Source organism: Amycolatopsis sp. PS_44_ISF1, assembly GCF_032335455.1.
Classification (GTDB): Bacteria; Actinomycetota; Actinomycetes; order Mycobacteriales; family Pseudonocardiaceae; genus Amycolatopsis.
This window is the reverse complement of sequence record NZ_JANUXO010000002.1, coordinates 1,085,567-1,316,252: the sequence shown is the minus strand read 5'-3', so window position 1 is coordinate 1,316,252 and position 230,686 is coordinate 1,085,567. Positions and strand designations below refer to the sequence as shown.

Below are 230,686 nucleotides of genomic sequence, written 5' to 3'. Positions count from 1 at the left end.
ATCCCGAAGCGGTGCCGCTGGAAGCCGTGGTGGGCGAGCGGGTCGAACTGGCCCGGCGGCACTGGCCGGGTGTCACCTTCACCGCCCGGCTGGAGCCGGCCCTGGTCACCGGCAGCGCGGAGCGCCTGGCCCGCGCGGTGGGGAACCTGCTGGACAACGCGGCCAAGTTCTCCCCGGCGGGCGGCACGGTGGCGGTCGAGCTCACCGGGCGCCGGCTGACCGTCCGGGACGAGGGGCCCGGGGTCGCGGAAGCCGACCGGGCGCGGGTGTTCGACCGGTTCTACCGGGCGCCGGCGATGCGGGGCGTGCCCGGTTCGGGCCTGGGGCTGGCGATCGTGGCCCAGGTGGCGCGGGCCCACGGGGCCCGGGCCGAGGTGGGTTCGGCCCCGGGCGGGGGCGCGGAGTTCGTGGTCCGGTTCCCGCCGGGCTGAGCGCCTGCGGCCGGGCCGCTGCCGGATCTCATCTGCCGCTCATCCGCGCCGTCCACGGTGGGGGCCATGAGCAGACGAAGGAAACCGGCCGTGCTGGCCATGTCGACCATGGTGGCCGCCTCGGTGCTGGCCGGGGCGCCCGCGGCCCGAGCCGATCGCGGGCCCGGCCCCCTGGTCATCCCGGTCACCGGCGGAATCGTGCGGCTGGACCCGGACGGACTGCGGATCGACGCCCTGACCGCCGCCGGGCCGCGAACGCTGTCCGAAGGGGCGCGAGAGCCGCTGGGCGCCCCGGGGCCGGTGTCCCTCCGCCACGGCACCTACACCTGGTCCTACCCGGACCGGGGCCTGACCGCCTCGGCCTCGGCGCGCGAGGGCCGCCTGGTGGTGGACCTGGAGGCGACCGCGGGCAGCACGCTGAGCTGGCCGGTCACCGGCACCGACCCGGCCGCCTCCGCCGTGCAGTTCCCCCGGGGCGAAGGGCTGAGCGTGCCGGTCGCCGACCCGTGGTGGAACGGGCAGCTCGGCGGCGCCGGCCCGGTGCGCCTGCAGGACCTCACCATGCCGTTCTGGGGCTACACCCTCGGCCCGGTCGGCGCCGGGTACGTGGTGCCGACCGACCTCGGCACCAGCCTGGAGTTCGTCTCCCGGGCGGGCCGGCTGCACACCGCGGCCACCCACCGGTTCGACGCCGGGGACGGGACTTCGGGCTACACCGTGGCGTTCAGCATCACCGACGGCTCCCCGGTGGCCCCCGCGCTCGACTACCGCCGCTGGCTGGCCGGGCACGGGCAGCTCAGCCGGCTGGAGCAGAAGATCCGCGCCAACCCGGCGGTGGGCAGGCTGATCGGCGCCTTCCACGCCTACCTCTGGGGCGACGGCCGCACCGCCGAGACCGTCCGCCGGATGCAGCAGCTCGGCCTCGGCCGGATGTGGCTGGGCTACGACTCCGACGGCACCCCGATGCCCGCCGACGCCGTCCGCGCCGCCCGGGACGCCGGTTACCTGGTCGGCCCCTACGACAGCTGGGACAACGCACAGGACCCGGCCACCGCCGACACCCCGGCCGCCCGCTGGCCGTCGCCGGTCTGGCCGGGCGCCTGCGTGCAGGACGCGCAGGGCCGGCCGGAGACCGGGTTCGGGGGCCGCGGCTGCTACCTCAGCTCCCAGGCCCTGGCCGAGGCCGAGCCCACCCACAACTACCTGGCCGGCCGCGTCGCCGCGACGGCCGCGAACGGCGTGGACAGCTACTTCCTGGACGTGGACGCGACCGGCGAGCTGTTCCGCGACCACAGCGCCGCCCACCCGATGACCGAGGCGCAGGACCGGGCCAACCGCCTGTCCCGCATGGAGAAGCTGAGCGAGCGGTTCGTGCTGGGCTCGGAGACCGCCGGGGCCTGGGCCAACCCGGCGCTCGCGTTCAGCCACGGCTCCAGCAGCCCGGTCGCGGACGGGCTGTGGGCCGCCGAGCGGGACAAGGACGCCTGGGGCACCTACTGGCCGCCCGCGCGGCCCGGCTTCTTCTTCAAGCCCGCCACCCTTCCCGCGGACGTGGCCAAGGCGATGTTCGACCCGCGCTACCGCGTCCCCCTGTACGAGACGGTGCTGCACGACTCGGTGGTCAGCCTCGACCGCTGGGAGCTGCCGCTGGACAAGCTGCCCGGGCAGCGCCGCACCCGGATCCTGCTGGCCATGCTCTACAACACCCCGCTCAACCTCGCCCTGGACCGCCAGACCCTGGCCGCGGAGGGCCCGGAACTGGCTTCGCTGCAACGTTTCTTCGCTGGGCTCCAGTCCGCGGCGGGCACGAAGGCGATGACCGGCTTCACCACGCTGTCCGGTGACCGCCTGGTCCAGCGGACCACCTTCGGCGAGCACGCGCTGGTCGTCACGGCGAACTTCGGCCCAGCCGCCTACGGAGGGCTGCCCGGCGGCTGCGTGAAGGCCGAGCCGCTCGGGCAGCCGGCTCGGCTGCTCTGCCCGGGGGCCTGAAACGCGGACCGCGCCAGGTCTGCCCGCCTGGCGCGGTTCACCGGTCCGGCGACCGCCGAGGCGCTTCGAGCCGGGCGGGCCAGGGGATGAGCACCTGTCGCAGCCGCGCGACGTCGGCCGGGGAGAGATCGCCGGCCAGCCGGCGCTCGTGGGGCAGGTGCTCGGTGAACGCGGCGGCGATCAGCTCGCGCCCGGCCGGGGTCGGCTCGCGACCACGCGCTCGGCGTGACCGCCGCGGCGGGCGCGATGGCCCTGTCTTCGGTCGGCCACCTCCGGTCGAAGCGCTGGGCCGACGTGATCGCCTCGACTTCCTAACCGCCGATCGTGGACGGCCTGCTGCTGATCCCGCTGGCGGTACTGGCCGAGGGGGCGCCGCCCACGCTGGACCGGGCCGCGCTGCTCGGGTCCGGGTACCTCACCGTGGTGGTCACCGCGCTGGCGTTCGCCGCCCGGTTCACCGGGCGGAAGCACCTGCCCGCCGCGTCGGTCGGCCGATCGGGCCGCTCAACCCGGTGACCGGGGTCCTGCTCGCCGGGGACGCGCTCACCGGGCGCCGGGCCCCCTTCTGTCCCGAGTGGACGAACCGCCCCCGCCGGCGCGGAGGGTGCTTCGATGACCACGGCGGTCACCGGGGCCGGGGGAGGACGGGACGGGTGACGACTTCCGGCCGGCACGACGGAGATCGCTGGGACCTGGCCTCCAGCGTCGGCACGACCGCCACCGCGGCCGCGGCGGCCCGGGCGATCGCCTCCCGCGAGGACCCTTCGCGGTTCGACGACCCGTTCGCCGAGCCGCTCGTGCGGGCGGTCGGGGTCGAGCTGCTGACCCGGCTGGCGACCGGCGAGCTGCCCCCGGGCGAGCTGGTCGAACGGGCGATGATCGACGTGGCCAAGGTGCGGGGCCGGTTCTACGACGGGTTCTTCCTCGAAGCGACCGCCGCGGGCGTCCGGCAGGCGGTGCTGCTGGCCTCGGGGCCTGGACTCCCGCGCGTACCGGCTGGCCTGGCCGCCCGGGACCGTGGTCTACGAGCTGGACCAGCCGGGGGTGGTCGAGTTCAAGACCCGCACCCTGGCCGGGCTGGGCGCCGAGCCCGCCGCCGAGCACCGGATCGCCGCGGCCGACCTGCGCGAGGACTGGCCCGCGGCCCTGCGCACCGCCGGTTTCGACCCGGCCCGCCCGACCGCGTGGAGCGCCGAAGGCCTGCTCGGCTACCTGCCGCCGGACGCCCAGGATCGCCTGCTGGACACCGTCACCGAGCTGAGCGCCCCGGGCAGCCGGCTGGCCACCGAGAGCCGCCCCGCCCCGGAACCGGCCGGCGAGGACCGGACCCGGGAAAGTCTCGACCGCATCTCGCAGCGCTGGAAGGACCGCGGCTTCGACCCGGGTATGGCCAAGCTGCGGTACTACGGCGACCGCAACGAGGCCGGCCCGTACCTGACCGGCCTCGGCTGGACGCTGACCGGGGCCACGGTGCGCGAACTGCTCGCCGTGGCCGGCCTCGCACCCCTGGGCGAGGACGGCCTGAGGATGGGTGAGGTGCGTTACGTCAGCGGCGTGCTCGGCTGACCGGCGAGCGTGGGCGGCTGACCGGCGCCGCGCACGCCCGGGGTCGTCTGGCTGAAGGCGTGCGGGTCCCGGCAACCGGTGCCTCGGCCGCGGCGGGCCCGCGCGACGTCGGCGACGGGCCGCCGGCCGGTGGGGCGAGCGCGGGTGGGTCGCCACGGTGAGCGGCTCGCGCACCGCTTCGACCCAGGCCGAGTGCGCGGGGCGCCGGTCCGGATCAGCGCCAGCCCAGCTCCGGCGCCACGTGCGTGAGGATGCTCTCCAGCACGTGGGTGTTGTACTCGACGCCGAGCTGGTTCGGGACGGTCAGCAGCAGGGTGTCCGCGGCCGCGATGGCCTCGTCCTGCCGGAGCTGCCGCACCAGCTCGTCCGGTTCCGCGGCGTAGGAGCGGCCGAAGACGGCGCGGGTCGTGTCGTCGATCATGCCGATCTGGTCGCGGGACCGGCGGTCGTGGCCGAAGTAGGCGTGGTCCAGCTCACTGGTCAGGGCGAAGATGCTGCGGCTGACCGAGACCCGCGGCTCCCGGTCGTGGCCGGCCTCCCGCCAGGCCTGCCGGTAGGCCTCGATCTGCTTGCGCTGCTGGACGTGCAGCGGCTCGCCGGACTCGTCGGTCTTGAGGGTCGAGCTCTGCAGGTTCAGGCCGAGCTTCGCGGCCCAGACGCCGGTGCCGTTGGAGCTGGAGCCCCACCAGACGCGCTCACGCAGGCCCGGGGAGTGCGGCTCGACCCGCAGCAGGCCGGGCGGGTTGGCGAACATCGGCCGCGGATTCGGCTGCGCGAAGCCCGCACCCTCGATCACCTCGAGGAAGGACTCGGTGTGCCGGCGCGCCATATCCGCTTCGGTCTCGCCCTCGCGGGGCACGAAGCCGAAGTACCGCCAGCCGTCGATCACCTGCTCGGGGGAGCCACGGCTGACGCCGAGCTGCAGCCGCCCGCCCGAGATGAGGTCGGCCGCCCCGGCGTCCTCGGCCATGTACAGCGGGTTCTCGTAGCGCATGTCGATCACGCCCGTGCCGATCTCGATCCGCGACGTGCGGGCGCCGATCGCCGACAGCAGCGGGAACGGGCTCGCCGCCTGGCGCGCGAAGTGGTGCACGCGGAAGTACGCGCCGTCCGCGCCCAGCTCCTCGGCCGCCACCGCCAGGTCGATCGACTGGTGCAGGAAGTCGGCGGCCGACCGGGTCGCCGATGGGGGGCTCTCCGACCAGTGGCCGAACGAGAGGAATCCGATCTTCTTCACGCACGCCTCAGCGCCCGGCGGCCGGGTTTGATTCCCCGGGTCCGGCGGGGAAATCCGGCGCGGTCGATTCGGCGGGTCCCGCCCCGCCGCGGGTCCTGCGGGTGTAGGAGCGCGGCCGTGGTGCGTCACGCTCAGTGGACAGGGGGGCAGCTACGCCGGGCAGAAAGGGTGAAGATCGGTGCTCTCCTTGGCCGGTCCGGCCCGGCACCGTGTCCACTGGTACCGGGCGGCGCGCCCGGGTCGGGTCGAGCCGATCGCGCGGTCGGGGTGAACGGCAGTAATCTGGAACCGACGGCGGGACGGGCATTACGGGCAGCGATTCTTGACCGCGCGGCCCGGGCCCGGTTTGGATGGCCCGGGCGGCGTGCCGGGGCCGCGGAACGAACTCCTGGAGGGGAGCCATGGCGTGGAGCACTCGCGAGGTCGCCGACCTCGCCGGTGCCAGCGTGCGCGCCGTGCGGCACTACCACGAGATCGGCCTGCTCAGCGAGCCGGAACGCGGTGCCAACGGCTACAAGCACTACGGCCCGTCACACCTGCTGCGGGTGCTGCGGATCAAGCGGCTGACCACGCTCGGCTTCTCGCTGCCCCAGATCGCCGCCATGGGCGAGGCCGACGACCACTTCGAAGCGGCCCTGCGCTCGTTGGACGAGGAGCTGGCCGCGACCGTCGCGAGGCTGCGGCGCACCCGGGTCGAGCTGAAGCAGATCCTGAGCGAGGACGTCCCGGCGGCCCCGGAGCCGGCCCCCACCGGGCTGACCGACGCCGACCGCGCCTACCTGGTCGTCCTCGGCCGGGTGCTGGGCCCGGTGGGCCTGCGGGCCCACGAGCGGGTGCTCCGGCGGCTGCGCGAGCACCCGGCGATGGCGGAGTTCGACCGGTTGCCCGCCGGCGCCGGTGAGGACACCCGCCGCCGGCTGGCCGAGCGGCTGGCCCCGCACGTCGGCGCCCTGCACGCCGGCTGGGCCGAACTGAAGGGCACCACGGCGGACGCGCCCCGTGGCCCGCAGTTCGCCGAGGACATGATGAACGCGGCGATCCACGATCTCTACAACCCGGCGCAGATCGACGTCATGGCCCGGGTCGGTGGCCTCCCCGGAGCACCGGGAGGGCCAGGGCTGTCATGAGTGAAAAGGAAGAGAAGACGATGGCGGACGAGACTCCCGTGCTGAGGGACGCGATGCCGGCCACGGCGCAGTGGCAGGCGGTGGAGCCGTTGAAGCCGATGCTGTCCGGCCGGAAGATGGTGGACCTCGCCCGCTCCGGCAGCTTCTCGGTCGACGACACGACCGGCGACAAGATGATCGCGGCGCTCGAGGCGGTGATCGACACGCTCGAGCACCGCTGGAGCGCGCTGCAGAAGGTGGGCGAGAGGCCCGCGATGTCGTCCACCGCCACCGGCGAGTGGGTCGCCCAGCATATGAGCAACACGGCGAACGACGCGCAGGGCCTGCTCACGCAGCTGCAGGCGGCGAAGAACGAGTTCCCGACCTACATCGAGGCGATCAAGCTCGCCAAGAAGAACTACGCCGATCGTGAGAGCGGGACCAAGGCCACGCTCAAGAACCTGCCCTCCGCCGACCAGAGCTGAAAGGAACTTCCGTGGCAACGGTCACCGACAAGGACAAAGCGGCGGTCTCCGATCCGAAGTCGCCGGAGTACGACAAGAAGAGCCCGGACTACGACCCGAAGATGGACTCGAGCTCGCCGGACTACGAGATGACGGCCGACCCGTCGAACAAGTACTACGTCGGCCCGATCTCCGACCACGCGAAGTCGGGCGACGACCTGCGGGACATCTCCACCGTGCAGGGCGACATCCTGGGCAGCTGGCTCGGCCCGGTGCTCAACCCGAATTCGAAGAACCAGCTGATCCAGGGCCTCTACCAGGCGAACCTGGACAACAGCAAGAAGGGCCTGCAGAACGGGCTGACCATGCGTGACCCGGGCACCCCGCCGGTCACCAACTGGGACAACGCCACCCACGAGCAGATGCAGAAGGCGATCACGGAGCAGGCCGACCCGGCCACCGTCGCCTCCTCCTCCGAGGAGTGGGTGAGCGTCGGCAACGAACTCACCGGGCACCAGAAGACGCTGGCCGACGCCATCAACGCCAGCTCCTCGAACTGGCAGGGCGGTGGTGGCGACGCGGCCCGGGAGCACATGGCGAACGTCGGCAAGTGGCTCGGCGAGACCGCCCAGGGCTCGGTGCTGTCCGGCCGGCAGCAGGAGGTCCACTCGCAGGCGCTGAACCAGACCCAGATCGCGATGAAGGCGAACCCGCCGGTCGAGTTCAACGTGGGGCAGTCCATCGCGCAACTGCAGACGATCAAGGACCCGGTGCAGTACGGCGTGTCGGCCGCCCTGATCACCGGCAAGTACCGCGAGCAGCAGGCCGCCCGCGGGCAGGCCGCGCAGACGATGGCGCAGTACGACAAGACCATCGCCGGCGCCGTCGCCACCCCGCACTTCCCGGCCCCGCCGAAGCTGGACAGCCAGAAGGGCGGCAGTGCCAGCGGCGCCGGGACCCCGTTCTCGTCGATGGCGAAGCCCCTTTCCCCGGCCGTGCGGCTCGGTCCGAACGGCGAGCAGCTGGGCCCGGACGGCAAGCCGGTGCTCGGCCCGAACGGCCAGCCGATCGGCGCCGACGGCAAGCCGCTGACCGGGCCGAACGGTGGACCGGTCGGTCCGGACGGCAAGCCGGTGCTGGGTCCGAACGGGATCCCGCTGGGTCCGAACGGCCAGCCCGTCGGCCCCGACGGCAAGCCGCTGACCGGGCCGAACGGCGGTCCGGTCGGTCCGGACGGCAAGCCGGTGCTGGGTCCTAACGGGATCCCGCTGGGTCCGAACGGCCAGCCCGTCGGCCCCGACGGCAAGCCGCTCGGCGGCCTGGGCGGCGGTGGCAACGGCGGTGGCGGTGGTAACGGCAGCGGCGGCAGCCCCGCCATGCCCCCGCTCAACCTGCCCGGCGGCGGTCCGGGCGACGGGACGCAGGCCCAGGGCTACGCCCCGCCGAAGATGCCGGACATCACCCTCCCGACCGGGGGCAGCCCGGGCGGTGGGATTCCGGGTGGCGGCATCCCGGGCGGGGGCCTGCCCGGTGGCGGCAGCCCCGGCAGCCCGGGCTTCACCCCGCCGCCGTTCTCGATGCCCCCGGTCAGCCTGCCGAAGGACAAGGACCCGGGCGGGACCAAGGCCCAGGGCTTCACCCCGCCGTCGATCCCGGACATCGACCTGCCGCCGGGCGGCGGCCCGGGCGGGAGCACCGGCGGTGGCCCGAGCTACAAGCCGCCGTCCATCCCGGACATCGGCCTGCCGGGCGGCGGCCCGCTCGGTGGCGGACCGGGCTACACCCCGCCGAAGATGCCCGACCTCAACTTGCCGGGCGGTGGCGGTTCCGGTGGCAGCCTCGGCGGCTCCGGCGGGGCGGGCGGCGGCAAGATGCCGTCGATCGGCGGAGTCAACGGCGAGAGCATCAGCAGCCGGCTCGGCGGTGGCGCCGGCGGGCTGGGCGGGGCCAAGGGCCTGGGCGGACCGGGCAGCAGCACCGGCGCCGGCGGCCTGACCCCCGAAGAGCTGGCCGCGCGCGGTGGTGCGGCCGGGGCCGGCGGCAAGGGCGCCCCCGGTTCGCCGGGCATGGGCGGTATGGGCGCGGCGAACAAGGGCGGCAAGGGCCCGGAGGACAAGGAGCACAAGATCGCCGACTACGTGGAGTCCGACGATCCGTCGTTCTTCTCCCCGGACGAGGTCGTCGCGCCGCCGGTGATCGGCGACTGGAAGAACACGGACTGGAAGTGAGCGGGCGATGACAGGCGCTTTTCACGTTGAGCCGGACGACCTGGTCGCCCACGCGAGCCATCTGGACGGGCTGGTCGACCGGCTGAACACGGCGGGGCAGGCGGCGGACACGGCGCTGTCCACCGACGCGTACGGGCTGCTGTGCGCCTTCCTGCCGTTGATCGTGAACCCGACCGGGGAAAAGGCGAAGGAGGCGGTGAGCTCGGCCGGCGAAGGCGTGAAGACGACGGCGGACAACGTGCGCACCGCGGCCAAGACCTACCGGGAGGGCGACGAGACCGAGGCCCAGCCGTTCAGCAAGCTGGGAGCCGAGCAAGGGACCACGACGACCTTCACCTCATCGCGCAGGCGTGACGCGGCGGCCCCGTCCTCGTAGCACTCCGAACACCGGGACCGATGAACGGCGGCGCCGGGGCAGACCAGCCCCGGCGCCGCCGTTTGCCGGGTGGCGTTGCGTAATTGGTAATAGTGTTAGTGATAAGCTCTAACCGTACCGGGGTGGGAACGGGAAGGGCGGACTGATGACCGACACGGCCGGGACGAGCCCGCGGGAGCGCTACCGGGCCCAGGTGCGCGCGGAGATCAAGCAGCGCGCGTGGGAGCAGCTGGCCACGACCGGCGTCGCCGCGCTGTCGCTCAACGCCATCGCCAAGCAGCTCGGACTGAGCGGCCCCGCGCTGTACCGCTACTACGCCAGCCGCGACGACCTGCTCACCGAGCTCATCCGCGACGCCTACCGCAGCCTGGCCGACACGATCCAGGCGCGCGCCGCGGCCGGTGCCGACCTGGCCGGTCTGGCCCACGCCTTCCGCGACTGGGCCCGGGCCGACCCGCAGCGGTACTTCCTGATCTACGGCACTCCCGTGCCCGGATACCACGCCCCGGAGGACACCACCCGGATCTCGGCCGAGATCATGGCGGTGGTGATCGACGCGAGCGCCGCCCGCCCGGTCGAGGCCCCGGACACCCCGCTCGACGCCGAACTGGGTCGCCACCGCCGCTGGGCCGGTGAGAACCCGGCCCCACCCGCGATCCTGGCCCGCGCGCTGAGCTTCTGGACGCGCGTGCACGGGGTGCTCTCCCTGGAACTGGCCGGGCACTTCGAGGGCATGGAGTTCGATCCGGCGGTGTTGTTCGCCGATGAGGTCGAGCGGCTGTCGTCGCGCTGAGCGGCGGGGAGGCTCATCCCGCCACGGCCCCCGCACGGCTCGTGCGATCGCCGGGGCGGTCAGCCGGTGGCCGGAGTGCTCGGCCGTGGGGCCGGACGGCCGCGTGGGAGATTTCCCGGCGCAGCCGGTCGCGCCGCTCCGGTCCGGGCTCGTCCGCCGCCCGGCCCGCCGCCTCTGGTCCCGCCGGGCCTCCGGGGCCGGTCACCGGTGGCCGGCCGGGGGCTTGGCGGCGAACACCCACCGGTTGGCGGCCAGCGCGTCGGGGTGCTCCGGCTCGGGTCCGCGCCGGTGGAGCCGGGTGAACTCGAACGGGGAGTGGCCGGTCGCGAACCAGCCGCGCGCGATCAGGGCGGCCAGGGTGTCGGGCCGCGGCTGCCGGTCGAACAGGGCGAGCAGGTCGATGCCGATCTGCTCCTTCGTGGTGGTGTAGACCGGGCTGTCGCGCACCGCCGGGGACTCCAGGCCGAGCTTGACCTCGTAGGCCAGCACGCTGCCCGGCGCCGCCAGAAGATCCACAGTGGACATCAGCCGGGTCTCGGCCTCGGCGGGCAGGTACAGCAGCAGCCCCTCGGCCAGCCAGGCACTCGGGGCGGACGCGTCGAACCCGGCCGCGGCCAGCGCGCCGGGCCACGCCTGGTCCCGCAGGTCGGCGGCGATCCACCGGCACGGCGTCGGCGTGACGGCACCGACGCTCGCCAGCACGGAGCGGCTGAAGTCCAGCACCGGTGCCCGGTCGAGCAGGAACACCACGCAGCCGGTCGGCCATTCGAGGCGGTAGGCCCGGGTGTCGAGCCCGGCCCCGAGCACCACGATCTGCCGGGCGCCGCCCCGCGCCGCGCGCCGCAGGAAGTCGTCGAACACCCGGGTGCGCAAGCCGAAGTACCGGCCCAGCCGGCCCCACAGCGGGTTCGCGTCGCCGCCCGGGACGTCCTCGGGCCGCACCGGCCAGCCCGCGCAGACCCCGGCCGCCCGGACGAAGTGCTCCGCGTAGCAGTCCTGTGCCAGCGAATCGGGGCGGTGGGTCTCGATCGCGCGGGCGGCGGCGACCATCAGCGCGGTCCGCCCGATCCCGGTCGCCACCCCGCCGGTGGGTTCCTGACTGCCGGCCACGGGGCCTCCTGGTGGTCGTGGGTGCAGGGGTGGACCAGGCCCGGCGAAGCGCCGGATCTGCTGGTCCCCCCGGGGTGCGGGTGGCGCCGGGGGCAGGTGGACGTTCTCGGGTAGCGGTTTCCCGGTCGTTGCGGTCCCTGGCGGGTGTTCCTTCGCCGCCGGGTCACCGGGCCTGATTATTCGGCCCCGGCCACGCTTTTCCGGCACCCGGCAACGGCGAACGACCGAATGCCCGCGTGGTTCGACTCATTCGTGCCAACGCGGGTCTACCAAGCGTAGTGAAAGACCCGAGGCCGTAACTCCGGCGATGGTTCACGGCCGACATCCGTGTGCCGCCCGTATCGGGCCGGCCGTCCGCGGATCTATTCTGGGCCAGCGAAATCCGGCCTCGATCGAAGGTGGACCATTCATGCGCCCCGAAGCTCTCGACCGCATCAAACTGATCTTCCGCCTGTTCGACGCCGACGGCAGCGGCCGGCTCGAGGCCGCCGATTTCGACCTGATGACGCGCAACGTCATCGCCGCGGCCCCGGCCGCCAGTGATGCCGCCCAAGCGGAGCTGGCCGACGCTTTCGGTCAGTTCTGGACCACTTTGGCCCGGGAGCTGGACGCCGACGGCGACGGCAAGGTCAGTTTCGCGGAATTCCAGGACTGCGTCTTCTCCCCGGAGCGGTTCGACCGCACGATCGCCACCTTCGCCGAGGCCCTGGCCGCCATGGGCGACCCGGACGGCGACGGCCTGATCGAGCGCCCCGTGTTCACCGCGCTGATGACCGCCATCGGCTTCGGCGCGGACAACATCGCCAAGCTGTTCGACGCGTTCGGGCCGGACCGCCAGGACCGGATCACGGTGCGGATCTGGGTGCAGGGGATCAAGGACTACTACGCGCCGGAAAAGGCCGGGGTGGCCGGGGACCACCTGGTGCCCTCGGCCTGAGGGCCGGCACCGGGACTGTCCTCAGTGGCCGGTCAACCCCGATCGGGCCGATCACGGGGGCGATCGAGCGGGATCGCTGCTCCGGTGGCCCGGCGCGGTTCAGCGGCAGGGCGGCCGGTATCGGTCCACCCGCAGACCGCGGAATTCCAGCCGGTTCGGCGTCTTGCCGACGAAGACCAGGCCGCGGGCCTCGGTCAGGGCCGAGGCGAAGGAGTGCGACGGGGTGCCCAGCTCGGGCAGGGCCGTCCAGGCGGCGGGGGAGAAGCTGAAGAACCTGGTCGCCGCCCGGCCGCCGGTCGAGGGGATCCGGGTCAGCCACTGGGCGCCGCCGCTCCAGTGGGAGGCCGGGCGGAGCTGGACGTACAGATCGTCGGTGGCGGAGTAGGTCAGCCGGAAGCCCCGGGAGCGGGAGAGGTCGGCCTGCGCCTCGAACCGGTTGCCGAGCCAGAGGACGGCGACGTGCCATTCGGCGCCGACGAAGGCGACCTTCGCCGTGTAACCGTGGTGCCGCGGCACCAGCAGGCTCCCGGTGGCCGGGACGGTGGTGCCTTCGCCGCTGGCCAGCCACTGCTGGTACCGGTCGATCGACGGGGTCGCGCACTCTCCGCCCGGGCGTGGCGCGGCGGTGGCGGGGCCGGCCAGGAAGACCGTCAGCAGGGAAGCGAGTGTCGTGACGTAGGCGATCGCCGACCGTGCGCGCATTCCGGGGAAGCTAGCACGTCGGCGAAGACCGGCCAAGGCCCTCCGGCGGCGGCCACGGCTGTGGCGCGGGTCACGGAATGCCGGTGGATCTTCGGCGCTACACCAGAGGTACGCACCGTTCGCCACCGAAGGAGTCCCATGTCCGCCACCACCACCCCGGAAGAAGCGCCCGCCGGGCCGGCCGTGCCCGCCCTCGACGACTTCGACTTCCCGCTCACCGACGGCGCCGCCTGCCGGATCGAGGACCCGGACTGCGAAGCCTGCCAGTGAGCTGACGCGGCCCGGGGGACCACCGGGTGGACCGCGCGCCGTCCGCCGCCGGCCAGGAACGCGACTCGGGTCCCGGTGGACGCTCCGGGCCGCTGACTGGAACGGCTGCGGCTGATCAGTGACCACAGTGGACGCCCGTTGGTCCACTGTGGTCACTGACGGGTCCGGTGGTCAGTCCTCCCAGCCGCGGCGGCTGAGTCGGGTGTCGTCGTCCATGACGTTCGCGGTCTTCGTGCCCGCGGAGACGTCAGATTTCGGCGTGATTTTCCGCTTGGTCAACGGTTTTCGCACCGGGCTTGAACCAGCGCAGCGAACCGGGCTCGGCCGCCTCCCGGGTGAGCTGCCTGATCGTGCCCGCGCACACCAGCTCCTTGATCTTCGCGCCGAGGCGGCCGCCGAGGTGGAACCCGATGGCGACGTCGTCGCGGCGGGCGAACTGGAAGATCCCGCCCCGGCGGCCCAGGCTCAGGCACTGGCCGGCGAACCCCAGCCGGACCGCGACGGGCCGTTCGCCCGCGATGCGGCTGAGTACCGTGTCGGCCGCCTGCGCGCCCAGCGGGCCCGCGGCCTGGCAGCTCATCCGGTACGGCCGGCCGGCCGGGGCCGCCGAATCCCCGGCGGCGACCACGCGCGGATCGTCCACACTGGTCAGTGTCGCGTCCGTGCGCAGACGGCCGAGCGCGTCGGTGCTCAGCCCGCTGGCGCGCGCCAAGCCCGGCACGCCGAAGCCGGCGGTCCAGATCGTCACCCCGCTCGGCACTTCCCGCCCGTCACCCAGCTCCACGGTCTCGCGCGTCACCGCGGTCACCGCCGGGCCGAGCACGGTCACGCCCAGCCGGGCCAGGCGCTTCGCCACCGCGCGGCGGCCGCGGGGGTGCAGGTACGGGCCGAGGACGCCACCGCAGACCAGCGTCACGCAACGCCCGGTCTCGGCCAGTTCGGCGGCGGTCTCGATCCCGCCCGGCCCCGCTCCGACCACGGTCACCGGGGCCGCGGCGGCGGTGTGGAGGGCGGCCCGCAACCGGTGCGCCTCTTCCAGATCGCCGATCGGGTAAGCGAATTCGGCCGCGCCCGGCACTTGCGGCACGGCGCTGCCGCTGCCCACCGCGTACACGAGGTAATCGTAGGAAAGCGTGTCGCCGGTCGCCAGCCGCACGGTGCGGTGGGCGGCGTCGATCCGTTCCACGGTGCCGACGACCAGCCGCACCCGCTCGGACAGCACCTCCCGGTAGCCGACCACGGCGTCGTCGGACCCGCCCGCGAGCTGGTGCAGGCGGATCCGCTCGACGAAGTCCGGGCGCGGGTTGACCAGCGTGACGGCCACGTCGTCCCGCTGGGTCAGCCGGTTGGCCGCCAGCACCCCGGCGTACCCGCCGCCGATCACGATCACACCGGTTTCCTCGGTCATGGCTGCTCCTTCGTCACGAGGGTTCAGCCACAGGACGGCGAGGCGCCGGTTTTCGTGACCGCGCAGGACGCGCGTCACCCGGCTCCGGGAGAGCGGTCAGCGCAGCGGTTCGAGCGCCCGGGCCAGCGGCTCCAGCACGGCCGGGGTGTGCGGCGGCGGCAGGTAGACGATCGCCAGGTCGAGGCCGGCCTCGCCCAGGGCCGCCGCCTCGGCCGCGACCTTGGCGTAGTCCTGGTCCGGGCCGAGGCGGACGTGGGAGGACAGGGTGATCTCGGCCGGGTCGCGGCCGAGGTCCGCGCAGTGGCGGTGCAGCACTTCACGCTTGTGGGCGAACTCCTCGGGCGTGCCGCCGGTGAAGTTCCAGTGCTGGGCGTACTTCGCGGCCGTGCGCAGGGTGCGCTTCTCGCCGCTGCCGCCGATGCAGAACGGCGGGTGCGGCTTCTGCACGCCCTTCGGCTCGTTGCGGGCGTCGGTGAGCTGGTAGTGCCGGCCCTGGAACGTGGTGGTCTCCTGGGTGAGCAGGCCGAGCAGGACTTCGCAGCCCTCTTCGAACCGGTCGCTGCGGTCCTTGACCGAGCCGAGCTCCATGCCGTACGCGCCGGACTCCTCTTCGTTCCAGCCGGCGCCGATGCCGATCTCCAGCCGTCCGCCGGAGACGATGTCGAGGGTGGCGGCCATGTTCGCCAGCAGCGCCGGGTGGCGGTAGTGCATGCCGCTGACCAGCGTGCCCAGCCGCAGCCGCTGCGTGGCCTGTGCCAGCGCGGTGAGGGTGACCCAGCCTTCCAGGCAGGGGCCGGACGAGTCGGAGAAGATGGGGTAGAAGTGGTCGAAGGTCCAGCCGGATTCGAAGAGCTCGATTTCGTCGGCGGCCTGCCACACCGAGAGCATGTCGGCCCAGACGGTGTCCTGGGGCGAGGTCTTGATCGCGAATCGCATGAAGGCGATGGTAAACCTGGAGTTCCTCCAGGGCGCGGAACGTTCCCCGGCCGGGGCCCGCCCCGCGCCCCGGATCAGCCGGTCACCGCGTCGAAGGCGATCCGCAGCCGCGCCGGGCCGCGCAGCAGCATGTTCGCCCGGTACGGCGGCGGATCGACGGCCAGGCGCGGGTTCGCCAGCCGGGTGGCGATCGCGCTCAGCGCGGCCTGGCCCTCCATCCGGGCCAGCGCGGCGCCGAAGCAGTAGTGCACCCCGCCGCCGAAGGCCAGGTGCGCGTTGCCCGGGCGCTGCGGCCAGAACCGGTCCGGGTCGGCGAACCGCCGCGGGTCGCGGTTGCCCGCGGCGAGCAGCAGCAGGACGTCGTCCCCGGCGGGCACGACCCGGCCCGCGACCCGGAGGTCCGCGGTGGCCCGCCGGGCGGTCAGCTGCACCGGCGGGTCGTAACGCAGGACCTCCTCGACCACGGCCGGGGCCAGGCCCGGGTCGGCGCGCAGCCGGTCGAGCACCTCGGGGTGGCGCAGCAGCGCGAGCGTCCCGTTGGCGATCAGGTTGACGGTGGTCTCGTGCCCGGCGATGAGCAGCAGGCCGAGGGTGGAGGCGAGCTCCACGGTGTTCATCCGGGTCTCGGGGTCCCCGGCGGTGAGCAGCCCGGACACCAGGTCGGGACCCGGCCGGTCGTGGCGCTGGGCGATCATCGGGAGCAGGTACGCCCGCCAGTCGGCCAGGGTCCCCTGCAAGTCCGCGCGCTCCTGCGCGCTCAGCGTCTCGACCGGGTCGAGCGCCCGGGTGAGCCGCTCGGCGAACGAGTGGAACACCGGTTCCTCCTCCGCCGGGACGCCGAGCAGCTCGCAGATGACGGCGACCGGCAGCGGGTAGGCCAGCGCGGTGACCACGTCCAGCTCGCCGGGCCCGGTCGAGCGGTGCCGGTCGAGCAGGGCGCCGACCATGGCCTCGATCCGCGGGCCGAGCCCCAGCACCCGGGGCATGAACTGGTGCATCGCCTGCTCGCGCAGGGTGTCGTGGTGCGGTGGGTCCACCTTGAGGAACGGTCCGCGGAACGGCCGGCCGTCGGAGCCCGGCGGCGGGTCGCCTTCGAGCTCGTCCTGCGCGGACAGCCGCGGGTCGCGCAGCAGCGCGGTGATGTCGGCGTGCCGGGACACCACCCAGCGGTGCTCGCCGATGCGCTGGATCGGCTCCGCGGCCAGCTCGGCGAAGCAGGGGTACGGGTCGTGGCGGTGGGCGGGATCGAGCAGCGCCTCGTACGCGAGAGCGGCGGGGTAAGGCCGGGTACTGGTCATGACTGTCCTCCGTGGACGGTGGCGAGAGCGGCGCCGGGGAACCCCGCGTCGAGAACGGTGGTTTCGGGCGAATCGGTGGCCTGGACCACGGGCGGGAACGGCGCCCGCTCGGTGATCAGGGCGGCGTAGCCGTCCATCACCCGCGGCGAGTTCACCGAGACCGCGCCCACCGTGACGCCCGCGCGGCCGTAGGCGGCGACGAACGGGCCGCGGTCGAACGAGCCCTGCGTGAGCACGACCCGGTCGGCCCGGTGCGGCAGGCCGACCGATTTGATGGCGAGCCCGAACTGGTCGGACCAGAACGCGGGCAGCTCGGTGGCCGTCCGCCGGTCGCGGTGGGTGAGGTTGTACGCGGCGACCTCGGCCTGGCCGACCGCGTTGCCCCAGTGCCGGAGCGCCTCGGGACCGGCGTCGAAGTGCGGGTGCGGCCACCGGGCCACGTCGCCCACCGCGTACACCTGCGGGACCACGGCGCCACCGGCGTCCACGACCCGGCAGGCGGCGTCGCAGACGACCCCCCGGGAGTCGGCGGAGAGCCCGGCCCCGGCCAGCCACTCGGTGTTGGCGACCGAGCCCAGCGCGACCACGGCGAGGTCCGCTTCGAACTCGTCCCCGTCGGAGGTGCGGGCCCGCCGCAGCCGGCCTTCGGCGTCGCCGAGCAGGGCGGTGACGGTGGTGCGGGCGCGCAGGTCGAGGCCGTGTGCACGCTGCCGCGCACCGATGACCGCCCCGACGGTCCCGCCGAGCGCGCTCGCCATGGGCGCGTCACCGCGAAGGGTGACGGTGACCGGGAGGCCCAGTTCGAGGCAGCTCGACGCCACCTCGGACCCGGTGAACCCGCCGCCGATGACCAGCACCCGGCGCGGACCCGCGATCAGGCCGGCGCGGATCCGATCGGCGTCTTCGATCCCGCGCAGCAGGTGCACGCCGCGCAGCGCGGCCTCCCGGCGGACCGGCCACGGCCGGGACCGCGCGCCGGTGGCGACGACCAGCGCGTCGAACCCGATCCGGCGGCCGTCGGCCAGCCGCACCTCGCGGGCGGCGAGGTCCAGGCCGGTGGCGGCGACGCCGGACAGCCGGCGCGCGTCCAGGTCCCGGGTGCTCGGCAGCGCCAGCCGGTCGGTGCGGCTGCGCCCGGCCAGCACCGCCTTGGCCAGCGGCGGACGGTCGTAGGGCTCGTGCGGCTCGTCGCCGATCAGCACCAGCTCCCCGTCGAAACCGTGGGCGCGCAGGGAATCCGCCGTGCGCAGACCGGCGAGCGAGGCCCCGGCGACGACGATCCGGCCGGCCGTCATCGCGGCCCCCCGGCCGGCGCGGCCTCGGGAGAGCGGCCGAGCGTGATGGCCTGCACCGGGCAGGCCAGTGCGGCCCGCCGCACGGCCCGGTCGGAGTCCGCGCCCGGCCCGTGGTCGTACTCCAGCGACTCGGCGCCGCGGAACCGGAACACCTCCGGTGCCGCGAACACGCACTGCCCGTAGCTCTGGCAGCGGTTGAGGTCGACGAGCACTCGCATGACGGCTTCTCCTTCTTTCCCCGGCCGGACGGATCCGGCCTTCGCTCGAAGCCGACGCTACGGTCGCCGCGGGCCCCGAGTCGTGCGTCCGTGGCTGTATTCCGGGTGGAGAGCCGTCTCCACCCGCGGGCCCCGGAGGGCGGGGTGGAAGACTCGGCCGGGACCGGTTTTCGCCGAGGAGGGGAGCGTCATGACCACACCGGACGCGCAGGCCGTCCCGTTCCGGGACCGGCTGATCCAGCCGGTCGTCGCGATCGTGGTGATCGCCACCACCGCGGTGGACTGGTCCGAAGGCGGCATCGTGTTCCCGGCGGTCGCGCTGCCGCTGTTCGTGCTGACCTCGCTCTTCGCGCTGGCGATGATCCTGCCGCTGGACCGGCTGGGCGAGCGGGCGCGGGTCGCGGCCCTGGCCGCGAACATGGCGCTCGGGGTGCTGCTGCTCCCGCTGGCGCACCAGGCGACGACCGCGGCCGTCTTCCCGTTCCTCGCGGCCTCGACGGCGGGCATGAAGCTGGCGTCCCGGCGCCACGCGATCGCCATCGCCGTATGCGGTTCGCTGGGCGCCGCGCTGGCCGGCTGGGTGGTCGGGCGGCTGGCGCCGGACGCCCCGCAGTGGCCGTGGTGGGCGACGCTGTGCGTGGGCCTGCCGGTGTACATCGCGATCTCCAACCGCGACCGGCAGGACGCCCTGGTCAACGCGCGCCGCGCGGCGGCCGAAGCCGAGCGCGCCGGCGAGTCGGAGGCCCGCGAGGCCGCGCTGCTCGAACGCGCCCGCATCGGCCGCGAGGTGCACGACGTGCTCGGCCACTCGCTGTCCGGGATCGCGCTCCAGCTCGACCTGGCCGACGCGCTGCGCGGCAGGGGCCGGGAGGAGGAGTCGGTCGCCGCCGTCCAGCGGGCCCGCGCGCTGGCCGTGGACAGCATCGGCGAGACCCGGCGCGCGGTGCAGGCGCTGCGGGAGGACACCCTGCCGCTGCCGGACCTGCTCCGCCGCCTGGCCGAACGCAACGCCGTGGAGCTGACGGTGACCGGCGAGCCCGCGGCCATCGGCGCCGAGGCGACGCACGCGGTGTTCCGGGTGGCGCAGGAAGCCCTGACCAACGCGGCGAAACACGCGCCGGGGTCGACGCGCACGATGCGCCTGGACGGCCCGGGCGAACGGATCGTCCTGACCGTCCACAACGGACCACCCCCGGAGCCCCGGCGCGGCGCCGCCACGAGTTCCGGGGTGGGCCTGGTCGGCATGCGCGAGCGCGCCGCCCAGCTCGGTGCCACCCTGCGGGCGGGCGCGGCTCCCGACGGCGGGTGGACGGTGGAGCTGGACCTGCCGCGTCCGGCGCGCGTCTCGCCCGGCCGGGGGACCGGACCGTCCTGACCGTCCACAACGGACCCGCGCGGGGCCGGCCGGTGGAGGTGGGGCCGACGGACCGTGGGCTCACTCCGTGTAGCGCAGCTCACACCCGGTTTCGCGTCCGCCGGATCCGGACAGGAAGTGACATAACGCCCGGTTGACCGGAGCCGGATCACCCGGCCGCTGCCTTTCACAGCTTACGTACAACTTGCGCCCACGTTTCTCACACACTCGACCGCCATACCTAGGGGGTGGCTCCGCCCCGGATCCCGAGATCCGTTCTTCTCGTAGGTGGTCGCATTGCCCGGTGTCATCTCCGCCCGACCGAACGGGCCCGTCCCCGAACCCCGTGACGAAGCCGAGGCCGGCGCTTCCCGCGGCCGGCCGGCCGTGGACGTCGTGATCCCGGTCTACAACGAGGAGCGCTCGCTGCCCGGCTGCATCCGGGTGCTGCACGACTACCTCAGCACCGGGTTCCCGTTCGACTGGACCATCACCGTGGTCGACAACGCGAGCACCGACGGGACCGAGCGCGTGGCCAACCAGCTCGCCGAGACCACGGACAACGTCCGGGTGCTGCACCTGGAGCGCAAGGGCCGCGGGCTGGCCCTGCGCACCGCGTGGGGGTTCAGCGACGCCGACATCGTGGTCTACATGGACGTCGACCTCTCCACCGGCCTCGACGCCCTGCTGCCGCTGGTCGCGCCGCTGAGCAACGGGCATTCCGACCTCGCCATCGGGTCGCGGCTGGCGCCCGGCGCGCGCACCGTCCGCGGGCCCAAGCGCGAAGTGATTTCCCGCTGCTACAACGCGTTGATCCGGGTCTCGCACGGCGCCCGGTTCTCCGACGCGCAGTGCGGGTTCAAGGCGGCGCGAGCCGAGGTGATCCGCCCGCTGCTGCCGCGGATCCAGGACGATTCCTGGTTCTTCGACACCGAACTGCTGCTGCTGGCCGAGCACAACGGGCTGCGGGTGCACGAGGTGCCGGTCGACTGGGTCGAAGACACCGACACGCGGGTGAACGTCACCTCGACCGCGCTCGAGGACCTGCGCGGGCTGGTCCGCGTGGCCCGCAACAAGGCCAGCGGCGCGGCCAGGGTCGACGACCTGCCGCGCCGGCCCGAGCCCGCGCCGATCCACCCGGACGCGGTGGTGGCCCACCGCCGGGAGACCGGGCTGCTGTGGCAGGTGCTCTGCTTCGGCCTGATCGGCGCCGCCTCCACGGTCGCGACCCTGCTGCTCTACGCCGGGTTCCGCACCTGGTGGCCGTACTGGGTGGCGAACTTCGCCGCGCTGACCATCACCACCCTGCTCAACACCGAGGCCAACCGCAGGCTCACGTTCATCGGGCGGAACCGCCCGGGCGGGCGCGTGCACCTGCAGGGCCTGGCGGTGTTCGCGCTCTACTACGCGTTCACCTCGGGCGCGCTGTTCCTCCTGGACGCGCTGCGGCCGCGGCACACCGCCGCGCTCGAACTCGTGGTGCTGCTGGCCGCCTCGCTGGTCGGCACCGCCGGCCGGTTCGTGCTGCTGCGCATCTGGGTGTTCCGCCACGCCAAGGCGCCGGCCGCGGTGGCCGGCGAAAACTGCGTCGAAGAGAAGGTGGCCGCATGACGGTTACGGCCGTCCGGCCCCGCACCCGGTCCGTCCCGCGCCTCGGCCGGCCGGCGGTCGCCCTCGGCGCGATCGTGCTGCTCTCGGTCGTGCTCTACACCTGGGGCATCACCGCCGAGGGCTGGTCGAACACGTTCTATTCGGCCGCGGTCAAGTCGATGTCGGAGAGCGCGACCAACTTCCTGTTCGGCTCGTTCGACCCGGCCGGCGTGGTCACCGTCGACAAACCGCCGATGGCGTTCTGGCCGCAGGTGGTCTCCAGCTGGATCTTCGGCTACCACGGCTGGGCGCTGCTGCTGCCGGAGGTCCTCGAAGGCGCGGCGGCGGTCTTCCTGCTGCACCGCACGGTCCGCCGGTGGGCCGGGGAGAACGTGGCGCTGCTGGCCGCGCTGATCCTGGCGATCACCCCGGTCACCGTCGCCATCGACCGCAGCGTCAACCCGGACGCGGCGCTGACCCTGTTCTGCGTCGCGGCGGCCTACGCGCTGACCCGCGCCGTGGAGCCGGGCATCACCTCCCGCAGCGCGACGAAGTGGCTGCTGCAGGCCGCGTTCTGGGTCGGCTGCGGATTCGTCACCAAGATGCTGGCCGGCTGGATGATCATCCCGGCGCTGGTGCTGGCCTACCTGGTGGGGCGCGACGCCTCTTGGGGCCGGCGGCTGCTCGACCTGCTCGGCGCCGCGGTGGTGCTGCTGGCCTCCTCGCTTTGGTGGGTCGCGCTCACGGCGTGGTGGCCCGGGCCGAAGCCCTACATCGGCGGCAGCACGGACGGCTCGGCCTGGGACCTGATCGTCGGGTACAACGGGCTGGGGCGCGTCTTCGGCGAAGGCGGCGCCGGGCCGGGTGGCCGGAGCGGGGCCGGAGGTGGCTTCCCCGGTGGCGGCGGGCCCGGCGGCGCTGTGCCCGGTGGGGGCGTTCCCGGTGGTGGGGTACCGGGTGGCGGCGTGCCCGGTGGTGCTGTGCCTGGCGGCGGCGTGCCCGGTGGTGCTGTGCCTGGTGGTGGGGTGCCCGGCGGCGGCTTCCCCGGTGGCGGACCGGGCGGTGGTCCCGGGGGCGGCGGGCCCGGCGGGGCGGCCTTCGGCGGCGCTTCGGGGCCGTTCCGGATGTTCGGCGAGTCCGCGGGCGGCCAGATCAGCTGGCTGCTCCCGCTCGGCCTGCTGGTGCTGGTCGTGGTCGCGGTGGCCGGCTTCCGGTCGTGGCGGGCCGGGCGCCCGGCGGGGCACCCGGTCCGCGCGGGCTGGGTGCTCTGGGGTTCCTGGCTGCTGGTCCTCGCGCTGGTCTTCAGCTTCCAGGACGGCATCTTCCACCCGTACTACACCACCCAGCTCGCCCCGGCGGTCGCCGCGCTGGCGGCGGGCGGGCTCGCGCTGCTGTGGGGCTTCCGCCAGGCGAAGGCGGCGTGGGTGCCGCTGCCGCTGGGCATCGCGCTCACCGCGGGGTGGGCGTGGGTGGTCATCTCCCGGGACACCTCGTGGAACGGCTGGCTGCGCTACGCCGTGGTCTTCGCCGCGCTCACGGCCATCGCCGGGCTGGTCCTGCTCCGGTTCTCCGGCGGGCTGCCCGCGGCCGGGGTGCGGGCGATCGGGGTGATCGGGCTGGTCGCGGTGCTGCTGACGCCGCTGGTCTGGTCGGGCGCCACGGCGTTCGCCGGGAGCGGCGGCGGGATGGGCGCCACGATCCCGATGGCCGGCCCGCCCGGCGCGGGCTTCGGCGGGTTCGGCGGACGCGGCGGCCCCGGTGGCCGTGGCGATGTCGGCGGCCCGGCCGCGACCGGTGCCGAGGCCGGCCCCGGACCGGCCGGGCGGATGGAGATGATGCGCGGCCGGCGCGGGAACGAAGACGGCTCCCTCACCGCCGAAGAGCAGAAGATCCTGGACTACGCGGTGAAGAACGCGCGGGGGGCGCAGATCGTGATGGCGGTCGAAGGCGGCTCGATGGCGTCCTCGGGCTACATCATCAACAGCGATGCCACGGTCATCGGCATGGGTGGGTTCTCCGGGACCGACGACGCCCCCAGCGTCGGCCTGCTCGGTACCTGGAAGGCCGCCGGGAAGCTGGGCTTCGTGCTGGAGTCCGAGGCCCGCCGCGGCGGGGGCGGCGGCGGTTTCGGCCGAGGGGGAGCGTCGGCGCAGCGGTCCGCGTGGGTCGAGAAGAACTGCCACGAGGTGCCGGCGAGCGCCTACGGCGGGACCGGCACGCAGAGCCTCTACGACTGCGCGGGCTCGTGATCGGGGCGGAACCGCCCACCGGAACGAGGTCCAGGCGGTCACGATGAAGGGTCCCCCTGTTCCGCGGCCGGCCACGGTCCTGGTCGTCGACGACGAGGCCGACATCCTGGAACTGCTGACCGCGGCGCTGGAACTGAACGGGTTCACCGTGTTCTGCGCGACCACCGGGGCCGCGGCCCTGGAGCGGGCCACGCGGCTGGCCCCGGACCTCGTGGTGCTCGACGTGATGCTGCCCGACCACGACGGGTTCACCGTCGCCCGGCTGCTGCGCGCCGAGGGCAACCAGGTGCCGGTGCTGTTCCTGTCCGCCCGCGACGCGCTGGAGGACCGGCTGGCCGGGCTGGGCGCGGGCGGGGACGACTACGTCAGCAAACCGTTCAGCTTCGACGAGGTGGTGATGCGGATCCGGGCCATCCTGCGCCGGACCGCGTCCCCCGCCGACGGGGAGCGGCTGCGCTACGCCGACCTCGAACTGGACGAGGCCGCCCACGAGGCCCGGCGCGGGGGCCGGGCGATCCCGTTGTCCCCGACCGAGTTCAAGCTGCTGCGCTACCTGCTGGTCAACTCGGGCAGCGTGGTGAGCAAGGCGCAGATCTTCGACCGGGTGTGGCACGGCGACTTCCTCGGGGAGACCCGGGTGATCGAGTCCTACATCAGCTACCTGCGGCGCAAGATCGACTCGTCCGGCCCGCCGCTGATCCACACGATCCGGGGGGTGGGCTACAGCCTCCGCCTGCCGAGGGCGGCCGATGGGCGGCCGGCCCCTTGAGCGCGACCGGGGCCACGAAGAAGCGCCGCCGCCCCTGGACGCTCCGGGCGCGGCTGACCCTGGCGCTGCTGGTGCTGCTGGCCACCGGGCTGACCGCGTTCGGCTTCATCAGCGTGACCGCGCTGCAGAGCTCGCTGGTCGACAGCGTCGACGACCAGCTGAACGGGGTGGTGACCATGATGTCCGCCCCGGACCGGCCGCCGCCGCGCCCGCCGCAGCAGATCAACGTCCGCGACCGGCTGCCCACCGACTACCGGGTGCTGTTCTACGACCGCACCGGCCGGTTGACCGAGCGGGTCGGGCAGGCCAAGGGGGAGACCCTGATGCCGGTGGTGCCGCCGATGGACGTGGCCTCGGTGCGCGCCCGCGGCCCCGGGGCGTTCACCGTGGGCGACGAGGTCGGCGGCACCACCTGGCGGGTCCGGACCGCGGTCCAGGCGCCGACGCCGGCCCAGCCGGTGAGCGGCACGGTGGCGGTCGCGGAATCGCTGGACTCGGGCATCGCCACGGCGAACCGGCTGAAGACGATCGAGCTCGGGTTCGGGTTCGGGCTGGTGGTGCTGCTCGGGGTGATCGCGACCTGGCTGATCCGGCTCGGCCTGCGGCCGCTGACCCGGATCGAGCACACGGCCCAGGCGATCGCCGGCGGCGAATTCGACCGCCGGGTGCCCGACCTCGACCCCCGGACCGAGGCCGGGCGGCTGGGCTCGGCGTTCAACGTGATGCTCGGCCAGGTCGCTTCGGCGCTGAAGAAGCGCGAACAGTCGGAAGACCGGTTGCGCCGCTTCGTCGCCGACGCCTCGCACGAGCTGCGCACCCCGCTGACCTCAATCCGCGGCTTCGCCGAGCTGTACCGCAAGCGGGATGGATCGTCCGAAGTGGACGTACAGCGGATGATGAGCCGGATCGAGAACGGCGCGATCCAGATGGGACTGCTGGTGGACGACCTGCTGCTGCTGGCCCGGCTCGACCAGGAGCGGGTGTTCGACCTGAGCGAAGTCGACCTGTCCGCACTGGCCGCCGACGTCGTGCACGACGCCCGGGCTCGCGAGCCGGCGCGGGTGATCGGCTTCGCGGCCGCGGCCGAGCCGGTCCGCGTGCTCGGCGACGTGCACCGGCTGCGCCAGGTCGCGGCGAACCTGGTCACCAACGCGCTGGTGCACACCCCGCCGGACGCCGAGATCACCGTCTCGGTGTGGCTCGAACCGGCCGACCCGGGCTCGTGGCCGGTGGTGGTCGGCACCGGCGACCCGCCCGCCGGACGCGACTGGGCCGTGCTCGAAGTCCGCGACGACGGCCCGGGCGTGGCGCCGGACGGCGCTTCCCGCATCTTCGACCGCTTCTCCCGGGCCGGGCCCGCGCGGACGAAGGCCGGAGCCGGGCTCGGGCTGGCCATCGCGGCCGCGATCCTCGACGCCCACGGCGGCTCGGCCGTGCTGCTGGACACCCCGGGCGGCGGCGCGACCTTCCGCGTGCTGCTCGGCCCGGCCTGAACCACCCGCTCCCGCAGACCCCAGCCCCCGTTCGAGACCACGAGGAGTTCCTTGACCGACACCGACGTGGCGGCGCGCCCCCGGCCCCGGCGCGCCCTGCTGATCGCCGTGGCCGCCGTCGTCGTGCTGGGCGGGCTCGCCGTGCGCACGGCGTTCTTCGCCTACACCTCCGACGACTACCGCGCGTTCGTCAGCCAGTGGTACGAGTTCATCCGGCAGCACGGCGGGTTCGGCGCCTTCAGATACACCTTCGCCAACTACAACACCCCGTACCTGTACCTGCTGGCGATCCTGACCCACCTCCCGGTACCCGCGCTGTACGGGGTCAAGGCCATCTCCATCCTGTTCGACCTCGTGCTGGCCTTCTTCACCTACCGCATCGTCTCGCTGCGCCACCCGGGCTCCTGGTGGCCGCTGCTGGCCGGGGCGATCGTGCTGTACCTGCCGACGGTGGTGCTCAACAGCGCGGCCTGGGCCCAGGTGGATTCGGCCTATTCGGCGTTCGGCGTGGGCGGGGTGTACTTCGTGCTGCGCAAGCGGCCGTGGCTGGCCTGTGCGTTCTTCGGGCTGGCGTTCGCCTTCAAGCTGCAAGCGGTGTTCTTCTTCCCGGCGCTGCTGCTGTTCGTGCTGCGCAAGCGGGTGCCGTGGCCCGCGCTGCTGCTGATCCCGGCGGTCTACCTGCTGCTGGACGTGCCCGCGCTGATCGCCGGGGCGAACTTCGGCGAGCTGCTGAAGGTCTACCTCGACCAGTCCGACACCTACGACCAGCTCACCCTGAACGCGCCGAACGTCTACCAGTACCTCAGCTCGGCCGGCAGCTCCGCGGTGCTGCGGACCGGCGGGATCGTGGTCACCGGGCTGATCCTGCTCGCACTGGCGATCCCGGTGGTGGTGCGCCGGGCGGAGCTGACCCCGGCCCGGATCGTGCTGGTCAGCGCGATCTCGGTGACCCTGGTCCCGTACTTCCTGCCCGCGATGCACGAGCGCTACTTCTACCCGGCCGACGCGCTGAGCGTGATCGCCGCGTTCTACCTGCCGAAGCGGTTGTGGGCGTTCCCGGTCCTGGAGCAGTTCGCCTCCGGTTTCGCCTACGCGCCCTACCTGCTGAACTCGCGCCAGGGCGGTTTCCCCGGCGGCGGCCGGCGGGGCGGCCCGGGCGGCACCGGCGGCCGAAGCGGCGGTTTCCCCGGCGGGTCCCGGCCCGGTCCCCCCGGCGGCGAGCCGCCCGGCCACCCGGGTGGCGCGCCGTCCGGTCCGCGGTTCCGCCCGCCCGGCGGTGGCCCCGGCGGGATGACCACGGGCACCGTGCTGGTCGACTTCTGGATCCTGTCCACGGCGATGCTGGCCGGCCTGCTCCTGGCGGTGTGGGCCGCGGTCCAGGACTTCCGCCGTCCGCCCGAGCCCGGGCCCCGGCTTGAAGTCACAGGTTCCCGGGGGCGCGAACCCGTGGAGGGGTGACACCGGCCGGCCCCGCTGGATCCGGAGATCGGCCCGGCCGGCCCGGCCACGGCGTCGCGACGATCATCGGGTGTACCGGTTCCGGCCCGGGCGATCGCGGACTCAGGCGGTCAGGTACAGCACCGCATAGCAGGCCAGCCAGTGCTCGACCGAGTAATGACCGCCACTGACCTGATCGAGCTCCGGCTCGGCGTGCTGCTCGGCGGCCGCGCGCATCAGCGGGACCCGCGGGTCGTCCTGCGGCAGGTGGTCGGCCAGGCGCAGCCAGCACCAGGCCCGGCTGAGGTTGAGCCCGCGCAGGTGGGCGAGCTGGCCGTCGCTGTCGTCGGAAACGGTGGCGGGGGCGAACAGCGTGGCGGGCTCGCCCCCGGCCAGGCCGGGCAGGAAGCGGTCCAGCCAGCTCCGGAACCGCCCGGGCGGCAGCAGGGCGGCCTGGAGCTCGGCTTCGGCGAGGGCGGGGGAGAGGAAGTCGGCGCCGGAGGGCTCCCACCGGCCGGGATAGTCCGTGTCCGTGCTGAACCAGCGTCGGGCCGCGTCCTCGATCGCTGCGAGCAGCGCGCCCGAGCCGGCGCTGTCCCGGGCGTACGGCAGTGCCCGGGACAGCCCGAACGCGCTGTTGCTGTGCGCGCCGTAACGCACCGGGTAGGTCTGTTTCGGCAGCCAGCTCAGGAACGCGTCGGTGACCGCTGCCGACAGCGGCACGAGGTTCGCCGACCAGCGGCGGGCGTCGGGGTCGTCCCAGGTCGCGAGCTCGTGGTGCAGGGTCAGCGCCCAGCCCCAGGCGTAGGGGCGCGCCCTCGACGGTGTGGTCCGGAAGGTCTTCGCTTCCGCCTCCAGCGCTTCGCCACTGAGGTGCTGATCCAGCACGGCCCGGATCTCACCGGCGGGGACCGCGTCCGGCACCGTGCGCAGCAGCCGGACCAGCAGCCAGTGCATCTCCACGCAGGAATGCCAGTCGAGGCAACCGTAGAACGCCGGGTACAGGTCGGCGGGCCGGTTCGGGAAGTCGCCGGGGAACCGCATGGTGCTGCGGATGTCGTTCGGGAACTCCTGCCGGACGACGCGGAGGGCGACCGCGCTGAACTCACCGGCCCGGGCGAGCAGCCGGGGTGTGCGTGGAGAGGTCATGGTGAGCAGGCCAAGCGATGGCCTCAGCCGGTGATGCCGGTGATGATCGCCGAGAAGTCACGTCCTGGGCCGTCCTGTTCGACGAACTCGGTGTACAGCCGTTCGGCGTGGTCGCCCAGTGCGGTGCGCACGCCTTCGGCCTGGGCGGCGGCCTGGGCCAGGCGCAGGTCCTTGAGCATCAGGCCGCTGGCGAAACCGCCGCGGTAGTCCCGGTTGGCCGGGCTGGCGGGCACGGGGCCGGGCACCGGGCAGTTGGTGGTCAGGGCCCAGCACTGGCCGGAGGCGGTGGAGGCGACGTCGAACAGGGCCTGGTCGGTCAGCCCGAGGCCGCGGCCGAGCGCGAACGCCTCGCTGACCGCGATCATCGACACGCCGAGGATCAGGTTGTTGCAGATCTTCGCCGCCTGCCCGGCGCCGGTCTCTCCACAGTGGACCAGCTTGGCCCCCATGTGCTTCAGGTGCGGCTCGGCCGCGGCGAACGCCTCCGCCGGGCCGCCGGCCATGAAGGTCAAGGTGGCTGCGCCCGCCCCGACGACCCCGCCCGACACCGGGGCGTCCAGCGCCAGGTGTCCGTGGCCGGTGGCGAGGCCGGCGGCGGCCCGGGCGTCGGCGACCTCGATGGTGGAGCAGTCGAGGAACAGCGTGCCCGGTCCGGCCGCGGGCACCAGCTCCCGGTAGAGCTCCAGCACGTGCCCTCCGCTGGGCAGCATGGTGATCACCACGCCGGCCCCGGCGACCGCCGCCACAGCATTGTCCACAACGGACACACCGGCGGCGGACGCGGCGGCGCGGGCCTCGGGCGACGGATCGTAGCCGGTCACCTCCTCGCCGGCCTTGACCAGGTTCGCGGCCATCGGGCCGCCCATGTTCCCGAGTCCGAGGAAGGCGGTGCTCATCGGGCCACTCCCGTCAGTTCGTCCTCGCCGAGGTGGGCGAAGTAGGCGTCGACGAGGTCCTCGCCGACTTCGGTCAGGGCCTGCGGCGACCACCGGGGCGCGCGGTCCTTGTCGATCACCTGCGCGCGGATGCCCTCCACCAGCTCGGCCGTGGTCAACGCGTGGTGCGAGACCCGGTACTCCCGGGTGAGCGCGGCTTCCAGGTCCGGCAGCGCCGCCGCGGTCCGCAGCGCCCGCAGGGTCACCTTGAGCGTGGTGGGCGACTTGCCCTCGAGCTCTTTCGCCGCGGCGATCGCCGGACCGCCGGCGTCACGGAGCCGGTCGAGGATCCCTTCGACCGTGTCGGCGGCGTAGCAGTGGTCGATCCACGAGCGGGCTTCGGCCAGCGCGCTCGGCGGTGGCGGATCGGCGACCAGGGCCAGCGCCGCGTCCGGGGTGTGGGTGGCCAGCGCGTCGAACAGGTCGGGCAGCCGGTCCGCGAGCACGTAATGGTCCGCGAGTCCACAGTGGATGGCGTCGGCGCCGCTCAGCTGCGCGCCGGTGAGCCCGGCGTGGAGGCCGAGGCCGCCGGGCGCGCGGGAGAGCAGGTAGGTGCCGCCGACGTCGGGCACGAACCCGATCCCGGTCTCGGGCATCGCCACCCGCGAGCGGTCGGTGACCACGCGGTGGCTGCCGTGCGCGGACACCCCGACCCCGCCGCCCATCACCAGGCCGTCCATGATCGCCAGGTACGGCTTGGGGTACCGGGCGATGGCGGCGTTCAGCCGGTACTCGTCGGCCCAGAAGGCCAGCGAAGCGGTGCCGCCGGATCTGGCGTCCTCGTAGATGGAGCGGATGTCGCCGCCCGCGCACAGCCCGCGTTCGCCCGCGCCCTCGACGACCACGACGCGCACGGCCGGGTCGGCCCGCCACCGCTCGAGGTGGCCCGCGATCGCGGTCACCATGACGTGGGTCAGCGCGTTCAGTGCCCGCGGCCGGTTCAGCGTGATCCGGCCTATTCCACTGTGGACGACGAACTCGACGTCGCTCATGCCACCTCCTGTGTTCTGCGGGATACCCGGTCGGCGGTGCGAGCGGAGCTTCGCGATCGTGTGCTCACACCGCCTCCGCCAGCATCCGGCGCGAGATGATCACCCGCATGATTTCGTTGGTTCCTTCGAGGATCTGGTGCACCCGCAGGTCGCGGACGATCTTCTCCACCCCGTAATCGGCGAGGTAGCCGTAACCGCCGTGCAGCTGCAGGGATTGGTTGGCCACTTCGAACCCGGTGTCGGTGCAGAACCGCTTGGCCATGGCCGAAAGCTGGGTCGCGCGGTCCTCGCCCTGGTCCAGGGCGTCGGCGGCCCGCCACAGCAGGGTGCGCGCGGCTTCGAGCTCGGTGCGCATGTCGGCCAGCCGGAACTGCAGGGCCTGGGACTGCGACAGCCTGGCTCCGAACGCGGACCGCTCGGACAGGTACCGCACGGCCTTGCCCAGCGCCGCTTCACCGCCGCCGAGGGAGCAGGCCGCGATGTTGAGCCGCCCACCGTCCAAAGCGGACATGGCCACGGCGAACCCGGAGCCCTCGGCGCCGAGCCGGGCCGAAGCGGGCACGCGGGCGCCGTCGAACACGACCGCCCGGGTGGGCTGGGCGTTCCAGCCCATCTTGACCTCGTCGGGGCCGAAGGAAACCCCGGGCGTGCCCCGCTCGACGACGAAGGCGGAGATGCCGCGGGCGCCCGGCCCGCCGGTCCGGGCGAGCACCACGTAGACCTCCGAGGTGCCGGCGCCCGAGATGAACTGCTTGACCCCGTCGAGCACGTAGGACTCGCCGTCGCGGCGGGCCTGGGTGGACAGGGCGGCGGCGTCGGACCCGGCGCCCGGCTCGGTCAGGCAGTAGCTGCCCAGGTGCTCCATGGTGGACATCCGCGGCAGGTAGCGCCGGCGTTGCTCCTGGTCGCCGAACCGGTCGATCATCGTGGCGACCATGTTGTGGATCGACACGTAGGCCGCGATCGAGGGGCAGCCGGTGGCCAGCGCCTCGAACACCAGCACGCCGTCGAGCCGGCCGAGCTCCGAGCCGCCGACCGCCTCGGGCAGGTACAGCCCGCCCAGTCCGAGTTCGGCGGCCTTGCGCAGCACGTCGACCGGGAAGTGCTTGGCCCGGTCCCACTCCAGTGCGTGCGGGGCCAGGTGCTCGGCGGCGAAGTCCGCCGCCGTCTCGCGCAGGGCGCGTTGTTCGCCGGTGATCCTCATGGCTTCAGCTCATCGTCGGGATGACGAAGGAGGCACCTTCCCGGGCGCCGGAGGGCCAGCGCGAGGTGACGGTCTTGGTCTTGGTGTAGAACCGGATCGAGTCCGGGCCGTGCTGGTTGAGGTCGCCGAAACCGGACCGCTTCCAGCCGCCGAAGGTGTGGTGGGCGATCGGCACCGGGATGGGCACGTTGACCCCGACCATGCCGGTGTCGACCCGCGAGGTGAAGTCGCGGGCCGTGTCGCCGTCGCGGGTGAAGATCGAGACGCCGTTGCCGTACTCGTGCTCGCTCGGCAGCCGCAGCGCCTGCTCGTAGTCGTCCGCGCGGACCACCGAGAGCACCGGGCCGAAGATCTCCTCGCGGTAGATCCGCAGGTCCGGGGTGACCCGGTCGAACAGGCAGCCGCCGAGGTAGAAGCCGTTCTCGTGCCCGGGCACGGTCACCTCCCGGCCGTCCACCACCAGCTCCGCGCCCTCGGCCAGGCCGATCTCCACGTACTCGCGGACCCGCTGCACGGCCGCGGCGGTGATCAGCGGGCCGAAGTCCGCGGTCTCGTCCAGCGCGGCGCCGACCTTGAGCGTCCGCACCCGCGCGGCCAGCCGTTCGACCAGCGCGTCGGCCGTGGCCCGGCCGACCGGGACGGCGACCGAGATGGCCATGCACCGCTCGCCGGCCGAACCGTAACCGGCGCCGGCCAGGGCTTCGACCACCCCGTCGAGATCGGCGTCGGGCATCACGATCAGGTGGTTCTTGGCCCCGCCGAAGCACTGCGCGCGCTTCCCGTGCGCGGCCGCGGTGGCGTAGATGTACTCGGCGACGGCCGAGGAGCCGACGAAGCCGAGGGCTTCGACCCGCGGGTCGGTCAGCAGCGCGTCGACGGCTTCCTTGTCGCCGTTGACCACGGAGAACACCCCCGGGGGCAGACCGGCTTCGGCGAACAGCTCGGCCAGGCGCAGCGGGACCGACGGGTCGCGTTCGGACGGTTTGAGGACGAACGCGTTGCCGCAGGCGATCGCGGGCGCGGCCTTCCACAGCGGGATCATCGCCGGGAAGTTGAACGGCGTGATGCCGGCCACCACCCCGAGCGGCTGGCGCATCGAGTACACGTCGATGCCGGGGCCGGCCGAGTCGCTGTACTCGCCCTTGAGCAGGTGCGGGATGCCGACCGCGAATTCGACGACCTCCAGCCCGCGCCGGAGGTCGCCGCGCGAGTCGGCCACCGTCTTGCCGTGCTCGGCCGAGAGCAGCCGGGCCAGACTGTCCTCTTCGGACCGGGCCAGCTCCAGGAACTTCATCAGCACGCGGGCGCGGCGCTGCGGGTTCCAGCGGGCCCATTCCCGCTGGGCCGCGGCCGCTTCGCCGACCGCCGCGGTGACCTCGGCGGCCGAGGCCAGCGGCACCCGCGACGGCACCGCGCCGGTGCTGGGGTCGAAGACGTCGGCGAAGCGGCCCGAGGTACCGGGAACCGGCTTCCCGCCGACGAAGTGGTGGAGTTCGGTGGTCATGGCACGCCTTTCGCGAGAGCGCAGGACAGAGCACCCGGGCGCGCCGAGCGCGCTGGGTTCCGGGCCGGTCCGGTTACCGCCGGGTGGGCGGCGGGCCGGTGATTTTCGCGCAGGCAGGGGGAATCCGCATGCGTTCAGCTCCATCCTCGTGGACGAACACGAATACCTGCGGCCGGTATCCTGGCTTCCGGATCGACGGGGCCCCGGCCTTCCCGGCTCGCGCCAGTGGCCATTTCCTCGCGGGGCACCGCTCCCCGGTCACAGTGGCGGGACCGCGCCGGTTTCGCACCGGCTTCCCTGCACCGCAGACCTGAGGAGACCCTATAGTAGGAAGTCCGAGTATGTCGAGCGGGCCGAGAATCTCACCCGGGCGGGGCACGGTGTCCCCGACGGTCCGATGGCGCGGCGGCCCCGACTGTTCCGATGGCGCGGCGGCCCCGATGGCGCGGCGGTGCGGTCCTCAGCCCTGCGGCGGGTAGGGCAGCAGGCTGCTGGTGTGCTCGTCCACCCGCAGGGTCTTGCCGATCGCCGGGAAGGCGCGTTGCGGGCAGGCCGGGCGCTCGCAGACCTTGCAGCCCATGCCGATCGGGGTGATGGCGGCGTCGGCGCCCAGGGCGAGGCCGGCGGAGTAGACCAGGCGGCGGGCGTGGCGCAGTTCGCAGCCGAGGCCGATCGCGAAGGTCTTGCCGGGGTCGCCGTGGCCGCCGACCGCGCGGGTGACCGTGCGGGCCAGCCAGAAGTACTTCTGGCCGTCCGGCAGCTCGGCCACCTGGGTGAGGATCCGGCCGGGCGAGCCGAACGCCTCGTAGACGATCCACAGTGGACACGAACCGCCGACCCGGGAGAAGTGGAACCCGGTGGCGGACTGGCGTTTCGAGATGTTGCCGGCCCGGTCGACCCGGACGAACGAGAACGGCACGCCGCGGGTGCGCGGGCGCTGGAGCGTGGAGAGCCGGTGGCAGACCGTCTCGAAGCCCACGCCGAAGTGGTCGGACAGCCGGGTGAGGTCGTAGCGGTACCGCTCGGCGGCGCCGAGGAAGACCCGGTAGGGCAGCACCAGCGCGCCGGCGTAGTAGTTGGCCAGCCCGATCCGGGCCAGCCGCCGGGCGGTGTCACCGCTGAAGCCGCCGGTGCCGACCAGCCGCTCGATGGTGTCACCCGCCTCCAGCAGCGCCAGCTCCGAGCCGAGCCGGAACGCGGCCTGGCCCGGGCGCAGGCCGGGGGACAGGTGCAGCACGCGGGTCGCGGGGTCGAAACGGTGCTGCTCGGTGCCCAGCGCCGTCGAGCCGACCTGCACCCCGTGGCGCTCCCGCAGGCCCGCGCTCAGCCCGGACCGCAGGTCACCGGGGGTGAGCCGCAGCTCGGCGGCCAGCCTCTCCGCCGGCTCGTCCAGCTCGGCCACGTGGTTGCGACGCCGGTAGAACCAGTCGCGGATCTCCTCGTGCGGCTGCTGCGAGGCGGTGCGGTCCAAACCCTGCTCGGACACCAGGGTCGCGATGTTCTCCACCGCCTCCCGGTACCGCCGGTGCAGGCCGACCAGGGTGCGCGCGACCTCGGGGAGCTTGGTGGTCAGCTCGTCGACCTCGCCCGCCGACAGCGAGCCGGTGACCGTGTCGTCGGCGAAGACCTCGCGCACGTCGGCGACCAGCCGGGCGACGTCCTGCGGGGCGAAGAACTCCGCGTCCACGCCGAAGTGCCCGGTGAGCCGCAGCAGCACCGGCAGGGTCAGCGGACGGCCGTTGTGCTCCAGCTGGTTGACGTAGCTGGGGGAGATCTCCAGCAGCCGGGCCAGCTCGGACTGGCTCATCGACCGGTCCTCCCGCAGCTGGCGGAGCCGGGCGCCGGCGTACATCTTCTCCATTCCCGGACTGTAACAACTTTGACAAACCAAGCCCGAACGTTCACAGGAATTCACAGAGCACAACTATCGACCGGCACGGTCTCCCGGTGTCAGGCTGGAGGTCCGGCACCACAGAATTCACAGGTACCGCGAGGGTCCGCTGCGGCTGAGCGGCCCCGGACCCGAAGCCCGGCCGTGATTTCCCCGTTCACGAAGGAAAGTGATGATCGACCACACCGTCCGCACCTACCGGTCCGCCGAGCCGCTGCCGCGCGAGCAGCAACTGGCCTGGAAGCTGGCCGCGGTCGCCACCGATCCCGTCCCGGTGCTCCCCGAGGTGGCCGAGATGGTGGTCAACCGGGTGATCGACAACGCGTCGGTGGCCGCGGCGTCGCTGTCCCGCCGCCCGGTCCGGGTCGCCCGTGACCAGGCCCTGGCCCATCCCGGGACGCCGGGGGCGACCGTGTTCGGCGGGCCCGGCCGGTACGCCCCGGAGTGGGCGGCCTGGGCCAACGGCGTGGCCGTGCGCGAGCTGGACTACCACGACACCTTCCTGGCCGCGGACTACTCGCACCCGGGCGACAACATCCCGCCGATCCTGGCCGTCGCCCAGCACACCGGCCGCACCGGCGCCGACCTGGTCCGCGGCATCGCCGCCGGGTACGAGCTGCAGGTCGGCCTGGTCCGCGGGATCTGCCTGCACGAGCACAAGATCGACCACATCGCCCACCTCGGCCCCTCGGTCGCGGGCGGGCTGGGCGCCCTGCTCGGCCTGGACACCGCGACGGTGTACCAGGCGATCGGGCAGGCCCTGCACACCACCACGACCACCCGGCAGTCGCGCAAGGGCGAGATCTCCTCGTGGAAGGCCTACGCACCGGCGTTCGCCGGTAAGGCCGCGATCGAGGCCGTCGACCGGGCCCTGCGCGGGGAGGGCGCGCCGAGCCCGGTGTACGAGGGTGAGGACGGGGTCATCGCCTGGCTGCTGGGCGGGCCGGACGCGCGCTACACCGTCCCACTGCCCGGTCCGGGCGAGCCGAAGCGAGCCATTTTAAACACGTTCACCAAGGAGCATTCGGCGGAGTACCAGAGCCAGGCGCTGATCGACCTGGCGCGGCGGCTCGGCCCCCGGGTCGGCGAGCTGGGCCGGGTGGCGCGGATCGTGATCCACACCAGCCACCACACCCACCACGTGATCGGCTCCGGCTCGGGCGACCCGCAGAAGTACGACCCGAAGGCCAGCCGCGAGACGCTGGACCACTCCGTTCCGTACATCTTCGCCGTCGCCCTGCAGGACGGCGCCTGGCACCACGAGCGGTCCTACGCCCCGGAGCGGGCGAACCGGCCGGACACCGTGGAGCTGTGGCAGAAGATCAGCACCGTCGAGGACCCCGAGTGGACCCGCCGCTACCACGAGCCGGAGCCGGCGTTCGGCGGCCGGGTGGAGGTCGTGCTGGCCGACGGCACCACGCTGGACGACGAGATCGCGGTCGCCGACGCGCACCCGGCCGGGGCGCGCCCGTTCACCCGGGAGCAGTACGTGGCGAAGTTCCGCGCCCTGGCCGAGGGCGTGATCACCCCGTCCGATCAGGACCGGTTCCTCGACGCGGTGTCACGGCTGGCCGAGCTGGACGCGGCCGAGGTGCGCGAGCTGGCCCTCCCGGCGACGATCGACGCGACACCCGCGACGAAGGGGATCTTCTGATGCTGCACGCCACACCCACCGCCGCCCGGAAGCGGGCGGCCTTCCGCGCCGGGCTCAACTCCGGAACGCTGCAACGGTTCCCGGGCGCGTTCAACCCGCTGAGCGCGAAGCTGGTCGAAAAGCACGGCTTCGACGGCGTGTACATCTCCGGCGCGGTGCTCTCGGCCGACCTCGGCCTGCCCGACATCGGCCTGACCACGCTCACCGAGGTGGCGGGCCGGTCCCAGCAGATCGCCCGGGTCACCGCGCTGCCCGCGCTGGTCGACGCGGACACCGGCTTCGGCGAGCCGATGAACGCCGCCCGCACCGTGCAGGTGCTCGAAGACGCCGGGGTCGCCGGGATGCACCTGGAGGACCAGGTCAACCCGAAGCGCTGCGGGCACCTCGAAGGCAAGGACGTGGTCGCGCGCGAGGTCGCGGTGCGGCGGATCTCCGCCGCGGTCGCCGCCCGGCGCGACCCGGACTTCGTCATCGCCGCCCGCACCGACGCGGCGGGGGTGCACGGGCTCGGCGACGCGATCGACCGGGCCAAGGCCTTCGCCGACGCCGGGGCCGACCTGATCTTCCCCGAGGCGATGCGCGGGCCCGCCGACTTCGAGCGGATGCGGGCCGCGGTCGACGTGCCGATCCTGGCCAACATGACCGAATTCGGCCAGAGCGAGCTGCTGGACGCGAAGACCCTGGAATCGCTGGGCGTCAACCTGGTGATCTACCCGGTCACCCTGCTGCGGCTCGCCATGGGGGCGGCCGAGCACGGCCTGCGCACCCTTTCCGAGCAGGGCACGCAGAAGAGCCTGCTCGGCCGGATGCAGCACCGCCGGGACCTCTACGAGCTGCTGGACTACGAATCCTACAACACCTTCGACGAGAACATCTTCACCTTCCGCGTCTGAAATTGTCCGGACGCCCGAACTCGACCCAGGGGGCCATCATGTCTGCACCTACCATCCACAAAGGACTCGACGGGGTCGTCGTCGACACCACTGCGGTCTCCATGGTCAACCCGGACACCAACTCGCTGACCTACCGCGGCTACCCGGTGCCGGAGCTGGCCGCGCACTGCAGCTTCGAAGAAGTGGCCTACCTGCTCTGGCACGGCCAGCTCCCGGACCCGGCCGAGCTGGCCGGGCAGAACGAGCGGGAGCGGGCCCAGCGCGGACTGCCGCCCGAACTGGTGACGACCCTGCTCGCGCTGCCCGGCTCCGCGCACCCGATGGACACGCTGCGCACCGCGGTCAGCATCCTCGGCGCCCACGACCCGAGTGAGGACGACAACTCACCCGAAGCCAATCAGGCCAAGGCATTGCGGCTGTTCGCCGTGCTGCCCTCGGTGGTGGCGCTCACCCAGCGGCGCCGCCGCGGCCTGCGCCCGCTCGCACCGCGCGAAGACCTCGGGTACGCGGAGAACTTCCTGTACCTGACCCTCGGCGAAGTCCCGGAGCCGGTGATCGTCCGCGCCTTCGAAACCTCGCTGGTGCTCTACGCCGAGCACAGCTTCAACGCGTCCACTTTCACCTCGCGGGTGGTCACCTCGACCCTGTCGGACCTCTACAGCGCCGTCACCGCCGCGATCGGCGCGCTCAAGGGGCCGCTGCACGGCGGGGCCAACGAGGCGGTGATGGCCGCGTTCGAGGAGATCGGCTCGGCCGGGCAGGCCGGGGCGTGGCTGGAGAAAGCGCTTTCCGATCGGCGCAAGATCATGGGTTTCGGGCACCGCGTGTACAAGAAGGGCGATTCGCGCGTTCCGGCCATGCGCCGGGCGCTGCAGGAGGTGGCCGAACTGCGCGGGGGCCACGAACTGCTCGACCGGTACGAAGCACTGGCCCGGGCGATGTACGCGGCGAAGGGCCTGCACCCGAACCTGGACTACCCGGCGGGCCCGGCCTACCACCTGATGGGCTTCGACACCCCGGTGTTCACGCCGATCTTCGTGGCCGCGCGGATCACCGGCTGGACCGCGCACATCACCGAGCAGCTCGCGGCGAACAGCCTGATCCGCCCGTCCAGCACCTACAGCGGCGAGCCCCAGCGCGCGGTCGGCCGCTCCTGAAGCCCGGGCTCGGCGCCGGGTGCACGATCCGTGTCACCAGGAGGATCCGCACAGCTGGGCCCGAGCTTCCCGCGACGCCGCGATCACCCCGGTCCCGGCCGGTCGGCCGCGAATCGGCCCGGCACCAGGAGTTCGGCGCTGACGAGACGCGTTGTCGCTTTCGTGGGTGCCCGGCCGGGGCGAGGCCGTTCGTCGTCGCGCTGGACCTGCCGATCCGGTGTGAGACGGCCCGAGATCGTGCTGAACGCGGCCCTCGGGCGGGATCCCGTGACGCCGCTCCCGTTGGGCGCTGGCCGGTCCGAGCTTTCAGGAGTGGTGTTCGGCGCGCCAGTGGCGACCGCGCCGGGGGGTCCGCCAGTGCCGGCCCCGCCACGGCCGGGCCGGGCCGGGGGCGGCGGCCGACGCCGGGCGGCGCGCGGCGAAATGGTCGGCGGTGATGGCCATCAGCACCGGGTACCGGACCTGGCCGGGCCACAGTTCGGTGTCGCGCGGGCGGCCCTGTTCGTGGAAGCCCAGCCGCGCGTGCAGGGCGAGCGAGGCGAAGTTGCGGCCGTGCACGCTGACTTCGCACTCGCGGTAGCCGCGCTGCTCGAACATGAACCCGAGCAGGGTGGTGACGGCGTCGCCCGCGTAACCGCAGCGGCGGTGGGGCGCGCCGATCCCGATGCCGTAGCTGAAGCGGCCCGAAGCCGGGTCGGCCTGCAGCCAGATCGAGCCGACCAGGGTCTGGCCGTGCCGGGTTTCGATGGCCAGGTGGCGGTCGTCGCCGGGATCGGTCACGTCGGCGCGGTGGGTGGCCCAGTGCCGGTAGCCCCCGGCGGCGGGGCGGCCTTCCGGGACCCGGTCGAAGCCGATCAGGCCACGGCGGTCCTCGGGACGGATGTCGCGCAGCCGCACCGTCCGGCCGAGCCAGCTCTCGGCCAGCGCCGGGGCCAGCGCCGGGGCCAGCGCCGGGGCCAGCACGGAAGCATCCCTGATCATCGGCGGTCATGGTAGCCGGTGCGCCCGGACCCGCCGACGCGGACCGTGGCCCGGCGATCACCCTCCGGCTTCCCCCGGTGACGGCGAGCACCGGCCGGTTCCCGCCATCCCGGCCGATCCGGTGAACGGGGAGGGGTGCTGGGGCCGGACCGCGACCTTGCCGCACCTGATGTGCGCAGTGTGTCCGATGTGGAGCGAGGTCTCTCGCTGCCCGAGCTGGCGCAGCGGTTCCCGCCCGGGGTGGTGCTCGAGCGTGATGGCGGCGGCGGTCTCGGCCCGTTCGACCGGCGAGAACGGGCGGCGAGGCTGCGAGACCCCGGGGCCCTTCGCGCAGGATGACGGTCCCGCGGTTGCGCGGGCCGGTGGCGAAGATCATCATCGTCGGGGTGGGCCGTCGCTCCCGGTCGGACGGCCCTTCGCTGCCGCCGAGCCAAGGACCCGCCCGTGAAGCTGCCTCGCCTGACCTTCCTGCTGCCGCTGGTGGCCCTGGCCACCCTCGCCCCGGCCCCCGCCGCCTCCGCCGTGATCGGCGGCTCGGTGAGCGCGCACGGGCCGTGGGCGGTGCGGATGCTGGTCGACGGCAAGGGGGAGTGCACCGGGACCGCGATCAGCCGCGAGTGGATCATCAGCGCTTCGCACTGCTTCTTCGAGCAGGCCCAGGACATCGCGGATTCCCGCATCGAGTTCCACGTGGGCCGCCTCGACCAGCGCCGGGGCACCGTGGTCCACCCGGTGGCGGGCAGCCGCCGGGGCAGCCCGGTGGCCGACATGATGCTGATCAAGGTGCCGCCGATGGCCGGGGTCACGCCCGCGAAGCTGCCCGCCACCGGGCCGGTGCGCCCGGGCCGGGCCGTGCGTCAGTACGGCTGGGGCGCCACCTGCACCGGCGACGAGAACTCCTGCCAGTCCGACGTGCTCAAGCAGTCGAGCCTGAAGGTGCTGCCCGCCGACGACCCGCGCTGCGACGGGTTCGGCGGCGGGACGGACTTCTGCATGATCAGCGTTTCCGGGGTCCCGGCCGGGGGCGACTCCGGCGGCCCGGTGATGGGCACCGGCGCCGCGGCGGACACGCTGATCGGCGTGTTCGACACCTCCGACCGCGAGCGCATCGCAGGCGCGGGCGAGGTGTCCGGGCAGCTCGGCTGGATCCGCGAGACCATCGCCGGGTGAGGACGATCGCCGGGTGAGGGCGGGCCAGGGCCCGGCCGCCGCTCACCGGGCGGTCATGAACTCCTCGAGCCGCAGGGCCCGCCCGACGATCCGGACGTCGCCGACCCAGCCGTGGAAGACCTGGTCGACCGCGCCGCCGTGGGAGTGGCCGCCGAGCATCCAGGCCAGGCCGAGCGAGGTGATCCCGGCCGAGTCGGTGGACGGGTTGTCCGCCACCGGGGAGCTCTCCACGTACAGCCGGGTGCGGCGGCCGTCGTTGACCACGGCCAGGTGCCACCAGGTGTCCTCGGGCAGTCCGTGGCCCCAGTTGGTGGTGGGGGAGGCCTGGTTCAGCGGGTAGCAGTTGAACTGCGGCTCGCGGCCGTTGTTGGAGATGCTGAGCTGCGCCACCGGCTCCGCCGGGTCGGTGTTGCGGCCGTGCTTGCCCGCGTCACCGGCCTGGCCCCCGCGGCTGAGCACGGACATGAAGCCGTTGGCGTTCGCGTCCCAGTCGAGCGGGATCTTCACGAACGCTTCGATCGTGTAGCCGCGCCGGAAGGTTTCGGCGTTCAGCGGCGCCTGCGCGCCGGTGGCCAGGTACGCGCCGTGCAGCGGGTTGCGGCCGCCGGTGAACCGCAGGCTGGCGTGGCCCGGCTGGTCCGGGTGGTGGTCGGCGGACCAGGTGAGCGCGTCGGCCGCGGTGCACGGCACGCTCTGCGGCGTGAGGTCGTTGCCGCGCCCGGACCGGTCGCGCACCACCGTCCCGCCGGGGACCGGCCGGCCGTCGGCGCCGCCGTCGAACCGCCAGTACGCGAGCGTGCCGGGTACCAGCATCTCCGGCGCCGGGCGCGCGGGCCGGACCGGCACGGGCCGGAATCCCGCGAACCGGCGGTCGAAGTCGAGCGGCACGGAGAAGCGGTCGACCGGGGTGGTCAGCCGTGATTCCAGCGCGGCCATGCGGTTGCGCTCGGCCGGGCGCTGGGCGAGGATCCACGGCGAGATGGTCTCGACGTCGATCGTGTTGCGCTCCAGGTCGAAGTGGTAGAGCCGCAGCATGCCGCCGCCGCCGAAGTAGCGGTTCTGGTAGTTCGTGATGTGCAGGTGGACGTCGTGGCCGGCCGAGTTCGCCTTGGTCACCCGCCCGGAGGGCCAGTAGTGCCCGTTCAGCGTGAGGAAGACCTGGTCGTTGTCCTTGATCAGCCGGTCCCAGACCTGCCGGCCGTAGTCGGTGACCACCGCGTTGTCCTCCGGGTCGCCGGAGGCGTACGGGTAGAGGTCGTCGTCGTAGGTCGAGCCGACGATCTCGTGCGCGGTGAGGATCACCGGCAGCTTCGGGTGGGCCTTGATCACCTGGTCGGCCCAGGTGAACCCGGCGTCGGAGGTCCGCCAGTCCATCGCCAGCAGCAGCCAGTCGCGGCCCGCGGCGCGGAACACGTGCGCGGTGTTGTACCCGCTCGCGTCCGCGCCGAGGAACGACTTCGACCGCCGGAACCGCTGGGGCCCCATGGTCTTCAGGTACGGCGTGCTGCCGCGGGTGTCGTCGCCGGACACGTCGTGGTTGCCGGCCAGCACGCTGTAGGCGACGTCGTGGGCGTCCAGCACCTCGAACGCCCGGCCGACCGCTTCGAACGAGGTGGGGTCCGCGTCCTGCGTCAGGTCGCCGAGGTGGGCCAGGAAGACGATGTTGCACTCGGGGTTGCCGCTCTGGTCGATCACGTAGCGGAACGACGCCTCCTGCGGCTCCGGGGCGATGCTGTTCTGGCTGCCCCAGTACAGGAACTGGGTGTCCGGCATGACGGCGAGGGTGAACTGCGGGCTGTCCGGGTCCGGGTTCCACCGGCCGGTCCCGCCGGGCCACCGGCCCGGGGCGCCGGCGGTGGCACTGGCTGCGGCATCGGTGGTGCCGGGGGTGGCGGCTGACGCGGGCGCACCGGGGAGCGCGCCCAGCGCCGTGGCCCCCACCCCGGCCAGCCCGGCGGTGCGGAGGAAGGTCCGGCGGTTCGGCCCCGCCGGCGCCGGGGAGGAGTTCTCCGGGCAGGAGTCGCTTTCGGTCGAGCGCATGGTGGCCGCCGTCCAGGGGTCTACGGGGAGGATCGATTCCGCTCCGACGCTAGGCACGACCAGCCACCGCCGGGCCAACGCGAGGTGACCGGCACGGGTCGGCTGCCTTACCAGCCCGGCCGGTCCGCCCCGGTTGTCCGGTGCTTGTCCGGTGGCGTCACGAAATGTGCCCTCCCGGTGTCCAAACGCGACGGTCCGGCCGGTGCCGCCGTGCGCCCGGTGTCCGGCCTGGGCGCCGCGGCGACCAGGTCGGCCCCAGCCGCCGCTTCGGCACCGGCGACGACCGGGTGATGCGGACCCCGAGCCCTGACCCCGAGCCTCGAACTCCGGGTGCGCACCGACGCCCACCGGGACCGTTTCGGCGGGTGTAGGGGCACTCGCGCGGCTCGGGGTCAGCCGGCCGGGCCGAGGATGCGCTCGTTGAGCAGTTCCCGGGCGGTTCCGGCGTTGGCGGCCGCGTCCTCGGCCATCAGGGCGCCGATCTCGGCGTCGGCCTCGGCTGCGGCGGCGGCGCGCGGGAACATGACGTCCTCGTAGGCGCGGGCGGCCTGGTCGGGGTCGTCGTGGGTGGTGATGGCGGTGGCCAGGTCGCTGCCGTCGAGCAGGGCCAGGTTCGCGCCGGTGCCGTGGGGTGGCAGGAGGTGCGCGGCGTCGCCGAGGAGGGTGACGCCGGGGGTGTGGTCCCAGCGGTGTCCTGGAGGCAGCACGTAAACGGGGCGGACGACGAACCCGCCTTCAGCGTGGCGGAGGAGGTCGAGCAGGCGGTCGTGCCAGCCGCCGAGGCGGGCCAGGAGGTCGGCGCGCACGGTGTCGGGGTCGGCTGCGGAAAGCCAGCCGAGGGGAACCCCGTCGAATTCGGCGGACACCCGGACGCGGCCGCCGCTGTCGCGCTGGGCGCCCAGCATCGTTTCGCCGGCGCCGGCGACCATGCTGCCGGGGCCGACCAGGGCCGCGAGCGCGGGGTGGCGGGTGCCGGGGTCTTCGAGCACCGTCTCCACCAGGGTCGTGCCGGTGTAGGCGGGGCGGGCGGAGGAGACGGCTGGGCGGGTGCGCGACCAGGCCCCGTCGGCCCCGATCACGAGGTCGAAGTCTTCCGTGGCGCCATCGGCGAACGACACCCGCGCGGTGCCATCGTCCAGCGCGGTGACGGTGTCCGGAGAGTGTCCCCAGCGGACCGTGCCGGGGGAGAGCGACTCCAGCAGCAGCGCGCGCAACTGGCTGCGGTCGATCTCGGGCGCGTACGCCTCGGCCGGCTCTTCCCGGTGCACCAGCGCACCGGTGACCGGGTCCACCAGGCGCAGCTCTTGCGCCTCCGCGCGGGCCAGCTCGCGGAACCGGCCGAGCAGGCCGATCGCCCGCAGCGCGGCCTGGCCGGTGGGCTGGTGCAGGTCGAGCACTCCGCCCTGCGAGCGCGCGGACGCCGAAGCCTCGCGCTCGAACACGGTCACCGGGCGGCCGCCGGCCTGGAGACCGCGGGCACAGGCCAGGCCGCCGATCCCGGCTCCGATCACCGCGATGCGGAGAGAGTTCATGAGAAGCGGGTCCTTCCGGTTCGAGGTGCACCCCCAGGCAAGCACCTCCCCGGACAAAGTGCAACGACTTAAAACTTTGAGCACTACACTTTTACGGCTAAGCTGGGGGAGTGGACGAACCGCCCGGGCGCCGGGAGCGCAAGAAGGCCCGGACCCGCCGGGTGCTGGCCGACGCCGCGATGGAGCTGTTCCAGGCCCGCGGCTACGACGCGGTGAGCGTCAAGGAGGTGGCCGAGGCGGCGGACGTCTCGGTGACCACGCTGTTCAATCACTTCCCCAGCAAGGAGGCCCTGGTTTTCGACCTCGACGGCGACGTCGAAGCGGGGCTGGTGGCCGCGGTGCGCGACCGCGGCGGCCGGTCCGTCCCCGCGGCCCTGCGCGAGCACCTCCGGCTGCGGATGGCCGACCGGCCCGCCCGGCCGGAGATCGCGGCGTTCCGGAGCCTGGTCGAGCAGTCTCCGGCCCTGCGGGCCTACGCCGACCGGATGTGGCTGCGGCACGAGACCGCGCTGGCTGAGGCGATCGCCGCCGACGCGGGGGTGGCGGCCGACGACGTCACCTGCGCCGCCCTCGCCCGGTTCGCCCTCGAAGCGGTCGGGGTGGCGCGCCGGTATCCCGACGCGCCCGGGGGGATCGACCTGATCTTCGGCCTGCTCGACCGCGGGTGGTCGGTCGTCCGGCCCTGAGCCGGGTTCAGCGGGCCGTCGGCAGGTGCGGGCCCACCAGCAGCCGGGCGGCCCGTTCGCCCATGCGCAGGTGCGCGGCCGGGTCCGGGTGCAGGCCGTCGGGCAGGGCCCCGGCCTCGGCCGGGCCGAGCAGTTCGTGGCCGTCGAGGAAGTGCAGCGCCGGGTCTTCGCGGGCGCCCGCGACCTTGGCCAGCAGCGAGCGGACGTCCTCCAGGGTCAGCACCCCGGGTCCGTGGGGGAGGCGCTCCGGCGCGGCGCACGCGGTCGGCGACACGAGCACGATCCGCGCGTCCGGGTGGCCTTCGCGGATCGTGTCCAGGAACCCGTGCACGGCCGGGACGAAGGTGCGCTCGACCATCATCGCCTTGCCGACGATGTTGATCCCCAGCTTGAGCGTGACCAGGTCGGCGGGGGTGTCCCGGATGGCGCGGGCCACCTCCGGGTCGAGCACGGCGCTGCCGGAGAAGCCGAGGTTGGTCAGCGCCGCGCCGGTCTCCAGCGCGGCGAGGGCCGGCCAGGTCAGGGTCGGGGCCGGCGCCTCCAGCCCGTGGCTGATCGAGGAGCCGTGGTGCACCCAAGCCGGACCGGGCGCCGGGGCCGGGGTGAGCAGCGGCGCGTCGGCGCTCAGCCCGCGCAGCTCGACCACCGCGCCGTGCGGCAGCCAGATTTCGACGTCCTTCTCCCCGGAGGGCAGGTCTTCGAACCGCACCGTCTCGGGGCGGCCGGGGCTCAGCCGGACCTCGGAGAAGTCCTTGGTGAAGCTGAACACGTCGCCTTCGGTGGCCGGGACCCGGGCGAGCACCGTGCCGTCGACGGCGAGGTCGAACGACGCGGGCACCAGCCCGTCGGGCAGCCGCGGCACGGTGACGTGCACGTCCAGCGCCAGTGACTGCGCGGCCGTGCGCAGGCGCAGCCGGACCCCGGCCGCGTGCGAGACGACCAGCTCCATCAGTTCGTCGGCCAGCCGCGGCCGGGTCCAGGCCGGCAGCCGCCGCGGCCGGACGCCGGACGGGGTGCGCTCCAGGTCGAGTGCGCCGAGGATGCTGACCCGGGGATAGGGGAAGTGCTGGTTCACGGTGTGCTCCTCGGGGGTTTCAGCCGGCCAGCAGGATGAGTTTCCCGCGCACCTGCCCGGCTTCGCCGACCCGGTGGGCCTCGGCGATGTCGGCCAGTGCGAAGGTCCGGCCGATCGGGACTTCGAACCGGCCGGACTCGACCAGCCCGCCGATCCGGCCCAGGGCGTAGAGGGCGCGTCCGCCGTCGCCACGGCTGAACCGGACGCCGTACCGCTGCGCGCCCGCGAAGTCGGCGATCGTGAGGACCCGCTCCGGTCCGGCGGCCAGCTCGATCAGCTCGGGCAGGACGCCGCTGCCGGCCACGTCCAGCGCCCGGTCGACCCCACCGGCGAGCCCGCGGACCCGCTCGGCCAGGCCGTCCCCGTAGGTGACGGGTTCGGCGCCGAGGGCGCGGACCCGGTCGTGCGAACCGGGGCCACAGGTGCCGATCACCCGGGCCCCGCGGGCGCTCGCGAGCTGGACGGCGGTGCGGCCGATGCTGCCCGAGGCCCCGTTGACCAGCAGGGTCTCCCCGTCCTGGACACCGAGCTGATCGAGGGCCCGCGCGGCCGTCTCGACGGCGACCGGCAGGGCGGCGGCCTCCGCGAAGCCGAGGGAGGGCGGGATCGGCGCGTAGTGAACCAGCACGGTCAGCTCGGCCTGCGCGGCGCCCGCGGAGAACCCGAAGACGCGGTCCCCGGCGGCGACGTCGGTGACCCCTTCGCCGAGCCGGTCGACCACGCCCGCCGCCTCGTAGCCCAGGGTCTGCGGAAGCTCCTGGTCCATCCGGCCCTGGCGCTTCTTCCAGTCGCTCGCGTTGACCCCGGCGGCGCGCACGGCGACCCGGACCTCGCCGGGGCCGGGGACCGGGTCCGGCAGCTCGACGAGTTCGAGGACTTCCGGGCCGCCGAACCGGCTGAAGCGCGCTGCCTGCATGGGTGGTTCCGTTCTGGGTGAAAGACCTGTACGAACACTGTTCTACTTACGAATGTAGTTCGTGTCAACTCCGGGTCAGCCCGTGTCCACAGTGGAGCTTGGGTGGGTGCGGGCGGCCATGGCCGCCGGACGCTGGGTGAACCAGCGGACTCGGCCCGCGCCTGGAGCACGGCGAGGAGAGCGTCCCTGGCCAGGCACCGGCCCGGTTTCGCACGGTCTCACCGCATCGAAGTGGCCGGCACCGTCGCGTTCCGCGACCAGGACGGGGCCAGTGAGGCCGCTGGGTGGTTCCTCGTGGGCTGCGACGGCAGCAACGGCGTGACCCGCGCGGCCCTGTCGCCCGCGCTGGTCCGGCGGTTCACCCGGGACCACGGCGTCGCCTGGCCGGCCCTGCTCGCGCAGGCGCACCGAGCCTGGAGGCGGTCACCTACGCCGTGCACGAGCGCGGGTTCGGCGTCCACATGGCCGGGCTGTTCCACCAGTCGACGGCGGCCAGCAACGCCGCGTTCGCCGACCTGGTCCGGGTGGTCGACGTCGCCGGCAGCGGCGGGGTGCTGCTTTCCCTTGTGCTCGTGATGAATTCGGCCGCGCGGGGCATCCTGCTGGAGAGCCCCCACGCTTCGGCCGCGGCCGAAGCGATCCTGGTCCCGGTGGCCGGGCGCTGCACCCTCGTCCCGGGCGACTTCACCCGGTCCGTGTCCGCCGGATCACTGGCCGTCGCCCGGGACGTCCACATGCTGGGCAACGTGGGCGGCCGCGAGCGCGCCGAATCGCACTGCCGCGCCCTGCTGGCGGACGCCGGGTTCGAGCTGACTTCGGTCCTCGCGCTGCCGCTGGGCACCTGGGGGCGGGGGCGTAACACCGTCCTCAGTGGACGGTCTTCAGCCGGGCAGGCCGGCCAGCAGCCGCCGGGCGTAGGCGTGGTCGAGCGCGCCGGGGCGGAACAGGATGCGGTACATCATCGGCGCCACCACGTGGTCGAGGACCGTCTCCACGTCCGGTGCGGCCTCACCGCGGGCGGCGGCCCGGGCGAGGATCGTCTCGACCTGCTCGGCCGCATACGCCGAGCACTGGCCGGCGGAGTCGCCGTTCTCATCGCCGAGCAGGGCGTCGCGGAGGTAGGCGCGGCCCGGGGGTGAGGACATCTCGTCGAGGAACTGCTCGGCCCACGCCGCCAGGTCGTCCGTGAAGCTGCCCCGGTCTTCGGGCGGGCCGTCGGGGCGCAGGCGCCGCACCGCGACGTCGGCCAGCAGTTCGCGAAGGTCGCCCCAGCGGCGGTAGATCGTCGAGGGCGTGACGCCGGCCCGCGTGGCGATCAGCGGGACGGTCAGCGCGGCGCGGCCCGACTCGGCCTCGATTTCCCGGACCGCGGTGTGCACCGACTCCTGGACCCGGGCGCTGCGCCCACCCGGACGGGCCATCGGCTGGGGGCTCATGGCCCCACCTTAAGACCACCACCGCCCGCCACGGCCATCGAGCGTTCGCACGCCTGCCCCGCCCGGAGGAGCAGCGCCTCCTCGTGCGGCCGCCCCATCAGCTGCAGGCCGACCGGCAGCCCGGCCGAGTCGGCGCCGACCGGCACGGTCAAGGCCGGTACTCCGGCGATGTTGGCCGGCGCCGACAGCCGGACGTAGGCGTCGGAGACGGTCTCGGCCGTGCCGTCGGACCAGGTGACGGTCTCCTGCCCGGTCGGCACGGCGGTCATCGGCACGGCCGGGGCGGCGAGCACGTCGACCTCGTCCAGCAGGCGCAGCCAGCGCTCCCGCAGGAGGGCCTGCGCGTGCCGGGCCCGCAGGTGGTCCCCGGCGGGCAGCCGCCGCCCGGCCTCCAGCAGGACCCGGACGTCGGCCGTGTACAGCTCGGGGACGGCGTGCAGCGTGCGCTCGTGGTAGGCGGCGGCCTCGGGGACCATCAGGCCCCACTGGATCGCCTGGAAGTAGCGCGCCATCGGCACCTCCACCTCGACGAGCCGGGCGCCGAGCGCGGCCAGCCCCTCGATCGACCGGCGCACCACGGTTTCCACCTCGGGGTGGACGTGCTCGAAGTAGTGGTTGCGGGGCACGCCCACGCGCAGGCCGGCGAGGTCGCGCGCGGCCGGCGGAGTCGCTTCGCCGGTGAGCACGGGCAGGACCAGCGCGGCGTCTTCGACCGTGCGGGTCAGCGGTCCGACGTGGTCCAGCGACCCCGACAGCGGGACCACGCCGTCGCGCGGCACCAGGCCGTAGGTCGGTTTGAGGCCGACCACGCCGTTCAGCGCGGCGGGCACCCGGATGGAGCCGCCGGTGTCGGTGCCAAGGGCGAAGGCCGCGGTGCCCGCCGCCACGGCGACGGCCGAACCGCCGCTGGAGCCGCCGGCGATGTGGCCTTCCGCCCGCGCGTTCACGGTCTGCGGGGTGATCAGGCCGAAGGCGAACTCGTGGGTGTGGGTCTTGCCCACCAGCACCGCGCCCGCCGCCGCCAGCCGGGCCGCGACGACGCTGTCGGTGCCCGCCCGGTGGCCCTCGCGGACCCGTGAGCCGGCCGTGGTGGGCAGCCCGGCGACGTCGATCAAGTCCTTGAGCCCGAAGGGAATCCCGTGCAACGGCCCGCGCACCCCGCTGCGCGCGATCTCGCGCTCGGCCCGGGCGGCCGCCGCCCGCGCGCGGTCCGCGTCCACGGTGACGTAGGCGTTCAGGCGGGGTTCGGTCTCGGTCAGGCGGGTGAGCACGGAATCGAGCAGCTCGACCGGGGACAGCTCGCGGGAGCGCACGGCCGCCGAGGCCTCGGCCAGCGAAAGCTCAAAGGGCCGCATGGGTTTCCCCCGTCCGGTCGGGCCGGGTCTCGCCGAGGTCCAGCTCGCGCAGGAGGGAGACGATGGACTGGATGTGGTCGGCCGTGGCGGTCACGAGGGCGGCTTCGTCCGGGGTGGGTTCGGGCATCGGGGCTCCAAAAGCTAAGTGTTTGCCTTAAGCGAGGGTAGGGCCTATCGTCACTTAACGCAAACACTTAGCTTTTAACGAGGGAGGGGCTCATGACCTGGACTGTCGGCGAGCTGACCGTGCACCGGGTGGACGAGACACCGCTGCCGTCCGCCACCGGCGCCTGGCTGCTGCCCGCGGCGACCCCCGAGGTCGTCGCCCGGCAGGGCTGGCTCCGGCCGGACTTCGCCGGTGCGGACGGGGTCCTCCGGCTGGCCAGCCACAGTTTCGCCGTCACCGCGGGCGGCCGGCGGATCCTGGTGGACACCGGCATCGGCAACGGCAAGCAGCGGGCGAACCCGGCCTGGCACGACCTGCGCACGGACTACCTGCAGCGGCTCGCCGAGGCCGGTTTTCCCCCGGAGTCGGTGGACCTGGTGGTGCACACCCACCTGCACGCCGACCACGTCGGCTGGAACACGCGGCTGGCCGACGGCGAGTGGGTGCCCACGTTCCCGCGCGCACGGCACCTGGTTTCCCGGGTGGAACGGGAGTTCTGGGCCGGGTACCCGATGGACGGGCCGCGCCGCCGGATGTTCCGCGATTCGGTGCTGCCGGTCGAGGACGCGGGGCAGCTCGACCTCGTCGACCTCGGACCCGGCGGGGTGGAACTCGTGCCCGGGCTGAGCCTGGTGCCCACCCCGGGCCACACGCCCGGCCACGCCTCGGTGCGGCTGGACAGCGGCGGCCGCACGGCCCTGATCACCGGCGACTGCGTCCACCACCCGGTCCAGGTGGCGCGCCCGGACATCGGCAGCTGCGTCGACATCGACCCCGCGCTGGCCGAGCGCACCCGCCGCGCGCTGCTCGCCCCGTTCGCCGGGACCGGCGCGCTGGTGCTGGGCACGCACTTCCCGGCGCCGACGGCCGGCCGCGTCGTTGCCGATGGTGGTGGGCTGCGGTGGGAATCAGCGGCCGGACAGTAGCGCCACCACCGGGGCGAACTCGTACATCACGGACTCCTGGACGCAGACGTAGGAGATGCCGTAGCGCTCGCGGCGCTCCCGCAGCCGGTCGGCGATCCCGGCCGGAGAGCCGACCAGGACGGTGGGGACGTCCGCGAGCCGGCGCCCGGTCAGCTTCGGCATCCGGCGGCGGAGGGCGGCGATCGCCGCGTCCGGGTCGTCGGTGACCACCACGGTCTGGGCGAGCACGTTGCGTTCCACCGCTGCGGCGCGGTCGCCGGCGGCCCGGGCGAAGTACTCCGTGCGCTCCTGGACCGCTTCCGCGTCGAGCAGTTCGAGGCTTCCCCTGGTGGCCCCGGGTTTGAGCACCGCGGCGGAGAACGAAACCACGTCCGCGTACCGCGCGGCCAGCTCCAGCACGCGGTCACCGTTGCCGCCGAGCACCAGCGTCGGTCGCGGCGGGGCGGTGGCCACGCCGAGCTCACGCGGGTGGTCCAGCAGCCGGACGAGCTCGGCCACGGTGGCGGCCAGCCGGTCCACCCGCTGCCCGGCCGTCCCCCACTCCAGCCCGGCCCGGTCGAACTCCGAACGCACGTAACCGGTGCCGAGCCCCAGCTCCAGCCGTCCGCCGGTGAGCCGTCCCGCGGTGAAGACCTCGCGGGCCAGCAGCACCGGGTTCCAGAACGCGCAGTTGAGCACGAAGGTGCCCAGCCGCACCCGCTCGGTCACCGCCGCCGCGGCGGCCAGCGCCGGGAAGGGCGACTGGCCGCCGAGGTGGTCGGAGACGGTGAGCACGTCGTAACCGAGCTGCTCGGCGGTGCGGCACTGGGCCAGCCAGGAGTCCCGCTCGCCGAGAGCGGTGAGGTTGACCCCGAACCGGAAGGGCCTCACGGTCGCACCGGGCCGAGGTCCATTTCGGACAGTTTCGTGGCCAGGCCCGAGGCGAAGCCGCTGAGCACCGCGCCGACGTCGTGGGCCACGCGCCCGGCCTCGGCCGCGCCGAGCTGGTCGCCGCGGTAGGACAGGGTGCCCAGCAGGGCGTCGGAGGTTTCGGTGAAGGTGACCGTCATCGGGAACTTGCTGACCTCCTCGGCCCGCGACACGAAGTCGACCGGGGTCAGCCGGGCCGGGCCGAGGCGGGCGGACCAGCGGGCCACGCCGACGTTGTTGACCATCACGTCGACGTAGGGGGTGCGGCCCGCCCGTCGCGGCGGGCGCAGGGCCCGCACCACCGACTCGAACGGCACGTCCTGGTGGTCGAACGCGCTGATCACCCCCTCGCGCACCGAGTCCAGCAGGTCCGCCAGCGTGGTCTCGGGGCCGGTCCGGGACCGCAGGACCAGCGTGTTCAGCCGCGGGCCGAGGACCTCGCCCCGGTCGTGCGCGGCGACCGGGATGCCGAAGGTCAGATCGTCCTGCCCGGTCCGGCGGTGCAGGACCGCGGCCACCGAAGCGGCCGCGATCATGAACGCGGATACCTTCCGCTCCAGCCGCACCGGCAGCAGTGCCGCCGCCGTGCCCGCGGCCAGCGGGATCGGCACCCCGCCGTGGGGTTCCGGCTCCGCCGGGGCGGGCAGCTCCAGCGAGGCGGGCGCGCCGTCCAGCCGTTCCCGCCAGTGGGCCGCGGCTTCGGACCCCGTCTCGGGCTCGGTCCGGTCGTGGTACTGCGCGGGCGGCGGCGCCGTTCGCGCGCGGCCGGTGACCAGGCGGTGGCACAGCTCGAGTTCCCGCAGCAGCAACGGCACCGACTCGCCGTCGAGCACGAGGTGGTGCGCGCACAGGACGAGGACCTGATCGCTGCCGCCCACCTCGAACAGCCCGGCCCGCAGCAGCCGCCCCCGGGCGGGCTCCAGCGCCCGCCCGGCCCGCTCCGACCAGTCCGCCAGCCACTGCGAACGCTCGGCCGGAGAAAGCCCGCCCAGGTCGGCCGAGTCCACTTCGGACTCCTGCTCGGGCAGGGTCTCCTGGTACAGCAGTCCGTCCTGGTCCACGAACCGGGCCCGCAGGATCCGGTGCCGGGCGGTGAGCCGGGTGAGGGCGGCGCGCAGCGACCCGGGGTCCAGTCCGCCGGTCACCGTCCAGGACAACGGGATGTGGTACCGCGCGTGCTCCGGGTCCAGCCGCTCGGCCAGCCAGATGCCCTCCTGGAAGCGCGACGCGCGGAACACCGTCCCGGCCCGGGCCGGCGCCGCCCCCGAGCCCGCCGTCCGAGGCGCGCGGGCCACCACCCCGGCCAGGTCGGCCAGCACCGGGTGGGCGAACAGGTCCCGCACCGACACCTCCGCCCCGAGCCGCTCGTTGATCCGCAGCACCACCGTGGTGGCCAGCAGGGAGTGCCCGCCGAGGGCGAAGAACGAGTCCTGCGGGTCCACGGCCGGCACCCCGAGGCATTCGCGCCAGACCCGGGCGAGCGCTTCGACGGTTTCCTCGTCCGCCTCCGCCGGCCTCGCCGGCGGGGCCGCAACCGGCGCGGCGGCCGGTCCACCGGACCGGCTCGGGCCGAGCCCGGCGAGCCCTTCGGCCAGGGTCCGCCCGGGGTCGGCGGCCATCGCGGCCAGCAGCTCGAGGTGGTCCTCGGCGAGCGCGGTGAGCAGGCTGTGGTCGAGCGTGCCCTGGTGGTCCTGCCACAGCAGCGAAGACCCGTGGCGGTCCTCCTGCAGCAGCACGGTCAGCCGCTGGTCCGACGCGCTGGTCGCGTCCACCAGGTCCAGCTCGGCCCCGCCGAAGTCGAGCCGGTGCACGTCGTGGGGGCTGCCCACGGTGTTCCAGTGGGTCAGCACGACCTCGGGCAGCCGGTCGCGCGCCTCGGGCCCGGACAGGCCGGCCGCGCGCAGGATGGCCGAGAGCGGCAGCCCGCCGTGCGCGGCCGCGGCCCGGACGTCCTGGGCCAGCCGCCGGGAGAGCTCCCGGAAGGTGTCTTCGCCGCGTAGCCGCTGCCGGACCGGCAGGAGTCCGGCGAACGAGCCGACCTGCTGGGCCAGCGGCGTGCCGCGCCGCCCGTGGTGGGCGGTGGAGACGATCAGGTCTTCGGCCCCGGTGTGGTGGCGCAGCACGGCGAATAGCGCGCCGTAGACCAGGGTGAAGTAGGTGACCCGCAGCTCGCGCGCGGTCCGTTTCACCTCGGCCGCCAGCCCGGCCGGGACCGGCGCCACCACCGGCGCCGACCCCGCGCCCACCCGCAGCGGCCGGGCCGGGGCGGCCCCGGACAACGCCGCCCGCCAGAACTCCCGCAGCGGCGCGCCCTCCTCACCGACCGCCAGCGCCCACGACTTGCGCGCGTGCTCGGCGAACGGCGCCAGGTCTTGCGGCCCGTCCAGCCGCTCGCCGCGGTAGGCGCGGCTCAGCTCGTCGAGGACCTGGGGGACCGACGCGCCGTCCAGCACCAGGTGGTGCACGGTGAACACCACGGTGACGCCGTGCGGACCGCGCACCACTTCGGTCCGGGCGAGCGGCCCCCGCGCCAGGTCGATCGGACGCCGCCGCGCGCGCGAGACCGACCGCTCGTCCCCTTCGGTCAGCACGAACGGGATGTCCGGGACCCCGGCCCAGCCGAGGCGGGTGCCCTGCGGGGTCACCACCACCCGGGCGCCGAACGCCGGATACCGCACGCAGAGGGCGGCGACCGCTGCCCGGAGCCGGTCGAGGTCGAGCTCGCCGCGCACGGCGAGGGTCAGCGGCAGCAGGTGCGCCCACCGCCGCGGGGCCACCTGCCAGGAGACCCACATGGCCTCCTGCAGCGCCGACAGCGGGAGTTCCCCGCCGGGCCGCGGTCCGCCGGGTGCTGCTTCGGACCGCGCTGCGGGTGCCGCTTCGGGCCGTCGTTCAGGCAGTCGTTCGGGCAGTCGTTCAGGCAATGGGTCGAGCCTCCGGGTGGTCATCGCACCTGCTCGGCGAGGGTGCGCTTGTCGGCCTTGCCGGACGGGGTCAGCGGCAGCCCGTCCATGGCCACGAACCGGCCGGGGATCATGAACGCGGGCAGCGACTTCCGGCCGTGCGCGGCGATGCGCGCGGCGAGGCCGTCGACGGCCACGCCGGGGCGCGGGGAGTAGAACGCGACCAGGCTCTGCTCGCCGATGCGGCTGGTCGTGGGCAGCACGACCAGGTCGAGCACCCCGTCGGTGGCGGCCAGCACGTGCTCGATCTCGCCGATCTCGATCCGGAACCCGTTGATCTTCACCTGGTCGTCGGCCCGGCCCGCGTAGTCCAGGGTCCCGTCCGGGCGCACCGAGGCCAGGTCGCCGCTGCGGTAGACCCGGCGCGGGCCGCCGCCGAGGTCGAGCACCGGGTAGCGGGCGCCGGTCAGCTCCGGGCGGTTCAGGTAGCCCTGCGCCAGCTGCGGACCGGCCTGGTGCAGTTCGCCGATCACCCCCGGCGCCACCGGGCGGTCGTGCTCGTCCAGCACGAAGATCTCGGTGCCCGGCAGGGGAGTGCCCAGGCCCAGGTCCGGTTCGGCCGAATCCGGGTCCAGCCGCCGGTACATGGCGAACACGGTGGTCTCGGTGATGCCGTACATGGAGACGAACTCGGTGGGCCCGCCGTGGTGGCGCCGCCAGTCGCGGACCGAACCGGCGTCCACCGGTTCGCCGCCGAAGATGACGTACCGCAGGGCGGGCACGGCGGCGCCGGGCCCGGCCGCGCGGCTGAGGTACCGGAACACCGAAGGCACCTGGTTGAGTACCGTGACCCCGTGCTCGACCAGGAAGCCGAGCGTGGCCTCGGGGGAGCGGGCCACGTCCGCGGGAGCCACCGCGACCCGGGCGCCGTGGCTCAGCGCGCCCCACAGCTCCCACACCGAGAAGTCGAAGCAGTAGGAGTGGAACAGCGCCCAGACGTCGTCGGCGCGCAGGTCGAAGACCTGGTCGCAGGCGCCGAGCAGCGCGGTCACGTTCCGGTGCGACACCACCACGCCCTTGGGCGTCCCCGAGGAGCCGGAGGTGTAGATGACGTACGCGGGAGCGTCCGGTGTGGACGGTGGAAGGGCCGGCTCCTCACCGGGCCAGGGCTGCTCCTCGACGGCCACGACCTGGGCCTCGGGCAGCACCGGTCCGGTGTCCTGATCGGACACCACCAGGTCCACCGCCGCGTCGGCGGCCATGTACCGGATCCGCTCGCGCGGGTAGTCCGGGTCGAACGGCACGTAGGCGCAGCCCGCCTTCAGCACGGCCAGGATCGCGACCACCTGGCCGGTCCCGCGCCGCAGGTACAGCCCGATCCGCCCGCCCGGCTCCGGCCGGTAGCGCCGGAGCACGGTGGCCAGCCGGGTGGAGCGCTCGTCCAGCTCGCGGTAGGTCAGCTCGTCGCGCTCGTCCACCACGGCGACCGCGTCCGGGGTGGCCTCCGCCTGCCGGGTGAACAGCTCGTGCAGGCACAGCCCCGCGGTCACGAGCGCGCGCTCTTCGGCCGCAGGTCGGTCCAGAGCACCTCGATCTGGGCCAGGCAGGCGGACTTCGGCTGCGGTCCGCCGACCGCGGCCCAGCCTTCGGGCCGGTCGCGGTCGCCGGGCCAGATCGAATACTGCCCCTCGTCGTTGCGCACCACGACGTAGTCCCGCTGGTCGTCATCCTCGAACACGGGCAGGGTCCCCCTCATCGGGTCGAGCGGAGTGGTCGGACATGGTCGAGCAGCAGGGCGGACAGGTCCGCGAACAGCCCGGCGCGGGCCGGTCCGTCCTGGACGAAGTGGCCGCCGGGGAAGACCCGGGTGCGGAAGGCGCCGCCGGTGTGCGCCCGCCACCCCTCGAGGTCGGCCGGGGGCACCGCCGGGTCGGCGTCCCCGCCGTAGACGGTGATCGGCACCGGCAGGGGGGCCGGGTGCCGGTAGCGGTAGTGGTGGTCGAGCTCGAAATCGGCCCGCAGCGAGCGGATCGCGGTGCGCCGGACGGCCGGTTCGGCCAGCCCGCCCGCGGCCGGTCCGCCGAGGCCGGTGGCCACGGCAAGCACCTCCGCCTCGGGCAGCCGGTGGCCGGCGAACCCGGCGTTGCCCCGCGCGGGCGCCCGGTGCGCCGCCACGACCAGCGCGAGCGGGGTGGTCGCCGGGTCGCGGGCCAGCCGGGCGGCGGTTTCGAAGGCGATCAGCGCGCCGAGGCTGTGCCCGAGCACCACCACCGGCGGGCCCGGGTCCGCGGCCACCGCCGCGGCCAGCCCGTCCGCGTAGGGCTCCATCCGGGTCAGCGGCTCCTCGCGCAGCCGCGCGCCCCGGCCGGGCGGCTGCACGGCGCAGACCTCGACCTGGTCGGGCAGCTCGCGGGACCAGCCGTGGAACATCGACGCCGAGCAGCCCGCGCCCGGCACGCACACCAGGCGCACCACCGCGTCCGGGCGCGGCGGGAAGCACCGCAGCCAGCGGCTCACCGGCCGCTCCTCAGGTGCGCGGCCAGGTCCTCGACGGTCGGGTTCCGGAAGAGGTCGCCGACGCTGAGCCGCAGCCCCGCCTCCCGGGCCCGGTGCACCACCTGGATCCCCTTGAGCGAATCGCCGCCGATGCCGAAGAAGTCCTCGCCGAGCCCGACCGAAGCGCGGCCGAGCACCCGCAGCCAGATCTGCGCCAGCGTCCGCTCCAGCTCGTCGCGGGGCTCCGCGGCCCCCCACGGCCCGGCCGGCCCGGCCGGCTCAGACGACTCGGACGGCTCGGGCAGTGCGGCGCGGTCGACCTTGCCGCTGCGGCCCAGCGGGAGCCGGGGCAGCACCACGAACCGCGACGGCACCAGGTAACCCGGCAGCCGGGCCCGCAGCCGTTCGCGCACCGGGCCGGCCGGATCACCGCCACCGGGAGCGCCGAGGCCACCGTGGTGGGGCACCAGGTACGCGGTGAGCCCACGCTCGGTGGCGGTCACCACGGCGTCGCGGACCTCCGGGTGCTCGCGCAGCGCGTTCTCGATCTCGCCGAGCTCGACCCGCACCCCGCGCACCTTGACCTGGTGGTCGCCCCGGCCCTGGTAGTCGAGGGCGCCGTCCGGGCGCCACCGCACCAGGTCGCCGGTGCGGTAGAGCCGCTGCCCCGGCCGCCGGGCGAACGGGTGCGGCACGAACCGCTCCGCGGTGGCCGCGGGCAGCCCGAGGTACCCGCGGGCCAGCGCGACCCCGCCGAGGAACAGCTCACCGGTCACCCCCGGCGGCACCGGGCGCAGCTCGGGGTCGAGCACGTAGGTCTCCACCCCGGCCAGCGGCCGGCCGATCGGCACGCCCGGGCCGTCACCGCCGCGGCACTCCCAGCCGGTGACCTCGATCGAGGCCTCGGTCGGTCCGTAGAGGTTCACCAAGCGGCCCGGCAGCAGCGAAAGGCAGCGGTCGCGCACCGCGGCGGGCAGGGCCTGCCCGCTGCACAGCACCCGGCGCAGCGTTGCGCAGCGGTCCAGACCGGGCTCGCCGAGGAACGCCTCCAGCATCGGCGGCACGAAGTGCACCGTGGTCACCGCTTCGCGCTCGATGAGCTCCACCAGGTACGCCGGGTCGCGGTGCCCGCCGGGCTCGGCGACGACCAGCGCCGCGCCCGTGGTCAGCGGCCACAGCAGCTCCCACACGGACACGTCGAACGTGGTGGGCGTCTTGTGCAGCACCCGGTCGTCCGCGGCCAGGGGATGGGCCCGGCGCTGGGCGGCGATCCGGTTGGCCAGGCCGCGGTGGGCCACGGCGACGGGCTTCGGCGGTCCGGTGGAGCCGGAGGTGCTGATCACGTACGCCAGGTCTTCCGGGCCCGCCGGACGCCGCACCATCGGCGCCTCGACCCCGTCGTCGGCCGGCTCGTCCACCAGCAGCACCGGGACCCCGGCCGGGACCGGCGCGGTGGGCGCGGTGGCCAGCACCAGGGCCGCGCCGGTCGCGCGGAGAAGCGCGGCGGTGCGGGCCGGCGGGTCCTCCGGGGAAAGCGGCAGGTAGGCGCAGCCCGCGGCCAGCACACCGACCACGGAGGTCACCAGCTCGACGCCGCGCTCCAGGTACAGCGCGACCACGGTGTCCGGGCCCGCGCCGGCCGAGGCCAGCCGCCGGGCCAGGGTCCCGGCCCGGCGCGCGAGCCCGGCGTAGGACAGCCGCTCCTGCTCGAACACGACCGCGGTCGCGTCCGGTGTGGACAGTGCCTGCCGCTCGATGAGCCCGGTCACCGGGCCCGTCCACGGGTGGGCTTCACCGCCGTGGCTCCAGTCGTTGAGGATGCGTGCGCGTTCTTCCCCCTCGGACAGCTCGAAGCGCGACAGCGGGGTGCCCGGCTCGGCCAGCGCGGTGCGCAGCACGGTCAGGAACCGCCGCGCCGTGGTCTCGACGTCGGCGGCGTCGAACAGCTCGGTCCGGTAGTGCAGCGCGCAGTCGGCCCCGCCGGCGTCGGGCCGGATCTCCAGCCACAGGTCGGTGAACACGCTCGAGGTGGGCACCGGGAAGATCTCCGCGCCCAGCCCGGCGAACTCCGGCGCCGCCGCCGGCTGCTGGACGGCGAACATGGTCTGGAACAACGGGTCGTGCCCGCCGGAGCGGTGCCGCACCAGCTCGGCGACGATCCGGTCCAGCGGCACGTCCTGGTGGGCCACGGCGTCGAGCACCGTGCGCCGCACCCGGTTGAGCACCTCGGTGAAACCGGGGTCGCCGGTCAGGTCCACGCGGACCGGCATGGTGTTGACGAACATGCCCACCACCGGCCCGAGCGAAGCCCCGGAGCGGCCCGCGCCGGGGCTGCCGACGACCAGGTCGCGCGCGCCGGTCAGCCGCGACAACAGCACCGCGTACGCCGAGAGCAGCAGGATGTAGGGCGTCACCCGGCCGCGGGCGGACGCGGTGCGCACCTCGGCCCACAGGCCGGCGTCGAGCCGCGTGCGGTGCGTGGCCCCGGCGAACCCCTGCGTGGCCGCCCGGGGCCGGGTGGTCGGCAGCGCGAGCAGTTCGGGCGCTCCGCCGAGCCGGTCGCGCCAGTGGTCCAGCTCGGCGCGCAACCGCTCGCCGGTGAGCTCCTCCCGCTGCCGCGCGGCGTATTCGCCGAACTGCGGGGCCGGCTCCAGCGAGTCCCCCTGGTACAGCGCCGCCAGTTCGTCGAGCACCACGGCCATCGACCAGCCGTCGCACACGATGTGGTGGCACACCACGGTCAGCACGTGCTCGGTCTCGCCGAGCCGCAGCAGGCCGGCGCGCAGCAGCGGCCCGGTGGTGAGCGTGAACGGGCGGGCGATCTCCCGGGCCACCGCCTCGCGGGCCTGCTCCTCGCCGCCGATCTCGCGCACGGTCAGCTCCGGCGCCGCTTCCGCGGCCACCCGCTGGAACGGCTCGCCGTCCACGACGGTGAAGGTGGTGCGCAGCGCCTCGTGGCGGGCGACCACCGCGGTCAGCGCCCGGCGCAGCGCCCCGACGTCGATCGGGCCGCGCAGGCGCACTGCGGTGACCAGGTGGTAGGCCGAGCCGGTTTCGCCGATCTGGTCGAGCATCCACAGCCGGCGTTGCGCGAACGAAGCCGGGGTCAGCGAGGCGGTGGCCCTCACGCGTCCGCCTCGGCCCGGTACCGGTCCACGACCTGGGCCAGCCCGCGGACGGTGGGCTCCTCGAACACGTCTTCCAGGGTCAGCGCCACCTCGAACCGCTCGTCGACCAGCGCCATCAGCTGCACGGCCGCGAGCGAGTCGCCGCCGTGCTCGAAGAAGTCCGGGTCTTCGACGTCTTCGGCCACGCCCAGCACCTGCTGGAACAGCCGGAGCAGCACCGGTTCGACCGGGCCGGTGGCGCGTGCGGGGGCGACGGCCGGGGTCGCGGCCACCGCCTCGGGCCGGACCAGGTGCTCCTGGCGTTCGAACGGGTAGGTCGGCAGCACCACCCGGCGGCGCGGCGCCCCGGCGTGCACCCGGTCCCAGTCGATGCGCACCCCGGCCTGCCACAGCCCTCCGACGGCGTCGAGCAGCGCGCGCAGCGGCTCGCCCTCGTCGGTGAGCGACACCCGCCGGTCGCCGATTTCGAGGTCGAGCACGCCGGACCCGAGGTTCTCGCCGGTGGCCCGGCCGATCCCCTCGGCCAGCGGGAGCGCCCCGGTGACGCAGGCCGCGACCACCGCCCCGGTGCCCTCGCCGGTGACCGTCTCCGGCTCCACCCCCCAGTCGAGCAGCAGCCGGCCCAGCGCGTACCGCATGGCGAACGCCTCGGCCTCCGAGCTGATCGCCCGGCACTGCTCCACCGCGGCGCGGAACGCCGGGAAGCGGTCGAACACCTTGCTCCAGCCCAGGTCGCCGGAGATCGGCGGGAACCGCAGCACCACCGACGGCCGGGCCCCGGATTCCCGGCCGGTGACCGCGGCGAGCGCGTCCAGCGCCTGCCCGGCGTCGCCGCAGGCCGCCTGCCAGCGGTGGGCGAAGGCGTGCCGCCCCCGCTGCAGGGTGGCGGCGACGTCGTCCAGCGGCAGGTCCGGGTGGGCGCGCAGGTGCGCGGCCAGCTCAGTGGCCATTGTGGACAGTGCGGCCGGGGTGCGGGCGGAGAGCACCAGCAGCACCGCTTCCGAGGCCCGCGCCGGGGCCGGCCGCGGCGGCGCCTCCTCCAGCACGGCGTGCGCGTTGGTGCCGCCGATGCCGAACGAGCTGACCCCGGCCCGGCGCGGTGCGGCGGAGCCGGGCCACTCGCGGTTCGCGGTCGTGACCTCGAACGGGCCGGAGGCGAAGTCGATGCGGGGATTGGGCGCGGTGTGGTGCAGGGTCGCGGGCAGCGTCCGGTGCTCCAGCGCCAGCACGGCCTTCATCAGCCCGGCGACGCCCGCGGCGGTGTCGGTGTGCCCGATGTTGGTCTTGACCGAACCCAGCGCGACCCGGCCCGCCGGTACCCCGTCGAAGGCCTCGGCCAGCGCGGTGACCTCGATCGGGTCGCCCACCGGCGTGCCGGTGCCGTGCGCTTCGACGTACCCGACGGAATCGGGCGTCACCTCGGCGATCGAGTGCGCGAGGCGGACCACCTCGACCTGCCCGTGCACCCCCGGCGCGGTGTACCCGGCGCGCCGGCGGCCGTCGTTGTTCACGGCCGTGCCGCGGATGACCGCGTGCACGTGGTCGCCGTCGGCCAGCGCGTCGTCCAGGCGGCGCAGCACCACGATGCCGGCGCCGTCACCCGCGACGATGCCCCGCGCGTCTTCGGAAAAGGTCTTGCAGCGGCCGTCGGGCGACATCGTGCCGCCCTCCTTGAACCAGTAGCCGGTGCGCGGCACCCGCAGCGTCACCCCGCCCGCCAGCGCGAAGTCGCAATCGCCGGCCAGCAACGCGCGGCCCGCTTCGTGCACGGCGACCAGCGAAGTCGAGCAGGCGGTCTGCACGGCGACGCTCGGCCCGTTCAGCCCGAGGGCGTAGCTGACCCGTGTCACCAGGTGCTCGGGCTCGTTGGCCAGGCTCAGGGAAAGCTCGTCCAGCCCGGGGAAGCGGCCGGCCAGTGACTCGACCAGCCGGGCGTAGCCGTTGCGCCCGGCCCCGGCGTAGAGCCCGACCACGCCGGGCACGGCGGACGGGTCGTAGCCGGCCCGCTCCAGCACCTCCCAGGCCAGCTCCAGGAACATCCGGTGCTGCGGGTTCAGGATCACCGCGTCGCGGGCGGTGATGCCGAAGAAGTCGGCGTCGAAGGCCCCGAACCCGTCCACGGCGCCGTGCGCGGTCACGTACCGCGGATCGGTGCTCAGCGCGGGGTCTTCGCCCCATTCGGCCAGCTCTTCGGCGGAGAAGTCGCGGACGGAGTCGACGCCGCCGGTCAGGTTGAGCCAGAACTGCTCGGGCGTGACGGCTCCGGGGAACCGGCAGGCCAGGCCGATCACGGCCAGGTGGGTGTCGGTGTCGGTCAACGGATCGGTCCTTTCGGCGCGGGCGCGGCGGCGCACGGCGGGCAGTCGTCCCGGGCGGTGGTCCGCGCGCGGGCGGGCACCGGCCGGGCGGTCCAGGTGCCGGGCGAATCCCGCGACGGTGGGGTGGGCGTAGAGGTCGGTGACGGGCACCGCGTGGCCGAGTTCGCCGCGCAGCCGGGCGCTGACCGCGGTCAGCAGCAGGGAGTGGCCGCCGACGTCGAAGAAGTTGTCCTCCGGGCCGAACGCGTCGTGGCCCAGCACCGCGGACCACACCCGGGCGATCAGCTCCTCGGTCTCGGTGGTGCACCCGCGGCGGTCGGCCCGCAGCTCGGCCGCGCCGGCGGCCAGCGCCGTGCGGTCGACCTTTCCGTTGGGGCTGAGCGGAAAACCGGACCGGACGAAGTACCGGTGCGGGCGCATGTAGGACGGCAGCGCCCGGCCGGTGTGCTCGTGCAGCTCGGCGCGGGAGAGGTCTTCGGCGCCCACCAGGTAGGCGGTGAGCCCGGTGCCTTCGGGCACGACCACGGCGTCGCGCACCCGCGGGTGGGTGCGCAGCACGTTCTCGATCTCACCGGCCTCGACGCGGAACCCGCGCACCTGCAGTTGCGCGTCGTTGCGGCCGAGGAATTCCAGTGCGCCGCCGGGACCGCGGCGGACCAGGTCGCCGGTGCGGTAGAGGCGCCGTCCCGGCGAGCCGGCGAAGGGGTGCGGCACGAACCGGTCCGCGGTCAGCGCCGCCCGGCCGAGGTAGCCCCGGGCCAGCCCGGCGCCGCCCAGGTACAGCTCGCCGGTGACCCCGTCCGGGACGGGCTGGAGCTCGGCGTCCAGCACGTACGCGCCGACCCCGGGCCGCGGGTGCCCGATCGGGGGCAGTCCCGCCGCCGCGCCGACGGGGCCGGAGGTGGCCACCACGGTGCCTTCGGTGGGCCCGTAGTTGTTCACCAGCCGGAACGGCAGCGGACCGCGGACCGCGTGCAGCCGGTCCCCGCCGGTCAGCACCGTGCGGGGCGCGTGGGCGGCGGTCCAGGGCAGGAGGTTCTCCAGCAGGGGAGTGGGCAGGAAGGTGCTGGTGATCCGCCGCTGCGACAGCCACTCGCGCAGCTCACCCGGGCTGGACAGCAACTCGGCGGGCGGCACCTCCAGCGTCGCCCCGGCGCTCAGCGCGGTGAAGACCTCCCACAGCGAGGCGTCGAAGCCGGGCCCGGCGATCAGCGTGGTGCGGTCCCGGGGCCCGAGGCCGAACTCCCGGTGGTGCCAGGAGACCAGGTGGGCCAGGGCGGCGGCCTCGACGACCACGCCCTTGGGCCGGCCGGTCGAACCGGAGGTGTGCACGACGTAAGCGGCACCGGTGTTCTCGCCGGTGCCGGTCCCACCGGAGGGGGCCGCCACCTCGCCCCGGTCTTCTCGGTCTTTCGGGGGCCGGGACGCGCGCACGTCGTCGAGGTCGGCCAGGGTGACCAGCGGGGCGGCCTCGTCGAGGATCGCGGCCAGCCGGTCCGGGGGCTGGGCCGGATCGAGCGGGACGCCGGTGGCGCCGGACTTGAGGACGGCCAGGTGGGCGATCACCAGCTCCGCGCCGCGCGGCAGCCGGATCGCGACCAGCGTGCCCGGCCCGGCCCCGGCCGCGCGCAGCCGGGCGGCGACCGCTCCGGCGCGGCGGTCGAGTTCGCCGTAGGTCAGCTCCTCGCCGGTCGTGCGCACCGCGACCGCTTCCGGGGCGGCCTCGACGCGGGCGGCGATCAGTGCTTCCACCGGCGGCGCGGGGTGCGGCGCGGACCGGTCTTCGGTCAGCTCGCGGTGTTCCGCGGCGGACAGCAGCGGAAGCCGCGCCACCGGTGTGTCCGGTGCTTCCAGTGCCGCAGCGAGCAGACGCGCGTACCGGTCCGCCGCGGCGGCCACGGTGGCGGCGTCGTGCACGTCGGTCCGGTATTCGAACGAAGCCCGCGGCCAGGCCACCCGCAGGACGAGGTCGAAGGCCGGGGTGCGCACGGGCAGCGTCACCGCGGAAGCGCTCAACCCGGGCAGCCCCGGCTCCTGCGCGGGCGGCTCCTCGTAGCTCATGACCGTCCGGAACAGCGGGTGCCCGGCCAGCCGGTCGAAGCGGGCGGACTGGTGCTCTTGCCCGTCCAGCAGGCTTTCGCGGACCTGGCCGAGCAACTGCGCGAAAGTCAGGCCCGGGCCGATCCGCACCCGGACCGGCAGCACGGTGACCACCAGCCCGACCACCCGCTGCAGCGCCGGTTCGGCCCGGCCGCTCGAGGGCACGCCGATCACCACGTCCGCGGTCGCGGACATCCGGGCCAGCAACCCGGCGTAGGCGGCCAGCAGCGTCACGGTCCGCGTGACCCGGTACCGCGCCGCGACCGCGTCCACGAGGGCCGGCAGAGCCGCGGGCAGGGGCACCGGGCAGGTGGCCCCGCCGGGCACCGGATCGGCCGGGCGGGGGCCGGGCAGGCCGGACCGCGGCGGCGCGCCCGCGAGCTTCCGCTGCCAGTAGGAAAGCGCTTCCTCCGGCCCCGGCTCCGATGCGGTCCACTCCGGAGCACCACCCCCCGGCGGGGGCAGCGGGGTGACCGCGCCGTAGAGGGCCGCGAGTTCCTCGTCGATCAGCCCGACCGACCAGCCGTCGGCGACGATGTGGTGCAGCACCAGGACCAGCGTGTGGTCGTCTTCGGCCACCCGCAGCAGGTGCGCGCGCAGCACCGGGCCCGCGACCAGGTCGAACGGCGCGTGGACGAGCGCCGCGACGGCCTGGTCGAGCGCCGGCCCGTCCGCCACGGCCGAGACCGCCAGGGGGACCGGGGCCGGGGGTCCGATCCGCAGCACGGGCCGGCCGTCGACCTCCGGGAAGACCGCGCGCAGCCCTTCGTGGCGCCCGGCCAGCGCGGTCAGGGCCCGCCGCAGGGCGGGCACCTCGAGCCGGCCCCGCAGCCGCACGGCCTTGACCACGTTGTACTCGTCGCTTTCCGGCCGCAGGCGCCACAGGAACCACAATTGTTCCTGAGCGGGCGACAGCCGGGCGAACGTGCTGGTCAAGACCGTTCCGGCGCAGTGGCGGAATGGGCGAACTCGGACAGTTCGCGCACGGTCGGCATTTCGAAGAACTCGGCCAGGGTGAGGCGGACGTGCAAATCGCGGGCCATCCGGGAAATGACCTGGGAGGCGGCCAGGGAATGACCGCCGAGCTCGAAGAAGTCATCGTTCGCGGTGATGCCGTCGATCCGCAGGACTTCTTCCCAGATCCGGGTTACCGCGGTCTGAATGGCGGGGATCGCGGGGGTGTCCCGGCGTTGCTCCCCGTCGGTGAAATTCGCGTTCATGCGGCTGAATTGTCGATTGTCACGGCCCCGACTATAACCACGCTCGGTCGCGCTGTGGACCAACATTCGAGTGAACAGCGTCACCGCACACCGCTGTGAGGGGGGTTACACCCGCTCGGAGCACACGGCCGCCATTGTTTTCGAGGATAATTGTGCACAATAAGATTAATCCGCGTGAAATCCCTTCGGTTCGAGGAGCTCTCGCCGTTATGTCTGAGATCGGCCGGATGCGGGATTCCCGTACCGCCCCCGGCTACCCGCCGCTGACCCCCGCCGAGCACGCCCTGTGGTACCTGGATCGGCTGTACCCAGGCAGTTCCCTCTACCACGTGCCGCTCGCGGTGCTGCTCACCGGCCCGCTCGACCGGGCGGCGCTGACCCGTTCGCTGACCGCGCTGGCCGCCCGGCACGAGGCCTTTCGGACCACTTTCCCGGTACGCGAGGGCAAACCGTACCGGCACGTCGCCCGGACGGCGTCGATTTCCCTGCCGCTGAGCGTGAGCACCGGTGACGCTTTCCCCGCGCTGCTGGACGAATGGGCCCGGGAGCCGTTCGACCTGGCCGGCGGGCCGTTGTGGCGGACGCGCCTGATCCGCCTCGGCCCGGAGGACCACGTGCTCTCCCTCCGGCTGCACCACGTCATCTGCGACGGCTGGTCCGTGCGGCTGCTGTTCGAGGAGCTGGGCGAGGGGTACTCGGGCGCGCCACCGCGTCCGCCGCTGGAGACGCCCGCGGCGGCGGAAGCCGTGTCCGAGTCCTCGCTCCGGTGGTGGTCGCAGACCCTCGACGGGGTCCCGGCCGTCCTCGGCCTCCCGCCCGGCGCGCGGGGGAGCGGGCCGCGTTCGACCGCGAGCGCGGTGCACCGGTTCCGCCTCGCCGGCGGCCTGGTCCGGACCCCGCCGCGGACCACGCCGTTCGTCGTGCTGCTGGCGGCGTACGCGCTGGTGCTCGGCCGGGCGACCGGGCGGTACGACGTGGTGGTCGGCGTGCCCGCCTCCACCCGGTCGGCCCCGGAGCTGGAACCGCTGATCGGCCTGTTCGTCACCACGGTCCCGGTCCGGATCGACCTGGCGGGCGACCCCACCTTCGACGTCCTGGTCCACCGCGTGCGCGGCGCGCTGCTGGCCGCGCTCGACCACCAGGTCCCGTTCGACGCGCTGGTGGAGCGCCTGCGGCTGCCCCGCGACCCGGCCGGGCTGCCCTTGGTGCAGGCCACTTTCGGCTTCGAGCCCGGGCCGCCGGCCGGCCCGGAGCTGGCCGGGCTCACCGCCACCGCCCTGCCCGCCCCGCTGCTGCCCGCCAAGTTCGACCTCGACGCCGTGGTCTCCCTCGCGGCGGACGGCAGCGGCGACCTCGAAGCCGAGTTCGGCTACGCCACCGACCTGCTCGGCGCGCCGGAGGTCCGCACGCTGGCCTCGCGGTTCGCCGAGGTGCTCCGGCGGGCCCGCGATCCGCACCGCCGCCTGGCCGAGCTGGTCGACGAACCGCCGGCCGAGGCGGCCGAGCCCGCCCGGCCGACGGCGGTCCCGGTGCCCGAGCTCGTGCTCCGGCAGGCACTGTCCACTCCGGACGCTCCGGCGGTGGCCGGCCGGTCCGGCACCAGCACCTACCGCGAGCTGGTGGCCCAGGCGCAGGCGCTCGCCGGCGAGCTCCGCCGGCACGGCGTCCGGCCGGGTGAGGTCGTCGCGCTGTCCCTGGCGCGTGGCCCGGGGGTCCCGGCCGCGGTGCTGGGCGTGCTCCTGGCGGGCGCGGCCTACCTGCCTTTGGACCCGCGCCACACCGAAGCGCACGCGGCCGAGCTGATCGAGCGGGCCGGGGCCCGGCTGCTGCTGACCGACGAGGGGGTGAAGCCGTTGCCCGGCGGCGGCGCCGCCCGGCCCGGTTCGGCCTACGTCCTGTTCACCTCGGGCTCGACCGGAAGGCCCAAGGGGGTGGTGGTCGGGCACGCGGCCCTGGCCAACCACGCCCAGGCCATGCGGGACCGGCTGGGGCTGCGGCCGGGCGACCGGGTGCTGCAGTTCGCCGGCCTCGCGTTCGACGTGGCCGCGGAGGAGATCTTCCCGACCCTGCTGGCCGGCGCCTGCGTGGTGGTCTGCCCGGACCCACCCGCACCCGCGGAGTTCACCGCGGTGCTGCGGCGGCTGGAGATCACCGTGGCCAACCTGCCCTCCGGCTACTGGCAGAGGTGGGCGGCGGGCGCTCCGTCGGTCCCGTCGCTGCGCCTGCTGGTGGTGGGCAGCGAGCCGGTCGACCCGGGTGCGCTCGCCGCCTGGTGCCGGGGCCCGGCCGTCCCGGTCGTCAACGCCTACGGGCTCACCGAAACCACGATCACGGCGCTGACCCACCGGATCGCCCCGGACTTCGCCGGCCGGTCGGTGCCCGTCGGCACCCCGCTGGCGGGCGTGGTGGCCCGCGTCCTCGACCCCGAACTGCGCCAGGTGCCACCGGGGGTGGAGGGTGAGCTCTACATCGGCGGCGTGGCCTTGGCCGACGGCTACCTGGGAGCCCCGGCGCTCACCGCGGCCCGCTTCGTCCCCGACCCCGGCCGGCGCGGTGCCCGCCTGCACCGCACGGGCGACCGGGCCCGGCGCCACGAGGACGGAACCGTGGAAGTGCTCGGGCGGGCCGATGGTCAGTTCAAAGTGGACGGCTACCGGATCGAGCCCCACCAGGTGGAGGCCGCGCTCACCGCGCACGCCGAAGTGGAGCAGGCCGCGGTCACCGTCCACAAGGGATCCGATGGCACGCCGCGGCTGTGTGGCTACGTGGTGCCTCGGGTCCCGGACGACCTTCGCGCGCAGCTGGCCCAGCGGCTGCCGTACCACCTGATCCCGGCTTCGCTGACCGCGCTGCCGGTCCTGCCGCTCACTGCCAGCGGAAAGGTCGATCGCGGCGCCCTGCCCGCGCCCGGTCCCGGCCGGGCCTCGGCCGCCGCGCCGCCGCGGACCCCGTGGGAACGCAAGCTGGTGACGCTGCTGCGCGAGCTGCTGGGCACCGAGGAGATCGGCGTGCACGACAACTTCTTCGACCTGGGCGGTACTTCGCTGACGTTGGCCACCCTCCACTTGCGACTCGACGCACCCGTGGCGCTGGTCGCGTTCTACCAGCACCCCACGGTCGCCGGGCTCGCCGCGTACTTGTCCGGCGGCCGGGAACGGGAGGCTCCGCCCGCCCCGGCGGCGAAGGCCGGGCTGGGTCGGCTGGCCGGGCTCCGGCGGAAGCAGCGGTGAACGGGCCGGCGGGAGGCCGGAGCGGGCGAGCCGGGGTCAGGACGCTGAGGCGGTGATCGCGGGCCGCCGTACTTCCGCGCGGAAGTACGGGCGCTCGTCGGACACGCCTCCCGGACCGTTCCCCGCCGCCGCCTCGCTGATCGGGAGGAGGTCCCTGGCGGACCGCAGCCCGGTCCGGTGTTCCCCGCCGTCCGTCGCCGCGGTCCGGTGCGCTCTCAGGGGAGCCCGCCGCCGGACCGGCGCCGGGTGACCTCGGCGATGCCGGCCCAGTCGAGGTCGGCGCCGATCTGCTCGACCGCGGTGGTGAACACGTCGTGCAGGGCCGCTCCGGTGGCCAGGTCCACGCCGAGCCCGCCGGCGACGTCCAGCGCCAGATTCAGGTCCTTCAACCCCAGCTTGGTGGTGAATCCCGGCGGGGTGAACGTGGCGGTGGCGATGGCTTCGCCGTAGCCCCGGTAGACCGGGCCGGGGAAGACCGAATCGGTGATCATCTCGACGAACCGCCCGGCGTCCAGCCCGGCGTGCTCCAGCAGGGTGATCGACTCGGACAGGGCCTGCAGCGCGTGGATGATCAGGTAGTTGACCGAGATCTTGGCGGTCGGCGCGGCGTCCGCGGAGTCGCCGAAGTCCCACACCCGCCGGCCGAGCGCGGCGAGCATCGGTGCCGCCGCGGCGCGGAGGTCCGGACGGCCGGAGACCAGCACGGCCAGCTTCCCGGCCACCACGGCTTCCGGGCGGCCGACCACCGGGGCGCTGAGGTAACCCGCCCCGCTCGCGGCGAATTCGCGGGCCGCCCCGGGGCTGACCGTCGCGTGGTTGACGTGGACGAAGCCCTCCGGCGCGGCTCGGAGCCGCTCGGTGGTGAAGACCTGCCGCACCGCCTCTTCGGTGCTCAGCATGGAGAAGACGGCTCCGGTGGCGATCGCGTCTTCGGGACCGTCGCCCAGGGTCGCGCCCCGGGCCACCAGTTCGTCGGCTCGGCCCGCGCTGCGGCTCCACACGGTGAGGTCGTACCCGGCGTCGAGCAGCCGCCCGGCGAGCGCGCTGCCCATCCTCCCGAGCCCGATGAAGCCCACCCGGCGTGCGGTTCCCGGCATGGTCGTTCCTCCCTTTTCTGGTGGCGGGGTGCGGTCATTCACGGCCGGAAAGCGCTTCGGCCAGCTCTTCGCCGATCTTGCGCAACCGGGCGCGATACGGGCGCAGCGTGCGGTCGAGGTCGCGCAGTTGCCCGTCCGGGCCGAGGTCCTGGTCGGTGACGACGGCCTCGATGTGGGTGTCGAGCACGCGCATGTGCAGCCCGTGCAGCACGCTGATGAACTGCTCGGCCGCCTTGCCGCCGCCGCGGGTTCCGTAGGTGAGCAGGCTCGCGGGGCGGTCGTGCCATTCCCGGTAGAGGTAGTCCAGCGCGTTCTTGAGCACTCCCGGATAACCCCAGTTGTACTGCGGGAACACGAACAGGAATCCGTGGTAGCCCTGCACGAGCTCGCTCCAGGCCCGCGTGTGCTCGTGCTCGTACTGCTGCGCCGCGGCCTTGACGGGTTCGTCGAGGAACGGCAGCGCGATTTCGGCCAGGTCGACCAGTTCGCAACCGAGGTCGCTGTCCTGGTGCAGGCGGTCGCGCACCCAGGTGGCGATACCACCGCAGATCCGGGTGGGGCGGGTGCTGCCGATGACCACGGCGACGCGCCTTCCGCCGGTTTTGGCGCGGGGGAGACCATGCGCACCTCTTGGTTGGTTGCACATACTGTTGGTGTCACGAACCAAGATAGTTGGTGTCACGAACTCGGTCAAGCTAGCCTGGCCGTTGTGACCGCTTCCGCACCCGAAGGCGCCCCGGCGCCGGAGCTCAGCCTGACCGACGGGCTCATCCAGCTCTCGTTCCTCGTGCAGGCGGTCCTGGGCCGCCTCGCCGGGGAACAGGGACTTTCCATCACCCAGGTGCGGATGCTCGCCGTGCTCGAAGACCGCGAAATCGGCATGCGCCGGCTGGCCGGCATCCTGGAACTGGAGAAGTCCAGCGTCACCGGCCTGGTCGACCGCGCCGAGCGGCGGGGGCTGGTGCGCCGGAACGCGGTCCCCGGCAACCGGCGCGCCGTTCACGTCACCGTCACCGAGGCCGGCCGCGCGGTCGTGCACCTGGTGCACGAGGCGGTCCGGACCGAGCTCGGCGAATTGGCGGGCGCGCTGGACGAGGGCGGGCAGAATTCCTTTCGCCGCTCGACCGGGGCGTTGATCCGGCACTACGTCACCCGGCACGCCATTCCCCTGTGAGCCCGGTCCGGGCGGGGTCCCCGATCGAAACGGGCGGAACCCGGCCGGAGATCCCGGGAATCGCGGTGAGGGGTGACTTCGCGGTGCCGGGGGGGAAGCCGGGCGGCCGCGGGCGGTGGGCCGGATTCGTCCTCGCGGTCGAGCCGGGTGGGGAACGGCGCATCGCCGGCGCCGAATGCCCGGATGCGGCCGCCCTTGCGGGCCGCGGCGAACGTGATCGGGGTTTCCCCCGGGGGGTGGACGGAACTGTTCGAGATCCTGGGCGATTCCGTGACCGCCACGGTCGGCACCGTCAGCCGGAACCGTCCGGTTTCGGTCTCCTGAACGGCGCAATCCGCCCGCCCGCGAGCCAGCTTTTCAGCCGCCGCGGCGCCGGAGCCGGATAACGCCTCGGGCGCGCGGCGGGCGGTGGCCTCGGTTCCCGGGCGGTTACGCCTTCTTCGGAGTGCGCTTGCGCGGTGCCTTGGCCGGAGCCTGGTCGCGCTCGTCGAAGGCGGCGATGACGTTCGCCGGGATACGGCCGCGCTCGGAAACGTCCCAGCCGTTGGCCAGGGCCCAGGCGCGGATTTCCCGCGAACGCTCCCGGTCGGCGGAAGTGGTGGTCGTGGCCCCCGTGATCGAGCGCAGCTTGCGGCCGCCGGTGCGACGCGACGCGGCGATGTACCGCGCGAACTCCTCGCGCAAGGTGGTCGCGTTGTCATCGGACAAGTCGATTTCGTACTGGATGCCGTCGATGCCGAACGGGACCGTCTGGCTGGCCTCGCCACCGTCGATGTCATCGACCATCTGGACCAGAACTTTTTGCGCCATGGGGCCGATTCCTCCTGGGAAAGCCGGATCTGCGCGGAGCCACGCAGATTCACATCCACAGCATACTGTAATCCACAGTGGATCGGACAGTCCGACCGGCCGGGTAAAACCGCGCGAGTCGTCCCCGGACCCGGTCAAAGAATGTCTCCCGGGCCGGTGGAGCGCGCTTAACGGGCGAATATCGATCGGCCCTTCCGGCGCCGCCGGAGTTTCCCGGCCCGGAAATGTTCGCGTGGTTCCGGCCCGGGGCCGGCCCGATCGGCCCGACCCTGCCGGTGCCCGGGAAAGCGGGCGGGATTCATCCGGTGTGAACGCGGAGTGAATATTGCGAACCCCGCGTGACCGCGCGGGCGCCGGACCCGGTCGTGGCAGTCCGTCCCCGGCCTTCGGGCCCTGTGAACGCTCACACCGCCGCCCCCGGCCCCGGTCCGGCCATTGCCCGGCCGGGCCCGGGCCGCCCAGAGTGGTTCCCGGCCGGGTGGCCCATCCCGGTTCCCGGCCCGAACTCCCTGTCCCCCATCCCTTCCGGAGGAGATCCGATGGACAACCGATCCACTCGACGGGCGGCCCGGGCCGTCGTGGCGACCGGGGCGACCGCCCTCGCCCTGGCCCTGCTGCCCGCTTCCGCGTTCGCGCAGTCCGGCGGTGACCAGGGCCGGCCCCACGGGCTGGAGCAGACCGCCGTCCACACGCAGGTGCAGGAGGTGACCCCGGCCGGCGCCGCCCGCGCCGCCCACGCGCTCCCGGCGTCGAAGCGGCTGAACTACACCCAGCAGGTGCAGCAGAACAACGAGTGGTGCTGGGCCGCGGACGGCTCCAGCATCGAGAAGTCGGAGGGTGGCAGCGCTTCGCAGGAGCAGTTCTGCGCCGCGGGCAAGGGCGCCCAGGTCGGCAACTGCCCGAACGACGCGGCCGAGATCCCGGAGATCGTGCAGGGCTTCCGGGGCACCGGGTTCTCCGCGCAGGACGCGGGCGGGACGATCAGCTACAGCTCGATCCAGAAGCAGGTCGACGCCGGCATCCTCAACCTGACCGGCATCTACTGGACCTCCGGCGGCGGGCACGCCGAGGTGATCTACGGCTACGACAGCTCGAACCAGACGATCATGCTCGGCGACCCGTGGCCGTCCTACCAGCGGTACCAGACCTGGGACTACAACCAGTACCGCAGCAACAGCCAGTTCCGCTGGAACGACACCATCGTCAACATCCGGAAGGGCTGACCCGGGGCCATGACCGAGATCTGCCGGAAGTTCGTCCTGGGTTTCGCGGTCGCGGTGGCGGCGCTGGTCCCGGCCGCGGTCACGGCTTCGGCTTCGGCCGCCGGACGGCTCACGCCGCCCTCGGCCGGGGACCTGGCCGCCGCGGTGAAAGCCGCCGGCCAGCCGCACGCGATCAGTTTCGCGAGATCGAACTTCCGGCAGGTCGGCGGTGCCGAACCCGGGAAGATCACGCTCGACGACCGGGGGATCCCGGTCTACACCCTGAACCCGGCCTTCGTCGCGGGCGAGGCCGGCGCCCCGGCCGGGGTGCTGCGGTCCATCGCCGTGACGGCCACCGCGGACTCCGGCGCGAAGGCCACGCTGCGGGCGAGCCCGGACAGCTCGGCGCCGGGCGGCTGGGTCGTCGGGAACGTGTTGTCCGGCAACGACGAACAGGTCCTGAGCGCCCGGCTCCGGCCCGGTTCGGTGCTGCTCAACGAGCCCCAGATCAACGGCTGGTACGACCTGGGCGCGGACGGGGTCGTGCTGCTGCAGGCCAGCCTGCCGCAGTCGCCGCTGGGGCAGGTGGTCCCGCTGCCGGACTACCAGCGCGCGGTGCACGCCCGGTACGCGGACAAGCTGCCGGGTTCGGACTACCAGCACCGGGGCGGGGTCGGCTTCGCCCAGACGGGTTCCGGGGCGCCGGACGCCGGACAGCCGGGGTGGCTGCCGGCCGGGCTGGCCGGGCTGGGCGTGGCCGCGCTCGTGGTGGCGGCGGTGGTGCTGAGGCGGCGGCGGGCGCGCCACCAGGGGCTCGGGAGCGTCCCCGCGGGCCGGGACCGCCCCGGCGCTCAATCCCAGATGAGGTCGACTCCGGCGATGCCGACGCCGAGATCTTCGAAGTAGGCGCTCGCGGTGGCGCCCGGACCGCAGAACAGCGGCTCGCTGAGCAGTGGTTCGAGGTCTTCGCGAGGACGGATGGTCTTCAGGCAGCGGGCGGGCAGCCGGGCCGCGTCGAAGCGCAGCCGCAGCAGGTAGGCCGACATGGGGGCGCGCACGACCCGCTGGAACCCGGTCGCCCGGATGGCGGCGTCGAGCCGCAGGGTGAAGGCGAACGTGTGGGTCTCGCCCGCGGCCAGCCCGCGGTCGAAGAGCAGCTCGAACACCATCCCGGCCGACGGCGCGTTCCGGCGCAGCCGCCCCATCCGGCACCCGTCGACCGTGACCACCGTGGTCGCCGTGACGTCGCTGCCGGGCTCGTCCTGGTGGGTGACCAGGAAGCTGTCCGCGCCGGAGCGCCGCGCCCGGACCACCATGGTGGAGGTGATCTCGCCGGTCCGCCCGTCCGCGTCGAGGCTCAGCACGTCGACGACGGTGACGACGTCGAGGTCCGCGTTCTCCTCGGCCCGGGGGAGCCCGCTGAGCTCTTCGAGCAGGGCGCAGGTCTCGGTCCAGCTCTGCTGCAGTTCCGGCAGCGACGGCCGCCGATCGCCGTCCCCCGGCGCCCGGTGCGGGCCGATCAGCACGACCAGGCTGTCCGAAGGCAGCCCCAGCACCGCTTCCAGCGCCCGCACCACCCCCAGCGACCGGGCCGCGGAGGGGTGGCGGAGCCCGCGCTGCCAGTAGCTCAAAGTCGACTCGGCCACCGACACCCCGCGCGTGGCGAGATGGGCGCGGAGCCGGGACAGGGAAAGCCCACGGTGGTCCACGGCCTCCGACAACGCCCGGTGGAAGGGCCCGAACCGCACCGCGGGCGGTAGCGCCCCCGGCGGACGCCGGGCGGCGCCCTCGGTGGCGCAGTGCTGCTGGTGCATGTGGTTTCCCTTACTCCTGCCTCCAGGCGAGCCGGAGAACAGCATGAGCAGTTCACCGGGGCGCGGCAACCGCCCATGGTTGAGAAAAGGATGTTTCGGGCAAGTTTGGGCGAATGTCCCGGCCGCGCCGCCGATTTCCCGCCGGCCCGGGGCCGGAGTCCTCAGTGGACAGAAGCCGGGTCGCCCGGCCGGGGAAAGTCCCTTCGAATACCGGGCGGATCCTGTCCGCTATCGCTCTTAAGGTCGCCGGTGACCCCGGAGGACGGGCCCGCCGGCCTCCGACACCGAAAGGATCCACCGTGCAGTTCGCTTCCGCCCGGGTGATCAGCAGTGACGTCGCCCGCCTCGCCGGGTTCTACGCGCAGGTGACCGGCCTCGAAGGGCTGGGTCCGGCCGGCGTGTTCGCCGAGTTCGCCGGTCCGTCGGGCAAGCTGGCCATCGGCGCCACCGGGACCCTGCCGGTCGACCGGGCGGACGGCACCGTGGTCCTGGAGTTCCTGGTCGAGGACGTCGACCGCGAGTACCGGCGCCTGACCGGGCTGGCGGACGCCCCCGAGATCGTCCAGGAACCGGCCACCATGCCGTGGGGCAACCGCTCCCTGCTGTTCCGCGACCCCGACGGCCACGTGGTCAACTTCTTCGCCCCCGTCACCGAAGACGCCCGCGCGCGGCTCGGCCGCTAGCCCCCGGGCCGGACGACTTCCTAGCCGCCGAACGTCTTCGTCGGTGGCTGGGTGGACAGGGCGTCCTGGTTGAAGGTGACGGCTACGCCGCGGCCTCGCAGGCGCGAGGCGCGCTGGTCGATCTTCCAGCCGTCGACCCGGACGCCGAGCTCGCGCGGGAGCCCGGCCAGCGCGAGCCGGGCCGTGCCCGACTCGCCGGGGGCCAGGTTGAAGTAGTTGTCGCTGAACGTCGCGGGCAGGACGCGTTCGCCGGTGCGGGTGTGGTAGAGCTGCAGGTGCAGCATCAGGGCCAGGGCGCAGCCGGTGTTCTCCACCTCCACCACCAGATCGCGGCCGTTCGGCGCGTTCGCGGTGACCGACACCGCGGCCGGGGCCAGCTCGTCCAGGCCGGTGAACCCGTTCGGCCGCTCCGGGTGCTCGAGCCAGTAGAAGTTGCGGACCAGCTCCGCGCCGCGGCGGTCCCGCAGCGAAAGGCGGGCGAAGGCGACCTCGCCGGGCGTGGTCTTCAGCGATGCGGCGATGTTCCCGGCCACGGTGTGGCCGGCCGCTCCGGCCCGGCCGACCGGCAGCGTGGTGCCGGCGAACGCCTTCCCGTCGAGGCCGTAGAGGGTGACGGCGACCGTGCCCGACACCGCCGCCCGGGTGTGGTTGGCCACCACGACGTCGAAGGTCCGGCTGTCGAGGATCACGTTCACCCGCCGGCACGCGTGCTGCACGGCGTAGAACGAAGAATGCGCCTCGAGGTCGTGGCTGTACATCTGCCAGACGAAGCTGGGCTGCGCGGGATTGGTCATCCACATGATCACGCCGGTGCGCGGATACGGCCGGCCCGGCGCGGCGCCGGTCATGCTCGCGGCGTGCGATTCGAAGATCGCCTTGATGCACTCGTAGTTCATCAGCTGGGATTTGCGGACGAAGTCCGGCAGGTTCCGCACCTCGCCGTACCGCTGGGCGGTCAGCGCGAGGTACCCCGCGCCACCGCCGTTGCCGCCGTTGCCGTTGACGTCGCGGTCGGCCCAGAAGTCGTCCGGGTGCTCCCACGACGCCTCGGGCAGCATCTTCCGGACGAACTCCAGCGTCGGGATCGAGTAGGAGCCGACCTCGTTGTGGAACGGCGGCCAGTGCGTGCCGTCGTTGGTGCCGAAGTGGGTGGCCGGGGTGACCCAGTGGTACGGACCACCCGAGGTGTAGCCGTCGACCGGGTTCGCGCCGGTGTCGCCGGCCGAACTGGTCAGCACGAGGCGCCGGGGGTCGAGCTCGGCGCCCAGCGCGTCGAGCCCGTCGATCAGCGGCTGTGGCGGCGGGCCCTCGTTGCCGCCGCACCAGAGCAGGATCGACGGGTGGTTGCGGAACCGCACGATGCACTCGCGGATGTTCGCCAGGTCGCGTCCGGTGTCGGCCGGGCCGGGGCCCTCGGTCGAGGAGAAGAAGTCCTGCCAGACCAGGATGCCGTATTCGTCGCAGGCCGCGAAGAAGTCCTCGCTGCTGCTCTGGCCGTTCCAGTTCCGGATCAGGTTGAGGTTGGCGTCGCGGTGCAGCCGGACCTGCTCGCGCAGCCGCTCGGCCGGACAGCGCTTGAGCGCCTCGTCGAGCCCCCAGTTGCCGCCCATGACCAGGATCGGCTGGTTGTTCACGGTGATCGCCAGCGCGTCCACGGTCGTCCCGTCCGGGGACGGCAGGGGCCGCGAGTACTCGATCCGCCGGACGCCGAAGTCCACCACCCGCTCGTCGCAGACCGCGCCGCCGGACTCGACGGCGACCGTGAGCCGGTAGCGGTGGGGGTCGCCGTACCCGTTGGGCCACCACAGTTTCGGGCGGTCCAGCCGCAGCGCGGGAAGGTCGTCGGAGGTGAGCTCGACCGTGGACGCGCCCGCCGGCACGGTCACGCTCCGCCGGAACCGGCGCCCGTCGACCGAACCGGAGACCACCACGGGCCGGGCCGCGGGGAACGCGCTGTCGAGGGTGAGGCCGAGGGTGACCTCGGCCGTGCGCAGGTCGGGCGAGAGCTCGGGGTCGACGTGCACGTCCGACAGCCGGACCGGGCCGGTGGTGGACCAGGTGACCGGCTGCCAGATGCCCAGGTCGCGGTCCGGGATGGTGGGCAGCCAGTCCCAGCCGGCCGTGCAGAAGAAGGTCGGCCCGTTCTCCAGGGTGATCCCGGTCGGGCCGCCGTTGCGGCCGCCGCGCGTGACCCCGCTGGCGTAGCTCGGCTTCAACGGGCCTTCGGCGTAGTCGAGCCGGCCGACCAGCACCGCCAGATGGGCCACGCCGTCCGCGCGGGCGACGATGCCGGTGACGTCGAAGACGCCACGGGAGAACGCACCTTCGATGGTGCCGACCTCGGTGCCGTCGAGCCAGACGGTGGCGAGGTAGTTGACCCCGCCGAACTCCAGCCAGAACCGCTGGCCCGGGAGCAGCCGCGGGACCGGGAACGCGACCCGGTACCAGTAGCCGGTGTCCTTCAGGGTGTCCGGCACGGTGTCGGTGACGATGTGGCGGTACAGCGGGTCCGGGTACTCGCCGGCCGCGATCATGCTCGTGAGCGGGGTGCCCGGCACGACGGCGGGCTTCAGCCCGGCGATGTTCTGCGCGCCGGACAGCCGTCGGCCGGACAGCGCGGCGCCGTCGGCCGCCCGGTAGGTCCAGCCGCGGGTGAGCTCGCCGCCCCCGCCGTGCAGCGCCGGGGCGCCCGCGGCCTCGGCGGCCCGGCCCGGGTCCGCGGCGGCGGTGCCGGACAGCCCGAGCGCGCCGATCGCGCCGCTTCCGGCGATCGCGATGCCACCGGACAGGAAACGCCTGCGGTTCAGCTGGGTCACGTCGCTCCCGTTGACATCGTTGTCAGCCTGCTTGCGGATTCCATGATTCGCAGCGCCCGATCGGTTTGTCAAGCACTCTGTCTACTGTGGACAAGCACCGCGGCGGGCCGCCTCCCGAGGGGGAGACGGCCCGCCGGTGCAGTGGAACCGGTGTAATGGATCCGGTGCAGGGGAGCCGGGGCTCAGCCGTGCGCCGCGGCCACCGCGGCCGGGCTGGTGGCCGGCGGCACCAGCTTCGGGTACTCCTTCTGGAAGTGGGCGATCATCGTGGCCGAGGGGATGATCCGGTTCGGGTTGCCCTGGCTCGTCGCCTGCTTCTCGCCCCACGCGCCCGCGGCCTTGCGCTGGTCGGGGGTGCCGTGGCTGTGGTAGCAGTCGCCGATGGAGGCGTCGAGGTAGGTGACCTCCTGCTGTGCGCGGGCGTCCCACGCGTCACCCTTGGCGTGGGCGATGAAGTAGCCGCCGTAGGCGTCCGGGCCCATTTCGCCGGATTCGTTGCCCGGGTAGTTGTCGTGCGCGAAGTCGAGTTGGTGGCCGTATTCGTGACCGATCACGGCTTCCACCGAAACGCTGTCGAAGCCGAGCTGACCGACGACGTCGAGCAGACCGTCGCCGAGCATCACGCGCTTGCCGCCGAGGCTGCCGGCCGGGGCGGAGTAGGCGTTCAGCGTGATCAGCGGGTTGCGGCCGCCCTGCATGGCCGGTACCTCGGAGAGCACCTTGGTGGCGAGCGCGGCGGCGGCGGCCACCCTGGCCGGCGCGAGGCCGAGGGCGAAGGTCTGCGTCATCTTGGCCTGGCTGCCCAGGTCGGTGCCCTTCCAGGCGACGAGCTGGACGTTCCAGCTTTCGATGTCCCAGAAGCCGCGCAGCTTGGCGATGGTCGAGGCGGCGCGCGGGCTGTACTGGCCGTCGGTGCCGAAGACCTGCGGGTCCTGGTCGGAGGCGACACCCTGGATGTAGAGCTGGCTGAGCCCGGAAAGCGCGCTCAGGGCGTCGTTCTCGAGCGGGGTGAGCTTCGATGCGAGCTTGTCCGCGTAGGTCAGCAGCGAACCGTCGGTGCAGCCCGGGATCGGGCCCGCGGCGGTCTGGCTCTGGTGGCCGGTCTGCGGGACCGGCGACGCGATGAGCGGGTCGACCCCGCGCAGCGCGCCCTCGGGCAGGCCCTGGTACAGATCGCCGACGTACTGGTTGAGCTGCGCGACGTCCTGCTCGACGGTCGAGGCCGTGGCCGCCGAGGCCGGGACGGCCAGCGCGGCCGCGAGCGCCGCCACCGTACCCGCCGCGGCGAGCGTCCGGCCGAGCAATCTGGTCCGGTTGTGCAAGGTGGTTCCCCTCTTCCTGCCGGTTCAAGATCACGAAAGCACCGCCACCGTAAGGCGGCCGGCGGTCCGGAAACCGGCCCCAGGACAAGAACCCCGGGATGGCTCACGCCTTTCGGAGGGTTTTCGCCATGCGGGGATCGGCCGAAAGTACTAGGGCCGGTCTCGAAGCCGGAGGAGCAACGTGGCCCAATTGACCATGCGTTGGCCGGAAAGCAACGGTCTGGCCGAAGCGGGTGGGCGCCCACCCGCCCGGCCACGGCGCAGCCGGTTGGGCTGCTGATTGCGGTGCTCGGAAATAGTTGCCGGGATGGGGCGTCGGCACAGGTAGTTGCGAATGGCCCGGCTGGAGTAGCCCTTGTCCGCCGGCACCCTGCTCGGCCGGGTCGAGCGCTGGCGGCGTGCTGATCGGCGCGGACGATGCTGGAGCCGACCGAGACTTCGCGGTCGAGTTCATCGATCGTCTCGGAAATCACCTGCGCCTGCGTCACCCGGAGTGGCAGGTTGGCCGAGCGTGACCAGCGCCAGAACCGGTTGCAGACGGTCTTCCCGGGCCCCGTGGACGCCCCTTTGCGCCCGACGTCGGCAGCGATGGCCGGATGATCGGCCACTGCTCATCGGTCGTCTCATGCCCACGCACCACAACCCAGGAGCACCGCACCCGCTTCGAGGACAGGACCTAGGGGCACCGGATCGGGCTCGGCGGACGACCGGCGGCGGGCGCCGGTCGTCCGGCGAGTTCAGCGGGGGATCTGCGCGCAGGTGTCCGGCGCGGTCCGGGCGGCGAACCGGCTGTCCAGCCAGGACAGGGCGAGCGGGAACCAGGCGGCGGCCGTGCCCACGTGCGACAGCAGGTCGTACTGGTCGTACCGCACCGGGGTGCCCTCGGCGCAGAACTGCCGGGCCAGCGCCCGCACGTCGGCGGTGACCATGACCCCGTCGCCCGCGCCGATGCCGGGCCGGGTGCCGGGGGTGCCTTCGAGCAGGCCGTTGGCGCCCTGGCCGATCAGCATCGGCACGGTGGGGGAGGGGGCGCCCAGCATGGTGATCTTCTTGACCGTGTCCACGAAGACCGGGATGGTGTCCGGGCTGGACGCGTACTGCGGCTTGACCAGCTCCTGCCAGGTCAGCCCGGAGGTCTGGGGCAGGGCTTCGATGATCGAGGCGTTCTGGAGCCGGTGGTGGAGGGCCAGGCCCTGGTCGCTGAGGTACGGCGCGAGGTCGATGCCGTAGGCGCGGGAAGCGCCGATCAGGGCCATGGCGATCACCCCGCCCCAGACCGGGGTCCCGTCGACGTAGTCGAGGTTCTTGCGCGGGTTGGCCAGCACTCCGCCCTCGGCCGCGCCGACCAGGTTGCGGTTGACGTCGGGGGCGTAGGACGGGGCGAGCTGGGCGGCCCAGCCGGTGGCGATGGCGCCGCCGGAGTAGCCGACCGCGCCGACCTTGGCCGAGGGGGTGAGCCCGGTGTCCGGCGAGGTGCTCGCGGCCCGGATCGAGTCCAGGGTGTTCATCCCGTACTCGGGCCCGGCGGCGAAGTCCGCGGACTGGCCTTCGGTGTCGGGGAACAGCACGGTGTAGCCCTGCGACAGCCACGGCACCAGGAAGACGCTCTCGAAGTTGGCGATCAGCCCGGGGATCCGGAAATCGCCGGCGATGGCGCGCGATGGGCCGTCGGCCGGGTTCAGCGAATCGTAGAACGATTGGTAGCTCACGGCTTTCGGCGTGGCCGGGGCCACGGGCGGCTTCACCACGGAGGTGACGTTCGCGGTCGGCTGCCCGAGCGATCCGGTGGACCGGTAGAGCAACTGCACCGCCTGCAGCGGCAGCGGGAGCCCGAGCACGTGGTACGGGACGGTGCGGGTCTTGAGCACCGTGCCGGGGACGAACGAGGACAGCGGCGCGCTGCCGGAGTAGCGGTAGAACGAATCGGTGGCCACCGGCGCCGCGTTCGCCGCCGGGCCGACGGCCAGCGAGGCCAGCAGCAGCGTGATCACGGCAGCGACGGCGCTGCGCGAGTTGACCTTCATGACGGGGTGCCCTCTCGGTTTCGGCAGGCGAAAACGGCACGGGGCAACGGTCGCCCGGCCGGGCGTGCGGCGGATGGGACGGCGAAAGCCGTGGCTGCGCCCGGCTTCGAGGGGCGCGGTGGGCGGAGGTGGTGCCGGTTACGACATCGGGTGCCCCCTGGGAGAGACGACTTCGTCACCTACTGGCGAGTAGCATGCCCGGGGGGCGAACATATTTCAAGGGCCGGTCGGCCGCTAGGGTGAGCGGCATGGACGCGCCCGACCCGGCTGGGCCCGGCCGCCGGGTGCTCGGCCGGCTCACGCTCCGGCTGCAAGACGGCGGCGGGCCGCTTCACGGTGTACAGGTGCGCGCGCGGGTCCGCGAAGACGGCCAGGTCTGGCTGAGCTGGCTCGGCGGCCCGAGCGCCGACGCGGTCGCGACCGAGCTGCTTTCGTTCCAGGACAAGGATTTCCCGGTCGAGCCGGTACCCAGCGCGCACCGGCGGCAGGCACGGCTGCGGGTCGCCGGGGTCCTGGTCGTACTGGACGCCCCGGACCGCGCCCGGCCGGGAACCGGTGATCGCGGGCGCGCTTGATTCCGTTGCCGGCTCAGGAAAGGTGCTGTTTCGGCCTCGAGGTCCGGCGTCCGGCGGGCGCACCTTCGGCCGGACCGGCGTGGAGGCCGCCTCGCGCCGGCGGGCGGCGATTTTCCCGGCGCCGGTGACCGGACTCAGCCCTGGCGGGCCGGGCGGAGGGTGATGTCGCCGATTTCGACGTCCTCGGGCTGTTCGACGGCGAAGGCGATGGCGCGCGCCACGGCGTCGGGGCCGATGCCGAGTGCCGCCATCGTTTCCTGGACCTGCGCCCGCTGGCCGGGCTCGGTGATGTGGTCGGCGAGCTCGGTGCGGACGAAGCCGGGGGAGATCGAGGTGGTGCGCAGGACGCCGTCGGTGGACTCCTGGCGCAGCGCCTCCAGCAGGGTGCGCACGGCGTTCTTGGTGCCCGCGTAGACGGCCTGGCCCGGGACGATCTTGAGCCCCGAGGTCGAGATGGTGGTGACCAGGTGCCCGTGCCCCTGCTCGCGGAAGACCGGCAGCGCGGCGGCGATGCCGTGCAGGACCCCGCGGAGGTTGACGTCGATCATCGCGTCCCAGTTGTCCAGGTCGAGATCGGCCACCGGGGCGGTCCGGGCGATCCCGGCGTTGCCCACCAGCACGTCGAGCCGGCCGAAGCGCGCCACGGCCAGCTCGACCAGCCGTTGCGGGCCGGCGCGGCGGGTGACGTCGACCTCCGTCGACTCGGCGCGGCCGCCCTCCGCGCGGATCCGCGCCACGAGCGATTCCAGCCGGTCGGCGCGGCGGGCCCCGAGCACGACGGCGGCACCGCGGCCCGCCAGTTCGAGCGCGGTGGCCGCGCCGATCCCGCTGCTGGCCCCGGTGATGGCGACGACCTTGTCCATGGCGGTCTCTCCTGTTCTAAACTGACAACTGTCCGGTTCAGCATAGCGGACAGTTGTCCATTTAGCGTGGGGGTGGGTTCGTGGCGGATCGTGGGCCGCGGTCGGACGCGGTCGCCAACCGGGATCGGATCGTCGAGGCCGCGCGGGCCGGGCTGAGCGAGTCCAACGGCGCGGTCGCCGAGCTGAAGCTGCACCGCGTGGCCAAGGCCGCGGGGGTGGGGCAGGGCACGCTCTACCGGCACTTCCCGACGCGTGAGCACCTGCTGGCGGAGGTGTACCGGTACGAGCTGACCCAGCTCGTCGAAGCCGTGCCGCCGCTGCTGGCCGGGCACCCGCCGCTGCCCGCGCTGACCGCCTGGCTGCACCGGGTGGTCGAGTACGCGCGGGTCAAGCGCGGGGTGATGGCCGCGATCGAGGCCTCGGCCTGGGCGGACCTCTACTCCGGCCAGCACCACCGGCTCGACGAGGCCCTGCAGACGCTGCTGGACCGGGGGAAGGCGGCGGGGGAGGTGCGCGACGACGTCGACGCCACCGACGTCATCCTGCTGCTGGGCGCGTTGTCGCGGATCCCGGGAGCGGAATGGGACTCCCGGGCGCGCACGGTGGTGGCGGTCATCGTGGACGGTCTGCGGACCCGGTGACCACGACCGCCCGGCACTCCGGCCGTTCCGGAGTACCGGCCGTTCCGGAGTACACAGCCGTTCCGGAATACACAGTGGACAAGGTTCGGCCGCCGGAACCGGCCGCGCCGGTGGGCGGGGTGCCGGGCCCCCGCGACCGGGGGACAACCTCGCCGGGTCCGCCGCGTCTACCGGGTATGAACCAGAAGTCACGGGTGCTGACCCGGCCACGCGCGGTGGCGGTGGTCCTCGGCCTGGTGCTGGCGGCCACCACGGTCCCGGCCGCCGCGGCGACCGCGGAGACCGGGCAGGTGGTGACGGCGGTCGCCGCGGGGGACCGGTCGGCGGCGCTGGCCTACTGGACCCCGGAGCGGATCGCGCAGCAGGGCGAGTTCGACGGGCTGCCCCCGGCCGAGACCATCGGCAAGGTGTGGCCCGGCCCGGTGCCACCCGGGGTCGGGCGGCTGTTCTTCACCGCCGTGCCCGGCGGCGACGAGTCCTGCACCGCGACCGTGGTGCCCAGCCCGAGCCGGGACGTGGTGTTCACCGCGGGGCACTGCCTCAACGGCGGCACCGACCGCTACGACCGGCCGATCAGGATGACCAACCTGGTCTTCGTGCCCGGCTACGACCACGGGGCCCAGCCGCACGGGATGTTCGCCGCGCGGGCGTTCGCCTGGTCGGACACCTACAGCGGCCCGTCCAGCGCGCTCGACGACGACGGGGTGATCGCCCTCGACCCGGCCGGCGGCCGGCACGTGGCCGACGCCGCGGGCACCCAGGACATCTCGTTCGGCCCGGTGGCCTCTCCGGTGGACACGACCATGTTCGGCTACCCGGTGTCCCGGCTGGCCCACGGCGAGGCGCTGGAGTACTGCACCCGGCCCGCCACCCTGGTGGTCAACTCGGTCACCCGCGAATGGCACACCGGGTGCGATCTCGCGGGCGGTTCCAGCGGCGGCCCGTGGCTGCGGGACTTCGACCCCGCGACCGGCCGGGGAACCCTCTTCGCGGTCACCAGCCGGGGCACGGTCGACGAGGAGGGCGTCACCCAGGACCTCGACGGTGCGGAGCTGAGCGCCGCCGTGCACGCCCTGTACGACCGGGCCGGCGGGCTCTGACCGGGAGGCCGCCGGGCCGGCCGGTCACCGCCGGAGGCTGATCGGCGGCACCAGCGAACCGCGCAGGCTCAGCTCGTCGATCGTTTCCGGCCGGTAGCCCAGGGTGGGCAGGCGCCGGGCCATCGTCTCTTCGGGACTGTCCGCATCGGACCCGAAGAAGAACGCCCACTCGTGCTCGTCGGAGCCGAAGTAGACCGGGATCCGGAACGTCTCGGTGAACCGGCGCCAGCACCGCACCAGGGTCGAGTGGCGCCACAGCGTCGGGCAGCCGCCTTGCCCGGCCACCACCCCGCCGGGGGCGAGCAGCGCCCGGCACCGCTGCAGGAATTCCGTGCCGTACAGGCGGTTGTGCTGGGCGTCGGTGCCGTCCCGTTCGTCGGGCAGGTCGACCAGGACGATGTCGTAGGGCCCGGTGCGGGAGCGGACGAACTCCCAGCCGTCGGCGTAGTGCACGCGGATCGCGCCTTCGCCGCGTTCGGCCGCGGCGAGTTCGTCCGGCGAGTAGCCGTAGGGCAGGTGCTCGGCGCAGAGCCGGACCGCTTCGGCGTCGATGTCGACGTGGTCGACCACCGAAGCACCCGCGGCCACCGCGATCCGGCACACCACGCCCTCGCTCGAACCGATCACCAGCACCCGGTCCACCCGCTCGGCCAGCAGCAGCGCGGGCACGAGCAGGGCCTCGTGGTAGACGAGCTGGCTGAACTCGGTGCTCTGCCGCTCGTCGTCGCAGAACAGCGAGACGCCCTGGGCGGTCCGGCCGATCACCACGTGCTGGTAGGCGGTGCGGGCGTCGGCGAGCACTTCCGGCACGGACCAGACCCGGGTCAGGCCCTCGCCCAGCGGTTCCTCGATGTCCACCCGGTCTCCTGTCCTCTGTGGATGGTGGTGGTCCGCGCCACGCCCGCGCCGAGCCGGTCCCGCAGCACTTGCACGGCCAGCTCCGGGTCCGCCCGGCGGCCGCAGGTGAACACGTCGACGAACACCGAACCGAGCTCGGGGTAGGAGTGGATCGACGCGTGCGATTCCGAGAGCAGCGCGAGCACCGTGATGCCCTGCGGCTCGAACCGTTTGGCGGTCAGCTCGCAGACGGTCGCCCCCGCCTTCTCCAGGGCGATCCGCAGGCTTTCGCCGAGGAACCCGACGTCGTCGAGCACCTCGGGCGCGACGCCGTCGAACTCCGCGAGCACGTGCCGCCCGGCGAACTCGCCGACCGGCCCGGGCTCGCCGCCGACGAAGTGGGTCCGCAGCGGCGGGAACCCGTTGAACGACACCGAGGCGTAGCTCTGCGTGTACGCGCCGGTTTCCATCAGGTCGACGTGGTCGCCCGCCCGCAGCGCCAGCGGCAGGCGGTACGGGGTGCGCTGGTAGAGCACGTCGTCGCCGTCGCAGGTGGGCCCGGCGAGCACCACCGGGCCGTCCGGGGTGCCGTCGTGCGCGGTCTCCAGGCGGTAGGCGATGGCTTCGTTCTCGGTCTCGGCCAGCCCGCCGTAGCGCCCGATGTCCAGGTACACCCAGCGGTTGCCGTCCGTGGCGGACTTGCGGGAGACCAGCACGACCTCGCTGCGGATCATCCCGGCGCCGGCGACCACGGCCCGTCCCGGCTCGAACGCCAGCTCCGGCGCGACGGGGAAGTGCCGCCGGACCGACGCGCGGATGGCCGCGGCGTAGTCGGCCGGCGGCGGCGCCGGGGTGGTGTAGCGGCCCGGCAGCCCGCCGCCGAGGTTCAGCCCGCGCAGCACCACGCCCCGCGCGGCCACCGCCCGGGTGACCGCGGCGGCCGCGGCGATCCCGGTGTCCCAGGCGCCGGGATCGAGGTGCTGCGAGCCGACGTGGAAGGCGACCCCCTCGGGGTCCAGCCCCAGACCGGCGGCGCGGACGAGCAGGTCCACGGCCATTTCCGGGGCACAGCCGAACTTCTGGCCGAACGGGGTCAGCGAGCCGGGGCGGTCCACCGGGATCCGGCACGACACCGTGGAACCGGGTGCGTGCTCGGCGATGTTCTCGAGGTCCGGGAGGCTGTCGAAGGTGAAGCGGCGGACCCCGGCGCGGTGGGCGAAAGCGATGTCGCGCGCCTTCTTCACGGTGTTGCCGTAGGAGATCAGCTCGGGCCGGGCGCCCTCGGCCAGGCACAGCTCGATCTCCTCGCGCCCGGCCACGTCGAATCCGGCGCCCGCGCGGGCGAGCAGCCGGACGACCTCGGGCGCCGGGTTCGCCTTCACCGCGTAGTGCGCCCGCGCCTCGGGCAGCGCACCCGTCACCCGCGCCCAGCCGTCCCGCACCGCATCGAGGTCGACCACCAGGCACGGGGTCGGCGGACGGCGGTCGTCCAGGAACGCGCGGCACCGGTCCATCGCCTGCGGGAGCGCTTCGGTCACAGCGGCCAGCCTAGCTCGCGGGCCGCGCCGCCCGGCCGGGGCGACTCGGCGGCCACGCCCGCGACCGCTCGAACCGCCGGCCGCCGCGGACCCGAGCCTGGTGGGCTCTACGGGGTGGCGTGCGTACCGCCCGCGGTGGTCCGGTCCAGGTAGCCGGCCACGGCCCGGAGGTCGCCGGCGTCGGAGATCAGGGCGAGGTGACCGTCGGGGCGGATGAGCACGACAGTCCGCGCCGTCGCGCCGTAGGCCTCGGCCAGGTGGCCGCCGGTGTCGGCGATTTCACCGTCGGCAGCGGGCTCGGCGACGACCCGGAAGGCCCGGATCGCCGTCCGGATCGCGGGGTCCGGTGCGGGACCGAAGCTCAGCAGGGTGAAGTGACCGCCGCGGGTCAGGTCGAACAGCCGGCGCTCACCGTCCACGGTGGACAGCCCGGGCGCGTCGGGCGCGCGGTCGCCGGCGCGCAGCGGGGCGGTCTCGTCCCGGTCGTCGCGGGCCAGGGCCGATCCCCGGTAGCCGATGCCGAGCTGAGTGGTGCTCGCGTCGCGGTGGGTGGGAATGCTCCGCTGTTCCAGCGTCTGCCTCAGTCGCTCGTCCGACAGCGCGAGCACGCCGGCGGCGACCGGGAGCCGTTCGGACTCGTAGCTGTCGAGCAGCTCCGGCGCGGCGCCGTGCTCGACGGCGGCGAGCTTCCAGCCCAGGTTGGCCGCGTCCTGGATGCCGGTGTTCATCCCCTGGCCGCCGGCCGGGGAGTGGATGTGGGCGGCGTCGCCCGCGAGCAGGACGCGGCCCTCGCGGTAGCGGGCGGCGAGGCGGACGTTGGCCCGCCACAGGGAGACCCACTCCGGCTCGTGCAGGCGCAGGTCGGTGCGCCCGGTGCGCCGCTCGAGGATGGCCTGCAGGTTGGCCAGGCCGAGGCCGGCGTCCTGCCCGGGCGCGACGCCGGCCTGGTACTGGAACAGTCCGGTGGAGGGCAGCGGGCAGAGGGTGAACAGGCCCGCCTCGGACCGCCACATGTGCCAGGCGTCGCGGTCGAGACCGTCGACCGCGACATCGGCGACGATCGCCCGCACCTGCTCGCGGGTCTCGCCCTCGAAGGCGATACCGGCTTGCTTGCGGACCACGCTGTGCCCGCCGTCGCAGCCGACCAGCCAGCGCCCGGTGACGGTCTCGGTCCGGCCGTCTCGCACGAGGGTGGCCGCGACCCCGTCCTCGGACTGCTCGAAGCCGGTGAGCTCGGTGCCGAACTCGACCTCGCCGCCGAGCTCGGCCAGCCGTGACCGCAGGGCTTCCTCCACCCGCCACTCGGGGGTGATCACGCCGTCCGGGTAAGGGATGCCGGGGTTCTTCGCCGCGGTCCGCCCGCCGGACGACCCGACCTCGCCGTCCGGGCCGATCACCCGGATGGGCATCGCGGTTTCACCGTGGGCGAGCACCCGATCGACGAGTCCGAGGTCGTCGAACACCTCGAGGGTGCGGGGCTGGACGCCCTTGCCGCGCGAGCCGGGCTGCGGGCCGGGGGCGGCTTCCACCAGGCGGAACGGGACCCCGCTGCGAGCCAGCTCGCAGGCCAAGGTGAGCCCGGTCGGGCCCGCGCCGGCGATCAGCACTGCGGGTGCCATCCGCACTCCTTCGATCAAGAAACGGATTTACTTCTTACGAAGGTAGATCGCCTTGTCGGGAAAGGCAAGCCCTCCTAAGCTGTGGCGGTGACCACCGAGGAGCCCGCCGGTCCCCGACAGCGCCGTCGGCGCCAGCAGCGCCGTCGCGGGGAGCGGCTCGAAGCCGAGCTGCTGACCGCCGGCTGGGACGAGCTGACCGAGACCGGGTACGCCCGCCTCACGATGGAGTCGGTCGCGGCCCGGGCCCGGACCGGGAGCGCGGTGCTCTACCGCCGCTGGGCCAACAAGGACGAGCTGGTGCTGGCGGCGATCGAGCACCACCGCGGCGCCCACCCGGTCGCCGACGCCGACACCGGGACCCTCCGGGGCGATCTGCTGGCCCAGCTCACCGCGGTGAGCGAAGCGCTGGCCGGCTTCTTCGCCATCGCCGTGGCCGCGGTGTTCTCGGGGCTGATGGCCGACACCGGCCTGACCCCCGCGCAGGTGCGCGACCGGGTGCTGGACGCCCGGCGGCCGGCCCCGGTCCGCTCGCTGTACCAGCGCGCCCACGACCGGGGCGAGATCGACCTCGGCCGCCTTCCCGCCGCCGTGCTCGAGCTGCCCTTCGACCTGGTGCGCCACGATCTGCTGCTGGACCTCGCGCCGCTGAAGCCCGCCCGGGTGCGCTCGATCGTAGACGAGCTGTTCCTGCCGTTGCTGCGGACGTACCAAGCGCAGTTGACAGTTAAAGAGCTAACCTTCGACGGAAGTGAGACGAGGGTGCTCCGCTCGATCCTGGCGGCGCAGCGCCGGGTGGCCGGGGAGTGGGCGCGGTCGCGCGACCTCACCTTCGAGCAGGCCGTGGTGCTCGAACACCTGCAGCGCCGGCCCGGCGCCATCCAGCGGGACCTCGCGGACCTGACCCGGACGACGGCGGCGAACGTCTCGGTGCTGCTGAAAGGACTCGAACGCCGCGGCCTCGTGGAGCGCCGGATCGAGGCGGGGGACGAGCGCAGCAAGCGCGTCCGGCTGACCCCGGCGGGCAGTAGCCTGATCGACGGCTTCGAGTCCGCGCTGGCCGAGGCTGATCGGGCGGTTTTCGCCCCGTTGAGCGGGGTCGAGCAGTCCGGGCTGAGGGATCTGCTGCGAAAGGTGGCCGCGCCTTCCCCGGAGCGAGGCTGAGCGCTGACGGCGGTGGGGTGGGCGGCCCGGCCGGGCCGGTGAGTGTCCTCATCGGACCCGGGTGCTTTCGCCCTCCGGACGCGTAACGGTCATTCGTGACGCGTGACGCGCGCCCGCGCGCGAACCGGAATAGGCTCCGTGAGCTGTTCACTCTTGGAGGTAGTGATGATCGCGTTTCTCGGTGTGCTGCTGGTGATCTGGCTGGTGTGCGTGGTGCTCGGCTTCGTGATCAAGGGGCTGTTCTGGCTCGTGATCGTCGGGGCCGTGCTGTTCGTGGCCACCGCCGTGGTCGGTTTCGTGAAGCGCAAGGCGGTCAACCGCTGACCCGGCGCCCGTGACGAAGGCCCGGTCGCCGGCGGGCGGCCGGGCCTTCGACGCTCGGGTGACCGCCGTCACCGGACCGGGGCCGTGACGATCGCGCGCCGCCGGGTTCCTACCCGGTGAACGGCGCCCATCCCGGCGCGCCGGTGCGAACAGGGAGATCCGCGATGTCGTTGGGTGACAAGTTCAGCAACAAGGCCGAGGACCTCGGCGGCAAGGCCAAGGAGACGGCCGGCAAGGCGACCGGCGACGAGCACCTCCAGGCCGAGGGCCGGGGCGACCAGGCCAAGGCCGGGCTCAAGGACGCGGTCGAGGACGCCAAGGACGCCGTCGGTGACGTGGCCGACAAGGTCAAGAACGTCTTCAAGAAGGACTGAACCGGGTCGCCATCGGTGGCGCGCCGCGCTTTTCGGCGCGCCCGGTGGAGCCGGACGGCCCCGCGGAAGGATGATCCGCGGGGCCGTTTCGCTGGGTCTTTGCGCTGGGCCGTTGCGTGGGGCGGACGCCTCAGCCGGGACCTTCGCTCGCGGCCGCGAGCAGCGGCACCACCAGTTCGCTGATCGGGGTCGGGATGCCGTGGGCCCGGCCGCGGCGCAGCAGCACGCCGTTGCGGGTGTCCCACTCCAGCGGCCGCCCGGCTTCGCGGTCGGTGAGGATGGACGTGCCCAAATCGGGCGGGTACGAGCCGAACTGCTCGACGATCCGCTGCGGCACCCCGTCGTCCAGCGCCGCGCCCTCGGCCCGGGCCACCGCCAGGCCCTCCCGGAGGTAGGCCAGCGCCAGCCCGGCCACGTCGGCGCGGGTGAACATGCCGGCCCGGCGGCCCGCGAGGACCATCAGCCCGGCCACCGCGTTCTGCAGCAGCTTGCGCCACGCCACGGTGGTGAAGTCCGCCTCCACCACCACCTCGCACCGGGTGCCGCGCAGCGCCTCCCGCGCCACCTCGGCCGCCGGGGTGTCCGGCAGGCTCAGGCGCGTCGCGCCGCGCAGCCACACCGAACCGTCCGGCTGAGCCTGGGCCGGGAACCACACCACCGAGGGGATGAGCCGCGCGCCGGCGGGGACGGCGATCGAGTTCTGCTCGACGCCGTTCTGCAGGACGCAGACCACGGTTCCGGTGCGGCACAAGGCGGTCAGCCACGGCGCCGCGGCTTCGTTCTGGGTCGATTTCACGGCGAGGAAGATCAGGTCGACCGGATCGCCGGCCCGGGCCGGGTCGGTCCGCACCGGGCCGGGGACCCGCACCCGGGCGTCCGCCGCGTGCCACTCCAGGTGCTCTCGCGCGGTGCGGCCGCAGATCCTCGGGGTGCGGCCGGCTTCGTGCAGCGCCGCCGCCACGGTCGTGCCGATGGCGCCGGGGCCCACCACGGCGACGGTGCGGGTCGTCGAGGTCATCCTTCCTCCTCGGACATCTCGGAGATCTCCGAAATCCGGCCATGCCGCATGCTGGCACGAGGTACCGCACTGTGGGAGCCTGATGCGGGTGTCGCGGCGCGGACCGCCCCGACGGTCGTCAAGTATCCGGGTCCGAGCGGGAGCGAAGGCGTCAGGGTGGCCCAGGCGAAGAAGGCCATGAACAGCGTGCTGAGCACGCTGCGGGTGCTGGAGGAAGTGAGCGCCCGCCAGCCCATCGGGGTGTCGGAGCTGTCCCGGGTGATGGGCATCCCGAAGAGCTCGGTCCAGCGGTGCCTGGTCACCCTCCGCGAGGCCGGCTGGCTGCGGATCACCGATCCCGCGCGCTCGCGGTGGGGCGTCACGATGCGGGTGCTGGCCATCGGGTTGCGCGGGGCCGACGAGGAGGGCTTCCGCGACCTGGCCCGGCCGGTGATCAAGCGGCTCGCGGCCGAGACCGGTGAGACGGTGCACTTCGCCCTGCGCGACGGGGACCACCTCATCGTCGTGCTGCGCGAGGACGGCACCCACGCCGTGCGGGTGTTCGTCGAGATCGGCGCCCGGCTGCCGCTGCCGGTCACCTCGGCCGGGGTGGCGATCCTCGCCCGGCTCGGTGCGGACGAGGTGGCCGAGGTGCTCGAACGCGGCGTCGAGGACTTCGACGGTGAGGTGCCGGGGCCCGGGGAACTGCGCGAGGAGATCGCGCGGGCGGCGGAGCGCGGGTACGCGGTCACCCTGTCCGGCCGGGACCGTCCGCGAGTGGCGTCGTTCGGTGCGGTGGTCACCGGTTCGGCCGGGCTGCCGGTGGCGACGATCACGCTGTCCGTTCCGGAATTGCGCTTCGAGGCTGCACGGGAAGAGGACCTGGCGCGTTCGGTGGTCGGGGCCGCCGCCGAGCTCAGCCGGTTGATCGCCACGTCCTGAGCCGCCCGGGCCCTCCTCAATCGCTATGCGCGGGGTGTATAAACGTGACGTATACACCCCGTGTATTCTCGCGGCCATGTCCATCGCGAACACCTTGCTCGGACTGCTGGAGAGCGGGCCGAAGTACGGTTACGACCTCAAGCGGCTGCACGACGAGAGCTTCCAGCAAGACCGCCCCCTGCACTACGGGCAGGTGTACTCCACGCTCTCGCGGCTGCTGCGCAACGGGCTGGTCGAGGAGAAGGGGATCGAGCCCGGTGACGGGCCGGACCGCAAGCGCTACGCCATCACCGACGCCGGCGTCACGAACGTCGAAGAATGGCTCAGCACCCCGGAGAACCCCTCGCTCTACCTCCAGAACACCTTGTACACCAAGGTGGTGCTGGCTTTGCTGTCCGGGCGCAGCGCCGCCGAAGTGCTCGACGCGCAGCGGGCCGAGCACCTGCGCGCGATGCGGGAGCTCACCGCCCGCAAGACCGGGGGCGACCTGGCCGACCAGCTCATCTGCGACCACGCCCTGTTCCACCTCGAGGCGGACCTGCGCTGGCTGGAGCTGACCACGGCCCGGCTCGACGAACTGGCAGGAGCCCTGAAGCCGTGAACACCGAAGCCGTGAACACCGAAGCCGGGAACACCGCGGCCGATCCGGCCGAGCCGCTGCTCGGCGCCCGGGACCTGCGCAAGTCCTTCGGCCCCACCCTGGCGCTCGACGGTGCCGGGATCGACCTGCGGGCCGGTGAGATCGTCGCCGTGATGGGGCCTTCGGGCTCGGGCAAGTCGACCCTGCTGCACTGCCTGGCCGGGATCGTGCCCCCGGACTCCGGCGAGGTCCGCTACGCCGGCCGGGTGCTCTCGGCCCTGCCGGACCGCGAGCGCAGTGCCTTGCGGCGCAGCGATTTCGGCTTCGTCTTCCAGTTCGGCCAGCTCGTGCCGGAGCTGAGCTGCCTGGAGAACGTCGCGCTGCCGCTGCGGCTGGACGGGGTGCGGCGCAAGCCCGCCGAGCGGCTCGCGCGGGAGTGGCTGGACCGGCTGGAGGTCGGCGGCCTCGCGGACCAGCGGCCGGGCGAGGTGTCCGGCGGGCAGGGCCAGCGGGCCGCCATCGCGCGGGCGCTGGTGACCGGGCCGCGGGTGGTGTTCGCGGACGAGCCGACCGGCGCGCTCGACTCGCTCAACGGCGAGCGGGTGCTGCGGCTGTTCGCCACCGCCGCCCGGGAGACCGGCGCGGCCGTGCTGCTGGTCACCCACGAACCGCGGGTGGCCGCCTACGCCGATCGCGAGATCGTGGTGCGGGACGGCCGATCCCGCTCGTACGCGGCCGCCGGCCCGGCCCGGTCGCCGCGATGAGCGCGCCGATCCGGCACCGCGGGCGGCCCGCCGCCTGGGCCGCCGATCTCGGGCTGGGGATCCGGCTGGCCGTCGGGGGCGGCCGGACCACGCGGACCGCGGTCGCGCGGCTGCTGCTGGGCACGCTCGGCATCGGCGTCGCGGTCACCGTGCTGCTGTTCGCGGCGTCGGCCGACCATGCGGTCTCCGAGCGCGACGCCCGCGCGTTGAGCAGCGTCGCGGCCCCGGGTGCGGGGCCCGGTGTCGCGCCGCTGATCGTGCTCGACAGCTCGACTTCGTTCCAGGGCCGCTACATCAAGGTGCGGTACGTGCACGCGAGCGGGCCCTCTTCGCCGGTGCCGCCGGGCCTGTCGCGGGTGCCCGCGCCCGGACAGAGCGTGCTGGCCCCGGCGCTGGCCGAACTGCTCCGGTCCGACGGCGGGGCCCTGCTGCGCCCACGGTTCCCCGGCCCGGTGGCCGGGACGATCGGGCAGGCCGGGCTGGTCAACCCCGACGATCTGCGCGCCTACATCGGTGCCGACGCCTCCCTGCAGGGCAAGCCGGTCTACGCCTTCGGCGGTCCCGCCACGCCGAGCGGGCTCGACCCGGCGCTGATGACGTTGCTGCTGATCGGGATCGTCTCCCTGCTGGCCCCGGTGTTCGTGTTCGTGGCGACCTCGGCGCGGGTCGCGGGGGCCGAGCGCGACCGGCGGCTGGCCGCGCTGCGGCTGGTCGGCTCGGACCTGCCGCAGGTCCGCCGGATCGCCGCGGCCGAGGCCGTGGTCACCGCGGCGGCCGGGCTGGTGCTGGGCGCCGGGGCGTTCCTGCTCCTGCGGCGGCTGGCCCCTTCGGTGCGGGTGCGGGACGGAAGCCTGTTCGTCAGCGACGTCACCCCGCCGTGGCCGCTCGTGGTCGTGGTGGTGCTGGTGGTGCCCGCGCTGTCGGTGCTCAGCTCGCTGTTCGCCCTGCGCGGCACGGCGATCGAGCCGCTCGGCGTGGTCCGGCGGGCCAAGCCTGTCCGGCGGCGGCTGTGGTGGCGGGTGCTGCCGATCGGGGCCGGGGTGGCCGCGCTGGTCCTGGTTTCGCAGGAGCAGCCGTCCCGGCTGAGCACCCCGGCCATCGCGGGCGGGGTGACCTGCCTGCTGGTCGGGGTCCCGGCCCTGCTGCCCTGGCTGCTGGAGCGCGGGGTCGCGCGGTGGCGCGGCGGGCGCCCGGCGGTCCAGCTCGCGGTCCGGCGCCTGCAACTCGACAGCGGCACCCCGGCCCGCGTGGTCGCCGGAATCGCCGTGGTGCTGGCCGGGGCGATCGCGGTGCAGTCGCTGCTGGTCGGGCAGGCCCGGACCTACGAGCCGGTCCGGCCGTCGCGGCCGCCCACCCTGAGCCTGGACGTGACCACCGACGCCGCCACCGCGGGCCCGGCCGCGGCCGCGCTGGCCCGGGTGCCGGGGCTGCGGCCGGTGTACCTGACGCAGCAGGTGAACCTGGCGGAGGAGCAGGACCCGGCCCGGTCGCTCGGCGTCACGGTCGCCGACTGCGCGACCTGGCGGGCCCTGGCCGGGCTGCGGAACTGCCGGGACGGCGCGGTCTACGTGGACCCGGACCGGCTGAAGGCCCTCCATACCGGACAGTCCTATCCGGCCACGGCCTACGCCGAGGCCCCGGCCCCGATCGGGGCCTGGACGGTGCCGGAGCTGACCCCGGCCGAGGTGCCGGCCACCCCGGGCGCCGGCGACCGCAGGTACGAGGTGATGGCCACCCCCGGGGCGATGGCCGGGGTCGACCTGAGCCGGGTCGAGGCCGGCGGCAGCGTCCTGACCACCACGGCCGACCCGGCGCTGGCCGAAGCGGCGGGCAACGCGCTGGCCCCGTTCTCCTGGCACGCCTCGGTGTACGTGGTGTCCTCGGCCCGGTTGAGCGACAGCCAGCAGTCGTACCTGACCATCCGGGCCGGGCTGCTCGCCGGCTCGGTGTTCACCCTGCTGCTGGCCGGGGTGAGCCTGCTCGTGCTCGGACTGGAGCAACTGCGGGAACGGCGGCGCACCATCGCGGTGCTGGCCGCGACCGGGGTCCCGCTGCGGGTGCTGGCCCGGTCCGTGGTGTGGCAGAACGCGATTCCGCTGCTGCTCGGGATCGTGACCGCGGTGGCCACCGGGATCGTGCTCTCGGCGCTGGCCTCCCACCTCGGGCGCGTGGGCTTCACCGTCGACTGGCTTTCGGTCGGGGTGCTCAGCGCGTCCGCGGCGGCGCTGGTGCTGCTGGTGACCGCGATGACGCTGCCTTCGCTGCGCGGGGCGGCCCGGCTGGCTTCGATGCGCACCGAGTAGCCCCCGGTCGGCGTCCGGGCCCATCGTCGTGGCCGAATCCGGGCGGTGGGGGAGTTTCGGTAGCGGGGCGGACCGGCGGAGGGGCGCGATGATGACGGTCGGCGGCGGCCCGGTTTCCCGGGACGGCACCAACGTCCGCTTCCTGACCGGAGGCGAGAGCGTGCCGTGGGTCATCGTGCCCGGCCCGGTTCGGCCCGGCTGGTGGACGACGTCTGCGCCGGGCTCGGGATGGAACGGCTGGCGCTGCCCAAGCCGCCGGTCGTGCTGCTCGGCGAGGTGCTCGACCCGATGCTGTGGTCCTGCCGCCGGGCGCTCGCCCCGGGGCGGCCGAAGGACGCGGCCCGCACCGCCCTCGCGGTGAGCTGATCCCCGGCCGGGCCCGCTTCCCGCACTCGATGGACCGGGTCGCGTCGGGGCCGGTCGAAGAAAACCGGGACCACGACCGGGATCGCCCGCGGCTACCGGTCCGGCGCGAGCAGTTCCGGGCGGTCCCTGAGCTGCCGCCGGGAGGTCAGGCCGAGCTTGCGGAAGATGGCCCGCAGGTGCGCGTCGACCGTGCGCTTGCTGAGGAACAGCTGGGTGGCGACCTCGTTCGAAGTCGCCCCCGAGGCCACCAGCCGGGCCACCGCGAGCTGCTGCACCGAAAGCTTTTCGTGTGCCGGCGCGCGGCGGCGCCCGGCCGGTTGCCCGGCGGCGCGCAGCTCCTCGGCGGCGCGGCCGGCGAAACCGTCGGCGCCCGAGTGCGAGAGCAGTTCGTGGGCGGTGCGCAGCTCCCGCAGGCTGTCGTCGCGGCGACCTTGACGCCGCAGCCATTGCCCGTACAGCAGGTGCGCCCGGCCCTGGTAGGGCAGCACCCGGCTCTGCGCCAGGCACTCGACCGCTTCCCGGTAGTCGTCCTCGACGCCCGTCACCAGGCCGCGGGCGTAGGCCGCGACCCCGTGCCCGAGCTCGGTGCCCGCGGCCCGGGTGCGTTCGGTCAGCGACTCCAGCGCCCGCGCGGCCTCCGCGGGCTCGTGGCAGTGCACGGCCGCCTCGACGAGCTCCGGCAGCGCGATCCCGGTGAGGAACAGGTCGTCGTGCCCGGTCGCGGCCCGGGCCGAAGCCAGCGCGGCCGGGTAATCGGCGACCCCGTTGTACAGCAGGGCCGAGGTCCAGTGCCGGTTGGTCACCTGGGCCGCGCCGTCGAGGTCCGCGGCCGTGCGCAAGAGCTCTTGGGCCTCCTCCCGCCGCCCGCGGAGCGCGGCCAGCTGCAGCCGGGGGTAGAGCAGCGGGGGCTCGCCCGCCGCGTCGGCGATGGCCTCCTCCTCCGCCACGGCGGCGAGCGCCAGGCCGAGGTCGCCGGCGAAGGTGGCGGCGGTGGCCCGCTGCGCGAAGGCCAGCCGCAGCAGCCACGGCGAGCCCGATTCCCGGCCGGCCTTCACCAGCCACTCGGCTATGTCCGAGGAGGTGTCGTGGTCCCAGAGCTCGGTGCTGATCATCGACGCCAGCGCCGGATGCCGGGTCCACATCGGACCACTCTCGGCGTACAGCGTTTCGCGCAGCATCGGGATCGCCGCGGTGTAACCGCGCTCGGCCAGGGTGATCAACGCTTCGAGCAGGTCCGGGGAGCTCGGAGCGGGGGCCGCGGACCGGGCCGCGGTCACCACCTCGTCGACGACCCCGCCGGCGCGGCCGACGAGCAGGCTCATCTCCAGCGCGTCCAGGAAGCACTCGCGCGAACGATCGGGGTCCACTGTGGACAGGCGTCGCGCCGCGCGCGCGGTCAGCGCCGGCCCGCGGTCGTCGCCGGGGCGGGTGAAGGCGATCCGGCCCCGCAGCAGTTCGGCCCGGGCGCGGTGGGACTCCTCCAGCGCGGCCGGTTCGAGGGTGGCGAGCAGGTCGGCCGCCCGGCCGGTGGCCGCGGCTTCGAGGAAGGCCTCGGCCGCGGCCAGGGTGCGCTCGACCCGGCGCCGCGGGTCCAGCGACAGCGCGACCGAGCGTTCGAGGAACGCCGCCGCGGCCGCGACACCCCCGCGCGAGCGGGCCCGGGAGGCGCCGCGCTCCAGGTCGAGCGCCACGTCCTCGTCCGGTCCGACGCCGGCCCGAGCGCGGTGCCAGGCCCGCCGGTCCGGGGCCGTGCCCGGATCGGTGGCCCCGGCCAGGGCACCGTGGACCGCGCGCAGCACGTCTTCGCCGGCGGCGCGGTAGACCGCCGAACGCGCCAGGGGGTGGCAGAACCGGACGCGGGCGCCGAACTCCACCAGCCCGGCCGTGTCCGCGCCGGCCACCGGCACGGGGATGCGCAATGCTTCGGCGGCCGTCCACAGCAGACCGGGGTCGCCGGTGGGGTCGGCGCCGGCGAGGGTCAGCAGCAGCCGGGTCCGGTCGGGCAGCGCGGCCAGCCGGGCGCGGAAGCCGTCTTCGATCCGGGACGGCACCGAGGCGGCGGCGGGGGGTACGAAACCGCCGGCCCGGGGCAGTTCGAGCAGGGCGAGCGGATTGCCACCGGCCTCGGCGACCAGCCGGTCGCGGACCCGGTCGTCGAGCGGGAACGGGTGACGGGCGTCGAGCAGCGCCACGGCTTCGCGGTCGTCCAGCCCCGCCACCGCCAGCCCGGGCAGGCCGGCCAGCGTGGACCGGCCGGGCTGGCCGGGCTGGCTGGACTGGTTGGACACTGTGGACGGTGCGCGCAGTCCGAACAGCAGGGCCACCGAATCGGCGCCGAGCCGGCGGGCGAGGAAGGCCATCGCCTGCGAGGACGCCGCGTCCAGCCACTGCGCGTCATCGATCAGGCACAGCACCGGCTGGGCGCCGCTCACCGCCGTGACCAGTTCCAGCAGGGCCAGGCCGATCTGGAACGGCTGGGGTGTCCCGTCGGCCAGGCCGAACGCGATCCGCACCGCGTCGCGGTGCCGCTCCGGGACCTCGGCGAGGTGTTCGAGGATCGGCAGGCACAGCTGGTGCAGCGCGGAATAGGGCAGCTCCTGCTCGAATTCGGCGCCGGAGGCCCGCAGCACCCGGAAGCCGGCGGTCCGCCCGGCGTGGTCCAGCAGCGAGCTCTTGCCGATCCCGGCCTCGCCGCTGAGCACCAGCGCCCCACCCCGACCGGCCCGCGCGCCTTCGACCAGCTCCTCGATCCGCCGCTGCTCGCCACCACGCCCGACCAGCAGCGGCTCGGCTCCCGGCGGACGGCTGACCATGGCCGCCATCCTAGGCGCCGGACGGGCGGGGGAGACCGGCCGTCCGCTCAGGCACCCGGGGAGTAGGTGCGCGGGCCGGATTCCGGCACCTCGTGGAACCCGGCGAAGCCCGGAATCCTGGTGCGCCACCGCGGCCGTGGAGTGCGGTTCGCCGTCGCGGCCGGAGTCGGCCCTGGGCGACGTGGGTCCGGGCGGGCCGGTTTCAGAGCTGCCGTAGCAGTGAAGCGAGGCCGCCGGGGGCACGGCCGTCGAGGCGGGGGCTGGTGTGGACGACGGCGCGGGGCTCTGTGGCCAGCCGGTAGCCCGCGGCGGCCAGGCGGCGCCACAACGAGTGGTCCTCGCCGGTCGCGGTGGGGCCGAAGCCGCCGACCGCGGTGTGGGCGTCGGCGCGGACGGCCAGGTTGGCCCCGTAGACGTTGCCCGTCGTGCGTTCGGCGGTGTCGACCAGCTCCCGGTAGCGGAGGGCGGCGTCCGGGCTGCCGGGGAACGCGCCGGAGAGGTGGGCGGGGCCGGTGGTGGCGTGCCAGCCCCGGTGGGCGCGGGCGAGGTGGTGCCCGGCCCAGCCCGGGGTGACCTCGGTGTCGGCGTCGGTGTTGAGCAGCAGCAGCCGATCCGGCCGGTGGCCCGGGAGCAGCGCGAGCGCCCTCCGGCAGCCCAGGTCGCGGATCTCGCCGATGGTGCGATCCTCTTCGGACACCACCACGACCGCGCCGCCCGCCGAGGCCAGCTCCGCGGTTTCGTCGGTGCAGCGGTCGGCCACGAGGACCACGGTCCGGGCGATCGGGACGGGCAGCCCCAGCAGGGAGCGGTGGACGGCTCGCAGGCAGCCGGCCACCAGCGCGGCTTCGTCGCGGGCGGGCACGACCACGGCGACGGCGGTGATCACCGGCGCCTCAGCACGTCCAGGCGGAACTGCTCGTCCACGTGGGAGACCAGTGGCCGCAGCCCCGGATGGGCGGCCAGCCGCGCGTGCACCGCGGCGGCGTCGTGCGGGGCCTCGGGCGCCCAGGGCAGCCAGTGCTCCGCGAGCAGGTCGCCGCCCGGGCGCAGGGCCGCGACGGAGGCGTCGATCGTCGCGGTCAGATCGGCCTCGTCCAGGTAGTACAGCAGTTCGCTGTAGACGAACAGGTCCACCGGACCGGTCGGCAGGGCGCCGGGCACCCCGCCGGTGAGAACGTCCACATGGGACTGTCCACTGAGGCGCCGGCGGGCCTGGTCCGCGGCCTGGGGGACGGGATCGCAGGCGATCAGCCGATCGCATCGCGAAGCCAGCTCCGCGGTGAGCACGCCGGTGCCGCACCCCGGTTCCACGACGGTCCCGTAGTGCTCGCGGGGCAGCGCCGCCAGCAGGACCGCTCGTTTGCGCCGCTCGTACCAGCTGGTGGCGACCTGCCAGGGATCTTCGGAGCCGGAGTACAGCTCGGCGAAGCGGCCGACCGGGGCGGAACGGGCCGGGGGCTGGCGGAAGAACGTCTCGGCCGACCGGTCGAAGTGGGCCAGGACCTCCGGGGGCAGGATCGGCTCCTCGCCCCGCGGCCCCGGGTCCAGCTGTGAGGTGAATTCCCGCACCGCGGCGGTCTTCGCGGCGCGTTCGGCCTCGGTGAGCCGGTACGAGCGGGCCTGGGACCAGGGCGGTGCCGGCTCGTCCGGGCGGCGCCAGTGCCAGAGCCAGATCGGGTACGACCAGCAGTGCGCCGAGGCGGGTGCGCCCGCCAGCGCCGCCCGGCCCGCCGCCTGGTGATCGGGGTGCGGGTCGTCCGGCCACGGCATCAGGCACAGGTCACGGCCGGCGGCGTGCTCCCGCAGGGCGTCGGTGAGTTCGGCCCGGTGGGCCGCCAGCCCGGAGTCGGGCAGACCGAGCCAGACCGGCTCCAGGCCGGGAAGTCCTTGCGCGGCCAGGGATCGGCCCAGCTCGGCCCGGCGCCGGCGGCCCAGCCCGGCGCGCTCGGCCGGGCCGGCGGCGGGGAACGCCGCCTCCCCGTCGGTGGCGACCACCAGCGTGATCTCGGTCCCGGTGGCGTGCAGGTGCTGGAGCAACCCGCTCGCCCCCAGGGTTTCGTCGTCGGGATGGGCGGCGACCACCAGGGCGCGGCGGAAGGTTTCCCCGGGCCAGGCCGGGAATTCGCGGGTCCATTCGGCTTCCGGGATGAACGGTTTCACGCGCGCTGCTCCAGCACGCCCCGGCCGAGCGCGGCCAGGTCCCGCTCCGCGTGGTGCTGGCGGATGAACACCTGCAGGTCGGCCAGGTGCTGGGCGAAGCGGCGATCGCGGCACAGCAGCGCGGGGCCGGTGATCCGGGGCGCCCGGTCGACGACCTCCCGGGCGGTGTGCTCGACGCTCGCGCGGCAGGTGGCGTTGAGCAGACCCGGTTCGGCCGACCGCTCGATCACCGCGGCGGTGGAGCGCAGCAGCTCCTCCGACCCCCGCACCGCCGTGTGCAGGGCGCCGAGGTGGGCCAGCTGGTGCTCGTCCGCCCGGGGCCGCAGGTACTCGCACACGGCGTCGAGCAGGCCCGCCGCGCCGCCGAGCCACACCGCGGCCACACCGGTGCCGCCGAGCACGAAACCCGGTCGCGCCACGTACCAGCCCGGCGGGCCGACCTCGGTCGCGGGCACCCCTTCGAACCGGACGTCGCCGCTGTCGGAAGCGTCCATCCCGACCGACTGCCAGGCTTCCGGGTGCCGTTCGATGCCGGGCGCGGTCAGGTCCACCTCCACCAGGTGCTCGCCGGCGACCACCAGCGCGCGGTCGAGCCCGGTCAGCCCCGAGCAGAACCGGACGGTCCCGCGGAGCCCGTCCTCGCCCCAGGCCGCGCCGGTGCCGCCGGACTTGGCGGCCCAGACTCCGTACAGGGCAAGGGGTTCCGGGTGCAACCCGGCCTCGGCCAGGATCGCCACCGCGTCGGCGTGGCCCTCGGCGAGGCGGGCCAGCGCGAGGTCCCGGCGCCCCCACCGGGACAGGGCCGCCCAGCGGCGGGTCAGCGCCTCGGGACCGTCTCGGCCGGGCACCGGCAGATCGAGGTCCCCGGCGGCGAGCATCCGGCGCAGCTCGGCCCCGAGCGAGCCGGGGGTGCGGGGTTCCGGTCCGGTTCCGGGCTGGTCCGGATCGGATCGAGCGGTGCCCGGCGAAGCGGTCATGCGGGAGACCTCCGAGCGCATCGGCGTGGCTGGCCGATGGCATCGAAGCCCGCCGGCGACTGTCTACGAGGGACGCGGACGCGCCGTCTCTCCGCCGGGTTACCCCGCGGACGGCGTCCTACACCTGCCCTCGCGCAGTCGCGGGCGCCACGCCCTCAGTCCGCCGCCCCGGGCAGCCGCTCGCGGGTCTGTTCCGAAAGCCGGGCGAGGGCCGGTACCGCGACCTCGGCTTCGGCCCCGACGACCACGACCGACACCAGGTAGCGTCCGGAGGAGAACCAGGCGACGCCGCGCGGGGCCGGGTCCTCACCGAGGGTGGGCAGGAAGTACGCGCGGGCGTCCGGTATCGAGGGCAGCTCGGCCGTCGACGGGCTCATGGCCGCGAGGATTCCCGCGCAGTTCTCCGCGCCGCCCAGCTCCAGGACCATCGCGTGCGCTTGCAGGCCGGCCTCGGGCTCCTCGCGGTCGACCTGCCACACGCCGAGCCAGCCGCCCCGCAGGCCGTGGCTGCGCAGCATCATCCGCTGCGCCTGCTGCTCCTGGCCGAATTCGGCGCAGAAGTCCGGGAAATCGTAGTTGGCGGAGATCGGCCCGGTGCCGAGCGGCCGGGCCGGCCGTCCCTCGACGATCACCGGGGTGCGGGGCACCAGGCCCGAGCGGTCGGTGCGCTCCCCGGGAGCGTCGCGGTCGAAGCCCGGGTCCTCACTGGCGAGCAGGGCCGCGAAGACGATGGCCATCGCGCCGGTGTCGTCCTCGCCGTCGCTCTTGTGCGGCGCCGCGGCGAGCAGCTTGGACAGCAGCTCCTGTTCTTCCCGGAACGCGGCCAGCCCGGTTTCGGTCATCCGGACCCAGGTCCGGGGCCGGCGGTTCTCGAACACCTTCTCGGTGGCGATGTAGCCGTGCTCCTCCAGCACGCCCAGGTGCCGGCCCAGCCCGCCGTCGCTCTGCCCGAGCGCGGCTTTGAGCTGGGAGAACGTGGACGGGCCCTGCCGGTCGAGGACGGCGAGGACGCCGAGGCGCACCCGCTGGTGGACCACCTCGCGCAGTCCCGACCCCAGTTCGCGCTCGATCATGCCCACTCCGGATGTCGTGTACTCTCGAAACGAGAGTACACCTGGAACGAGAGAGAAGCAGGGGGGACCTGTGCCGACACCCCGTGATGCGCCGTCCACCGCCACCCGGCCCGATCCGCTCGACCCCGCCGGATGGGACCGCGCCGAGGTCGGGGCGGCGCTGGACGGGCGCGGCGCCGGGCCGGACCCGCGTCCGGCGAGCGCGAGCGGGACCTCGGCCGTGCTGGTCGGCTCGACCGGCCCGTTCGCCACGCTCGCGGGGCGGCACGCCCTCGAAGCCGGGGGCAGCGCCACCGACGCGGTGCTGGCCACCGCGTTCACCCAGATCGCGCTGTCGCTGGGTTCGTGGGTCAGCTACGCCGGGCTGCTCGGGCTGGTGCACCACGAGGCGGCCACCGGCGCCACGACCACCGTCTCGGCCGGTTTCGGCCCGTTCGCGCGGGAGACCGGCCCGCTCGACATCCCGGCGCCGCCCCGGCCGAGCGGCCGGACCGCGCTGGTCCCCGGCTTCGTGGCCGGCGCGCACGCCGCGCACGCCCGTTCGGGCCGGCTGCCCTGGGACCGGCTCTGGTCCCCGGCGCGGTACCTGATCGAGCGCGGCATCCCGGTGCACGCCCACCTCGAACGCCTGCTGGCCACCCGCGCCGGCGTGCTGACCCGGACCGAGGAGGGCCGCGCCGCCTTCGCGCCGGACGGGCGGGTTCCCCGTGCGGGCGAACGCCTGTTCCAGCCGCGCCTGGCCGAAACCGTGACGGCGCTGGCCGAACACGGCCCGGACTGGATGTACCGGGGCCCGTGGGCGGAGCACTTCGTCGCGGCCGTGCGCCGCGACGGCGGGAAGGTGACGCTCGAGGACCTCGCGAACTACCGCGCGCGGTCGGCCGAACCGGCGTGGGGCGCCTTCGCCGGTCACGAAATCGCCGTCCTGCCCGCCCCGGACCACGGCGGGATCGAACTGCTCGCCGCGCTCGGCCGTCTCGAAGCCGCGGGCGTCGGTGAGCCTTCGCAGGACCCGGGCGCCCTGGCCGGATTCCTGTCCGCCCTGGACGGCAGGCCGTCGGGCAGCCATTCGGACTACGTGCTCGCGGTCGACCACGAGGGCAACGTCGCGAGCCTGTGCCACAGCATCAACACCGCGATGTGGGGCACCACCGGCATCGTGGTGGACGGCATCCCGATCCCGGACGCCGCCGCGTTCCAGCAGCCGGCGCTCGCGGGCACGCCACCGGGCGAGCACCTGCCGATGCCCGTGGAACCGGCTCTCGCGCTGCGCGCCGGCCGTCCGGTTCTCGCCTGCAGCAGCATCGGCGTCGGGCTGCACCCGGCGACCGTGCTCGGCCTGCACCGCGTCCTGGCCCTCGGCCGCCCGGTCGCCGTCGCCGTCGCCGCGCCGCTGGTCCACGGACCCGACATCATCGCCGGGGATTCGGTGACCTCGGTGGTGGGCGAACTGCGTTCCGGCACCCCCGCCCACGTGGTCGAGGACCGCTTCCCGGACCGGTGGGTGGCCGCCGCGCGGGCAGCCGGACACGCGGTGACCACCCGATCGGCGGCCGATCCGGTGCTGCCGCGGGGTTTCTGGGCCGCGGTGACGATCGACCCGGAGACCGGCGCCCGCACCGGGGCGAGGACTCCGTACGGGCAGGGACCCGTGCGGTTCGCGGCGCTCCCCCCGGCCACGGATGCCGCGCCGGGCGGCTCGCGGACGTGACGGCTCGGGCCGATCGGCCTGCCCGCCGGACTGCCTCGGAGGGCACCCGCGCGGGCGGGCGGCGCCGGTAGCGTTCCGGCCGGGCAGTTCACGTTCACCGGGAGTCGGCATGGCAGCTTCGTCGGACGAACTCAGGAGCCAGGTGGTCGCTTTCCTGGTCGGGAAGATGAAGGCCGGTGCGCCGGCGGACCGGAAGGCCGGGCCCGGGGGACTGGCGTGGCTGCGGGACAAGAGCCCGGCGATGGGGAAGATCCTCGCGCAGTGCCGGACCGAAGCCGGTGTGCGCCAGTTCGTCCTCGAAGGGCTCGGGCCGGACCTGGACGAGCTCAGGCGGGAGGTCGACCAGCTCCGGAACCGCTTCCCCGCGGAGCGGGAACCCGGTGAAGGGACCGGGAAATGACGGATCCGAGCTCCCGCTCGTCGAATGCGGAACCGTCCGGGGAGGAGTTCACCGAACCGCCGCCCCCGCCTCAGCCGGGCAATGCCGACCTCATCCGCGAAATCCGGCGGGAGAGCGACATCGGCACGGCCAAGCGCCGGCTGGACGAAAACGAGCGCCGGGTGCAGAAGAAGGAGAAAGAGCGCCGGGAGGCCCGGGAAAAACTCGAAGGCATGGGTCTCGACGCGCGGGGCCGGATCCCGGGGCCACCGGTCGCGGGGGACGTCGAAGCACAGGCCGCCCCGGGCACCGACCCCTGGGTCGTCTACCTCTGGCAGTACGCCACCCCCGCGGAAACCGAGGCGCTGGTCAACGCCGCGTGGGCGGCCGGTCTCGGCGTCGTCTCGGCCGCGGCGGTCCTGAGCACGCAGGTGGCCGCGGCCGTGGCCGCGCAGTCGAACGAAGACGCGGCCGAAGCGCGGATCCGGATCGGGGAATCGCCCGGCGCGAACTCCACCGGCGACACCCTGGCGATGAACCGGGAACTCGGCGACGCGGCCGCGCAGGGCCTCACCGGCGCGATGTTCGCGCCGTTCGCGTCGGTGGTGGTCGCGGTCGGGACCCTGGGCACCGCCCTGATCAAGTACTACAGCACGCGCAAGGCGATCCTGGCCCGGATCAGGGAACTGGCCCGCAAGTACGAGGAGGCCTCGGCCGAACTGGACCAGCTCACCGCGAACGTCGAAGCCCTGAACCAGGAATTGGCCGAGCTGAACCTCGGCCGCTGACCGGGGCTGCTGATCGGGCGCCGTTGATCTGGGGCCGCTGGAACCTCGGCCGCTGAACGTCAGCCGCTGGAGCCCGGCCGCTGGAACCCGGCCGCGGGACCTTGGCCGCTGAATGTCAGCCGGTGGAACTCGGCCGGGCAACCTGGGCCGCTGAATGTCGGCCGGTGGAACGCGGCCGGGCAACCTGGGCCGCTGAATGTCGGCCGGTGGAACTCGGCCGGGCAACCTGGGCCGCTGAATGTCAGCCGCTGGAACGCGGCCGCGCGGCCTTGGCCGTTGAACGTCAGCCGCTGGAGCCCGGCCGCGCAAACTCCGGTACCGGTCGGTCCGGTCCCGGTCGATCGGCGGGCCCCATTGCCGCGGGGTGCGGCCGTTCGGGTCTGCGATAGATACGGCAATGATACCAGCGGATACCTCGGATGGTCGTAGAGTTCCGGGGCTGAGGTCACTGGTGACCCGGCCGCGGGGGTGCCGGCGGCCGGGCGAGGGGGCGCGGAGGATGTCCGGTGTGGTGAGGGCGCGGGGCGCCGTGGTGGCGGCCGCGAGCACCGGGGTCCCGCGGCCGTGACGGCCACCGCGCCGGACCCGGCGACGACCGGCCCGCCGTACCCGTCCTCGGCCGGGCGTGACCTCGTCGCGGCCGGGAGCCTTCCTGCCGAGCTGACCAGCTTCGTCGGCCGCCGGCGTGAGCTCGCCGCGGTGCGCCGGTCGCTCGGCGGGGCCAGGTTGCTGACGCTGACCGGGCTGGGCGGCGTGGGCAAGACCCGGCTGGCCCTGCGCGCGGCCGCCGGGATGCGCCGCGCGTTCCCCGACGGGGTCTGGCTGGTCGAACTCGGTGAGGTGCGCGACACCGGTGGTGTCGCCGCGGAAGTCGCTTCGGCGCTGGGGCTGGCCGACGACCGGGACCTGGTGGGGTTCCTGTCCGGGCGGCGCCTGATGCTGGTGCTCGACACCTGTGAGCACCTGCTCGGCTCGTGTGCCGAACTGGCCGGGGAACTGCTTTCGGCCTCCGCGGGCCTGCGGCTGCTCGTGACCAGCCGGCAGCCACTGGGCCGGCTGGGAGAGCGCGTGCTGCGGGTGGACCCGCTGGCCGTGCCCGATCCCGGCCCGCTCGAACCGCGGATGCTGGGCCACTACGACGCCGTGACGCTGTTCCTGCACCGGGCCCGGGCGGTCGACCGCGAATTCACCGTCACCGACGCCAACTGCGCGGAAGTGGTGCGGCTGTGCCGGGCCCTGGACGGGATCCCGCTGGCCCTCGAACTCGCCGCCGCGCGGCTGCGGACCCTGACCCTCACGCAGGTGGGCGAGGCGCTGGCCGACGCCTGCGGCCTGCTCACCACCGGCAACCGCGCGGGCCCGCGGCGGCAGCGGAGCCTGCGGGCGTCGATCGGCTGGAGCCATCGGCTGTGCACCCCGGCCGAACGGGCGGTGTGGTCGCGGCTTTCGGTCTTCGCGGGCGGGTTCGACCTGGCCGCGGCCGAGTCGGTGGCCGGGGCCGGGCCGGGCGAGGTGCTGTCCGGGCTGGTCGAGAAGTCGATCGTCGAACGCGCCGAAGTGGACGGCCGGACCCGGTACCGGATGGTGGAGGTGATCCGCCAGTACGGCCGGGACCGCCTGGCCGGCTCCGGGGAGCAGGGGGCCACGGCGGTGCGCCACCGCGACTGGTTCATGCGGCTGGTGCGGCAGGCCGAGGCGGACTGGCTGGGCCCGGACCAGCTCACCTGGTACCGGCGAATCCGGGCGGAGGGGCCGAATCTGCGCCAGGCCCTGGACTTCTGCCTGTCCACTGCGGACGGTGGCCCGGAAGCGCTGGAGCTCGCGACCGCCCTGTGCGGCCACCGCCGGGCCCTGGGCTCGCTGGCCGAGGGGCGGCGGTGGCTGGAACGGGCGATCGACCAGGCGGCCGGACCGGCTCCGGTGCGCGCGAAAGCGTTGTGGACCACCGCCTGGCTCGCCCTGATGCAGGGGGACGGAGCCGCCGCGCGCGCCCTGCTGGCGGAGTGCCGGGAGATCGCCGAGCGCACCCAGGACGCTTCGGTGCGAGCGCACGAAACCCAGTTCTCCGCGCTGGCCGACCTGTTCGACGGAGAGTTCGCCCTGGCCGTGACCCGGTTCGGCGAAGCGATCAAGCGGCACCGCGAGGCCGGTGATCAGGCCGGCGTGCGGTTATCGAGGTTCCAGCTCGTCATGTCGCGGTGCTTCGCCGGGGACCCGTCCGCGGCCGCTTCGGTCAAGCGGGCCAGGAAGTTCCTCCGCCCGGACACCGAGCCGGCCGCGCACGGATACCTGTCGTGGTACGACGCGGTCGAACGTTCGGTCCGGCGCGACCGCGGCGACGCCGCCGCACCGGCGAAGCGGGCGTTGCAGATCGGCGCGGAGATCAAGGATCACTGGCTCGTCGCGCTGGCGCTGGAAACCCTGGCCTGGGCCGTGGCCGACGCCGGTGAGCACCTGCGCGCCGCGCACTTGTTCGGTGCGGCGGAGGCGGCGCGGACCGCCCTCGGCTGCCGGCTTTCCGGGCTGGCCCACCTGCTCGCGCACCACGACCGCTGCGCGGGGGCGGCCCGTTCGGCCCTGGGCGAGGAGAAGTTCGCCGCCGCTTACCGGTCCGGCACCCGGATGCGGGAGCAGGAGGCTGTCGCCTACGCCGCCGCACCACGCAAACCCGGTGCGGCGCGGGGAAAGCCGTCCATCCGGTCGCCGCTGACCGTACGGGAGCGGGAGATCGCGGACCTGGTCGCGCGGGGCCTGAGCAACCAGGAGATCGCCGGATCGCTGGTGATCGCCCGCCGGACGGCCGAGACCCACGTCGGGCACATCCTCGCGAAGCTCGGCTTCACCTCCCGCGCGCAGATCGCCGCCTGGGTCGCGGAACGTCCGCAGCCGGTGCGGTGAGGTTCACCGGCCCGCCACCCAGGCCGAGATCTGGGCGCGGCGGCCGAAGCCCAGTTTCGCCATGATCCGCGCGACGTGCGATTCCGCGGTCCGCTGGGAGATGCCGAGCGCGTCGCCGATGGCCCGGTTGGTGAACCCGGCCCGAACCAGCTCCGCGACCGCCTGCTCGCGGCGGGTCAGCTCCGGAGCGGGTGCGTGCGAGCCGTTCCGGACCGCGTGGCTCGGGGCGGTCACCAGGACCGGCGGCCGTGGACCGGCCGCGCTGGTTCCCTTTTCCCGCAGGCGATCGGCGCCGTAACGGCGGACGGTGTGCAGCAGCCGGTAGCAGGTCGAGCCCCCCTCGTCGATCCGGCTGACCACGGATTGGTCGATCAGCCCGGCGAGCCGGATGAGCACGTCCGCGGCGGCCGGCCGATCGCCGCCGGAACCGGCTCGCACGGCCGAGGCGAGGTCGAACGGACCGGGGAACACCGACAGCCGGGCCCAGAGGTCACGCTCCCCGGGGGTGCACAGCGCGTAGGCCGCCGCGGCGAGGTGGCCCAGCGAACGGTGCCGCGGCGGGATGGTCGGGCTGCCCAGGCCCAGCAGCCGCTCGTCCAGGTCCGCCGCCAGCTCGGCCGCGGTCCGGGTGCGCAGGCCGATCGCGGCGAGCTCGATCGCCAGGGGCACGCCGTCGAGCCGGGCGCAGAGCCGCGCCAGGTCCGGTCCGGACGGGACGGGGGACCCGGGCCGGGCCGATCGCGCGCGGTCGGCGAACAACGCGGCCGCGTCGCCGGGGCCGAGCGGGCGCACCTCCAGCAGGTTCTCCCCGAGCACGCCCAGTGGCCGGCGGCTGGTGGCCAGCACCCGGAGCCCGCAGGTACGGCGCAGCAGACCGGTCGCGAACCGGCCGCACTCCGCGGCCAGGTGCTCGCAGTTGTCCAGCAGCAGCAACGATTTCGGCTGGTCGAGAGAGGTCGCGAGCGTGAGCGGGCCGACCGCCGGGCCGGTGATGACGGCTTCCGCCACCGCCTCGGCGACCGCGTCGCGCGTCGCCAGGTCGACCAGCCACACGCCGCCCGGGAAATCGCGGGCCAGCGAGGCGCCCAGCACGGTGGCGAGGCGGGTCTTGCCGCCGCCACCGGTTCCGACGAGCGTGACGAGCCGTTCGTCGCGCAGGATCAGGCGCGCTTCGCGCAGCTCCCGATCGCGTCCGACGAAACTGGTCGTCGTCACCGGCAGGTTCCCGGTCCGGCGCGCCACGGGCTACGGCCGCGCGGCCGGCAGCACGGACGCCAGCCGGTCGCGGTTGTGGATGCCGAGCTTGCGGTAGGCGCTGGTGAGGTGGACCTCCACCGTCTTGACGGTGATGAACAGGTCTTCGGCGATCCGCCGGTTGGTGCGGCCCGCGATGGCCAGCTCGGCGACCCGGCGCTCGCTCGGCGTCAGCGCGGCCGGCCCGGTGGCGCCGGTCCGCCGGGGCCGCACCCCCGCGGCCCGCAGCTCGGCGCGGACCCGTTCCCGCAACGGCACGGCGCCGGCGGCGGTCGCGATGTCGAGCGCGCGCTGCAGCGGATCCCGCGCGTCGGCGGCACGTCCGGTCCGGCGCAGGGCCGAGCCGTAGTCGAGCAGGGCGCGGGCGTACTCCAGGCGGGCCGGTGAGCGTTCGAGCACTTCGACCGCCTCGCGGGCGTGCTCGATCCCTTCGCGCGGGCCCAGTACCAGGCCCTGGACCCGCAGCGCGCACCCGAGCGCCCGGGGCGCGCCCCAGTGCCGGGCGTTGCGCAGCTCTTCGTCGGCCAGCTTCACCTGCTCGTCCAGGCCGAGCAGGTGGGCGCAGGTCGCGGCTTCGAGCCGCCAGGGGCTCAGCGAGGCCACTTCGTGCGCGTCGTGCATGGCCAGCCGCTGGCCGCTGGCCAGCGCGGTCTGCCGCGCCTGCTCCACCTTTCCCCGCTGCCGCAGCAGTTTCGCGCGTGAGTCCAGGTACCAGAACAGCGGGCCGAAGAACGGCGCGGGATCGGGGACGCCGAGCGCGTCGAGCGTGGCCTCGGCCTCGTCCAGCCGGCCCTGCTCGACCAGCACGTCGGCCAGGAAGCAGTGCCCCAGCAGCGCGGCCAGCTCCATCCGGGCGGAGTCGGCGCTGCGGAGCCCGGCCCGGATGTCGGCCTCGGCTTCGGCCAGCTGGCCCCGTTGCAGCCAGGCCAGCCCGCGCAGGACGTGCGCGGTGGCGAGGCCGTTGACGCTGCCGTGCCGGTGGGCCCGGGCGATGGCGGCGTCGATGCTCGAGATCGCCTCGTCACGGTCGGCGTGGATCAGCACGATCCAGCCGACCTGCGCGGCGATGGTCTCGGGGTAGACCTGGTCGAGCACGCCCGCACCGCGCAGGCCGTCGAGGGCGAGGCCGACGGCTTCCGGGTCGCCGTGCAGGGCGCGGTGCGCGGCGAGCAGGCAGTCCAGCGCGCCGCCGCTGCGGCCCCGCGGACCGGCGGCGCGTCTTCGCCCGGCCAGGTCCGGCCGGCCCGGGTGCAGGATCGGGATCAGCAGCAGGTTCGCCTCCAGCCGGCCGCGCAGGCCGGCCTCGGCCGGGGCCAGTTCCGCCAGCGCGCTCAGGCAGACGCGTTCGGCCTCCTCGAACCCGAGCAGGTAGATCAGCGCCGTGCTCAGGAGCACCGCGATGCGGGCCCGGCGCCGGGGCGAGGTGGCGAGCGCGAGCGCCGCGCGCAGGTCGTCGGCGGCGAGCCGGGTGTCCACCAGGGTCATGGTCCGGCCCAGCTCCCACTGCACCTCCGCGTGCACCTCGGCGGGCGGCGGCTCGGCCAGGCACCGGCGCAGGTAGGTGGCGGCGCTGTCGGGGGAACCGTGCGCGAAGGCCTCGGCCGCGGCCTGCCGGAGCACGGTCACCACCTGGCCGTCCTGGGCCGGGGGCAGCCGGAGCACGTGGGTCGCCACCCGCTCGGCCCGGTGGCGGGCCGCGGTCAGCAGCGCGGCGGCCCGGCGGTGCGCCTCGACCCGGGCGGCCGGGTCGATCCCCTCGTACACCGTGGCCCGGACCAGGGGGTGGCAGAACTGCAGCCGCTGGACCCCGTCCGGCAGCCCGCCGGCCGGGACCGGGTGGAAGAGCTCGGCCTGCTCGAGGCTGCGGGCGGCGCGCAGGGCCGCCTCGGTGGGGATCCGGGCCAGCGCCGCGGCGGTCTGGAGGGCGGTGCCGTCGCCGAGGACGGACACGGCCTCGGCGAGCACCGTGCACTCGCCGGGCAGGCGGCGCAGCCACAGCGCGATGCGCTGGGCCACCGCGCGCGGTCCGAGCACGTCGACCCGGGCGACGCTGTCGGCGGCCGGGACCATGCCCTCGGCCTTGAAGGTCGCCGCGAGATCGCGCAGCAGCAGCGGGTTTCCCCGGGTGGCGGTGTGGCAGGCCCGCAGGAACGCGTCCTCGGCGTCGCCGTCCAGCACGCTGCGCACCAGCCGCCTGCTCGCCGCCTCGGACAGCGGCGCCGGGCGCAGCACCGTGCTTTCCGCGTCGGTGACGATCTGCCCCAGCAGGTGGTGCGGTTCGACCGGCCGGTGGGCGATCAGCACCGCGACGGGCACCGAGCTGAGCCGGGGCAGCACATAGGCGAGGAAACGCAGAGAGGCGGTATCGGCCCAGTGCAGGTCGTCCATGATCAGGGCGATCGGGCCGCGTTCGCACAGATTCGCGGTCAGCCAGAAGAGCCCGTGGAGAATGGCGAAGTCGCCGGACGCCGTTCCCGCGGAACCGGTGTCCGAAAGCACCGCCGCGGCGGCGTAACCGGCGGCCCCGTCGAGGCAGCGGTCGCGTTCGGCCCGGGGCATCCGGATCAGGTGCGGTTCGAAGATCTGCCGGACCAGCCCGAAGGCGATGTCGCCTTCGAGCTCCGAGCAGCGCGCGGAGAAAACCCCGAAACCCCGCTGCGCCGCGGTACTCCCGGCCGCGGCCAGCAGCCGCGACTTGCCGATCCCGGCGGCGCCGGTGATCGCGACGAGGCGGCCCGCACCCCCGGCCGCCGAGTCGAGGGCCGCCGTCAGCACCGCCAGTGGTGCGCTTCTTTCGAGCAACGGGGGCTCAGGCATGGGTAGGAGGGTACCGGCCCCCGGCCGGTCCGAGACCACGATTCCGACCACGCAAAGTCACCGCGGAAACCGGGTGCGACGGTGTGTCAAGAGGCCGAACAGGCGTCGGCCGCGCCATTGTTCTCCCCGGTTTCCGGCGCAATTCCCGGTGACCGGATCGTTGCCCGGAAAAATAACCACGCCGGTCGGGGCCCGGACCCCGGCCCACCCCAATACCGGGCGGCACCCCTTAGACGGCGGCCGGAAAGTGCGTAGGCCGTTCCGTACTTTCCTGGTCGTGGCGGGCGGGGCGGTGACGTTGACTCCGCGGCAGGCGTGCTCGTCCCGGTCCCGGTGAAATGCGAGGAGGTGCCGCACCTCATGTCCTGCCCCCACGGCCGGAGACCCGGCGCCGAGGACGGCCGGGCGCGGCGGACCGGTCTGCTGCCCCGCGAAGACCTGGTGGCGAAGGCGCGGCTGGTCGCCGCGGCCCCGGTCGGCCTGGTGATCGGCCCGGCGGGCTCGGGGAAGTCGGTACTGCTCCGCCGGCTCGCCGCGCGGGCCGCCCCGGGGCACCGCGTGGTGAGCTGCGGGCTCGGCCCGGGGGTGACGACCGAGACGGCGCTGGCCACCCGGCTCGCGCGGGCCCTCGGCTTCGCCGCGCCCGTGGGCCTGGACGGGCTGCTCGGCAAACTGTCCGAAGTGGACGCCGCGCACCTGGTGGTCCACCTCGACGACGCGCACCACCTCGTCGGCACGCCCGGCGACGCGGCGCTGGCCCGGATTCTGGCCGAGGCGCCCCCCGGGCTGCGGTTCGTGGTGGCCGGGCGCGACGACCGGGTGGCCGGGATCGGCGGCACGGTCCCGAGCATCGGCTACGAAGACCTGCGGCTGCGGCCCGAGGAGGTGGCCGAGCTGTTCACCGGCGTCTACGAGGTGCCGCTGCCGCCGGGAGAGGCGGCCCGGCTGTGCGCGCGGGTCGAGGGGCTGGCCGCGGCGGTGCGGCTGCTGCACCTGGACACGGTGCTGCTCCCGGAGCGGGACCGGGCGGAGGTCTTCGCGGCCCCCTTGGCGCGCTCGCCCCGGCTGGCGGAGTTCCTGACGCGGGAGGTGCTGGACCCGCTGCCCGCGCCGTTGCGGGAGTTCATGGTCGCGGTGGCCCCGCTCGGTGTGCTCGACGGGCCGCTGTGCGACGCGCTGCTCGACCGGACCGGCGGCGGGCAGGCCCTCGCCGAGCTGTCCGCCCGGCAGGCGCTGACCTTCCGCGTCCCGGACGGGAGCGGTGCGCACCGCTTCCACGTGCTCCTCCAGCAGCACCTCGAGCGCGGGCCGGCCGAGCGCGCGGGGGCGCAGCGGAGCCGGCGGGCCTCCCGGTCGGCGGCCCGGTACCTGGCCGGGGCCGGGCGGTGGGCGGAGGCGTACCGCGCGTACGCCCACGCCGGTGACTGGGTGGCCGCCGCGGCCGTGCTGCACCGGTTCGGGGCCCGGCCCGGGGGGATCCACGAGGCATCGGCGCTGCCCGCGCCTTTGCTCGGCGAAGACCCGTGGGTGGCGCTGGCCGACGCGCGCCGGTTGCGCGGCGAGGGACGGCTCGCCGATGCCCACCGGCGTTACGCGGACGCCGAGACGCTGCTCCCGGACCCCGCGCTGCGCTGGCAGTGCACCACCGAGCGCGACGGGGTGGCCGGCTGGCTCGGCCGCCCGGATCATCCCCTGGTGGACGGCATCCACCGGCACCTCGCCGACGCGCTCCGGAGCCATCCGGCCCGGCTGCTGAACCGGGCGGTACCCGTGCCGAGTCCCGGGTGGACCCTGGGCCGGGCGGTGGCCGCACTGCTCGACGGGCGGCCGGAGCGGGCCGCCGAGATCGCCGCACCGCTGGCCGGTGGCCCGGCGGACTTCGTGGCGCTGGCGAGCCGGATCCTCGTGACGGTGCTGGAGAGTGCCGGGCGGCCCCGCCGGGGTGACACCCGGTTCGCCGGCCTGGCCGCCGAGTGCGAAGGGGCCGGCTGGTTGTGGCTGGCGCGACTCGCCCGCGCCGCCGCCGCGCTCGTGGACGAAGGAAGCTGCGCGGACGCGGCGGCGGTGCTGGAAGAGTGCCGCGGCATCCGGGACGAGTGGGGCGCGTTGCTGGCGGGCGGCCTGCTCGCCGCCGGCCGGCTGCGGGCCGGGCTGGACGGGTCCGAGGCGCTGGCGGAAGCGGCGGACCGCGCGCGGGACCTCGGCGCGCTCGTGCCGGAAATGTGGATCCGGCTGGTGCTGGCCGGGGAAGCGGACCGCCGCGGCGATCTGCGGGCCGCCGCGGAGCAAACCGAGCCGCCCCGGCCGCCCGCCTCGACGGTGACCGACAGCGGGGCCGGACCGGGGGAGCGGCTCGTGGCCGCGCTCCGGAAGCCGATCCCGCGCCGGGCGCTGGCCGCGGTCGGCGAGCCCGCCGCCGAGCCGGTGGCGCCGGTGGTGGTGCGCTGCCTGGGCCGGTACACGCTGACCGTCGCCGGGACCGAGGTCGCGCTGGACGGCCTGCGGGCCCAGGCCCGCCAGGTGCTGAGGATGCTTTCGCTCCAGTACGGGCACCCGCTGCACGACGAGCGGCTGATGACCGCGATGTGGCCGGACAGCCCGGCGAACCGCGCCAAGCACCGCCTCCAGGTCGCGGTCTCCAGCCTGCGCTCGCTGCTGCGTGAGCACCTCCCGGCGGAGCACGGGATCGTGCGCCACGGCACCAGCTACCGGCTGCGGCTGCCCCCGGGGAGCCTGGTCGACGTGGTGGAGTTCGGCGAGGCCGTCCGCCGGTGGCGCACGGCCCGGCAGGCGGGCGACACCGCTTCGGCGCGGGCACTGGGCTACCGGGTGCTCGATCTCTACCGCGGGGAACTGCTGGTGGAGGAAGGACCGGCCGAGTGGGTCCTCGCCCGGCGCGAGGCGGTGCGCGGCGAGGCGGCCGGCGCGGCGGCGGCCCTGGCGGGCACGGCGCTCTCGCGCGGGGACACGGCCGAGGCGATCGAGGTGTGCGAACGTGGTGTGACCATCGACGAGCTGGACAACCGGCTGTGGTCCCTGCTGGCCGAGGCCAACGTGCGCGCGGGCAACCGGGCCGCCGCCGCGCGGGCCGAAGGCGCGTATCAGGCCCTCCTGGCCGACGGGGGCTGAGGGCGGCCGGGTCTGCTCTTTCCGCCGCCGGCCACGAAAAGTCAGGGGACCGGACCACCCGACGGCGGTGCGGTGCAGGCGGCGGAGGCCGGCGGGGTCCCCCCGAGCAGCCCGCCGAGCACGGTTCCCCACAGGTCGCCCAGGGCGTCGGTGACCCCGCACACCGGGTCCGGCACCGGGTTCACCGGGGCGACCGGGGGCCGGGACGGCGGGGGCGGCGGCGTGGGTGTGGGGGCCGGGGCGGGACCGGCCGGCGGCTGGGGACCGGACGACGGCGGGGCGGCCGGGGCGGGCGGAGCCGGGGTCCGGGAGGTGGGACCGGCCGCCGCAACGGCGGAGGGGCCCGGTACGGCCGGGGCGGACACGGCGGAATCGGGGCCCGGCAACGAGGTCAGGCCCGCGCTGTAGGCGTTCATCCAGGCCCGCACCAGGTTCAGGTAGCTGACGGAGTGGTTGTAGCTCAGGATGGCGGCGGTCAGCCCGCCGGGGGTGGCCAGGTCACGCCCGGCGCACAGGTAGCGGGCGGCGGCTAGGCCGGCGTCGTAGACGTTGTGGGGGCTGCTGATCGCGTCGCCGTTGCCGTCGGAGGCCCAGCGGGCCCAGGTGCCCGGGATGAACTGCAGCGGACCCACCGCCCGGTCCCAGACCGGGTCGCCGTCCCACCGGCCGCCGTCGGTGTCGGGGACGGCCGCGAACGCGCCGCCGTCGAGGACCGGGCCGAGGATCGGCCGCAGGGTGGTGCCCGCCGCGTCGACCTGCCCGCCGCGCGCCTGCCCGGACTCCACCTGGCCGATCGCCGCGAGCAGGGTCACCGGCAGGTGACAGCCGGGCTGGAGGCTCAGCGAACGCTGCTGCGCCGACCGGTAGGCGTCGAGCACCGTGGCCGGGATCCCGGTGCCCGGCGTGACCCGGACCCGCGGACCGTCGTCCGGCAGCGGCGGGATCGGCCCGGTGAACGAGGGCAGCCCGCCGGGCGGGAACGGCGCGGTGGGCGCCACGCCACCGTCGGCCGTCTCCGGGGGCGGGGGCGCGGCTTGCGCGGGCGGGACGAGCGGCGACGACCGGCCGACCGGCCCTTGCGCGCCGGGCGCGGCCGCCGCGGACAGCCCGATGAGCAGCGCGGCGGACAGCCCGATGACCCCGGCCGGCGAGGGCCGCCGGACGCGGCTCGCGTTCCTGGTGCTCGACGATGTGGTCAAACCGGTTCACCCTCTCGGCTGTCGTCCTGGCGAGCGCCGGGAACCCAGTAGAGCACCGGGTCCGGCCGGATCACCGGCCGCGGGCCCCGGACTGCCCGCGCGGGAACCCGATCCGGCCCGGCGGGGTTGCCCGCGCGGGGCGGGCCCGGTCAGATCAGGCCCTCCTGCAGGGCGAAGGCGACGGCGTGGGTGCGGTTGCGGAGGTGGAAGCGGCTGACCACGTCGTGCAGGGTGTTCTTGATGGTGCGCTCCGAATAGCACAGCTCGGCGGCGATCTCCTTGATCTCGTTGCCCTGGGCGATCAGGCGCAGCACGGTCGCCTCGCGTTCGGAGATGCCGGACAGGTGCAGTCCGCGGGGAGCGAGAACCTGGTTCTGCAGCCGGGAAACCTGCTCCAGCAGCCGACCGAGCAGCTTGGGGGAGAGCACCCCCTCCATCGCGGCGGCGTGCGTGATCGCGGTGGTGAGCCGTTCCGGGGTCGCCTCGGCCCTCGACACCACCCCGCAGACGCCGGCCTCCACCGCGGCGAGCAGGGCCGCGTCGTCGGGGGCCGACAGCACGGTGATGATCCGGGCCGCGCCTTCGCCGCGCAGGCCCCGGATCAGCTCGATGGCCGGCGGGCCGATCACGTCGGCGACCGCCACCACCACCTCCGGCCGGTCGCTCATCGCCGGCACGACGGTCAGCTCCGGCCGGGACCTCAGCTGGGTGATCACCCCCGTCTCGGAGATCGGGTCCAGCCCGCGGACGTGGACCGGGATTCGCTGCGGCATGGTCGGGCCTCCTGCACGGTCAAGGGCCGGGGTGAAGTCCTTCGAGGCCAGTCTTCGGTGGCCGCTCAACACCCGCTCAACAGGCCCCGCCGGGAAGGGGCGCCCGGGCCGGCGGGCAGCGCGCCGGCTGCCTCCGAGGGCAGCGGCGGGTGTCCTCGCCGCCACCTCCGCCGACCTCGTGCGCGACGCGGTGCCCGGTTAGGTTCGGGCCATGGACGACACGGCGGTCACAGCGGTGCTGGCGGTCCCGGCCGATCGGCTCGGGACGGAGATCGAGAAGTTCTTCGAGGTGCTCATCGAAGTGCAGACCAGCGGGCCGGGCCCTGATTCGCTGGACGGCCTGGTCGCCGTGGTGGGGGAACGGGAACCCTCGTTCGCCGCGGCGGCCGAAGAGTTCCGGGAGAACTTGCGGGCGGAGGGCATCGACGGTCACTGGGCCGACATCGCCCGGAGCCTGGTGGACGAGGGTGGTTCCGGGGCGCGGCTGGCCCGGCTGCGGGAGCAGTTCGACCGGGAACCGGACCGGGAACCGGACGCGGGGGACGCCACGGCGGTGGCCGAGCCGGACGGAGCGCCCGGGGACTGGGCCGGGTTCCAGGCCACGAACCGGGACTTCTGGCTGGGCTGGGACGGCACCGGCTGGGACCCGTGGCGGGCGGCGTTCGCCGAGGGCGCGGCCGGGGCCGGGGTGGGCGCGGAGCTGGAGCCGCACCTGGTGTGGCTGGACGGGCTCGACGCGGCCGACCGGATGACCTACGTGCGCGACACCCTCGGGTTCGCGATCGACGAGGACGCGCTCGCCGGGCTGAACGGCGACGGGCCGTCGCCGATCCCGGCCGGGCTCGCCGAGGAGATCTCCGCGTCGGTGCCCGGGTTCGAACAGCTCTCCGACGCGGAGATCGCCGCCGTCGTGGCCGAAGCCCTGCAGGAAGCGGAGGACTGAGCGAAATGACTGCCCCAGCCGGAGACCACGGTGTCATCGCCCGCAACCTCAGGGCGTTCCTGCGCGCGAACCGGGACGTGCTGCGCCGCCTCGGCCAGTGCCTGGCCGAGGCACCGGAGCCGGAGCCGGATCCGGAGGATTTCCGGGTGCACGTGGACATGAAGGGGATCGCCACCACCGACGACGAGGTGACCTCGCTGTACACCGACGGGTTCGGCGGCTGCATCGCCGTGGTCCTGCTCGGCCCGGGCCGCACCCGCACCCTCGCCCACATCTACTCCGGCCACTTCCCGAGCACCCTGGCGGCCTCGGCTCCGGCCTGGGACCGGCTCGGCGAATTGCGCGCCCTCGCCGCGGCGGCCGACGCCGCCCACGTCTACCACCAGCCCGGTTATTGGGAAGCGGGGGACGGGGGTTCGTGCGACGAGTTCTTGGTCTACTTCGGACTGGACCCGGCGCGCACGGCCCTGCACGGCGCCCCGGCCACGGTCGAGGTCGGGCCGCAGGGCGAGGTCACGCCCTGATCCCGGCGATCGCGGCCCCACCCCGGTTCGCCACGATCCCCGCGAACGACCGACGCCCACGACCGGGACAACTCCGGATCACGAAACAGCCCCGAGCCCGGGCGAACCGGTGTCCACAGCGGACTGGAAGGTGAGGAGACCGATGGACGACGCAGCCGTCGCGGCCCTGCTGGCGGTGCCCGCCGGCCTGCTCGGCGCGGACCGGGAGAAATTCCTCGACCTGGTCGTCGGCGCCTATCCCGGCGGCGACGGCCCCGAGCTCGACGGGTTCGTGGCCCAGGTGCGCGAGCGGGAACCGTCGTTCGGCCCGGCCGCCGAGGCGTTCGAGGAGAACCTGAGGGCCGGTGGTCTCGACCGGCACTGGCCCGACATCGCGCGCGCGTTCGTGGACGAGGGTGGCTCGGGGGCCCGGCTGGACCAGCTCCGGGAGGAACTGGCGGCGGAGACGGAGCCGGAAGTGGACCCAGCCGGGGATTCCGGTGGCTGGGCGGCGTTCTGTACGGAGAACCGGGGGTTTTGGCTGGGTTGGGATGGTACGGAGTGGGAGGCTTGGCGGGCGGCGTTTGCCGAGGGGGCGGCTGGGGCTGGGGTGGGTGTGGAGCTGGAGCCGCATTTGTTTTGGATGGACGGTCTCGATCCGGCCGGGCGGGTGGCGTACCTGCGGGACACCCTGGGGTTCATGGTCGGTGAAGCCGCGTCGACCGGGAGCACCGGTGGCTGGGCGGCGTTCTGTGTGGAGAACCGGGGGTTTTGGCTGGGTTGGGATGGTACGGAGTGGGCGGCTTGGCGGGCGGCGTTCGCCGAGGGGGCGGCTGGGGCTGGGGTGGGTGTGGAGCTGGAGCCGCATTTGTCCTGGATGGACGGTCTCGATCCGGCCGGGCGGGTGGCGTACCTGCGGGACACCCTGGGATTCACGGTCGGTGAAGCTGTTTTCACCGAAGCCACGCCATCGGACGACGCCCGCGCCCGGCCTTCCGAGGCGGAGATTTCGGCGGCGCTCGAAGCGGCGGAACTGGCGGTCCGCGCGCTCCCGCCGGAGCAGCAGGTGATCCCGCCCGAGATCGTCTCGGAGATGTTCGAGGAGTTCCCCCAGGCGGCGCTGATGGACCCGGCCGAGCTCGCCTCGGTGATGGCCGAGGCCGCCCGGCAGATCGCGGCGACCCCGGCCGGATAGGCCCGCGTCCCCCCACTGGGCGTTCATCCGCAACCCGGCGTCCTCCGGGCCATTGCGGGTAATCCGTGCTGAACGCGTGCCGGTATCGCCCGGCGACCTCCAGCAGCGAGTTCCGCTCCCGCAGGCCCATCGCGCGCCCGCACAGCTCGGCCGTGACCCGGGTCGGTCGTCAGACACCCACTGCGCCGGGCCGTATCTCCGCTCGGCGAGGTCGCCTTCAGCGGAAGCCATGGCGGGCAGGGTCACCGGCTTCGCGGTCCGCCGACGCGGCCTGACCCAGGGTTCCCCATCGTCCCGTCGCAGGTGGCGCCTCAGTCCCCGGGCCACCACCGCCGCAGCGGTGACTCCCCGGCCCGCCGCCGGTACGCGGCGCCGGCGAGGGCGACGCCACCGAGGACGAGCAGCCCACCGCCGATCAGCACCCCCGCGGCCAGGGGAACCCCGGTGTAGGCCAGTTTCCCCGGGTCCGAGGGGCCGCGACCGGTGGCCGCCTTCCCCACGGTGCCGCCGGGGCCGCCGGTGCCGCCGGTGCCGCCGGTGCCGATCGTCCCGCCCGTGCTCCCGGCGACGCTGCCGCCGGGTCCCACCCCGCCGGGGGCCCCGGCGACCGGGCGGCTCGCCGGGGCCGGGCCGGCGGTGAGCGTGACCGTCGCCGAGTCGGTCCCGGTCAGCGGCCGGCCGAGGTCGGTCCCGTTGACCCGGGGGGTGGCCGAGTAGGACGAGGTGTTCGTCAGCTCGGCCGGGGCGGTCGCGGTCGGGGTGACGGTGCAGGTGACCCCGTTGGCCGCGCCCACCCGCAGTCCGTCGCCGCCGAGGGTGAAGTCGCAGTCGTGCGCGCGGTCGTTGGTCACGGCCACGGTCAGCGGCACGTCCCCGGTGTTGCGGATGGTCACCGAGAAGGCGACGTTCTGGCCCGGCCCGGCCTCCTGGGGGTCGGCCGTGGTGCTGATCGCCAAGGCCGGGTTGACCACGGTGACCCGCAGCGCGGCGGTGGCCACCCGCATCGGCCGGTTCGCCTGGTCCGACGCCGAGGCCGTGGCCTGGTTGTCGAAGCTGCGGCCGGGTTCCGCCGTGCACTCGACCGTCGCGCTCTGGCCGGGCGCGAGCTGCGCGATCGGCGGCGGCGCGCAGCCGGGCAGGGTCGGGCTGGACACCGCGACGCCGGTCACCGGCCCGTCCTGGGCGGTGCCGGTGTGGCGCACGGTGAAGGTGATCTTCACCGGGTCGCCGCGCCGGACCAGCGGCTGGTCGGCCTGCTGGGTCAGCGTGATCAGCGGGGCCAGCACGGTCACGGTGACCGGCGGCGCGGCCCCGTCCACCGCGTCACCGTTGACGTCCTGGCCGCGCACGGCGGCCGTCAGCGTGAGCGGGCCGACGTCGGTGGGCCGCGCGTCACAGCTCACTTCCGCCGACTGGCCGGGCGCGAGCTGCGGGACCGCCGGCGCGCTGCACAGCTTCGGCACCGATGCGACCAGGTTCGTGAGCGTCTCCTCGGGCTGGTCGCCGTCGTTGTGCACGGCGAAAGTGAGGTGGACGGCGTCGCCGGGGTAGAGGCTGGTCTTGTCCACCGCGGTGGTGACGCTGACTGCCGGGTCGATGACGGTGGTGGTGACCGGCTGCCCGCGCACCGTGACCGTCCCCTCGGCCACGGTGCCGGTGATCGCGGCCGAGCTGGTGAAGCTCTGCGCGGGGGCGGTGGTGGTGCAGGTGAAGACCAGCGGGGTGCCGGGGGACAGGGTGCCGGCCGGTGCGGCGCAGTCCGGGGCCGCGGTGTCGCGGTAGACCAGGCCGGTCACGTCGCCGGTGGTGTTGTTGCCCAGCCGCACCGCGAAGCTCAGCTTGGCGCCCTGGCGGACCACGAGCCGGTCCGGCACCCGTTCGAGGGAGTAGTCCGCCGGGGTGACCTGGACCGTCGCGCTCGCGGTGGCCTGCACGGTGCTGCGCCGGCCGGTCGTGCCGATCAGGTAGGTCCCGGTGACCGTGGCGCCGGTGGTGAACGACGGCGCCACCCGGGCCGGCTGCACGCAGCGCACGTCGGCCGATTCGCCGGGGCCCAGCGAGGGCAGGGCGCGCGGCGCGCAGCGGATGCCCGGGTCCGCACCGGTGTCCTCGCCGCTGGTGAGCGCCAGGTCCAGATCGGTCAGCCGCAGCGCCCCGTCGTTGCGGACGCGCAGGTCGAACGCGGCCAGGTCGCCTTGGCCGACCGGCGTGGCCGGGCCGGCCATGGTCAGCGAGACCGCGGGCGCGACGGTCTCGGCGAGCACCAGGTTCTGGAGCACGACGAAGTCGTCGGCGCTGTCGATCCCGATCTTCACCGACCCGTCGGCGTTGTCGGCCAGCGTGGGCTTGACCGTCTTGGCGTCCACGCTGAGGTTGTCCGTGGTCCGCCCGGCCGGGTCGAGCGGGTCGATCGCGCCCGCGGCGCACGAGCGGAAGAAGTCGGTGGTGGTGCTCGGCTCCGCGCACGGCTCGGGCATCGGGGTGCCGTCGACGGTGAAGGTCTCCTGGCCCAGGCCGCGGTCGCCGTCGAACGCGGTCAGCCCGACCGCGACGTCCGCGGCCGAGCGGCGCGGGGAGACACCGGGCAGCACCACGCTGGTGCCGGTCAGCGAAGGCGTCAGTCCGGGCAGCGGCCCGGTCACCCCGTCCAGCACCGCCCCGGCCGGCGCGGGCAGGCCGCCGGGCAGCAGCGGTTCAAGTAGACCGGACAGGGCCGAGCTGCGCGGCAGGTCCTTCGAGTAGAGGTCGATCACCCGGGGCACGAGGTAGGGCGCGTGCGGCCGGCCGTAGTCGAACACCACCACGATCGACCAGCCCCCGGCGCAGCCCGGGCCGGACGGGGCCCACACGTTGCTCACCGAGAGCTCGAGCGGGGCCCCGGTCGGGGCGCCGGCGAACGCGGCGGTGACGTCGGAGAAGTCGGTGTAGATCCGGCCGCCCTCGGCCATTCCGTCGGTGGTGGTGAAGTTCGCCGGGTCGAGCCCGGCGGGCTGCGGCGGGCCGCCGGCGAGCGAGATCCGGGGCCGCTGCCGGTCGGGGCTCGCGGCGGCGGGCTGCGGCGGCGCCTCACCCGGCTGCCCGAGCGGCGGGAGGCAGTTGACGCCGGAGAAGCCCGGGACCTTGCCGGTGTGCCCGCCCCAGTTCAGCTGCGCGTACCGCACGGTGGCGCCGGCCGGGACGGTGATTTCGGCGCTGCTGGAGTTGAACGAGTCGGTGCGCCCGTCGTCGTGGGCCTGGTGCAGGTAGTAGCCGTTGTTGTCGGCGCTGTTGTCGTGCGGGGCGGGCTGCGGGCTTCCGGTGGCGGCCCGGCAGGTCGCCGGGGCGTTGTCCCCGGAGACCTCGCCCTCGGCCGGGCAGCGCAGCGAGCTGTTGCCGACCGTGATCACGTCGCCGTACACCGAATCGCGGTAGGTCGGCTGGATGACCGGGCTGACCGGGTCCGAGCCGCCCTGGGCCACCGGCTCGACGGCGCTCGGGCCGCCGGGCGGCTCGGGGGTGAACACCAGGGGCGCCACGGCCAGCAGCAGCAGGACCACGACGAGTGAGTACCGGAACACGGGCGGGCCCCTCTGCGGTCAGCGCTCGGTGATGGAGGTCCGGCGCCACCGGGGCCGGGGCTCGGACGGGAGCTCGCGCCCGGGGTCGTGGACCTCGAGCCCGGCGGTCTTCACCGGGGGCGCGGGCGGGCGCAGCCGCGACGGCCGGACCGGTGCGGTCACGGTCAGGTCGAGCGCGGTGCGCATCGGCACGCCCAGGGCCGGCCACAGCTCGTGGCCGCGGCCCCCCGGGGCCCAGCCCAGCCGGACCGGCAGCGACGTGCCGAGCTCGCGCAGGCAGCCGCGCAGGTGCTCCCCGCCGAGGGCGTCGGTCTCCGCGTGGGCGCCGATCACCGCGCCGAGCAGCTCGATCTCCTCCTCGGTGCCCGCCGCCCACGCCGTGACCAGGTAGGTCAGGTGGTAGTTGCGGGCCGGGGCGGCGGTGCCGGTGAGCCGGCCCTCGTCGTCGCGCACGCGCACCGGGGCCGCGGGGATGCCGTCGAGGTCCTCGGTGATGCCGTAGAGGAAGACGTTCACGATCCCGGCCCGCTGCGGCCGCCGCTGCATGCCCGCGAGCACGTGGGGCGGGTCGAACCCGATCACCGTGCCGGGCGACAGCTCGGCGGTCAGCCATTCGCGGAGGGAGGAAGCCAGGTCAGCCAGCACGTCCCGAGTCTCGACCGTGCCCCGGGGCCCGGTCAGCGCCGCCGCGGCCGGTCCCACGGCCATGCCGGACTGCCCCGGAGGGCAGCCGGAGGTGGTCCGCGACAGTGCGCGCCGGCCCCCTGGCAACGGTGCCCGCGGCTGCCAGCCTGAACGCAGCTGCTCATCTCGGAACCGCTCGGACTGGGAGACTCGATGGCGAATTATCTGGCACCAGGGGTGTATGTCGAGGAGGTGCCGTCGGGTTCGAGGCCCATCGAGGGCGTCGGCACCGCGGTCGCGGGCTTCGTGGGGTTCGCGGAGAAGGGACCGCTCTCCCAGCCGACGCTGATCACCAACTGGACGCAGTTCACCCGCACCTTCGGCGGTTTCGTCGAGGGCGTCTACCTCGCGCACTCGGTTTACGCGTTCTTCCTCAACGGCGGCGGCTCCGCCTACGTCCTGCGGCTGCCCGGCGAGGCCGGCGAGAGCTCGCCGCCCCCGATCGGCGAGGCGGTCATCCCGGCCGCGGCCGGCGGCGACGGGCGGCCGGCCTTCGCGGTCCGGGCCATCGCACCGGGTGCCGGCGAGGACCTGACCGTGGCGGTGGCCGAGGCCGGCGAGCCCGCGGACGGCAACTTCCGCCTCGACGTGCTGCGCAACGGGAAAGTCGAGGAGTCCTTCGACAACGTCACCGTGAAGCGCGGCCCGAACAACGTGGCCGCCGTGGTGGCCAAGCAGTCGAAGCTGATCACCCTCGAGCACGCGCGGGGCGAAACCCTGAGCGCGCCGCGGAAGGACACCACCACCGCGCTCGCCACCCGCGAGCCCGCGCCCGGGCCGGTGCTGGCCTCGGCCTACGTCGGCGACCCGATCGAGCGCACCGGCATCGGCGGTTTCGAGGCCATCGACGAGATCACCATGGTGCTGGCGCCGGACCTGATGTCGGCCTACCAGCGCGGGCAGATCGACGCCGACGGGGTCAAGGCCGTGCAGCTGGCGATGATCGCGCACTGCGAGCTGATGTCGGACCGGGTCGCCATCCTCGACCCGCCGCCCGGGCTCAACTCCCAGCAGATGCGGGACTGGCGCTCCGAGGTCGCGGGCTACGACTCGAAGTACGCGGCGCTGTACTGGCCCTGGGTGCAGACCCTCGACCCCGCTTCGGGCAGCGTCATCACGATCCCGCCCAGCGGCCAGATGGCCGGGATCTGGGGCCGCAGCGACGAGAACCGCGGCGTGCACAAGGCCCCGGCGAACGAGGTCGTGCGCGGGGTGGTCGGGCTCCAGACCGCGATCAGCCGGGCCGAGCAGGAGCTGCTCAACCCGCTGGGGGTCAACTGCATCCGGGCGTTCCCCGGGCAGGGCATCCGGGTCTGGGGCGCGCGGACCCTCTCCAGCGACCCGGAGTGGCGCTACATCAACGTGCGCCGGCTGTTCAACTTCGTGGAGGAGTCGATCCTGCAGGGCACCAGCTGGGTGGTCTTCGAGCCCAACGACGAGTACCTGTGGACCGCGGTGCGCCGGGTCGTCGGCTCGTTCCTGCAGCGGATCTGGCGCAGCGGCGCGCTGGCCGGCCGTTCGGCGGCCGAGGCGTACTACGTCAAGTGCGACGAGGAGAACAACCCGCCGGAGTCGCGGGACGCCGGGCACCTGTTCATCGAGATCGGCATCGCCCCGGTCAAGCCGGCCGAGTTCGTCGTGTTCCAGATCTCGCAGCTGCCCCAGGGCGCCGCGCTCGAAGAGTGACCACCCGTTCGCCGACTCACGAGGGACAAACCATGGCACCCACCGGACAGCGCTCCCAGACCGCCGATCTCGACACCACCAACACCCTGGTCAGCGCCGCGCGGTTCGTCATCCAGTTCGACGGGAACACCACCAGCAACGGGATCGCCTTCTCCGAGCTCTCGGGCATCACCTCGGAGGTCGAGGTGACCGAGTACTTGTCCAGCAACTCGATGGGCGTCTCCCTGTCCAAGGTGTACGGACGGACCAAGCCCGCCACGGTCACGCTCAAGCGCGGCGTGGACCAGGACCAGACGCTGTGGGTCTGGCACCAGCAGGTGCTGCGCGGCGACCCGACCGGCCGCAAGAGCTGCTCGCTGCTGCTGCTCGACTCGACCGGCGCGGTGAAGCAGACCTACCACCTGCTCAACGCGTGGCCGTCCAAACTGGACGTCGGCAACTTCAAGGCCGGCGGCAGCGACGCGGCGGTCGCGACGGTCACGCTCGTGTGCGAGCAGATCGACCTGGAGAACGGCGCGGGCGGCAACCGGTGACCGCCGTGGCCGAGCATCCCGCCCTGCGCACCGAATACCCGTTCGCGCTGCCCCGCGGGTACGTCGACGAGCAGGGCCACCTCCACCGCGACGGCCTGCTGCGCCTGGCCACCGCGAAGGACGAGCTGGTCGCGCAGGCCGAGCCGCTGGTGCGGCAGAACCCCGCGTACCTGTCGGTGTACCTGATCACGCAGACGGTGACCCGGCTGGGCACGCTGGCGGGGGTGGACCGGTTCGTCGTCGAGCACCTGTTCGCCTCGGACCTGGCCTTCCTGCAGGACCTGTACCGCCGGGTCAACCAGCAGGGCCACACCGAGGCCGAGGTGGCCTGCCCGGAGTGCGAGCACCGGTTCCTGGTCGACGTCGCGGGTGCGGCGCCGTCGTGACGGGATCGGCGGGGCCGGCGCTGAGCCGGCCGGTGGACCGCTTGTGGGAGGAGATCGTGTACATCGCCTACCACCTGCACTGGTCGTTCGAGTCGATCCTGGACCTCGACCACGCCACGCGGGCCCGGGTGATCGCGGAGATCGGGGCGCTCGACGCCCGCGTCTACGGGGACTGAGGTCTCCCGTCGGAGGAGGGAGGCCGTGATGGCCCGCTGGCCGTGGCGTGCTCGCCGCCCGGAGTCTGCCGTGGACGGTAAAATGTCTATTGTGGATTATTTGCATGCATCGTCCACAGTGGATTCCGAGGGGCCGGGGGTGCGGTACCGTCCGGCCTGGCGTTCGGTGGCGCGGCTGCGGCCCACTCTGGCCACCCGGGCGCCGTTGACCGTCACCGGCGACCCGATCGGCGTGCTCCACCGGCTTGTCCTGCTCCCGGAGCCGGCGGAGGTGGCCGGGCCTTCGGGGCGGGTGGGGGGAATCGTCAGCGCGGTAGCGGTTCGGCACGATCTGGTCGACCTGGTGGCGGACACCGCGCCACCGGAGCCCGAGCCGGTGCCGACCCGGGCGATCCCGTCCAGGCCGGCGCGTCCCGGGTGGCCGCCGCTGACCGTGGCCGAGGTGACCGAACCCCGGGCGCCCGAGGTGCCCTGGCGGCCGTCGGACCTGGTCCACTTGGGCTACCAGGAGAAGGACCGGCAGCTCGCGAGGCAGTACGCCGAGGTGAACCGCGAGCCCCGCCCGGAGCCGTCTCATCGCCCCGCGCGGCGCCCGGCTCGTCCGGAACCGCTTCTGGACCCACCGGTCCACCGCCTCCCGCACCCCGCCCCACCGGAATCCCGCCCACGGCGCGCTTCCCTGGCGGAGAGCCGTCGTCTGGGCCTCGGGATCACGAAGCCGCAGCCGCAGACGCCGCCTGCTGCCGATGACAGTGGTGGGGATGGCGCGCGTCCGGCTGCGGAGTTCGCCGCCGCCGACCACAGCGGCGCCGCCGGACAGCCTGGCGCCGCCGGTCGCGACGAACCGAACGGGCGGCCCCAAACTGCCGCCCCCGGCGATGCGGCTGACCGACGCGAAGCCGCTGAGACCGGCGAGTCGGACCGGCCGTCCGAGATGACGGTTGTCAGCGAGTCAGCGGGGCACGTCAAGGCTGCGGGTGTCAGTGGGGTGGCTGAGGTTGCGGGTGGCGGGCCGCCGGGGAGTGTCAAGGTTGCGGATGTCGGAGATCCGAGCGGTGGACCCGAAGCCGCCGGCCGTGGCGAGCCGATCGGCCTGCCGGAGGTTGCCGGTGGGGGCGAGTCCGAGGTTGCCGATTTCGGTAGGTCCGGAGCTGCCGGTCTCGGCGAGCTGATCGGCCGGCTGGAGGTTGCTGGTGGGGGCGAGTCCGAGGTTGCCGATTTCGGTAGGTCCGGAGCTGCCGGTCTCGGCGAGCTGATCGGCGTGCTGGAGGTTGCTGGTGGGGGCGAGTCCGAGGTTGCCGATTCCGGCACGTCTGGAAATGCCGGTCTCGGTGACTCGGGGGATCGGCCCGGGGTTGCCGACTTCGGTGAGCCAGTCGACGAGCCCACGGTGACCGGCCCGGCCGAGCCGAGCGGCGAGCCCGAGGTCGCGGCCGCCGGTGCGCCGAAGGGCGAGGCCCCGGTGACCGATACTGGTGACCTTCCTGAGCTGGCTGCCGTCCCGGACGCCGGAAACGCGGGTGGGTCGTTCGGCGCGGCTGATCCGGGCAGCCCGGCCGGGCTGCCCGCCGCCACCGGTCCAGGCGAGCCGCCGGAGCACCGCCCGGACGGCCCGGCTGGTCCGTTTCGCCTGGTGACGGACTCGCAAACCCTCCGGGCTTCCGCACCCGTCGACGCGTCCCCGGCGGTCGTCGTTCCGGCGCCGCCGCGCCCTTTCCCGGCGAGCCAGACGACGCCGTCCTCACCCTCCGGCAAACCGGAAGCGGCGGGGGAGAACCGGGGGACCACTCGTGAGCCGTCGAACGGCCGGATGTCCGGTGATCCCGCCCGTGGCTCCGCCGAACCTGCCCCCGCCGGCGACTCCCCGGCGGGGACAGGTCACCCGCCGACCCGGCTCACCGGTGCAGCCCATCGTCCCGGCCCGCCCCAGCCGAAACCGGTCGACCCCCGGCCCGAACCGCCCCGCTTCCAGCCCATCCCCGCTGCGCCCACCACCGTCCACAGTGCTGCTCCGAGCGACGTTCCCGATCCAGCCCAGCCAGCCCATCCGGCCGCACCGAACGACGTCCCTGGTGCGGCGCGGTCCATCCACAACGCTGCACGGAGCGTCGTTCCCGATGTAGTCCGGCCGACCCACCAGGCGGTATCGAGTGGTGACCCTGGTGTGGCGCGGTCCGTGCGGAACGCTGTCCTTGGTGACGTTCCCGATGCAATCCGGCCGACCCATCTGGCCGCACCGAGTGACGACCCTGGTGCGGCGCGGTCCATCCACAACGCTGCCCCGGGTGACGTTCCCGATGCACTCCAGCCGACCCGCTGGGCGATATCGAGTGATGATTCTGGTGTGGCGCGGTCTATCCAGAACGCTTTCCCGGGTGACGTCCCCGATGTGATCCAGCCAGCCCATCCGGTCGCGCTGAGCGACGTTCCTGGTGTGGCCCAGCCCATCCACCACGCCGCACCGGAGGCTGCTTCCGCCGCGAGCCAACCCGCCCGCAGGGCCGCATCGGACGACGTTCTCCGTGCAGCCCAGGCCCTTCGCCGCACTGCGCCGAACTCGCCAGTCGCCGCATCGCCGTCCTCGGCTGGGGGGCCGGGTGGGCCGCGATCCCCGAGGCGGCCGGATCCGGACGGCCCGGCTCCGATGGCGGCAGAATCGGCTTCGCCCTCTGCCGGACCGCCCGGGCCCAGCGTCCTGACGACTGCCTCCGCCGGGCCGCCGGACCACCCGGTCCGTCGTCCCGATCCGGCGGTTCGGGAAACCGAGCCGACCCGCACCGGACCAGTTGTTCCGCTGCTCACCCCGGTTACCGCAGGTGAACCGGCATCCGGCGGCCGTCCGGCTGAGCCGATCGGTTCCGCCGCAGCACAAGAGCGGCCGGATGCCCCCCACCCGTCCGAGCCCGCGAATTCCCCCACCGCGCCACCGAATCCGCCCGTCGCCCAGCCTTCACTCCCACTGGACGCTGCCCTCAGTGCAGGACCGGCCCAGCCGACCGGCTCGTCCGCGACCGGTGTCGCTCCCGTGCCTGGGCCGACACCGCCCGCTAAGAACGAAAGCCGCGTCCACACCGCTCGTCCGGCCACACCGACTCCGCCGGCCGCCCGCCCGAGCGTGTCCGGCTTCCCGGGCACCGTCCCGCCGCAGCAGTTCACCCCGGCCGTGACGCCTCTGACCAGGCGGCCGACCTCGTCGCGCCGCTCCGGCCCGCCCGTGGTGGCCCGCCCGACCGGACCGTCGCGGCTCGTCCCCTCCGCTCGGCCCCAGCTCGCCGCCGGGGCCACCGCGATGCTGCGCCGGGCCACCGAGGCGATCGTGGACACCGTCGTCCCCGCTCCGCTCATCGCGCCGATGAAACGCGCACTGGGCATCGACCTGTCCGACGTCCGCGTCCGCCGGGGCGGGGAGGTCTCGCTCGCCGCCCGCTACCTCGGGGCCCGCGCCTACACCGCCGCGGAAGTCGTGCACCTGCCCGACAGCGCCGGGCCCCTGGAGTCCGGGGACGCCGCCCCCCTGCTCGCCCACGAGCTGACGCACGCCGCGCAGCAGCGGAGGTTCGGCGCGGCGCTCCCCGGTCCCGAAACGGCGGCCGGACGGCGGCTGGAGGCCGAGGCGGTCATCGTGCAGGAGTGGGTGGCCGGGGGGACGATCGGTGAGCCGCCGGTGGTTCGCGGCCACGCGCCGGTGCAACTCGCGTGCCGAGACCACGAAGACCTGGGCCACGAAGACCTCGGCTACGGAGAACTTGACGACGAGCCCGAGGACGACTTCGACGAGGACGTCGACGAGAGCGACCTCGACAAGGCCCGCCGCCGCAAACGCCTGCGGCGCCAGGTCGAGCGGGACGAGAGCAGCGGCGAGGGCGGCTTCGAGACCGGTTGGGACGAGATCCCCGACCTCGCCGCCATGATCGAGCGCCGCCGCCGCAGCGGCCGTGAACCCGAGGGCTGGCACGAGGTCCCGGACGTCTCACCCCAGGGCATCCGCGCGCTGGCCGCCCGGACGCCGACGGAATTCGGCCGACGGCTTGGCGGTGAACCCCGGGGCCGCAACGGAACCCGCCCCGGCGGCACCGATCCGGGTGGCCGTTACTCCGGAGGCGATGATCCGGGCGAAAACGATCGAGCCGGCAGCGGTCCCGCCGGCAGTGGTCCCGGCGGCAGCGGTCCGGGTGGCAGCGGTCCCGGTGGTGACGATCCGGGCGGCAACCATTCCGGCGGCAACGGTCCCCATGGCCCTCATCCCAATGGCCCTGGTCCCGGCGGCCTAGACCCGCGCGGCTCGGACCCGCGCGGCTCGGACCCGCGCGGCCCAGACCCCGGCGGCCCGGACCCGCGCGAAGCCGACGGGGGACAGCCGGCCCCGTGCCTGGCCGAGATCCTCGGCGCGCTGGCCGACAGCCCGCCCCGCCGCTGGATGGACCTCGACGACCCGGACCACTTCGAGGAGCTTTCCAACCGGCTCTACAACACCCTGCTGCCCCGGCTGCGGTTCGACGTGCTCGTGGAGCGCGAGCGGTCCGGCACGCTGATGGACTTCCGCTGAGGAGGCGCAATGCGGTACACGGCAGCGAATTCCGTGGTGCTGTCCCAGGGCACGGCGCACCAGTTCGTGGTGCGCACCGGCTCGCGGGAGCTGGGCGCCTGGTCGGGCGCCTCGGACCTGGAGGTCAAGTGGGACCGGGCCGAGCACTGGGTCGGCGACTCCGACCGGTACTTCAAGTACGCCGGGGTGGCCAAGTACGAGCCGGTCAGGTTCACCCGCGCCGCCGACCCGGTCGGCACGAAAGCCGTGCAGGACTGGCTCAACGAGGTCCACTCGACCGGCGGGGTGCCCGAGGACGGCGCGCTGCAGGTCGTCGACGCCACCGGCGCCGTGGTGCTCGAGTGGACGATCCGCGAGATGTTCCCGATCAACTGGAAGATCTCCGGCTTCGACGCCGGCGGGGCCAAGGTCTACGCCGAAACGCTCACCGTCGTGCACTCCGGCCTGCTCAGCGCGGCCAACCAGGCCCACCCGGCCTGACCACCACCCCCAGGAGAATCCGATGCCCACTCCGGACGCGCCGCCCGCCCTCGGCATGGCCATGCGGTTCCAGGTCGACGCGGGCGACCTGGACCTCGGCCTCTGGTCCTCGTGCAAGGGGCTCGAGGCCAAGGCCAAGGTGCACAAGGCCTACAACCCCGGCAACTACTCCTACGAGCGGATCCTGTTCGCCGACATCAGCTACTCGACGGTGAAGCTGGAACGCGCGATGGAGCGGTCCGGGAGCGCGTCGGTGCGCCGATGGCTGGAGACCTGGTGGCGGCCGTGGGCCCAGCCGGGCACCAACCCGCTCGGCGGCGTGCTCGGCTTCGGGCCTTCGATGACCATCCGGCTGCTCGATTCGCAGTGGCAGGAGGTCTCGTCCTGGACGCTGCGCAACGCCTACCCGGCCGGCTGGTACGGGCCGTCGCTGTCGGCCGGCGACAGCAAGGTCGCGATCGAGCGGCTCGAAATCGACCACGAGGGCTTCCTCGACCTGGAAGGGCTACCGCTGCCATGAACGTTTCGATCGGGAACCAGAAGACCGTCAACGCCTCCGGCCTGAGCACGGCGCTGCAGGTGGGCCGGCAGCTGATCGGGCTGGGCATGGGGGACGTGCCGGCCTCGCTCTCGCCGGTGGTCACCTCCGCGGACAGTTACCACGGCGGCCTGCCGATCTCGTTCTCGCTCAACCCGAAATCGGTCTCCTTCACCAAGCGGAACAAGACCGAGAGCGACCGCGGGGTGATCGCGACGTCGTTCCAGGACGCGCTGAAGGCGACCAGCAACCGCCGGCTCAGCCTGGGCGAGGTGTCCATGACCGGCGCCGGCATCACCAGCGTGGTGATCTCCACCCTCGTCGACTGGGCCACCCCGTTCAAGCAGCCGATCTCGGCGGCGGCCGCGTCCCGGTACGGCAACGCGAACGCGCTCAGCGAGCTGATCAAGACCAGCGGCGCGAACGCCCTGAAGGACGGCTTCGGCGGCGGCGGGAGCAACAGCGTGCCGGCCCCCTCCTCCACCCACCGGTCCGGCGTGACCGCCCGGCCGGGCAAGCTGGTCTACTACCGGCTGCCGATCCTGCGGTTCATGTGGGGCCTCGGTGCCCCGCTGCACAACTGCCTGGTCAACCTGGAGGGCGTCACCGTCGACTACCAGCGGTTCGACTTCACCGGCACCCCGGTCTGGGCCAAGCTCAAACTCGAACTGGTCGAGTACTGCGAAGACCCGCCGTTCACCAACCCGACCTCGGGCGGGCGGCCGGGCCGCACCCGGCACGTGGTCACCGAGGGCGAGAACCTGATGCAGATCGCCCACCGGGCCTACGGCTCGCCCGGCGCGTGGCGGCTGGTCGCCGAGGCCAACGGGATCGACGACCCGCTGCGGGTCCGGCCGGGCCGGACGCTGGCGCTGCCCCCGGTGGACGAGGCCGGGGCGGAGGTGACCCGGTGACCGATCCCGGGGAGGGCATCGCCAACACCGAGCCCACGGGCAAGCCCGCCGTCGTGGTCGACGGGGTGCCGTTGCCCGACGGGCTGGCCTCCCGGCTGCTGCGGGTCGTGGTGGACAACGACCTGCACCTGCCCGGCATGTTCGAGCTGACCTTCCTGGACATGACCGGCCAGACCACCGCGGAGGCGGGCATCACCATCGGCTCGGCGATCACCATCGCCGGGGCCGGGGAGGACGGGGTGGCGAGGACGCTGATCGTCGGCGAGGCGACGGCGATCGAAGGGCAGATCGACGGCATCACCATCCGCACGGTGGTGCGCGGGTACACCGGCGCCCACCGGCTGCAGCGGGCGCGGCGCAGCCGCAGCTTCGTCAACGTCACCGACGCCGACGTGGCGCGGCAGGTGGCGGGCGAGGCCGGGCTGGAGCTCGGGCTGGTGGAGGCGACCAGCACCACCCACCCCTACCTGGCGCAGGTGAACCAGACCGACTGGGAGTTCCTCGACGGGCGGGCCCGGGAGATCGGGTTCGAGATGGGGGTGGCCGACGGGCTGTTCTTCTTCCGCCCCGCCACGCTCAGCCTGCTCGCGGCCGGTGGCCACCCGTCGGGCCTGCTGCGCAGCGCCGCCGCCGGACTGCTCGATCAAGCCCGGACGATCCCGGTCACCTTCCCGGACGAGCTGTTCGGCTTCCGCCCCCGCGTCTCCGGGGCCAACGTCACCCCGGACGTGGAGGTCCGCGTGTGGGACCCGATGACCCGGACCGCGCTGGCGCAGAACGCGGACACCCCGATCGACTCCGGTCCGTCGGCGCTGTCGATGGGCGGGCAGTTCACCGCCGGCGGCCCGCTGGCGCGGCTGCGCGGCGCGGCCGACGCCCTGGAGGGCACGTTCGCCTCGTTCAGCCCCACGGGGGTCTCCGCCGGGGCCGAAGCGGCCGAGGACGCGGTCACCGACACCCTGTCGCAGGCGACCGGCGGACTGGTGGGCTCACCGGTCGGCTTCCTCGGGCCGCCGCCGAGCCCCACCGCGCACGTGGTGGCCGACCGGCCGCTGGCCGACACCACCACGATGGCCACCACCGGCCCGATGGCCGCGGCCGCGGTGGCCACGGACTTCGGCAGCACCTACGCCGAGTGCGAGGGGGAGGTGAAGGGCAACGCGGCCATTCAGCCGAACTCGACCATCGACGTGCAGGGCGTGCAGGCGATCTTCTCCGGCACCTGGCAGGTTTCCCGGGCCCGGCACGTGTTCGACGACTCGGAGTTCGGCTACCGCGTGATCTTCTCCGCCCACGGGCGCCAGGACCGCACCGTGCTGGGCCTGACTTCGAAGGCCGGGCGCGGCTCGGCGCGGAACCCGGTGCTGGAGGGGGTGGTCTGCGGCGTGGTCAGCGACTGCGCGGACCCGCTCGGCAAGGGCCGCATGAAGGTCACCCTGCCGTGGCTCTCGCCGGCCTTCGAAACCGACTGGGCGCCGAACGTCCAGTTCTGCTCCGGTCCGCGCAGCGGTGCGATCTTCATGCCGGAGATCGGCGACGAGGTGCTGGTCGCGTTCGAGTTCGGGGACGTGCGGCGCGCCTACGTGCTCGGCGCGATGATGAACGACTTCACCGCGTGGAGCATCGCGCAGTCCGGGCCGATCTTCGCCGGCGGGCTCGGCGGGCTGGCCACCGGCGCGATCGGGCTGACCGCGGAGACCGTCGGCTCGGCGGTGGGCTCCGCGCTGCTGCCCATGGCGGGCCCGCTCGGCGGCATGCTCGGCGGCCAGGCCGGGCGCCAGGCCGGCCACGAGCTCGGCAACGAAGCGGTGGAGTCGGTGTCCGGCGCGACGCTGGTGCCCGGACTGGTCAGCGAGGTCCACCACCGCGGGTTCGTCTCCAGCACCGGGAACGCGCTGCTGTTCTACGACGTGCCGATGATCCCGCCGCTGCCCTCCGCGGCCGACGCCGGCGCGGTGGCCGGGCAGCCGGTCGACGCCGGGGGCGGCACCGCCTCGGCCGGGGTCCAGGCCGTGCCGCCAGGGGTCGGCGCGATCGCCTCGGCCGTCCGCGTGGGCTCGCAGGGCGGCGAGATCGGGCTGACCGTCGACCAGGTCAGCGGCGGGGTCGACCTCACCGCGAGCGCGGTGCCCGGGGTGACCACCATCCCGGTCCCGAACATCAACATCGTCGCGGAGAACGGCTTCGTGAACATCGGCGCCGGCGCCGGGGGCACCATGCTGATCGACGGCGGCGTCAACCTGATCATCAAGGCCACCGGGGCCATCACGCTGGACGCGCCGCTGATCAACCTGCTCGGCGTGCCCACCGTCAACGGCGTGCCGATCCCGCTCTGAGAGGGCGAAAAGGGTGAACGACGAAGACTTCATCGGCCGCGGCTGGTCCTTCCCGCTGGCCGTCACCGCGAACGGCACCATCGCCACCATGGGCGGGCCGCGCAAACTGGAGCAGGCCATGGCGATCGTCCTGTCCACCTACCCGGGGGAGCGGCCGTTCCGCCCCGAGTTCGGCTCCCGGCTGCGGGACTTCGTCTTCGAGTCCGCGACCCCCACCGTGTTCTCCGGGATCGAGGGCGAGGTGCGCCGGTCGCTGACCATCTGGGAACCGCGCGTGACGATCGGCGACGTGGTGGTCCGCCCGCACGGCGACCAGGACAACGTGCTGCTGATCGACATCAGCTACCGGGTCAAGGGCGAGAACGACCAGCGCAACCTGGTGCATCCCTTCTACACCATCCCGGATGAGGTGCAGTGATGGCGCTTCCCGCCCCCCGGCTGGACGACCGCCGGTTCCAGCAGTTCGTCGACGAGGCCAAGCGCCACCTCAAGCAGCGGTGTCCGGAGTGGACGGACCACAACGTGTCCGACCCGGGCGTGACGCTGATCGAGACCTTCGCGTTCATGACCGAGCAGCTGTGCTACCGGCTCAACCGGGTGCCCGACCGGCTCTACGTGAAGTTCCTCGAACTGCTGGGCCTGCGCATGCTGCCGCCGACGCCCGCGCAGGCGCCGATCACCTTCTGGCTGTCCACCCCGGCCCGCGCGCCGCTGGTCATCCGGGCCGGCACGAAGGTCTCGACCACCCGGACCGAGAGCGACGAGTCGATCGTCTTCTCCACCCTGGCCGACCTGCCGATCGGGCCGACCGCGATCGGCGCGGTGCGCCGCCGGACCGGCCGCGACGTCGCCAGCGACGACCGGACCCGCGCCTTCGAGTCGGGGGAGGAGTTCGCCGCGTTCGACGAGCCGCCGCAGCGGGACGACGCGCTGCTGCTCGGGCTGGTCGAGCCGGCGCCGAGCTGCGCGGTGCGGATCGACTTCCTGGGCGAGTGCGCCGGGGTCGGCGTCAACCCGCTGCACCCGCCGCTGGTGTGGGAGGCCTGGACCGGCGGCGGCTGGACCGGGTGCCCGGTGACCACGGACGAGACCGGCGGGCTCAACCGCTCGGGCCGGATCGTGATCCACGTGCCGGCCGGGCACGAGAGCAGCGTGATCGAGGACCAGCGGGCGGCCTGGGTGCGGGTCCGGGTGGTCGAGCCGCTGCCCGGGCAGCCGGCTTACAGCTCGTCGCCGGTGGTGCGCTCGCTCGCCGCGGCCACGGTCGGCGGCACGGCCGGGGCGCTGCACGGGGAGATCGTCGAGTTCGAGGAGCTGGGCGAGTCCGAAGGCGGGCCCGGGCAGCGGTTCCGCCTCGGCCGCTCGCCCGTGCTCGGCGGGGCGCACGCGCCCGCGCTGGAGGTCTCGGCGGACACGGGCTGGCAGGAGTGGACCCGGGTGGAGAACTTCGCCGCCAGCGGCCCCGAGGACCGGCACTTCGTGCTCGACTCGGTGGCGGGCGAGGTCGAGTTCGGGCCGGCCGTGCGGATGCCGGACCGGAGCCTGCGCCGGTACGGGGCCGCACCGCCGCGCGGATCGCTGATCCGGATGCGGCGCTACTACTGCGGCGGCGGCGTGCGCGGGAACGTGGCCCGGCTGGCCGTGGACACCCTGAAGGCCTCGATCCCGTTCGTCTCGGGCGTGGCCAACCTGCAGCCCTCCGCGGGCGGGGTGGACGGCGAGACGCTGGACGAGGCCAAGGCCCGGGGCCCGATCATGCTGCGCACCCGCAGCCGCGCGGTCACCGCCGAGGACTACGAGGCGATCGCGATGGAGGCCGCGCCCGAGGTCGCCCGCATCCACTGCTTCACCGCCGGCGAGGACGGCGTGCCCAGCGGCGCGGTCAAGGTGCTCGCGGTGCCGGCCGCGGCCCACCACCACGGGCAGTTGCTGTTCGCCGACCTGGTGCCCTCGGAGGGCACGCTGGAGCGGATCGCCGAACGGCTGGAGCAGGTCCGGCTGGTCGGCACCCGGGTGCAGGTCGAGCCGCCCCGCTACCGGGGGATCACGGTGGTGGCGCGGCTGATCGCGCGCACCCGGCTCGAACCGGAGGAGATCCGCACGCGGGCACTGGAAGCGCTCTACGGCTACCTGAACCCGCTCACCGGGGGAGCGGGCGGCGCGGGCTGGGAGTTCGGGCGGCGGGTGTCGCACGGGGAGATCTTCGCGCTGCTCCAGTCGGTGCAGGGGGTCGACGTGGTCGAAGACGTGCGGCTCTACGGAGCCAACCCGATCACCGGCGAGCGCGGGCGGGAGGTCACCCGGCTCCCGGTCGGCCCCGGCGGCCTGGTCTTCTCCTACGACCACCAGGTCCGGGTGGAGCGGTCGTGACCGCGCTCGAACGGCGGGAGCCACCGCTGCCTTCGCCGTACCCGCTGATCGGCTACCTGCCCGCGGTGTACGGCCAGAGCCCGGTCGCGGTCCGCTGGACCGAGGGGTTCGACGACGTGCTCGCGTCGCTGATCACCACGATCGACTGCGTGCACGCCTACCTCGACCCGCTGCTGGCGCCGGAGGAGTTCGTCCGCTGGCTGTCCACCTGGTTCGGCGTGCTGCTGGACGAGAGCTGGCCGCTGTCCGCGCAGCGCGCCGTGGTCGCCGAGGCGGTGGAGCTGTTCCGGATGCGCGGCACCCTGGCCGGCCTGCGCCGTCACCTGGCCGTGGTGGTCGACGGCGAGGTGGAGGTCACCGAGAGCGGCGGGACCTCCTGGTCGCTGCGGCCCCGGCCGGAGCCGGCGGCGGACCAGGAGCACTGGGTCCGGGTGGTGGTCCGCCCGCGTCACCCGCCCTCGCTGTCCGACGCCGCCGTCGCCGCGGTGATCCGCGCGGCCAAGCCGGTGCACGTCCGCCACACCCTGGAGGTGCTCCGGTGATCGTCTGCACCATGTGCGGCAACCAGAACGACGACAGCTCGGCGTTCTGCGGGGACTGCGGCAAGTTCCTGGAGTGGAACGGCGAGCGGGTCGCGCCGCCGCCCGAGGTGATCGTCGTGGTGGAGGAGCCCCCGCCGGCGGTGGAGGAACGGCTGACCTGGTGGCAGCGCGTGTGCCGCCGGGCCCGGTCGTGGCTGCCCGCCCGCACCTACGTGGAACCCCCCGAACCGGTCCCTGCGGCCACGGCGGTGGCGGCCTGGTCGGCCGGGACCGTCCCGGTTCCGGAACCGGAGGAAACCAGCGCGCGGCCCCCGGCTCCCGGCCGGGCCGTGCCACCGGTGGGCGCGGGCAAGGCGGTGCCGCCGGTTCCGCCCGGCCGGGCCGTGCCGCCGGTGGGATCCGGCAAAGCCGTGCCGCCGGTCAAACCCGCGCCACCCGGCGCGGGAAAAGCCGTTCCTCCGGCGCCACCGGGCAAAGCCGCTCCGTCTGCGGTTGCGGGACGGGCAGTTCCTCCGGCGCCGCCCGGTCAAGCTGCGCTTTCCTCTGGTAATGGCGCGGCGGTTCCTCCGGCGCCGCCGGGCAAAGCCGTGCCGTCTGTCGTTACGGCCCGGGCGTTTCCTCCGGCGCCGCCCGGTCAGGCCGCGCTTGCAGCCGGTGGTGGTGCGGCGGTTCCCCCATCGCCACCGGGCAAAGCCGCGACGTTTGCCGTTACGGGCCAGCCGGTTCCCCCGGCGTCGCCCGGTCAAGCTGCGTTTTCCTCTGGTGGTGGCGCGGCGGTTTCTCCGGCGCCGCCGGGCAAGGCCGCGACGTTTGCCGTTACGGGCCAGGCGGTTCCTCCGTCCCCGCTCGGTCAGGCCGCGTTTTCCTCCGGTGGTGGCGCGGCGATTCCCCCAGTGCCGCCGGGTGAAGCCTCGCTTTCGGCGGCCGTCGGAAGGGCGGCTGCCCCGGCGCCTCCCGGTGCTGCTCCACCCCCGCCGCCGGTTCGCCCGGTCCCAGCCCAAGCCCCACCAGCCCCGCCCGGTGCGCGGCCGCCGGCCCCTTCCACACCGGGGAGAACACCGCCGCCTCCACCCGGAAAGCCCGCCCCGGCCACCGAACCGGCGCCGCCGTCCCCCCGGGTGGTGGACCCGGACCTGGTCGCCTCGCTGGCCCAGCCCGTGGCCGGGTTCGCCGAGGCGCGGCCGGAGCAGCCGCCCGAGCTGGCTCCGGCCCCGGCGATCAAGAAGACCCGGGCGATCGTGCGGACCAAGCCCAGCCGCCGGCTGGAGCCGGGGGACCTGGTCTGCGCGCTCTGCGGCGAGGGCAACCCGCCGGCCCGTCACTTCTGCAGCCGCTGCGGCGAGTCGCTGGCCGATGCGGGGACGGTCCGCCTGGTCTGGTGGCGGCGGATGTTCCGCCGCCGTCCGAAGCGGCACCCGGCCGGGACCCGGCCGGGGCAGAGGGGCACGCGAGAGCACCGGAGGTGGCAGTGGAAGCACTCCCTGCGCCGGCTGCGGGCGGCGCTGCTGGCCCTCGGCGTGCTGATCGGGCTGCTGTACGCGTTCTACCCGCCGTTCCGGTCCACGGTGATCGACAACTCCGTGGCGCTCTACCGGAAGGTGGTGCCCACGCTGGACCCGGTCCGCCCGTCGGTGGTGCAGGCCGACTCGGCGCTGCCCGGCCACGGGCCCACCCTGCTCGTGGACACCTACCAGGACACCTACTGGGCGGGCTCGCTGTCCGGGCGGAAACCCAAGCTCACCATCCGGTTCAGCGACAGCTACCTGCTGCGCAGCATCATCCTCCACTCGGGCGCGAGCGACGCGTTCGCCCGGGACGGGCGGCCCTCGATCCTGCGGCTGACCTACAACACCGGCAAGAGCGAGAACATCCTGCCGGAGGACAGCCCGCGCCCGCAGACGCTCGACCTGAAGAACAGCACCCTGGTCACCTCGGTCACGGTGGAGGTCATCGACGTCTACAGCGGCACGGACCCGGACACGGTCGCCATGAGCGAGATGGAGTTCTTCGCCCTCAAGTGAAACACGGCGCGAAGCGGCGGCGGCCGACGCGTCGCCGCTTCGCGCTGCGCCCGGCCGGCTTGCCTTTCGGGGCAGCGGTGAGGGCACGGGTTCTGCCCGCGCGGCCAGCCGATCCCGGCCCGGGGGACTGGCTGGAGCCGTCCTGACCACCCGCCCCGCCCCGGGCACGCTGGACCCATGGCGGTGAGCGCGACTCTGCGGACGACCGAGATCCAGGTCGCTCCCGGTGCGGCCGCCCGGTGCCACGTGCTGGTCCGCAACACCTCGGCGGTGGTGGACCAGTTCGGGTTCGAGGTGCGCGGCGACGCGGGGGAGTGGACCCGGATCAAGCCCGAGCGCGCGAACCTCATGCCGCAGCAGGAAGTCGGCGTCGAGCTGACCTTCGTGCCCCCGCGCGCCCCGGACGTGCCGGCCGGCGAGCACCCGTTCGCGCTGGTGGTGTCTTCGCGGGAGGACCCGGCCGGTTCGGTGGTGCAGGAGGGCACGGTCACCGTCGGGCCGTTCACCGAGCACGAGGCCGACATCGTGCCGGTGACCTCGTCCGGGCGGCGGGCCGGGCGGCACACCCTGGCCGTGGACAACCTGGGCAACCACCCGCACGCGGTCACGGTCAGCGCGGCCGATCCGGACGCCAAGCTGACCTTCCGGGTGCGCCCGGCCCATCCGGTGCTGGAACCGGGAGACGCGCACTTCGTCCGCGTCGTCGCCCGGCCGGAGAAGTACTTCTGGAGGGGGAAGAACCGGCGGCTGCCGTTCGTGGTCCGGCTGCACCCGCCGGACGCGGAACCGATCGAGCTCCAGGCCGTGTTCGAGCAGTCCCCGCTGATCCCGCGCCGGCTCTTCTGGCTCTTCCCGCTGCTGTTCGCGCTGCTGCTGATCCTGGTGCTGATCGCGACCACCCTGCTGCGGCAACGGCCCGTCTCGGTCGCCGGCCCCTCGCCGACGGTCGCTTCGGCGGCCTCCGCCACTTCCGCGCCGCCTTCGACCACCACCAGTTCGAGTGCGCCCCCGTCCTCGAGCAGTTCGGCCACGCCCCCGCCGAGCTCCACCGCCGGGCCCGGCGACCAGGCCGCCGGCGCGGTCACCACCACTTCGGCCACGTTCACCATCGGCACCGAGGCCTACCCCAACGTCGGCGGCGGCCCGCAGCTGTTCTCCTACGTCGTGCCGCCCGGACCGGCCTACGCGATCACCTCGGTCGTGCTGCGCGACCCGGCCGCGGACACCGGACAGGTCGAGATCCGGCACGAGGACGCGGTGGTGGGCACGTTCACCCTGGCGCAGGTCGGCCAGGACAGCCACGGCCGCCTGACCTTCCGCCCGAAGGCGCCCCCCGTGATCCCGGCCGGTGAGCGCGTCACCCTGGCTGTGACCTGCACGAACACCCAGGATCCGTGCACGCCCAGCGGCATTTTCACCGCGACGCCGGTGCCGTGATCGGGCTCGCGGCCGCAGCTACCCGAGCCCACCCCGGCACCACCGGCGAACGAGGGCACGGTGAGCGATCGGCCCGACGGGTTGCCGGTGATCTCGCGGGGCCACCGGATTCACAACCCCGGGGTGCCCGGCCGCTTCCAGGATAGGCAGCGCCCGGCAGATCGAAGACAGCCTCGAGCGCGGCCAGGAGGCCAGGCCGACCGTGCCGCTGCTGTGGCCCCCGTTCCGCGACGTGCCCGCGGCCAAGACCCTCGGCGACCTCCAGCGGCTGACCGAAGAGATCCTGCCGAGGCCATTGCGACCGGTGACTCCCGTGGTCCCCACGGCGAAACGCTGCACCACGCCCACCCTTCGCCCGCGGACCGGGCGCCGATCCGCTACCGGGCGGGCGGGCGCGGAAAGCCGATCCGCAGCAGTCCGGCCGCGGCGGCCGCGGCGAGGACGATCAGCGCGCCGAGCACCAGCGCCTGCTGGTAGCCGTGGCGCAGCAGCGGTCCGGACACGAGCGGGCCGAGCACCTGGCCCAGGGAGTAGCCGGCGGTCAGCAGCGCCACCGAGCGCGGGAACCGCAGGTGGGCGTCGGTGGTCAGGGCCAGGGTGCCGACGCCCATGAAGGTCGCGCCGAACAGCGCCGCGCCCGCCAGCGCGGCCGCGGTCCCGCCGAGCAGGGCGGGCAGCGCGATCCCGGCCGCCTGGACCAGCAGCGCCGTCGTGAGCAGTCCCGGCCGGCTCCACCGGCGGCTCAGCCGGGACCACAGCACGGTCGACGGCGCGGCCGCGAGCCCGACCAGGATCCACGCGGCGCCCCCGAGACCGCCGGGAGAGCGCTGGCTGATCGCCGCGACCAGGAAGGTGCCGGCGATGATGTACCCCACGCCCTCCAGCGTGTAGCTGCCCAGCAGGGTGAAGAACCAGCGGTGGGTGCGGGGCGCCCGGGCCGGTGCCGCCGGATCGGGGCCCGGCGCCGGTTCCGGGCGCAACCGCCAGGCGGCGATCGCGAAGACGCCGCACAGCGCGGCGGTGGCCCACCAGGCCGTCCGCCAGTCCCCGGCCGAGCGGATCACCAGCACGCCCGCCCCGGACAGGGCGATGCCGAGGCCGACCCCGCCGAAGACCCACCCGGTCAGGTGCGGGGGCCGGTCCCGCAGGTGGCTCAGCGTCGAGTTGACCGCGAACACGAAGACCACCCCGCTGGCCACCCCGGCGAGCAGCCGCAGCCCGAACCAGGCCGGTACCGAGTCCGTGCCCGGCATCAGGGCCAGTGACCCGGTCAGCACCACGAGCGAACCGCGGTAGGCGTTCGCCGACCGGGTCAGCGCGGGGGCGAACATGCCGAGCAGCGCGCCGGCGAAGTAGCCGAGGTAGTTGGCCGTGGCCAGCGACGCCCCGGAGGCGGCGCTGAGCCCGGCCCGCGCGGTCATCAGCGGCAGGATCGGCGTGTAGACGAACCGGCCGACGCCCATGCTCGCGGCCAGCGCGGCGGCGCCCGGCCCGAGCAGTGCCCACGCGGCGCGGGCACTGCCGGGGCCGAGCGGAGTGGTGGTGCTGCTGCTCATCCGGATCCGTGCTCCCGTTCCCCCGGCTCGTCACGCGTTGGCCTGGAGCCCCGCGGCTGGTCCCCTTCAGCCAAGCCGTCCGCGAAACGTCGGTCCAGCACTTAGTTCCGAGGACTGTTAAGCCCCGCTTCCCACCGCTGGTCGCGCGGGGCCCGGTCCGGCGCGGTGTCGCGCGGGCAACACCGGCGGGACGGGGCCTAAGCTCGGCAGTCATGGAACTTCGGCAGCTGCGGTACTTCGTGGCGGTCGCGCGCGAACTCCACTTCGGCCGGGCGGCGGAGCGGTCGCACATTTCCGGCTCGGCGCTGTCGCAGCAGATCCAGGCGCTGGAGCGCGAACTCGGCGCCGAGTTGTTCACGCGTGACCGGCGCACCGTGCGGCTGACCGAGGCCGGTCGGGTGCTGCTCGAAGACGCCCGGCAGATCCTGGCGCTGGCCGAGGGCGCGGCGCACCGGGTCCGCGACCGCGCGGCGGAGACGACGCCGCTGCGGCTGGGTTACGTGAGCTGGCTGCCGGACGAGGTCGAGGCGCTCGCCGGGCCCGCGGCCGGGCTGCGCCCGGACGGCTGGGTCCTGCCCTCGCACACCCAGGCCGACCGGGTCGCGGACGGCAGCCTCGACCTCGCGCTGGCCTGGGTGACCCGGAGCCACGCCGAGGCCCGCGGGCTGGCGGCGCACCTGCTGCGGGTGCAGCCGCTGGCCGCGCTGGCTCCCGCGAGCACCCCCGCGGGGCCCGTTCCGGCGGCGGGGCTGTCGGTGCTGGTCGACCTCGACGAGCACGCGTGGTCCTCGTGGAACCGCTTCGCCGAGGAGTTCGCCGGGCACACCGGGGCCGCGGTGGTGCGGATCGAAGACGGCGGCATCGTGGGGGAGGCGTTCCACAACCACGTGCGCCGGCTGAACGCCCCGGTGCTCGCCTCGCCCAAGCGCCACCCCGCGCCCACCCCGCCGAGCCTGGCCCACCGCCCGGTCGCCGCGCCGGTTCCGTTGTGGACCTGGTCCCTGCTGCACCGCGCCGGCGACGATCGTGCATCCGTGCGTCACGCGGTCGATTCCCTGCTCGCCTTCGCCCGGGGCCGGGGCTGGACCGCGCCGCCCGCGCCGCGGTGGTGGGTGCCTTCCGACGATCCACATCGGACCGTCCTCACCGGACCCGGCGGCTGAACCCCGCCGCGGATACCGGGCGGCCCGCGCGGCGCACCGGCCCGAGTCCGTCCCGGACGCGGTGGAACCGCGGACTCGAGCGGTGGACCGGCCGCGGCTGCGCGAGAAGCAACGGCTTCAGACGGTGAGTACGAGCTTGCCCTGAAGGTGGCCGCCTTCCAGCCGCCGGTGCGCGTCGGCCACCCGCTCGAACGGGAACGCCTCCTGCACGTGGACCCGGAGCGCGCCTCGCTCGACCAGGCCGACGAGTGCGTGCAGACCGGACGGGTCGGGGTCGACCGCGATCCCGCTGAAGCGCAGGCCGGCCGCCTCGTACCGGGCCGCGAGCTCCGTGTCCTCGTCGGCGACCGCTGTGACCAGGTGCCCGCCCGGGCGCAGCACCCCGAGCGACCGCTCGGCCGTGTCTCCGCCGAGCGTGTCGAGCACGACGTCGACTTCGCGCACGGCCTCGGCGAAGTCGGTCTTCGCGTAGTCGATCACCTCGTCCGCGCCGAGCCCCTCGACGAACTCGCGCTTGCTTTCGCCGGCGGTGGTGATCACCTGGGCGCCGAGCGCCTTCGCGATCTGGATCGCGACGTGGCCGACCCCGCCGCCACCGCCGTGGACCAGCACGCGGTCGCCCTCGCCCACGCGCGCGAGGTCGACGAGACCTTGCCACGCGGTCAGCCCGACGATCGGCAGCGCCGCGGCCTCGGCGTGGGAAAGGGCCGCCGGTTTGCGGGCCAGGTGCAGGGCCGGGGCCGCCACGAACTCGGCGTAGGCGTTGGCCGCACGGGGGAACAGCGGCATCCCGAACACCTCGTCGCCGGGCCGCAGCCGGCCGGTCTGCGCCTGGTCGACCACTCCGCTGATGTCCCAGCCGAGCACGAACGGCGGCGGGCCGAGCAGGGGGAACTCGCCTTCGCGCAGCCGCGCCTCCAGCGGGTTGAGCCCGATCGCCTCGACCCGGACGAGGACTTCGGTCGGTCGCGGCCGGGGCTTCGGCGCTTCTTCGACGGTGAGCACTTCGGGGCCGCCGAGCTGGTGCTGGGTGATGATTCGCATGACGCTCCTGGTCTTTCGGGGGAACGTGGCCCAGGCTAGGTCCGCGACGGGTACCTCCGGGTACCTTGGGCGCCATGAGCGGTTTCGGTCCGGGTGATCCCTTCCTCGCCGACTGCCCGGCCCGGCTGGCCCTCGAGCTGATCGCCGACAAGTGGACGGCGGTCGCGCTCTACGGCCTCAGCCAGGGCCCGGTGCGCCACGGTGAGCTGGCCGGGCTGATCGGCGGCGTCTCCCGCAAGGTGCTCACGCAGACGCTCCGGCGGCTGGAGGCGCACGGGCTGGTCCGGCGCCACGCCTACGCCGAGGCGCCGCCCCGCGTCGAGTACGAGCTCACCCCGCTCGGTGCGACGCTGATCGAGCCGATCCACGTGCTGACCGAGTGGGCGCGGGCGAACGGCGAAGCGGTCCTCGACGCCCTCGACGCGAGTTCCGGCCCGGCCGCCCAGCCCGGTTGATGCTCCACAGTCGACACACCCCAGCCGACGCACCACAGTGGAGCGGACCAGCCGCGGCCGGTGACTGTCCTATCTCGACACGCGGGGCGGCCCCGGGGACCCGGTTGAACCGGCGGGTCCGTCCGGTCCGTGCGTAGAGTCGGGCCCATGCCAGAGGACGAACGCCCGAGGGCCGGGGAGGCCGAGCGAGGTCTGAGTGCCGCCGAGGTGGCGGAGCGGGTGGCCGATGGGCGGACCAACGACGTGCCCTCCCGGGTCAGCCGCAGCGGCTGGGAGATCGTCCGGGCGAACCTGTTCACCCGGATCAACGCGATCTTCGGGGTGCTCGCGGTGATCATCTTCTCCACCGGCTACCTGCTCGACGGGCTGTTCGCCGGGCTGATCGTGGCCAACAGCGTGGTCGGGATCGTGCAGGAGCTGCGGGCGAAGCGGACGCTGGACCGGCTGTCGATCGTGGGGCAGGTGCGCCCGACGGTGCGGCGGGACGGCACGAGCCGCGAGGTGGCGCCCGGGGAGGTGGTCGTCGACGACGTGGTCGAGGTCGGCGCGGGGGACCAGATCGTGGTGGACGGCGCCGTGCTGGCGGCCGAAGCCCTGGAAGTCGACGAATCGCTGCTCACCGGCGAGTCGGATCCGGTGGTGAAGCACCCGGGCGATGAGGTCAGGTCGGGCAGCTTCGTGGTGGCGGGCAGCGGGGCGTACCGGGCGACGAAGGTGGGCCGGGACGCCTACGCGGTGCGGCTGGCCGAGGAGGCCGGGCGGTTCACCCTGGTCGACTCCGAGCTGCGCGGCGGGATCGACAAGATCCTGAAGGTCGTCACCTACGTGCTGGTGCCGGCCGGTGCGCTGTCGATCTACAACCAGCTCTCCGGTTCGCAGGCCCTGCCCGACGCGCTGCGCGGCATGGTGGCCGCGCTGGTCCCGATGGTGCCGGAGGGGCTGATCCTGCTGACCTCGGTCGCGTTCGCGGTCGGCGTGGTGCGGCTGGGCCGGCGGCAGTGCCTGGTCAACGAACTGCCCGCGATCGAGGGACTGGCGCGCGTGGACGTGGTGTGCGCCGACAAGACCGGCACGCTCACGGAGAACGTGATGCGGCTGGCGCAGGTGCGGCGCTGGGGGGAGCCGGAGGTCGCGCCCGAGGTGGTGCTGGCCGCGCTGGCCGCCGCCGACCCCCGGCCGAACGCGAGCCTGCTGGCGATCGCGGAGGCGGTCCCGCCCGCCCCGGGCTGGGCGGTCACCTCGGTGACGCCGTTCTCCTCGGCGCTCAAGTGGAGCGGCGCGAGCTTCGGCGAGCACGGCGACTGGGTGCTCGGCGCGCCGGACGTGCTGCTCGACGGGGAAGCGGAATCGGCGGAACGGGCGGAGGCGGAGCGGCTCGGTGCGCAGGGTTTGCGGGTGCTGCTGCTCGGGCGCGGCGGGCGGCCGGTGGACGCGCCGGGGGCGCCGGGCGCGGTGACTCCGGCGGCGCTGGTCGTGCTGGAGCAGAAGATCCGCGACGACGCGCGCGAGACGCTGGACTACTTCGCCGGGCAAGGGGTCGCGGTCAAGGTGATCTCCGGTGACAACGCCGTTTCCGTCGGCGCGGTCGCCCGCACGCTGGACCTGCCGGGGGCCGACGCTCCGGTGGACGCCCGCACCCTGTCCGAAGACCCGGAGCGGCTGGCCGGGGAGCTGGCGGGGGCCACGGTGTTCGGCCGGGTCACCCCGGCCCAGAAACGGGCCATGGTCGCGGCCCTGCAGTCGCGCGGGCACACCGTGGCGATGACCGGGGACGGCGTCAACGACGTGCTCGCGCTCAAGGACGCGGACGTCGGCGTGGCGATGGGGGCGGGGAGCCCGGCCACCCGTTCGGTGGCGCAGATCGTGTTGCTGGACAACGCTTTCGCCACCCTGCCGTACGTGGTGGGCGAGGGCCGTCGGGTGATCGGCAACATCGAGCGGGTGGCCAGCCTGTTCCTGACCAAGACGGTCTACTCGGTGCTGCTGGCGCTGATCGTGGGCGTGCCGGGGCTGATCGGCCTGGCCGCGGTGCCGTACCCGTTCCTGCCCCGGCACGTGACGATCGTCGGCTGGTTCACCATCGGCCTGCCCGCGTTCGTGCTGTCGCTGGCGCCCAACAACGACCGGGCCCGCGGCGGTTTCGTGGGCCGGGTGCTGCGCACGGCGGTGCCGGCCGGGATCGTGATCGCCGCCGCCTCCTTCACCTCCTACCTGCTGGTGCACTCCGGCAGCGGCACGAGCCCGGCCGAGCAGGTCCGGGCGAGCACGACCGCGCTGATCACCGTGATGGTGCTCGCGCTGTGGGTGCTGGGCGTCGTGGCCCGGCCCTACACCTGGTGGAAAGCCGGTCTGGTCGCGGCGATGGTGCTGGTCTCCGCGCTGATGTTCGTGGTCCCGCCGAGCCGGCGGGTGTTCCTGCTGGACCCGGGCAACGGCCGGTACACGCTGATCGCCCTGGCCTGCGCCGCGGCGGGCGTGGTGCTGATCGAGCTGTTCCGCTGGTTCGACCGGCGGCGCGTGGCCGCGGCGCCGGCGGGAGCGGTCTGACCCCGGCGAAGCACCGACCCGGACACCCGCCCGGCATCGCCCTCCCGCCTGCTCGGCTCCGCGCGAGTAATCGATTATCAGCACGGTGTCGGAGGGCCGGGGCCACGGTCACCGGGCGGTCAGGGTTCTTCGTGCAGGCGCAGGATGGCGCGGCGCAGCCGGACCGGTTCGTACAGCGTCCAGGCGAGGGAGAGGACGAGGAACCCGGCCGCGATGAGGGTGAGGGGATAGCCGGTGAGGCCGGAGAGCAGGCTGCCCGTGAGGCCGAGACCGAGGCCGGCACCGAGGATGACGATCGTGCTCGTGCGCGGCCGGCGGTGCTGCGCGAGCCGGTAGACCGCGACCCTGGTGGCGGCCTGACGCAGCCGGGGGTCCTCCGGGACCCGTCCGGAGAGGCTGGCCCGGGCGGCCTGGCGAAACTGGGGCCGGGACAGGTCGGCCCCGGCGACTTCCCACAGCAGGCGTTCCTGGCGGGGGACCGCGAACCCGGCGGCCACGCCGAACCCGGTGCCCGCGAACGCCCCGATGAGGGCCGACACCCACCACGGGCCTTCGGGATAGGCAGTCGTGGCCGAGACCAGCGCCAGGACCGCGCCGAAGAACACCCCCGCGGCGACACCGATGAGCTGGGCGCGCCGTCTTCCCCCCGGACTGGCCATCGGACCATCGTGGCCCACTCCGGCCGGGCCCGCCGGATGAGCAAGAGGGCCCCCGGGATTCCGGCTCGGCCGGTTCGGATCCGGTTCGACGGAATCCGCCGGGGATTCGGCCGCGCGGTGCGGATTCAGGCCCGGTGACGGCAGGGTCCGGTCGACTTCCCGGGGCCGGCGCGGAAACGCGGCAGCAGGGCCCGGACCCGCGGGCGGCGTCCGGTTGCGCCGAACAGGGTAATCCCGGTGATCGTCCCACCGCGGGCGCGGGCGGCGCCGAATGCCTGGTGTCGTCCGGCCCGCCGGTGTCCACTTCGGACTTCCCCCCGGAGGGACCGGCCCAGGTGAAAGGGTTTCGGTGGAACTCAACTCTCGTGTGGTGGCGGCCGAAGGCGTGGTCCACGGCTGGCTCGTGCGGCACAGCATCAGGCTGCTGCGGATCAGCCTGGGCGCGGTCTTCCTCGGGTTCGGCTTCCTCAAGTACTTCCCCGGGGTCAGCCCGGCGCAGGACCTGACGGTGACCACGACCCGGCTGCTCACCTTCGGCCTGATCCCGGACCACCTGGGCCTGGTCCTGGTCGCCACGCTGGAGTGCGTGATCGGCCTGGTGCTGATCGCCGGACGGGGCCTGCGCGGGATCGTCTACCTGCTCACGCTGGAACTGGCCGGCATCCTCTCCCCGGTGGTGCTGCTGCCGGGGCGGCTGTTCAGCGGCCCGTACCACGCGCCGACGCTGGAGGGCCAGTACGTGCTCAAGGACGTGATCCTGGTGGCCGCGGCCATGGTGGTCGCCACCGGGTTCCGCGGCGCCCGGATTTCGCTGCCCGAACCGGGCCCGGTCAGCGATCGCGGCTGAAGCTGTAGCGCATCAACCGCACCGCGTCGCGCACGGGCGGGACGCGGGCCAGGTTCCGGACGAGCGCGCGGCCCGCCGCGCTCGCCTGGTGCCGGCCGATCAGCTCGACGGCGGACTCCTGGTCGACCGGCCGCAGCGGCGGGTGCCGCTCGGCGAAGGCGTGCGGCGTAGGCATCGTCCAGCGGAACCCGGTGCCGGCGCGGCGCATGGACGGCTGCCACCCGGAGACGGCCTTCACCCAGGGGGCGACCCCGTCGAAGACCAGCCAGCCGCTCGTGAAGTGCCGCAGCGCGCGGTCGACGAGCCGGTCCACCTCGTCGGCCGCGAGGTACATGAGCAGGCCCTCGGCCAGGACGAGGGTGGGCCGGCCGGCCGGGACCTGGTCCCACCAGCCCGGTTCGGTGACCGAGGAGCCGAGGGTGCGCACGCCTTCGATCGGTCCGTACAGCCGTTCCCGCAGCGCGATGACGTCCGGGTAGTCGACGTCGATCCACTGCGACCGGGCCGGTCGCGTGATCCTCAGCGGACGGCTGTCGAGGCCGCAGGCCAGGTGCAGCACGAGGCCGTCGGGATGGCCGGCGAAGAACTCCCGGGTCCAGGTGTCGAACCGGCGGGCCCGGGTGGCGATCAGGGGCGCGTTGCCGCGGAGGCTCCCGAGCCCGGCGAAGTCGTAGTCGATCCGGTCGAGGATGGCCTGGGCGTGCCGGTCGCCCAGGATCGGTGTCGCGCGCCGGTTGTCGAGGGCGCGCAGGTACAGCGTCATCAGGAGGGTTTCCTTCTCCTGAGTCAGCCGGACGCGTTCGCTCATCGCCGTTCCTCCGGTTCCCGCTGTTCCTCCGGTTGCCGCAGCAGCGACCCGACCCAGTGGTAGACCTCCTGCGCGGCGCGCAGCCGGGAGGCGCGGCCGGTGTCCGGCCCGACGAGGCCGAGACCCTGGTCGAGCACGTCCTGGAAGGCGCTCATCCCCTCGATGCGCTGCCGCACCGCGGTTTCCCACGCCTGGTCGTCGAGCCGGTAGTAGGCGGTCCGGTCCCCGGCCCGGGTGTAGCGGCGGACCAGCCCGGTGGCGGTCAGGTACCGGATGTTGGCCGTCATCGAGGCCCGGCTCGCCGTGATCCCGGCGGCGATGTCGGCGGCGGACTGCTCGGCCGGCTCGCAGATCATCAGCCACCCCAGGATCCGCCCGGTGATCGGCGGCAGCCCCTCCTGCCGGGCGAAGAAGGCCGAGACCCGCTCCACCCAGGCCGCTTCGGCGTCTTCGGCCACGGCCCGGCTCCCTTCATCCATTACAGCAATGACTGTAACAGATGAAGTGAAGAACGATGGCCCACCGGTCTCGTGGGTCCGAAACCGGATCGGCCGGGCTCCGGCGGCGTGCCGGGTGCGCCCTCGCGCCCGAACGGCGGCGGGTGAGGACTACGGCTGCCCGTCGGTCGCCACCCGCCACTGCTCCGCACCACCGGGGTGGCTCGGGCCGCGTGACCGCCGCGCGGGCACGGCACGACCCCCAAGGCGCGCCGTACCCGCTGAGGCGGGGCCCGAACACCTCGCGAGTGGTACCGACAGGTCTATCCGGGGCCGATGACAGCTCGATGACAGCGGCCGGCCGGTGGGCCGGAACGGCGCCGGACCACGGCTTCCTTCGGGTAGGGTCCGGTCATTCGGCAAGTGCGCATGGCAGCGGGACGCGAGGTGGTCGGCGGTGGTTTTCGGAGTCCGGGGCACGACCCTGCCCGACCGTGAGGCCCGCAGCTTCGTGGTCGAGGACGGCCGGCTGCGCGAGGGGCACTGCGCCGAACTGCTCGCCGACGGCGGCTGGATCCTGCCCGGACTGGTCGACATGCACACCCACCCGGGCTCGGACGGTCCGTCGGACCCGTTCGACGACGGGAAGCTGCGCCGCCACCTCGAACAGCACCGCGACGCCGGGGTGCTGCTGGTGCGGGTGCCGGGTTCCACCGTCCGGATCCCGGACTGGGCCCCGTCCGACCCGGCCCTGCCGCGGATCCACTCGGCCGGGCGCTGGCTGGCCCCGCCCGGCTGCTTCTACCCGGGCTACGGCCGGGAGATCACCGAGGACGAGCTGGCCGACGCCGCGGTCGAGGAGGCCAAGGCGGCCGGGGGCTGGTGCAAGATCATCGGCGACTGGGAGCCCGGGGAGGCCTCGGTCCCGCTCGAGGTGCTGACCGCGGCCGTGGCGGCGGTGCACGACATCGGCGCCCGCGTGGCGGTGCACTGCCAGACCGCGGAGGGCGGCCGCAACGCCGTGTTGGCCGGCGCCGACAGCATCGAGCACGGCATGCACTTCGACCTGGCCCTGCTGGACCGGATGGCGGCCCAGGGCACGGCGCTCGTCCCCACTTTCACCACCTTCGCCGACATCGCCGCCCGGGCCCGTGAAGGGGAGCCGAGCCCGCTGCGCGACTGGCTGCTCGCGGGCTGGGCGGGCCTGCCGGGCGTCGTCCGCGCGGCCCACGAGGCGGGCGTGACCGTGCTCGCCGGGACCGACTGCGCGCCCTACGGCAACATCGCCACGGAGGTCGGCTGGCTGGTGCGGGCCGGGCTGCCACCGGAGGTCGCGGTCGGCGCCGCGTCCTGGACCGCGCGCGAGTGGCTGGGCGAGCCGGGGCTGGCCGACGGCGCGCCGGCCGATTTCGTGGTCTACGCCGAAGACCCCACGGTGTCCCCGGCCGTCCTGGCCGATCCGCAGCACATCGTCCTGGGTGGACAGGTGGTGCGCTGATCATCCGGCACCACCGGCCCGAGCAGGGGGGAGTGCGCAGTTGACCGAAGGCCAGGCTCCGGAGTTCGGCGTCCTCGGACCGTTGTCCGCGGTCGTCGCGGGCCGTCCGGTGCCGCTCGGCTCGGCCAAGACCCGCATCACGCTCGCGAGCCTGCTGCTGCGGGCGAACCACGTGGTCTCGGTCGAGGAGCTGATCGACCGGCTGTGGAACGGCGAGCCCCCGCGGGGCGCCCGCAACGCGGCGCAGGCCTACGTGATGCGGCTGCGCAACGTGCTGGGCGAGGCCGGTGGCCTGATCCGCACCCAGCCCGCCGGTTACCTGCTCGCGGTCACGCCGGGGATGCTGGACCTCGGCCGGTTCCACGCCCGGGTCGCCGCGGCCGAGCGGGCCCGCGCCGCGGCCGAGCCCGCCGCCGAGGCCCGCGAGCTGCGGACCGCGCTGGCCCTGTGGCGGGGCGCCGCGCTGGCCGACGTGCCGTCCGCGGTGATCCAGGCCCAGGAGGTCACGCGGCTGGCCGAGGAGCGGCTGAAGGCGTGGGAGCGGCTGGTCGAGGTCGAGCTGGAGCTGGGCCGGCACACCGAGCTGGTCGGCGAGCTCTACACGCTCACCGAGGAGAACCCGCTGCGCGAACGCTTCTGGGGCCAGCTGATGCTGGCCCTGCACCGGGCCGGCCGGCCCGGGGACGCGCTCGGCGTCTACCGCAAGGTCACCGCGCTGCTGCGCGAAGAGCTGGGGATCGACCCCGGCGAACCGCTGCGGCGGCTGCACCAGCGGATCCTGCTCAGCGACCGGGCCGCCACCGCCCCCGCGCCGCCGGCCGCCTGGACCGCGCCGTTCCAGCTCCCGGCCGACGTCGCCGACTTCGTCGGCCGCGACGCACTGCTGGACCGGATCCGCGCGCTGGTCGTCCGCCCGGCCGGGAACCGGCTGGCGGTGCCGATCGTGCTGCTCGCGGGTCCGCCCGGGATCGGCAAGACCGCGCTCGGGGTGCACGCCGCGCACGGCCTGCGGTCCGAGTTCCCCGACGGCGTCCTGCACGTCAACCTCCGGGGGTACGCCACCAGCCCGCCGCTGGCCGCGACCGACGCGCTGGCCCGGTTCCTCCGCGCGCTCGGCGTGGTCCCGGACCACATCCCGCACGAGGTCGACGAGCAGAGCGCCCTGCTGCGCTCCCTGCTGAGCGGCCGCCGGGTGCTGATGGTCCTGGACAACGCGGCGAGCCCGGAGCACGTCCGGCCGCTGCTGCCCTCGGACCCGTCCTGCGCGGTGCTGGTCACCAGCCGGGACGAACTGCGGGGGCTGGTCGCGCTGGACGGGGCCCGCCGGCTGCCGGTCGGGGTGGTCTCGGCGGCGGAGGGCCGGGCGATGGTCGCCAACATCGTGGGCGAGGACCGGGTCGCGGCCGAGCCGGAGGCGGCCGACGCGCTCGGCGCGGCGTGCGGCTACTTCCCGCTCGGGCTGCGGATCGCCTCGACCAACCTGGCCGGCTCGGCCAGCCGGTCCATCGCGGAGTACGTCGGGCTGCTGCGCCCGGGCGCCAAGCTCGACGCGATGGAGATCGAAGGGGACGAGCAAGCCGCGGTGCGGCTGGCCTTCGACCTGTCCTACAGCACGGTCAAGCCCGCGCTGGCCCACTTCTTCCGGGTGGTGGGCGGCATCCCCGGCCCGGACTTCGACCACCTGGCCGCGGCCGCGGCGGCGGAGCGGGACCCGGCCGAGGCCCAGCGCATGCTCGACCGGCTCGCCACCACCAACCTGATCGGCGCGGCCGGCCCCGGGCGGTTCCACTTCCACGACCTGATCAAGGAGTTCGCGGCCGAGCGGGCCCGGGAGCAGGACCCGGCGCGGGACCGCCGGGCCGCGCTGGCCCGGCTGTTCGCCTGGTACCGGCAGCGGACCTACGCCGCGTGCCTGCTGCTCTACCCCGACGCCCACCTGCTGGGGTCGCCGGAGCCGGAAGGCCCGCCGTGGCCGGATCCCGCGACCGCGCTGGAGTGGCTGGAGACCGAGGCGGAGAACCTGGTCGCGCTGGTCTGCGCGCGACCGCCCGGGGTGCCGGTCTGGGAGCTCGCCTACGACCTGGTGACCTACCTGCTGCGGGGCCGGCGGGACTCGCTGTGGCAGTCCGCTCTCACCGCCGGGCTGGCCGCGGCCGAACGGGCCGGCGACCGGCTCGGGCAGGCCGCGGTCCACCGGGCGATGGGCCGCCTGTGGTTCCACCACGCCGGCTACGCCGAAGCCGAAGCGCACATGCAGGCCGCCGCCCGGCTGTTCCGGGAGTCCGGCGATGTGGTGGGCGAGTCCTGGGCGCTCACCGGGCTCGGCGCGATCTACGGCGAGCTGGGCCGGCTCGACGAGTCGATGGCCCACATGGAGCAGGTGCTGCGGCTGGGCGGGGACCTCGCGGGCCGCAGCACCAACCTGTTCAACCTCGGCATGACCCAGATCCACCTCGGACTGGCCGCCGAGGCGACGGCGAGCCTGGACGAGGCGCTGGAGCTGGCCCGGGAGCAGGACCTGACCTACCTGCGGCTGCGCTGCGTCGGCGGGTTCGCCTTCCGCGACCTGTGGGCGGGCCGGCTGGGCGACGCGCTGCGGTTCCTGGGCGAAGCGCTCGACGGGTGGATGGAGCAGCAGTTCTCCGCGGGCGTGACCGAGGTCGTGCGCAACATCGGCGCGGTCGGCCTGGAGGCCGGGCGCCTGGACCTCGCCCGCGACCTCGGCACCCGCGCCCTGGCCTGGTCGCAGGCGGACAACACCACCTGGCTGACCACCGGCTCGCACGTGCTGCTCGGGCACGTGGCCCTGGCCGGGGACACGATCGAGGCGGCCGTGCGGCACTTCGAGCAGGCCCGGACGCTGGCGCGCCGCGGCGGGGCGGCCTACTGGGTGGCCGCGATCGACCGCGGGCTGGCCACCGGCCTCCGCCGGTCCGGGGACCTGGACCGGGCCGCCGGACTGGCCGCCGGGGGCCGGTCCGAAGCGCTGCCCCGCGATCGTCTCCGGGCGCACCTGGAACTGTCCGCGGTCCGCCTGGCCCAGGGCGATCCGCAGGATGCGCTCGCCCAGGCCCGGCTCGCGGACGGGCTGGCCGGGGAGTACGGCTACCGGATCGACCGCTCCCGCGCGCAGCGGGCCGCCGCCGAGGCCCATCGGGCGCTGGGCGACCCGGCCACCGCCGGGGAGCTGGAGGAACGGGCGGCGGTCGTCGCCGACGCGGTCACCGCCGAGACGGAGCCGGTGCTGCCGGGCCTCGTGGCCCGGGTCCCGCCCCTGGAGCGGGGCTGAGGCTCACTGCTGCGTGTGGAGGTACTCCGCGTCGAACAGCGTCCGCGCCAGCAGCACCTTCACCACGGAGAACTCGCCGGTCGTGCTGAGGTCGGCCAGGAGCGGGCCGGTGCCGGTCACCTCGTGGACCCGTTTCGACAGCCAGGCCAGCTCCGCCTCGACGTCGTCGAAGGCGCCCGGTCCCGGCGGCTCGGACCCGGCCCAGGCGCGGGTCGGGCCGGGCGCCGGGGTGAGGTCCTCGGTGGACACCCGCACCCGCTCGTAGACCGCGGGCAGGTCGTCGCGGCTGCCCGCGATGCCGGTCAGCCGGCTCTGCACCGCCTCGGTCAGCGCGCGGGACAGGGCGACGTGCGGGTCGAGGTGGGTGCCCCACCCGCCGCAGGCGACGGGGAAGTCCTGGCTCCACACCCGGGCCGCGAAGCACGGCACGCCGAACCGGCTGTCCACCGTCGTGATCCGCACCGTGGCGCCGCCGGCCCGGATCCGGTCGATCAGCGGGGCGCACACGTCGTCGTCGAGGGAGCCGGGGTCGAGGTACTGCCACGGTGCGCCGCGGGGGATCCGGCTGAGCGCGTCGCGTTCGATGACCTCGTAGATCGCGTGCAGGGCCGCTTCCGCGCGGCTGTTGCCGGAGGCCAGGCCGTTGGTGCTCCACAGGAAGCCGGGCGGGTCCCACGGCCGCACCTGGTGCGGCAGGCCCACCATCGGCCACGGCACCGGGGCCGGGCGCCCGCTGTGCGTGTCGGTCGCGGCCACCCAGTCCAGCGGGGTCCGCTCGGTCACCAGCGAGCCCTCGTCGGTGACGATCCCGGCGATCTCGTAGGGCAGCCCGAGCTCACGGGCCGGCGTGGCCCGGTGCACGGGGTCGAGCGGCACGTTCTCCGCGTGCCACAGCTCGATCGACTCCATCGCCGCGGAGATCCGGGCCAGCAGCGGGGTGTGGCCCTTGCCCTGGGAGACGGTGAGGCTGCGCGCGAGCGGGCGCACGGCCATCATCACCGGGATCCCCAGCACGTCGAGGCCGGTGACGTCGGCGATCCGCGTGATGCCGTAGCGGGGCAGCAGCGGCTCGACCGCGGCCCAGGTGTCCTCCGGGCGCCGGACCCGGTGGGTGCCGGTGAAGAAGACCTTCCTCCCGGCGGTCATCGCCCGCCCCGGGCGGTCAGGAACCGGCTGCGCAGGAAGAACGGCCGCACGGCCTCGACCGCTTCGGCCAGGCCGGGGAACCCGCGGTCGCGGGCCGCGGCCAGCAGCGCCGGCGCGTCGCCCGGGCCGACCCGCCACACGCGCGCGAGGTGGTCGCCGAGCACGGCGGCCTTGAGCTGGCCGGTGTGCTGGTCGCTGGCCCAGGAGGCGACTTCGCCGTTGACCACCTCGGCCTCGGCCACTGCCCGCCGGGCCGCGGGGTCGGCGCCCAGGCCCGGCTCGGCCCGGGCCAGGTCACTGGTCGGGCACCGGGGCCGGTAGGAGCGCACCAGGATCCGCACCAGGGCCTCGTCCGGCGGCAGGCCGTCCGCCTCGGCCGGGGTGAGCCAGTGGCCGGTCTGCCCGGCGGTGAGGGTCCCGGGGGTCAGCCCGTGCCCGGCGGCGGCCCGCAGGGCCCGGCCGGCCAGCTCGGGCTCCGGGCCGGGACCGGCGATGTGGGCCAGCACGAGGCGCCGCCAGCGCGCCGGGAAGTCTTCGAGGTGGATCTGCTGGTAGCGGATGGTGGCGCCCAGGGACGCTTCGACGCCGTCGACCGGCTCGACCGCGAACTCCGTCTGCCACTCGTCGATGTACCAGTTGCGCCAGTCCTCGTCCTCGGCCCAGGCTCCGGTCTCGGGGGTGGTGGGCAGCTCGCCGCGGGCCAGCTCGGCCAGCACCTCCAGGGCGTCGGCCGCCTTGACGTCCGCCTCGCGGGGGTGGTCCGCCAGGAACGCCCGCAGCCGGTCGGTCTCGGCGTCGTGCAGGGCTTCCCAGGTGCGCTCGGTGTAGTGGAGGCTCCGCGCGCGCTCGACGACCGACCGCGCCGCCTCATCGGTGAGCGCCCCGGCCCGCCGGGCCGCCTCGGCCGCGTGCCGGAGGACGACCAGCGCGACGGAGAGCCTGCGGTACTCCGGCGCCGGACCGTGCAGGACGGCGACCTCGTCGTCGGCGTCGATCAGCCCGTCCCGGTACATCCCGAAGACCACGCCGCGCCCGGCCATCCCGTAGCGGTGCAGTTCGGCCGCGCGCAGCGCCCCCATGCTGGCGCAGCCCACCACCTGGACCCCGGCCTGCAGCAGCGCGAGGATCTCCTTGTGCCGCACCGGAGCGCTGTGGTGGTAGTAGCCGTCGACCAGCACCACCACATCACCCGGGACGAAGCCGGGGCGCAGCAGGTCACCGTGCGCGGCCGGCGGGTGGAGCACCGCCCCGGGCAGCACCGGCAGCGCCTGCGCCGCGGCCAGGGTGGGGCCGAGGAAAACGTGCACCGGCATCGCTCACCCGTTCCCGGCCGTGCCCGTCAGTTGGTGGACCGGCCGCCCATGAGCACGACGATGTCCGACCACGGGTCGAACAGCGCGGCCGCCGCCACCTCTTCCCGGACGTCGTTGATCTGCTGGATCACCTCGTCCATCAGTACCCCTCCTCGGTCCTCACGAGCCCTGTCGATCGAGCGGCAGAATACTACAGGGTACCGACCCGGTGAGGGCTTTTCCGGATCCGGACGCCCCCGCCCCCCGGCTGGACCGGAAGAAGAGCGCCTGCCCGATCACGCACGACTCGCGGCGCGGCGTCGCGCGCGGAGTTCGACCGGCCGGTACCCGGGTTCGTCGGTCCCGGCGCCCCGTCCGGCCGGGAATCGTTGTGGCGCCGGGGTTTCCGCCTCGGCCGAGGCGGTGGGCTCACCGTGGGACCGGGCCTGCTGCCCCCCGGCGGCGGCCGGAAACCCTTACCCGGCCGCCGGCTTCTTCCTGGCCCGGTGCCGCCGGACCGCCTCCCGGTTGACGCAGGCGTGGGTGCAGTACCGCTGCGTGCCGCTGCGGGTGAAGTCCACGAAGGCACTGCGGCAGTCCGCGGCGGCGCAGCGGGACAGGCGGCGCAGTCCGGTGGCGGTCAGGTACTGCGCGGCCGCGACACTGGTCACCGCGCGCAGCACCGCGGCGAGCGGTACGCCGTCGTCGCGGTAGTGCAGGTGCCAGCCGAAGCCGTCGTGCCGGGTGATCCTCGGATAGGCGGCGGCCTCGGCGAGCAGGGTGTTGAGCAGCCGCACCCGCTCCGCCTCGCCGGTCGTGTCGACGACCTCGGTCCAGCGGTCCAGGAAGGCGCACACCTCGGGGAAGTCCTGCTCGCCGATCGGCGGGACCGGGCCCAGCTCCCGCTCGTCCCAGCCCGAGAGGAGTTCGGCCAGGTCGGCGGGGCGGTTGTCGGTGAGGCCGGTCACAAAGCGGAGGAAACTCCGGTAGTAAGAGTTATGCGCCACAAGGCTATTACAGCACGATCCCAGGCATGCCTCACTCGACGGAGCGAGCCGGGACCCGGGCGTCGGTGTCGCACTGGCTGCCCCTGGTAGCCGCCTGCGCCGGCACCTTCCTGCTGCTGGTCCACACCTCGATCATCACCGTCGCGCTGCCCTCGATCGGCACCGAGCTGAGGGCCGGGTACGGCGAGCTGCAGTGGATCGTGGACGTCTTCACCGTCGCGCTCGCCGGGCTGCTGCTCGGATTCGGCTCGGTGAGCGACCGGCTGGGCCGCAAGCGGGTCCACCTGGCCGGGCTCGTGCTGTTCACCGCGGCGACCCTGGGCTGCGGCCTGGCCGGCTCGGCCGGGGAGCTGATCGCCGCGCGGGCGGTGCAGGGCGTCGCGGGCGCGGCGATGTTCGCGACGATCCTGCCGCTGGTCGGGCTGACCTACGAGGGCCGGGACCGGGCCCGGGCGTTCGCGGTGTGGGGGACCGTGGCCGGGGTGGCCAGCGCGGTGGGCACCTTCGCCGGCGGGGTGATCGCGCAAGGGCTGGGCTGGCGCTGGATCTTCTTCGCCACAGTGCCGGTCGGCGGGGCCGCGATCGTGCTGGCCGCCCTCTCGCTGCCGGAAAGCCCGCGGGGGGCGGGACGCCGCGTCGATCACCCGGGCATCGCCACCTTCTCGCTCGCCGCCACCGGCCTCACGTGCTCGGTGATCACCGGCGGCGACCGCGGCTGGGCCTCGGCCGGCGCGGTGGCCGGGTACCTGGTCACCGTCCTCGCGGCCGGGGCGTTCGTCCTGGTGGAGCGCCGCAGCGGCGCGCCGGTGCTGCCGATCGGCTTGTTCGGCACGCGCCGGTTCCTGGGCGTGCTGGCCGTCGCGTTCGGCTACTACTTCGCCGGGTTCGGCGCCCTGCCGGTGATTTCCCTGTGGCTGCAGGACACCACCGGGCTCGGCTCGGCCGCCACCTCGGCCGTGCTGGCGCTGCAGGTGGTGGTGTTCGTGGCGGTCTCGGCGCTGATCAGCGGGCGGCTGCACGCCCGCTCCCCGGCCCGGGTGCTGGGCGGCGCGACGGTGCTGCTCGGGATCGGCGGCCTGACCGCGGTCGCGGTGCTGCTCGGCGCCGGCTGGGTGGCGCTGCTGCCCGCGCTGGTGCTGACCGGGATCGGCGCGGGCATCGTGTCCCCGGTCCTCCCGGCGGTGGCCATCGCCTCGGTGCCCGCGGAGTACGGCGGCACCGCCGGGGCGGCCGCGAACAGCTCCCGGCAGCTCGGACTGGCCCTCGGCATCGCGGTTTCGGGCGCGGTCTACGCGGCGCGCGGACCGGGAAGCGAAGGCGCGACGCACGGGGTGCTGACCGTGCTGCTGCTGTGCGGCCTGGTCGCCCTGGCGAGTGGTTTCGCGGGCGGCTGGCTGCTGCGCACCCCCACCGGGGGCACCAGGACGAAGTGACCGTGAGCTTTTCCACCGAAAAGGGCCGAATGGGGTCCACAGTGGACGATACGGCCGCACCCCTTCGAACGAAGAAGCACTGTACGTCGCGCTGTCCCCTCGGCGGGGGATCCGGGCGCGGCGGCCGGGACCGGGGAACCTCAGGTGCTGCCCGGCTGCCGCCGTTCCGTGGGCTGCTCCGTGACCGGGCGCACGTCGTCCATGATCCGGTCCGCGTACCGGTCCAGCATGCGGGTGCCGACCTGCTGGGCGTAGCCGAGCAGCACCGACCACAGCAGCAGCGCGGCCTGCGATTCGACGTTGACGAAGCCGTGGGCGAGCCCGGCGCTGAAGGCGAGCAGGCCGACGATGGCCAGGGTCGCGCCGAAGAGCACCTTGATCAGGCCCTGGTAGCCGGTCAGCACGTACGGGGTCACCTCGGGGCGGCGGCGGATCAGCAGCACCACGACCGACAGGGCGGCGCCGAGGACGCCGAAGGTCTGGGCCAGCCAGACGTCCCAGCCGGTCGGGGTGCTCGCGCCGCTGGGGCAGACCATGGTGGACGGTCCGAAGTGGTCGGCCGGGAGGCACAGCGGGATCAGTCCCGGGCGGAGGATGCCGAGCACGCCCAGGACCGTGTTGAGCACGAACAGCGCCGCGGTGGCGAGCACCAGCTTGTTGCGCAGCGAGCGCGCGGCGGCGTGGGCGTCGTCGGAGGCGTCGAACGCGGCGCGCAGCGCGTCGACCACCACGGCGCGGTCGGTGGCGGTCACCGTCTCGGACAGGTCCAGCCGGTGCAGCGCCTGCCAGCGCGGGTCCTCGGCCGGGAGGTAGAGGTCGATGCGCGCCCGCAGGCCCGGCATCCGGCCCGGTAGCTGCGGGTCGGCCGAGACCGCGGCGATCTCGGCCTCGTGCAGCGCCCGCCAGGCGCGTTCGATGTTCCAGCCCGACCACCACGAGACCACCGACCACCGGCGCGGCGCGCTGTGCAGCGCCGCGTCCACCACGGCCAGCGACGAAACGGCCGCGGCCCGGGAGGCCTCCGTACCGGGGACGTCCGCGCACGCCGCGAGGTCGGCGCGCACCCGGCGGGCCCGCGACTCCACCGTCAGCTGCCAGTCGGTGCTTTCCGCCCCGGGCCCCGGGCCGGCGAACCCGTTCTCGGTCATCGCCACCACCTCGGGTCGAGCATCGCAGCGCGACGCCATCGGCCGAGACGACCGAACGCGTGATCGACCGACCACTCTCCGTGACCAATGAGAGAAGATCGGCGCCCCCGCTGTTCGGCCAGGGGGCCTCGAACCCGTCTCTGAGACCCGCCCTGCCCCCTCGCGAGCCGACGTCGAACTCCCCGTTCGGGTGATCTTCGCGGCGCCGGCCCGATGAGATCCGGATCTCAGGCGGGGCGGGTTTTCCGCCTCCGGGGGCCGGGTAGCCGATCCGGGGTGGGGCATGGTCCGGTGCACGGGTGAAATGCCCGCCGCGGCTCGTACCGCCTTCCGGGAGGATCTCATGGCCAGCCTGACCACCGAACAGCCGAGTACTGCCGGGACCGCCCGGCTGGGGGAGCGGGCGGTCCGTTCCATCCCGTCGCCTGCCGCGCCGACGGGCGGCGCGGTGGCGGGCCTGGTCGGCCGGACCTCGCACCGGTCCCCGGTCCGGCCCGCCGATCCGGCCCGCAACGACGCGGAATCGCCCGTCCGGCGGCTCGCCGCGATGGCCTCGATGCGCGAGTGGGAACGGGCTTCCACGCCGAGGCTGATGCACGAAGCCATCCTCGCCGGCGAGCGGCCGGGCAAGGTGGCCGAAGCGGCGCGGCTGAGCGCGGCCGAGGCGCACCTGCGGTGGAACCTCTGGGCCTCCCGGCACCTGCCCCCGGCCCGCACCGGTGAGCCGGCGGAGGTTACGGTCCGGGAGTACCTGCGGGTGCACGCCGCGTTCGCGCAGGCCATCGCCGACGTCCCGGTGGCCGGCGAAGCGACCTGGCCGGAATCCTGACCGGCCCGAAACCCCCGCTTGCCCGAGGAAAGGTGATCCAGTGACCGACAGCAGCAACTCCGGCACCAACCCGGAGAAGGACCCGAGCGAGTGGACCACCGGCGACGAGCCGATGACCGGTCCGCAGGAGTCCTACCTGAACACGCTCGCGCAGGAAGCCGGTCAGGAGGTGCCGGACGGCATCACCAAGGCCCAAGCCTCCGAGCTGATCGACGAGCTCCAGCACCAGACCGGCCGCGGCCTCGAAGGCGGCGACCGGTCCTAGGTCTCCTCGACCCGCCGGGCTCCGGCGACCAGCCAGGTACCGCCGACCAGTCGGGCTCCGGCGACCAGCCAGGTGCCGCCGACCAGTCGGGCTCCGGCGACCAGCCAGGTGCCGCCGACCAGTCGGGCTCCGGCGACCAGCCGTCCGGTTGGCGGTGACCGGTTCGGGCGCCCGTTGCGGCCACCGCCGAGCCCCCGGCCGGGCGGTCCGACCGGCCGATCCGGGTGGCTGGGCCCGGCGCGCGCGCCGGGCCCGGACTGCGGAAGTGGCCGGGCTGCGGTGTCCACCGGACCTCAGCGGCAGCCGGATCTCGGTGGTTGCTGAACTTCAGTGGCCGCTGCAGCAGGAAGTGCGCGCGGACGCGACGTAGTGCGGGTCGTGCCACCAGAACCGCGCGTTGGCCGGATGATCGGGTACCGGCCGCAGCCGCCGACTCGGGGCGATGGCCGGGGCGGCGGTCTCGAACGGTGCCAGCAGCTCGTCGACCGTGTGCACCCGCCCGGCCAGGAGGACCTGCCGGACGTCGGCGGCGGCGGTGATGTCGGCCAGCGGGTCGCCGCCCAGCACGGCCAGGTCCGCGTAGTGGCCCGGGGCGATCCGGCCCAGCGGCTCGCCCAGCACCTCCCCGGCCATGCTGGTCGTGGTGATCAGCGCCTCGTACGGGGTGAAGCCATACTTGACCATGGCGCGCAGGTTCATGTGCGTGCTGACCGCGGTGTGGTCGATCGGGGAGTCGGTGCCGGTGACGACCCGGCCGCCGCCGCGCAGGATCGCCGCGGCCTGGCCGACCTGGCGCCGGAGGTTCGCCAGGATCGCGGTCTGGTCGGCGGACTGGGCCGCGGCGACCGAGGCTTGCAGCGACCGGTACTCCCAGGCGGGGTACAGGGTCCGCACCCGGCGGTCGGTGACCAGGCTCTGGTCGTCGCGGAACAGCGCGGTGGCGGCGAACAGCGTCGGCGTGCGGGCGGCCCCGCGGCGGACGAAGGGTTCGACCACGTCGTCGTAGCCGGTGCCGAGCAGGGACACGGTGCGGGAGTAGCCGAGCCGGTTGGTCGCGCCCATGTGCTCCATGCCGTCGCCGCCGAGGGCCAGCGCCGGGTAGTGGTAGTGCGAAGTGACCGGGAGCCGCCGGGCGTGGCCCCACTCGATGACGCGGCGGTGCATCTCCGGGCTGATCCGGACGTAGGCCTTGAGCAGGTCGTAGTCGAGCTTTTCGGCGCGCTCCAGCTCGAGTTCGAGCTGGTGGCGGTCGAAGGTGGGGCGCATGAAGTTGTAGTAGATGCGGGAGCCGTCGATGGCCTCGCCGGTGGCGAAGTACCGGGGGCCGGTGCGGGCCCCGGATTGGATGGACTCGCGCTCCTCGACCATGTGGTAGGCGGGGCTGCCGGGCGAGCGGGTGGTGGTGAAGCCGAGGGAGAGCCACAGGCGGCCCTGGCGGTCGCCGTAGCCGTAGCCCTGCATCTGGCGGTGGTTGTGCATGTCGATCAGGCCGGGCACGACCACGCCGTCGCGGGCGTCGACCAGCTCGCCGTCGAGCCCGCTGCCGGTGGGCTGCACGGCGGTGACGCGACCGCCGTCCACGACGATGTCCACCTCGGAGCGCAGGGTGCGTGCGGTCCCGTCCCACATCCGCCCGGCGCGCACGACCACGCGGCCGCGGCTGCGGGTGTTGGTCCAGGTCAGGGTGGTGGGCACGGTGCGCGGGGCACCGCCGGAAGCGGCGATCAGCCGCAGGCGGCCGTTGTTGAGGTAGAGCAGGGTGCGGGAGTCGCCGCTCCAGCTGGGGGCGTCGGTGACCTCGTCGGTGATCGGCCGCGGCGGCCCGGCGAAGGTGCCGTCGGGGTGGACGTCGGCCACCCACAGGACGCTGGCGACCACGAAGGCCATCCGCCGGCCGTCCGGGGACCACACGGGACCGTCGTCGCCGCGGGTCTGGATCGAGCGGCCGGGCAGGGGTTCGACGTACCGGCCCGCCCCGGTCGCGACGTCCACCAGCAGGATCTGGCTCAGGCCCTCGCGGTAGCGGGCCGAGAACGGTTTCACCGCGGCCAGCGCGATCACCCGGCCGTCGGCGGACCAGGTCGGGCGCCCGGGCTCGAACGTCGCGGTGAAGACCTGCCGGACCGCGCCGGTCGCGACCTCGGCGGTGTGCAGCGCCCCGGTCTGGTCGAGGAAGGCGATGGCCGTGCCGTCGGGGGACCAGGTGCCGGAGGTGGCGGCGAGGCCGGGCAGGTTGGTCAGCTGCCGGTCCCGGCCGGAGCGCAGATCGCGGATCCAGAGGTCGAGCGTGCCGCCGCGGTCGGTGGAGTAGGCGAGCCGGGTGCCGTCGGGCGACCAGGCGGGGTCGGACTTCCACCAGTGGTCGCCGGTGAGCGGGCGGGGCGGCCGGCCGATCTCCTGCACCTGGATGTCGTTGAGCGCCCGGAAGGCGATGCGGCGGCCGTCGGGTGAGAGCACGGGGCTGCCGATGCCGAGCACCGGTTTCGGCGTGGCCGAGGTGAAGTCGCGCGGCCGGGAGTGCACCGGGCCGCGCGCCACCGTGACCGGGGCGGTGAAGGGCACGTCCGCCGCCGGGCCACCGGAGAGCCGGCGCCGCCGCAGCGCGCCGCCGGCGGTGTAGAGGTATTCGTCCGCGCTCAGCCACGAGACGCGGAACGGGAAGACGTCCTCGCCCGGGAACAGCGGCTTGCCCCCGCGCACGAGCTCCGCCGTCCCGGGCGCGAGCGGCAGTGACCCGCCGGAGTACCGCGCGTACACCAGATCCTGCCCGTCCGGTGTCCACATGGGACTGTGCACGATCGCGCCGGGATCCGTGACGAACGTGCGGCGGGCGCCGCCGGCGAGGGTCACGACGTCGATCTTCGACCCGGAAACGACGAAAGCGAGCTCGGTCCCGTCCGGGGACCACGCCGGTTCGTACTCCTCTTCCGGGGTGTCGGTGACGGCGGTGGCGGTGCCGGACCCGAGGTCGAGCACGTGGACGCCGTAGCTGCCCCCTTCGTCGGAGGAGTAGGCGATCTTCTTCCCGTCCGGGGAGAAGATCGGCTCCCGGTGGTCGAACGGGCCGCTGGTGAGGCGCCGGAGGCCGGTGCCGTCGGCGCGGACGGTCCAGAGGTCGAAGTTGCCCTCGCGGTAGGACTGGAAGACCAGCGTCGCGCCGTCGGGCGACCACGCGGGCTGGGCGATGTCGAACAGGTCCTCGGTCAGCCGCCGGGCCGCCCCGCCGCCCGCCGGGACGAGCCACAGCACGCCCAGCAGGTCGAAGGCGAGGGTGCGGCCGTCCGGGGCGGCCTGCGCCGCGATGTTCGTCCCCTGCCGCAACGCCAGCGGGGTGCCGCCGCGCGAAGGCGGCCGGGGTCCGGCCGACGCGGCGGCCGGGCCCAGCCCCGCCGCCCCGACGGCGCCCGCCACGCCCGCCAGGAACTCGCGCCTGTTCACCGTCATGGTCCCCGCCTCCAGTTCGGCCCGAGGGGACGCCGGCCGCGGTGCCCCTCGGGGGTCTGATCCGCCCCGGCTGACGAGGATGCCACGGCACCGCGGGGAAGGGAACGGGATTGACCTCGGTGGACCAGCCCGCCGGCCACCGCTCGGGCGGGGGTCACCGGCGGGCGGGGGTCATCGGCGGACGCAGTAGCCGGCGAGCGCGGGCCCGGCGAGGCCGAACGCCCGCTCGGCGAGCTGGGCCGCCTCGGGGACCAGCCGCTGTTCCGGCACGCCCTCGCGCGTCATCTCCTGCACCCGCCGCCACAGCACCCGGTGGGTCGCGGCGAGCTGGCCGGCCATCAGCACCGGCAGCGGGTCACCCTCGCCGGCTCCTTCGGCGGCGGCGAGTTCGGCGGCCAGCGCGGCCTCGCGCAGCTCGTCGAGCTCACGCTGCCGGGCCCGCAGCCGCGGGCTTTCGTGGACCAGCACGGCGAAATCCCGCGTGGACCGGCCGTTGAGGACGTCGTTGCCCGCCAGCGAGGCGAGGAACTGCCGGCGCAGCGCCGCCAGCGCCGGCTCGCCGGGCTCCCGCCGCCGCACGACCTCCGCGAGGCTGGCCACCACGACCTCGTGGGCGTCGAAGACCAGGTCCTCCTTGAGCGGGAAGTAGTTGGTGACCGTCATCTTCGACACGTCGGCCGCGTCGGCGATCTCCGCGATCGTCACCGGGTCGAACCCGCGCTCGATGAACAGCAGGGTCGCGACGTGGGCGAGACGTTCGCGGGTTTCCCGCTTCTTGCGTTCACGGCGGTTCCCGGTCGCGGTCATGGGGCCACCTTAGCAGTGAAATTTAGCGGACCTAAAATGTCATTTGGTCGAAACTTATGTTCGACATAAGATAGCTTCAGGGGGCCGCGGTGGTCCCAGCCCGTGAGGGGAAAGAAGGAGGAGCCATGCTCGTCGACCGCTCCGGTCAGCGTCTGCTGGCGGTGCACGCCCATCCCGATGACGAGTCGAGCAAGGGCGCGGCGACCCTGGCCCGGTACGCCGCCGAGGGGGCCGAGGTCCTGGTCGCCACCATGACCGGCGGTGAGCGCGGCGACGTGCTCAACCCGGCCCTGGACCGGCCCGAGGTGCGGGCGGACCTGTCCCGGCGGCGCCGGGCCGAGATGGACCGGGCCCGCGAGATCCTCGGGGTGTCGCAGGAGTTCCTCGGCTTCGTCGACTCCGGCCTGCCCGCGAACGGGGAGGCGCTGCCGGAGGGCTGTTTCGCCCGGGAGCCCACGGGGGAGGCGGCGGCTGCGCTGGTGGCGCTGATCCGCCGGTTCCGCCCACAGGTCGTCGTCACTTACGACCCTAGCGGCGGTTACCCGCACCCGGATCACGTCAAGGTGCACGAGGTGTCGGTGGCCGCTTTCGCCGCGGCCGGGGACCCTGCGGCCTATCCCGGGTCGGGGGAGCCCTGGACGCCTTCGAAGCTGTACTACACGTGCGCCTTCAGCAAGGTCTACTTCCAGGCCATCTACGACGGTATGACCGCCGCCGGAAGGGATTCCCCGCACGATGAGGTCCTGCGGGAGTGGGACGACGCGATGCCCGTGTGGCCGATCACCACCCGGGTCGGGTGCGCGGACTGGTTCCCGGTCCGGCTGGCCGCGATCCTCGCGCACGAGACCCAGGTCGACCCGCACGGGCCGGAGCGCTCGTGCCCGGTGGAGATCGAGCAGGAGTGCTGGCCCACCGAGGACTACCACCTGGCGCAGTCCCTAGTGGACACCGCGCCGGCCGAGGACGACCTGTTCGCGGGCCTCACCGTCCGAGGGTGAGGCCCCGCCCGGCGCGGGCCGCACCGGGCGGGCGGCGATCAGGAACCGACCAGCGCCGCCACCCCGGCGTGGCGCACCGTCCGCACCCGCGCCGCGCCGTCGGACTCGTAGGGCACCAGGATGACCTCGTCCGCCCCCAGTTCGCCGGTGAGCCGGGCGATGCCGCGCCGCACGGTGGCGTGGTCGCCGTGCAGCACTCCGGCGTCGGTCAGGGCCTTGTGGCCCAGGTAGCGCCCGCGGGCGATGCCGAGGATCAGCGCGTAGGTGAAGGTGGAGAACAGCAGGTTCAGCACCGCGAAGTACAGCGAGGACATCCGCAGGAACGGTTCCCGCACCAGGTGCCGCCAGCCCGCGCCCACCTGCCTGAGCAACGGTTCGGCGGCCTTCTTGTCCTGCTCCTCCGGCGGTGGCCCGGCCCGGCGGCCGGTCGCCAGCAGCACGAGGCACAGCGCCGAAGCGCCGAAGGTCAGCGCGTCCACCGCGAACGGCAGCGCGGGGTTCAGCGCGAGCAGCAGGCCGCCGGCCGACGGCGCGATGAGGCTCGCGCCGTATCCGCGGGCCTGGTTCACCGACACCGCCGCGGCGAGCTGCTCGCGTGGCACGATCCGGCGCAGCAGCTTGGCGTGCGCCGGGCCGTACACCTCCTGCGCCGCCTGCGTCAGCACCACCAGCCCCAGCGCCAGCGCGACCGGCAGCGGCACGAAGAACCGCGAACGGCCGCTGCCAGCCGCTCACCGCTTCGCCCAGCAACTCGGCCCCGGTCGCGGTGTCGCCTTCGAGCAGGTGACGGCGCCCGGAGCGCACGAGGTGGTCGAAGCGCTGGAGGTCGCACTCCTGCGAGTCGACGCGCAGGCGGTAGCCCGCGCCCACGCAGGTCAGCCGGTCGCCGAACGCCTTGCGCAGCTTGGACACGTAGACCTGCAGGTTCTTGCGGGCGCTGCGCGGCGGCGGACCGGCCCACAGGGCCTCGGTCAGCTCGTCGACGCGCACGATGGTGTTGGCCCGGCACAGCAGCAGCGCGAGCAGCAGCCGCTGCTTCGGGCCGCCGAGGTCGGCCGTGCGGCCCCCGGCGTCCACGCTCAGCTCCCCGAACACCTGGCAGGCCAGCGCGGGCACGACACGTTCACCGGTGGTGGTCATGAAGCCGAACCAACCAGCCCGGGGGCGGGCGCACATGGGTCGCGGGCCCCCACATTCCCCGGCGGCGGGGAGCCTGCAGGGCCGGGCTCGGCCGACCCCACCGGCTCCCCGCCGCGGAACGGCCCGGCCCGCGCAGGACCGCCGCACTCCCGCGGACCGGCGCCCGTCCCGGCCCCCGGAGTAGCCGGCTTCCCGCTCGGCGACCGGTGCGAACCCGGGCGGCGATCCCGGACCGCGGAAACTGGGGGATTCTCACCCATGTCCGCCGCCACCGGCCGCTGGCAGGATCGGGGCCGTGAGCCTCCCCTCCTTCCCGCCGCACTGGTGGTCACCGGGTCTGACCTCGGCCGAGCGCCGGTCCGGCCCCGCCGTGCCCGGGTGGGCGGAGTTCGTGGCCGGGGCCGTCGGCGGGGTCACGGGGGAGCGGTCCGCGCCGCCGGACTGGCGGGCCGCGCTGACGTCGGTGTTCGACCCGTTCACCGCCGAGGCCCGGCGCCGGGCGGGCGGCGGGGCGGACTTCGCCGCGCAACTGGGCGCGCGGCTGCTGCGCCTCGGTATCCGGACGCTGGTGCTCGAACTGCACAACTCGGCCGGACAGCTCGAGGGTGAAACCCCCGAAGCCCGCTTCGCCGACTTCGTCCGCCGGGCCGGCACACGGGAATCGCTGACTTCACTGCTGACCACTTATCCGGTCCTGGCCCGCCTTCTCGGTCAGACCTGCATCCATAGCGCCGAAGCGCACCGCGAACTGCTGGACCGCCTCGAAGCCGACCGTGCCGCCCTCGGCCTCGAAGGGCCGCCCGTGCGCATCACCGGCGGCCTCGGCGATTCGCACCGCCACGGCCGATCGGTGCAGGTCCTGGAGTTCGGCGACGGCACCCGGCTCGTCTACAAGCCACGCTCGCTCGACCTGCACGCGCACTTCGGCGAGGTCATCGCCTGGCTGGGCTCGTACCTGCCCGGGCTCCGGCTGCGGACCGTCGACGCCGTGGTGCGCGAGGGTTACGGCTGGCTGCGGTTCGTCGAGCACCGGCCGTGCGCGGACCTCACCGAGGTCGACCGCTTCCACCGCCGCCAGGGCATCCTGCTCGCGCTGCTGCACGCCGTCGACGGCACCGACGTGCACTTCGAGAACGTGATCGCGGCCGGTGACCAGCCGGTGCTGATCGACCTGGAAACGCTCTTCCACCCGGCGCTGCCCCGCGGCGCCCACGGCACCGACCCGGCGGTCGAGGCGCTGGCCGGCTCCGTGCACCGCACCAGCCTGCTGCCGCAGATGTTCCTCGGCGAGCACGGCGCGGCCGACATCTCCGGCCTCAGCGGCGGGGCCGGGCGGCTGCCCGCCGACCGGGTCGACTGGCTCGACCCCGGCACCGACCGGATGCGGCTCACCCGCGGGCCGGCGGCCCTGCCCGGCGGTGTCAACCGGCCGCGGCTGGACGGGCGCGAGATCGAACCCGCCCAGCACAGCGCCGCGCTGCTGGCCGGGTTCCGCCTCGGCTACGACACGATCGCCGCGCACCGCGCCGAGCTGACCGCGCTGCTCGCCCGGTGCGCCGGGGACGAGGTCCGGGTGCTGCTCCGCCCGACCAACCTCTACGCCCGGCTCCTCGACGAGACCACCCACCCGGACCTGCTGCGCGAGGCCGACGAGCGGGACGCCGCGTTCGGCCTGCTCGCCGAAGGCGGCGCGGACCCGGTGCGCCGGGCCCTGCGGCCGAGCGAGCGGGCCGACCTGTGGGCCGGCGACGTCCCGCTGGTCACCGGCCGCCCCGGCACCCGGGACCTGTGGGACTCGGCCGGACGGCGGTTCCCGGACCTGCTCGCCGCGCCGCCGCTGTCCGTGGCCGGGGCGAAGATCGCCGCGATGACCAGCGTCGACCAGCGGGACCAGGCCTGGCTGATCTCCGCGGCGCTGGCCACCCGGCCCGGACCGGTCACGCACCGCTGCGACGAGTTCGCCGACGCCGTGCCGGTGACCGCGCCGACCGCCGAGCAGATCCTGGCCGCCGCGTCCGGGGTCGCCGACCAGATCCTCGCCCGCGCCTTCTCGCGCGAGGACCGGGCCAACTGGCTCGGCCTCGAACTGGTCGAAGAGCGGTACTGGAGCGTGCTGCCGATGGGCGCGGGACTCGGTGACGGCTACCCGGGCGTCGCGCTGTTCCTGGCCCAGCTCGCCCGGCTGACCGGCGTCGGGCGCTACCACGATCTCGCGGTGCGGGCCCTTTCCCCGGTGCCCGCGCTGCTCGGCCGGTTCGCCGCCGATCCCGCCCTGGCCTCGGCCGCGGGGTGCGGCGGCCCGCTCGGCCTCGGCGGCTTCGCCTACGCGCTGGCCCGGCTGGCCACCCTGCTCGACGGTCCCGGTCCCGCGCTGGCCGAGCGGGCCGTGGCCGTGATGCCCGCCCCGAAGCGCGGCCTGCCCCGCCGGTTCACCACCGGGCTGGCCGGGGGGATCACCGCGATGCGCTCGGTCGCCGCGCTCACCGGGCTGGACGCCGCGGCCCGGCTCGCCGACGACTACGCCGAACTCGCCGCCCGCCCGGGCCCCGGGGAGCCCGACGCGCCGGGCTTCGCCTCCGGCCACGCCGGGATCCACTGGGCCCTCCGGCAGAAGGCCGCCCGACCGCCGGAGCCGACCGACGACCACGGCTGGTGCTCGGGACTGGCCGGCCTCACCCTCGCCTACGCCGACGACCCCGTCGCCCTCGAACCCCTCGGCGGTCTCGACGCCTGCGTCACCCGGCTGGCCGAGCGTCCGCCGTTGCGGGACATGTCGCTCTGCCACGGCGAATCCGGGATCGTCGACGTGCTGGTGACCCTGGCCGAGGGTGGCCACGCGGGCGCGCGGCAGGCCGCAGCGAAGCGCACCGGCGCCCTGCTCGCCGCGATCTCCGAGCGCGGCGCGCTGTGCGGCACCCCCGGCGCGGTGCCCTCTCCCGGTCTGCTGAGCGGACTCGCGGGCATCGGCTACGGCCTGCTGCGGCTGGGTTTCGCCGCCCAGGTGCCCTCGGCGCTGCTGCTGCAACCCGCTTGACCCCCGTACCCACCCGGACAACACCGGAACAACGCCCGAACGACCCAGAAGGAGAACCCGTGCGGAACGAGACTTTGCCGGACAGCCCGATCGGCGCCGTGACGCTGCCCCGCCCCACCCCCGTCGGTGCCCGCAACCACGCCCTGTCCGGTCTGCGGCCCGGGGCGGCGGCGGCGGAACCGTTCGACGACTGGTCCCCGACCGTGGTGTCGCTGATCCTCGGCACCTGAGCCGGCCCGGCACCGTCGTGTCGATGATCGGCTTCCCAGTGGTCCGGTACCGTCGAATTGCCCTCATCGATCGGAAAATCACCGGCTAGAATCGCGGCGTGGGCTTCCGTTCGCCGCGAGTCGTCGGCCGCGACCACGAGATCACCGTGCTCCGGCAGATGACCGGCGAGCTGGAGACCGGCCGGGGCGGGACGGTCTTCCTGGTCGGCGAGGGCGGGATCGGCAAGTCACGGCTGGCCGCCGAGGCCGCCGGCCGGGCGCTGGCCGCCGGGCGGCCGGTGCTGCGGGGCCGGGCGAGCTCGATCGGCCCGATGGTGCCCTTCCGCCCGCTGGCCGAAGCGCTGCTGTCGCACTTCCGCGGCGGGCGGCCGCCGGAGCTGCCCGAACTCGACGCCTACCTGCCGGTGCTGGCCCAGCTCGTGCCCGACTGGGACCGCCGCGACCGGCCGCACCAGGGCGGTTCGCTGGTGGTGCTGGCCGAGGCCGTGCTCCGGCTGCTGTCCGCCACCGCCCGGGACGGCGGCTGCCTGGTGGTGCTCGAAGACCTCCACGACGCCGACGCCGAGACCCTGTTCATCCTGGAGTACCTGGTCGACAATCTCGCGGGGGCGGGCGCGCTGCTGGTCGCCACCCAGCGCGACGAGCCCGGTGACGCCCTGCGCCTGGCCCAGGAGGCCAGCCGCCGGGGCAGCGCGAACCTGCTCCGGCTGGGCCGCCTCGGCCGCGCCCACACCCGCGAGCTCGCCGCGGGCTGCCTGGAGACCGAGCCCGGCCGGGTGCCCGACGCCGCGATCGACCTGCTGTGGCACACCAGCGACGGCAATCCGTTCGCGGTCGAGGAACTGCTGCACGGCATGGTCGGCGAAGGGCTGCTGGTCGACGGTCCCGAGGGCTGGCAGGTGATCAGCGAGCCGCGCACCCGCGTGCCTTCGGCGCTCGTGACGACCATCGCCGGACGCGTCGCGCAGCTCGGCGCGGAAGCCGAGGCGCTGCTTTCGGCCGCGGCGATCCTCGGCCTCCGGTTCCCCCCGGCGATCGTGCAGCAGGTGACCGGTCTGGACGACCACACCCTGCACAGCCACCTGAGCGCCGCGGTCTCCGCGCAACTGGTGACCACCGACGAAACCACGCCGGGCTGGTACGCCTTCCGCCACCCGCTCACGGTGGAGGCGCTGCTCGCGCGCCTGACGCCGTCGGCCAAGGCCGACCTCGCCGCCCGCGCCGCCGACGCGGTGGAGGCGCGGTACCCGGAGCTGCCCGACGAGCTGTGCGCGCTCGTCGCGTCCCTGCGGCTGACCGCGCTCGACGAACCGGCGGCCGGACGGCTGTTCTCCGAGGCCGGGCAGCGCGCGCTGCGGGCCGGTGCCGCCGACTCCGCCGTCACCCTGCTCACCCAGGCCCAGCGGCTGCTCGCGAACGCCGAACCGGCCGAGCGCGCCGCGGTGCTCGGGGCCCTGCTCACCGCGCTCGGGCAGACCGGCCAGTTCGACCGGGCGGTCGAGCTCACCTCCGGCTTCACCGAGACCGGTTTCCTGGAGCAGGCGGCGCAGGTGCACACCCAGCTCGCCTGGGTCGCCTACGTGGCCGGGCGCCACGAGGACTGCCTGAGCCAGATCGGCCAGGCCCGTTCGCTGCTCGGCCCGCCCGCGCCGCCGGGGCAGCAGTCGGCGCTCGACGCCGTCGAGGCGACGCTCTGGCTCGACGTGCCGGGCCCGGACCACACCCAGCGGGCCGAGCGGCTGGCCCGCCGGGCCTGGCAGGCGGCCGAATCGCCTTCGGTGGCGTGCCAGGCGTTGCAGGCCCTCGGGGTGGTGGTGCTGGAACGCGACCTCGACGAGTCGGAGGAGTACCTGCACCGCGCCCGGCGCATCGCCGAGGAGAACCGGCTGCACCACCTGCACACCCAGGTGCTGGCCCGGATCGGCGGCCACCGCGTGCTCGCCGACGGCGACGAGGGCTTCCTCGACCTCGCCCGCGCGGAGGCCCGCCGCACCGGCGCCATCACCCTGTCCTGCACGGTGGATTCCACGCGCACGATGCACGCGATCATGCGGGGCGAGTTCGCGGTGGCGGCCGGGCTGATCGAGAGCAACCAGCCGGTGCTCACCCGGCTGAAGCTCACCGCGCTTTCGCAGTACCTGCTGATGACCCGCGCGATGGCCGCCGCGCACCGCGCCGACCGCGCGGGCATGGAGCTGGCGCTGGAGGAGTTCCTCGCCGCGGGTGGGCAGAACGCGCAGGAGATGGTGCTGTGCCTGGGCCTGGCCCGCACGTTCTGCTCGCTGCTGGAGGAGAACCCCGAGCGGGCGCGGCGTGAGCTGGCCCAGGTCGACGCGATGGAGGAGAACCAGCCCAGCCGGTTCCACCTGTCCGGCCGGCACGGGCTGCGGCTGCTGCTCGACGCGCTCGCGGGCGGGCCCGGCGCGGCCGGCGGCACCCACGCCGCGCGGCGCATGCGCTGGAACCGGCAGTTCAACCGGCTGGCCGACGCCGTGGTCCTCGGCCGGGAAGGACTGGTGGCACGCGCGAACGAGGCCGTCGCCGAAGCGCTGGAGGCCACCGCCCCGTACCCGGTGGCGCGGCACCTGGCCCTGCGGCTGGTCGCGGAGACCGCGGCCGCCGACGGCTGGGGCGATCCGGTGACCTGGCTGAAGAACGCCGAGGAGTACTTCCACTCCGCCGGGGTCCCCGCCGTGGCCAGCGCCTGCCGCGGGCTGCTGCGCCGGACCGGCGTGCACGTCCAGCAGCGGCGGACCGGCTTCGACCGCGTGCCGGCCTCGTTGCGCTCCAACGGGGTCACGGTGCGCGAGTACGAAGTGCTGCAACTGCTCGCCGACCGGATGGGCAACAAGGACGTGGCGCAACGCCTGCACATCTCCCCCCGGACGGTGGAGAAGCACGTGGCGAGCCTGATGACCAAGCTCGGCCACCGCAGCCGGGCCGAGCTGACCGAGGACGCGTCGGTGCGGCACGGGCGGTGACCCCCGGCTCCCGGCCCGGGTGCAGCGGGAGCCGCCGGGGCGGTCTCAGCCCACCCGGTTGGGCTGGTCCGGGGCGCAGCTGATCAGGAGCTGGGCGGTGTGCGCGATGTGGTCGCGCAGCAGCTCCTGCGCCCGGCCGGCGTCGCGGGCGAGGACGGCGTCCAGGATCGCCCGGTGCTCGGCCGGCACGTCGCGGGTGGGTTCGTTGCCCAGGGACACCGACCACTGCAGGTACAGCTCGGCCTCCTGCCGCAGCGACTGCGCCGTTTCCAGCAGGCGCCGGTTGCCGCAGCCGGTCAGCAGCGCGTGGTGGAAGGCCGCGTGGGCCCGGGACCACTGTTCGCTCAGGTGCCCCGGGTCCCGCGGGTCGCGGTAGGGCGTGCGTTCCAGCAGGTGGTGCGCGGCCACGGCGCCGGCCTCCCAGTGCACGTCGCCCTCCTGCACGGACCGGCGCAGCACCAGCGATTCGATCTCCACCCGCGCCTGGGTCAGCTCGGCCAGGTCCTGGTGGGACAGCGGCCGGACCTGGAAGCCCAGGTGCGGCCGGGTCACCACCAGCCCTTCGGCCACCAGCCGGGTCAGCGCCTCGCGGGTGGCTCCGACACTGACCTGGTAGCGGGCGGCCAGGTCGGGGAACTTGAGCCGTGCGCCCGGGACCAGCCGGCCGGCCAGGATGTCGGCCCGCAACGCCTGGTGGATGCCGTCGGTGCGGGTTTCGCCGCCGCTCTTGCCCATGGCCTCAGCCTAGCAGTTTACGAATGATGTTTGAACTTTCGAAAGTTTAGCGATACTTTCGAACTCGCCCGGGGAGAACTCCTCCGCGGCCGGCCGAGGAGCCCTTCGGTACGGCCGCCCGGCCCCGGTAGACCAGCGGGCCCGGGACGGTCCCTCCGCTCGCGGCCGCCGGGCTTTCCCCACCCGAGTGCCGGCTCCGGCCGGCCCCGCCGAAAGGTGCAGGTCATGAAACTGGCCAATGTGGACGGTCGGGCGGTTCTGCTGACCGCCGAGGACAAGGGCGCGGACGTGGAAACGGCTTCGGGCGGGCGGTTCGGCCCCGGGCCCGCCTCGGTCTACGAGGACTGGGCGGAGTTCCGGGCCTGGGCCGGGGCGGCGGTGATCGAACCCGACGTCGCTTTCACCCGCGCCCAGCTCGGGCCGCCCTCGCCGACCCCGCGGCAGATCGTCGGGATCGGCCTGAACTACGACGCGCACGCCGCCGAGGCCGGGTTCGACGTCCCGGAAGGGCTGCCCCCGACGTTCGCCAAGTTCGTCTCCGCGCTGGCCGGCCCGGACGTGGAGGTCGTGCTGCCGGCCGGGGGGAACGTGGACTGGGAGGTGGAGCTGGTCGCGGTCGTCGGCCGGACGGCCCACCGGGTCACCGGCGCCGAAGCCTGGGACCACGTCGCCGGGCTGACCGTCGGGCAGGACCTGTCCGAGCGGGTCTCGCAGCTCGCCGGCCCGGCCCCGCAGTTCAGCCTCGGCAAGTCGTTCCCGAACTTCGCGCCGGTCGGCCCGTGGCTGGTCACCCCGGACGAGCTGCCGGACCGCGACGACCTGGCGCTCGGCTGCGCGATCGACGGCGAGACGGTGCAGGCGGGCCGCACCCGCGAGCTGATCTTCCCGGTCGCGCGGCTGGTCTCCGCGCTGTCGCGCACGATCACGCTGTACCCGGGCGACCTCGTCTTCACCGGCACCCCGTCCGGGGTGGGCATGGGCCGCACGCCGAAGCGGTTCCTGCGGCCCGGCGAGCGGCTGGTGAGCCGGATCGAGGGCATCGGCGAGATCCGCCAGACCTTCACCGCCGGGCCGGAGGACTGACATGGGCCTGCACCGGCTGACCCGGGTGACGATGGGCGTTCCCGAGGTGGCGCAGACCGTGGCCTACTACGCCGATTTCGGGCTGACCCACCACGGCGGCGGGAACCTGCACACGCTCGAGGGCGGAGAGCAGCTGCGGGTCCGGCCCGCCCCGTCCCGCCGGCTGCTGGAGCTCGGGGTGGGGGCCGACGACCCGGACGACCTGGCGCGGATCGCCACCCGGCTCACCCGCTCCGGCGTGGCCGTGGCCGCGGACGGCGCGGCGGTCACCGCGATCGAGCCGGTCTCCGGGTTCACCGTCCGGGTCGAGGTCGCGCCGCGCATCGCGCGGGAGCCCGTGCCGGCCACGCCGTACAACGGGCCCGGCCGGATCGAGCGGTACGGCCGCGCGCCCGGGGTGGTGCGGGAGACCGCGGTCCGGCCCCGGAAGCTCGGCCACTGCGTGGTCGGCACGACCGGCCTGGACGCCACCCTGCGGTTCTTCACCGAGGGGCTGGGGTTCAAGGTCAGCGACCACATCGGGGACCGGGGCGCGTTCCTGCGCTGCTCGGACGACCACCACAACGTGCTGGCGCTGGCCGCGCCGGTGAACTTCCTGCACCACACCTCCTGGCAGGTCGACGACGTCGACGACGTCGGCCGGGGCGCGTCGGCGATGCTGGAGGGCCACCCGGACCGGCACGTCTGGGGCCTCGGCCGCCACCACGCGGGGTCCAACTTCTTCTGGTACCTCAAGGACCCGGCCGGGAACTTCAGCGAGTACTACTCCGACATGGACTGCATCCCCGAGGACGAGCTCTGGACCCCGGAGGTGTTCGAGGGCGCGCGGGGACTGTTCAGCTGGGGCCCGCCCCCGCCGCCGTCGTTCCTGGCCCCGGACGACCTCGGCGCGCTCATGACCGGGCAGCACGCGCCGTCGCGCTGACCGCGCTGGCCCCGGTTTTCCGCCCCCGCCGCCGAAACGAGGAGATCACATGACGACCGACCTGTACGCGCCCCAGATCCCGGACGACCTGAACATCCGGTTCGTCGAGAACCGCATCGTCATCGAGCGCCCGGCCCAGGAGGTCTACGACTGGGTGACGACCTGGGCGAACCTGCCGAAGTGGCTGCCGATGGCCTCGGGCACCGAGGTGCGGCGCGGCACCGAGGGCGCCCCGGCCGAGCTCGGTGACGTGCTGCTGGAGACCATCGCCGCGGACCTGCCGGACGAGAAGCCGAAGCTCTACACCGTGGTCGCGCGGGTCCCCGGCAAGCTGTGGACGGTGGTCGGCCGCGACGTGCTCGACGACGGCACCCCGGCCCCGGCGATGCACGCGATCGCCACCTTCACCACGTTCGACCTCGGCGACGGGAGGACTCTGTTCTGCCGGCTGTTCGAGCGGCTGGTCCCGCCGGCCGAGCCGGCCGGCCCGCACCCGGTCGAGGACCCGGCCCGCATCCAGCCCGGGTTGGAGCTGATCAAGGCCCACCTCGAAGGCGCGGCGCGGTAGCCCCGCCGCCCCGGCGGGCCACGGCCCGGGATCGGCACTCCGGACAGACCCGGCGAAGGAGGACTTTTCCCTTGCCACCCCGGCGAAAAGCTCGCCGGACGGGGGTGTGGCCCTGGACACGAGCGGCCCGGGGGACCGGCCGGGCTTGCGAAGATCGGGGCGTGGGCACGGAACCGATCAGCACCGCGACGGCCGGTCTCCGGGCGGGGCCCGGGCGTGGCTGAGGAGTTCCGGCTGCGTTCGGTGGCCGTCGCGGTGTACGGGCCGGCCGCGTTGTTCGGGCTCGCCGAAGGGGCGATGCTGCCGGTCGTGGCGCTGAGCGCGATCGACCGGGGGGCCACGACGCCGGTCGCGGCGCTGATCGGGGCGCTGCTGGGGATCGGCTCGCTGGTGATGAACATCCCGGCGGGCGTCCTGGCCACGCGGGTCGGCGAGCGCAAGTCGAGCTGCTCGCCGCCGGGGTGTCGGCCGCCGGGCTGGTGCTGTGCCTGACCGACATCGGCCCGGGACCGGGTGCGCTGGCGCTCTACGGCGCCGGGGTGCTGCTGATCGGGGCCGCGGGCGCGGTCTACGGCCTCGCGCGGCAGTCCTACCTGACGGAATCGGTGCCGCTGCCCATGCGGGCGCGGGCGCTCTCGACGCTCGGCGGGACGATGCGGATCGGGCTGTTCGCCGGGCCATTCGCCGGGGCCGGGGTGATGCAGTGGTGGGGCCAGGCCGGTGCGTACTACCTGAGCCTCGTCGCGGTGCTCGCCGCCGGCGTGGTGGTGTACCGGGTGCCGGACCTGGAGACGACCGCCGAGCACCGCGCGGCCGCGGCGGGGATCACCACCTGGGGCATGCTCAAGCGGAAGTGGCGGGTGTACGCCACCCTCGGCGCCGGGATCCTGCTGCTGTCCGGGATCCGGCAGACGCGCCAGACCGTGGTCCCGCTGTGGGCGGCCCACCTCGGCCTTTCGCCCACGGCCGGCTCGCTGGTCTACGGGTTCGCCGGGGCGGTGGACGCGCTCGTGTTCTACCCGGCGGGCCGGGTGATGGACCGGCACGGCCGCCGGTGGGTCGCGGTGCCGTCCGCGCTCGTGCTCGGCGCCTCCTTCGTCCTGATGCCGCTGACGCACGGCGCGGTGCTGCTCGCCGTCGTGGCCATGGTGATGGGGTTCGGCAACGGCATCGGCTCGGGCATCGTGATGACCCTCGGCGCCGACGTCTCCCCGTCGGTGGGCCGCCCGACGCACCTCGGCGTCTGGAACGAACTGGCTGACATCGGCTCCGGGCTGGGCCCGCTGCTGCTCGCCGGCGTGACCGCGCTCGCCGGGCTCGGGCTGGGGATCGTGGTCAGCGGGCTGGTCGGCTTCGCCGCGGCGGGGGCCTTGTGGACGTGGATCCCGAGACCGGCGCACCGGTCTCGCCCGGCCGGGGTGCGCGGGCCGCCTCCGGGAGGCTGAGCGCTCGACGCTGCCCCCCGGGGAGCCGGAGGCGGGAGCGGGACGGCCGCCGCGGCGGGTAGTAGCTTTCACGGCAGGATCGAGGGGAGCGGACGCCCGTGCCAAGTCTTCGAGTCGGCTGTGCGATGTGGACCCACAAGGAGTGGCTCGGCCGGTTCCTGCCGTCCTCGCCGCCGGCCAAGGAGCGCCTGCGGGCCTACGCCGGCTGGTGCAACGCGGTCGAGGGCAACACCACCTTCTACGCCACTCCGGCGCGCGACACCGTCGCGAGCTGGGCGGAGCAGACCGGCCCCGGTTTCCGGTTCGTGGTCAAGCTGCCCAAGGTCGTCACGCACGAGCGACGGCTCGCCGGGGTCGACGCGCAGATGCGGGCGTTCCTGGACGCGATCGAGCCGCTCGGTGAGCGGGCCGTGCTGTGGACCCAGTTGCCCGCCTCCTTCGGCCCCGCCGGCGTCGATGTCCTCGGCCGCTTCCTGCGCCGGCTCCCCGCGGACCGCCGCCGCGCCGTGGAGGTGCGCCACCCCGGCTTCTTCACCGACGACGGCTCCACTTCGCTGCTGGAGGGCACGCTGGCCGGCGCGGGCGCCGAGTGGGTCCCGTTCGACACCACCGTCTTCTTCCGCACCCCGCCGGCCAGCGAGGCCGAGCAGGAGGCGTGGGCCAGGAAACCGCGGCTCCCCCGGCGGACCCGGGCCCTGACCGACCAGCCGATCGTCCGCTACCTGGGCCGGGATTCGGCCGAGGAGACGGCCGAGGGCTGGCGCCCGTGGGCCGCGACGGTCGCCGGCTGGCTGCGCGAGGGCCGGTCGCCGACGGTTTTCCTGCACACGCCCGACAACCACGACGCGCCTTCCCTGGCCCGCCGCTTCCACGACGACGTGCGCGCGCTGGTCCCCGGTCTCGCCGCCCTGCCCGAGCCGGAGCCGGTCGAGCCGGCGACGCTGTTCTGAGCCAGGCCCGGGCGGCGCCCGGCGTTAGTGGTTCTCGCGGGGACGCCGCCGTGCTCAGACGACGGCCGTCATGCCGCCGTCGACGAAGATGACCTGCCCGTTGACGTAGTCCGACGCGGGGGAGGACAGCCACACCGCGGGCCCGACCAGGTCGCCGGCCGTGCCCCAGCGGCGGGCCGGGGTGCGGTCGCGGACCCAGCGGTCGAAGGTTTCGTCGTCCACCAGGTCCTGCGTCATCTCGGTGTGGATGTAGCCGGGTGCGAGGGCGTTGACCTGCAGCCCCGCTCCGGCCCATTCCGCGGTCATCGCCCGGGTGAGGTTGCGCAGCCCGCCCTTCGCCGCGGTGTAGGGCCCGATGGTGGGCCGGGCCAGGTCGGTCTGCACCGAGCAGATGTTGACGATCTTCCCGGCCCGCCGCCGCACCATCCGCCCGGCGACCGCGCGCCCCACCACGAAGGCGCCGGTGAGGTTGGTGTCCACCACCCGCCGCCAGTCCGCGAGGCTCACTTCCAGCAGCGGCTCGCGGTGCTGGAACCCGGCGTTGCTGATCAGGACGTCGATCGGCCCCACCTCGGCTTCGATCGATTCGACGGCCGCCCCCACCGCGTCTTCGTCGACGATGTCGAACGCCCGGGCCGCGACCCGGCCATCCCCGAATCGCCCGGCCAGCCGGGCTCGGGTGTCCTCCAGCCGCCCGGCGTCGAGACCGTTGAGCACGATCGTGGCTCCCGCCCCGGCCAGCCCCTCGGCGAGGGCCAGCCCGATCCCGCGGCTGGACCCGGTGACCAGCGCGACGCGTCCGGTGAGGTCGAAGGGCAAGGACATGGTCTTCTCCGGTCAGGGGCGCTTCGGGCGGTGGTGCGGCTCGTCGAGGCTACCGCTCAGGCCCGCTCGTCCCCGTCGGCGGCCAAGGGCCCGGCCGGTCTCCGGTTCAGGAACGGGCAGCGGGGCATCTCGCTGGTGTTGTCGTCGGGGAGGAAGTACTGGCGCCACTCGCGGTTCTCCTCGTTGCCGTAGTCGCCGAGGTGGCGGGAGGGCTCCATGCCGTCGTAGGCGCGCAGCCGCTTGCGGATCACGCGGCGGGCCGAGGTGCCGCGGGGCGTCTCCGGCTCCAGGCCCTCGAAGACCCACCGCGGCTGGAAGGTGATCAGGAAGCCGGAGCTGTGCCGGCTGTGCCGCGTGGCGTGCGCCGGGGTGTTGCACACGACGAAGATCGAGGTGTCGCCGAAGGCGAACTCCCACAACGGGTCCTCCGCGTCGGCGGGCAGGTCCCGGGGCCATCGGCCGGGGTCGTTGTCGTGCAGGTACTGGAGCACGGACCAGAACTTCGCGTTGTACTCGGCCAGGGTGCGGGTTCCGGGCTCGGGCGGGAAGAACACCGCGAGCGAGGTGTCCCGCGAGATGTCCCGGTACTCGGCGAGGTACTCGGAAAGGATGCGCAGCAGCGGCTTCCACGCGGCTTCGTCGTCGAGGTCGTCGATGAAGCCGAAGCGCAGCGTGTTCTTCTTCGCCGCGGCCACCGCGAACGTGCACGGGAACGGGGATTGGCGCGACAGCAGGGTCGAGACCAGCTCGTCCAGGCACTCCCGCCCCCAGTCCGGCAGCTCACCGATCACGCAGCTCGCGAGGTCGTCGCCGGTCGACACCGGATTTTCCACGGACACGATGAGAAACCCCACTATTCGACGGGCGGGCGAAAAAGGGCGCACTCGGGTACGCGTCCCCGTGCGGGGACGCGTACCCGAGTGGTCGGGATCAGACGAACTGCTGCAGCATGTCCTCGGGAATGATCGGCTGGTGGTAGGTGCACGAGCCGGACAGGACCGTCGAGCCGTGCAGCCGGGAGACCGGGATCAGGAGCTTGTCGCCCTGGTTGAGCTGGATCTTGTGGGTGACGTTGTTCCAGAAGTGCATCTGGCCGGTTTCGATCATCACCAGCCGGTGCTCGTTGTGCACGTGGGTGGTCGAGGTCTCCTCGTTGGTCTCGACGAAGGTGTCGAGGTCGACCTCGATGTTCTCGTTGGTCAGGTACTGGTCGATCTTCTCGGCCTTCTCCTGGTACTCCTCGATCTTGTCCGCCCAGTCGAGCTGGGTGGCGAGGTCGGCGTCCCAGGTCTCGGCGAACCAGCGCGCGTCGCTGAACCCGCGGTGGAACGCGGCGAGCGCCTCGGTGCCGAAGTTCTCCGCGATCGGCGGCAGCAGCCGTCCCAGCAGCTCGCGCAGCCCGGACGCGGTCAGCGCGGCGTCGGGGGTGAAGAACGCGCCGGAGTAGCCGAGGCCGTCGGCGAACACCTCGGTGAAGCGCGCCCCGGTGGCGGCGCGGTCGATCTTCTCGTGCACGAAGGCGCCGGCCAGTTCGAAGATCTTCGACGGGTCACCGGCCAGGTGGTGCACCAGGTTGCCGCGCCCGAGCGAGGTGCCGAGGTAGAGCTGCCAGTACGCGCCGGCGGTGGGGCACAGCGACGCGCCGGCGAGCAGTTCCCGGTAGGCCGGAGCGCGGTCGGCCCAGCCGCGGTAGTCCTCCAGCAGGAGCCCGCGCAGGGCCGGGTGCCCGGTGTCGTACTCGCCGGTCGCCGCCTGCCCGAAGGCGGTGTGCGCGGCCGGGCGGAAAGCGCTCAGCTGCAGCAGCATGAAGCTCGCCGCCTCCTTGCGGCCGCGGGTGCGCAGGGCCACGTCGAACGCGCGGCCCGGCTCGGACCGGCGCTGCTCGTGGTAGTCCAGCACGGTGCCGGTGATCGTCTCGGAGTCCACAGTGGACAAGCTCGGGCGCAGCTCGTCCAGCAGGGTGAACAGGTGCCGCTCGAGGATGGGCCGGGCCAGCGCGCCGAGGATCCGGTTCTGCGCGGAGTGGAACTGGCGGGCCGAGACCTCGTTGACCTCGGTGCGCCGCGGCGGCAGGTGGACGTGGCCGGCGTCGTAGACGTTGCGCAGCATCCGGTGACCGAGCAGGGCCGAGAGCTTGAGCGCCTTGGGCGCGGGCATGGGCTTGCTGTAGTCGAGCCATTCGAGGTCGTCCGGGCGCACCGGCCGGCGGTGCGGGTCGTCCTCGGTGGTCAGCTCCTCCCATTCCGCGGCCCGGAAGGCCGGGTTGGCCGCGAACGCCTTGACCACGTCGTTGGCGTCGGTGAGCGACGGAAGGGCGGCCAGGTCGAAGGAATCCGGGCTCATCGTGGGGTCATCTCCTACTCGATGTTCTCGCGGGCGGGAGGCCGGACCGCGGTGCGCGCGGTGCTGGACCGGCCCCCGGCGGCGACCCTAGTTAGGAAAGGCTTGCCTTGGCAATACGATGAAGGGGTGGCGTGACGCAGGCCGCTTTTTGCTGTCCGTAACGCTTTATCGGCGCGCTGGGGACGAAACGGACAGCGGCTGGACAGTACGAACGAAGTTAGCCTAACCTCAGTCTCGCCGTTGTCGAGATGGGGAGCCGCACGCACGGGAGGGTTGCCGGCCGCGGCCGGGGGTGGTGCCGCCGCCACGCTGTCCGCTCCATCGGTGCGTGAAATCCATCGGTGCTCGAACGCGTTTCGCCGCGGAGCGAGGGAACTCCCGCGGCCGAGGGAAAGGATCGGCACCCGGGTGACTGGACCGTGGGCGAAGTTCGGCTACGACGGGGAACCCGGTGACGCCGAGTTCTGGGCGGCGGCCGGGAAAGGCCCGGCGCCGGCGTTCGCCCCCGGGCCCGGCGGCGGCTGGCTGGCCCTGTTCCTCCGGCGCGGATCGCCGGCCGAGGTGGTGTTCGAGTCCTGGTCCGGTCCCGTGGAGCTGACGCGGTGGGCCGGATCGGACTGCTGGTACGCCGAGGTCGCGATGCCGCCCCGGCTGCGGGTGACCTACCAGTTCCGCGGCGACGGCCCGCACGCCGACCCGCTCAATCCCGCCGGCGCGGGGCCCGACCGCTCGATCGCGGCGACCCCGGACGCCGAGCCGCAGCCGTACTGGCCGCCGGTGGGCCCGGACGAGGTGCTGCCGGTCCCGCGGACCCGCTTCCGCTGGAACAGCGCCCGGCTCGGCGGGCGCCGGACCGTGCGGGTGCACCAGCCGGCCGGTCCGGGGCCGCACCCGGTCGTCCTGCTGCTCGACGGCGACGACTGGCTGTACACCCACCCCGCCGTGACCGCCTTCGAAGCGGCGGTCACGGACGGCGCGATGCCGCCCGCGACGCTGGTCTTCCTGCCCACCTCGCCCGCCCGTGAGCAGGAGCTGGCCGGCAACCCGGCGCTGTGGGAAGGGATCCGCGACGAACTGCTGCCACTGCTCGCCGGGAACGGGGTGGCCGCGGACCGCCTGGTCGTCGCCGGGCAGAGCTTCGGCGGCCTCAGCGCGCTGTACGCGGCGTTGGAGTACCCCGGCGTCGTTTCCCGCGTCGCCTGCCAGTCCGGCTCCTTCTGGTGGCCGGCCGAACGCCGCGACGAGCCCTTCGCCGGGCCGCTCGGGGGCGCCATCGCCGCGAGGCTGCGCCGCGGTCCGGACCTTTCCGGGCTGCGCGTCGCTTTCGACGTGGGCGAGCACGAGACCGGGATGCTGCCGCACAACGAACTGGTCGAGGCCCTGGCCGCCGAAGCGGGGGCGAGCGTGCGGGTCTCCCGGTCCGGCGCCGGGCACGACCGCGCCGGGTGGCGGCACGCCCTCGTGCGCGATGTCGCCTGGGCCCTGGCCGACGACTGAGCCGGGGCCCAGGCGCGCCTCAGCCCGGCTGGTCCAGGTGCTTCGCGACCGCCTCGGGCGTGCTCAGGGAGAGCAGGTCCCGGATGGTGATCTTCGGGCCGTACTCGCGGCGCAGCAGCCCGATCAGGCGGACCGCCAGCATGGAGTGGCCGCCGAGGGACCCGAAGCCGCTGTCCACGGCCACCTCGTCGTCGTCGAGGTCGAGCGCCTCGGCGAACAGCGCGCACACCGCGATCTCGGTCTCGGTGCCGGGGGCCCGGCGTTCGGGGCCGGCCAGCGTGCCCAGGGGCTTGGCCTCCGGCAGCGCCGCCACGTCGGCCTTGCCGTTGACCGTCAGCGGGATCGCGGCGACCTGGGCGTAGTGGGTGGGCCGCAGGTAGTCCGGCAGGGCCGCGGTCACCTCGGCGGCCACCTCGCCGAGCCCGGGCGCGGAGCCGTCGAGCACCAGGTAGGCGGCGAGCCGGTGCGCCCCGTCCACCTGGGGGTCGTGCTGGGCCACCGCGGCGGCGAACCGGACGCCCGGGTGCGCGGCGAACGCGGCCTCGACCTCGCCGAGCTCGACCCGGTGCCCGCGGATCTTGACCTGCTCGTCGGTGCGGCCCAGGAAGGTCAGGTTCCCGTCGGGCCGCCGGCTGACCAGGTCGCCGGTGCGGTACATCCGCCCGCCCGCGGTGTTCGGGTCGGCCACGAACCGCTCGGCCGTCCGCGCGGGCTGCCGCAGGTACCCCCGGGCGATTCCGATGCCGGACACGTAGAGCTCACCCGGCACTCCGTCGGGAACGGGCCGCAGCCAGGGATCGAGCACGTACACGTCGGTGTTGTCGATCGGCACGCCCACCACCGGATCGGCGCAGTCGAAGGTGCCGGCGCCGAGGGTGTTGATCGTGTATTCCGTCGGCCCGTACAGGTTGTAGCCGGCCACGCCCTCGGTTTCGGCCAGCCGCCGCCACAACCCCGGCGTCACCGCCTCGCCGCCGAGCAGCACGAGCGCCGGTCGCGAGCCGGGCTCGTCGAGCAGCCCCTCCTCCACCAGCATCTGGGCGTAGGTCGGCGTCACGTTGACGACGTCGATGCGGTGCTCACGGCAGTAGGCGACCAGCCGGGTGGCGTCCCGGCGCAGCTCCTCGTCGCAGATGTGCACCTCGTGGCCGTCGGCCAGCCACAGCAGCTCCTCCCACGACATGTCGAAGGCGAACGACACGGTGTGCGCGATGCGGAACCGGCGGTGGCCGTGCTCGGCCAGCACCGGCTCGAAGATCCGGCGCTGGTGGTTGCGGAGCATGTTGGTCAGCCCGGCGTGCTCGGTGACCACGCCCTTGGGCTCGCCGGTCGAGCCCGAGGTGAAGATGGTGTACGCGGCCTGCCGCAGGCGCAGCGGGTCGTCCGGGGTGAAGGTCACGACGGGATCGGCGGCGGGCAGCGGCCGGTCCAGCTCCAGCCGCCCGGCGTCGAGCCCGGCGAGCCGCGGCGCGACGGAGGCGACCGTGAGGATCAGCTCGGGCGAGGACTGGCCGACGATCGCGCGGATCCGCTCGTCGGGGTGGTCCAGCTCCAGCGGGACGTAGGCCGCGCCGCAGCGGAGGACCGCGAACAGCGCGACGATCGAGTCGAGCGACCGGGGAACGGCGATGCCGACCGTCGAACCGGGACCGGCCCCGCGGGCGGCGAGCACGCCGGCCACCTCCCGGCTGCGGTCGCGAAGCTGGGCGAAGGTCATCGTCTCGCCCGCGGCGACCAGGGCGGTCCGGTCCGGAGCCGCGTCCGCTGCGGTGTCGAAGCGGTCGACCACCGTGTCCGGGCCGACGTCGGTGCGTGGCGAAGCGACCGGCGCGGGCCCGAGTGACGGCAGCGCGCCCACCGGAAGCGGCCGGGCCGAACCCGCTTCGGCCGCGAGCGAGCCGAGGAGGGTCAGGTAGTCCTGGAGCATCCGCTGCGCGGTCGCGGCTTCGGTGATCTCTTCGCGGTACTCCAGCGAGACCGTCAGCCGCTCGCCGGGGGTGACGACCCAGGTGAACGGGTAGTGCGTGGAGTCCTCGGCCTGGTCGTCGATGATGCCGTTGTCGGTGTTGATCGCGTCGAGCACTTCGTCGTCGAGGAAGTTCTGCAGCACGAACAGCGTGTCGAAGAGCTGCTCGTGCCCGCTCGCCCGGTGGATTTCGCCGAGCCCGAGGTGCTCGTGCTCCATCGCGGCGATGCGGTCGGCCTGCACCGAGGCGAGGTACGCGCCGACGGTGTCCTCCGGCCGCGCCCGGGTGCGCACCGGAACGGTGTTGAGCAGCACGCCGATCATCTCGGAGGTGTCGCCGGCCCCGGCCCCGTCGCGGCCGGAGACGGTGATCCCGAAGACCGCGCCGTCCCGGCCGGTCCAGCCGCCCAGCGTCAGCCCGAACGCCCCGGTCAGCACGGAGTTCAGGGAGACCCCGTGGCGCCGCGCGGCGGACCGGACCCGTTCGGAGTCCTCGGCCGGCAGGACGCGGGTGATCTTGGTCGGCAGGGCCGTGGCCGGGGCGGGGTCCGGTCCGGCGATCAGGGTCGGGCCGGGGCCGTCCGCGAGGTGCGCGGCCCAGAAGCGTTCGGCCGCCGAGGGGTCGAGAGCCGCGAGCGCGCGGGTGTAGGACTCGAAGCTCGGCGTCGCCGGTGCGGACTCGAGGGTGCCGCCGCCGGTGATCGTGCGGTAGGCGTCGAACAGCTCGCGCAGCAGCAACGCCCGCGACCAGCCGTCGACCAGCAGCAGGTGGTAGCTCAGCAGCAGCGCGTCCTGCCGCTCGCCCAGCCGCGCCACGGTGAGCCGGACCAGCGGCGGCCGGCTGGGGTCGAAACCGGTGTTGCGGTCCGCGGTGCGCAGCCGCGCCACCGCTTCGGCGGACCGGCCGGTCAGGTCCACTGTGGTCACCGGGACCCGGACGGACGGATCGAGGACCTGCACCGGGGTGCCGTCCGCGGCGGTGACGAACCCGGCGCCGACCCCCGGGTGCCGGGCCAGCACGTGGGCCATCGCCGCGGCCAGCGCCTCGGGGTCGAGCCGCCGGTCGAACACGAACCAGCTCTGCGCGACGTAGGAACCGGCCTCGCCGGCCAGCTCGGCCTGGAAGTACAGCCCGCGCTGCAGCGGTGAGACCGGTGCGGTGCGCGAGGTCGTGGTCGCGCTGTGCACGAGCTGGCCGAGCGCGTCGGCCCAGTGTTCGGTGATCGCGTCGGGAACGTCGTCGGCGAGCAGGAACGACGCCCGCAACGCGCCGGTGCGCCCGTCGAGCCAGGCGTTGACCTCCACCGCGTACGGGCCGGGGGTGGCGGCGCCGAGGTGGACGGCGTCGTCCTGCGAGCCGCGGCCGAGGTAGTTGAACAGCACCTGCGGACGCGGACGGGCGGCGAGCAGCGGGGCGGTCTGGGGGTTGAGGTAGCGGAGCTGGCCGTAGGCGACGTGCGCGCGCTCGCCGGGCAGCCGCCGCGCCACCTCCCGGGCCGCGGCCACGGGGTCGGTGTGCGGGGTGAGCCGCAGCGGGGCGATGGCGGTGAACCAGCCGACGGTGCGGGTGTGGTCGTGGTCCTCCAGCACGGGCACCCGGCCGTGGCGCTCCAGCTCGACCGACAGGTCGGTGGCCGTGGGCTGGATCGCGGTGAGGGCCGTGCGCAGCGCGCCGCACAGCAGCTCGGTGAGGCTGACGCCGAGGGCGGCCGGGGCCGCCTTGGCCAGCCGGCCCGCGAGCTCGGGCGCCACCTCGACCGTGACTTCCCGCAGCCCGCAGACCCGCGGCAGCAGCGGGGGCGCATCGAGGGCTTCGGCCCAGCCGGCCAGGCCGTCGACGACCTCGGGGGAGCTCGCCGTGGCGGTGAGCGCGGCCGCGTGCCCGGCGTAGGAAGTGGTCGGCGCGGCGAGCGTCTCCCCGCGCAGGACCGCCGCGAGGTCGTCGAGCAGGACGAGCCAGGAGATCGCGTCGACCACGAGGTGGTGGGCCACGACCACCAGCCGGCCGGCCGCCTCCAGCCAGGCGAAGGCGATCATCCGGCCCGCCTCGGGATCGAGCCCGGCGGCCAGGCCCTCGGCCACGGTGCGCACGTCGGCCTCGGCCGTGCGGAGCACCGGTACCGGCCGCCCGGGCGCCGGTTCGGTCCGCAGGGACCAGACTCCACTGTGGATGGTCAGGCGCAGGCGCAGGGCGGCGTGGGCCGCGACGACCGCGGCCGCCGCCCGTCCGGCACCGGCGAAATCGGCGGCGGCCAGCACGCGAACCTGCGCGAGTTCGCCGAGCCGGCCGCCGAGCTCGCGCTGACGCAGGATGATCGGCGTCGGCACGACCGGCCCGTCCGCGGCCACCGGCTCCGGAGCCGCGGCGGGGAGGCGGCCGATCCGGGCGGCCAGCGCCCGGGGGGTCTTGTGCAGCAGCACGTCCCGGGGTCCGATGTGGACCCCGGCCGCCCGGGCCCGGTTGACCACGGTGATGGCGACGATGCTGTCCCCGCCGGCCGCGAAGAAGTCGGTGTCCTCATCCACAGTGGACTTAGGGGACTCGGGGGAATCAGGGGACCCGGGCAGGGCGTCGGCGAAGATGCCCACCAGCGTGGTCAGGACGGACTCGTCCGCGGCGGTCACGAGCGCGTGGCCGTCCGGCCCGGCCCGGTCGTCGGCCGGGACCGCCCCGGCCAGCGCGGCCCGGTCGAGCTTGCCGTTGACCGTCAGCGGCAGCCGGTCGAGGCGGACCACCCGGTGCGGCACCATGTGCCGCGGCAGCCGGGTGGCCAGGTGGTCCAGCAGGTCGTCCCGCACCCGCCCCACGACGTGCGCGATCAGCGACTCGCCGTCGGCGGACACGGTGACCACCGCGTCCCCGTCCCCGCCGGCCGCGCGGATGGCCGACTCCACCTCGCCGAGCTCGATCCGGAAGCCCTTGAGCTTCACCTGGTCGTCGGCGCGGCCGAGGAACACCAGGTCGCCGTCGAGCGTGCGGCGGGCGCGGTCGCCGGTGTGGTACATGCGGGAGCCGTCGGCGGCGAACGGGTCCGCCACGAACCGGCTCGCGGACAGGCCCGGCCGGCCCAGGTAGCCCAGCGCCACCTGGTCCCCGGCGACGTACATCATGCCCGCCGCCCCGGGCGCGACCGGCTCCAGCCGCTCGTCGAGCAGGTGGATCGACAGCCCCGGCAGCGGCGGCCCGATCGGCGCGGCCCCCGGTCCGGCGTGCACGTCCTCGGCCGTGAACACCCGGTGCGTGACGTAGACGGTGGTCTCGGTGGGGCCGTACATGTTCACCAGCTCGGGGGTCTCGACGCCGTGCTGCCCGGCCCAGCCCCGCAGCCGCGAAAGGTCCACCGCCTCCCCGGCGAGGATGATCCGGCGCAGCGCGTTCGCCGGGGCGCCGGCGTGCTCGTCGGCCGCGGTGAACTGGGCGAAGGCCGAGGGCGTCTGGCACAGCACGGTGACCCCGCGCTCGCGCACGAGCCGGTGGAAGTCGACCGGCGACCGCGTCAGCGCGTAGTCCGGCACGACCAGCTCGCCGCCGTGGCCCAGCGCGGCCCACAGCTCCCAGGCCGCGACGTCGAAGGAGTAGGAGTGGAAGTGGGCCCACACGTCGTGCGGGCCGAATCCCATGTCCGCCCGGGTGTTCGCCAGCAGCGACACGAAACTCGCGTGCGTCACCACCACGCCCTTGGGCCGCCCGGTCGAGCCGGAGGTGTAGATGACGTACGCGGCGTCGTCCGGCCGCACCGGCGCCGGTTCCGGTGCGCCGGTGACCGGCTCGTCGCCGGGGACGAACACGCGCACCCCCGGGGCGAGCCGTTCGAAGCGCGCTCGCTGGTCCGCTTCCACCAGCACGACGTCGGGGGCGGCGTCGGCGAGGAGGTATTCCAGCCGTTCGTCGGGGTGGGCGAGGTCGAGCGGCACGTAGGCCGCCCCGGCGGTCACCGTCGCGATCAGCGAGACGACCTGCTCGGGCGAGCGCGGCAGCGCGATCGCGACCCGGGAGCCCGGCCCGACGCCGAGGGTCCGCAATGCCCGCGCCAGAACGTCTTTCGCGGCCGACAGCTCGCCGTAGGTCAGTGAGCGGGACTCGCCGCCGAGCGGGCAGAAGGTCACGGCGGTGGCCGCCGGGTCGCGCCGGGCGGCGGTGTCGAACAGCTCCCCGAGCGTGGCCGGCTCGATCCGGGCCCCCGGCCGGCCGGCGGCGGGGGAGCGGGTGACCACCGTCGCGCCGGGCTCGGCCAGCAGCCCGGTGAAGGTGTCCACAAAGGTCCGAAGGATGGTCCGGGCGGTCGCCGGGCGCACCGCTTCGGGGTCGTGGATGAGGTTGAACCGGACGCGCTCGCCCCGCTCGACCACCAGCGTCATCGGGTAGTGCGGCGCGCCTTCGTTGACGACGCCGGTGAGCGTGATGTCGCCGCCGGCCCCGCTCAGCGCCGCGATGTCGGTCGCCACGTCGAAGACCACCAGCGTGTCGAACAGCGGGCCGAGGCCGGCTTCCCGGGCGATCCGGGCCAGGGACACGTGCTGGTGGTCGCGCACCGCGGCCTGGCCGGCGGCCACGGCGCCGAGCAGGTCCGCGCCGGTGGTCCCGGACCGCCACCGCACGCGGACCGGGATCGCGTTGATGAACAGCCCGACCATCTCGGCGATGCCCGGCACGGGCGCGTCACGGCCCGAGACGGTGGAGCCGAACACCACGTCCTCGGCGCCGAGGAGGCCGCCGACGGTCACGCCCCAGGCCGCGTGCACCGCGGCGCTGATCGACGCGAGATCGGCCGGGACGTCGGCGAATTCCGCGGTCTCGGCGAAATCGGCGGACGGCGTGTGCCCGGGGACGGTCAGCGAGGGCCGGGCCAGCCCGTCGAGCTGCGCGCGCCAGACGCGGTCGCTTTCGGCTTCGTCGTGGCGCACGAGCCAGCGCACGTAGTCGGAGAAGCCGCCGCGCGCGAACCGGGAGCCGGGCGCGGCGTACTCGTCCAGCATCGCGCGGAGCATCGTCGGGACCGACCAGCCGTCGGCGATGAGGTGGTGCACGGTCATCACCAGCACCGACCGCCGCGGTCCGGTGCGGACCAGGGTGTGGCGCATCAGCGGTCCGGTGGCGAGGTCGAAGCCCGCGCGCCGGTCGCGCTCGGCGTACTCCGCCAGCTCCGCCTCGGTGATCCCGGGCCGGTCCAGCGTGGTGAACACCGGTGCCCTGCCGCTTTCGAGCACCGAGACCACCCGCCCGTCGGCGAGGCTGACGAAGCGGGCCGCCAGGTTCGGGTACAGCTCCAGCAGCCGGGTGGCCGCGGTCGCGAGGCGCTCGGCGTCGACTTCGCCTTCCAGGGTCAGCAGTTGCTGCTCGACGTAGCTGTGCGCCGAGTCCTCGTCGAAGATCGAGTGGAAGTACAGCCCGCCCTGCAACGGGGTCAGCGGCAGGATGTCGCGCAGCTCCGGGCGGTCGAGCGGGTCGAGGTCGGCCTGGGTCAGCGGCAGCAGGTCGAAGTCGCTGGGCGAGTGCCCGCCGCCGTCGAGGGCGGCGAGGCCGTCGAGGGCCTCGCTGAAGAACTCGCCGATCTTCGTGACTTCGGCTTCGGTGAACACGCCCTCGGGCCAGGAGATGACCGTGGCCAGCTCCAGCTCGCCGGCCGGGCCCGGCTCGGCGATGGCGTTGAACTCCAGCGCGCGCGGCAGGCGCATGGCCGGATCGCGCTTCTCGCCCAGCTCGTCGGTGCGGCCGGCGAGCCGCCAGTCGCCGCCTTCGGCCGCGCCGAAGCGGCCCAGGTAGTTGAACAGCACCTGCGGCTGCGGAAGCTCGATCGGGGCTCCGGCGAGGTACTTCAGCGCCCCGTAGGACAGGCCGCGGCGCGGGAGCTTCGCGAGGTCTTCCTTGACGGCCTTGAGCGCGGCGGCGAGATCGGTCCCGGCCCCCGGGTCGATCGTCACGGGGCAGAGCGTGGTGAACCAGCCGACCGTGCGGGAAAGATCCGGCTCGATGCCGAGTGCGTCGGCGACGAAGCGGCTCTCGCGGCCGTGGCCCTCCAGTTCGACGTAGCTGAACGTCTGGGCCTGGCCGCGCTCGCGCCGCCACCGCGCCAGCGCCGTCGCCACGGCGGTGAGCAACACGGTGTCGACCCCGGTGTGGAACCGGGCGGGCAGCTCGGTCAGCAGCCGGGCCGTGGTCCCCGCCGTGGTGACGATCCGCCGGGCCCGCTCGGTCTCGACCGTGTCGGTCGCGTCCGGATGGCGCCGGCCCAGCGTCCGGTCGGCGGCCGGGAGCGGCCGCCGGAAGAAGTCCACATCGGACTGGAACCCGTCCGCGGCGGCGAGTTCCAGGAGCTGGGTCCAGCGCCGGAACGAGGTGCCGGGCGCGGGCAGCTCGACCGGCTCGCCCGCCTCCAGCCGGCGCCAGGCCGTCGCGAGGTCGTCGAGCAGGATGCGCCACGAGACGCCGTCGATCACCACGTGGTGCGCCACCAGCACGAGCTGCCGCTGCGCCGGGCGCCAGACCGAGCTCAGCATCACCCCGGCGCCGGGGTCCAGCCGGGTGCTCGCGTCGCGGGCGCACCGCTCGACCGGCTCGTCGCTCTCGGCCCAGACCGCGGTGGCGCCGTCCGGGCCGGGGATGTCGAAGCCCCAGTCGCCCTCGCGGGTCAGCCGGGCCCGCAGCATGTCGTGCCGCCGCACCAGCGCGGTGAGGATCTCCTCCAGCGCGGCGGCGGTGAGCGCCGCCGGGGTGGTCACCACCACGGACTGGACGAACCCGCCGACCGGGTGACCGCCGGACCCGAGCCACTGCACGATGGGGGAGCCGGCCACCGGACCGCTCGGCACGTCGTCGTGGTCGGCCGCGGTGGTGTCCTCGCGGCTCGCGACCGCGGCCAGCGCCCGGGCGGTGCGGTTCTCGTAGATCTGGGTGGCGGTGACGAAGATCCCGGCGTCCCGCAGGGTGCTCAGCAGGGAGATGGCCAGGATGCTCTCCACCCCGAGGGCGAAGAAGTCCTGGTCGGCCCCGACCCGCGGCAGCCGCAGCACGGCCGCGACCGCCCCGCACACCGCGCGCTCGACCTCGGTCGCGGGCTCGGTGAACGGCCCGGTCGGGTCGGCCACCGGCTCGGGCAGCGCGCGCCGGTCCAGCTTGCCGTTGGCGGTGAGCGGGAACCGCGGCAGCACCACGATGTGCGCGGGCACCATGTACTCGACCAGGTGCCCGGCCGCCCACTCGGCGACCTCGGCCGCCCGCAGGTCCTCGCTCCCGGTGACGGGCACGACGTACCCGACCAGGTAGGTCCCGCCCGCCGAGTTCTTCTTCGCCACCACGCAGGTGTGCCGGACCCGCGGGTGCTCGGCCAGGCTGCCCTCGACGTCCTCCAGCTCCAGGCGCATGCCGCGGATCTTGACCTGGTTGTCGGCGCGGCCGAGGAAGTCGAGCGAGCCGTCGGGCCGGAACCGGGCCAGGTCGCCGGTGCGGTAGAGCCGCGAACCGTCGCCCGCGAACGGGTTGGCCACGAACCGGGTGGCGGTGAGCGCGGGCGCGTTGAGGTAGCCGCGGCCGAGCAGGAACCCGCCGATGTACAGCTCGCCACCGGTCCCGACCGGCGCGGGCCGCAACTGCTCGTCCAGCACGTAGAGCTGCGTGTTGGGGTTGGCCTTGCCGATCGAGGTCGACCGCCGCACCGTGGCGCCGTCGTACTGCGCGTAGGAGACGCCGATGGTGGCTTCGGCCGGCCCGTAACCGTGGTGCAGCGGGACGTCGGACTGGGCGCGGAAGCGGTCGAACAGCTCCGGGGTGAGCACCTCGCCGCCGCACCAGACGTGGCGCAGGCTCGCGAGCTCCCGCCCGTCCCGCGCGATCTCGAGCAGGACGTCGAGCATCGAGGACACGAGGTACACGAAGGTCACGTGGTTCTCGGCGATGGTGCGCAGCAGCAGGTGCGGGTCGCGCTCCCCGCCCACCGGCATGATCACCAGCCGGCCGCCGGTGACCAGGGGCAGGAAGACCTCGTTGATCGAGATGTCGAACGAGAGCGGCGCCTTGAACAGCGACGCGTCCTCGTCGCCGAACCGCAGGATCTCGTGGGCCTGCCACAGCAGGCGCTCGCTGATCGCCTCGTGCCGGATCATCGCGCCCTTGGGCCGGCCGCTGGAACCGGAGGTGAACATCACGTACGCCAGCGCCGGGCCCGCGATGTCGGTCTCGACGTCTTCGGCCGGGTACGAGCCGAAGCGCCAGTCGCCGAGCGCGACCGGCACGGCCTCGGGCTCACCGCCGGTCCGCTCCCCGTAAGCGTTGAGCTGCAAGGTCATCCGCGCGTCGGTGATCACCAGCGCGCGGCGCGCGGCGGGCCACTGCGGGTCGAGCGGCACGAACGCCCCGCCCGCCGCGAGCACGCCGAGCAGCCCGATCACCATCTCCGCGGAGCGGGGCAGGGAGATCCCGACCACCTGCTCCCGCGCGAGCCCCAGCCCGAGCAGGTGCCGGGCGAGCTGGTTGGACCGCTCGCGCACCTCGCGGTAGGTGAACGACCGGTCGCCGTCGACGATCGCGACGGCGTCCGGCCGCCGGGCCGCCTGCTCGCGGACCATCGCCACCAGGCTGGGCCGCTCCCGCTCGGCCCCGGTGTCGTTCCACCCGGCCAGCAGTTCCAGCAGCGCGTCGTCGTCGGTCTTGGGGTACAACCGGAACTCCCGGGGGTGGTGGATCAGGGGTGCGGGGCGGGCGGGGCCGTCACGGCCGCAGGCTGGCCGGGCGCAGATCGGTCCAGTGCGCCTCGATGTGGTCGAGGCACTCCTGCCGGGGGCTGCCCCGCCCGGCCTCGCCGAAGGCGATTTCCCAGCCCTGCGGCACTTCCTTGAACGAAGGCCACAGGGAGTACTGCTCTTCCGCGTTCACGAGCGCGTAGAAGCGCCCGTCCGGATCATCGAACGGATTGGCCGACATCGGGGGACTTCCTCACTGCTTCGTCAACTGGGAGATCTGGTCGATCGCGTAGGGCAGCGAGAGCACGGTGCTGCCGGCGAGCGCCGCGCCGATCGCGGGGCCCTGGCTGTCGAGCAGGTAGGTCACCTTTCCGGCGCGCACGGCCGGCAGGTTGGCGAACAGCGGGAAGTTCTTGATCGCCTGCTGGTCCGCGGCGTCGCCGATCATGAAGATGCGGTCCACGTTGACCAGGTCGAGGCGTTCGGGCGAGAGCGTGGTGTAGAACTTGTCGCCCGCGATCCGGTCGATCGCCGGCACGCTCTTGAAGCCCAGCGAGGCCAGCAGCCGCCCGCGCACGTCGGTGGAGGTGAACGGGGCGACGGAATCCTTGTACCAGGACAGGGCCACCGCGGTCTGGTTCGCGAACTCCGGGTGGGCCCGGCGCGTCGCGGCCACCTGCTCGTCGATGCGCTTGATGTCCGCCTCGATCACCTCGGGCCGGCCGAGCGCCTTGCCGATCTGCCGCGCGTTGTCCTGCCAGGGCGCGCTGAACAGCTCCTTCTCGGTCTTCGTCCGCCCGACCGTCGGGGCGATCTGCGAAAGCCGGTCGTAGGCGGCCTTGTCGATCTCCGAGTACACCGCGATGATCAGGTCCGGCCGCAGCGAAGCGATCTTCTCGTAGTCGGGGGCCGAGGTTTCCAGCGTCTGGACGATCGCGGGCTTCGCGTCGCCCCAGAGCGACTTCACCCACGGCCACTGCGTGTTGACGTCCGGGCTCTGCCCGGGCGGGTTGGGGTACTGGTCGGTCATGCCCAGCGGCTTCACGCCGAGGGCGAGCAGGGTCTCGCTGTCGGTGTAGCCCAGCGCCACCACCCGCTTCGGCGCCCGGTCGATGGTCGTGGCGCCGAACGCGTGCTCGACGGTGACCGGGAAGGTGCCGCCGGCGCCGGTCCCGGCGTCCGAAGCGGCGGGGCCGTCCTGCGCCGAACCGCATCCGGCGAGCAGGCTCGCGCCGATCGCGAACGAGGCGACGACGAGGGCCCACCGCCGCCACCCGTTAGTCGTTCTCGTTGTGCAGGAACCCATTCCGGACACCTCTCGCTGTGCTGACCGCTCTGCAGGACGGCGTTATGCTACAGCGGGAACTAAGGGCAGGCTAGCCTTCTAACGCTCCATGAGATGCTCGTCTCGGACGTGCGCGCGGCCGATGGGCACGATCAGCGGCCGGTCGCTCACCGGGTCGTCGATCACGTGGGCGCGCAGGCCGAACACCTCGGCCAGCAGCTCGCCCGTGACCACCTCCCGCGGGTGCCCCTGGGCCGCGATCGTGCCGCCGGCCATCACCACGAGGTTGTCGCTGTAGCGCACGGCCAGGTTGAGGTCGTGCAGCACCATCACCACCGTGCAACCCCCTTCGTGGAGGTCGTCGACCAGGTCGATCACGTCGATCGCGTGGGCCAGGTCGAGGAAGGTGGTGGGCTCGTCGAGCAGCAGGAGGTCGGTGCCCTGGGCCAGGGTCATCGAGATCCACACCCGCTGCCGCTGCCCGCCCGAGAGCGAGTCCACCGGGCGGTGGGCCAGGTCGGCCACGCCGGTCAGGGCCAGCGCCCGCGCCACCACCTGCGCGTCGTCGGAGGACCACTGCCGGATCCAGCTCTGGTGCGGGTGGCGGCCCCGGGCCACGAGGTCGGCCACGGTGAGCCCCTCGGGCGCGATCGGCGCCTGGGGCAGCAGGCCGAGCTTGCGCGCGACGTCCTTGGTCCGCAGCGTGGCGATGTCGCTGCCGTCGAGGACCACCTTGCCCTGCTGGGGCCGCAGCAGCCGGGCCAGCGTCCGGATGAGGGTCGACTTGCCGCAGCCGTTGGGCCCGATGATCGTGGTGATCACCCCGGTCGGGATGGTGACGTCGAGGCCGTCGATCACCGGGGTCCCGCCGTAGCCGACGGTGACCCCGCTGGCCGCCAGCCGCGGGTTCTCGTTCTTCATGAGCGGTACGCCGTCTTCGTGAGGTTCGCGCGGACAAGGAGGAACACCAGGAACGGGCCGCCGATCGTCGCGGTGACGATCCCGACCGGCAGTGGCACCGGCAGGATGGTGCGGGCGATCAGGTCGGAGCCGAGCACGAGCAGCGCCCCGCACAGCCCGGAGGCCACCAGCGGCGGCGTGGGGAACCGCAGCAGGCGCATCGCGACCTGCGGCGCGACCAGCGCGACGAACGGGACCGGTCCGGCCGCGCTCACCGCGACCCCCGCCAGCAGCACCGCGCACAGCAGCAGGACCGCCCGCACGACCGGCAGCCGGACGCCCAGCCCGGCCGCGACGTCGTCGCCGAAGTGCATCGGCTTGAGCTGGAAGGCGACCGCCAGCACCACCAGCACCAGCCCGGCCGCGCCGATCAGCGCCGGCCACAGGTCGGTCCACGACCGCCCGTCGAGCGAGCCGACCAGGTAGCCCTGCGCGCGGCCGACGTCGCGGATGTCGGCCGTCACCAGCAGCCAGTTGGTGATCGCCTCCAGCACCGCGCTGATCGAAACGCCGATCAGCAGCAGCCGGAACCCGTCGATGCCGCGGCGCAGGGCCATCACGTAGACGCCCAGCCCGGTGCCGAGGCCGCCCGCGAGCGCGGCGGCGGGCAGCCCGATCGAGGCCGTGATCGCGCCGGCCGCGCCGCCGGTCACGGTGACCAGCAGGACGGCCGCCGTGCCGGCGCCCGAGGTGACGCCGAGGACGTCCGGGCTGGCCAGCGGGTTGCGCGCGATCGACTGCGTGAGCGCGCCCGAGATGCCCAGCGCGAGCCCGACGACCAGGCCGATCAGCGCGCGCGGCAGCCGCAGGGTCATGATCACGAAGCTGTCGGCCCGGTCGCCCTGGCCGAAGATCGTGGCGAGCACCTGGGGGATGCTGATCTGGAACTCGCCCAGGCCGATCGACAGGCAGAAGGCCACCAGGGTCGCCACCAGCAGCACCGCGGTGATCAGCACCGGCCACGGCCGCCAGACCAGCGAAAGGCGGCCCGCCCGGAACACTCCGGGGAGCGAGGCGGCTTCGGGTGCGGTTCGGCCGGTCATGCGCGGCGGACCCTTCCCAGCCAGACCAGCACCGCGAAGAACGGGGCGCCGACGAGCGCCACCACGATGCCGGCCTCCAGCTCGCCGGGGCGCACCACCAGCCGGCCGAGGACGTCGCAGACGAGCAGGACCACGGCGCCGAGCAGACCCGCGCAGGGCACGAGGTAGCGGTGGTCCGGGCCGGTGAGCCGCCGGGCGAGGTGGCTGACCATCAGCCCGAGGAAGGCGATCGGCCCGCACGCCGCGGTGGCCGCGCCGGCCAGCAGGGTGATCGCGACCATGCCGACGGCCCGGCTCAGCGCGATGTTCGTGCCGAGCGCCCGGGCCACGTCGTCGCCCAGGTCGAGCAGGTTGACCGAGGGCAGGTTGATCCCCGCCAGCACCAGCCCGAGCCCGATGAAGGGCAGCGTGGCCCACAGGACCCCGGAGCCGGCCCCGGCCACCGAGCCGGCGTTCCACTGCCGCAGCGCGTCGAGCGAGGCCCGGTCGTAGAGCGCGACGGTGGTGGTCATCGCGGCCAGGAACACCGCCACCCCCTGACCGGCCAGCACCAGGGTGAGCGGGTTCCCGGCGCCCCGGCCGACGCTGGCGAGCCCGAACACGAGCACTCCGGCCACGCCCGCGCCGAGGAACGCGAACCACACGTACTGGGCCGGGCTCTGCCAGCCGAACAGGAAGATCGCCAGCACCACCGCGAACGAAGCGCCGGAGTTGATCCCGAGCAGCCCGGTGTCGGCGATCGGGTTGCGGGTGTGGCCCTGGGTGAGCGCGCCGGCCACGCCGAGCGCCAGGCCGGCCACGATCGCGACGACCGTCCGCGGCACCCGGACCGTCTGCACGATCAGCGCGATCTCGTTCAGCGCCGGGTCGGGGTCGTTCGTGCCCGCGAACAGCCCGTGCCAGACCTGCGCCGGGCTCAGCCCGCGCGCGCCGACGGCCATCGACACCACGGCCATGACGGCGATGGCGAGCACCAGGACGAGGAACCCGGCCGCGCGACGTCGCCGCGGGGGAGCGGCGCCCTGACCGGCCGGGTGAAGCGAGTGCTCTTTCAGGGCGCTCACGCCGGTGGCCCCGGGGTCGTGGCGGACGCTCCGCGTCGTGATCTCACCTGGGAAGGGTACCTTTACCTTAGTTCGGGTCTACCGGCCTCACCGTCTGGTCACGCTGGGTGACCCGGCGGGTCCGGCCGTCCGCGAGCGGTCAGTGTCCGGATTGGTCGTGGCTGGCCGACCAGGCCGCCCAGAGCCGGGCGTACCGCCCGCCCGCGGCGACCAGCTCGGCGTGCGTCCCGTCCTCCACCACCTGCCCGCCGTCGAGCACGACGACGCGGTCCGCCGCGGCGGCCTGGGAGAGGCGGTGGGCGACGACGATGGCGGTGCGGCCGGTGAGCGCGGCGTCCGCGGACTGCTCCAGCACCCGCGCCCCGGCGCTCCCGGCCTCGGCGGTGGCCTCGTCCAGCAGGGCCAGCGGCGGATCGGCCAGCACCAGCCGGGCCAGCGCGATCTGCTGCGCCCGGGCCACGTCGACCCGCATCCCCCCGGCGCCGACCGGGGTTTCCAGCCCGTCCGGCAGCCCGGCGACCCAGTCCCCGGCGCCGACCCGGTCCAGCGCCGCCAGGAGGGTCGCGTCGTCGGCGTCCGGGGCGGCGAGGCGCAGGTCGTCGGCGAGCCGGCCGGCGAACACGTGCGTCTCCTGGGTGATCAGCACGGTGGTGTCGCGCAGGTCCTCGGCGCTGGTGGCCCGCCGCCCGGCGATCTCGACCGTGCCGCTGCGCGCGGCGAGCACCCCGGCGATCACCGAAACCAGGGTCGTCTTCCCCGCGCCGGTGCTGCCGACCACCGCCACCCGCTCGCCCGGGCGCACGGTCAGCGCGATCCCGTCCAGCACGTCGGGACTGTCGCCGGAGTAGCGGAAGCGCAGCTCGCGGACCTCGACCCCGGCGCGGCCGGCCTGGGGAAGCGGCGCTTCGGCCGGTCGCTCCGGCCGCCCGGGCATCGCGGCCACGCCGACCAGGCGCGCGAACGCGGCCCCCGCGGTCTGGCCCTCGTCGAACAGGCTGAGCAACTGGTTGAACGGGTCGAACAGCCGGTGGAAGTACAGCGCCGCGGCCGCGGCCGTGCCGACCGTGGCGCTGCCGGCGCCGACCAGGTAGTAGCCGACCAGCAGCAGCGCGGCCAGCCCGACGACCTCGCCGTAGTTGAGCTTGCCGAAGAACCGGCGCTGCACGGCGGCGAGCTTGATCGACAGCTGCCGGGCCGCGTCGGAACGCTCGGTGATGGCCGCCAGGTGCTCGTGGCCCGCCCGTAGCGCGCGCACCGTGTCGGCGCCTTCGACGGAATCGAGGATCTGCTGCGCCCGGGCGCCTTCGGCCTCCCGTTCGGCGCGCACCACCGGGACCACCGTGCGCAGGTACCAGCGCAGCGCGATCACCTGCAGCGGCACCGCGAGCAGCCCGGCGATGGCGAAGCGCCAGTCCAGGATGACCAGGGCCACGGCGGTCAGCCCGATGGTCAGCGCGGCGTTCGCCAGGACCGGCAGCACCTCGCCGACGGCGTCGTTGACCGATTCGACGTCACCGGAGACCCGCGCGACGAGGTCGCCGCGGCCGGCCCGCTCCAGCGCGGGGGAGGGCACGTGCACGGCGCGGTCGAGGACCCGCTCCCGCACCCCGGCCACCGCGGTCTGCCCGAGCCGGGCGACCAGCGCGGTGCCCGCGCCGGTGAACAGCGCCTGCCCGACCGACGCCACCAGCAGCACCACGGCCGCCACGACCACCGCCGACAGCGCGCCGCGCTGCACCACCAGGTCGGTCATGAAGCCGATCACCCGCGGCCCGACCAGCCCCAGCACCGCCCCGGCGGTCAGCGTGGCGGCGGCCCCGAGGACCAGAGCGCGGTGCGGGCGCAGGATCGCCAACGCCTCCGCGCGAGTCTCGGCCGGAGTAGCGGTGGGCAGCAGCACGGAGGCCGACGGCTCGGCGACCGCGGTGGCGGTGCCGGTGTCCGTGGTTCCGGTGTCCGGTGTGGACGGTGCCGCTGGCGTGTCCGGTGTGGACGGTGTCGGCGGGGTGGACGGTGTCGGCGGTGTGTCCGGTGTGGACGGTGTAGACGGTGTAGTCATCGGAGCACCAGTTCTCGGTAGGCGGCGTCGGCGGACACCAGTTCCGCGTGCGTGCCCTCGGCCCGGACCCGGCCCCCGGCCAGCACGAGGACCCGCCCGGTGGTGGCGAGCAGCGCCGGGCTCGTGGTGACGACCAGGGTGGTGCGCCCGTCGCGGAGCCGGGCCACCCGCTCGGCGATCTGGGCTTCGGTGACGCTGTCCACGGCGCTGGTCGGGTCGTCGAGCACCAGCACGTCGGTGTCCTCGGCCAGGGCCCGGGCCAGCGCGACCCGCTGGCGCTGCCCGCCCGAGAGCGACCGGCCGCGTTCGGTCAGCACCGCGGCGGTGCCGCCCCGCACCACCTCCGCGACCTGGTCGGCGGCCGCGGCGTGCACCGCGTCGCCGACGGTTCGCCGGTCACGGCCGGGGACCTCGGCGCCGAGGTTGGCCGCCAGCGTTCCGGTGAACAGGACCGCGTCGTGGCGGGCCACCAGCAGACGCGCGCGCACGCTGTCCGGGTCCAGTTCCGTGAGGTCGATGCCGCCGAGCCGCACGGTGCCGACGTCCGGGTCGGCCTCGCGGGCCAGGCACTCCAGCAGCGCGTCGACCGTGGCGTGGGCCGCCGCGTCCTGGGCCACGATGCCCACGCGTTCGCCGGGGGCGATGCTCAGGCTGAGCGGATCCCGCCCGTCGCGGGCCGCGCCGCGGACCTCGATGCCCAGCGCGCCGCCGGGGACCGAGCCGGATCCGGCGCCGACCGCGGCCGGCACCCGCAGGACGTTCGCGATCCGGGTGGCCGACGCCCGGGCCCGGGCCACCTGCGCGCCGACCGCGGCGATCCAGGTGAACGGGCCGAGCAGGAACTGCGTGAGCCCCATGGCGCTGATGAACTCGCCGATGCTGATCTTCCCGGAGAGCGCGAGGTACGCGCCGAGGCAGGCGACCACCGCGAGGAACGCCCCGGTCAGCGCGGTCACCGTCGCGGTGCGGGCGGCGGCCACCACGGCCGCGCGGACGGCCGCGTCGCGCGAGACGACGCTCGCCGCCGCGTACCGGGCGGAAGCGACGGTTTCGGCGCCCAGCCCCTTGAGCACGCGCAGCCCGGAGAGCAGGTCGCTGGCGGTGCCCGCGGCGGCCGCGGCGGCGTGCTGCTCGACGGCGCTGCGCCGGACCAGCGGGCGGGAGATCAGGGCGGTCAGCACGACCACGGGCAGCAGCCCGAGCACGACCACCAGGCCGAGCAGCCAGGAGGTCCGCAGCACCAGGACCGCGCCGGCGACCAGCGCCGCGAGCGCGCCGCCGCCGGCCCAGATCGAGGCGTTGATCAGCCCCACCCGCTGGGCGTCGGAGGTGGCCGTGGACAGCAGTTCACCGGAGCGGACCGCCCCCGGCGCGGTGCCGCGCGAGTCGAGCACCCGGGCCGAGATCCGCACCCGCAGCTCGTGCGCGGCGCCCTGCGTAGCCCGCCGCACCAGCCGCCCGCCCATCCGCTGGGCGGTGGTCAGCACCCCGAAGAGCACGACGAGCGCCACGAGCGTGGCGATCAGCGCCCCCGGGCTCTGCCGGGCGATCGCCTGGTCGACGCCGATGCCGATCAGCACCGGCACGGCCGCCTCGCACGCCTGGTGAAGCATGGAGAAGAGCGCGGCGGGCACCACCCGCCGCGTCTGCCCCGTGATCGCGCGCCGCAGCACGGCCGACGAGCCGGGCTCGGCCAGCGCGGGAAGCACCCGCCCATCGATCCTGAGCGGCGAACCGGGCGACTGCGGTCCCCGGTCCTGGTCCGCTGGGCCGGTTTCGGCGCCTCCGGCTGAGTCGCGGGCCGAGCCCGCGAACCGGGCCACCACGGGTCGGGCGGGCATCGGGGACTTCGACCTCCGAACGGCAGGGGTGAGCGGGGACCGCCGGGCGGCCTCCGGGGGAGCGTGTGCAGCTTAGGCTTACCTGATCTGCGCGTCACCCCCGTGCCGGGGATCGGCTGCGGGCCGGGTCGATCGGCCCTCGTTCCGGACCAGGCGGCCATCCGGGTGGAAACGGTGGAATCTCTCGAAAGGGACCCGTATTCGAAAGCGCTGCTCAGCTACGCGGGAGCACACCCAGGAAAGTGGCTATCAAGGACTGCTTCAGATAATCCCCCAGCCCCAGGTGGAACCGGGCCAGTTCGGGCTCGGCCGCGTAAGCCGCCTGGAGGCTGGGGGGAGGGGTGGTGTAGGCCGAGATCGCGCCGGCCGTGACCAAGGTCTGGAGGCTGAACAGCGCCGCGTTCTCGCGCAGCTCCGGCAGGGCCTCGGTGACCAGGGCGGTCATCGTGGCCAGGTGTTCCAGGGAGGCGCGCTTGTAGCGGGTCACGACCTCGACGGAGACGTTGTGCTCCAGGACGCTGCCCTGCGCGCCGAACAGCTCGCACAGCACCACGCGGCCGGCCAGTGAGCGGCTGAGGACCTCGGCCACCGCGGCGGCGCGCTCGGTCATGGGCCGGGATCGGTCGACGCCGGCGGCCAGTTCGCCGGCCAGCTCCGCCAGCCACTCCCGCAGGAAGCGGTCCAGCAGTTCCAGCAGCACCGCTTCCCGGGATTCGAAGTAGCGCACCACGTTCGGCTTCGCCAGGCCGGCCCGGCGGCTGAGTTCGTTCAAGGTGACCGCGGCCACCGGCATCTCGTCGAGCATCGCCGACGCCGCGTCCAGGATCGCCCGCCGGCGGGCCTCGCGCTGCTCCTCGGTCCGCGCCCGCTGGAAAGTCACATTCGTCAGCCTAGCTTAAGTACCTCCGGTACGTTGACAACGTACCGCAAGTACTTTAACGTCGCCGATACAAGATACCTTCGGTACTTTATCGGGAGACGGCAATGAGCGAGAAGTGGACGACGGCGGCCATTCCGGACCAGCGCGGGCGGGTGGCCGTGGTGACCGGGGCCAATACCGGGCTGGGCTACGAAACCGCCAAGGCGCTCGCCGAGCGCGGGGCTTCGGTGGTGCTGGCCGTGCGCTCCGTCGACAAGGGCGAGCAGGCCGCGGCGCGGCTCACCGGCGACGTCACCGTGCAGGAGCTGGACCTGACCTCGCTCGACTCGGTCCGTTCCGCCGCGGCGGCGCTGCGGGCGCGGTTCGACCGGATCGACCTGCTGATCAACAACGCCGGCGTGATGTACACCCCGAAGCAGACCACCCGCGACGGCTTCGAGATGCAGTTCGGCACCAACCACCTCGGCCACTTCGCGCTCACCGGGCTGCTGCTGGACCGGCTGCTGCCGGTGCCCGGCTCGCGCGTGGTGACGGTCAGCAGCACCGGGCACCGCATCCGGGCCGCGATCCACTTCGACGACCTCCAGTGGGAGCGGTCCTACAGCCGCGCCGGCGCCTACGGCCAGTCCAAACTGGCCAACCTGATGTTCAGCTACGAGCTGCAGCGGCGGCTCGCCCCGCACGGCACCACCGCCGCGCTGGCCGCGCACCCGGGCCTGTCCAGCACCGAACTCACCCGCAACAGCCCCGCGGCCTTCCGGCTCCCGCTCGCCTGGCTCGGCCCGGTGCTCACCCAGAGCGCGGCGCGGGGAGCGCTGCCCACCCTGCGCGCCGCCACCGATCCCGGTGCGCTCGGCGGCCAGTACTACGGTCCCGGCGGGCCGGCCGAGACCCAGGGGCACCCCCGGCTGGTCGCCTCCAGCCCGGATTCCTACGACCTGGCCCGGCAGCAGCGGCTGTGGGCCGTCTCCGAAGACCTGACCGGGGTGGAGTTCCCGGTCGGCCCGGTCACCAAGCGCTGACCGCCGGGCCCGCGCCCCGGGCCGCCCGTGCGACGATCGGGGCGGCCCGGCACCGAGGACCGGGCCGCGGGGTGCCCACACCGGGGGAGGACGCGGGCGATGAGCGAGCCGCTGCCGTGGTGGCCGGCCCGGCTGACGCGGGCGCTGGCGGCGATCGGCGTCCTCCGGCCCGCGGCCGGCCGGGGGCGGGTCGTGTCCCTGACGGCCGGCGCCGGGCGCGTCGAGGCCGAGGTGCGGGACGAGTGCGTTCACCAGGTGCGGATCGGGCTGGCGGCGTTCGGGAAGCCGGACTGGGCGGCGATCACCGGTGCCCTCGCGGCGAAAGCGTCGGTCACGGTCCAGTTGCTCGGCGGTGAGCTGCCGCGCGACGTCGAGCAGATCTGCGAAGCCCTCCGGCTGCCGTTGTTCCCGTCGTCGGCGCGGGAGGTTTCACTGGACTGCACCTGCCCGGCGGCCGAGGTGCCGTGCGGCCACCTGAACGCGGTGTTCTCCGCGCTGGTGGCGCGGGTCGCCGACGACCCGTTCACGGTCCTGGCCCTGCGCGGCCGCGGCCGTGAGGCGCTGCTCGAGGAGGTGAAGAACCGGCTCATCGCCGCCGGGCCGCCGGATCCCGGTGACCGGTACCCGGCCCTGGCCGAAGTCGTGGACAGCTTCTTCGACTCCGGCCCGGCCCCGGGGCTGGACGGCGCGGCGCCGCTGCGCGGACCGTCCACCGCGTTCGACGCGCTGCTGGACCAGGCCCCGCCGCTGGCGGTCACGGTGGGCGGCCAGGACGTCGCCGAGCTGCTCCGGCCGGTTTACCGGGCCATCACCGACCCTTCCGTATAATGACATATACGTCGTCGGACTGGATTGTCCATAATGGACCGGTTTCGGCCGCCCCGGCTCGTGCTCGCTCCTCCCGGGACCTGACGGGCGAAGACGGAGGCCGGTGGCTACAGTGTGGGCCACTGTCCCCGCCTGGCCGAGGAGGCTGAGGTTGTTGTCCGACGAGCTGAACGCTCCCCCCGGTGTGGATCCCTATCGGGCCAGCGTCGCCCGGATCTACGACTACCTGCTGGGCGGCAAGGACAACTACGAGGTCGACCGCCAGGAGGCCGCGCGCATCTTCGAGAAGATGCCCGAGCTCGCCGACGCCGCCCGGGAGAACCGGGCCTTCCTGATCCGGGCGATCCGGTTCCTCGCCACCAACGCCGGGGTCACCCAGTTCCTCGACTGCGGCTCCGGGCTGCCCACGGCGGAGAACGTGCACCAGGTCGCCCAGCGGATCCGGCCCGAGGCGAAGGTGGTCTACAGCGACTACGACCCGATCGTCGCCGCGAACGGCCGTGCCCTGCTCGAGGACAACAGCCTCACCCGCTACATCCAGGCCGACATCTACGAGCCCGGCGGCATCCTCGACAGCGAGGTGGTGCGCTCGCACCTGAACTGGGACGAGCCGATCGCGGTGCTGTTCGTCGCCACGCTGCACCACCACAAGGGCGAGCGCGGCCGGCCGGCGGAGGTCACGGCCGAATTCCTCGACCGCTTGCCGTCGGGTTCGTACCTGGTGATCTCCCACCTCATCGAGCCCGACGAGGGTTCCGGGGACGAGGAGGCCGTGGCGCAGCTGCGGGAGATCGTCCGCACCGGCTCGCTGCGCGGGGTCGTCGCCCGCAGCCGGTCCGAGATCCGCGAACTGTTCCACGGCACCGAGCTCGTCCCGCCCGGCCCGGACGCGGCCCCCGAGGTCGTCACCCTGACCGACTGGTGGCCGGACGGCCCGCTGCTGAAGCCGGCCAACGTCGCCCAGCGGATCATGGCCGGCGGCGTCGGCCGCAAACCCTGAGCCGCGGCTCGGTGATCCGTCCGCCGGGGCCCTCGACCGAGACCTGACCGGGGTCCGGGCCACGGTGGGGCAGAATCCACTATGGACAGCCGAACGCCGGGCTGCACCGGCCGGCCGTCCCGGTGGACGGTCGGCGCGAGGCAGCAGGCGAAGCGCGACCACCCACTCTCGGTCTGCGCGCAAGGGATGAAGATCATCCACAGTGGACTCGACCGGTGGGGTGGACAATTGCGGCCTGGCCGTCGACACCGACCCCGACCACTCCTGAACGCCCACGCCCTGGTCTCGAAGGCGCTGGACACCCTCGGTTCGAGCGTGGGGCGCTGACCCGCCTCGCGCGGTTCACCGCCCGGCCCGAGGTGTCGGTGCTCTTCGTGTCGCTGCGCCGTTCGCGTGGCGTGAACCAGGTCACGGTGCTCGCGGGAACCGGAGGTGACTGCTGCCCGACTTCTGCCGTAGGCGGAGGAAGGGAGCCTGATGTCCATCGACCAGCGCGAAGAAGCCGCGGCGGGGGCGGTCGCCGAGCCGCGCCCCGGCTGGGCCGCGCTCCGTCCGCTGCTGCTGCGCCTGCACTTCTACGCCGGGGTCTTCATCGGCCGTTCCTGCTGGTGGCCGCGGTCACCGGGCTCGCCTACGTCTGGGCTCCGCAGGTGGAGCAGGTGGTCTACGACCACGAATTGCCCGTTCCGCCGGCGCCGGGCGCCGTTGCGCTGGACCGGCAGGCCGCGCTCGCGCGGGCGCTCGTGCCGGACGGCACCCTGACCGGGCTGCGGCCCGGGCCCGCGCCGGCCGACACGACCCAGGTGATCTTCGACCGGCCGGGCCTGGCCCCCGGCTACCACTGGACGGTGTTCCTCGACCCGCACACCGGAGCCGTGCGGGGGCAGCTGGAGACCTACGGCTCCGGCCAGGCGATGCCGTTGCGGGGCTGGCTCGACGCGCTGCACCGCAGCCCCCACCTCGGCGATTTCGGCCGGCTGTACAGCGAACTGGCGGCCAGCTGGCTGTGGGTCGTGGTGCTGTCCGGGCTCGCGCTCTGGTTCGGCCGCCGCCGTCGGCGAGCTTCCAGCCGCCGGGGCCGGCTCCGGAACCGGCACGGGCGGACCGGTGTGGTGCTGGCGGCCGGCCTGCTCTTCCTGTCCGCCACCGGCCTGACCTGGTCCTCGCACGCCAGCGCCCAGCTCGCCGACCCCCGCGCCCGGCTGGACTGGACCACGCCGTCGATCTCGGCCACGGCCCCGGCGGCGAACGGGCCCGGCCTCGGCTTCGACGGTGCCCGCCGGGCGACGCTGCGGGCCGGGCTGGGCGACCCGGTCGAGATCCGCCCGCCGTCCGGGCCCGGCGAGGGCTACGTCGTCGCCCAGGTCGGCCGGAGCTGGCCCGTGTGGGCCGATTCGATGGCGGTCGACCCGGTCACCGGGACGATCACCGGCACCCTGCGGTTCGCCGGGTACCCCCTCGCGGCCAAGCTGAGCACGTGGGGGATCGACGCCCACATGGGCTTGCTGTTCGGCCTGGCCAACCAGATCGTGCTGACGCTGCTGGCGGTGGGGCTGATTGCGGCGCTGGGCTGGGGTTACCGGATGTGGTGGCTGCGGCGCCCCACTCGCGGCCGGGCCCGCCCCGGCCGCCTCCCGGCCCGGGGCGCCTGGCGGCGGATCCCGGGGCGGGTCCTGGCCCCCGCCCTGGTCGCGGTCGCCGTGGCCGGCTACTACCTGCCGTTGTTCGGGTGGTCGCTGCTGGGCTTCCTCGTGCTGGACGGCTTGCTCGAGGTCCGGTGGGCGCGCGCATGATCGCGGCCGGGGGCCTGCGGTGGCTCGCCACGGTGCTGTTCGTGCTGCCCGGGGTGTTCTGCGCGTACCGCTGCGTGCGGCCGGGCCCGGCCGCGCAGCGGGTGGGTGACCTCCTGCACGCCGTGATGTGCGTGGCCATGGTGGTGATGGCGTGGCCGGTGGGCATGGGCCTCGCGCGCTGGCCGCAGACCGTGCTGTTCGGGCTCGCGGCCCTGTGGTTCACCGGGGTGGCGGTGACCGGTGCGTCGCACGCCGGGCCCGGCGGACGGCGCGGGGCGGCGTACCACGCGGTGATGATGGCGGCCATGGCGTGGATGGTGTTCGTGATGCCCCGGGCGATGGGCGCCCCGCCCACCGGCGGCGCGACGAGGGACATGCCGGGAATGCCGGGGATGGCCCTTCCGGCGTCGGCCCCCGGTACCGGCCCTCCGGTGGACGTGACCGCCGTGGCCCTCGGGCTGCTGGCCGTGTTCCTGGTGGCGGGCCTGGTGTTCCTGGCCCGGGCGATCGACGACGCCCGGGCGTCCGGGCCGCCGCTGCGGGCTCTGGGCCGGGGCGCGGACGGGCTGATGGCGCTGGGGATGGGCCTGATGCTGCTGGCCATGGCCTGAGGCGGCGGGCGGCCGGTTCCCGGCGGCGGGATCACGAGCCCGGAGGGTCGCGAGCCGGGAGGACCCGGGGCCGCAGGACTTCGGCGACGGGGGCCCGGACGGCGGCTGCACCGACCGGGCCGCCGCGATCTTCGCGGCCGAACGCCGGCACCGCATCAGTCTTCGCCGGCCACCCGCCGGTACCTGGTCAGGACCGAGCCGCCGGGGAACGTCCGGGTCTCGGTCAGCTCCAGCTTCACCCAGCGGTCCAGCGGGGTGAAGAACGGCTTGCCGCCGCCCAGCAGGACCGGATGGGTGACGACCTGGTACTCGTCGACCAGACCGGCCCGCATGGCCGCCGCAGCCAGCGTCGCGCCCCCGACCCGCATCGGGCCGCCGTCCCCGGCCTTGAGCCGGGTGATCTCGGCGACCGGGTCGCCGGTCACCACCCGGGTGTTCCAGTCCGCCGCGCCGATCGTGGAGGAGAACAGCACCTTCGGCGTCTCCCGCCAGTTCCGGGCGAACGCGATCTCCGCCGCGGTGGCGCCCGGCCGGCGGTCGGCGGTCGGCCAGTGCGAGCCCATGGTCTCCCACAGCCGGCGCCCGTACAGGAACAGGTCGATCGCCTGCTCCTGTTCGAGCCACCACCGGAACAACTCGTCACTCGGCCCGCTCCAGCCGAGATCGTCACCGGGCGCGGCGATGTAGCCGTCCAGGCTCAGGTTCATGCCGTAGGTCAGTTTCCGCATGGCGCATCCTGGCACCACCGGGTCCGCGATCGTCGTCGGCCGGGCGGGGCAAGGGAAGCCGCCGGCGGCCGCGCGTCCTCGATTTCCGCCCGTCGTTCCCCTCTTTGGACTAGACCATTGCGTCGGCGTGGCGTCGCGGGTTAGTGTCCGCTTGATCGGGCTCCGCTGGGTTCACCGCGACGGGAGGCCTGATCGGCCGCCGTTTCCGCAGCCGGCAAAGGCGCCGGCGGCGCCGGTGTGCCCTCGTCACGAGCTGGGCCGTGGCCAGGTGTGTCCCGCGGCCGGGAACGGAGCAGGCAGTGGCCGGTCGAGTCATCTACGCCGGGTTCGAGGTGCAGTACCCGGTCGGCGGGAACCGCCTGCTGACCGAGCACGTGGCGCTGCTCGCGGCGGCGGGCGTGGACGCCTACCGCTGGTCGCCGACCCCCGGTTTCCGCTACGACTGGTTCGAAGACACCGTGCCGGCGCTGTCCGGCGCGGAGCTGGAGATGGCGGCCGAGGACCTGCTCGTGGTGCCGGAGCTGACCATCCTGCCCGGCCACGACCCGGCGCCCGGCGGCCGCAAGGTGATCTTCGTGCAGGGCCACTTCATGATGTTCCTGACCTGCCCGGAGCTGAACCCGTACCCGGGCTGGAGCGTGCCGCCCACGCTGTGGACGATCTCGCGCGACGCGGTCGAGGTGATCAGCCGGGCGGTGCCGGACCTGCCGCCGCCGGTGCTGGTGCCCAACCCGATCGACGCGCAGCTCTTCCGGCCGGTGGAGAAGAAGCCCAGCATCGCGTGGATGTCGCGCAAGCGCCCGTCGGAAAGCGCGCTGCTCAAGCAGATCCTGCGCAACGACCCGCGCAGTGCCGGGGTGGAGCTGCGCGACATCCGCGGCCTGCCGCACGAGGAGGTCGCGCGGGTGCTCGCCGACACCTCGGTGTTCGTGGCGCTCGGCGCGCCCGAGGGCGAGGGCTTCGGCCTGCCGGTGGCCGAGGCGCTGGCCAGCGGGTGCCTGGTCACCGGGTACGGGCTCGGCGGCGGGGACGAGCTGTTCGAGGCGCCGTCCGCGTGGCCGGTGCCGAGCCTGCGCACCGTCGAGCTGGCCGATCGCGCGCTGGAGCTGGTGCACCGGACCGGCACCGGCCGCGTCCGGGCCGAGGGCCGCCAGTGGCTGGTGGACCGCTACCACGGCAAGGCCACCACCGAAGCCCTGCTCACCGGGATCGAGGCGGCCCGGCGCGGACCGGCCCGGGCCACCACGGCGGTCCACCCCACCGCCTGGGAGGCGGAGCTCATGCGGGTGATCGCGCCGTACGCGGCCCCGCTGGAGGCCGCCGGGCTGGACGAGCAGGACTGAGGCGCAGACCCGGCCCCGGGTGCCCCCCGTCCGGCACCCGATTTCACGAACCCGAGGAGTAGCCGTGTTCCCCATCGCGGTGGTCGGCCTGTCCTGCCGCTTCCCCGGCGCCGGGGATCCCGCCGGTTTCTGGCGGGTGCTGAGCGAGGGGGCCGACGTGCTCGGCCAGGCCCCGCCCGGGCGCCCGGCCACCGCTTCCCGGGCCGGGTACCTCGACGACGTGGCCGGGTTCGACGCGCCGCTGTTCGGCGTCTCGCCGCGTGAAGCCCGCGAGCTGGATCCGCAGCAGCGGTTGCTGCTGGAGCTGGGCTGGGAGGCGTTCGAGGACGCCGGCCTCGCGCCGGATGCGCTGGGCGGCAGCGAGACCGGGGTCTTCGTCGGCGCCACCGCCGACGACTACGCGCTGCTCGCCGCCCGGATCGGCGCCGAGATCGGGCACCACCGGCTGACCGGGACGAGCCGGGCGATCCTGGCCAACCGGCTGTCGCACTTCTTCGGCCTCGCCGGGCCGAGCCTCACGGTGGACACCGGGCAGTCCTCCGCGCTGGTCGCCGTGCACCTGGCCGCCGAGAGCCTGCGCAGCGGCGAATCCTCGCTGGCCGTGGCCGGTGGCGTGCACCTCAACCTCGCCGCCGAATCCACCGAAGCGCTGGCCCGCCTCGGCGCGCTGTCCCCGGACGGCCGGTGCCACACCTTCGACGCCCGGGCCAACGGCTTCGCCCGCGGTGAGGGCGGTGGTCTCGTCCTGCTCAAGCCGCTCGCGCGCGCCGAAGCCGACGGCGACCGGATCTACGGCGTGCTGCGCGGCAGCGCGGTCAACAACGACGGGCCCGCCCCCGGGCTGACCGCGCCCAGCCCGGCGGCCCAGGAACGCGTGCTGCGGGCCGCGTACCGGCGCGCGGAGGTGGAGCCCGCCGAGCTCGACTACGTCGAGCTGCACGGCACCGGAACGGCCGCGGGCGATCCGGTGGAGGCCGCCGCGCTCGGCGCCGTCCACGCACCGCACCGGGGCACCGAACTGCTGGTCGGCTCGGCGAAGACGAACATCGGCCACCTGGAGGGCGCGGCCGGTATCGCCGGGCTGATCAAGACCCTGCTGGCGCTGCACCACCGCAGCCTGCCCGCGAGCCTCAACTTCGCGCGCCCGAACCCGGCCATCCGGTTCGGCGAATGGCGGCTGCGGGTGGTCACCGAGGTGACCGCGTGGCCTGCACCGGGCTGCGCGGGGGTTTCCTCGTTCGGTCTCGGCGGCACCAACGCCCACGTGGTCCTCGCCCCGGGGCCGGACGGCACCGGCCCGCGGCCCGGACCCGGGGGCCCGGCCGCTTGGGTGCTCTCCGCCCACACCGACCGCGCCCTGCTCGAGCTGGCCGGGCGGCTGACCGGGCACCTGCGCCGGCACCCGGGGCCCGGGCTGCACGAGGTCGCGGGCACTCTGGTCGCCGCCCGGGCCGCGCTGCCGCGGCGGGCCGTGGTCGTGGGCGAGGACCGGGACGAACTGCTCACCGCGCTCGACGACCTGGCCGCGGGGCTCGCGGTGCCCGCGATCACCCGGGGCACCGCCCGCGAAGGGACCGGCGGGATCGTGTTCGTCTTCCCCGGTCAGGGCGCGCAGTGGCCGGGGATGGCGACCGGGCTGCTCGGCTCCTCGCCCGTCTTCGCCGATGAGCTGCGCCGCTGCGACGACGCCCTGCGGCCGCTGGTCGGGTGGTCGGTGATCGAGGTCCTCACCTCCGCCGAAGGCGCTCCCCCGATGGAGCCGACCGAGGTCAACCAGCCGGTGATGTGGGCGGTGATGGTTTCGCTGGCCGCGCTGTGGCGCTCTCGCGGGATCGAGCCGGACGCGGTGGTCGGGCAGTCGCAGGGCGAGGTGGCGGCGGCCTGCGTCGCCGGGGTGCTGAGCCTCGAAGACGGCGCCCGGCTGATCGAGGCGCGCTCCCGGGTCACCGCGCGGGCACTGACCGGCCGGGGCGGCATGGCGTGGCTCGGGCTGCCCGCGGACGAGGTCCGCACCCGGATCGCCCGCTGGGACGGGCGGCTGTCCGTCGCGGTGATCTCCGGGCCCGCGTCGGTGGTGGTGGCCGGTGATCTCGACGCGCTGGACGAGCTGGTCGCGGCCAGCGAGCCGGAGGCGCGCGCCCGCCGGATCGCCGCGGACTACGCCTCGCACTCCGCCGCGGTCGAGCCCGTCGAGCACGAGCTTAAGACCGAGCTGGCCGCCCTGCGCCCGAAGCCCGCGGTAGTGCCGTTCTACTCCACCGTGACCGGCGACCGGCCGGACGGCCCGCTCGACGCCGGGTACTGGTACCGGAACCTGCGCCGGCCGGTGGACCTGCACGCTGCGGTCGGCACGCTGCTCGGCGACGGGCACGACGTGTTCGTCGAGGTCAGCCCCCACCCGATGCTGCTGGCCGGGATCCGCGACTGCGCGCTGGAGCGGGGCGCGGCCGCGGTGACCGTGCCGACGCTGCGGCGCGGCGAAGGCGGTCCGGACCGGCTGCTGCGGTCACTGGGGGAGCTGTACGCGAACGGCGTCCCGGTCGACTGGCCGGTCCACAGTGGACCGAGAATTCCGCTGCCGCACTACCCCTTCCAGCGCGAGCGGTACTGGCTCGACGACGGTTCCGCCCCCGGGACTCCTGCCGCCCCCGAGACCCCTGCCGACCCTGAAACCCCTGCCGCCCCCGAAGCCCCTGCCAGCCCCGAAACCCCTGCCGCCCCCGAGTTCACCGCCCCGGCGGAGGCGGCCCGGCGGGAGATCGCCGCCGTGCTGGGCGTCCGCGACCCGGCGCAGGTCGAGCTGGACACGCCGTTCCGGGACCTCGGGTTCGACTCCTCGATGCTGGTGGAGCTGGCCGCGCGGCTGGACGCCACGCTGGACCGGCGGCTGACCAGCACGGCCCTCTTCCGCCACCCCACCCCCGCGCGGCTGATCGAGTTCCTCGGCGAACCCGCGGCCGGGGCGGCGGCGGTGGCCGGTCCGGCTCCCGCGACCGGGGACGATCCGGTGGTGATCGTCGGCCTCGGCTGCCGGTTCCCGGGCGGCATCGACTCGCCGGAGGCGTTCTGGGCGGCGCTGGACAGCGGCGCCGACCTCATCGCCGACGCCCCGGCCGACCGGGGCTGGACGGCCACCGGGTTCCGCGGCGGTTTCCTGTCCGGGGCGGGGGAGTTCGACGCCGGTTTCTTCGGGATCAGCCCGCGTGAGGCGCTGGCCATGGATCCGCAGCAGCGGCTGCTGCTGGAAACCTCGTGGGAGGCACTGGAACGGGCCGGCATCGACCCGGTTTCCCTGCGCGGCACCGAGACGGGGGTGTTCCTCGGCCTGATGCCGCAGGAGTACGGCCGCCGCATGCACGAAAGCGGCGGCGGCACCGAGGGGCACGTGCTGACCGGGACCGCCCCGAGCGTGGCTTCGGGCCGGGTCGCCTACGTGCTGGGCACCGAGGGGCCCGCGGTCTCGGTCGACACCGCCTGCTCCTCCTCCCTGGTGGCGCTGCACCTGGCGGCGCAGTCGCTGCGGTCGGGCGAGTGCGCGCTGGCCGTCGCCGGCGGGGCCACGGTGATGGCCGGCCCGGGTGTGTTCGTCGAGTTCGAACGCCAGGGCGGGCTTTCCGGCGACGGGCGCTGCCGCTCGTTCGCCGCGGACGCCGACGGCACCGGCTGGGCCGAAGGCGTCGGCGTGCTGGTGCTCCAGCGCCGCTCGGCCGCGCTCCGGGACGGCCGCGAGATCCTGGCGGTGGTCCGGGGCAGCGCGGTGAACTCCGACGGGGCGTCCAACGGGCTGTCCGCGCCGAACGGGGCGGCGCAGGAGCGGGTGATCCGCCGGGCGCTGCGCGAGGCCGGGCTGGAACCGTCCGAAGTGGACGCCGTGGAGGCGCACGGCACCGGGACCGTGCTCGGCGACCCGATCGAGGCCGAGGCGCTGCTGGCCACCTACGGGCAGCGGCGCGCCACGCCGTTGCGGCTCGGTTCGGTCAAGTCGAACCTCGGGCACACGCAGGCTGCGGCGGGCAGCGCCGGGCTGATCAAGATGATCCTGGCCATGCGGCACCGGAGCCTGCCCGCCACCCTGCACGCCGAGGCCGCCTCCACCCGCGTCGACTGGTCCGCCGGGGAGATCCGCCTGCTCACCTCGGCCGAACCCTGGGTACCGCAAGGGCGGCCGCTGCGCGCCGGGATCTCCTCGTTCGGCATCTCCGGCACCAACGCCCACGTGATCATCGAATCGGCCGAGGCGGAACCCGCGGCACCGCCCGCACCGTCCCTGCCGCCGGTACCGCCGGGGCCCGGGGGGTGGCCGCTGATCGTCTCCGGCCGCACCCGCACCGCGGTCCGGGCGCAGGCCCGGCGGCTCGCGGACCGGATCGGCGGTGATCTCGCCCCGGTGGCCTGGTCCCTGCTCCGCACCCGGACGTTGCGCCGGCACCGCACGGTCGTGCTGGCTGCGGACGCCGCCGAAGCGGCCACTGCGCTGCGGGACGCCACCGCGGTCAGCGGCACCGCGCTGCCGGGCGCGAAGACCGTGTTCGTCTTCCCCGGTCAGGGGGCGCAGTGGGTGGGGATGGGCCGGGAGTTGTGGGAGTCCGAGCCGGTGTTCGCGGCGCGGATGCAGGAGTGTGAGCGGGCGCTGGCGTCCCATGTGGACTGGTCTCTGCGCGAGGTGGTGTTCGGTGGTGGGTTGGAGCGGGTGGAGGTGGTGCAGCCGGTCTCCTGGGCGGTGATGGTGTCGCTGGCCGCGTTGTGGCAGGCCCATGGGGTGCGCCCGGACGCGGTGGTCGGGCATTCGCAGGGGGAGATCGCGGCGGCGTGCGTTTCCGGTGCGCTGTCGGTGGAGGACGCGGCGAAGGTCGTGGCCCGGCGCAGCCGGGTGATCGCTTCCGGGCTGGCCGGTCGTGGGGGGATGCTGTCGGTGGCGGTCGCGCCGGAGGAGGCCCCCGAAGGCGCCGAGATCGCCGCGGTCAACGGACCGCGCGCGCTCGTGCTCGCCGGAACGCCCGCGCACCTGGAGGGCTGGGAGCGCGACTACCGCGAACGCGGCGTGCGGGTCCGGCGGGTCGCCGTGGACTACGCCTCGCACAGCTCGGACGTGGACGCCGTCCGGGCGGCGGTGCTGGAGGCCACCGGGGTGACGGCCCGGACGCCCGCGATCCCGTGGATGTCCACTGTGGACACCGGATGGGTCACCGGTCCGGTGCCGGGGGACTACTGGTTCCGCAACCTCCGCGGCCGGGTCCGGTTCGCCGAAGCCGTGACCGAACTGGCGGAGCGGGGCTTCGGCCTGTTCGTCGAGGTCAGCCCGCACCCGGTGCTGGCCGACGCGGTGGCCGACAACGTTGTCGGCGCCGCGGTCTGCGGTACTCTGCGCCGCGACGACGGCGGGACCCGCCGGTTCCGGACCTCGCTGGCCGAGCACTTCGTCCGCGGCGGCCGGGTGGACTGGACCACCGTCGTCCCGCCCGCGCCCCCGGTCGCGCTGCCGACCTCGGTGTTCGAACGCCGCCGCTACTGGCTCGGCCCGGACGGGCGGGCCCTCGGCGCGGCGGCGCCGGCGGCCCGGCTCGCCGAGTTCTCCGGTGACCGGGAGGAACTGCTGGACCTGGTCCGCGCGCAGGCCGCGGCCGTGCTGGGCGACCCGGGGGGCGTGGCGGCCGACCAGGCCTTCCGCGAGGCCGGGTTCGACTCGCTGACCTCGGTGGACCTGCGCACCCGGCTCAGTGCCGCCACCGGGCTGACCCTGCCGCCGACCGTGGCCTTCGACTTCCCCGACCCCCGGCGGCTGGCCGCCCACCTGGGCGAGCGGCTGGCCGGCCCGGAGCGGGACCCGGCCGACTCCCCGGCCCCGGCCGACCCCCCGGCCCCGGCCGGGGGAGACCCGATCGTCGTGGTCGGCCTGGGCGTGCGCCTGCCCGGCGGGATCGCCTCACCCGAGGACTTCTGGCGGCTGCTGGCCGAGGGCGGGGACGTGGTGTCGGACTTCCCCGCCGACCGCGGCTGGGACCTGGCCGGGCTCTACGACGCCGATCCCGACACGTCCGGCACCACCTACGCCCGGCGCGGCGGCTTCCTCACCGGCGCCGGGGAGTTCGACGCCGGGTTCTTCGGGATCAGCCCCCGTGAGGCGCTGGCCATGGACCCGCAGCAGCGGCTGCTGCTGGAGACGGCCTGGGAGGCGCTGGAGGACGCGGGGATCGACCCCACTTCGTTGCGGGAGAGCGAAACCGGCGTGTTCGTCGGCGCGACGCCGCAGCCGTACGGGCCCAGCGCGATGGCTCCGGGCGAAGCCGAGGGCTACCTGATGACCGGCGGGCTGCCCGCGGTGATCTCGGGCCGGCTGGCCTACGTGCTGGGCACGCGCGGCCCGGCGCTGACCGTGGACACCGCGTGCTCGTCCTCGCTGGTGGCGCTGCACCTGGCGGCGCAGTCCCTGCGCTCCGGGGAGTCTTCGCTGGCCATCGCCGCGGGGGTGACGGTGATGGCCGGGCCGGAGGTGTTCGTCGAGTTCTCCCGGCAGCGCGGCCTCGCCGCCGACGGCCGGTGCAAGTCCTTCAGCGCCGACGCCGACGGCACCGGGTGGTCCGAGGGCGTGGGAGTGCTGGTGCTGCAACGGCTTTCGGCCGCCCGCGCGGACGGGCGCGAGGTGCTGGCGGTCCTGCGCGGCAGCGCGGTGAACTCCGACGGCGCGTCGAACGGGCTCACCGCCCCGAACGGGCCGGCCCAGGAGCAGGTGATCCGCCAGGCGCTCGCGAACGCCGGGCTGAGACCGTCCGATGTGGACGCCGTCGAAGCGCACGGGACCGGGACCGTGCTCGGCGACCCGATCGAGGCGCGGGCTCTGCTGGCGGCCTACGGCCGGGAACGGGCGCGGCCGTTGCGGCTGGGCTCGGCCAAGTCGAACGTCGGGCACACCCAGGCCGCGGCCGGGGTGGTGGGGGTGATCAAGATGGTGCTGGCCCTGCGGCACCGGGTCCTGCCGCGCACCCTGCACGCCGAGCGGCCCAGCGAGCTCATCGACTGGGCGGGCGGCTCCGTGGAACTGCTGAGGTCCGCGGCGCCGTGGGACACCCCGGGCCGCCGGGCCGGGGTGTCGTCGTTCGGCGTCTCCGGCACGAACGCCCACGTCGTCCTCGAGCAGCCGGAGCCGTGGACCGCCGTCCCGGTCCCGGAACTCGGCCTCGTGCCGGTCGTGGTGAGCGCCCGCTCCGAGCCGGCCCTGCGCGCCCAGGCCGCCGCGGTCGCGGGCCACCTGGAAAGCGCGGAGGCCGCGGGACTGACCGCGGTCGCCGGGGCCCTGGTCACCACCAGGGGCACCTGGGAGCACCGTGCCGTGGTGCTCGCCGGGGACGCGGCGGAGGCGATCGCCGGGTTGCGTGATTTCGAGCGCGCGGTGACCGGGAAGGCCACGGGCGGCGGCCTCGGCTTCGTCTTCCCCGGTCAGGGCGTCCAGCGGGCCGGGATGGGGCGCGAGCTGTACGACCGGTTCGAAGTGTACGCCGACGCGTTCGACGAGGTCTGTGCCGAACTGGACCGGCACTTGGACTTCTCGGTGCGCGAAGCGGTCTTCGGGGACGGCGACCGGCTGGAGGGCACGGCGGGCGCGCAGGCCGGTCTCTTCGCCGTCGAGGTGGCGATGGCCGCGCTGGTGGCGTCGTGGGGAATCCGGCCGCGGGTGCTGGCCGGGCATTCGCTGGGCGAGCTCACGGCGGCGTTCGTGGCCGGCGTGTGGTCGCTGCCCGACGCGGCCCGGCTGGTCGCCGCGCGCGGGCGGCTCATGCAGGCGCTGCCCGCCGGGGGCGCGATGGTCACCGTCCCGGTACCCGAGAGCGCGGTGTCCGAGAGTGGGCTGGACGGAGTGTCCGTCGCCGCGGTGAACGACCGCGCCTCGGTCGTGCTGTCCGGTTCGGAAGCGGCCGTCACCCGCGCCGTCGAGCGGCTCGGCGTCGAAGCCAAGCGGTTGCGGGTCAGCCACGCCTTCCACTCCGCGCTGATGGAGCCGATGCTCGCGGAGCTCGGCGAGATCGCCGCCTCGCTGACCTACCACCACCCGAAGCTGGCCGTGGTGTCCACGGTGACGGGCGAGCACCTGACCGGGGAGCAGGCGTGCGCCCCGGAGTACTGGGTGGCGCAGGTCCGCCGCACCGTGCGGTTCGCCGACGCGGTGGCGACCATGACCGGCGACCCGGCCCACCCGGTGACGACCGTGCTCGAACTCGGCCCGGGCGGCTCGCTCTCCGGGGTGCTGGCCGACGTGGTCTCCGTGCCGCTGAACCGGCGCGACCGGCCGGAAGTGGCCTCGGCGCTGACCGCCGCCGCCACCGCGTTCGTGCGCGGGCACGGCGTCGACTGGAACGCCGTCCTGCCGAGGACCCTCGTACCGGTGCCCAAGACGGTGTTCGACCGGCAGCACTACTGGCTGACCGACGGCCGCGCCCGGCGCGAACCGCCCCTGCACGCCCTGGAGTGGGAACCGGGCCGCACCGGCGCCGCGGTCGAGGGCCGGCTGGTCGACGAGCTGCGCGCCGAAGCGGCGGGATGGCTGGCCTGGCGGGCGCCGGGCGGTGAGCTTCGCACCGTGCTGACCGCGGTGCTCGGCGTGCTCCGGCGCTTCCTGGCCGGACCGGGTGAAGCCCGGCTGGCCATCGTGACCGAGCACGCGGACGTCGATCCGGTCGCCGGGGCGGTGTGGGGCCTGGTGCGCAGCGCGCAGACCGAGCACCCGGGCCGGTTCGCCCTCGCCGACCTGGAGCCCGGCACCGGGCCGGACGAGCTCTGGCGGGGACTGGGCGGCGGCGGGGACCAGCTCCGGATCCGCGGCGGCGCGGTGCTGGTACCGCATCTGCGTGCGGTCGCGGCGACCGGCCGGGCGCCCTGGCGGCCCGACGCCACGGTGCTGATCACCGGCGGCACCGGCACCCTCGGCTCACTGGTCGCGCGGCACCTGGTCACCACGCACGGAGTCGGGCACGTGGTGCTGGCTTCGCGGCGCGGCGAGGACCCCGCGCTGCGCGCCGAACTGGAGTCGGCCGGAGCGGTCGTGACCATGGCCGCCTGCGATGTCGCCGATCGCGAGCAGGTGCGGGCGTTGCTCTCACGGGTGCCCGTGACCGCCGTCGTGCACGCCGCCGGGGTCACCGAAGACGCCACGGTCACCGCGCTGGACGCGGACTCGCTCGACACGGTGCTGCGGCCCAAGGCCGACGCGGCCGAGCACCTCGACGAGCTGGCCGGAGACCTCGACGCCTTCGTGCTGTTCTCCTCCGCAGCCGGCGTCCTCGGCTCGGCCGGGCAGGCCAACTACGCCGCCGCGAACGCCTACCTCGACGTGTTCGCCGCCCGCCGCCGGGCGGCGGGCCGGCCCGCGGTGTCGCTGGCGTGGGGCCAGTGGGCGCCGGTGAGCGCCATGACCGGGCGGCTCGGCGCCGCCGACACCCAGCGGCTGGAGCGCGCGGGCGTCGGGCGGATGACGGCCGAGGAGGGGCTGCGGCTGCTCGACCTGGCGGCGGGCTCGGACCGGGCCGCGCTGGTCACGGTGAAGCCCGCCGAGGGGGGCGAGCCGCTGATGCAGCGCCGGCCGGCCGAGGTCCCGCGGCTGCGGCGCGACCTGCCCTCACTGCGCCGTACGGTGTGCGAGGCGGCGGCTGCGGTGCTCTCCACCTCGGCCGTCGACGAGGACCGGGCCTTCCGCGACGCCGGTTTCGACTCCCTGACCGCCATCGAACTGCGCAACCGCCTCGCCGCCCGGACCGGGCTGGCGCTGCCCGCGACCCTGGTCTTCGACTACCCGAACCCGTTGCTGCTGGCCGGGTTCCTGCACGCCAAGCTCACCGGGACGGCCGAGGCGGCGGTGGGCGCACCGTCGCGGGCCGAGCACGACCCGGTGGTGATCGTCGGCTTGGCCGTGCGGCTGCCGGGCGGCGTGGCTACCCCGGAGGACTACTGGAGGCTGCTGGCCGACGGCGTGGACGCGGTCTCGGAGTTCCCGGCCGACCGGGGCTGGGACCTGGACCGGCTGTTCGGCGAAGGCGGCTCCACCTCCCGCCACGGCGGCTTCCTGCACGACGCGGGGATGTTCGACGCCGAGCTGTTCGGCATCTCGCCGCGCGAGGCGTTGTCGATGGACCCGCAGCAGCGGCTGGTGCTGGAGGTCTCGTGGGAGGCGCTGGAACGATCCGGGGTGGATCCGACGAGCCTGCGCACGAAGGACGTCGGCGTGTTCCTCGGGGCCGCGACGCAGGCGTATGGCGCGACTGCGGACTCCGACGGGTACCGGATGCTCGGCACCGCGTCCAGTGTCCTTTCCGGACGGTTGTCGTACGTGCTGGGCGCGCAGGGCCCGGCGGTCACCGTGGACACGGCCTGTTCGTCCTCCCTGGTGGCGCTGCACCTGGCCGCGCAGTCGCTGCGCTCGGGTGAATGCTCGATGGCGGTGGCCGGCGGGGTGACGGTGATGGCCGCGCCGGAGGTGTTCGTCGAGTTCTCCCGGCAGCGCGGGCTTTCCCCCGACGGCCGCTGCAAGGCGTTCGCGGACGCGGCCGACGGCACCGCGTGGGCCGAGGGCGTGGGCGTGGTGGTGGTGCAGCGGATGTCCGATGCCGTGCGGGAGGGCCGGGAGATCCTGGCGGTGGTGCGTGGGAGTGCGGTGAACTCCGATGGGGCGTCGAACGGGCTGACCGCGCCGAACGGACCGGCGCAGGAGAAGGTGATCCGCCAGGCCCTGGCCAACGCCGGTCTGGAAGCGTCCGATGTGGACGTGGTCGAGGCGCACGGCACCGGAACCGCGCTCGGTGACCCGATCGAGGCACAGGCGCTGCTCGCCACCTACGGCCGCGAGCGGGACCGGCCGCTGTGGCTGGGCTCGGTGAAGTCCAACGTCGGGCACACCCAGGCCGCGGCCGGGGTGGCCGGGGTGATCAAGATGGTGCTGGCCCTGCGCCACGCCCGGCTGCCCCGGACCCTGCACGTGGACCGGCCCAGCGGGCGGGTCGACTGGGCGAGCGGTTCGGTGGAGCTGCTGACCACCGCCGTGCCGTGGACGGGCGGGACCCGGCGGGCGGGGGTGTCCTCGTTCGGCGTCTCCGGGACGAACGCCCACGTCATCTTGGAAGCGCCGCCGGTGCAGGAGCGAACGGCCCCCGCGGAGGCGGGGCCACTGGTCGTTTCGGCCCGGGGAGCGGCGGCGCTGCGCGATCGGCTGGCGGAGGTCGCCGGGCTGGAGGATCCCGCGGCGGCCGCGCGCACCCTGGCGGCGGGGCGGCCCCCGTGGCCGCACCGGGCGGTCGCGCTTTCGGCGGAGGCCCTGCGTGCGCACGTGGCGGGACAGTCCACTGCGGACGTGTTCACCGGCGTGGCGGCCGGGAAGCGCAAGCAGGTCCTGGTGTTTCCGGGTCAGGGTGGGCAGTGGGTGGGCATGGGGCGGGAGCTGTGGGAGAGCGAGCCGGTGTTCGCGGCGCGGATGGAGGAGTGCGGGCGGGCGTTGTCGGCCTTCGTGGACTGGTCGTTGCGCGAGGTGGTGTTCGGCGACTCGTGGGGCGGGGTCGAGGTGGTGCAGCCGGTGTCGTGGGCGGTGATGGTGTCGTTGGCGGCGCTGTGGGAGTCGTGCGGGGTGGTGCCGGATGCGGTGGTGGGGCACTCGCAGGGCGAGATCGCGGCTGCGTGCGTGTCGGGGGCGTTGTCGTTGGAGGACGGGGCGAAGGTCGTGGCGTTGCGGAGCCAGGTGATCGCTTCCGGGCTGGCCGGTCGCGGGGGGATGCTGTCGGTCGGGGTCTCGGTGGACGAGGTGCCCGAAGGGGTTGAGGTGGCGGCGGTGAACGGGCCGCGGTCGGTGGTGCTGTCGGGGGCGTCCGGGGTGCTGGAGCGGCTGGAGGAGCGGTACCGGGCGGCCGGGGTCCGGGTCCGGCGGGTCGAGGTGGACTACGCGTCGCATTCCGCCCAGGTGGACGCGGTGGCGGGGGAAGTGCGGTCGCGTCTGGGTGGGGTGGGCTCGGGGGTGGTGGAGATTCCGTGGCTGTCGACGGTGGACGTGGGCTGGGTGGAGGAGGTGGAGGCGGCTTACTGGGTGCGGAACCTGCGGGAGCCGGTCCGGTTCGCGGACGCGGTGGCCGAGCTCGGTGCTCAGGGTTTCGACCTGTTCGTCGAGTGCAGTCCGCACCCCGTGCTGACCGCGGCCGTCCTGGAGACCGTGCCGGACGCGATCGCCGTCGGCTCGCTGCGCCGCGAGGACGGGGGCCGCGACCGGTTCCTCCGCTCCCTGGCCGAGGTCTTCGTGCACGGCGGCACCGTCGACTGGCGCCGGGTGGTGCCGGAGGCGCCCCTGACCGAGGCGCCGACGACGGCGTTCGCCCGCGAGCACTACTGGCTCATCCCGCCGAAGCCCACCGGCGACGTGGCGGGTGCCGGGCTGGAACCGGTACCGCATCCCGTGCTCGGGGCGTTCGTGGAGAACCCGGAGACCGGCGGGGGCGTGCTCACCGGGCGCCTCTCACCGCAGGCGCAGCCGTGGCTGGCCGATCACGCGGTCGCCGGGGCCGTGGTGGTGCCCGGGGCGGTGTGGGTGGAGCTGGCGCTGCAGGGCGGCGCGGTCACCGGGTGCCCGGGGCTCGACGAGCTGGTGGTCGAGTTCCCGCTGGTGCTGGGCCCGGAGCCGGTGCCGGTGCAGGTGGTGGTCGGGGCCGAGCAGGATGGCCGGCGGCCGGTGAGCGTGCACGCCAGGGCCGCCGAGGGCCGGTGGACCCGGCATGCCACCGGCACGCTCGCCACGACCGGCGACCACGGCGAGACCTTCGAGTGGCCGCCGGCGGGCGCCGAGCCCGTGGCCGACCTCTACGCGACGCTGGCCGGCTCCGGGTACGAGTACGGGCCGGCGTTCCAGGGCGTGCGGTCGCTGTGGCGACGGGGCGACGAGCTGTTCGCCGAGGTCACGCTGCCCGGCGAAGCCGACGCGGAGGGGTTCGCGATCCACCCGGCGCTGCTCGACGCCAGCCTGCACCCGGCCGCGCTGTCCGCGTCGCGCGAAGACGGCCGGATCGAGCTGCCGTTCGCCTGGCAGCGGCTCCGGCTGCACGGCCGCGCCCGCTCGCTCCGGGTGCGGATCCGCCGCAACCAGTTCGCGGCCGTCGACCTCGACGGGCGCCCGGTGTTCACCCTGGGCGAGCTGACCAGCCGTCCGGTGGCCGTCGCGGACCTGCGGCCGGTGGAGCTGTTCCGCCTCGACTGGGTCCCGGTGCCGCTGTCCCCGGGCGAGCCCGGGAACTGGCGGATCTTCCCCGTCGAAACCGGGACCGGGCCCGACGCCGAACGGGCGCGGCGCGCGGTGGCCGGCGCGCTCGAAGCCGTGCAGGCGCTCCTGGCCGGCGCCGGGGACACCCGGCTGGTGGTGCTCACCCGCGCGGGCCGGACCGACCCGGCCGAAGCCGCGGTGTGGGGACTCGTCCGCGCGGCCCAGGCCGAGCACCCGGGGCGGCTGTTCCTGCTGGACGGCGAATGCGCGAACCCGGCGGGCGTCGCCGAAGCCGCCGCCGCGCGGGGAGAAGGGCAGCTCACTGTCCGGGACGGACAGTTCTTCGCGCCGCGGCTGGTCAGGGCCGAGCCGGGGCCCGGCCTCACCTTCGGCGCGGGCACCCGGGTGCTGATCACCGGGGGCACCGGGACGCTCGGCACGCTCGTGGCCGGGCACCTCGCGGCCGAACACGGCGTCCGCGAGATCGTGCTGGCCTCGCGGACCGGGACCGGCGACCGTTTCGAAACCCACGCCTGCGACGTCTCCGATCGTGCGCAGGTGCGCGAACTGCTCGCCGAGACCCGGCCGGACGTGGTGATCCACGCGGCCGGGGCGCTGGCCGACGGACCGGTCGGCTCGCTGGACCCGGCCGGGCTGGACCAGGTGTTCGGCCCGAAGGCCGACGCCTTCGGCCACCTCGACGAGCTGGCCCCGGACGCGACGCTGATCGTCTTCTCCTCGGCGGCCGGCGTGCTCGGCAACGCCGGGCAGGCGAACTACGCGGCCGCGAACGCCTTCCTCGACGCGGCGATCGCCCGGCGGCGGGCGGCGGGCGGGGCCGGGGTGTCGGTGGCCTGGGGCCTGTGGGCGGAGGCCAGCGCGATGACCGGGCACCTGACCGGCGGGCAGCGGGACCGGATGGCCCGGGCCGGGGTCGCGCCCATCGGCGCCGAACGCGGGCTGCGGATGTTCGACGCGGCCCTGAAGGCGGCGGACCCGGTGGTCGTGGGCGTGCTGCCGGACCTGGCGGCCCTGCGCTCCGCGGCCCGGTCCGGCTCGCTGCCGGCGATCTGGCGGGCAGTGGTGCCGCCACCCCGGAAAACCGTTCCACCGGAGGAGGATCTGCTCGGCCGGCTGTCCGAAATGGACGAGGAACGACGCCGGGCCGCGCTGACCGAGCTGGTCCGGCGGGAGGCCGCGGTGGTGCTGGGCCGGGCCAAGCCGGTGCAGGCGGCCACGGCCTTCCGCGATCTCGGGTTCGACTCGCTGACCTCGGTCGAGCTGCGCAACCGGCTCGGCGCCGCGACCGGGGCGAAGCTGCCGGTCACCGCGGTGTTCGACCACCCGAACGCGGCGGCGCTGGGTGAGCGCCTGGACGCCGGGCTGTTCGGCCGGCCACCGGCCGAGGACCCCGCGTTCGAGGACCCCGCATTGGAGAACACCGGGCCCGCCGCGGCCGGGGAGACCACCGCGGAACTGGCCGAAATGGACGCGGAGAGCCTGATCCGCCGTGCGTTGGGAGAACTTTGATGGACGCCGAAGCGCTGGCGGCGCAGAACGAACGGCTCGTGGCGGCGCTGCGGGCCTCGCTGCAGGAACAGGACCGGCTCAAGCAGTCGGCCGGGCGGTCCGATGAGCCGATCGCCCTCGTCGGCCTGGGGCTGCGCCTGCCCGGCGGGGTGTCCACCCCGGAGGCGTTCTGGGAGCTGCTGGCCGAAGGCCGGGAGACGGTCGGGGACTTCCCGGTCGACCGCGGCTGGGACCTGGAGCGGTTGTCCGGTGCGGGTCAGGGCAGTTCCCTGACCCGGCGGGGCAGCTTCCTCGAAGGCGCTGGTGAGTTCGATGCCGGGTTTTTCGGGATCAGTCCGCGTGAGGCGTTGGCGATGGATCCTCAGCAGCGGTTGTTGCTGGAGGTGTCGTGGGAGGCGCTGGAGCGGGCCGGGATCGATCCGGTGTCGGTGCGGGGCGGGCCGG

General features: G+C 74.3%; 171 protein-coding genes, 3 pseudogenes and 1 riboswitch (2 of these 175 cut by a window edge). Of the genes and pseudogenes, 90 read left to right on the top strand and 84 right to left on the bottom strand.

Features of this window, described 5'->3' with window-relative positions; genetic code table 11:
* The 5 genes and pseudogenes from NYF13_RS20280 to NYF13_RS20260 form a co-directional block, all read left to right on the top strand.
* Positions 1-431, top strand: the 3' portion of a protein-coding gene (locus NYF13_RS20280; RefSeq protein ID WP_315658832.1) for a HAMP domain-containing sensor histidine kinase. Its footprint begins 889 nt before the window's first position; 431 of the gene's 1,320 nt are visible here — the last part of the coding sequence; its start codon lies off the left edge, out of view; the stop codon is at positions 429-431.
* A gap of 66 nt (positions 432-497) precedes the next feature.
* On the top strand, positions 498-2,423 hold the full coding sequence (locus NYF13_RS20275; RefSeq protein ID WP_315658831.1) for a glycoside hydrolase: 1,926 nt from the start codon (positions 498-500) through the stop codon (positions 2,421-2,423).
* A 324-nt stretch (positions 2,424-2,747) separates the two neighbouring features.
* Complete coding sequence (locus tag NYF13_RS20270; protein ID WP_315658830.1) at positions 2,748-2,939, top strand: hypothetical protein; 192 nt, start codon at positions 2,748-2,750, stop codon at positions 2,937-2,939.
* Positions 2,936-3,337: pseudogene (locus NYF13_RS20265) on the top strand (class I SAM-dependent methyltransferase); the annotation flags it as partial. The gene NYF13_RS20270 and the pseudogene NYF13_RS20265, both read left to right, overlap by 4 nt.
* 103 nt (positions 3,338-3,440) lie before the next feature.
* Positions 3,441-3,989: an SAM-dependent methyltransferase gene (locus NYF13_RS20260; protein WP_315658829.1), complete on the top strand. Its 549-nt coding sequence runs from the start codon at positions 3,441-3,443 to the stop codon at positions 3,987-3,989.
* A gap of 214 nt (positions 3,990-4,203) precedes the next feature.
* On the opposite strand, the gene NYF13_RS20255 is transcribed toward NYF13_RS20260, so the two are convergent.
* Positions 4,204-5,226: an LLM class flavin-dependent oxidoreductase gene (locus NYF13_RS20255; RefSeq protein ID WP_315658828.1), complete on the bottom strand. Its 1,023-nt coding sequence runs from the start codon at positions 5,224-5,226 to the stop codon at positions 4,204-4,206.
* Between the two features lie 401 nt (positions 5,227-5,627).
* On the opposite strand from NYF13_RS20255, the gene NYF13_RS20250 reads away from it, so the two are divergent.
* The 5 genes from NYF13_RS20250 to NYF13_RS20230 all read left to right on the top strand — a co-directional run bounded on the left by NYF13_RS20250 (position 5,628) and on the right by NYF13_RS20230 (position 10,193).
* Complete coding sequence (locus NYF13_RS20250; RefSeq protein ID WP_315658827.1) at positions 5,628-6,353, top strand: MerR family transcriptional regulator; 726 nt, start codon at positions 5,628-5,630, stop codon at positions 6,351-6,353.
* Positions 6,350-6,817, top strand: a complete 468-nt coding sequence (locus tag NYF13_RS20245; RefSeq protein ID WP_315658826.1) for a hypothetical protein — start codon at positions 6,350-6,352, stop codon at positions 6,815-6,817. Before NYF13_RS20250 ends, NYF13_RS20245 begins: the two co-directional genes overlap by 4 nt.
* Before the next feature lie 11 nt (positions 6,818-6,828).
* Positions 6,829-9,024 (top strand): hypothetical protein, encoded by a 2,196-nt coding sequence (locus NYF13_RS20240; RefSeq protein WP_315658825.1) that lies wholly within the window; start codon positions 6,829-6,831, stop codon positions 9,022-9,024.
* A gap of 7 nt (positions 9,025-9,031) precedes the next feature.
* Positions 9,032-9,400, top strand: coding sequence for a type VII secretion target (locus tag NYF13_RS20235; RefSeq protein WP_315658824.1), 369 nt, complete (start codon positions 9,032-9,034; stop codon positions 9,398-9,400).
* Positions 9,401-9,545: 145 nt separating this feature from the next.
* The gene (locus NYF13_RS20230) at positions 9,546-10,193 is read left to right on the top strand and encodes a TetR/AcrR family transcriptional regulator (protein WP_315658823.1); all 648 of its coding nucleotides are present in this window, start codon (positions 9,546-9,548) and stop codon (positions 10,191-10,193) included.
* Positions 10,194-10,394: 201 nt separating this feature from the next.
* Here NYF13_RS20230 and NYF13_RS20225 read toward each other — a convergent pair whose 3' ends face one another.
* On the bottom strand, positions 10,395-11,303 hold the full coding sequence (locus tag NYF13_RS20225) for an SAM-dependent methyltransferase (protein WP_315658821.1): 909 nt from the start codon (positions 11,301-11,303) through the stop codon (positions 10,395-10,397).
* A gap of 409 nt (positions 11,304-11,712) precedes the next feature.
* Here NYF13_RS20225 and NYF13_RS20220 point away from each other — a divergent pair, with 409 nt between their 5' ends.
* Entirely contained in the window at positions 11,713-12,240 is a 528-nt protein-coding gene (locus tag NYF13_RS20220; protein WP_315658820.1) for an EF-hand domain-containing protein, read from the top strand.
* A 99-nt stretch (positions 12,241-12,339) separates the two neighbouring features.
* On the opposite strand, the gene NYF13_RS20215 is transcribed toward NYF13_RS20220, so the two are convergent.
* Positions 12,340-12,942, bottom strand: a complete 603-nt coding sequence (locus NYF13_RS20215; protein WP_315658819.1) for a hypothetical protein — start codon at positions 12,940-12,942, stop codon at positions 12,340-12,342.
* A 138-nt stretch (positions 12,943-13,080) separates the two neighbouring features.
* Here NYF13_RS20215 and NYF13_RS20210 point away from each other — a divergent pair, with 138 nt between their 5' ends.
* Positions 13,081-13,212 (top strand): hypothetical protein, encoded by a 132-nt coding sequence (locus NYF13_RS20210; protein WP_315658818.1) that lies wholly within the window; start codon positions 13,081-13,083, stop codon positions 13,210-13,212.
* Between the two features lie 247 nt (positions 13,213-13,459).
* Here NYF13_RS20210 and NYF13_RS20205 read toward each other — a convergent pair whose 3' ends face one another.
* The 5 genes from NYF13_RS20205 to NYF13_RS20185 form a co-directional block, all read right to left on the bottom strand.
* Entirely contained in the window at positions 13,460-14,620 is a 1,161-nt protein-coding gene (locus NYF13_RS20205; RefSeq protein ID WP_315658816.1) for an FAD-dependent oxidoreductase, read from the bottom strand.
* A gap of 96 nt (positions 14,621-14,716) precedes the next feature.
* Complete coding sequence (locus NYF13_RS20200; RefSeq protein WP_315658815.1) at positions 14,717-15,556, bottom strand: LLM class F420-dependent oxidoreductase; 840 nt, start codon at positions 15,554-15,556, stop codon at positions 14,717-14,719.
* 74 nt (positions 15,557-15,630) lie between these two features.
* Positions 15,631-16,854: a cytochrome P450 gene (locus tag NYF13_RS20195; protein ID WP_315658814.1), complete on the bottom strand. Its 1,224-nt coding sequence runs from the start codon at positions 16,852-16,854 to the stop codon at positions 15,631-15,633.
* A complete protein-coding gene (locus NYF13_RS20190; RefSeq protein ID WP_315658812.1) occupies positions 16,851-18,149 on the bottom strand; it encodes an FAD/NAD(P)-binding oxidoreductase in 1,299 nt (432 codons plus the stop codon). The genes NYF13_RS20195 and NYF13_RS20190 overlap by 4 nt, the downstream gene beginning before the upstream one ends.
* Positions 18,146-18,367 (bottom strand): ferredoxin, encoded by a 222-nt coding sequence (locus NYF13_RS20185; protein WP_315658810.1) that lies wholly within the window; start codon positions 18,365-18,367, stop codon positions 18,146-18,148. Before NYF13_RS20185 ends, NYF13_RS20190 begins: the two co-directional genes overlap by 4 nt.
* A 190-nt stretch (positions 18,368-18,557) precedes the next feature.
* On the opposite strand from NYF13_RS20185, the gene NYF13_RS20180 reads away from it, so the two are divergent.
* From NYF13_RS20180 to NYF13_RS20155, 6 genes are all read left to right on the top strand, one after another.
* On the top strand, positions 18,558-19,742 hold the full coding sequence (locus NYF13_RS20180) for a histidine kinase (protein ID WP_315658809.1): 1,185 nt from the start codon (positions 18,558-18,560) through the stop codon (positions 19,740-19,742).
* Positions 19,743-20,018: 276 nt separating this feature from the next.
* Positions 20,019-21,332, top strand: coding sequence for a glycosyltransferase (locus NYF13_RS20175; protein ID WP_396287625.1), 1,314 nt, complete (start codon positions 20,019-20,021; stop codon positions 21,330-21,332).
* Complete coding sequence (locus NYF13_RS20170; protein ID WP_315658808.1) at positions 21,329-23,560, top strand: glycosyltransferase family 39 protein; 2,232 nt, start codon at positions 21,329-21,331, stop codon at positions 23,558-23,560. Before NYF13_RS20175 ends, NYF13_RS20170 begins: the two co-directional genes overlap by 4 nt.
* Before the next feature lie 43 nt (positions 23,561-23,603).
* Positions 23,604-24,329, top strand: a complete 726-nt coding sequence (locus NYF13_RS20165) for a response regulator transcription factor (RefSeq protein ID WP_315658806.1) — start codon at positions 23,604-23,606, stop codon at positions 24,327-24,329.
* Entirely contained in the window at positions 24,326-25,822 is a 1,497-nt protein-coding gene (locus NYF13_RS20160; protein ID WP_315658805.1) for a HAMP domain-containing sensor histidine kinase, read from the top strand. The genes NYF13_RS20165 and NYF13_RS20160 overlap by 4 nt, the downstream gene beginning before the upstream one ends.
* A 51-nt stretch (positions 25,823-25,873) precedes the next feature.
* Entirely contained in the window at positions 25,874-27,280 is a 1,407-nt protein-coding gene (locus tag NYF13_RS20155; protein ID WP_315658803.1) for a glycosyltransferase 87 family protein, read from the top strand.
* A gap of 102 nt (positions 27,281-27,382) precedes the next feature.
* On the opposite strand, the gene NYF13_RS20150 is transcribed toward NYF13_RS20155, so the two are convergent.
* The 6 genes from NYF13_RS20150 to NYF13_RS20125 form a co-directional block, all read right to left on the bottom strand.
* Positions 27,383-28,408 (bottom strand): DUF2891 domain-containing protein, encoded by a 1,026-nt coding sequence (locus NYF13_RS20150; RefSeq protein WP_315658801.1) that lies wholly within the window; start codon positions 28,406-28,408, stop codon positions 27,383-27,385.
* Positions 28,409-28,431: 23 nt separating this feature from the next.
* Entirely contained in the window at positions 28,432-29,304 is an 873-nt protein-coding gene (gene mmsB / locus NYF13_RS20145) for a 3-hydroxyisobutyrate dehydrogenase (protein ID WP_315658800.1), read from the bottom strand.
* The gene (locus NYF13_RS20140) at positions 29,301-30,335 is read right to left on the bottom strand and encodes an enoyl-CoA hydratase/isomerase family protein (RefSeq protein WP_315658799.1); all 1,035 of its coding nucleotides are present in this window, start codon (positions 30,333-30,335) and stop codon (positions 29,301-29,303) included. Before NYF13_RS20140 ends, mmsB begins: the two co-directional genes overlap by 4 nt.
* A gap of 64 nt (positions 30,336-30,399) precedes the next feature.
* Positions 30,400-31,539, bottom strand: a complete 1,140-nt coding sequence (locus NYF13_RS20135; protein WP_315658798.1) for an acyl-CoA dehydrogenase family protein — start codon at positions 31,537-31,539, stop codon at positions 30,400-30,402.
* 4 nt (positions 31,540-31,543) lie between these two features.
* Positions 31,544-33,043 (bottom strand): CoA-acylating methylmalonate-semialdehyde dehydrogenase, encoded by a 1,500-nt coding sequence (locus tag NYF13_RS20130; protein ID WP_315658797.1) that lies wholly within the window; start codon positions 33,041-33,043, stop codon positions 31,544-31,546.
* 152 nt (positions 33,044-33,195) lie between these two features.
* Positions 33,196-33,382: riboswitch (cobalamin riboswitch) on the bottom strand.
* Positions 33,383-33,503: 121 nt separating this feature from the next.
* On the bottom strand, positions 33,504-34,904 hold the full coding sequence (locus NYF13_RS20125; protein WP_315658795.1) for a short-chain fatty acyl-CoA regulator family protein: 1,401 nt from the start codon (positions 34,902-34,904) through the stop codon (positions 33,504-33,506).
* A gap of 202 nt (positions 34,905-35,106) precedes the next feature.
* On the opposite strand from NYF13_RS20125, the gene NYF13_RS20120 reads away from it, so the two are divergent.
* From NYF13_RS20120 to NYF13_RS20110, 3 genes are read left to right on the top strand one after another with little or no spacing between them, the layout of a single operon-like run.
* Complete coding sequence (locus NYF13_RS20120) at positions 35,107-36,588, top strand: MmgE/PrpD family protein (RefSeq protein ID WP_315658794.1); 1,482 nt, start codon at positions 35,107-35,109, stop codon at positions 36,586-36,588.
* Entirely contained in the window at positions 36,588-37,481 is an 894-nt protein-coding gene (gene prpB / locus NYF13_RS20115) for a methylisocitrate lyase (protein WP_315658792.1), read from the top strand. Before NYF13_RS20120 ends, prpB begins: the two co-directional genes overlap by 1 nt.
* 38 nt (positions 37,482-37,519) lie before the next feature.
* Positions 37,520-38,638: a bifunctional 2-methylcitrate synthase/citrate synthase gene (locus NYF13_RS20110; protein WP_315658790.1), complete on the top strand. Its 1,119-nt coding sequence runs from the start codon at positions 37,520-37,522 to the stop codon at positions 38,636-38,638.
* A 306-nt stretch (positions 38,639-38,944) separates the two neighbouring features.
* Here the strand turns inward: NYF13_RS20110 and NYF13_RS20105 are convergent, their stop codons facing one another.
* Positions 38,945-39,535 (bottom strand): GNAT family N-acetyltransferase, encoded by a 591-nt coding sequence (locus NYF13_RS20105; protein ID WP_315660372.1) that lies wholly within the window; start codon positions 39,533-39,535, stop codon positions 38,945-38,947.
* 528 nt (positions 39,536-40,063) lie between these two features.
* Between NYF13_RS20105 and NYF13_RS20100 the strand changes: the two genes are divergently transcribed.
* Complete coding sequence (locus NYF13_RS20100) at positions 40,064-40,789, top strand: trypsin-like serine protease (protein ID WP_315658789.1); 726 nt, start codon at positions 40,064-40,066, stop codon at positions 40,787-40,789.
* A 42-nt stretch (positions 40,790-40,831) separates the two neighbouring features.
* Here NYF13_RS20100 and NYF13_RS20095 read toward each other — a convergent pair whose 3' ends face one another.
* Entirely contained in the window at positions 40,832-42,829 is a 1,998-nt protein-coding gene (locus NYF13_RS20095) for a LamG-like jellyroll fold domain-containing protein (protein ID WP_315658787.1), read from the bottom strand.
* Positions 42,830-43,221: 392 nt separating this feature from the next.
* Positions 43,222-44,361 carry an NAD(P)/FAD-dependent oxidoreductase gene (locus NYF13_RS20090; RefSeq protein ID WP_315658786.1) on the bottom strand — a complete coding sequence of 380 codons (1,140 nt, stop codon included), beginning with the start codon at positions 44,359-44,361 and terminating at the stop codon, positions 43,222-43,224.
* 110 nt (positions 44,362-44,471) lie between these two features.
* Here NYF13_RS20090 and NYF13_RS20085 point away from each other — a divergent pair, with 110 nt between their 5' ends.
* Positions 44,472-45,047 (top strand): TetR/AcrR family transcriptional regulator, encoded by a 576-nt coding sequence (locus NYF13_RS20085; RefSeq protein ID WP_315658784.1) that lies wholly within the window; start codon positions 44,472-44,474, stop codon positions 45,045-45,047.
* A gap of 7 nt (positions 45,048-45,054) precedes the next feature.
* On the opposite strand, the gene NYF13_RS20080 is transcribed toward NYF13_RS20085, so the two are convergent.
* From NYF13_RS20080 to NYF13_RS20055, 6 genes are all read right to left on the bottom strand, one after another.
* On the bottom strand, positions 45,055-46,122 hold the full coding sequence (locus NYF13_RS20080; RefSeq protein WP_315658783.1) for a GDSL-type esterase/lipase family protein: 1,068 nt from the start codon (positions 46,120-46,122) through the stop codon (positions 45,055-45,057).
* A 19-nt stretch (positions 46,123-46,141) separates the two neighbouring features.
* Positions 46,142-47,038, bottom strand: a complete 897-nt coding sequence (locus NYF13_RS20075) for an NADP-dependent oxidoreductase (RefSeq protein ID WP_315658782.1) — start codon at positions 47,036-47,038, stop codon at positions 46,142-46,144.
* 427 nt (positions 47,039-47,465) lie between these two features.
* Positions 47,466-47,774, bottom strand: a complete 309-nt coding sequence (locus NYF13_RS20070) for a hypothetical protein (protein WP_315658781.1) — start codon at positions 47,772-47,774, stop codon at positions 47,466-47,468.
* A gap of 145 nt (positions 47,775-47,919) precedes the next feature.
* Positions 47,920-48,474 carry a TetR/AcrR family transcriptional regulator gene (locus NYF13_RS20065; protein ID WP_315658780.1) on the bottom strand — a complete coding sequence of 185 codons (555 nt, stop codon included), beginning with the start codon at positions 48,472-48,474 and terminating at the stop codon, positions 47,920-47,922.
* Positions 48,471-49,829 carry an amidase gene (locus NYF13_RS20060; protein WP_315658779.1) on the bottom strand — a complete coding sequence of 453 codons (1,359 nt, stop codon included), beginning with the start codon at positions 49,827-49,829 and terminating at the stop codon, positions 48,471-48,473. Before NYF13_RS20060 ends, NYF13_RS20065 begins: the two co-directional genes overlap by 4 nt.
* Positions 49,816-49,956 carry a hypothetical protein gene (locus tag NYF13_RS20055; RefSeq protein WP_315658777.1) on the bottom strand — a complete coding sequence of 47 codons (141 nt, stop codon included), beginning with the start codon at positions 49,954-49,956 and terminating at the stop codon, positions 49,816-49,818. The genes NYF13_RS20060 and NYF13_RS20055 overlap by 14 nt, the downstream gene beginning before the upstream one ends.
* 92 nt (positions 49,957-50,048) lie before the next feature.
* On the opposite strand from NYF13_RS20055, the gene NYF13_RS20050 reads away from it, so the two are divergent.
* Entirely contained in the window at positions 50,049-50,921 is an 873-nt protein-coding gene (locus NYF13_RS20050) for an MBL fold metallo-hydrolase (protein WP_315658776.1), read from the top strand.
* On the opposite strand, the gene NYF13_RS20045 is transcribed toward NYF13_RS20050, so the two are convergent.
* The 8 genes from NYF13_RS20045 to NYF13_RS20010 are packed head-to-tail and all read right to left on the bottom strand — an operon-like array spanning position 50,904 to position 65,995.
* Positions 50,904-51,791 carry a TIGR03621 family F420-dependent LLM class oxidoreductase gene (locus NYF13_RS20045; protein ID WP_315658774.1) on the bottom strand — a complete coding sequence of 296 codons (888 nt, stop codon included), beginning with the start codon at positions 51,789-51,791 and terminating at the stop codon, positions 50,904-50,906. The two genes, NYF13_RS20050 and NYF13_RS20045, sit on opposite strands and share 18 nt — an antisense overlap.
* Complete coding sequence (locus NYF13_RS20040; RefSeq protein WP_315658773.1) at positions 51,788-54,778, bottom strand: condensation domain-containing protein; 2,991 nt, start codon at positions 54,776-54,778, stop codon at positions 51,788-51,790. Before NYF13_RS20040 ends, NYF13_RS20045 begins: the two co-directional genes overlap by 4 nt.
* Positions 54,775-56,283, bottom strand: coding sequence for an amino acid adenylation domain-containing protein (locus NYF13_RS20035; RefSeq protein WP_315658772.1), 1,509 nt, complete (start codon positions 56,281-56,283; stop codon positions 54,775-54,777). Before NYF13_RS20035 ends, NYF13_RS20040 begins: the two co-directional genes overlap by 4 nt.
* Entirely contained in the window at positions 56,280-56,489 is a 210-nt protein-coding gene (locus NYF13_RS20030) for an MbtH family protein (protein ID WP_315658771.1), read from the bottom strand. Before NYF13_RS20030 ends, NYF13_RS20035 begins: the two co-directional genes overlap by 4 nt.
* Positions 56,486-57,250, bottom strand: coding sequence for an alpha/beta fold hydrolase (locus tag NYF13_RS20025; RefSeq protein ID WP_315658769.1), 765 nt, complete (start codon positions 57,248-57,250; stop codon positions 56,486-56,488). Before NYF13_RS20025 ends, NYF13_RS20030 begins: the two co-directional genes overlap by 4 nt.
* The gene (locus NYF13_RS20020; protein ID WP_315658767.1) at positions 57,247-60,357 is read right to left on the bottom strand and encodes an amino acid adenylation domain-containing protein; all 3,111 of its coding nucleotides are present in this window, start codon (positions 60,355-60,357) and stop codon (positions 57,247-57,249) included. The genes NYF13_RS20025 and NYF13_RS20020 overlap by 4 nt, the downstream gene beginning before the upstream one ends.
* Positions 60,354-65,711 (bottom strand): non-ribosomal peptide synthetase, encoded by a 5,358-nt coding sequence (locus NYF13_RS20015; RefSeq protein WP_315658765.1) that lies wholly within the window; start codon positions 65,709-65,711, stop codon positions 60,354-60,356. Before NYF13_RS20015 ends, NYF13_RS20020 begins: the two co-directional genes overlap by 4 nt.
* The gene (locus NYF13_RS20010; RefSeq protein ID WP_315658763.1) at positions 65,708-65,995 is read right to left on the bottom strand and encodes a phosphopantetheine-binding protein; all 288 of its coding nucleotides are present in this window, start codon (positions 65,993-65,995) and stop codon (positions 65,708-65,710) included. Before NYF13_RS20010 ends, NYF13_RS20015 begins: the two co-directional genes overlap by 4 nt.
* A 209-nt stretch (positions 65,996-66,204) precedes the next feature.
* Between NYF13_RS20010 and NYF13_RS20005 the strand changes: the two genes are divergently transcribed.
* Positions 66,205-69,225: an AMP-binding protein gene (locus NYF13_RS20005; protein WP_315658762.1), complete on the top strand. Its 3,021-nt coding sequence runs from the start codon at positions 66,205-66,207 to the stop codon at positions 69,223-69,225.
* 215 nt (positions 69,226-69,440) lie between these two features.
* Here NYF13_RS20005 and NYF13_RS20000 read toward each other — a convergent pair whose 3' ends face one another.
* A complete protein-coding gene (locus tag NYF13_RS20000; protein ID WP_315658761.1) occupies positions 69,441-70,322 on the bottom strand; it encodes an NAD(P)-dependent oxidoreductase in 882 nt (293 codons plus the stop codon).
* A 34-nt stretch (positions 70,323-70,356) separates the two neighbouring features.
* Positions 70,357-70,902, bottom strand: coding sequence for an NADPH-dependent FMN reductase (locus tag NYF13_RS19995; protein WP_315658759.1), 546 nt, complete (start codon positions 70,900-70,902; stop codon positions 70,357-70,359).
* A gap of 129 nt (positions 70,903-71,031) precedes the next feature.
* Between NYF13_RS19995 and NYF13_RS19990 the strand changes: the two genes are divergently transcribed.
* Positions 71,032-71,496, top strand: a complete 465-nt coding sequence (locus tag NYF13_RS19990; protein WP_315658757.1) for a MarR family transcriptional regulator — start codon at positions 71,032-71,034, stop codon at positions 71,494-71,496.
* Between the two features lie 429 nt (positions 71,497-71,925).
* Here NYF13_RS19990 and NYF13_RS19985 read toward each other — a convergent pair whose 3' ends face one another.
* Positions 71,926-72,306 (bottom strand): Lsr2 family protein, encoded by a 381-nt coding sequence (locus NYF13_RS19985; protein WP_315658756.1) that lies wholly within the window; start codon positions 72,304-72,306, stop codon positions 71,926-71,928.
* Positions 72,307-72,845: 539 nt separating this feature from the next.
* Between NYF13_RS19985 and NYF13_RS19980 the strand changes: the two genes are divergently transcribed.
* Positions 72,846-73,529 carry a papain-like cysteine protease family protein gene (locus NYF13_RS19980; RefSeq protein ID WP_315658755.1) on the top strand — a complete coding sequence of 228 codons (684 nt, stop codon included), beginning with the start codon at positions 72,846-72,848 and terminating at the stop codon, positions 73,527-73,529.
* 9 nt (positions 73,530-73,538) lie between these two features.
* Positions 73,539-74,414 carry a hypothetical protein gene (locus tag NYF13_RS19975; protein WP_315658753.1) on the top strand — a complete coding sequence of 292 codons (876 nt, stop codon included), beginning with the start codon at positions 73,539-73,541 and terminating at the stop codon, positions 74,412-74,414.
* On the opposite strand, the gene NYF13_RS19970 is transcribed toward NYF13_RS19975, so the two are convergent.
* The gene (locus NYF13_RS19970; protein ID WP_315658752.1) at positions 74,360-75,322 is read right to left on the bottom strand and encodes an XRE family transcriptional regulator; all 963 of its coding nucleotides are present in this window, start codon (positions 75,320-75,322) and stop codon (positions 74,360-74,362) included. The two genes, NYF13_RS19975 and NYF13_RS19970, sit on opposite strands and share 55 nt — an antisense overlap.
* A 299-nt stretch (positions 75,323-75,621) precedes the next feature.
* Between NYF13_RS19970 and NYF13_RS19965 the strand changes: the two genes are divergently transcribed.
* Entirely contained in the window at positions 75,622-76,005 is a 384-nt protein-coding gene (locus tag NYF13_RS19965; protein ID WP_315658751.1) for a VOC family protein, read from the top strand.
* 20 nt (positions 76,006-76,025) lie between these two features.
* Here NYF13_RS19965 and NYF13_RS19960 read toward each other — a convergent pair whose 3' ends face one another.
* From NYF13_RS19960 to NYF13_RS19945, 3 genes are all read right to left on the bottom strand, one after another.
* Entirely contained in the window at positions 76,026-78,821 is a 2,796-nt protein-coding gene (locus NYF13_RS19960; RefSeq protein WP_315658750.1) for a glycosyl hydrolase 2 galactose-binding domain-containing protein, read from the bottom strand.
* A gap of 182 nt (positions 78,822-79,003) precedes the next feature.
* Positions 79,004-80,143, bottom strand: coding sequence for a hypothetical protein (locus tag NYF13_RS19955; RefSeq protein ID WP_315658749.1), 1,140 nt, complete (start codon positions 80,141-80,143; stop codon positions 79,004-79,006).
* A 737-nt stretch (positions 80,144-80,880) separates the two neighbouring features.
* On the bottom strand, positions 80,881-82,167 hold the full coding sequence (locus tag NYF13_RS19945; protein WP_315658748.1) for a lipase family protein: 1,287 nt from the start codon (positions 82,165-82,167) through the stop codon (positions 80,881-80,883).
* Between the two features lie 248 nt (positions 82,168-82,415).
* Between NYF13_RS19945 and NYF13_RS19940 the strand changes: the two genes are divergently transcribed.
* On the top strand, positions 82,416-82,742 hold the full coding sequence (locus NYF13_RS19940) for a hypothetical protein (protein ID WP_315658747.1): 327 nt from the start codon (positions 82,416-82,418) through the stop codon (positions 82,740-82,742).
* 134 nt (positions 82,743-82,876) lie between these two features.
* Here NYF13_RS19940 and NYF13_RS19935 read toward each other — a convergent pair whose 3' ends face one another.
* Positions 82,877-83,605, bottom strand: coding sequence for an SDR family oxidoreductase (locus NYF13_RS19935; RefSeq protein ID WP_315658746.1), 729 nt, complete (start codon positions 83,603-83,605; stop codon positions 82,877-82,879).
* 80 nt (positions 83,606-83,685) lie between these two features.
* Between NYF13_RS19935 and NYF13_RS19930 the strand changes: the two genes are divergently transcribed.
* Together NYF13_RS19930 and NYF13_RS19925 are read left to right on the top strand one after the other, a co-directional pair.
* The gene (locus NYF13_RS19930) at positions 83,686-84,246 is read left to right on the top strand and encodes a TetR/AcrR family transcriptional regulator (RefSeq protein ID WP_315658745.1); all 561 of its coding nucleotides are present in this window, start codon (positions 83,686-83,688) and stop codon (positions 84,244-84,246) included.
* Positions 84,247-84,422: 176 nt separating this feature from the next.
* Positions 84,423-85,346, top strand: a complete 924-nt coding sequence (locus tag NYF13_RS19925; protein ID WP_315658744.1) for a hypothetical protein — start codon at positions 84,423-84,425, stop codon at positions 85,344-85,346.
* A 24-nt stretch (positions 85,347-85,370) separates the two neighbouring features.
* Here the strand turns inward: NYF13_RS19925 and NYF13_RS19920 are convergent, their stop codons facing one another.
* From NYF13_RS19920 to NYF13_RS19905, 4 genes and pseudogenes are all read right to left on the bottom strand, one after another.
* Positions 85,371-86,204 (bottom strand): spermidine synthase, encoded by an 834-nt coding sequence (locus NYF13_RS19920; protein WP_315658742.1) that lies wholly within the window; start codon positions 86,202-86,204, stop codon positions 85,371-85,373.
* Positions 86,171-86,593 carry an adenosylmethionine decarboxylase gene (gene speD, locus NYF13_RS19915; RefSeq protein WP_315660371.1) on the bottom strand — a complete coding sequence of 141 codons (423 nt, stop codon included), beginning with the start codon at positions 86,591-86,593 and terminating at the stop codon, positions 86,171-86,173. Before speD ends, NYF13_RS19920 begins: the two co-directional genes overlap by 34 nt.
* A 60-nt stretch (positions 86,594-86,653) precedes the next feature.
* Positions 86,654-87,697 (bottom strand): annotated as a pseudogene (locus tag NYF13_RS19910) (alanine racemase); the annotation flags it as partial.
* A gap of 131 nt (positions 87,698-87,828) precedes the next feature.
* Positions 87,829-89,340 (bottom strand): FAD-dependent oxidoreductase, encoded by a 1,512-nt coding sequence (locus tag NYF13_RS19905; protein WP_315658741.1) that lies wholly within the window; start codon positions 89,338-89,340, stop codon positions 87,829-87,831.
* Positions 89,341-89,427: 87 nt separating this feature from the next.
* Here NYF13_RS19905 and NYF13_RS19900 point away from each other — a divergent pair, with 87 nt between their 5' ends.
* From NYF13_RS19900 to NYF13_RS19890, 3 genes are all read left to right on the top strand, one after another.
* Positions 89,428-90,501, top strand: coding sequence for a TetR/AcrR family transcriptional regulator C-terminal ligand-binding domain-containing protein (locus NYF13_RS19900; RefSeq protein ID WP_315658740.1), 1,074 nt, complete (start codon positions 89,428-89,430; stop codon positions 90,499-90,501).
* Positions 90,502-90,666: 165 nt separating this feature from the next.
* Positions 90,667-90,825 (top strand): hypothetical protein, encoded by a 159-nt coding sequence (locus NYF13_RS19895; protein ID WP_315658738.1) that lies wholly within the window; start codon positions 90,667-90,669, stop codon positions 90,823-90,825.
* A gap of 164 nt (positions 90,826-90,989) precedes the next feature.
* On the top strand, positions 90,990-91,199 hold the full coding sequence (locus NYF13_RS19890; RefSeq protein ID WP_315658736.1) for a CsbD family protein: 210 nt from the start codon (positions 90,990-90,992) through the stop codon (positions 91,197-91,199).
* A gap of 130 nt (positions 91,200-91,329) precedes the next feature.
* On the opposite strand, the gene NYF13_RS19885 is transcribed toward NYF13_RS19890, so the two are convergent.
* The gene (locus tag NYF13_RS19885; RefSeq protein ID WP_315658735.1) at positions 91,330-92,217 is read right to left on the bottom strand and encodes an oxidoreductase; all 888 of its coding nucleotides are present in this window, start codon (positions 92,215-92,217) and stop codon (positions 91,330-91,332) included.
* A 156-nt stretch (positions 92,218-92,373) separates the two neighbouring features.
* On the opposite strand from NYF13_RS19885, the gene NYF13_RS19880 reads away from it, so the two are divergent.
* The 5 genes from NYF13_RS19880 to NYF13_RS19860 all read left to right on the top strand — a co-directional run bounded on the left by NYF13_RS19880 (position 92,374) and on the right by NYF13_RS19860 (position 97,151).
* Positions 92,374-93,138 carry an IclR family transcriptional regulator gene (locus tag NYF13_RS19880; protein WP_315658734.1) on the top strand — a complete coding sequence of 255 codons (765 nt, stop codon included), beginning with the start codon at positions 92,374-92,376 and terminating at the stop codon, positions 93,136-93,138.
* A 76-nt stretch (positions 93,139-93,214) separates the two neighbouring features.
* On the top strand, positions 93,215-93,739 hold the full coding sequence (locus NYF13_RS19875) for a PadR family transcriptional regulator (protein WP_315658733.1): 525 nt from the start codon (positions 93,215-93,217) through the stop codon (positions 93,737-93,739).
* Positions 93,736-94,482 (top strand): ABC transporter ATP-binding protein, encoded by a 747-nt coding sequence (locus tag NYF13_RS19870; protein WP_315658732.1) that lies wholly within the window; start codon positions 93,736-93,738, stop codon positions 94,480-94,482. Before NYF13_RS19875 ends, NYF13_RS19870 begins: the two co-directional genes overlap by 4 nt.
* Complete coding sequence (locus NYF13_RS19865; protein WP_315658730.1) at positions 94,479-96,785, top strand: FtsX-like permease family protein; 2,307 nt, start codon at positions 94,479-94,481, stop codon at positions 96,783-96,785. Before NYF13_RS19870 ends, NYF13_RS19865 begins: the two co-directional genes overlap by 4 nt.
* Before the next feature lie 165 nt (positions 96,786-96,950).
* Positions 96,951-97,151, top strand: a complete 201-nt coding sequence (locus NYF13_RS19860; RefSeq protein WP_315658728.1) for a hypothetical protein — start codon at positions 96,951-96,953, stop codon at positions 97,149-97,151.
* 92 nt (positions 97,152-97,243) lie between these two features.
* Here the strand turns inward: NYF13_RS19860 and NYF13_RS19855 are convergent, their stop codons facing one another.
* The 5 genes from NYF13_RS19855 to NYF13_RS19835 all read right to left on the bottom strand — a co-directional run bounded on the left by NYF13_RS19855 (position 97,244) and on the right by NYF13_RS19835 (position 104,174).
* A complete protein-coding gene (locus NYF13_RS19855; protein ID WP_315658727.1) occupies positions 97,244-99,964 on the bottom strand; it encodes an AAA family ATPase in 2,721 nt (906 codons plus the stop codon).
* A 202-nt stretch (positions 99,965-100,166) separates the two neighbouring features.
* A complete protein-coding gene (locus NYF13_RS19850) occupies positions 100,167-100,850 on the bottom strand; it encodes a glycosyltransferase family 2 protein (protein WP_315658726.1) in 684 nt (227 codons plus the stop codon).
* Complete coding sequence (locus tag NYF13_RS19845) at positions 100,847-102,124, bottom strand: bifunctional PIG-L family deacetylase/class I SAM-dependent methyltransferase (RefSeq protein ID WP_315658725.1); 1,278 nt, start codon at positions 102,122-102,124, stop codon at positions 100,847-100,849. Before NYF13_RS19845 ends, NYF13_RS19850 begins: the two co-directional genes overlap by 4 nt.
* Positions 102,121-103,101 carry an acyl-CoA dehydrogenase family protein gene (locus NYF13_RS19840; RefSeq protein WP_315658723.1) on the bottom strand — a complete coding sequence of 327 codons (981 nt, stop codon included), beginning with the start codon at positions 103,099-103,101 and terminating at the stop codon, positions 102,121-102,123. Before NYF13_RS19840 ends, NYF13_RS19845 begins: the two co-directional genes overlap by 4 nt.
* A 155-nt stretch (positions 103,102-103,256) precedes the next feature.
* Positions 103,257-104,174 carry a transcriptional regulator gene (locus NYF13_RS19835; protein ID WP_315658721.1) on the bottom strand — a complete coding sequence of 306 codons (918 nt, stop codon included), beginning with the start codon at positions 104,172-104,174 and terminating at the stop codon, positions 103,257-103,259.
* A 70-nt stretch (positions 104,175-104,244) separates the two neighbouring features.
* On the opposite strand from NYF13_RS19835, the gene NYF13_RS19830 reads away from it, so the two are divergent.
* The 4 genes from NYF13_RS19830 to NYF13_RS19815 all read left to right on the top strand — a co-directional run bounded on the left by NYF13_RS19830 (position 104,245) and on the right by NYF13_RS19815 (position 109,950).
* Positions 104,245-105,885 (top strand): gamma-glutamyltransferase, encoded by a 1,641-nt coding sequence (locus tag NYF13_RS19830; protein ID WP_315658720.1) that lies wholly within the window; start codon positions 104,245-104,247, stop codon positions 105,883-105,885.
* A gap of 109 nt (positions 105,886-105,994) precedes the next feature.
* Positions 105,995-106,285: a hypothetical protein gene (locus tag NYF13_RS19825; protein ID WP_315658718.1), complete on the top strand. Its 291-nt coding sequence runs from the start codon at positions 105,995-105,997 to the stop codon at positions 106,283-106,285.
* Positions 106,282-107,052 carry a hypothetical protein gene (locus NYF13_RS19820; RefSeq protein ID WP_315658716.1) on the top strand — a complete coding sequence of 257 codons (771 nt, stop codon included), beginning with the start codon at positions 106,282-106,284 and terminating at the stop codon, positions 107,050-107,052. Before NYF13_RS19825 ends, NYF13_RS19820 begins: the two co-directional genes overlap by 4 nt.
* A 564-nt stretch (positions 107,053-107,616) precedes the next feature.
* Positions 107,617-109,950 (top strand): LuxR C-terminal-related transcriptional regulator, encoded by a 2,334-nt coding sequence (locus NYF13_RS19815; RefSeq protein ID WP_315658715.1) that lies wholly within the window; start codon positions 107,617-107,619, stop codon positions 109,948-109,950.
* Between the two features lie 3 nt (positions 109,951-109,953).
* On the opposite strand, the gene NYF13_RS19810 is transcribed toward NYF13_RS19815, so the two are convergent.
* Both NYF13_RS19810 and NYF13_RS19805 read right to left on the bottom strand, forming a co-directional pair.
* Positions 109,954-111,165: a LuxR C-terminal-related transcriptional regulator gene (locus NYF13_RS19810; protein WP_315658714.1), complete on the bottom strand. Its 1,212-nt coding sequence runs from the start codon at positions 111,163-111,165 to the stop codon at positions 109,954-109,956.
* A 30-nt stretch (positions 111,166-111,195) separates the two neighbouring features.
* Positions 111,196-114,021, bottom strand: coding sequence for an AAA family ATPase (locus NYF13_RS19805; protein WP_315658713.1), 2,826 nt, complete (start codon positions 114,019-114,021; stop codon positions 111,196-111,198).
* Between the two features lie 360 nt (positions 114,022-114,381).
* Between NYF13_RS19805 and NYF13_RS19800 the strand changes: the two genes are divergently transcribed.
* Entirely contained in the window at positions 114,382-117,150 is a 2,769-nt protein-coding gene (locus NYF13_RS19800; protein ID WP_315658712.1) for a BTAD domain-containing putative transcriptional regulator, read from the top strand.
* A gap of 41 nt (positions 117,151-117,191) precedes the next feature.
* Here NYF13_RS19800 and NYF13_RS19795 read toward each other — a convergent pair whose 3' ends face one another.
* Together NYF13_RS19795 and NYF13_RS19790 are read right to left on the bottom strand one after the other, a co-directional pair.
* Complete coding sequence (locus NYF13_RS19795) at positions 117,192-118,349, bottom strand: lytic transglycosylase domain-containing protein (protein ID WP_315658711.1); 1,158 nt, start codon at positions 118,347-118,349, stop codon at positions 117,192-117,194.
* A gap of 149 nt (positions 118,350-118,498) precedes the next feature.
* Positions 118,499-119,122: a response regulator transcription factor gene (locus NYF13_RS19790; protein WP_315658710.1), complete on the bottom strand. Its 624-nt coding sequence runs from the start codon at positions 119,120-119,122 to the stop codon at positions 118,499-118,501.
* Positions 119,123-119,333: 211 nt separating this feature from the next.
* Here NYF13_RS19790 and NYF13_RS19785 point away from each other — a divergent pair, with 211 nt between their 5' ends.
* The 3 genes from NYF13_RS19785 (at position 119,334) to NYF13_RS19775 (ending at position 121,763) form a co-directional block, all read left to right on the top strand.
* Positions 119,334-120,065, top strand: a complete 732-nt coding sequence (locus NYF13_RS19785) for a hypothetical protein (protein ID WP_315658708.1) — start codon at positions 119,334-119,336, stop codon at positions 120,063-120,065.
* Between the two features lie 5 nt (positions 120,066-120,070).
* On the top strand, positions 120,071-120,589 hold the full coding sequence (locus NYF13_RS19780; protein ID WP_315658707.1) for a hypothetical protein: 519 nt from the start codon (positions 120,071-120,073) through the stop codon (positions 120,587-120,589).
* A 142-nt stretch (positions 120,590-120,731) separates the two neighbouring features.
* Positions 120,732-121,763 (top strand): hypothetical protein, encoded by a 1,032-nt coding sequence (locus NYF13_RS19775; protein WP_315658706.1) that lies wholly within the window; start codon positions 120,732-120,734, stop codon positions 121,761-121,763.
* Between the two features lie 311 nt (positions 121,764-122,074).
* Here NYF13_RS19775 and NYF13_RS19770 read toward each other — a convergent pair whose 3' ends face one another.
* Positions 122,075-125,320, bottom strand: a complete 3,246-nt coding sequence (locus NYF13_RS19770) for a hypothetical protein (protein ID WP_315658704.1) — start codon at positions 125,318-125,320, stop codon at positions 122,075-122,077.
* A gap of 18 nt (positions 125,321-125,338) precedes the next feature.
* Complete coding sequence (locus NYF13_RS19765; RefSeq protein WP_315658703.1) at positions 125,339-126,028, bottom strand: Pvc16 family protein; 690 nt, start codon at positions 126,026-126,028, stop codon at positions 125,339-125,341.
* Between the two features lie 129 nt (positions 126,029-126,157).
* Between NYF13_RS19765 and NYF13_RS19760 the strand changes: the two genes are divergently transcribed.
* The 4 genes from NYF13_RS19760 to NYF13_RS19745 are packed head-to-tail and all read left to right on the top strand — an operon-like array spanning position 126,158 to position 128,785.
* A complete protein-coding gene (locus NYF13_RS19760; RefSeq protein WP_315658702.1) occupies positions 126,158-127,690 on the top strand; it encodes a phage tail sheath subtilisin-like domain-containing protein in 1,533 nt (510 codons plus the stop codon).
* A 32-nt stretch (positions 127,691-127,722) separates the two neighbouring features.
* Positions 127,723-128,223 (top strand): phage tail protein, encoded by a 501-nt coding sequence (locus tag NYF13_RS19755; RefSeq protein WP_315658700.1) that lies wholly within the window; start codon positions 127,723-127,725, stop codon positions 128,221-128,223.
* 5 nt (positions 128,224-128,228) lie between these two features.
* Positions 128,229-128,609 (top strand): phage tail assembly protein, encoded by a 381-nt coding sequence (locus tag NYF13_RS19750; RefSeq protein WP_315658698.1) that lies wholly within the window; start codon positions 128,229-128,231, stop codon positions 128,607-128,609.
* A complete protein-coding gene (locus tag NYF13_RS19745) occupies positions 128,606-128,785 on the top strand; it encodes a DUF6760 family protein (RefSeq protein ID WP_315658697.1) in 180 nt (59 codons plus the stop codon). The genes NYF13_RS19750 and NYF13_RS19745 overlap by 4 nt, the downstream gene beginning before the upstream one ends.
* A 952-nt stretch (positions 128,786-129,737) precedes the next feature.
* On the opposite strand, the gene NYF13_RS19740 is transcribed toward NYF13_RS19745, so the two are convergent.
* Complete coding sequence (locus NYF13_RS19740; RefSeq protein ID WP_315658695.1) at positions 129,738-130,433, bottom strand: hypothetical protein; 696 nt, start codon at positions 130,431-130,433, stop codon at positions 129,738-129,740.
* 1,467 nt (positions 130,434-131,900) lie between these two features.
* Between NYF13_RS19740 and NYF13_RS19735 the strand changes: the two genes are divergently transcribed.
* From NYF13_RS19735 to NYF13_RS19690, 10 genes are all read left to right on the top strand, one after another.
* Complete coding sequence (locus NYF13_RS19735) at positions 131,901-133,331, top strand: DUF4157 domain-containing protein (RefSeq protein ID WP_315658694.1); 1,431 nt, start codon at positions 131,901-131,903, stop codon at positions 133,329-133,331.
* A gap of 9 nt (positions 133,332-133,340) precedes the next feature.
* Positions 133,341-133,811 (top strand): phage tail protein, encoded by a 471-nt coding sequence (locus NYF13_RS19730; protein WP_315658693.1) that lies wholly within the window; start codon positions 133,341-133,343, stop codon positions 133,809-133,811.
* 22 nt (positions 133,812-133,833) lie between these two features.
* Positions 133,834-134,331 (top strand): phage tail protein, encoded by a 498-nt coding sequence (locus NYF13_RS19725; protein ID WP_315658692.1) that lies wholly within the window; start codon positions 133,834-133,836, stop codon positions 134,329-134,331.
* On the top strand, positions 134,328-135,263 hold the full coding sequence (locus NYF13_RS19720) for a LysM peptidoglycan-binding domain-containing protein (protein WP_315658691.1): 936 nt from the start codon (positions 134,328-134,330) through the stop codon (positions 135,261-135,263). Before NYF13_RS19725 ends, NYF13_RS19720 begins: the two co-directional genes overlap by 4 nt.
* The gene (locus NYF13_RS19715; RefSeq protein ID WP_315658690.1) at positions 135,260-137,599 is read left to right on the top strand and encodes a phage baseplate assembly protein V; all 2,340 of its coding nucleotides are present in this window, start codon (positions 135,260-135,262) and stop codon (positions 137,597-137,599) included. The genes NYF13_RS19720 and NYF13_RS19715 overlap by 4 nt, the downstream gene beginning before the upstream one ends.
* A 13-nt stretch (positions 137,600-137,612) precedes the next feature.
* Entirely contained in the window at positions 137,613-138,017 is a 405-nt protein-coding gene (locus NYF13_RS19710) for a GPW/gp25 family protein (protein WP_315658689.1), read from the top strand.
* Positions 138,017-139,969 (top strand): putative baseplate assembly protein, encoded by a 1,953-nt coding sequence (locus NYF13_RS19705; RefSeq protein ID WP_315658688.1) that lies wholly within the window; start codon positions 138,017-138,019, stop codon positions 139,967-139,969. The genes NYF13_RS19710 and NYF13_RS19705 overlap by 1 nt, the downstream gene beginning before the upstream one ends.
* On the top strand, positions 139,966-140,511 hold the full coding sequence (locus NYF13_RS19700; protein WP_315658687.1) for a phage tail protein: 546 nt from the start codon (positions 139,966-139,968) through the stop codon (positions 140,509-140,511). The genes NYF13_RS19705 and NYF13_RS19700 overlap by 4 nt, the downstream gene beginning before the upstream one ends.
* 1,121 nt (positions 140,512-141,632) lie before the next feature.
* Positions 141,633-142,532 (top strand): NADase-type glycan-binding domain-containing protein, encoded by a 900-nt coding sequence (locus NYF13_RS19695; protein ID WP_315658685.1) that lies wholly within the window; start codon positions 141,633-141,635, stop codon positions 142,530-142,532.
* Positions 142,533-142,709: 177 nt separating this feature from the next.
* Complete coding sequence (locus NYF13_RS19690) at positions 142,710-143,969, top strand: hypothetical protein (protein WP_315658683.1); 1,260 nt, start codon at positions 142,710-142,712, stop codon at positions 143,967-143,969.
* Between the two features lie 377 nt (positions 143,970-144,346).
* Here the strand turns inward: NYF13_RS19690 and NYF13_RS19685 are convergent, their stop codons facing one another.
* Positions 144,347-145,525, bottom strand: a complete 1,179-nt coding sequence (locus tag NYF13_RS19685) for a YbfB/YjiJ family MFS transporter (protein WP_315658682.1) — start codon at positions 145,523-145,525, stop codon at positions 144,347-144,349.
* A gap of 212 nt (positions 145,526-145,737) precedes the next feature.
* Here NYF13_RS19685 and NYF13_RS19680 point away from each other — a divergent pair, with 212 nt between their 5' ends.
* Positions 145,738-146,688, top strand: a complete 951-nt coding sequence (locus NYF13_RS19680; RefSeq protein ID WP_315658680.1) for a LysR family transcriptional regulator — start codon at positions 145,738-145,740, stop codon at positions 146,686-146,688.
* A 117-nt stretch (positions 146,689-146,805) separates the two neighbouring features.
* On the opposite strand, the gene NYF13_RS19675 is transcribed toward NYF13_RS19680, so the two are convergent.
* Positions 146,806-147,732, bottom strand: a complete 927-nt coding sequence (locus NYF13_RS19675; RefSeq protein WP_315658678.1) for an NADP-dependent oxidoreductase — start codon at positions 147,730-147,732, stop codon at positions 146,806-146,808.
* 74 nt (positions 147,733-147,806) lie between these two features.
* Here NYF13_RS19675 and NYF13_RS19670 point away from each other — a divergent pair, with 74 nt between their 5' ends.
* Together NYF13_RS19670 and NYF13_RS19665 are read left to right on the top strand one after the other, a co-directional pair.
* Positions 147,807-148,187 carry a helix-turn-helix domain-containing protein gene (locus NYF13_RS19670; RefSeq protein ID WP_315658677.1) on the top strand — a complete coding sequence of 127 codons (381 nt, stop codon included), beginning with the start codon at positions 147,807-147,809 and terminating at the stop codon, positions 148,185-148,187.
* A 147-nt stretch (positions 148,188-148,334) separates the two neighbouring features.
* On the top strand, positions 148,335-150,734 hold the full coding sequence (locus NYF13_RS19665) for a cation-translocating P-type ATPase (protein WP_315658676.1): 2,400 nt from the start codon (positions 148,335-148,337) through the stop codon (positions 150,732-150,734).
* 119 nt (positions 150,735-150,853) lie between these two features.
* On the opposite strand, the gene NYF13_RS19660 is transcribed toward NYF13_RS19665, so the two are convergent.
* Complete coding sequence (locus NYF13_RS19660) at positions 150,854-151,393, bottom strand: hypothetical protein (protein WP_315658675.1); 540 nt, start codon at positions 151,391-151,393, stop codon at positions 150,854-150,856.
* Between the two features lie 349 nt (positions 151,394-151,742).
* Between NYF13_RS19660 and NYF13_RS19655 the strand changes: the two genes are divergently transcribed.
* On the top strand, positions 151,743-152,240 hold the full coding sequence (locus NYF13_RS19655) for a hypothetical protein (protein WP_315658674.1): 498 nt from the start codon (positions 151,743-151,745) through the stop codon (positions 152,238-152,240).
* On the opposite strand, the gene NYF13_RS19650 is transcribed toward NYF13_RS19655, so the two are convergent.
* Together NYF13_RS19650 and NYF13_RS19645 are read right to left on the bottom strand one after the other, a co-directional pair.
* Positions 152,224-153,048, bottom strand: a complete 825-nt coding sequence (locus tag NYF13_RS19650; protein WP_315658673.1) for a class I SAM-dependent methyltransferase — start codon at positions 153,046-153,048, stop codon at positions 152,224-152,226. The genes NYF13_RS19655 and NYF13_RS19650 overlap by 17 nt on opposite strands.
* Positions 153,045-153,527, bottom strand: a complete 483-nt coding sequence (locus NYF13_RS19645) for a transcriptional regulator (RefSeq protein WP_315658671.1) — start codon at positions 153,525-153,527, stop codon at positions 153,045-153,047. Before NYF13_RS19645 ends, NYF13_RS19650 begins: the two co-directional genes overlap by 4 nt.
* Positions 153,528-153,942: 415 nt before the next feature.
* On the opposite strand from NYF13_RS19645, the gene NYF13_RS19640 reads away from it, so the two are divergent.
* Complete coding sequence (locus NYF13_RS19640; RefSeq protein ID WP_315658669.1) at positions 153,943-154,983, top strand: amidohydrolase family protein; 1,041 nt, start codon at positions 153,943-153,945, stop codon at positions 154,981-154,983.
* Positions 154,984-155,023: 40 nt separating this feature from the next.
* Positions 155,024-158,272, top strand: a complete 3,249-nt coding sequence (locus tag NYF13_RS19635) for a BTAD domain-containing putative transcriptional regulator (protein ID WP_315658668.1) — start codon at positions 155,024-155,026, stop codon at positions 158,270-158,272.
* Between the two features lie 3 nt (positions 158,273-158,275).
* On the opposite strand, the gene NYF13_RS19630 is transcribed toward NYF13_RS19635, so the two are convergent.
* The 3 genes from NYF13_RS19630 to NYF13_RS19620 all read right to left on the bottom strand — a co-directional run bounded on the left by NYF13_RS19630 (position 158,276) and on the right by NYF13_RS19620 (position 161,678).
* The gene (locus NYF13_RS19630) at positions 158,276-159,418 is read right to left on the bottom strand and encodes a YcaO-like family protein (RefSeq protein WP_315658667.1); all 1,143 of its coding nucleotides are present in this window, start codon (positions 159,416-159,418) and stop codon (positions 158,276-158,278) included.
* Positions 159,415-160,731, bottom strand: a complete 1,317-nt coding sequence (locus tag NYF13_RS19625; RefSeq protein WP_315658665.1) for a TfuA-like protein — start codon at positions 160,729-160,731, stop codon at positions 159,415-159,417. The genes NYF13_RS19630 and NYF13_RS19625 overlap by 4 nt, the downstream gene beginning before the upstream one ends.
* Before the next feature lie 455 nt (positions 160,732-161,186).
* Complete coding sequence (locus NYF13_RS19620) at positions 161,187-161,678, bottom strand: CGNR zinc finger domain-containing protein (RefSeq protein ID WP_315658663.1); 492 nt, start codon at positions 161,676-161,678, stop codon at positions 161,187-161,189.
* Between the two features lie 65 nt (positions 161,679-161,743).
* Here NYF13_RS19620 and NYF13_RS19615 point away from each other — a divergent pair, with 65 nt between their 5' ends.
* Positions 161,744-163,150: an MFS transporter gene (locus NYF13_RS19615; RefSeq protein ID WP_315658662.1), complete on the top strand. Its 1,407-nt coding sequence runs from the start codon at positions 161,744-161,746 to the stop codon at positions 163,148-163,150.
* 140 nt (positions 163,151-163,290) lie between these two features.
* On the opposite strand, the gene NYF13_RS19610 is transcribed toward NYF13_RS19615, so the two are convergent.
* Positions 163,291-164,298, bottom strand: coding sequence for a hypothetical protein (locus NYF13_RS19610; protein ID WP_315658660.1), 1,008 nt, complete (start codon positions 164,296-164,298; stop codon positions 163,291-163,293).
* Positions 164,299-164,641: 343 nt separating this feature from the next.
* Between NYF13_RS19610 and NYF13_RS19605 the strand changes: the two genes are divergently transcribed.
* Both NYF13_RS19605 and NYF13_RS19600 read left to right on the top strand, forming a co-directional pair.
* Entirely contained in the window at positions 164,642-165,127 is a 486-nt protein-coding gene (locus NYF13_RS19605) for a hypothetical protein (RefSeq protein ID WP_315658658.1), read from the top strand.
* A 40-nt stretch (positions 165,128-165,167) separates the two neighbouring features.
* On the top strand, positions 165,168-165,392 hold the full coding sequence (locus tag NYF13_RS19600) for a DUF3072 domain-containing protein (RefSeq protein ID WP_315658656.1): 225 nt from the start codon (positions 165,168-165,170) through the stop codon (positions 165,390-165,392).
* On the opposite strand, the gene NYF13_RS19595 is transcribed toward NYF13_RS19600, so the two are convergent.
* The 3 genes from NYF13_RS19595 to NYF13_RS19585 form a co-directional block, all read right to left on the bottom strand.
* A complete protein-coding gene (locus NYF13_RS19595) occupies positions 165,389-165,679 on the bottom strand; it encodes a hypothetical protein (protein ID WP_315658655.1) in 291 nt (96 codons plus the stop codon). The genes NYF13_RS19600 and NYF13_RS19595 overlap by 4 nt on opposite strands.
* A 40-nt stretch (positions 165,680-165,719) precedes the next feature.
* Positions 165,720-168,836 (bottom strand): amidohydrolase family protein, encoded by a 3,117-nt coding sequence (locus NYF13_RS19590; protein ID WP_315658653.1) that lies wholly within the window; start codon positions 168,834-168,836, stop codon positions 165,720-165,722.
* Between the two features lie 171 nt (positions 168,837-169,007).
* Complete coding sequence (locus tag NYF13_RS19585) at positions 169,008-169,643, bottom strand: TetR family transcriptional regulator (RefSeq protein ID WP_315658651.1); 636 nt, start codon at positions 169,641-169,643, stop codon at positions 169,008-169,010.
* A 125-nt stretch (positions 169,644-169,768) separates the two neighbouring features.
* Here NYF13_RS19585 and mca point away from each other — a divergent pair, with 125 nt between their 5' ends.
* On the top strand, positions 169,769-170,641 hold the full coding sequence (mca, locus tag NYF13_RS19580) for a mycothiol conjugate amidase Mca (protein WP_315658650.1): 873 nt from the start codon (positions 169,769-169,771) through the stop codon (positions 170,639-170,641).
* Between the two features lie 38 nt (positions 170,642-170,679).
* Here mca and NYF13_RS19575 read toward each other — a convergent pair whose 3' ends face one another.
* Together NYF13_RS19575 and NYF13_RS36755 are read right to left on the bottom strand one after the other, a co-directional pair.
* Positions 170,680-171,342 carry an MFS transporter gene (locus NYF13_RS19575; RefSeq protein ID WP_315658649.1) on the bottom strand — a complete coding sequence of 221 codons (663 nt, stop codon included), beginning with the start codon at positions 171,340-171,342 and terminating at the stop codon, positions 170,680-170,682.
* Positions 171,343-171,502: 160 nt separating this feature from the next.
* Positions 171,503-171,781 (bottom strand): annotated as a pseudogene (locus tag NYF13_RS36755) (winged helix-turn-helix domain-containing protein); the annotation flags it as partial.
* Between the two features lie 295 nt (positions 171,782-172,076).
* On the opposite strand from NYF13_RS36755, the gene NYF13_RS19570 reads away from it, so the two are divergent.
* The 3 genes from NYF13_RS19570 (at position 172,077) to NYF13_RS19560 (ending at position 178,026) form a co-directional block, all read left to right on the top strand.
* Complete coding sequence (locus NYF13_RS19570) at positions 172,077-174,815, top strand: type 2 lanthipeptide synthetase LanM family protein (protein ID WP_315658647.1); 2,739 nt, start codon at positions 172,077-172,079, stop codon at positions 174,813-174,815.
* Between the two features lie 59 nt (positions 174,816-174,874).
* Positions 174,875-175,045 carry a hypothetical protein gene (locus tag NYF13_RS19565; RefSeq protein ID WP_315658645.1) on the top strand — a complete coding sequence of 57 codons (171 nt, stop codon included), beginning with the start codon at positions 174,875-174,877 and terminating at the stop codon, positions 175,043-175,045.
* Positions 175,046-175,143: 98 nt separating this feature from the next.
* Positions 175,144-178,026, top strand: coding sequence for an AAA family ATPase (locus NYF13_RS19560; protein WP_315658643.1), 2,883 nt, complete (start codon positions 175,144-175,146; stop codon positions 178,024-178,026).
* 45 nt (positions 178,027-178,071) lie between these two features.
* On the opposite strand, the gene NYF13_RS19555 is transcribed toward NYF13_RS19560, so the two are convergent.
* Positions 178,072-178,761 carry a GntR family transcriptional regulator gene (locus NYF13_RS19555; RefSeq protein ID WP_315658642.1) on the bottom strand — a complete coding sequence of 230 codons (690 nt, stop codon included), beginning with the start codon at positions 178,759-178,761 and terminating at the stop codon, positions 178,072-178,074.
* A 225-nt stretch (positions 178,762-178,986) separates the two neighbouring features.
* Here NYF13_RS19555 and NYF13_RS19550 point away from each other — a divergent pair, with 225 nt between their 5' ends.
* The 6 genes from NYF13_RS19550 (at position 178,987) to NYF13_RS19525 (ending at position 183,732) form a co-directional block, all read left to right on the top strand.
* Entirely contained in the window at positions 178,987-179,844 is an 858-nt protein-coding gene (locus tag NYF13_RS19550) for a fumarylacetoacetate hydrolase family protein (RefSeq protein WP_315658641.1), read from the top strand.
* A gap of 1 nt (position 179,845) precedes the next feature.
* On the top strand, positions 179,846-180,769 hold the full coding sequence (locus tag NYF13_RS19545; RefSeq protein ID WP_315658640.1) for a VOC family protein: 924 nt from the start codon (positions 179,846-179,848) through the stop codon (positions 180,767-180,769).
* A gap of 49 nt (positions 180,770-180,818) precedes the next feature.
* Positions 180,819-181,337, top strand: coding sequence for an SRPBCC family protein (locus NYF13_RS19540; RefSeq protein ID WP_315658638.1), 519 nt, complete (start codon positions 180,819-180,821; stop codon positions 181,335-181,337).
* A 216-nt stretch (positions 181,338-181,553) separates the two neighbouring features.
* Complete coding sequence (locus tag NYF13_RS19535; protein WP_315658636.1) at positions 181,554-181,829, top strand: hypothetical protein; 276 nt, start codon at positions 181,554-181,556, stop codon at positions 181,827-181,829.
* Complete coding sequence (locus NYF13_RS19530; protein WP_315658634.1) at positions 181,799-182,782, top strand: MFS transporter; 984 nt, start codon at positions 181,799-181,801, stop codon at positions 182,780-182,782. The genes NYF13_RS19535 and NYF13_RS19530 overlap by 31 nt, the downstream gene beginning before the upstream one ends.
* Positions 182,783-182,907: 125 nt before the next feature.
* Positions 182,908-183,732 carry a DUF72 domain-containing protein gene (locus NYF13_RS19525; protein WP_315660370.1) on the top strand — a complete coding sequence of 275 codons (825 nt, stop codon included), beginning with the start codon at positions 182,908-182,910 and terminating at the stop codon, positions 183,730-183,732.
* A 54-nt stretch (positions 183,733-183,786) separates the two neighbouring features.
* On the opposite strand, the gene NYF13_RS19520 is transcribed toward NYF13_RS19525, so the two are convergent.
* The 3 genes from NYF13_RS19520 to NYF13_RS19510 all read right to left on the bottom strand — a co-directional run bounded on the left by NYF13_RS19520 (position 183,787) and on the right by NYF13_RS19510 (position 186,900).
* Positions 183,787-184,557: an SDR family oxidoreductase gene (locus tag NYF13_RS19520; protein ID WP_315658633.1), complete on the bottom strand. Its 771-nt coding sequence runs from the start codon at positions 184,555-184,557 to the stop codon at positions 183,787-183,789.
* A 56-nt stretch (positions 184,558-184,613) separates the two neighbouring features.
* Positions 184,614-185,390: a YqcI/YcgG family protein gene (locus tag NYF13_RS19515; RefSeq protein WP_315658631.1), complete on the bottom strand. Its 777-nt coding sequence runs from the start codon at positions 185,388-185,390 to the stop codon at positions 184,614-184,616.
* A gap of 97 nt (positions 185,391-185,487) precedes the next feature.
* Positions 185,488-186,900, bottom strand: coding sequence for a hypothetical protein (locus tag NYF13_RS19510; protein WP_315658630.1), 1,413 nt, complete (start codon positions 186,898-186,900; stop codon positions 185,488-185,490).
* 408 nt (positions 186,901-187,308) lie between these two features.
* Between NYF13_RS19510 and NYF13_RS19505 the strand changes: the two genes are divergently transcribed.
* Complete coding sequence (locus NYF13_RS19505) at positions 187,309-188,397, top strand: alpha/beta hydrolase-fold protein (RefSeq protein WP_315658629.1); 1,089 nt, start codon at positions 187,309-187,311, stop codon at positions 188,395-188,397.
* Positions 188,398-188,416: 19 nt separating this feature from the next.
* Here the strand turns inward: NYF13_RS19505 and NYF13_RS19500 are convergent, their stop codons facing one another.
* From NYF13_RS19500 to NYF13_RS19460, 9 genes are all read right to left on the bottom strand, one after another.
* On the bottom strand, positions 188,417-199,018 hold the full coding sequence (locus tag NYF13_RS19500; protein WP_315658628.1) for a non-ribosomal peptide synthetase: 10,602 nt from the start codon (positions 199,016-199,018) through the stop codon (positions 188,417-188,419).
* 49 nt (positions 199,019-199,067) lie between these two features.
* Positions 199,068-199,280: an MbtH family NRPS accessory protein gene (locus NYF13_RS19495; RefSeq protein WP_315658627.1), complete on the bottom strand. Its 213-nt coding sequence runs from the start codon at positions 199,278-199,280 to the stop codon at positions 199,068-199,070.
* 12 nt (positions 199,281-199,292) lie between these two features.
* Positions 199,293-200,345: an iron-siderophore ABC transporter substrate-binding protein gene (locus NYF13_RS19490; protein WP_315658626.1), complete on the bottom strand. Its 1,053-nt coding sequence runs from the start codon at positions 200,343-200,345 to the stop codon at positions 199,293-199,295.
* A 78-nt stretch (positions 200,346-200,423) separates the two neighbouring features.
* A complete protein-coding gene (locus NYF13_RS19485; protein ID WP_315658624.1) occupies positions 200,424-201,245 on the bottom strand; it encodes an ABC transporter ATP-binding protein in 822 nt (273 codons plus the stop codon).
* A complete protein-coding gene (locus NYF13_RS19480) occupies positions 201,242-202,327 on the bottom strand; it encodes an iron chelate uptake ABC transporter family permease subunit (RefSeq protein WP_315658623.1) in 1,086 nt (361 codons plus the stop codon). Before NYF13_RS19480 ends, NYF13_RS19485 begins: the two co-directional genes overlap by 4 nt.
* Positions 202,324-203,391, bottom strand: coding sequence for an iron ABC transporter permease (locus NYF13_RS19475; protein WP_315658622.1), 1,068 nt, complete (start codon positions 203,389-203,391; stop codon positions 202,324-202,326). The genes NYF13_RS19480 and NYF13_RS19475 overlap by 4 nt, the downstream gene beginning before the upstream one ends.
* Before the next feature lie 139 nt (positions 203,392-203,530).
* Positions 203,531-205,450, bottom strand: coding sequence for an ABC transporter ATP-binding protein (locus NYF13_RS19470; RefSeq protein WP_315658621.1), 1,920 nt, complete (start codon positions 205,448-205,450; stop codon positions 203,531-203,533).
* Complete coding sequence (locus NYF13_RS19465; RefSeq protein ID WP_315658620.1) at positions 205,447-207,159, bottom strand: ABC transporter ATP-binding protein; 1,713 nt, start codon at positions 207,157-207,159, stop codon at positions 205,447-205,449. Before NYF13_RS19465 ends, NYF13_RS19470 begins: the two co-directional genes overlap by 4 nt.
* Before the next feature lie 346 nt (positions 207,160-207,505).
* Positions 207,506-208,171, bottom strand: coding sequence for a TetR/AcrR family transcriptional regulator (locus NYF13_RS19460; protein WP_315658619.1), 666 nt, complete (start codon positions 208,169-208,171; stop codon positions 207,506-207,508).
* A 104-nt stretch (positions 208,172-208,275) separates the two neighbouring features.
* Between NYF13_RS19460 and NYF13_RS19455 the strand changes: the two genes are divergently transcribed.
* From NYF13_RS19455 to NYF13_RS19435, 5 genes are all read left to right on the top strand, one after another.
* Positions 208,276-209,193, top strand: a complete 918-nt coding sequence (locus tag NYF13_RS19455) for an SDR family NAD(P)-dependent oxidoreductase (RefSeq protein ID WP_315658617.1) — start codon at positions 208,276-208,278, stop codon at positions 209,191-209,193.
* A gap of 99 nt (positions 209,194-209,292) precedes the next feature.
* Positions 209,293-210,021: a hypothetical protein gene (locus NYF13_RS19450; protein WP_315658616.1), complete on the top strand. Its 729-nt coding sequence runs from the start codon at positions 209,293-209,295 to the stop codon at positions 210,019-210,021.
* A gap of 154 nt (positions 210,022-210,175) precedes the next feature.
* Positions 210,176-211,021 carry an SAM-dependent methyltransferase gene (locus NYF13_RS19445; protein WP_315658615.1) on the top strand — a complete coding sequence of 282 codons (846 nt, stop codon included), beginning with the start codon at positions 210,176-210,178 and terminating at the stop codon, positions 211,019-211,021.
* A gap of 608 nt (positions 211,022-211,629) precedes the next feature.
* The gene (locus tag NYF13_RS19440) at positions 211,630-212,814 is read left to right on the top strand and encodes a PepSY-associated TM helix domain-containing protein (RefSeq protein WP_315658614.1); all 1,185 of its coding nucleotides are present in this window, start codon (positions 211,630-211,632) and stop codon (positions 212,812-212,814) included.
* The gene (locus tag NYF13_RS19435) at positions 212,811-213,425 is read left to right on the top strand and encodes a DUF5134 domain-containing protein (protein WP_315658611.1); all 615 of its coding nucleotides are present in this window, start codon (positions 212,811-212,813) and stop codon (positions 213,423-213,425) included. Before NYF13_RS19440 ends, NYF13_RS19435 begins: the two co-directional genes overlap by 4 nt.
* Before the next feature lie 155 nt (positions 213,426-213,580).
* Here the strand turns inward: NYF13_RS19435 and NYF13_RS19430 are convergent, their stop codons facing one another.
* Positions 213,581-214,153: a dihydrofolate reductase family protein gene (locus tag NYF13_RS19430; protein WP_315658610.1), complete on the bottom strand. Its 573-nt coding sequence runs from the start codon at positions 214,151-214,153 to the stop codon at positions 213,581-213,583.
* 299 nt (positions 214,154-214,452) lie between these two features.
* Between NYF13_RS19430 and NYF13_RS19425 the strand changes: the two genes are divergently transcribed.
* From NYF13_RS19425 to NYF13_RS19415, 3 genes are all read left to right on the top strand, one after another.
* Complete coding sequence (locus NYF13_RS19425) at positions 214,453-215,496, top strand: glycosyltransferase (RefSeq protein ID WP_315658609.1); 1,044 nt, start codon at positions 214,453-214,455, stop codon at positions 215,494-215,496.
* Between the two features lie 64 nt (positions 215,497-215,560).
* Positions 215,561-230,242, top strand: a complete 14,682-nt coding sequence (locus NYF13_RS19420; protein WP_315658607.1) for a type I polyketide synthase — start codon at positions 215,561-215,563, stop codon at positions 230,240-230,242.
* Positions 230,242-230,686, top strand: the start of a protein-coding gene (locus NYF13_RS19415) for an SDR family NAD(P)-dependent oxidoreductase (protein ID WP_315658606.1). The gene runs 18,380 nt beyond the window's last position; 445 of the gene's 18,825 nt are visible here — the first part of the coding sequence; the start codon lies at positions 230,242-230,244; its stop codon lies off the right edge, out of view. Before NYF13_RS19420 ends, NYF13_RS19415 begins: the two co-directional genes overlap by 1 nt.

What these genes read in the sequence shown, in the direction of transcription:
- NYF13_RS20050 (WP_315658776.1), top strand. Translation starts at nt 50,049, where the DNA reads ATGACCTGGACTGTCGGCGAGCTGACCGTGCACCGGGTGGACGAGACA.
- NYF13_RS20200 (WP_315658815.1), bottom strand. Translation starts at nt 15,556, where the DNA reads ATGCGATTCGCGATCAAGACCTCGCCCCAGGACACCGTCTGGGCCGAC.
- NYF13_RS19430 (WP_315658610.1), bottom strand. Translation starts at nt 214,153, where the DNA reads ATGCGGAAACTGACCTACGGCATGAACCTGAGCCTGGACGGCTACATC.
- NYF13_RS19935 (WP_315658746.1), bottom strand. Translation starts at nt 83,605, where the DNA reads ATGGACAAGGTCGTCGCCATCACCGGGGCCAGCAGCGGGATCGGCGCG.
- NYF13_RS19875 (WP_315658733.1), top strand. Translation starts at nt 93,215, where the DNA reads ATGTCCATCGCGAACACCTTGCTCGGACTGCTGGAGAGCGGGCCGAAG.
- NYF13_RS19725 (WP_315658692.1), top strand. Translation starts at nt 133,834, where the DNA reads ATGCCCACTCCGGACGCGCCGCCCGCCCTCGGCATGGCCATGCGGTTC.
- NYF13_RS19660 (WP_315658675.1), bottom strand. Translation starts at nt 151,393, where the DNA reads ATGGCCAGTCCGGGGGGAAGACGGCGCGCCCAGCTCATCGGTGTCGCC.
- NYF13_RS19480 (WP_315658623.1), bottom strand. Translation starts at nt 202,327, where the DNA reads ATGACCGGCCGAACCGCACCCGAAGCCGCCTCGCTCCCCGGAGTGTTC.
- mmsB (WP_315658800.1), bottom strand. Translation starts at nt 29,304, where the DNA reads ATGAGCACCGCCTTCCTCGGACTCGGGAACATGGGCGGCCCGATGGCC.
- NYF13_RS20170 (WP_315658808.1), top strand. Translation starts at nt 21,329, where the DNA reads ATGACGGTTACGGCCGTCCGGCCCCGCACCCGGTCCGTCCCGCGCCTC.
- NYF13_RS20095 (WP_315658787.1), bottom strand. Translation starts at nt 42,829, where the DNA reads ATGCGCTCGACCGAAAGCGACTCCTGCCCGGAGAACTCCTCCCCGGCG.
- NYF13_RS19625 (WP_315658665.1), bottom strand. Translation starts at nt 160,731, where the DNA reads ATGCCGGTGCACGTTTTCCTCGGCCCCACCCTGGCCGCGGCGCAGGCG.
- NYF13_RS19730 (WP_315658693.1), top strand. Translation starts at nt 133,341, where the DNA reads ATGCGGTACACGGCAGCGAATTCCGTGGTGCTGTCCCAGGGCACGGCG.
- NYF13_RS20185 (WP_315658810.1), bottom strand. Translation starts at nt 18,367, where the DNA reads ATGCGAGTGCTCGTCGACCTCAACCGCTGCCAGAGCTACGGGCAGTGC.
- NYF13_RS19485 (WP_315658624.1), bottom strand. Translation starts at nt 201,245, where the DNA reads ATGAAGAACGAGAACCCGCGGCTGGCGGCCAGCGGGGTCACCGTCGGC.
- NYF13_RS19645 (WP_315658671.1), bottom strand. Translation starts at nt 153,527, where the DNA reads ATGGATGAAGGGAGCCGGGCCGTGGCCGAAGACGCCGAAGCGGCCTGG.
- NYF13_RS20040 (WP_315658773.1), bottom strand. Translation starts at nt 54,778, where the DNA reads ATGACCACCCGGAGGCTCGACCCATTGCCTGAACGACTGCCCGAACGA.
- NYF13_RS19540 (WP_315658638.1), top strand. Translation starts at nt 180,819, where the DNA reads ATGACGACCGACCTGTACGCGCCCCAGATCCCGGACGACCTGAACATC.
- NYF13_RS20235 (WP_315658824.1), top strand. Translation starts at nt 9,032, where the DNA reads ATGACAGGCGCTTTTCACGTTGAGCCGGACGACCTGGTCGCCCACGCG.
- NYF13_RS19785 (WP_315658708.1), top strand. Translation starts at nt 119,334, where the DNA reads ATGGACGACACGGCGGTCACAGCGGTGCTGGCGGTCCCGGCCGATCGG.
- NYF13_RS20205 (WP_315658816.1), bottom strand. Translation starts at nt 14,620, where the DNA reads ATGACCGAGGAAACCGGTGTGATCGTGATCGGCGGCGGGTACGCCGGG.
- NYF13_RS20125 (WP_315658795.1), bottom strand. Translation starts at nt 34,904, where the DNA reads ATGGAGAAGATGTACGCCGGCGCCCGGCTCCGCCAGCTGCGGGAGGAC.
- NYF13_RS20055 (WP_315658777.1), bottom strand. Translation starts at nt 49,956, where the DNA reads ATGCCCGAACCCACCCCGGACGAAGCCGCCCTCGTGACCGCCACGGCC.
- NYF13_RS19825 (WP_315658718.1), top strand. Translation starts at nt 105,995, where the DNA reads ATGGCAGCTTCGTCGGACGAACTCAGGAGCCAGGTGGTCGCTTTCCTG.
- NYF13_RS19820 (WP_315658716.1), top strand. Translation starts at nt 106,282, where the DNA reads ATGACGGATCCGAGCTCCCGCTCGTCGAATGCGGAACCGTCCGGGGAG.
- NYF13_RS20250 (WP_315658827.1), top strand. Translation starts at nt 5,628, where the DNA reads ATGGCGTGGAGCACTCGCGAGGTCGCCGACCTCGCCGGTGCCAGCGTG.
- NYF13_RS19985 (WP_315658756.1), bottom strand. Translation starts at nt 72,306, where the DNA reads ATGGCGCAAAAAGTTCTGGTCCAGATGGTCGATGACATCGACGGTGGC.
- NYF13_RS20010 (WP_315658763.1), bottom strand. Translation starts at nt 65,995, where the DNA reads ATGAACGCGAATTTCACCGACGGGGAGCAACGCCGGGACACCCCCGCG.
- NYF13_RS20140 (WP_315658799.1), bottom strand. Translation starts at nt 30,335, where the DNA reads ATGAGCGACGTCGAGTTCGTCGTCCACAGTGGAATAGGCCGGATCACG.
- NYF13_RS19855 (WP_315658727.1), bottom strand. Translation starts at nt 99,964, where the DNA reads ATGGTCAGCCGTCCGCCGGGAGCCGAGCCGCTGCTGGTCGGGCGTGGT.
- NYF13_RS19780 (WP_315658707.1), top strand. Translation starts at nt 120,071, where the DNA reads ATGACTGCCCCAGCCGGAGACCACGGTGTCATCGCCCGCAACCTCAGG.
- NYF13_RS19690 (WP_315658683.1), top strand. Translation starts at nt 142,710, where the DNA reads ATGGCGGTGAGCGCGACTCTGCGGACGACCGAGATCCAGGTCGCTCCC.
- NYF13_RS19760 (WP_315658702.1), top strand. Translation starts at nt 126,158, where the DNA reads ATGGCGAATTATCTGGCACCAGGGGTGTATGTCGAGGAGGTGCCGTCG.
- NYF13_RS19495 (WP_315658627.1), bottom strand. Translation starts at nt 199,280, where the DNA reads ATGTCGGCCAATCCGTTCGATGATCCGGACGGGCGCTTCTACGCGCTC.
- NYF13_RS20150 (WP_315658801.1), bottom strand. Translation starts at nt 28,408, where the DNA reads ATGACCTCTCCACGCACACCCCGGCTGCTCGCCCGGGCCGGTGAGTTC.
- NYF13_RS19670 (WP_315658677.1), top strand. Translation starts at nt 147,807, where the DNA reads ATGAGCGGTTTCGGTCCGGGTGATCCCTTCCTCGCCGACTGCCCGGCC.
- NYF13_RS19775 (WP_315658706.1), top strand. Translation starts at nt 120,732, where the DNA reads ATGGACGACGCAGCCGTCGCGGCCCTGCTGGCGGTGCCCGCCGGCCTG.
- NYF13_RS19630 (WP_315658667.1), bottom strand. Translation starts at nt 159,418, where the DNA reads ATGACCGCCGGGAGGAAGGTCTTCTTCACCGGCACCCACCGGGTCCGG.
- NYF13_RS19615 (WP_315658662.1), top strand. Translation starts at nt 161,744, where the DNA reads ATGCCTCACTCGACGGAGCGAGCCGGGACCCGGGCGTCGGTGTCGCAC.
- NYF13_RS20135 (WP_315658798.1), bottom strand. Translation starts at nt 31,539, where the DNA reads ATGAGGATCACCGGCGAACAACGCGCCCTGCGCGAGACGGCGGCGGAC.
- NYF13_RS20060 (WP_315658779.1), bottom strand. Translation starts at nt 49,829, where the DNA reads ATGCGGCCCTTTGAGCTTTCGCTGGCCGAGGCCTCGGCGGCCGTGCGC.
- NYF13_RS20220 (WP_315658820.1), top strand. Translation starts at nt 11,713, where the DNA reads ATGCGCCCCGAAGCTCTCGACCGCATCAAACTGATCTTCCGCCTGTTC.
- NYF13_RS19455 (WP_315658617.1), top strand. Translation starts at nt 208,276, where the DNA reads ATGAGCGAGAAGTGGACGACGGCGGCCATTCCGGACCAGCGCGGGCGG.
- NYF13_RS20110 (WP_315658790.1), top strand. Translation starts at nt 37,520, where the DNA reads ATGTCTGCACCTACCATCCACAAAGGACTCGACGGGGTCGTCGTCGAC.
- NYF13_RS19755 (WP_315658700.1), top strand. Translation starts at nt 127,723, where the DNA reads ATGGCACCCACCGGACAGCGCTCCCAGACCGCCGATCTCGACACCACC.
- NYF13_RS20195 (WP_315658814.1), bottom strand. Translation starts at nt 16,854, where the DNA reads ATGACCAGTACCCGGCCTTACCCCGCCGCTCTCGCGTACGAGGCGCTG.
- NYF13_RS19970 (WP_315658752.1), bottom strand. Translation starts at nt 75,322, where the DNA reads ATGCACCAGCAGCACTGCGCCACCGAGGGCGCCGCCCGGCGTCCGCCG.
- NYF13_RS19650 (WP_315658673.1), bottom strand. Translation starts at nt 153,048, where the DNA reads ATGAGCGAACGCGTCCGGCTGACTCAGGAGAAGGAAACCCTCCTGATG.
- NYF13_RS19895 (WP_315658738.1), top strand. Translation starts at nt 90,667, where the DNA reads ATGATCGCGTTTCTCGGTGTGCTGCTGGTGATCTGGCTGGTGTGCGTG.
- NYF13_RS20245 (WP_315658826.1), top strand. Translation starts at nt 6,350, where the DNA reads ATGAGTGAAAAGGAAGAGAAGACGATGGCGGACGAGACTCCCGTGCTG.
- NYF13_RS19490 (WP_315658626.1), bottom strand. Translation starts at nt 200,345, where the DNA reads ATGGGTTCCTGCACAACGAGAACGACTAACGGGTGGCGGCGGTGGGCC.
- NYF13_RS20005 (WP_315658762.1), top strand. Translation starts at nt 66,205, where the DNA reads ATGTCTGAGATCGGCCGGATGCGGGATTCCCGTACCGCCCCCGGCTAC.
- NYF13_RS19940 (WP_315658747.1), top strand. Translation starts at nt 82,416, where the DNA reads ATGGACGCGCCCGACCCGGCTGGGCCCGGCCGCCGGGTGCTCGGCCGG.
- NYF13_RS19840 (WP_315658723.1), bottom strand. Translation starts at nt 103,101, where the DNA reads ATGACCGCTTCGCCGGGCACCGCTCGATCCGATCCGGACCAGCCCGGA.
- NYF13_RS19945 (WP_315658748.1), bottom strand. Translation starts at nt 82,167, where the DNA reads ATGAAGGTCAACTCGCGCAGCGCCGTCGCTGCCGTGATCACGCTGCTG.
- NYF13_RS20065 (WP_315658780.1), bottom strand. Translation starts at nt 48,474, where the DNA reads ATGAGCCCCCAGCCGATGGCCCGTCCGGGTGGGCGCAGCGCCCGGGTC.
- NYF13_RS20230 (WP_315658823.1), top strand. Translation starts at nt 9,546, where the DNA reads ATGACCGACACGGCCGGGACGAGCCCGCGGGAGCGCTACCGGGCCCAG.
- NYF13_RS20180 (WP_315658809.1), top strand. Translation starts at nt 18,558, where the DNA reads ATGACCACACCGGACGCGCAGGCCGTCCCGTTCCGGGACCGGCTGATC.
- NYF13_RS19890 (WP_315658736.1), top strand. Translation starts at nt 90,990, where the DNA reads ATGTCGTTGGGTGACAAGTTCAGCAACAAGGCCGAGGACCTCGGCGGC.
- NYF13_RS20090 (WP_315658786.1), bottom strand. Translation starts at nt 44,361, where the DNA reads ATGAACTCTCTCCGCATCGCGGTGATCGGAGCCGGGATCGGCGGCCTG.
- NYF13_RS20070 (WP_315658781.1), bottom strand. Translation starts at nt 47,774, where the DNA reads ATGTGGACGTCCCGGGCGACGGCCAGTGATCCGGCGGACACGGACCGG.
- NYF13_RS19520 (WP_315658633.1), bottom strand. Translation starts at nt 184,557, where the DNA reads ATGTCCTTGCCCTTCGACCTCACCGGACGCGTCGCGCTGGTCACCGGG.
- NYF13_RS19550 (WP_315658641.1), top strand. Translation starts at nt 178,987, where the DNA reads ATGAAACTGGCCAATGTGGACGGTCGGGCGGTTCTGCTGACCGCCGAG.
- NYF13_RS19585 (WP_315658651.1), bottom strand. Translation starts at nt 169,643, where the DNA reads ATGACCGCGACCGGGAACCGCCGTGAACGCAAGAAGCGGGAAACCCGC.
- NYF13_RS19835 (WP_315658721.1), bottom strand. Translation starts at nt 104,174, where the DNA reads ATGATCGAGCGCGAACTGGGGTCGGGACTGCGCGAGGTGGTCCACCAG.
- NYF13_RS19545 (WP_315658640.1), top strand. Translation starts at nt 179,846, where the DNA reads ATGGGCCTGCACCGGCTGACCCGGGTGACGATGGGCGTTCCCGAGGTG.
- NYF13_RS20210 (WP_315658818.1), top strand. Translation starts at nt 13,081, where the DNA reads ATGTCCGCCACCACCACCCCGGAAGAAGCGCCCGCCGGGCCGGCCGTG.
- NYF13_RS19435 (WP_315658611.1), top strand. Translation starts at nt 212,811, where the DNA reads ATGATCGCGGCCGGGGGCCTGCGGTGGCTCGCCACGGTGCTGTTCGTG.
- prpB (WP_315658792.1), top strand. Translation starts at nt 36,588, where the DNA reads ATGCTGCACGCCACACCCACCGCCGCCCGGAAGCGGGCGGCCTTCCGC.
- NYF13_RS19555 (WP_315658642.1), bottom strand. Translation starts at nt 178,761, where the DNA reads ATGGGCAAGAGCGGCGGCGAAACCCGCACCGACGGCATCCACCAGGCG.
- NYF13_RS19975 (WP_315658753.1), top strand. Translation starts at nt 73,539, where the DNA reads ATGACCGAGATCTGCCGGAAGTTCGTCCTGGGTTTCGCGGTCGCGGTG.
- NYF13_RS19980 (WP_315658755.1), top strand. Translation starts at nt 72,846, where the DNA reads ATGGACAACCGATCCACTCGACGGGCGGCCCGGGCCGTCGTGGCGACC.
- NYF13_RS19765 (WP_315658703.1), bottom strand. Translation starts at nt 126,028, where the DNA reads ATGGCCGTGGGACCGGCCGCGGCGGCGCTGACCGGGCCCCGGGGCACG.
- NYF13_RS19675 (WP_315658678.1), bottom strand. Translation starts at nt 147,732, where the DNA reads ATGCGAATCATCACCCAGCACCAGCTCGGCGGCCCCGAAGTGCTCACC.
- NYF13_RS19665 (WP_315658676.1), top strand. Translation starts at nt 148,335, where the DNA reads ATGCCAGAGGACGAACGCCCGAGGGCCGGGGAGGCCGAGCGAGGTCTG.
- NYF13_RS19525 (WP_315660370.1), top strand. Translation starts at nt 182,908, where the DNA reads ATGTGGACCCACAAGGAGTGGCTCGGCCGGTTCCTGCCGTCCTCGCCG.
- NYF13_RS19470 (WP_315658621.1), bottom strand. Translation starts at nt 205,450, where the DNA reads ATGACTACACCGTCTACACCGTCCACACCGGACACACCGCCGACACCG.
- NYF13_RS19865 (WP_315658730.1), top strand. Translation starts at nt 94,479, where the DNA reads ATGAGCGCGCCGATCCGGCACCGCGGGCGGCCCGCCGCCTGGGCCGCC.
- NYF13_RS19800 (WP_315658712.1), top strand. Translation starts at nt 114,382, where the DNA reads ATGTCCTGCCCCCACGGCCGGAGACCCGGCGCCGAGGACGGCCGGGCG.
- NYF13_RS20120 (WP_315658794.1), top strand. Translation starts at nt 35,107, where the DNA reads ATGATCGACCACACCGTCCGCACCTACCGGTCCGCCGAGCCGCTGCCG.
- NYF13_RS19610 (WP_315658660.1), bottom strand. Translation starts at nt 164,298, where the DNA reads ATGACCGAGAACGGGTTCGCCGGCCCGGGGCCCGGGGCGGAAAGCACC.
- NYF13_RS19885 (WP_315658735.1), bottom strand. Translation starts at nt 92,217, where the DNA reads ATGACCTCGACGACCCGCACCGTCGCCGTGGTGGGCCCCGGCGCCATC.
- NYF13_RS19805 (WP_315658713.1), bottom strand. Translation starts at nt 114,021, where the DNA reads ATGCCTGAGCCCCCGTTGCTCGAAAGAAGCGCACCACTGGCGGTGCTG.
- NYF13_RS19790 (WP_315658710.1), bottom strand. Translation starts at nt 119,122, where the DNA reads ATGCCGCAGCGAATCCCGGTCCACGTCCGCGGGCTGGACCCGATCTCC.
- mca (WP_315658650.1), top strand. Translation starts at nt 169,769, where the DNA reads ATGCTCGTCGACCGCTCCGGTCAGCGTCTGCTGGCGGTGCACGCCCAT.
- NYF13_RS19450 (WP_315658616.1), top strand. Translation starts at nt 209,293, where the DNA reads ATGAGCGAGCCGCTGCCGTGGTGGCCGGCCCGGCTGACGCGGGCGCTG.
- NYF13_RS20030 (WP_315658771.1), bottom strand. Translation starts at nt 56,489, where the DNA reads ATGAGGGGGACCCTGCCCGTGTTCGAGGATGACGACCAGCGGGACTAC.
- NYF13_RS19510 (WP_315658630.1), bottom strand. Translation starts at nt 186,900, where the DNA reads ATGAGCCCGGATTCCTTCGACCTGGCCGCCCTTCCGTCGCTCACCGAC.
- NYF13_RS19680 (WP_315658680.1), top strand. Translation starts at nt 145,738, where the DNA reads ATGGAACTTCGGCAGCTGCGGTACTTCGTGGCGGTCGCGCGCGAACTC.
- NYF13_RS20215 (WP_315658819.1), bottom strand. Translation starts at nt 12,942, where the DNA reads ATGCGCGCACGGTCGGCGATCGCCTACGTCACGACACTCGCTTCCCTG.
- NYF13_RS19685 (WP_315658682.1), bottom strand. Translation starts at nt 145,525, where the DNA reads ATGAGCAGCAGCACCACCACTCCGCTCGGCCCCGGCAGTGCCCGCGCC.
- NYF13_RS20190 (WP_315658812.1), bottom strand. Translation starts at nt 18,149, where the DNA reads ATGACGGCCGGCCGGATCGTCGTCGCCGGGGCCTCGCTCGCCGGTCTG.
- NYF13_RS20130 (WP_315658797.1), bottom strand. Translation starts at nt 33,043, where the DNA reads ATGACCACCGAACTCCACCACTTCGTCGGCGGGAAGCCGGTTCCCGGT.
- NYF13_RS19705 (WP_315658688.1), top strand. Translation starts at nt 138,017, where the DNA reads ATGGCGCTTCCCGCCCCCCGGCTGGACGACCGCCGGTTCCAGCAGTTC.
- NYF13_RS19605 (WP_315658658.1), top strand. Translation starts at nt 164,642, where the DNA reads ATGGCCAGCCTGACCACCGAACAGCCGAGTACTGCCGGGACCGCCCGG.
- NYF13_RS20075 (WP_315658782.1), bottom strand. Translation starts at nt 47,038, where the DNA reads ATGCAGGCAGCGCGCTTCAGCCGGTTCGGCGGCCCGGAAGTCCTCGAA.
- NYF13_RS20165 (WP_315658806.1), top strand. Translation starts at nt 23,604, where the DNA reads ATGAAGGGTCCCCCTGTTCCGCGGCCGGCCACGGTCCTGGTCGTCGAC.
- NYF13_RS20275 (WP_315658831.1), top strand. Translation starts at nt 498, where the DNA reads ATGAGCAGACGAAGGAAACCGGCCGTGCTGGCCATGTCGACCATGGTG.
- NYF13_RS20000 (WP_315658761.1), bottom strand. Translation starts at nt 70,322, where the DNA reads ATGCCGGGAACCGCACGCCGGGTGGGCTTCATCGGGCTCGGGAGGATG.
- NYF13_RS19590 (WP_315658653.1), bottom strand. Translation starts at nt 168,836, where the DNA reads ATGACGGTGAACAGGCGCGAGTTCCTGGCGGGCGTGGCGGGCGCCGTC.
- NYF13_RS19905 (WP_315658741.1), bottom strand. Translation starts at nt 89,340, where the DNA reads ATGGCACCCGCAGTGCTGATCGCCGGCGCGGGCCCGACCGGGCTCACC.
- NYF13_RS19925 (WP_315658744.1), top strand. Translation starts at nt 84,423, where the DNA reads ATGAACCAGAAGTCACGGGTGCTGACCCGGCCACGCGCGGTGGCGGTG.
- NYF13_RS19720 (WP_315658691.1), top strand. Translation starts at nt 134,328, where the DNA reads ATGAACGTTTCGATCGGGAACCAGAAGACCGTCAACGCCTCCGGCCTG.